214 protein-coding genes, 7 tRNA genes, 1 other RNA gene, 2 pseudogenes and 2 riboswitches (1 of these 226 only partly in view) are annotated in these 227,031 nt (G+C 60.4%); of the genes and pseudogenes, 113 read left to right on the top strand and 111 right to left on the bottom strand.

The window, feature by feature from the left end; translation table 11 throughout:
* Nucleotides 1-347 precede the first annotated feature (347 nt).
* The 4 genes from rlmB to OF385_RS02700 all read right to left on the bottom strand — a co-directional run bounded on the left by rlmB (nt 348) and on the right by OF385_RS02700 (nt 4,707).
* The gene (rlmB, locus tag OF385_RS02715) at nt 348-1,295 is read right to left on the bottom strand and encodes a 23S rRNA (guanosine(2251)-2'-O)-methyltransferase RlmB (protein ID WP_264276871.1); all 948 of its coding nucleotides are present in this window, start codon (nt 1,293-1,295) and stop codon (nt 348-350) included.
* 43 nt (nt 1,296-1,338) lie between these two features.
* Nucleotides 1,339-2,790 (bottom strand): cysteine--tRNA ligase, encoded by a 1,452-nt coding sequence (cysS, locus tag OF385_RS02710; RefSeq protein WP_264276870.1) that lies wholly within the window; start codon nt 2,788-2,790, stop codon nt 1,339-1,341.
* Nucleotides 2,791-2,877: 87 nt separating this feature from the next.
* The gene (gene ispD, locus OF385_RS02705) at nt 2,878-4,116 is read right to left on the bottom strand and encodes a 2-C-methyl-D-erythritol 4-phosphate cytidylyltransferase (protein ID WP_264276869.1); all 1,239 of its coding nucleotides are present in this window, start codon (nt 4,114-4,116) and stop codon (nt 2,878-2,880) included.
* Between the two features lie 105 nt (nt 4,117-4,221).
* Nucleotides 4,222-4,707, bottom strand: a complete 486-nt coding sequence (locus tag OF385_RS02700; RefSeq protein ID WP_022877089.1) for a CarD family transcriptional regulator — start codon at nt 4,705-4,707, stop codon at nt 4,222-4,224.
* 353 nt (nt 4,708-5,060) lie between these two features.
* Between OF385_RS02700 and OF385_RS02695 the strand changes: the two genes are divergently transcribed.
* A complete protein-coding gene (locus OF385_RS02695) occupies nt 5,061-5,600 on the top strand; it encodes a DNA modification methylase (RefSeq protein WP_264276868.1) in 540 nt (179 codons plus the stop codon).
* 74 nt (nt 5,601-5,674) lie between these two features.
* Here OF385_RS02695 and OF385_RS02690 read toward each other — a convergent pair whose 3' ends face one another.
* Nucleotides 5,675-6,355: a response regulator transcription factor gene (locus OF385_RS02690; protein ID WP_264276867.1), complete on the bottom strand. Its 681-nt coding sequence runs from the start codon at nt 6,353-6,355 to the stop codon at nt 5,675-5,677.
* Nucleotides 6,352-7,566: an ATP-binding protein gene (locus OF385_RS02685; protein ID WP_022877092.1), complete on the bottom strand. Its 1,215-nt coding sequence runs from the start codon at nt 7,564-7,566 to the stop codon at nt 6,352-6,354. Before OF385_RS02685 ends, OF385_RS02690 begins: the two co-directional genes overlap by 4 nt.
* 226 nt (nt 7,567-7,792) lie before the next feature.
* On the opposite strand from OF385_RS02685, the gene phoU reads away from it, so the two are divergent.
* Nucleotides 7,793-8,446, top strand: a complete 654-nt coding sequence (gene phoU / locus OF385_RS02680) for a phosphate signaling complex protein PhoU (protein WP_264276866.1) — start codon at nt 7,793-7,795, stop codon at nt 8,444-8,446.
* A gap of 176 nt (nt 8,447-8,622) precedes the next feature.
* On the opposite strand, the gene OF385_RS02675 is transcribed toward phoU, so the two are convergent.
* The 4 genes from OF385_RS02675 to OF385_RS02660 all read right to left on the bottom strand — a co-directional run bounded on the left by OF385_RS02675 (nt 8,623) and on the right by OF385_RS02660 (nt 11,523).
* Nucleotides 8,623-8,925, bottom strand: a complete 303-nt coding sequence (locus OF385_RS02675) for a DUF4193 domain-containing protein (protein ID WP_022877094.1) — start codon at nt 8,923-8,925, stop codon at nt 8,623-8,625.
* 198 nt (nt 8,926-9,123) lie between these two features.
* On the bottom strand, nt 9,124-9,870 hold the full coding sequence (locus OF385_RS02670; RefSeq protein ID WP_264276865.1) for a phosphoglyceromutase: 747 nt from the start codon (nt 9,868-9,870) through the stop codon (nt 9,124-9,126).
* A 130-nt stretch (nt 9,871-10,000) separates the two neighbouring features.
* Nucleotides 10,001-10,312, bottom strand: coding sequence for a DUF2516 family protein (locus tag OF385_RS02665; protein WP_319019213.1), 312 nt, complete (start codon nt 10,310-10,312; stop codon nt 10,001-10,003).
* A gap of 53 nt (nt 10,313-10,365) precedes the next feature.
* Complete coding sequence (locus OF385_RS02660; RefSeq protein ID WP_264276864.1) at nt 10,366-11,523, bottom strand: trans-sulfuration enzyme family protein; 1,158 nt, start codon at nt 11,521-11,523, stop codon at nt 10,366-10,368.
* A gap of 146 nt (nt 11,524-11,669) precedes the next feature.
* Here OF385_RS02660 and tmk point away from each other — a divergent pair, with 146 nt between their 5' ends.
* The 4 genes from tmk (at nt 11,670) to OF385_RS02640 (ending at nt 15,189) form a co-directional block, all read left to right on the top strand.
* Nucleotides 11,670-12,323 carry a dTMP kinase gene (gene tmk / locus OF385_RS02655; protein ID WP_264276863.1) on the top strand — a complete coding sequence of 218 codons (654 nt, stop codon included), beginning with the start codon at nt 11,670-11,672 and terminating at the stop codon, nt 12,321-12,323.
* A complete protein-coding gene (locus tag OF385_RS02650; protein WP_264276862.1) occupies nt 12,320-13,474 on the top strand; it encodes a DNA polymerase III subunit delta' in 1,155 nt (384 codons plus the stop codon). Before tmk ends, OF385_RS02650 begins: the two co-directional genes overlap by 4 nt.
* Before the next feature lie 22 nt (nt 13,475-13,496).
* Nucleotides 13,497-15,035 carry an alpha/beta hydrolase gene (locus OF385_RS02645; RefSeq protein WP_264276861.1) on the top strand — a complete coding sequence of 513 codons (1,539 nt, stop codon included), beginning with the start codon at nt 13,497-13,499 and terminating at the stop codon, nt 15,033-15,035.
* Nucleotides 15,036-15,117: 82 nt separating this feature from the next.
* Nucleotides 15,118-15,189: transfer RNA gene (locus OF385_RS02640), tRNA-Thr, on the top strand.
* Nucleotides 15,190-15,405: 216 nt separating this feature from the next.
* On the opposite strand, the pseudogene OF385_RS16690 reads toward OF385_RS02640, so the two are convergent.
* Both OF385_RS16690 and OF385_RS02635 read right to left on the bottom strand, forming a co-directional pair.
* A pseudogene (locus tag OF385_RS16690) lies at nt 15,406-16,410 on the bottom strand (tyrosine-type recombinase/integrase); the annotation flags it as partial.
* 100 nt (nt 16,411-16,510) lie between these two features.
* Nucleotides 16,511-17,035, bottom strand: coding sequence for a hypothetical protein (locus tag OF385_RS02635; protein WP_264276860.1), 525 nt, complete (start codon nt 17,033-17,035; stop codon nt 16,511-16,513).
* A 241-nt stretch (nt 17,036-17,276) separates the two neighbouring features.
* Here OF385_RS02635 and OF385_RS02630 point away from each other — a divergent pair, with 241 nt between their 5' ends.
* The 10 genes from OF385_RS02630 (at nt 17,277) to OF385_RS16685 (ending at nt 21,748) form a co-directional block, all read left to right on the top strand.
* Nucleotides 17,277-17,468, top strand: a complete 192-nt coding sequence (locus OF385_RS02630; RefSeq protein WP_264276859.1) for a helix-turn-helix domain-containing protein — start codon at nt 17,277-17,279, stop codon at nt 17,466-17,468.
* Between the two features lie 68 nt (nt 17,469-17,536).
* Nucleotides 17,537-17,773 carry a hypothetical protein gene (locus OF385_RS02625; protein ID WP_264276858.1) on the top strand — a complete coding sequence of 79 codons (237 nt, stop codon included), beginning with the start codon at nt 17,537-17,539 and terminating at the stop codon, nt 17,771-17,773.
* A gap of 74 nt (nt 17,774-17,847) precedes the next feature.
* Nucleotides 17,848-18,375 carry a hypothetical protein gene (locus OF385_RS02620; protein ID WP_264276857.1) on the top strand — a complete coding sequence of 176 codons (528 nt, stop codon included), beginning with the start codon at nt 17,848-17,850 and terminating at the stop codon, nt 18,373-18,375.
* Nucleotides 18,376-18,473: 98 nt separating this feature from the next.
* The gene (locus OF385_RS02615) at nt 18,474-18,701 is read left to right on the top strand and encodes a hypothetical protein (RefSeq protein ID WP_264276856.1); all 228 of its coding nucleotides are present in this window, start codon (nt 18,474-18,476) and stop codon (nt 18,699-18,701) included.
* Nucleotides 18,702-18,748: 47 nt separating this feature from the next.
* A complete protein-coding gene (locus tag OF385_RS02610) occupies nt 18,749-19,588 on the top strand; it encodes a hypothetical protein (protein WP_264276855.1) in 840 nt (279 codons plus the stop codon).
* A 141-nt stretch (nt 19,589-19,729) separates the two neighbouring features.
* A complete protein-coding gene (locus OF385_RS02605) occupies nt 19,730-19,906 on the top strand; it encodes a hypothetical protein (RefSeq protein WP_180993108.1) in 177 nt (58 codons plus the stop codon).
* On the top strand, nt 19,907-20,203 hold the full coding sequence (locus tag OF385_RS02600) for a hypothetical protein (RefSeq protein ID WP_264276854.1): 297 nt from the start codon (nt 19,907-19,909) through the stop codon (nt 20,201-20,203). It abuts the gene before it with no gap.
* A gap of 4 nt (nt 20,204-20,207) precedes the next feature.
* Nucleotides 20,208-20,393: a hypothetical protein gene (locus tag OF385_RS02595; RefSeq protein ID WP_264276853.1), complete on the top strand. Its 186-nt coding sequence runs from the start codon at nt 20,208-20,210 to the stop codon at nt 20,391-20,393.
* A 10-nt stretch (nt 20,394-20,403) separates the two neighbouring features.
* On the top strand, nt 20,404-21,369 hold the full coding sequence (locus tag OF385_RS02590; RefSeq protein ID WP_264276852.1) for a hypothetical protein: 966 nt from the start codon (nt 20,404-20,406) through the stop codon (nt 21,367-21,369).
* On the top strand, nt 21,347-21,748 hold the full coding sequence (locus tag OF385_RS16685; protein ID WP_413468069.1) for an HNH endonuclease: 402 nt from the start codon (nt 21,347-21,349) through the stop codon (nt 21,746-21,748). The genes OF385_RS02590 and OF385_RS16685 overlap by 23 nt, the downstream gene beginning before the upstream one ends.
* A gap of 20 nt (nt 21,749-21,768) precedes the next feature.
* Here OF385_RS16685 and OF385_RS02585 read toward each other — a convergent pair whose 3' ends face one another.
* From OF385_RS02585 to OF385_RS02575, 3 genes are all read right to left on the bottom strand, one after another.
* The gene (locus OF385_RS02585; protein ID WP_264276851.1) at nt 21,769-22,725 is read right to left on the bottom strand and encodes a hypothetical protein; all 957 of its coding nucleotides are present in this window, start codon (nt 22,723-22,725) and stop codon (nt 21,769-21,771) included.
* Nucleotides 22,726-22,810: 85 nt separating this feature from the next.
* Nucleotides 22,811-23,485 carry a hypothetical protein gene (locus OF385_RS02580; RefSeq protein WP_264276850.1) on the bottom strand — a complete coding sequence of 225 codons (675 nt, stop codon included), beginning with the start codon at nt 23,483-23,485 and terminating at the stop codon, nt 22,811-22,813.
* A complete protein-coding gene (locus tag OF385_RS02575; RefSeq protein WP_264276849.1) occupies nt 23,482-24,036 on the bottom strand; it encodes a hypothetical protein in 555 nt (184 codons plus the stop codon). The genes OF385_RS02580 and OF385_RS02575 overlap by 4 nt, the downstream gene beginning before the upstream one ends.
* A gap of 818 nt (nt 24,037-24,854) precedes the next feature.
* Between OF385_RS02575 and OF385_RS02570 the strand changes: the two genes are divergently transcribed.
* Nucleotides 24,855-25,628 (top strand): hypothetical protein, encoded by a 774-nt coding sequence (locus tag OF385_RS02570; RefSeq protein ID WP_264276848.1) that lies wholly within the window; start codon nt 24,855-24,857, stop codon nt 25,626-25,628.
* 435 nt (nt 25,629-26,063) lie between these two features.
* On the opposite strand, the gene OF385_RS02565 is transcribed toward OF385_RS02570, so the two are convergent.
* From OF385_RS02565 to OF385_RS02540, 6 genes are all read right to left on the bottom strand, one after another.
* The gene (locus OF385_RS02565; RefSeq protein WP_264276847.1) at nt 26,064-26,384 is read right to left on the bottom strand and encodes an EthD family reductase; all 321 of its coding nucleotides are present in this window, start codon (nt 26,382-26,384) and stop codon (nt 26,064-26,066) included.
* A 90-nt stretch (nt 26,385-26,474) separates the two neighbouring features.
* Nucleotides 26,475-27,317 carry an aldo/keto reductase gene (locus tag OF385_RS02560; protein WP_264276846.1) on the bottom strand — a complete coding sequence of 281 codons (843 nt, stop codon included), beginning with the start codon at nt 27,315-27,317 and terminating at the stop codon, nt 26,475-26,477.
* Nucleotides 27,318-27,385: 68 nt separating this feature from the next.
* On the bottom strand, nt 27,386-27,835 hold the full coding sequence (locus OF385_RS02555) for a hypothetical protein (RefSeq protein ID WP_264276845.1): 450 nt from the start codon (nt 27,833-27,835) through the stop codon (nt 27,386-27,388).
* A gap of 149 nt (nt 27,836-27,984) precedes the next feature.
* Entirely contained in the window at nt 27,985-28,176 is a 192-nt protein-coding gene (locus OF385_RS02550) for a YbdD/YjiX family protein (RefSeq protein WP_264276844.1), read from the bottom strand.
* 2 nt (nt 28,177-28,178) lie between these two features.
* Entirely contained in the window at nt 28,179-30,422 is a 2,244-nt protein-coding gene (locus tag OF385_RS02545; protein ID WP_264276843.1) for a carbon starvation CstA family protein, read from the bottom strand.
* Nucleotides 30,423-30,524: 102 nt separating this feature from the next.
* On the bottom strand, nt 30,525-31,502 hold the full coding sequence (locus OF385_RS02540; protein WP_413468139.1) for an NAD(P)H-quinone oxidoreductase: 978 nt from the start codon (nt 31,500-31,502) through the stop codon (nt 30,525-30,527).
* A 62-nt stretch (nt 31,503-31,564) separates the two neighbouring features.
* Here OF385_RS02540 and OF385_RS02535 point away from each other — a divergent pair.
* Nucleotides 31,565-31,652: transfer RNA gene (locus OF385_RS02535), tRNA-Ser, on the top strand.
* Between the two features lie 47 nt (nt 31,653-31,699).
* Here the strand turns inward: OF385_RS02535 and OF385_RS02530 are convergent.
* Nucleotides 31,700-33,715, bottom strand: coding sequence for an FAD/NAD(P)-binding protein (locus OF385_RS02530; RefSeq protein WP_264276841.1), 2,016 nt, complete (start codon nt 33,713-33,715; stop codon nt 31,700-31,702).
* A gap of 57 nt (nt 33,716-33,772) precedes the next feature.
* Between OF385_RS02530 and OF385_RS02525 the strand changes: the two genes are divergently transcribed.
* Nucleotides 33,773-35,860, top strand: coding sequence for a prolyl oligopeptidase family serine peptidase (locus OF385_RS02525; protein ID WP_264276840.1), 2,088 nt, complete (start codon nt 33,773-33,775; stop codon nt 35,858-35,860).
* A gap of 63 nt (nt 35,861-35,923) precedes the next feature.
* Nucleotides 35,924-36,015, top strand: a tRNA-Ser gene (locus OF385_RS02520).
* Nucleotides 36,016-36,230: 215 nt separating this feature from the next.
* Here OF385_RS02520 and OF385_RS02515 read toward each other — a convergent pair.
* Both OF385_RS02515 and OF385_RS02510 read right to left on the bottom strand, forming a co-directional pair.
* Nucleotides 36,231-37,145, bottom strand: coding sequence for a hypothetical protein (locus OF385_RS02515; RefSeq protein WP_264276839.1), 915 nt, complete (start codon nt 37,143-37,145; stop codon nt 36,231-36,233).
* A 30-nt stretch (nt 37,146-37,175) separates the two neighbouring features.
* On the bottom strand, nt 37,176-39,296 hold the full coding sequence (locus tag OF385_RS02510; protein WP_264276838.1) for a RecQ family ATP-dependent DNA helicase: 2,121 nt from the start codon (nt 39,294-39,296) through the stop codon (nt 37,176-37,178).
* Nucleotides 39,297-39,471: 175 nt separating this feature from the next.
* Here OF385_RS02510 and OF385_RS02505 point away from each other — a divergent pair, with 175 nt between their 5' ends.
* From OF385_RS02505 to OF385_RS02490, 4 genes are all read left to right on the top strand, one after another.
* The gene (locus OF385_RS02505; RefSeq protein WP_264276837.1) at nt 39,472-40,896 is read left to right on the top strand and encodes a phosphomannomutase/phosphoglucomutase; all 1,425 of its coding nucleotides are present in this window, start codon (nt 39,472-39,474) and stop codon (nt 40,894-40,896) included.
* Between the two features lie 13 nt (nt 40,897-40,909).
* Nucleotides 40,910-41,383: a hypothetical protein gene (locus tag OF385_RS02500; RefSeq protein ID WP_264276836.1), complete on the top strand. Its 474-nt coding sequence runs from the start codon at nt 40,910-40,912 to the stop codon at nt 41,381-41,383.
* Between the two features lie 76 nt (nt 41,384-41,459).
* Nucleotides 41,460-41,933, top strand: a complete 474-nt coding sequence (locus OF385_RS02495) for an RrF2 family transcriptional regulator (RefSeq protein WP_264276835.1) — start codon at nt 41,460-41,462, stop codon at nt 41,931-41,933.
* A gap of 124 nt (nt 41,934-42,057) precedes the next feature.
* Nucleotides 42,058-43,233, top strand: coding sequence for a globin domain-containing protein (locus OF385_RS02490; protein ID WP_264276834.1), 1,176 nt, complete (start codon nt 42,058-42,060; stop codon nt 43,231-43,233).
* Nucleotides 43,234-43,509: 276 nt separating this feature from the next.
* Here OF385_RS02490 and OF385_RS02485 read toward each other — a convergent pair whose 3' ends face one another.
* The 3 genes from OF385_RS02485 to OF385_RS02475 form a co-directional block, all read right to left on the bottom strand.
* On the bottom strand, nt 43,510-44,349 hold the full coding sequence (locus tag OF385_RS02485) for an alpha/beta fold hydrolase (protein WP_264276833.1): 840 nt from the start codon (nt 44,347-44,349) through the stop codon (nt 43,510-43,512).
* On the bottom strand, nt 44,346-44,873 hold the full coding sequence (locus OF385_RS02480) for a PadR family transcriptional regulator (RefSeq protein WP_264276832.1): 528 nt from the start codon (nt 44,871-44,873) through the stop codon (nt 44,346-44,348). Before OF385_RS02480 ends, OF385_RS02485 begins: the two co-directional genes overlap by 4 nt.
* 153 nt (nt 44,874-45,026) lie before the next feature.
* The gene (locus OF385_RS02475) at nt 45,027-46,859 is read right to left on the bottom strand and encodes a phosphoenolpyruvate carboxykinase (GTP) (protein ID WP_264276831.1); all 1,833 of its coding nucleotides are present in this window, start codon (nt 46,857-46,859) and stop codon (nt 45,027-45,029) included.
* 316 nt (nt 46,860-47,175) lie between these two features.
* Here OF385_RS02475 and OF385_RS02470 point away from each other — a divergent pair.
* The 3 genes from OF385_RS02470 (at nt 47,176) to OF385_RS02460 (ending at nt 48,083) form a co-directional block, all read left to right on the top strand.
* Nucleotides 47,176-47,249, top strand: a tRNA-Arg gene (locus OF385_RS02470).
* A gap of 57 nt (nt 47,250-47,306) precedes the next feature.
* A complete protein-coding gene (locus tag OF385_RS02465) occupies nt 47,307-47,846 on the top strand; it encodes a GNAT family N-acetyltransferase (protein ID WP_264276830.1) in 540 nt (179 codons plus the stop codon).
* A 163-nt stretch (nt 47,847-48,009) separates the two neighbouring features.
* Nucleotides 48,010-48,083, top strand: a tRNA-Arg gene (locus OF385_RS02460).
* A gap of 67 nt (nt 48,084-48,150) precedes the next feature.
* Here OF385_RS02460 and OF385_RS02455 read toward each other — a convergent pair.
* The 6 genes from OF385_RS02455 to OF385_RS02430 form a co-directional block, all read right to left on the bottom strand.
* A complete protein-coding gene (locus OF385_RS02455) occupies nt 48,151-49,170 on the bottom strand; it encodes a LacI family DNA-binding transcriptional regulator (protein ID WP_264276829.1) in 1,020 nt (339 codons plus the stop codon).
* A gap of 98 nt (nt 49,171-49,268) precedes the next feature.
* On the bottom strand, nt 49,269-50,687 hold the full coding sequence (locus tag OF385_RS02450; protein ID WP_264276828.1) for a GH1 family beta-glucosidase: 1,419 nt from the start codon (nt 50,685-50,687) through the stop codon (nt 49,269-49,271).
* Complete coding sequence (locus OF385_RS02445; RefSeq protein ID WP_264276827.1) at nt 50,687-51,574, bottom strand: carbohydrate ABC transporter permease; 888 nt, start codon at nt 51,572-51,574, stop codon at nt 50,687-50,689. The genes OF385_RS02450 and OF385_RS02445 overlap by 1 nt, the downstream gene beginning before the upstream one ends.
* On the bottom strand, nt 51,571-52,524 hold the full coding sequence (locus OF385_RS02440; protein WP_264277841.1) for a carbohydrate ABC transporter permease: 954 nt from the start codon (nt 52,522-52,524) through the stop codon (nt 51,571-51,573). The genes OF385_RS02445 and OF385_RS02440 overlap by 4 nt, the downstream gene beginning before the upstream one ends.
* A 170-nt stretch (nt 52,525-52,694) precedes the next feature.
* On the bottom strand, nt 52,695-54,026 hold the full coding sequence (locus tag OF385_RS02435; protein WP_264276826.1) for an ABC transporter substrate-binding protein: 1,332 nt from the start codon (nt 54,024-54,026) through the stop codon (nt 52,695-52,697).
* A 318-nt stretch (nt 54,027-54,344) separates the two neighbouring features.
* Nucleotides 54,345-56,261 (bottom strand): ExeM/NucH family extracellular endonuclease, encoded by a 1,917-nt coding sequence (locus tag OF385_RS02430; RefSeq protein WP_264276825.1) that lies wholly within the window; start codon nt 56,259-56,261, stop codon nt 54,345-54,347.
* Between the two features lie 221 nt (nt 56,262-56,482).
* Between OF385_RS02430 and OF385_RS02425 the strand changes: the two genes are divergently transcribed.
* The 3 genes from OF385_RS02425 to OF385_RS02415 are packed head-to-tail and all read left to right on the top strand — an operon-like array spanning nt 56,483 to nt 60,191.
* On the top strand, nt 56,483-57,262 hold the full coding sequence (locus tag OF385_RS02425) for an ABC transporter ATP-binding protein (protein ID WP_264276824.1): 780 nt from the start codon (nt 56,483-56,485) through the stop codon (nt 57,260-57,262).
* Nucleotides 57,262-59,592 carry a YhgE/Pip domain-containing protein gene (locus OF385_RS02420; RefSeq protein WP_264276823.1) on the top strand — a complete coding sequence of 777 codons (2,331 nt, stop codon included), beginning with the start codon at nt 57,262-57,264 and terminating at the stop codon, nt 59,590-59,592. Before OF385_RS02425 ends, OF385_RS02420 begins: the two co-directional genes overlap by 1 nt.
* Nucleotides 59,589-60,191, top strand: a complete 603-nt coding sequence (locus OF385_RS02415) for a TetR/AcrR family transcriptional regulator (RefSeq protein ID WP_264276822.1) — start codon at nt 59,589-59,591, stop codon at nt 60,189-60,191. The genes OF385_RS02420 and OF385_RS02415 overlap by 4 nt, the downstream gene beginning before the upstream one ends.
* On the opposite strand, the gene OF385_RS02410 is transcribed toward OF385_RS02415, so the two are convergent.
* The 4 genes from OF385_RS02410 to OF385_RS02395 form a co-directional block, all read right to left on the bottom strand.
* Nucleotides 60,145-61,800: an ABC transporter ATP-binding protein gene (locus OF385_RS02410; RefSeq protein WP_264276821.1), complete on the bottom strand. Its 1,656-nt coding sequence runs from the start codon at nt 61,798-61,800 to the stop codon at nt 60,145-60,147. The two genes, OF385_RS02415 and OF385_RS02410, sit on opposite strands and share 47 nt — an antisense overlap.
* A complete protein-coding gene (locus OF385_RS02405) occupies nt 61,755-62,885 on the bottom strand; it encodes a DUF1611 domain-containing protein (RefSeq protein ID WP_264276820.1) in 1,131 nt (376 codons plus the stop codon). The genes OF385_RS02410 and OF385_RS02405 overlap by 46 nt, the downstream gene beginning before the upstream one ends.
* A 228-nt stretch (nt 62,886-63,113) precedes the next feature.
* Complete coding sequence (locus tag OF385_RS02400; RefSeq protein ID WP_264276819.1) at nt 63,114-63,641, bottom strand: SixA phosphatase family protein; 528 nt, start codon at nt 63,639-63,641, stop codon at nt 63,114-63,116.
* 69 nt (nt 63,642-63,710) lie between these two features.
* Nucleotides 63,711-64,496, bottom strand: coding sequence for a winged helix-turn-helix domain-containing protein (locus OF385_RS02395; RefSeq protein ID WP_264276818.1), 786 nt, complete (start codon nt 64,494-64,496; stop codon nt 63,711-63,713).
* Nucleotides 64,497-65,112: 616 nt separating this feature from the next.
* Between OF385_RS02395 and OF385_RS02390 the strand changes: the two genes are divergently transcribed.
* Together OF385_RS02390 and OF385_RS02385 are read left to right on the top strand one after the other, a co-directional pair.
* Complete coding sequence (locus tag OF385_RS02390; protein WP_022875560.1) at nt 65,113-65,853, top strand: response regulator transcription factor; 741 nt, start codon at nt 65,113-65,115, stop codon at nt 65,851-65,853.
* On the top strand, nt 65,850-67,364 hold the full coding sequence (locus OF385_RS02385) for a sensor histidine kinase (protein WP_264276817.1): 1,515 nt from the start codon (nt 65,850-65,852) through the stop codon (nt 67,362-67,364). The genes OF385_RS02390 and OF385_RS02385 overlap by 4 nt, the downstream gene beginning before the upstream one ends.
* A 34-nt stretch (nt 67,365-67,398) precedes the next feature.
* Here OF385_RS02385 and upp read toward each other — a convergent pair whose 3' ends face one another.
* Nucleotides 67,399-68,046: a uracil phosphoribosyltransferase gene (gene upp, locus OF385_RS02380; protein ID WP_264276816.1), complete on the bottom strand. Its 648-nt coding sequence runs from the start codon at nt 68,044-68,046 to the stop codon at nt 67,399-67,401.
* 124 nt (nt 68,047-68,170) lie between these two features.
* Here upp and tadA point away from each other — a divergent pair, with 124 nt between their 5' ends.
* Entirely contained in the window at nt 68,171-68,647 is a 477-nt protein-coding gene (gene tadA, locus OF385_RS02375; RefSeq protein ID WP_264276815.1) for a tRNA adenosine(34) deaminase TadA, read from the top strand.
* A 94-nt stretch (nt 68,648-68,741) separates the two neighbouring features.
* Nucleotides 68,742-68,832, top strand: a tRNA-Ser gene (locus OF385_RS02370).
* A 61-nt stretch (nt 68,833-68,893) separates the two neighbouring features.
* Here OF385_RS02370 and OF385_RS02365 read toward each other — a convergent pair.
* The 9 genes from OF385_RS02365 to modA all read right to left on the bottom strand — a co-directional run bounded on the left by OF385_RS02365 (nt 68,894) and on the right by modA (nt 76,759).
* Nucleotides 68,894-70,096, bottom strand: coding sequence for a glycerophosphodiester phosphodiesterase family protein (locus OF385_RS02365; protein ID WP_264276814.1), 1,203 nt, complete (start codon nt 70,094-70,096; stop codon nt 68,894-68,896).
* Nucleotides 70,097-70,193: 97 nt separating this feature from the next.
* Nucleotides 70,194-70,736: a YaeQ family protein gene (locus OF385_RS02360; RefSeq protein ID WP_264276813.1), complete on the bottom strand. Its 543-nt coding sequence runs from the start codon at nt 70,734-70,736 to the stop codon at nt 70,194-70,196.
* A gap of 58 nt (nt 70,737-70,794) precedes the next feature.
* Nucleotides 70,795-72,249 (bottom strand): HNH endonuclease, encoded by a 1,455-nt coding sequence (locus OF385_RS02355; protein ID WP_264276812.1) that lies wholly within the window; start codon nt 72,247-72,249, stop codon nt 70,795-70,797.
* 95 nt (nt 72,250-72,344) lie between these two features.
* Nucleotides 72,345-72,617 (bottom strand): DUF6457 domain-containing protein, encoded by a 273-nt coding sequence (locus tag OF385_RS02350; RefSeq protein WP_060700563.1) that lies wholly within the window; start codon nt 72,615-72,617, stop codon nt 72,345-72,347.
* Nucleotide 72,618: 1 nt separating this feature from the next.
* Nucleotides 72,619-73,200: a molybdenum cofactor guanylyltransferase gene (locus tag OF385_RS02345; RefSeq protein WP_264276811.1), complete on the bottom strand. Its 582-nt coding sequence runs from the start codon at nt 73,198-73,200 to the stop codon at nt 72,619-72,621.
* Nucleotides 73,197-74,444, bottom strand: coding sequence for a gephyrin-like molybdotransferase Glp (gene glp / locus OF385_RS02340; RefSeq protein WP_264276810.1), 1,248 nt, complete (start codon nt 74,442-74,444; stop codon nt 73,197-73,199). The genes OF385_RS02345 and glp (OF385_RS02340) overlap by 4 nt, the downstream gene beginning before the upstream one ends.
* Complete coding sequence (locus OF385_RS02335; protein ID WP_264276809.1) at nt 74,441-75,193, bottom strand: ATP-binding cassette domain-containing protein; 753 nt, start codon at nt 75,191-75,193, stop codon at nt 74,441-74,443. The genes glp (OF385_RS02340) and OF385_RS02335 overlap by 4 nt, the downstream gene beginning before the upstream one ends.
* Entirely contained in the window at nt 75,190-75,996 is an 807-nt protein-coding gene (locus OF385_RS02330; RefSeq protein WP_264276808.1) for an ABC transporter permease, read from the bottom strand. The genes OF385_RS02335 and OF385_RS02330 overlap by 4 nt, the downstream gene beginning before the upstream one ends.
* Nucleotides 75,989-76,759, bottom strand: coding sequence for a molybdate ABC transporter substrate-binding protein (gene modA / locus OF385_RS02325; protein ID WP_264276807.1), 771 nt, complete (start codon nt 76,757-76,759; stop codon nt 75,989-75,991). The genes OF385_RS02330 and modA overlap by 8 nt, the downstream gene beginning before the upstream one ends.
* 132 nt (nt 76,760-76,891) lie before the next feature.
* Here modA and moaA point away from each other — a divergent pair, with 132 nt between their 5' ends.
* Nucleotides 76,892-77,932, top strand: coding sequence for a GTP 3',8-cyclase MoaA (gene moaA / locus OF385_RS02320; RefSeq protein WP_264276806.1), 1,041 nt, complete (start codon nt 76,892-76,894; stop codon nt 77,930-77,932).
* Here the strand turns inward: moaA and OF385_RS02315 are convergent.
* The 3 genes from OF385_RS02315 to OF385_RS02305 form a co-directional block, all read right to left on the bottom strand.
* Nucleotides 77,929-78,477, bottom strand: coding sequence for a DUF6036 family nucleotidyltransferase (locus OF385_RS02315; RefSeq protein ID WP_264276805.1), 549 nt, complete (start codon nt 78,475-78,477; stop codon nt 77,929-77,931). The genes moaA and OF385_RS02315 overlap by 4 nt on opposite strands.
* Complete coding sequence (locus OF385_RS02310; protein ID WP_264276804.1) at nt 78,474-79,061, bottom strand: helix-turn-helix domain-containing protein; 588 nt, start codon at nt 79,059-79,061, stop codon at nt 78,474-78,476. The genes OF385_RS02315 and OF385_RS02310 overlap by 4 nt, the downstream gene beginning before the upstream one ends.
* A gap of 62 nt (nt 79,062-79,123) precedes the next feature.
* Nucleotides 79,124-79,669: a DinB family protein gene (locus OF385_RS02305; RefSeq protein ID WP_264276803.1), complete on the bottom strand. Its 546-nt coding sequence runs from the start codon at nt 79,667-79,669 to the stop codon at nt 79,124-79,126.
* Between the two features lie 104 nt (nt 79,670-79,773).
* Between OF385_RS02305 and OF385_RS02300 the strand changes: the two genes are divergently transcribed.
* Both OF385_RS02300 and OF385_RS02295 read left to right on the top strand, forming a co-directional pair.
* Nucleotides 79,774-80,733, top strand: coding sequence for a helix-turn-helix transcriptional regulator (locus OF385_RS02300; RefSeq protein ID WP_264276802.1), 960 nt, complete (start codon nt 79,774-79,776; stop codon nt 80,731-80,733).
* 213 nt (nt 80,734-80,946) lie between these two features.
* Nucleotides 80,947-82,140: a M20 metallopeptidase family protein gene (locus tag OF385_RS02295; protein WP_264276801.1), complete on the top strand. Its 1,194-nt coding sequence runs from the start codon at nt 80,947-80,949 to the stop codon at nt 82,138-82,140.
* 43 nt (nt 82,141-82,183) lie between these two features.
* On the opposite strand, the gene OF385_RS02290 is transcribed toward OF385_RS02295, so the two are convergent.
* Complete coding sequence (locus tag OF385_RS02290; protein WP_264276800.1) at nt 82,184-82,591, bottom strand: molybdenum cofactor biosynthesis protein MoaE; 408 nt, start codon at nt 82,589-82,591, stop codon at nt 82,184-82,186.
* Complete coding sequence (locus tag OF385_RS02285) at nt 82,588-83,769, bottom strand: ThiF family adenylyltransferase (RefSeq protein ID WP_264276799.1); 1,182 nt, start codon at nt 83,767-83,769, stop codon at nt 82,588-82,590. Before OF385_RS02285 ends, OF385_RS02290 begins: the two co-directional genes overlap by 4 nt.
* Nucleotides 83,770-83,806: 37 nt before the next feature.
* Here OF385_RS02285 and OF385_RS02280 point away from each other — a divergent pair, with 37 nt between their 5' ends.
* The 5 genes from OF385_RS02280 to OF385_RS02260 are packed head-to-tail and all read left to right on the top strand — an operon-like array spanning nt 83,807 to nt 86,489.
* Nucleotides 83,807-84,058 carry a MoaD/ThiS family protein gene (locus tag OF385_RS02280; RefSeq protein WP_264276798.1) on the top strand — a complete coding sequence of 84 codons (252 nt, stop codon included), beginning with the start codon at nt 83,807-83,809 and terminating at the stop codon, nt 84,056-84,058.
* A gap of 3 nt (nt 84,059-84,061) precedes the next feature.
* Complete coding sequence (gene glp, locus OF385_RS02275; RefSeq protein ID WP_264276797.1) at nt 84,062-85,294, top strand: gephyrin-like molybdotransferase Glp; 1,233 nt, start codon at nt 84,062-84,064, stop codon at nt 85,292-85,294.
* Entirely contained in the window at nt 85,287-85,763 is a 477-nt protein-coding gene (gene moaC / locus OF385_RS02270; RefSeq protein WP_060700544.1) for a cyclic pyranopterin monophosphate synthase MoaC, read from the top strand. The genes glp (OF385_RS02275) and moaC overlap by 8 nt, the downstream gene beginning before the upstream one ends.
* A complete protein-coding gene (locus OF385_RS02265) occupies nt 85,753-86,244 on the top strand; it encodes a molybdenum cofactor biosynthesis protein B (protein WP_264276796.1) in 492 nt (163 codons plus the stop codon). The genes moaC and OF385_RS02265 overlap by 11 nt, the downstream gene beginning before the upstream one ends.
* A 35-nt stretch (nt 86,245-86,279) precedes the next feature.
* Nucleotides 86,280-86,489 (top strand): DUF1653 domain-containing protein, encoded by a 210-nt coding sequence (locus OF385_RS02260; RefSeq protein WP_264276795.1) that lies wholly within the window; start codon nt 86,280-86,282, stop codon nt 86,487-86,489.
* 2 nt (nt 86,490-86,491) lie between these two features.
* Here the strand turns inward: OF385_RS02260 and OF385_RS02255 are convergent, their stop codons facing one another.
* A complete protein-coding gene (locus OF385_RS02255) occupies nt 86,492-86,923 on the bottom strand; it encodes a MarR family winged helix-turn-helix transcriptional regulator (RefSeq protein ID WP_264276794.1) in 432 nt (143 codons plus the stop codon).
* A 78-nt stretch (nt 86,924-87,001) separates the two neighbouring features.
* Between OF385_RS02255 and OF385_RS02250 the strand changes: the two genes are divergently transcribed.
* Nucleotides 87,002-88,099, top strand: coding sequence for a hypothetical protein (locus OF385_RS02250; protein WP_264276793.1), 1,098 nt, complete (start codon nt 87,002-87,004; stop codon nt 88,097-88,099).
* 40 nt (nt 88,100-88,139) lie between these two features.
* Here the strand turns inward: OF385_RS02250 and OF385_RS02245 are convergent, their stop codons facing one another.
* The 4 genes from OF385_RS02245 to OF385_RS02230 form a co-directional block, all read right to left on the bottom strand.
* Nucleotides 88,140-88,922 carry an IclR family transcriptional regulator C-terminal domain-containing protein gene (locus OF385_RS02245; RefSeq protein WP_264276792.1) on the bottom strand — a complete coding sequence of 261 codons (783 nt, stop codon included), beginning with the start codon at nt 88,920-88,922 and terminating at the stop codon, nt 88,140-88,142.
* Between the two features lie 79 nt (nt 88,923-89,001).
* Nucleotides 89,002-89,658, bottom strand: a complete 657-nt coding sequence (locus tag OF385_RS02240; protein ID WP_264276791.1) for a 3-oxoacid CoA-transferase subunit B — start codon at nt 89,656-89,658, stop codon at nt 89,002-89,004.
* Nucleotides 89,658-90,329, bottom strand: a complete 672-nt coding sequence (locus OF385_RS02235) for a 3-oxoacid CoA-transferase subunit A (protein ID WP_264276790.1) — start codon at nt 90,327-90,329, stop codon at nt 89,658-89,660. Before OF385_RS02235 ends, OF385_RS02240 begins: the two co-directional genes overlap by 1 nt.
* 19 nt (nt 90,330-90,348) lie before the next feature.
* Nucleotides 90,349-91,560 (bottom strand): thiolase family protein, encoded by a 1,212-nt coding sequence (locus OF385_RS02230; protein WP_264276789.1) that lies wholly within the window; start codon nt 91,558-91,560, stop codon nt 90,349-90,351.
* A gap of 208 nt (nt 91,561-91,768) precedes the next feature.
* Between OF385_RS02230 and OF385_RS02225 the strand changes: the two genes are divergently transcribed.
* The 3 genes from OF385_RS02225 (at nt 91,769) to OF385_RS02215 (ending at nt 94,508) form a co-directional block, all read left to right on the top strand.
* On the top strand, nt 91,769-92,962 hold the full coding sequence (locus tag OF385_RS02225) for an MFS transporter (protein ID WP_264276788.1): 1,194 nt from the start codon (nt 91,769-91,771) through the stop codon (nt 92,960-92,962).
* Nucleotides 92,963-93,217: 255 nt separating this feature from the next.
* Nucleotides 93,218-93,760, top strand: a complete 543-nt coding sequence (locus tag OF385_RS02220) for a hypothetical protein (protein WP_264276787.1) — start codon at nt 93,218-93,220, stop codon at nt 93,758-93,760.
* A gap of 4 nt (nt 93,761-93,764) precedes the next feature.
* Complete coding sequence (locus OF385_RS02215; protein WP_264276786.1) at nt 93,765-94,508, top strand: IclR family transcriptional regulator; 744 nt, start codon at nt 93,765-93,767, stop codon at nt 94,506-94,508.
* A gap of 128 nt (nt 94,509-94,636) precedes the next feature.
* Here the strand turns inward: OF385_RS02215 and OF385_RS02210 are convergent, their stop codons facing one another.
* The 8 genes from OF385_RS02210 to OF385_RS02180 form a co-directional block, all read right to left on the bottom strand.
* Nucleotides 94,637-95,110, bottom strand: a complete 474-nt coding sequence (locus OF385_RS02210) for a DUF3237 domain-containing protein (protein ID WP_264276785.1) — start codon at nt 95,108-95,110, stop codon at nt 94,637-94,639.
* 47 nt (nt 95,111-95,157) lie between these two features.
* Complete coding sequence (locus OF385_RS02205) at nt 95,158-95,925, bottom strand: MFS transporter (protein WP_264276784.1); 768 nt, start codon at nt 95,923-95,925, stop codon at nt 95,158-95,160.
* A gap of 15 nt (nt 95,926-95,940) precedes the next feature.
* Nucleotides 95,941-96,141, bottom strand: coding sequence for an AMP-binding enzyme (locus OF385_RS16615; protein ID WP_319019206.1), 201 nt, complete (start codon nt 96,139-96,141; stop codon nt 95,941-95,943).
* Nucleotides 96,050-97,459 carry a long-chain fatty acid--CoA ligase gene (locus tag OF385_RS02200; RefSeq protein ID WP_319019204.1) on the bottom strand — a complete coding sequence of 470 codons (1,410 nt, stop codon included), beginning with the start codon at nt 97,457-97,459 and terminating at the stop codon, nt 96,050-96,052. The genes OF385_RS16615 and OF385_RS02200 overlap by 92 nt, the downstream gene beginning before the upstream one ends.
* Nucleotides 97,460-97,520: 61 nt before the next feature.
* Nucleotides 97,521-97,976 (bottom strand): MaoC family dehydratase, encoded by a 456-nt coding sequence (locus OF385_RS02195; RefSeq protein WP_264276783.1) that lies wholly within the window; start codon nt 97,974-97,976, stop codon nt 97,521-97,523.
* Nucleotides 97,977-98,030: 54 nt separating this feature from the next.
* Nucleotides 98,031-99,218, bottom strand: coding sequence for an acyl-CoA dehydrogenase family protein (locus OF385_RS02190; RefSeq protein ID WP_264276782.1), 1,188 nt, complete (start codon nt 99,216-99,218; stop codon nt 98,031-98,033).
* Nucleotides 99,218-100,108, bottom strand: coding sequence for an amidohydrolase family protein (locus tag OF385_RS02185; protein ID WP_319019203.1), 891 nt, complete (start codon nt 100,106-100,108; stop codon nt 99,218-99,220). Before OF385_RS02185 ends, OF385_RS02190 begins: the two co-directional genes overlap by 1 nt.
* 17 nt (nt 100,109-100,125) lie before the next feature.
* Entirely contained in the window at nt 100,126-101,049 is a 924-nt protein-coding gene (locus tag OF385_RS02180) for an SDR family NAD(P)-dependent oxidoreductase (RefSeq protein WP_264276781.1), read from the bottom strand.
* Between the two features lie 133 nt (nt 101,050-101,182).
* Here OF385_RS02180 and OF385_RS02175 point away from each other — a divergent pair, with 133 nt between their 5' ends.
* The 7 genes from OF385_RS02175 (at nt 101,183) to pcaC (ending at nt 107,090) form a co-directional block, all read left to right on the top strand.
* Nucleotides 101,183-101,656 (top strand): MarR family winged helix-turn-helix transcriptional regulator, encoded by a 474-nt coding sequence (locus OF385_RS02175; RefSeq protein WP_264276780.1) that lies wholly within the window; start codon nt 101,183-101,185, stop codon nt 101,654-101,656.
* A gap of 155 nt (nt 101,657-101,811) precedes the next feature.
* Nucleotides 101,812-103,008 carry a 4-hydroxybenzoate 3-monooxygenase gene (locus OF385_RS02170; protein WP_264276779.1) on the top strand — a complete coding sequence of 399 codons (1,197 nt, stop codon included), beginning with the start codon at nt 101,812-101,814 and terminating at the stop codon, nt 103,006-103,008.
* A 34-nt stretch (nt 103,009-103,042) separates the two neighbouring features.
* Complete coding sequence (gene pcaH, locus OF385_RS02165) at nt 103,043-103,849, top strand: protocatechuate 3,4-dioxygenase subunit beta (protein WP_264276778.1); 807 nt, start codon at nt 103,043-103,045, stop codon at nt 103,847-103,849.
* Nucleotides 103,849-104,427, top strand: coding sequence for a protocatechuate 3,4-dioxygenase subunit alpha (pcaG, locus tag OF385_RS02160; RefSeq protein ID WP_264276777.1), 579 nt, complete (start codon nt 103,849-103,851; stop codon nt 104,425-104,427). Before pcaH ends, pcaG begins: the two co-directional genes overlap by 1 nt.
* Nucleotides 104,428-104,490: 63 nt before the next feature.
* Nucleotides 104,491-105,897 carry a lyase family protein gene (locus tag OF385_RS02155; RefSeq protein WP_264276776.1) on the top strand — a complete coding sequence of 469 codons (1,407 nt, stop codon included), beginning with the start codon at nt 104,491-104,493 and terminating at the stop codon, nt 105,895-105,897.
* Nucleotides 105,879-106,676 carry an alpha/beta hydrolase gene (locus tag OF385_RS02150; protein ID WP_264276775.1) on the top strand — a complete coding sequence of 266 codons (798 nt, stop codon included), beginning with the start codon at nt 105,879-105,881 and terminating at the stop codon, nt 106,674-106,676. Before OF385_RS02155 ends, OF385_RS02150 begins: the two co-directional genes overlap by 19 nt.
* A gap of 15 nt (nt 106,677-106,691) precedes the next feature.
* Nucleotides 106,692-107,090: a 4-carboxymuconolactone decarboxylase gene (gene pcaC / locus OF385_RS02145; RefSeq protein WP_264276774.1), complete on the top strand. Its 399-nt coding sequence runs from the start codon at nt 106,692-106,694 to the stop codon at nt 107,088-107,090.
* A 214-nt stretch (nt 107,091-107,304) separates the two neighbouring features.
* Here pcaC and OF385_RS02140 read toward each other — a convergent pair whose 3' ends face one another.
* From OF385_RS02140 to OF385_RS02130, 3 genes are all read right to left on the bottom strand, one after another.
* Nucleotides 107,305-107,736 (bottom strand): GNAT family N-acetyltransferase, encoded by a 432-nt coding sequence (locus tag OF385_RS02140; protein ID WP_264276773.1) that lies wholly within the window; start codon nt 107,734-107,736, stop codon nt 107,305-107,307.
* A gap of 118 nt (nt 107,737-107,854) precedes the next feature.
* Nucleotides 107,855-108,292: an acyl-CoA thioesterase gene (locus OF385_RS02135; protein ID WP_264276772.1), complete on the bottom strand. Its 438-nt coding sequence runs from the start codon at nt 108,290-108,292 to the stop codon at nt 107,855-107,857.
* Nucleotides 108,293-108,342: 50 nt separating this feature from the next.
* Nucleotides 108,343-109,479: a hypothetical protein gene (locus OF385_RS02130; RefSeq protein ID WP_264276771.1), complete on the bottom strand. Its 1,137-nt coding sequence runs from the start codon at nt 109,477-109,479 to the stop codon at nt 108,343-108,345.
* Between the two features lie 172 nt (nt 109,480-109,651).
* Between OF385_RS02130 and OF385_RS02125 the strand changes: the two genes are divergently transcribed.
* Nucleotides 109,652-111,499: a calcineurin-like phosphoesterase C-terminal domain-containing protein gene (locus tag OF385_RS02125; RefSeq protein WP_264276770.1), complete on the top strand. Its 1,848-nt coding sequence runs from the start codon at nt 109,652-109,654 to the stop codon at nt 111,497-111,499.
* A gap of 126 nt (nt 111,500-111,625) precedes the next feature.
* Entirely contained in the window at nt 111,626-112,597 is a 972-nt protein-coding gene (locus OF385_RS02120) for a D-2-hydroxyacid dehydrogenase family protein (protein WP_264276769.1), read from the top strand.
* On the opposite strand, the gene OF385_RS02115 is transcribed toward OF385_RS02120, so the two are convergent.
* Nucleotides 112,566-113,279 (bottom strand): phosphatase PAP2 family protein, encoded by a 714-nt coding sequence (locus OF385_RS02115; RefSeq protein WP_264276768.1) that lies wholly within the window; start codon nt 113,277-113,279, stop codon nt 112,566-112,568. The two genes, OF385_RS02120 and OF385_RS02115, sit on opposite strands and share 32 nt — an antisense overlap.
* 63 nt (nt 113,280-113,342) lie before the next feature.
* Between OF385_RS02115 and rlmH the strand changes: the two genes are divergently transcribed.
* The 7 genes from rlmH (at nt 113,343) to OF385_RS02080 (ending at nt 122,915) form a co-directional block, all read left to right on the top strand.
* Entirely contained in the window at nt 113,343-113,801 is a 459-nt protein-coding gene (rlmH, locus tag OF385_RS02110) for a 23S rRNA (pseudouridine(1915)-N(3))-methyltransferase RlmH (protein WP_264276767.1), read from the top strand.
* 61 nt (nt 113,802-113,862) lie between these two features.
* On the top strand, nt 113,863-114,336 hold the full coding sequence (locus OF385_RS02105; RefSeq protein ID WP_264276766.1) for a hypothetical protein: 474 nt from the start codon (nt 113,863-113,865) through the stop codon (nt 114,334-114,336).
* Entirely contained in the window at nt 114,320-114,622 is a 303-nt protein-coding gene (locus OF385_RS02100; protein ID WP_264276765.1) for a transcriptional regulator, read from the top strand. Before OF385_RS02105 ends, OF385_RS02100 begins: the two co-directional genes overlap by 17 nt.
* Before the next feature lie 752 nt (nt 114,623-115,374).
* Nucleotides 115,375-120,039: an ATP-dependent helicase gene (locus OF385_RS02095; RefSeq protein WP_264276764.1), complete on the top strand. Its 4,665-nt coding sequence runs from the start codon at nt 115,375-115,377 to the stop codon at nt 120,037-120,039.
* 25 nt (nt 120,040-120,064) lie between these two features.
* A complete protein-coding gene (locus tag OF385_RS02090) occupies nt 120,065-120,916 on the top strand; it encodes a DNA-formamidopyrimidine glycosylase family protein (RefSeq protein ID WP_264276763.1) in 852 nt (283 codons plus the stop codon).
* A gap of 11 nt (nt 120,917-120,927) precedes the next feature.
* A complete protein-coding gene (locus tag OF385_RS02085; RefSeq protein ID WP_264277839.1) occupies nt 120,928-121,941 on the top strand; it encodes a pseudouridine synthase in 1,014 nt (337 codons plus the stop codon).
* 74 nt (nt 121,942-122,015) lie between these two features.
* The gene (locus OF385_RS02080; RefSeq protein WP_264276762.1) at nt 122,016-122,915 is read left to right on the top strand and encodes a hypothetical protein; all 900 of its coding nucleotides are present in this window, start codon (nt 122,016-122,018) and stop codon (nt 122,913-122,915) included.
* Between the two features lie 23 nt (nt 122,916-122,938).
* Here the strand turns inward: OF385_RS02080 and OF385_RS02075 are convergent, their stop codons facing one another.
* Nucleotides 122,939-123,715, bottom strand: coding sequence for an SDR family NAD(P)-dependent oxidoreductase (locus OF385_RS02075; RefSeq protein WP_264276761.1), 777 nt, complete (start codon nt 123,713-123,715; stop codon nt 122,939-122,941).
* A 140-nt stretch (nt 123,716-123,855) separates the two neighbouring features.
* Complete coding sequence (locus OF385_RS02070; protein WP_264276760.1) at nt 123,856-125,304, bottom strand: MDR family MFS transporter; 1,449 nt, start codon at nt 125,302-125,304, stop codon at nt 123,856-123,858.
* Between the two features lie 207 nt (nt 125,305-125,511).
* Here OF385_RS02070 and OF385_RS02065 point away from each other — a divergent pair, with 207 nt between their 5' ends.
* On the top strand, nt 125,512-126,051 hold the full coding sequence (locus tag OF385_RS02065; protein WP_058256218.1) for an NUDIX hydrolase family protein: 540 nt from the start codon (nt 125,512-125,514) through the stop codon (nt 126,049-126,051).
* An 8-nt stretch (nt 126,052-126,059) separates the two neighbouring features.
* Here the strand turns inward: OF385_RS02065 and OF385_RS02060 are convergent, their stop codons facing one another.
* A complete protein-coding gene (locus tag OF385_RS02060) occupies nt 126,060-127,145 on the bottom strand; it encodes an FUSC family protein (protein WP_264276759.1) in 1,086 nt (361 codons plus the stop codon).
* 133 nt (nt 127,146-127,278) lie between these two features.
* On the opposite strand from OF385_RS02060, the gene tgt reads away from it, so the two are divergent.
* Nucleotides 127,279-128,577 carry a tRNA guanosine(34) transglycosylase Tgt gene (gene tgt, locus OF385_RS02055; protein ID WP_264276758.1) on the top strand — a complete coding sequence of 433 codons (1,299 nt, stop codon included), beginning with the start codon at nt 127,279-127,281 and terminating at the stop codon, nt 128,575-128,577.
* A gap of 78 nt (nt 128,578-128,655) precedes the next feature.
* Here the strand turns inward: tgt and OF385_RS02050 are convergent, their stop codons facing one another.
* The 4 genes from OF385_RS02050 to OF385_RS02035 form a co-directional block, all read right to left on the bottom strand.
* Nucleotides 128,656-129,111, bottom strand: coding sequence for a GNAT family N-acetyltransferase (locus OF385_RS02050; protein WP_264276757.1), 456 nt, complete (start codon nt 129,109-129,111; stop codon nt 128,656-128,658).
* A gap of 9 nt (nt 129,112-129,120) precedes the next feature.
* Entirely contained in the window at nt 129,121-130,722 is a 1,602-nt protein-coding gene (locus OF385_RS02045; protein ID WP_264276756.1) for a DUF6297 family protein, read from the bottom strand.
* Nucleotides 130,712-131,407 carry an ABC transporter ATP-binding protein gene (locus OF385_RS02040; protein WP_264276755.1) on the bottom strand — a complete coding sequence of 232 codons (696 nt, stop codon included), beginning with the start codon at nt 131,405-131,407 and terminating at the stop codon, nt 130,712-130,714. Before OF385_RS02040 ends, OF385_RS02045 begins: the two co-directional genes overlap by 11 nt.
* Nucleotides 131,408-131,473: 66 nt before the next feature.
* The gene (locus OF385_RS02035) at nt 131,474-132,184 is read right to left on the bottom strand and encodes a queuosine precursor transporter (RefSeq protein ID WP_264276754.1); all 711 of its coding nucleotides are present in this window, start codon (nt 132,182-132,184) and stop codon (nt 131,474-131,476) included.
* A gap of 352 nt (nt 132,185-132,536) precedes the next feature.
* On the opposite strand from OF385_RS02035, the gene OF385_RS02030 reads away from it, so the two are divergent.
* The 5 genes from OF385_RS02030 (at nt 132,537) to OF385_RS02010 (ending at nt 139,346) form a co-directional block, all read left to right on the top strand.
* The gene (locus OF385_RS02030; RefSeq protein WP_264276753.1) at nt 132,537-133,244 is read left to right on the top strand and encodes a TetR/AcrR family transcriptional regulator; all 708 of its coding nucleotides are present in this window, start codon (nt 132,537-132,539) and stop codon (nt 133,242-133,244) included.
* Nucleotides 133,245-133,369: 125 nt separating this feature from the next.
* A complete protein-coding gene (locus OF385_RS02025) occupies nt 133,370-133,984 on the top strand; it encodes a hypothetical protein (RefSeq protein WP_264276752.1) in 615 nt (204 codons plus the stop codon).
* Between the two features lie 35 nt (nt 133,985-134,019).
* Nucleotides 134,020-134,841 carry a bifunctional hydroxymethylpyrimidine kinase/phosphomethylpyrimidine kinase gene (gene thiD / locus OF385_RS02020; protein WP_264276751.1) on the top strand — a complete coding sequence of 274 codons (822 nt, stop codon included), beginning with the start codon at nt 134,020-134,022 and terminating at the stop codon, nt 134,839-134,841.
* A gap of 370 nt (nt 134,842-135,211) precedes the next feature.
* A complete protein-coding gene (locus OF385_RS02015; protein WP_264276750.1) occupies nt 135,212-135,700 on the top strand; it encodes an FBP domain-containing protein in 489 nt (162 codons plus the stop codon).
* 361 nt (nt 135,701-136,061) lie between these two features.
* The gene (locus OF385_RS02010) at nt 136,062-139,346 is read left to right on the top strand and encodes a S8 family peptidase (protein WP_264276749.1); all 3,285 of its coding nucleotides are present in this window, start codon (nt 136,062-136,064) and stop codon (nt 139,344-139,346) included.
* A gap of 80 nt (nt 139,347-139,426) precedes the next feature.
* Here the strand turns inward: OF385_RS02010 and OF385_RS02005 are convergent, their stop codons facing one another.
* The 4 genes from OF385_RS02005 to OF385_RS01990 form a co-directional block, all read right to left on the bottom strand.
* Nucleotides 139,427-140,662 carry a glycoside hydrolase family 3 N-terminal domain-containing protein gene (locus OF385_RS02005; protein ID WP_264276748.1) on the bottom strand — a complete coding sequence of 412 codons (1,236 nt, stop codon included), beginning with the start codon at nt 140,660-140,662 and terminating at the stop codon, nt 139,427-139,429.
* A 42-nt stretch (nt 140,663-140,704) separates the two neighbouring features.
* Nucleotides 140,705-141,997, bottom strand: coding sequence for a Y-family DNA polymerase (locus tag OF385_RS02000; protein WP_264276747.1), 1,293 nt, complete (start codon nt 141,995-141,997; stop codon nt 140,705-140,707).
* Nucleotides 141,987-142,403: a LexA family protein gene (locus tag OF385_RS01995; RefSeq protein WP_264276746.1), complete on the bottom strand. Its 417-nt coding sequence runs from the start codon at nt 142,401-142,403 to the stop codon at nt 141,987-141,989. Before OF385_RS01995 ends, OF385_RS02000 begins: the two co-directional genes overlap by 11 nt.
* Nucleotides 142,404-142,480: 77 nt before the next feature.
* Nucleotides 142,481-143,617, bottom strand: a complete 1,137-nt coding sequence (locus OF385_RS01990) for a glycosyltransferase 87 family protein (RefSeq protein ID WP_264276745.1) — start codon at nt 143,615-143,617, stop codon at nt 142,481-142,483.
* A 446-nt stretch (nt 143,618-144,063) separates the two neighbouring features.
* Between OF385_RS01990 and OF385_RS01985 the strand changes: the two genes are divergently transcribed.
* Nucleotides 144,064-144,918 carry an NAD-dependent epimerase/dehydratase family protein gene (locus OF385_RS01985; RefSeq protein WP_264276744.1) on the top strand — a complete coding sequence of 285 codons (855 nt, stop codon included), beginning with the start codon at nt 144,064-144,066 and terminating at the stop codon, nt 144,916-144,918.
* A gap of 66 nt (nt 144,919-144,984) precedes the next feature.
* Here OF385_RS01985 and OF385_RS01980 read toward each other — a convergent pair whose 3' ends face one another.
* Nucleotides 144,985-146,262: an NAD(P)/FAD-dependent oxidoreductase gene (locus tag OF385_RS01980; RefSeq protein WP_264276743.1), complete on the bottom strand. Its 1,278-nt coding sequence runs from the start codon at nt 146,260-146,262 to the stop codon at nt 144,985-144,987.
* 321 nt (nt 146,263-146,583) lie between these two features.
* On the opposite strand from OF385_RS01980, the gene OF385_RS01975 reads away from it, so the two are divergent.
* On the top strand, nt 146,584-147,789 hold the full coding sequence (locus OF385_RS01975) for a hypothetical protein (protein ID WP_264276742.1): 1,206 nt from the start codon (nt 146,584-146,586) through the stop codon (nt 147,787-147,789).
* 92 nt (nt 147,790-147,881) lie between these two features.
* On the opposite strand, the gene ltrA (OF385_RS01970) is transcribed toward OF385_RS01975, so the two are convergent.
* From ltrA (OF385_RS01970) to OF385_RS01960, 3 genes are all read right to left on the bottom strand, one after another.
* A complete protein-coding gene (ltrA, locus tag OF385_RS01970; protein ID WP_264277838.1) occupies nt 147,882-149,228 on the bottom strand; it encodes a group II intron reverse transcriptase/maturase in 1,347 nt (448 codons plus the stop codon).
* 612 nt (nt 149,229-149,840) lie between these two features.
* Nucleotides 149,841-151,187: a group II intron reverse transcriptase/maturase gene (gene ltrA, locus OF385_RS01965; RefSeq protein WP_264277838.1), complete on the bottom strand. Its 1,347-nt coding sequence runs from the start codon at nt 151,185-151,187 to the stop codon at nt 149,841-149,843.
* An 863-nt stretch (nt 151,188-152,050) separates the two neighbouring features.
* Nucleotides 152,051-153,235, bottom strand: coding sequence for a sensor histidine kinase (locus tag OF385_RS01960; protein WP_264276741.1), 1,185 nt, complete (start codon nt 153,233-153,235; stop codon nt 152,051-152,053).
* 312 nt (nt 153,236-153,547) lie between these two features.
* Here OF385_RS01960 and OF385_RS01955 point away from each other — a divergent pair, with 312 nt between their 5' ends.
* Together OF385_RS01955 and OF385_RS01950 are read left to right on the top strand one after the other, a co-directional pair.
* A complete protein-coding gene (locus OF385_RS01955; RefSeq protein WP_264276740.1) occupies nt 153,548-154,222 on the top strand; it encodes a response regulator in 675 nt (224 codons plus the stop codon).
* 124 nt (nt 154,223-154,346) lie between these two features.
* On the top strand, nt 154,347-156,905 hold the full coding sequence (locus tag OF385_RS01950; protein ID WP_264276739.1) for an ATP-dependent Clp protease ATP-binding subunit: 2,559 nt from the start codon (nt 154,347-154,349) through the stop codon (nt 156,903-156,905).
* Between the two features lie 91 nt (nt 156,906-156,996).
* Here the strand turns inward: OF385_RS01950 and OF385_RS01945 are convergent, their stop codons facing one another.
* Nucleotides 156,997-157,638: a hypothetical protein gene (locus OF385_RS01945; protein WP_264276738.1), complete on the bottom strand. Its 642-nt coding sequence runs from the start codon at nt 157,636-157,638 to the stop codon at nt 156,997-156,999.
* Nucleotides 157,639-157,846: 208 nt separating this feature from the next.
* On the opposite strand from OF385_RS01945, the gene OF385_RS01940 reads away from it, so the two are divergent.
* A complete protein-coding gene (locus OF385_RS01940) occupies nt 157,847-158,263 on the top strand; it encodes a GNAT family N-acetyltransferase (protein WP_264276737.1) in 417 nt (138 codons plus the stop codon).
* Between the two features lie 42 nt (nt 158,264-158,305).
* On the top strand, nt 158,306-158,974 hold the full coding sequence (locus tag OF385_RS01935) for an alpha/beta family hydrolase (protein ID WP_264276736.1): 669 nt from the start codon (nt 158,306-158,308) through the stop codon (nt 158,972-158,974).
* A gap of 42 nt (nt 158,975-159,016) precedes the next feature.
* Here the strand turns inward: OF385_RS01935 and OF385_RS01930 are convergent, their stop codons facing one another.
* Nucleotides 159,017-160,438, bottom strand: coding sequence for a helix-turn-helix transcriptional regulator (locus OF385_RS01930; protein WP_264277837.1), 1,422 nt, complete (start codon nt 160,436-160,438; stop codon nt 159,017-159,019).
* Nucleotides 160,439-160,719: 281 nt separating this feature from the next.
* Here OF385_RS01930 and OF385_RS01925 point away from each other — a divergent pair, with 281 nt between their 5' ends.
* The 5 genes from OF385_RS01925 (at nt 160,720) to OF385_RS01905 (ending at nt 166,729) form a co-directional block, all read left to right on the top strand.
* The gene (locus tag OF385_RS01925; protein WP_264276735.1) at nt 160,720-161,340 is read left to right on the top strand and encodes an AAA family ATPase; all 621 of its coding nucleotides are present in this window, start codon (nt 160,720-160,722) and stop codon (nt 161,338-161,340) included.
* A gap of 9 nt (nt 161,341-161,349) precedes the next feature.
* Nucleotides 161,350-161,952 (top strand): HutD family protein, encoded by a 603-nt coding sequence (locus OF385_RS01920; RefSeq protein ID WP_264276734.1) that lies wholly within the window; start codon nt 161,350-161,352, stop codon nt 161,950-161,952.
* A 537-nt stretch (nt 161,953-162,489) separates the two neighbouring features.
* Nucleotides 162,490-163,803: an isocitrate lyase gene (gene aceA, locus OF385_RS01915; protein ID WP_264276733.1), complete on the top strand. Its 1,314-nt coding sequence runs from the start codon at nt 162,490-162,492 to the stop codon at nt 163,801-163,803.
* An 80-nt stretch (nt 163,804-163,883) separates the two neighbouring features.
* Nucleotides 163,884-165,521, top strand: coding sequence for a malate synthase A (gene aceB, locus OF385_RS01910; RefSeq protein WP_264276732.1), 1,638 nt, complete (start codon nt 163,884-163,886; stop codon nt 165,519-165,521).
* Between the two features lie 128 nt (nt 165,522-165,649).
* Nucleotides 165,650-166,729, top strand: a complete 1,080-nt coding sequence (locus tag OF385_RS01905; protein WP_264276731.1) for an alpha/beta hydrolase — start codon at nt 165,650-165,652, stop codon at nt 166,727-166,729.
* Here the strand turns inward: OF385_RS01905 and OF385_RS01900 are convergent.
* Nucleotides 166,726-167,295, bottom strand: a complete 570-nt coding sequence (locus tag OF385_RS01900; protein WP_264276730.1) for a histidine phosphatase family protein — start codon at nt 167,293-167,295, stop codon at nt 166,726-166,728. The two genes, OF385_RS01905 and OF385_RS01900, sit on opposite strands and share 4 nt — an antisense overlap.
* A 244-nt stretch (nt 167,296-167,539) precedes the next feature.
* On the opposite strand from OF385_RS01900, the gene OF385_RS01895 reads away from it, so the two are divergent.
* From OF385_RS01895 to OF385_RS01880, 4 genes are all read left to right on the top strand, one after another.
* A complete protein-coding gene (locus OF385_RS01895) occupies nt 167,540-168,889 on the top strand; it encodes an amino acid permease (protein ID WP_264277836.1) in 1,350 nt (449 codons plus the stop codon).
* Between the two features lie 33 nt (nt 168,890-168,922).
* Entirely contained in the window at nt 168,923-169,303 is a 381-nt protein-coding gene (locus OF385_RS01890) for a hypothetical protein (protein WP_264276729.1), read from the top strand.
* A gap of 22 nt (nt 169,304-169,325) precedes the next feature.
* Nucleotides 169,326-169,466 (top strand): hypothetical protein, encoded by a 141-nt coding sequence (locus tag OF385_RS01885; RefSeq protein WP_264276728.1) that lies wholly within the window; start codon nt 169,326-169,328, stop codon nt 169,464-169,466.
* Between the two features lie 227 nt (nt 169,467-169,693).
* A complete protein-coding gene (locus tag OF385_RS01880; RefSeq protein ID WP_264276727.1) occupies nt 169,694-170,383 on the top strand; it encodes a DsbA family protein in 690 nt (229 codons plus the stop codon).
* A gap of 18 nt (nt 170,384-170,401) precedes the next feature.
* Here OF385_RS01880 and OF385_RS01875 read toward each other — a convergent pair whose 3' ends face one another.
* Both OF385_RS01875 and OF385_RS01870 read right to left on the bottom strand, forming a co-directional pair.
* Nucleotides 170,402-171,028 carry a LytR C-terminal domain-containing protein gene (locus OF385_RS01875; RefSeq protein ID WP_264276726.1) on the bottom strand — a complete coding sequence of 209 codons (627 nt, stop codon included), beginning with the start codon at nt 171,026-171,028 and terminating at the stop codon, nt 170,402-170,404.
* Between the two features lie 72 nt (nt 171,029-171,100).
* Nucleotides 171,101-171,412, bottom strand: coding sequence for a type II toxin-antitoxin system VapB family antitoxin (locus OF385_RS01870; protein WP_264276725.1), 312 nt, complete (start codon nt 171,410-171,412; stop codon nt 171,101-171,103).
* Between the two features lie 462 nt (nt 171,413-171,874).
* Here OF385_RS01870 and OF385_RS01865 point away from each other — a divergent pair, with 462 nt between their 5' ends.
* Complete coding sequence (locus tag OF385_RS01865; RefSeq protein WP_264276724.1) at nt 171,875-172,915, top strand: isopenicillin N synthase family dioxygenase; 1,041 nt, start codon at nt 171,875-171,877, stop codon at nt 172,913-172,915.
* A 107-nt stretch (nt 172,916-173,022) separates the two neighbouring features.
* Here OF385_RS01865 and OF385_RS01860 read toward each other — a convergent pair whose 3' ends face one another.
* A complete protein-coding gene (locus OF385_RS01860) occupies nt 173,023-173,388 on the bottom strand; it encodes a VOC family protein (RefSeq protein ID WP_264276723.1) in 366 nt (121 codons plus the stop codon).
* A gap of 129 nt (nt 173,389-173,517) precedes the next feature.
* Nucleotides 173,518-173,605 (bottom strand) — tRNA-Ser (locus tag OF385_RS01855).
* Nucleotides 173,606-173,793: 188 nt separating this feature from the next.
* Here OF385_RS01855 and OF385_RS01850 point away from each other — a divergent pair.
* The 9 genes and pseudogenes from OF385_RS01850 (at nt 173,794) to OF385_RS01810 (ending at nt 185,290) form a co-directional block, all read left to right on the top strand.
* Entirely contained in the window at nt 173,794-175,326 is a 1,533-nt protein-coding gene (locus tag OF385_RS01850) for an HNH endonuclease signature motif containing protein (protein ID WP_264276722.1), read from the top strand.
* A 56-nt stretch (nt 175,327-175,382) separates the two neighbouring features.
* An RNA gene (gene ffs, locus OF385_RS01845) (signal recognition particle sRNA small type) lies at nt 175,383-175,479 on the top strand.
* A 27-nt stretch (nt 175,480-175,506) separates the two neighbouring features.
* Nucleotides 175,507-176,427: a tRNA glutamyl-Q(34) synthetase GluQRS gene (gene gluQRS, locus OF385_RS01840; RefSeq protein ID WP_264276721.1), complete on the top strand. Its 921-nt coding sequence runs from the start codon at nt 175,507-175,509 to the stop codon at nt 176,425-176,427.
* A gap of 9 nt (nt 176,428-176,436) precedes the next feature.
* On the top strand, nt 176,437-179,925 hold the full coding sequence (locus OF385_RS01835; RefSeq protein WP_264276720.1) for a DNA polymerase III subunit gamma and tau: 3,489 nt from the start codon (nt 176,437-176,439) through the stop codon (nt 179,923-179,925).
* A 90-nt stretch (nt 179,926-180,015) separates the two neighbouring features.
* Nucleotides 180,016-180,606, top strand: a pseudogene (gene recR, locus OF385_RS01830) (recombination mediator RecR); the annotation flags it as partial.
* Between the two features lie 385 nt (nt 180,607-180,991).
* Entirely contained in the window at nt 180,992-182,692 is a 1,701-nt protein-coding gene (locus OF385_RS01825) for an MFS transporter (protein WP_264276719.1), read from the top strand.
* Nucleotides 182,693-182,702: 10 nt separating this feature from the next.
* Nucleotides 182,703-183,179, top strand: coding sequence for a MarR family winged helix-turn-helix transcriptional regulator (locus tag OF385_RS01820; RefSeq protein ID WP_264276718.1), 477 nt, complete (start codon nt 182,703-182,705; stop codon nt 183,177-183,179).
* Nucleotides 183,180-183,279: 100 nt separating this feature from the next.
* Nucleotides 183,280-183,831: a hypothetical protein gene (locus tag OF385_RS01815; protein ID WP_264276717.1), complete on the top strand. Its 552-nt coding sequence runs from the start codon at nt 183,280-183,282 to the stop codon at nt 183,829-183,831.
* A gap of 172 nt (nt 183,832-184,003) precedes the next feature.
* Nucleotides 184,004-185,290, top strand: coding sequence for an aspartate kinase (locus tag OF385_RS01810; protein ID WP_264276716.1), 1,287 nt, complete (start codon nt 184,004-184,006; stop codon nt 185,288-185,290).
* Between the two features lie 83 nt (nt 185,291-185,373).
* Here the strand turns inward: OF385_RS01810 and OF385_RS01805 are convergent, their stop codons facing one another.
* On the bottom strand, nt 185,374-186,984 hold the full coding sequence (locus OF385_RS01805; RefSeq protein ID WP_264276715.1) for an alkaline phosphatase D family protein: 1,611 nt from the start codon (nt 186,982-186,984) through the stop codon (nt 185,374-185,376).
* Between the two features lie 115 nt (nt 186,985-187,099).
* Between OF385_RS01805 and OF385_RS01800 the strand changes: the two genes are divergently transcribed.
* Together OF385_RS01800 and OF385_RS01795 are read left to right on the top strand one after the other, a co-directional pair.
* On the top strand, nt 187,100-187,258 hold the full coding sequence (locus OF385_RS01800; RefSeq protein WP_264276714.1) for a hypothetical protein: 159 nt from the start codon (nt 187,100-187,102) through the stop codon (nt 187,256-187,258).
* A gap of 99 nt (nt 187,259-187,357) precedes the next feature.
* On the top strand, nt 187,358-187,867 hold the full coding sequence (locus OF385_RS01795; protein WP_264276713.1) for a phosphotransferase: 510 nt from the start codon (nt 187,358-187,360) through the stop codon (nt 187,865-187,867).
* Here the strand turns inward: OF385_RS01795 and OF385_RS01790 are convergent.
* Together OF385_RS01790 and OF385_RS01785 are read right to left on the bottom strand one after the other, a co-directional pair.
* Complete coding sequence (locus OF385_RS01790; RefSeq protein WP_264276712.1) at nt 187,864-188,535, bottom strand: response regulator; 672 nt, start codon at nt 188,533-188,535, stop codon at nt 187,864-187,866. The two genes, OF385_RS01795 and OF385_RS01790, sit on opposite strands and share 4 nt — an antisense overlap.
* A complete protein-coding gene (locus tag OF385_RS01785) occupies nt 188,532-190,226 on the bottom strand; it encodes a sensor histidine kinase (protein ID WP_264276711.1) in 1,695 nt (564 codons plus the stop codon). The genes OF385_RS01790 and OF385_RS01785 overlap by 4 nt, the downstream gene beginning before the upstream one ends.
* Nucleotides 190,227-190,412: 186 nt before the next feature.
* Here OF385_RS01785 and OF385_RS01780 point away from each other — a divergent pair, with 186 nt between their 5' ends.
* A complete protein-coding gene (locus OF385_RS01780; RefSeq protein WP_264276710.1) occupies nt 190,413-191,837 on the top strand; it encodes a CitMHS family transporter in 1,425 nt (474 codons plus the stop codon).
* Nucleotides 191,838-191,970: 133 nt separating this feature from the next.
* On the opposite strand, the gene OF385_RS01775 is transcribed toward OF385_RS01780, so the two are convergent.
* Entirely contained in the window at nt 191,971-193,326 is a 1,356-nt protein-coding gene (locus OF385_RS01775) for a TIGR01777 family oxidoreductase (protein ID WP_264276709.1), read from the bottom strand.
* 217 nt (nt 193,327-193,543) lie between these two features.
* Here OF385_RS01775 and OF385_RS01770 point away from each other — a divergent pair, with 217 nt between their 5' ends.
* Genes OF385_RS01770 through OF385_RS01760 form a run of 3 tightly spaced genes read left to right on the top strand, consistent with a single transcriptional unit; the run spans nt 193,544 to nt 196,532 of the window.
* Nucleotides 193,544-194,437 (top strand): 3-methyladenine DNA glycosylase, encoded by an 894-nt coding sequence (locus OF385_RS01770; protein WP_264276708.1) that lies wholly within the window; start codon nt 193,544-193,546, stop codon nt 194,435-194,437.
* Between the two features lie 38 nt (nt 194,438-194,475).
* On the top strand, nt 194,476-194,904 hold the full coding sequence (locus OF385_RS01765) for a hypothetical protein (RefSeq protein WP_264276707.1): 429 nt from the start codon (nt 194,476-194,478) through the stop codon (nt 194,902-194,904).
* A gap of 50 nt (nt 194,905-194,954) precedes the next feature.
* Entirely contained in the window at nt 194,955-196,532 is a 1,578-nt protein-coding gene (locus OF385_RS01760) for a cation:proton antiporter (protein ID WP_264276706.1), read from the top strand.
* Here OF385_RS01760 and OF385_RS01755 read toward each other — a convergent pair.
* Entirely contained in the window at nt 196,529-197,659 is a 1,131-nt protein-coding gene (locus OF385_RS01755) for a methyltransferase domain-containing protein (protein ID WP_264276705.1), read from the bottom strand. The two genes, OF385_RS01760 and OF385_RS01755, sit on opposite strands and share 4 nt — an antisense overlap.
* A gap of 179 nt (nt 197,660-197,838) precedes the next feature.
* On the opposite strand from OF385_RS01755, the gene OF385_RS01750 reads away from it, so the two are divergent.
* Complete coding sequence (locus OF385_RS01750; RefSeq protein WP_264276704.1) at nt 197,839-198,837, top strand: ankyrin repeat domain-containing protein; 999 nt, start codon at nt 197,839-197,841, stop codon at nt 198,835-198,837.
* A gap of 3 nt (nt 198,838-198,840) precedes the next feature.
* Here the strand turns inward: OF385_RS01750 and OF385_RS01745 are convergent, their stop codons facing one another.
* Nucleotides 198,841-199,251 carry a YchJ family protein gene (locus tag OF385_RS01745; protein ID WP_264276703.1) on the bottom strand — a complete coding sequence of 137 codons (411 nt, stop codon included), beginning with the start codon at nt 199,249-199,251 and terminating at the stop codon, nt 198,841-198,843.
* A 221-nt stretch (nt 199,252-199,472) separates the two neighbouring features.
* Here OF385_RS01745 and purS point away from each other — a divergent pair, with 221 nt between their 5' ends.
* From purS to purL, 3 genes are read left to right on the top strand one after another with little or no spacing between them, the layout of a single operon-like run.
* Nucleotides 199,473-199,724 (top strand): phosphoribosylformylglycinamidine synthase subunit PurS, encoded by a 252-nt coding sequence (gene purS, locus OF385_RS01740; protein ID WP_038991933.1) that lies wholly within the window; start codon nt 199,473-199,475, stop codon nt 199,722-199,724.
* Entirely contained in the window at nt 199,724-200,476 is a 753-nt protein-coding gene (gene purQ, locus OF385_RS01735) for a phosphoribosylformylglycinamidine synthase subunit PurQ (protein ID WP_264276702.1), read from the top strand. The genes purS and purQ overlap by 1 nt, the downstream gene beginning before the upstream one ends.
* Nucleotides 200,473-202,788, top strand: a complete 2,316-nt coding sequence (gene purL / locus OF385_RS01730) for a phosphoribosylformylglycinamidine synthase subunit PurL (RefSeq protein ID WP_264276701.1) — start codon at nt 200,473-200,475, stop codon at nt 202,786-202,788. Before purQ ends, purL begins: the two co-directional genes overlap by 4 nt.
* 68 nt (nt 202,789-202,856) lie before the next feature.
* Here purL and OF385_RS01725 read toward each other — a convergent pair whose 3' ends face one another.
* Nucleotides 202,857-203,489, bottom strand: coding sequence for a GerMN domain-containing protein (locus OF385_RS01725; RefSeq protein ID WP_264276700.1), 633 nt, complete (start codon nt 203,487-203,489; stop codon nt 202,857-202,859).
* A gap of 204 nt (nt 203,490-203,693) precedes the next feature.
* Here OF385_RS01725 and OF385_RS01720 point away from each other — a divergent pair, with 204 nt between their 5' ends.
* Together OF385_RS01720 and OF385_RS01715 are read left to right on the top strand one after the other, a co-directional pair.
* Nucleotides 203,694-204,755, top strand: a complete 1,062-nt coding sequence (locus tag OF385_RS01720) for an LLM class flavin-dependent oxidoreductase (RefSeq protein ID WP_264276699.1) — start codon at nt 203,694-203,696, stop codon at nt 204,753-204,755.
* Between the two features lie 20 nt (nt 204,756-204,775).
* Nucleotides 204,776-205,420 (top strand): NADPH-dependent F420 reductase, encoded by a 645-nt coding sequence (locus tag OF385_RS01715; protein WP_264276698.1) that lies wholly within the window; start codon nt 204,776-204,778, stop codon nt 205,418-205,420.
* 388 nt (nt 205,421-205,808) lie between these two features.
* Here OF385_RS01715 and OF385_RS01710 read toward each other — a convergent pair whose 3' ends face one another.
* Nucleotides 205,809-206,156: a zinc ribbon domain-containing protein YjdM gene (locus OF385_RS01710; protein ID WP_264276697.1), complete on the bottom strand. Its 348-nt coding sequence runs from the start codon at nt 206,154-206,156 to the stop codon at nt 205,809-205,811.
* A gap of 206 nt (nt 206,157-206,362) precedes the next feature.
* Here OF385_RS01710 and OF385_RS01705 point away from each other — a divergent pair, with 206 nt between their 5' ends.
* Complete coding sequence (locus OF385_RS01705; RefSeq protein WP_264276696.1) at nt 206,363-207,532, top strand: siderophore-interacting protein; 1,170 nt, start codon at nt 206,363-206,365, stop codon at nt 207,530-207,532.
* Nucleotides 207,533-208,423: 891 nt separating this feature from the next.
* On the top strand, nt 208,424-209,455 hold the full coding sequence (fepB, locus tag OF385_RS01700; RefSeq protein WP_264276695.1) for a Fe2+-enterobactin ABC transporter substrate-binding protein: 1,032 nt from the start codon (nt 208,424-208,426) through the stop codon (nt 209,453-209,455).
* Here the strand turns inward: fepB and OF385_RS01695 are convergent.
* The 3 genes from OF385_RS01695 to OF385_RS01685 form a co-directional block, all read right to left on the bottom strand.
* The gene (locus OF385_RS01695) at nt 209,452-210,780 is read right to left on the bottom strand and encodes an LLM class flavin-dependent oxidoreductase (protein ID WP_264276694.1); all 1,329 of its coding nucleotides are present in this window, start codon (nt 210,778-210,780) and stop codon (nt 209,452-209,454) included. The genes fepB and OF385_RS01695 overlap by 4 nt on opposite strands.
* Nucleotides 210,777-211,577, bottom strand: a complete 801-nt coding sequence (locus OF385_RS01690; protein WP_264276693.1) for a 3-oxoacyl-ACP reductase — start codon at nt 211,575-211,577, stop codon at nt 210,777-210,779. The genes OF385_RS01695 and OF385_RS01690 overlap by 4 nt, the downstream gene beginning before the upstream one ends.
* A gap of 83 nt (nt 211,578-211,660) precedes the next feature.
* Nucleotides 211,661-211,754: riboswitch (TPP riboswitch) on the bottom strand.
* A gap of 23 nt (nt 211,755-211,777) precedes the next feature.
* The gene (locus OF385_RS01685) at nt 211,778-212,398 is read right to left on the bottom strand and encodes a hypothetical protein (protein WP_264276692.1); all 621 of its coding nucleotides are present in this window, start codon (nt 212,396-212,398) and stop codon (nt 211,778-211,780) included.
* Nucleotides 212,399-212,612: 214 nt separating this feature from the next.
* Between OF385_RS01685 and OF385_RS01680 the strand changes: the two genes are divergently transcribed.
* From OF385_RS01680 to OF385_RS01670, 3 genes are all read left to right on the top strand, one after another.
* Nucleotides 212,613-213,329, top strand: a complete 717-nt coding sequence (locus OF385_RS01680; RefSeq protein WP_264276691.1) for an HNH endonuclease family protein — start codon at nt 212,613-212,615, stop codon at nt 213,327-213,329.
* Between the two features lie 132 nt (nt 213,330-213,461).
* A complete protein-coding gene (locus OF385_RS01675) occupies nt 213,462-213,671 on the top strand; it encodes a hypothetical protein (RefSeq protein WP_264276690.1) in 210 nt (69 codons plus the stop codon).
* A 174-nt stretch (nt 213,672-213,845) separates the two neighbouring features.
* Nucleotides 213,846-215,894, top strand: a complete 2,049-nt coding sequence (locus OF385_RS01670) for a bifunctional metallophosphatase/5'-nucleotidase (RefSeq protein ID WP_264276689.1) — start codon at nt 213,846-213,848, stop codon at nt 215,892-215,894.
* Between the two features lie 71 nt (nt 215,895-215,965).
* On the opposite strand, the gene OF385_RS01665 is transcribed toward OF385_RS01670, so the two are convergent.
* The 8 genes from OF385_RS01665 to OF385_RS01630 all read right to left on the bottom strand — a co-directional run bounded on the left by OF385_RS01665 (nt 215,966) and on the right by OF385_RS01630 (nt 222,429).
* Nucleotides 215,966-216,289: a putative quinol monooxygenase gene (locus tag OF385_RS01665; RefSeq protein WP_264276688.1), complete on the bottom strand. Its 324-nt coding sequence runs from the start codon at nt 216,287-216,289 to the stop codon at nt 215,966-215,968.
* 4 nt (nt 216,290-216,293) lie between these two features.
* A complete protein-coding gene (locus tag OF385_RS01660) occupies nt 216,294-216,713 on the bottom strand; it encodes an MmcQ/YjbR family DNA-binding protein (protein ID WP_264276687.1) in 420 nt (139 codons plus the stop codon).
* A gap of 11 nt (nt 216,714-216,724) precedes the next feature.
* Nucleotides 216,725-217,141, bottom strand: coding sequence for a CoA-binding protein (locus OF385_RS01655; RefSeq protein ID WP_264276686.1), 417 nt, complete (start codon nt 217,139-217,141; stop codon nt 216,725-216,727).
* 104 nt (nt 217,142-217,245) lie between these two features.
* The gene (locus tag OF385_RS01650) at nt 217,246-218,664 is read right to left on the bottom strand and encodes an NtaA/DmoA family FMN-dependent monooxygenase (protein WP_264276685.1); all 1,419 of its coding nucleotides are present in this window, start codon (nt 218,662-218,664) and stop codon (nt 217,246-217,248) included.
* A gap of 2 nt (nt 218,665-218,666) precedes the next feature.
* Entirely contained in the window at nt 218,667-219,884 is a 1,218-nt protein-coding gene (locus OF385_RS01645; protein WP_264276684.1) for an acyl-CoA dehydrogenase family protein, read from the bottom strand.
* 92 nt (nt 219,885-219,976) lie between these two features.
* Complete coding sequence (locus OF385_RS01640) at nt 219,977-220,849, bottom strand: MetQ/NlpA family ABC transporter substrate-binding protein (protein WP_264276683.1); 873 nt, start codon at nt 220,847-220,849, stop codon at nt 219,977-219,979.
* Between the two features lie 43 nt (nt 220,850-220,892).
* A complete protein-coding gene (locus OF385_RS01635; RefSeq protein ID WP_022875398.1) occupies nt 220,893-221,609 on the bottom strand; it encodes a methionine ABC transporter permease in 717 nt (238 codons plus the stop codon).
* Between the two features lie 16 nt (nt 221,610-221,625).
* Nucleotides 221,626-222,429 (bottom strand): methionine ABC transporter ATP-binding protein, encoded by an 804-nt coding sequence (locus tag OF385_RS01630; protein ID WP_264276682.1) that lies wholly within the window; start codon nt 222,427-222,429, stop codon nt 221,626-221,628.
* A gap of 88 nt (nt 222,430-222,517) precedes the next feature.
* A riboswitch (SAM riboswitch) is annotated at nt 222,518-222,607 on the bottom strand.
* Between the two features lie 285 nt (nt 222,608-222,892).
* On the opposite strand from OF385_RS01630, the gene OF385_RS01625 reads away from it, so the two are divergent.
* Nucleotides 222,893-223,756: an SDR family oxidoreductase gene (locus tag OF385_RS01625; protein WP_264276681.1), complete on the top strand. Its 864-nt coding sequence runs from the start codon at nt 222,893-222,895 to the stop codon at nt 223,754-223,756.
* A gap of 218 nt (nt 223,757-223,974) precedes the next feature.
* Entirely contained in the window at nt 223,975-225,795 is a 1,821-nt protein-coding gene (ggt, locus tag OF385_RS01620) for a gamma-glutamyltransferase (protein ID WP_264276680.1), read from the top strand.
* 85 nt (nt 225,796-225,880) lie between these two features.
* Here ggt and OF385_RS01615 read toward each other — a convergent pair whose 3' ends face one another.
* A protein-coding gene (locus OF385_RS01615; protein ID WP_264276679.1) for an LLM class flavin-dependent oxidoreductase crosses the window boundary here: on the bottom strand, nt 225,881-227,031 show its 3' portion. The gene runs 250 nt beyond the window's last position; the window shows 1,151 of its 1,401 coding nt (coding positions 251-1,401); its start codon lies beyond the right edge, outside the window — the gene reads right to left on this strand; it ends in the stop codon at nt 225,881-225,883.

Raw genomic sequence — 227,031 nt, 5'->3', positions numbered from 1 at the left:
GCTCCGGAGCAACTTTTCTAGCCTACCATGTTTCGCGATCCGGTCAAAACCGGTCGAAACCCTTCGGTGAAAAGTGATTGGCCGCCAGGTAAACAACTCGTAGATTCCGTGTTGTTTCCGTTCCGGCAACAGATAAAAACTTTACACGGGTTCCCACCAAACGCAAAATCGGCCTGTGCACTCTCCCATCAGCTCGGAAACGCCGTAACTACGCGGATTCTGGGCTTGCCAGTATGAATTCTGGCCAAAAACAACTGAAATTTGTTGTTATGAAGCGGGTCACTCTACGGAAAATGGGCCGCCACCTATCCGGAGACAGGTGGCGGCCCATTGAAAAACGCAGCGTGCTACTTGGCACCCTGGTTACGCAGGCGGGACACTTCGTAGAGCGAAATACCTACGGCCATCGATGCGTTCAGCGATTCCATGGCGGAGTCGATCGGGATCGAGACGATCGCGTCGCAGTTCTCGCGGACCAGCCGCGAGAGGCCCTTGCCCTCGGAACCAACCACGATGCACAGCGGGCCGGTGGCCAGCTCGAAGTTCGGTAGCTCCATGTCGCCGCCGGCGTCAAGGCCGATGACGAAGATGCCGGCAGCCTTGATTTCCTTCAGTGCGGTGGTGAGGTTGGTGCACTTGGCAACCGGAACGCGCACTGCTGCGCCAGCACTGGTCTTCCATGCCGAGGCAGTCATCCCAACGCTTCGACGCTCAGGGATGATGACACCGTCGGCGCCGAATGCGGAAGCTGAGCGAACGATCGCGCCGAGGTTACGCGGATCGGTGATGCCATCCAACGCCAGGAACAACGGCTGCGACTTGGTGTAGCCACGGTCGTAGTCCTTGACGACTTTGGTCGCCAGCTGCACAGCATCCTTGTATTCGTATGGCGGGATCTGCAGGGCTAGGCCCTGGTGAATCGCGTCGTCGGTCATGCGATCGAGTTCCTGCTTCGATGCTTCCATCAACGGGATGCCCTGAGCGGCAGCAAGCTTGAGGGATTCACGCACGCGGTCATCCACGTCGATGCGGATGGCTACGTGCAGTGCTTTGGCAGGGATGCCGGCACGCAATGCCTCGACAACCGAGTTGCGGCCGGTTACGAATTCAGCGTTGACCTTGATCCGGTCGGTGCGCTTGCCGGTGCCGCGTTTAGCGGCCGAGCGCTCGGACAGCTGCTTGGCACGGTAAGCCTTGTGGTACGGGCGATCTTCCGCCTTGGGGGTCGGGCCCTTGCCCTCGAGGGAACGTCGTCCCTTGCCGCCACTGCCCTTGGTTGGGCCCTTTTTGCTCATGGTATGTGTCCTTAAAGTTGAGTTTGCTGTAGCCGATCAGCGGCTAGTTGTTCAGTGTCCAGCGGGCGCCGTCAGCGGAGTCAAGCACCGTGATACCTGCAGCGGCCAAGGCGTCGCGGATCGCATCCGAACGCGACCAGTCCTTGGCGGCGCGTGCCTGGGCGCGTTCCGCCAGCTGCGCCTGGATCAGCTGGTCCAGCACCTCGTGCTCTGCAGATGCATCGGAGTTCTGCTGGCCGCTGGCATCGTCCAAGCCGAGTACCTGCGTCATTGCCAGCACCTGGCCAAGGGCTGCGGCAACGGCTGCGTCCTCGTGCTTATCCAGGGAAGCGTTGCCGTGGCGCACCGTTTCATGCAAGGCGGCCAAGGCCATTGGAACGTTCAGATCGTCATCCATCGCGGAGGCGAAAGCTTCCGGCACCTGCGTGGCAGCTATCGTTTCTGCCGCGGAACCCAAGCGGTAACGCGCGTTGGAGATGAAAGTGTCGATGCGTTCCACCGCTGCGCCAGCTTCGGTCAGCGAGTCCGGGCGGTAGTCCAGCATGGAGCGGTACTGGGCCTGGCCCAGGAAGTAGCGCACCACGCGGGCGTCGGCCAGGGCAAGCATTTCCTCGGGGGAAATGGTGTTGCCCACGGATTTGGACATCTTCTCGCCCTCATAGGTGACCATGCCGTTGTGCATCCAGAAGTTCGCGAATCCGTGCCCGGCCGCATTGGACTGGGCCATTTCGTTTTCGTGGTGCGGGAAGCGCAGGTCCAGCCCGCCGCCATGGATGTCGAATTCGCTGCCAAGGTACTTGCCAGCCATGGCCGAGCATTCCAGGTGCCAGCCCGGACGGCCCCGGCCCCACGGGCTTGGCCAGGACGCGGTGCGCGGATCGGAGTCCTTGTGCCCCTTCCACAGGGCGAAGTCCCGAGGGTCCTTTTTGCCGCGTGGATCCGAGTCGGCGGCATCCTGCATGTCGTCGATCTTCTGCCGGGTCAGCGCACCGTACTGCTCGTAGGAGCGCACGTCGAAGTACACATCGCCGGAGCCATCGGCGGCCGGGTAAGCGTGCCCGCGGTTGATCAGCTCGGTGATCAGTTCGTGCATTTCGGTGATGTGCCCGGTGGCCCGCGGCTCATAGGTCGGCCGGCGCACGCCGAGCGCCTCATAGGCGCGGGCAAACTCCTGCTCGAATCGGTAGGCCAGCGAGAACCATTCTTCGCGTGGCTTGTAGTGTTCGTCGGCTTGGAAATCCGCGGCAAAGGAGTTGTCGGACTTTTCCAGGATCTTGTCGTCGATGTCGGTGACATTGCGGACCGTGGTGACCGCTAAGCCGCGGTATTCCAGCCAGCGGGAGAGCACATCGAAGACGATGGCGCTGCGGACATGGCCCACATGCGGCATGCCCTGCACGGTGGCGCCGCAGTAGTACAGCTTGACTTCGCCTTCGGTTAACGGCTGGAAGTCACGTACTGATGCTGTTTTGGTGTCATAGAATCGCAGGCTCACGCCTTTAAGGTTATCCGATGGATGCACCCTTTGTACTTCACTTGTGATGCGCTCGCTGATCTGGGCTTTTCGCCGGCTCTCCCGCCCTCAGTTCTGCGCGGCGTACACCAGCGCTGTGGCGTAGGCGGTGATTCCGGTTCCTTCGCCCTCGTAGCCCAGCCCGTCGCTGGTGGTCGCAATGACGCTGACTGGGGCGCCGATCGCATTGCTGAGCACCTGGCTGGCCTCTTCGCGCCGTGCCGAGAAGCGCGGGCGGCGTCCCACGAACTGCACGGCGACATTGCCGATTTCGAACCCGGCGTCGCGAACCAAACGCGCGGCTTCTGCAAGCAGCCTCACACCGCTGGCCCCGGCGAATTCTGGCCGATCCACCCCGAAGTGGGTTCCCAGATCGCCGATCCCGGCCGCGCTGAAGAGCGCATCGCAGGCGGCATGGGCGACCGCGTCGCCATCCGAATGCCCCGACAGGCCAATATCCTCGGGGAAGTGCAGGCCGGCGAGCCACATCGGCCGGGCGGGGTCAGTGCTCACTGCGTGAACGTCGATACCGTTTCCGATGCGTGGCAGGATCATTGGTTCCTTCGCGGTGTTGGCGGGGCTGTGCTGGGTACTGATGAGCTGGTTGACGGTATCGAGGTCATCGGGATGGGTGACCTTCAATGCCTGCTGCGCACCGGCGACCACCTGCACCTTTTCACCATAGGCGCGCACGATCGAGGCATCATCGGTGACTTTTTCCAGTTCCGCTTCGGTGTAGTGGTCCAGCTGGGCGTGGGCTTGGCGCAGCACCGAGGCCTTGAACCCCTGCGGGGTCTGCACCGCGCGTAGGGTGGATCGTGCCGGGGTGTGCTCGATGTATTCGGTGCCATCCAGCGTTCCGGGTTCCACCACGGAGATCGTGTCGGTCACGGCCAGTGCGGGAATGGCTGCGGTGGCATGGCCTTGATCCAGCGCCTCGATCACGCGCTGGTAGAGGTCGACCGGGGCAAAAGCGCGGGCGGCGTCATGGACCAGGATGTTTGCGGCGTCCGGGCTTACGGCGCCAAGGCCGCGGCGTACCGAATCGGCACGGCTGCTTCCTCCGGGAACAGTGCGCAATGCGGTGCCGTAGGGGGCCAGGACCTCGGACATGCGGTAGTCATCTGCGGGGGTGACCACAATGATTTCAGCGATCTGCTCGACCTGCAGGATGCGGTCGATAGCGTGTTCCACCAGGGACTTGCCAGCTACCTGAACCAGTGCTTTGGGAATGCCGGCTCCGAGCCGGGTGCCCATTCCGGCGGCAACCAGGATCAGGCTCGAGGTATGCGATGGTGTTTGCTTCACAGCGCCCAGCTTATCGCGTTCATGATGGATTGATCGGGCTTTTAACGGCAACAGCCGTGAAACGCTTTTCAGCGCTTCACGGCAAGATGCAATCGGGAGTTTCGCCTAGGCCGAAGCCAAAACCTCATCCAGCAGGCCCTCGGCCTTGGTCTCATCCAGGTCCTTGGCCAGAGCCAATTCGCTGATCAGGACCTGACGGGCCTTGGCCAGCATGCGCTTTTCGCCTGCCGACAGACCACGATCATTTTCTCGGCGCCAGAGATCGCGAACGACCTCGGCCACCTTGATGACATCGCCGGAAGCTAGCTTCTCGACATTTGCCTTGTAGCGGCGCGACCAGTTGGTCGGCTCTTCAGTAAATTCAGCACGAAGGACATCGAACACATGGTCCAAGCCTTCCTGACCTACCACGTCACGCACGCCAACCAGATCAACGTTCTCTGCAGGAACTTCAATGGTCAGGTCACCCTGAGCCACCTTGAGCTTGAGATACATTTTCTCTTCACCCTTGATCTTGCGCATCTTGATCTCTTCGATCATTGCGGCGCCGTGGTGCGGGTAGACAACAGTCTCGCCAACCTCAAAAACCATGTGGATAAACCCCTTTCCCACAACATAGTCTAACATGTTTGCCATCGACGAACCCTCGATTGTGCCCGATATAACCGCGAATTCACGCGGATTGACCTCTTCCATTCGCAAGAGAAACATGGTAGGAAGAAGGTAGGGTGGGTTGGGTTTTATACCCCTTATTCCCAAACCCGGTTCTCTACTGCTTGTCGAAAAGTGTGTGTTGCACGTCGCTAAATCGCGTCTTTGCGTGAAAAACGGCTAGGCTTAGAGGTAATCATGGTCTAGTTCTTGGGTTGCCCCTGCTCTGGGTGCAGACAAGCCGACAGCCATGAACCGAAGCAACTCATTATTCTCACCGAGGAGTTAGTGTCGTGATCACCGCACGCATGACCGCTGGACGTCGCATTGCCGCGTCCCTCGCTGTGGCTGCCCTGGCATTCGGTGTCACCAGCTGTGGCGCCATCAACGAGCAGGCCACCAACACCGACTACGCTGCCAGCGATGGCGTGCATGTCGACGTCGCCGACGCACAGGTTCGCAACCTGCTGTTGGTTACCAACAGCGACGGCTCCAAGGCGCGTCTGATCGGCTCTGTTGTCAACGACAGCGATTCCTCGCTGACCCTGACCGTCGAGGCAGCCAGCACCGAGCCAGTGACCATCTCGGTTCCAGCCGAACAGAGCGTCAAGCTGGAAGATGATGCGAACCAGAAGGTCGTTTCCGGCCTGAACATCTCTGCTGGCGAGCATGCAGAGACTACCTTCACCTCGGGCGGCGAGACCGTTGACTTCAGCGTCCCTGTCGTCGATGGCACCCTTGCCGAATACCGCGATTTCGTGCCAGGCGGATCCGACGCCTCCGTTACTGATCACCTGAAGAAGACCGAGAGCCACGCGACCTCGGAGCACTAAGCAAAAAACCAGGGAGCCTGGGAGCGAATCAATTGATTCGCTCCCAGGCTCCCTGGTTTTTAAGACCTGGCCAGCTAGACCACGAACTTGTAGCCCAAGCCGCGCACCGTCACCAGATGCTCGGGCGAGGCCGGGTCCGGCTCGATCTTCGATCGAAGGCGCTTGACGTGAACGTCGAGGGTCTTGGTATCCCCCACGTAGTCGCTGCCCCAGACCCTGTCGATCAGCTGTCCGCGGGTGAGCACGCGTCCGGCATTGCGCAGGAGCATCTCCAGCAGCTCGAATTCCTTCAGCGGCATGGAGACCTCGGAGTTGTCGACCGAAACCATGTGGCGCTCGACGTCCATGCGTACCGGGCCGGCGGTGACCACATTGCTGATCAGCTCTTCGCCCTCGCCCTGGCGGCGTAGGACGGCGCGGATGCGAGCGAGCAGCTCACGGGACGAATATGGCTTGGTGACGTAGTCATCGGCTCCCAGCTCGAGGCCAACCACCTTGTCGATTTCCGAATCCTTGGCGGTGAGCATGATGACCGGGACCTGGCTGTTCAACCGGATCTGGCGGATCACCTCGGTTCCGGGCTGCCCTGGCAGCATCAGGTCCAAGAGCACCAGATCGGCACCGTGGCGTTCAAACTCGGCGACGGCAACCAGCCCGTCCTCCGCGATCCGTACTTCAAATCCTTCGCGTTCCAGCAGGAAAGACAGCGGATCAGAAAGCGATTCCTCATCCTCCACGATCAAGATTCTGGTCATCGTCGTCCTCCTTCGCGATCGGAGGTTCGCGCCTCGACCGCTCGTTCCTTCATCATCTCGTCGGCAGCACCATCAGTGCCTGCCCGTTCTTCATCCGCTAGGGGAAGTCTAAGGGTAAAAGTGGAGCCCTGGCCGGGCTGCGACCACAGCGACACCTCGCCGCCGTGGTTGGCCAGCACGTGCTTGACGATGCTCAGCCCCAATCCGGTACCGCCGGTTTGCCGTGAGCGCGCGGAGTCGACGCGGTAGAAACGCTCGAAGACGCGTTCTTGCTCCTCGGGTGAAATGCCCGGGCCCTGGTCGGTGACCGAGATCTGCGCATAGCCATCGCGTTGGCGGATCCCCACGCCCACCTTGGTGTTCTCCGGGGAGTACCGGATCGCGTTGTCGATCAGGTTGCGCACTGCGGTCATCAGCAGATCGGGATCGCCCAGAATCGGCTCATCCAGGTGCCCGCCGACGGTGATGTCGATGCCTTTTTCCTCGGCAATCAGGTGGCTGCGATCCACCGCTTCGGCGACAACGGAATCGATATTCACTTCCTTGCCCTGCACAATGGCATCGCTGGCCTGCAGCCGGGAAAGCTCGATAATGTCCTGGACCAGCGCGGCAAGCCGTCGTGATTCCTTATCCATGCGGGTGGAGAAACGGCGCACCGCGGTCGGGTCATCGGCCGCTTCGGTGATGGCCTCGGCCAGCAGGGAGATGGCGCCGACCGGAGTTTTCAACTCGTGCGAAACGTTGGCCACGAAGTCGTTGCGCATGGCTTCGGTGCGCGTGATCTCGGTGCGGTCATCGGCCAGCAGCAAAATGTATTCGTCGCCCAAAGGCGCGACGCGCACGTGGACAATCAGCTGTCCGGCGCCGAGCGTTGAGCGCTGCAATTCATACTGGCTCTCAGCGATCACGCCGTCTGCGCGCACCTGGCGGACCAGCGCCAGCAGCTCGTTGTGAACCAGCGTGTGGCCTCGGACCAGGCCGTAGGCATAGGAGGCGGGATTAGCCCGCACGACTCCGTCAACATCATCGAGGATCACGAAGGCGCGTCCGATGACGGACAGGACGGCCGCCGCGCCTTCAGGGAGCAGAGGCTCGTCCACCTGCGGCAGTCGGGCGGTCCGGCGCTGGGAAATCCTGAAAGCGATCACGCCAACGATGCCCAGGGCCAGACCGAGGACACCGGCTATCAGAGTCGAGATCACATCGTTCACCCTTTTAGCGTAGCTTCCCCGCTGGGCACCTTCGTTCCTAAATGACGCGAAAATGGCCAAATCGGCGCGCTGTTCACCAAACGTTCACGTTTCGTGGCATATTCGTTAATCACCCGCTGACAGGCTGGAGTAAGACCCTCCACCATGCCATGAATCTGTTTGGGGTGGCTTGCCGCTACGGCGGAAGGCCAGCTGGCATGGGAACCGATACTCGAAAGGAACTGCTGTGCGTAAGGTTTTTCAGGCAGATCTACAACAAATTGGCGAAGAACTTATTGAGATGGCCAACCAAGTCGCGACCGCCATGGATCGCGCATGGGATTCGTTGGCGAATGCCGACGTTGAGCTGGCCCAGGAAGTCATCGCGGCAGACGCGAAAATCGATTTCCTGCAGAACCAGCTGGATGAACGCGCTATCGATACCCTGGCGCTCCAGGGCCCCGTGGCCAGCGACCTGCGCATGATCGTCGGCTCGCTGCGCATGAGCGCTTCGCTCGAACGCATGGGCGACCTAGCACGCCACTTGGCGCAGCTAGCCCGCCTGCGTTTCCCGTCGCCGGCAATTCCAGAGAAGATCTCCACGACCTTCGCTGAAATGGCGAAAATCGACATCCAGATCGCCCAGGCCGTGGCCCGCCTGCTCGACACCCGCGATCTGAAGATCGCCGCGGAGATCATTGAATTGAACCACGAAGTCGATCGCCTCCACTCCAGCGTCTTCGCTCGCATCGCCGAAGCGGATTGGGATGCTTCGGCCCCGACCACCGTGGATGTTTCCTTGACCAGCCGCTACCTTGAGCGCTTCGGCGATCACGGTGTTTCCGTGGCCCGCAAGGTCACGTACCTGGTCACCGGCGAATGGGATCCATCGGACGCCTAAGCCGATCACGGCATCAAGATCCTCGGCAGTGCCTGCACCCGGAAGCCTTCCGGATGCAGGCACTGCTTATTTGGCCCATTGCTTAAGGAAAGCTCGACGGCAAAGGGCAGCCCACCAGTTGGCGGGCTGCCCTTGAAATTTTCGGCGCGCAATCGGCGCCGGCGTACAGCGGCTTCTTAGCCTTCGCACTCTACGCAGAAACCTACATTGCCTTCTTCGCGAACCAGCTGCGAGCGGTGGCGAATCAAGAAGCACGAGCCACAGATGAACTCGTCGTCTTTCTGTGGAATGACGGTGACCGTCAATTCCTCGTTGGACAAATCTGCACCCGGCAGATCCATGCCATCAGTGTGATCGGCTTCGTCGAGCTCGCGCACGACGGACTTGGCGTCCGGTGCGTTTGCGGACTTAACCGCATCCAGTGAAGCCTTGCGTGCCTCAGCAACGTCTGGGCGGACTTCATCGTAATCAGTTGCCACGAATTGCATTCCTAACGTGAGCCATTGAGCCTATTCGAAATAGGAGATTACAGCATACTAATGCCAAAAATACAATCGTGCGCAGTTGTTTCGCTCACAGCCATATAGCCGGCCCATTTTGTAGGTTAAATACAAAACGGCGGCACCAGAACTTCCGAGCTCAACGCCTGGGGTTCTAGTGCCGCCGAAAAGCAGGTTTTACTTGCGTCCCTGGTTTGCGACAGCCTTGATGGCGTCGGCAGCAGCGGCAGGATCCAGGTAAGTTCCGCCCTTGGTGATTGGCTGGAAGTCGTCGTCCAACTCATAAACCAGCGGGATGCCGGTCGGGATGTTCAGGTTGGCGATATCTTCGTCGCTGATGCCGTCAAGGTGCTTGACCAGTGCACGCAGCGAGTTGCCGTGAGCGGTAACCATAACGGTCTTGCCCTCCGACAGGTCCGCCTTGATGTTCTCTTCCCAGTAAGGAAGCATGCGCTCCAGCACGTCCTTGAGGCACTCGGTGCGTGGAGCGGAATCGCCCAGCGCGGCGTAGCGCTCGTCATTGATCTGGCTGAATTCCGAGGAGTCATCCAGAACTGGTGGCGGGGTGTCGTAGCTGCGGCGCCATTCCATGAACTGCTCTTCGCCGAATTCAGCCAAGGTCTGGGCCTTGTCCTTGCCCTGAAGCGCGCCGTAATGACGCTCGTTCAGGCGCCAGTCGCGGTTCACTGGGATCCACGAGCGGCCGGCGGCTTCCAATGCCAGATTGGCAGTGACGATCGCGCGGGTCAGCAGCGAGGTGTGCAGCACCTCTGGCTTGTAACCGGCCTCGGCCAGCAGCTGGCCGCCGCGGGAAGCTTCAGCACGGCCCTGTTCGGTCAGCGATACGTCGTACCAGCCGGTGAACAGATTCTTTTCGTTCCATTCGCTCTGCCCATGGCGAAGCAAGATCAAAGTGTGACTCATACGATCCATCCTATCCAATGCACCAGCACCGAAGCGCCAAAGTTAAGGGGTGTTCATTAATTGAGAAGACCCGCCCTCGTCTTACAACACGAGTGCGGGTCATCCAAAGTTCAATGCGGTTCCTAGCGGCCTAGTAGTTGTACCAGCCGCCACCTTGCCCGCTGACTGCAGGCTTGACATCTGCAAGGTAGACGCAGGCAATGCAGGCACCGATGAGCTGCAGGAAGCCAATTCCGCCACCGCTGAGGATGCCCAGCAAGGACACGACAGCACTCGCCGCGGTCAGGCCGGTCCAAAAGCCTTTGGTGCGCTTGCCTTCTTGCGCGAAGCGCTGGGCTCCGTGGCGCAGGCAGTCAACCAGCGCCCAGACGGCGAGCACCAGAATGATGACGCTCAGAGCCAGCATCAAGTAGTACTCGATCAGGTGGGCAACATTCATCATGGACATATCTTCACTCTACCTATGAGACTTCACGTTTTAGGAACTGCCACGCGCTAAAGCTGTTCCAGGGCCTGCTTCACATCGGACCACAGGTCTTCGACATCTTCGATGCCCACCGACAAGCGGATCAGGTTATCCGGGACAGTCTCGGGTTCCGATGCATGGCGGGCTCGACGCTCGGCCAAGGTTTCCACCCCGCCCAGCGACGTGGCACCGGTAATGAGGTTGAAGCCGGCGACAACCTGATCAGCATCCTCGGCGTTCTGCCCTGCTTGGAAAGCGATGACCGAGCCAAATCCATCCATCAGCCGCGCAGCGCGCTCATGGCCTGGATCTTGCCCCAGCCCCGGGTAGCGCACCGCTTGCACCTTGGGATGTACGGCCAGGCGTTCGGCCAGCACCTGGCTGTTCGCTTGCGAACGATCGATGCGCACGGCCATGGTCCGCACGCCGCGCAGGGCAAGGTAGGTGTCCATCGGGGAGCTGATCGCTCCGTGCAAGGTGCGGTAGCCGTGCAGCTTCTGCCGCAGCGATTCATCGCTGGTCACCAGCGCGCCCATGATGATGTCCGAGTGCCCCGAAAGATACTTGGTCACCGAGTGGACCACCAGGTCGGCACCCGAGGTCAACGGGCGCTGCAGCAACGGGGTGGCGAAGGTGTTATCCACGATGCTCAGCACGCCGCGGTTCTTGGCTTCTTCCAGCAGCACCGGCAGATCGGCGACCTCCAGCATCGGGTTGGTCGGTGATTCCACCCAGAGCACGTCGGCCCCTTCCAGGGCGGTGATCACCTCTTCGGTGTCGGCGATATCCACCGGGCGGATGTCCAACCGGCCAGCAGCCTGCAATTCCGAGCTCAGCGCCAAGGACCCGTTATAGGAGTGCTTGGGCATGACAAGAACTCCCCCTGCGGGAACCAGGCTCAAGGCCGCGGCAATAGCGGCCATGCCCGACGAGAAAACCAGAGCGGGCAAAGCTGCAACTTCCAGCTGGCCCAGGACCTCTTCGAACGGATCCCAAGTGGGGTTGGAGAATCGCGCGTAAACGCGTTCGTCCACGGCCGCCTGCCCCTGGGAGTGATAGGTCGAGGTGAAAGTCACCGGGTAGTTAACCGGCGCATCGGTGTCATGGGCCGGACGGCCACCTGCCACGATAAGAGTCTTCGGATCCCAATCGGGGCGTGGAGCTGCTGGCATGCTGCTGGAGTTCATGGAAAAAACTTTACGCGCAGACGCCCTCTGGCTGCGGATGGGTTTCACTACATTTCATCCGTTGAATCCACCACACCGTGCGATTAGTTGCGCACAGGGCAGGGGTTGCGCAGATGTTTTGCCGACTCCTTGGATAGGCTAGAGGGGTGAATAACGAATCGAGCGCGCCGGCCCCTGGCTTGTTCATAGTCTTTGAAGGCGGCGACGGCGCGGGCAAGTCCACGCAGGTCGCCCTGGCCCGGCAATGGCTGGAATCTCAAGGGTCCAAGGTCATCACCACCCGCGAACCCGGTGGCACCCAAATCAGTGAAGCCCTGCGCTCGCTGGTCCTGGAACATGGCCACGGCGACATCGATTCCCGCACCGAAGCCCTGATCTACTCCGCGGCCCGCGCTGCCCATGTGCAGCAGGTCATCAGCCCGGCTCTGGCCGCCGGCACCCACGTGATCTGCGATCGTTTTGTCGATTCTTCGCTGGCATATCAGGGCATGGGCCGGGCATTGGGCTTCGACGCCGTCGCGACCATCAATGACTTCGCGACCAACGGATTGAAGCCCGATGTCACCATCATCTTGGATATCTCCGCAGCCGATGGCCGTGCACGACGGGTTGCTGCCGGTGGTGGCATTGAGACCGCTGACCGGCTCGAAGCCGAGCCCGACGACTTCCACGAACGCATCCGCCAGGCATTCCTGGAGCTGGCCGCTCGCGATCCGCAGCGATACCTCGTCCTGGATGCCAATAACAGCGTTGAAGGCCTGAACCAGTCCATCACCGCGCACTTGGCTGGCCTGCTGTGAGCCGCCCGGTCTTCGCCGACCTCGCTGGCCAGCAGCGGGTCATCGATACCCTGTGTGCCGAAGTCGACCGCGGCAACCCCACCCATGCATGGCTGGTCACCGGCCCGCCAGGGTCCGGGCGCACCACCGCGGCCCGCGCCTTTGCAGCGGCCCTGCAGTGCACAAACACCCCTGCCGGCTGCGGCGAGTGCGAGAACTGCAAATCGGTCCTTTCCTCCTCCCATCCCGACGTCTCATTCGTCTCCACGGATAAGTTCGAATACCAGATTGCTGATGTACGCCACCTGATCACCCGCGCCCAGGAAAGCGCCAGCACCGGGCGATGGCGCATCATCATCATCGAGGACGCGGACCGGATGTCTGAACGCAGCACCAATGTGCTGCTTAAAGCCATTGAGGAACCGCCGGCGAAGATGATCTGGATCCTGTGCGCCCCGTCGCCAGCCGACGTTCTGGTCACCATCCGTTCGCGCTGTCGCGCAGTCAATCTGTCGGTCCCTTCGACCTCGGACGTGGCGGATCTCCTGGTGCGCCGCGATGGTCTTGATCCGCAGCAAGCGCTATTTGCCGCCCGGGTCTCGCAGTCGCATATCGGTGTGGCCCGATTGCTGGCACGTGACGAACAGGCTCGCATCCAGCGGGAAAAGGTCGTCACCTTGCCGCTGCGCACCACGACCTTGCCCCAGGCCATGGCCGCCGCCGCCGAAATCTCGAAATTGGCTACCGAGCGAGCTGAGAGCATCACCGGAACGGACCTGCAGAAGAAAACCGAACAACTACGCCACGCCAATGGCCTCGGTCCTGAGGAAACCATTCCCCCGGGCCTGCGCAGCCAGTTCAAAGCCCTCGACGAGGATGCCAAGCGTTTCGCTCGACGCGCCAGCTTTGATGCCTTGGACCGGACACTGACCGACCTGACCACCTTTTTCCGGGATGTGCTCAGCTTGCAGCTGGGAACTGGCATCGAGCTGATCAACGAGCATTTGCGCGAAAAGCTTGAGGCTTATTCCCATGGCCAAAGCAAGGAAAAATCTTTGGCGCAACTGGATGCGATCAACCAGACGCGCAGCCGCCTGGCCGCCAACGTCAATCAGCTCATGGCCTTGGAAGCCCTGATGACCCGCCTTTTGCCAAATCCCGGCCGGCGCTAACCCACGCAAGGAGACACTCAACGTGCCTGTACGCTTATCCAAACTGCGTTTGCTTGCGGTGGGAACCCTGCTCGCCCTGACCGGGCTCACCAGTTGCTCCGCAGGATCCCCGCTCCCTGACGCCGAAGGCACGGACGCGAGCCCCAGCACCAGCGCCCCCGATGCTCCCCGCGGGCTGGAAAGCTACTACGCCCAGCAGATCGATTGGGGGAACTGCGGCGATGCCCTGGAATGCGCCACCATCAAGGTGCCTCTGGACTATGGCGATCCCACCGGTGAGAGCATCGAGCTTTCGCTCAATCGCCGGACAGCCGAAAGCGCCAGCCGAAACCTGCTTGTGAATCCCGGCGGCCCCGGCGGCTCAGGCTTGGATATGGTCGAGTCTTCCGTTCAGACCATGTTCAGCGACCAGCTGCAGCAGTCCTACAACATTATCGGCTTCGACCCGCGTGGCGTGGGTGAAAGCTCCCCGGTCACCTGCCAGAGCGATGCCGAAACCGATGAGGGCCGCCAGGAAAACCTCCGCGCCTGGTTGCCCGAGGATCAAGAACAGATCATCGAGGAAACCGAGGACTACGCCGCCGACTGCGCAGCCAACACCGGCGACCTCTTGGGCCACGTTGATACAGTCTCGGCTGCCAAGGACATGGATGTCATCCGTGCAGTGCTGGGCGACAAGCAGCTGGACTACTTGGGGTTCTCCTACGGCACGTTCCTCGGTGCGACCTATGCGGATTTGTTCCCGCAGAAGGTGGGGCGGTTTGTGCTTGATGGAGCCATGGATCCCAAGAGCCAGGCCGCTGATTTGACCAAGGCGCAGGCGGTGGGTTTCGAACACGAAATTGAAGCGTGGCTTGCCCAGTGCATCGGATCCGAAGGCTGCCCTTTCAGCGGCACCGTGGAATCAGCAAAGGTGCAACTTCAGCAGTTCTTCGCCCAGGTCGAAAACGAGCCAATGGTTTCCAGCGACGGGCGAACCGTGCCGATCATCGATTTTGTCAACGGCTTCATCCTGCCGCTGTACGACAATACCAACTGGCCCTACCTGACACAGGCCATGGCTTCCGCTGTCAACGACGGCGATGTCGATACCATTCTCGGATTCGCCGATCTGGCCGCCGATCGGCAAAGCGACGGAACCTACGCTTCGAATTCCAGTGACGCGTTCACGGCCATCAATTGCTTGGACCGTCCCATGAACGCCGGCGAAGAGGAGATGGGCCAGGAAGCCACCGAGTTGATGCGCGTGGCTCCGACGTTGGGAAAGTACCTGTCCTACGGTGAAATCGTCTGTGACGTGTGGGATCACAAGCCGACGGGCAAGGCTGGCGCGCTGGATGCCAAGGAATCCAATGAGATCCTTGTCGTCGGCACGACGTCGGATCCTGCCACCCCGTATCAGTGGTCCCAGTCGCTAGCCGAGCAATTGGATAACGCCACGTTGTTGACCTACCAGGGCCATGGCCACACGGCTTACGGGCGCTCCAATGACTGCATCACCAATGCGGTCGATGGCTACCTGATTGATGGGAAGGCCCCGGCATCTGGCACGCGGTGCTGATAGGGAACAATGATGTCTTCCTCGTTTTGACGATCAGACAATTCCTCGGATAAAGTGACGTGGTGCCTGTTTGCAGGCACAGGCCTCCTTAGCTCAGGGGTAGAGCAGCTCCCTCGTAAAGAGCAGGTCGCCGGTTCAAATCCGGCAGGGGGCTCGGCCTAACGCCCTTGTCAGAGTCATTATTGATTTTGGCAGGGGCGTTTTTCGTGCCCAAAAACTCGCTTTGTGTGTGCAATGTGTGAACATCCGATTTTTCAGCGTCGATCAATTGCGACACCTTCGACGCCGCGTTACGGGAGACGTTCGGCATCAAGTGGCCATAGAAGTTACTCGTAACGGCGATATTCGAATGACGCAGGCGCTTCGAAATGATCATTACATCAATGCCCGCTTGCGCCATGAGTGCCGCGTGCTCGTGCCGTAGCCCGTGCAACGTGAGCGCAGGAGCTCCAGCGGCCTTGCGGAGCTTGGTAAACAATTTGGTGACGTAGGAGGGATTCAAGGGCGAACCGTCCGGCATAGTGAAAACGTGCCCTACGCCTTCCCAAAGTTCGCCGTACATCTCGCGTTCGGCGTCCTGGCTGATCTTCCAGCGCATCAGCGCGTCAACTGCAGCGGGGTCTAGTTCAACCGAGGCTTTAGAGGCATCAGTTTTGACGCTCTCTTGCTCGACGGCCACGCCGCGAACTTCCACCCTTGAGTGTCGGATATTCAGCTTTGCTTCTACGAAATCAACATCTTCCCAGCGCAAGCCCAACGCTTCGCCTCTGCGTAACCCGGTGCGGGCGATTAGCTGAAACACCTCACCGAGTCGATGCTTAGCGGCCTCGGCAAAGAACGCTTGCAAGTCTTTGATTTCCCATACCGTGATTGCTTTGCGTTCCACCGTGGGAAGGTCAATGTCTTGGGCTACATTCGCGCCCAGGTACCCATCTCGCACAGCATACTTGAACGCGGTTTTTAGTACGGCGACGATTCGATGAATAGTTTCCGCGCCTCGGCCGTCATTCATGAGCTGGTCAACATAGCGCTGAACGTGGTCACGGCGTAGCTCACTCAATTTCATAACGCCGACCATTGAGCCGGTAATGTCATTTTCGATATACCGGCGATAGTTGCTTACCGTTGTCGGTTTCAAGCCCTTGCCGGTACGCTCCCGGCGCGGTAGCCACTCGGCCAGGAACTGCTCAACAGTGATTTTATTAGGCGCTGTATACGTGCCGTTGTCGATAGTTGCAGCGACTTTGTTACGGGCTACTCGCGCCGCCTTCTCCGTAGGAAAACCCGACTTTCGATGTTGCTTGCGCTTGCCAGTCTTGGCGTCTTTGCCCGCCGAGATGTAGAACGCCCAGGAACCATGCTTAGGGTCAGTCATCCAGGGGCATGACTCGGCGCGTTCATCAGCAGTAGGGCGCACCGGAAGCGTCTTGTATTGCGTGCCGTCCGGCTTGCGGCAACCACAGCGCCGGTAAATATCATTCGCCATTATTTCCATCCCCCTCATTTAAATCGTCGCCAGAAAAATCGAGCTGCAAATATTCCGGCCCCATCGGTTCGCCGCGAACGATATCTAGGGCCGTCGTTAGTAGTGGGCTTGATGCAACGACCGTTTCAATCGGCAACAGCATCTTTGTGCCGTTCGAGTATTCACCAGGTGATTGCCTGTCTCGAATTTCTTTCAGGTTTTCCCGGTATCGCTCACTTATTCGATCATGAAACGCTCGGTCATTGTCGGCAAGAGTTTGCAATGGTTCAATAACGGCCTTGTATTCTTCACGGGCGCGCAGCATCACGCTAGCAAGGCGCTCGGCATGATCGATTGAACTCCAGGTAAGTTCGTTCTCTGCGTCAAAATCAACACCTAGGAATGCTGATAACGGCGCTTCGAAAACTTTCGAGAAGGCCACCAACTCATTCAGGCTAATTTTTCGCGGCGGTGTGCCCTTCTCAATTTTTTGCAGTGAACTGCGGTCAATATTGCAACCGGCGACTTCAAGCATTCGTTTGGATAGATCACCATATGACCAACTCCTAGCCTGTCGCATCTCAGCGACCACACGGGAGGCTTGAGCCTCCGCGTTCTCGTGATTTCTCGGGGTCTTCGCCATGCGTTCCATCCATCGGTCAGTCGTTCCAAAAGCTCTCTCGTGTCCTATCTTGCCACATTTGATATCTGTGCGGTACGCTGAAGGTGTTCTGTTTTGGAACAGCTAATCTTTTTTAGAACAGCAGGGGGAAATCATGATCACCGAACGCAAGACTTACTCAGTGCCCCAGGCCGCGACCATTCTCGGCATCGGCAAGGCTAAAGCCTACGAATGGGCACGCAGCGGAGAACTGCCCGGCGTACTGAAGATCGATTCGCGCTTTCTCGTTAGTCGCCGAGTCCTCGATGGCTACGTGAATGGCGAACAGCACCACGAAGCCAGCTAGGGCATTTAGGCAACACCAGCAGCGCAACCGCTCTCTATACCGGAGACGAAGACAGGAGCAACTTTGTTATGCCCACACAACGGGAATTGCAACGCGAACTCATGGCCAAGAATCCCCACTATTCAGCAGGGCAGGCCAAGGCGGTTGCAAAAAAGATGATCTGGCTTGAAGAAAACGTTGGTTACGACGCAGTTCGAATCCACGGCATCATCTCAGACCCCACGGCACGAGAAGCAGTAAAGAACCTTGAAGCGACTGAGCGCAAATCAAAGATGAAAGAGAGGCCTAACAAATGTTCCGTATAGGCAACCGTGTAGCTTTCGCTTTCGACAAGTCCACCGCTGGCACTGTCACCAGCTCCAGGAAGACCGTTGTTCGCGTGCTGTGGGATGCAACGGGCATCGAAACACCAGTTGACCCGGCAGAGCTTATCTACTGCCCTGCACCTAAGAAAAATGACCGTAGCGCTCTCGCCAAAGAATCCGCTACGGCCAACGAAACCAACACCCAGAAAGAACGTGATTTCATGTCTAAGCCTACCGAAAATGAGCGCAACGCGTTTATTGCCGCTACTTTGCGCGACAAGTTCACCCGCCACGGCATCAACGCGAACATGTCAACTGAAGCCCTCGGAGCGTTCGCAGATGAAAACTCGGCTGACCCTATCGAAGTAGCCCAGGCGCACATGTTCGCCTTCGGTTATGGCGCTAATTCTCCAGAGCTGGAAGAACCCGAATACTCCGAAGACGAATTGCACGCCCGCTTGATTGAGTGGGGCGCGTCTGAACGCACTACGGTTCACCAGCTTTCGCTCTTCGCTCTCGAAACTGACATTGATGCCAAAGCATTGTTCAATGCCTACGCCTCGCTCGGCTTCATCCCGAACGGCGGGGCAAACAATGCATAGGACGATTCAAATCGCAGTTCGCACCGTCTTTTACATGGGCGTTTTCCTCGCCCTGGTCAGTATTCCCCAATTCATCGCTTTGGCCGTAGGAGCACCGATTGTCTACTAATCCCGCTGAACCCGCCGAGTTGCCGACCATGGATGGTGTTTACGCCGTCGTGGTCGAGTGCCAGCCCAAGCTTCAGGGCGGCCACGTACCGCCACGGCATCGCCGCCGCGTCTATCTCTCGCTGGCACCGGCAGAGAAGGCCGTTCAGCGTGCCCACGTCGCCGGGTTACGGGCAACACTGACCCTTTACCGCTTAGTGCCAGCAGAGCACGCCTAAACACCAAGGAAACAAGATTACCGACGCACTAAAGAGGGGGTGAGCGCGTGGGAGCTTCAAACGTTGCGAAGGTCTTTATCAACTGGTCAAAGTCCGAATTGACGCACCGCGATTTGGTGGCCCTTATCTTCATGGCAAACGTTGCCTTAGACGCAGATGAACCGCCGGTTTACTTTGGCGGCTGGGATTCCATCGCCGACGCCCTCGGAGACGAAGGCGACGCGCTCGCCTTCAAGAAAGACCCCTACGCCACTGCCGAACAATTGCGCAAAGCGAAGGCCGTAGAAGAAAAGGTTCGGCGCGTCATGAAATCGCTTGTGAAGGCGGGGGCTATCGTCTCAGCCGGTGACGCTCGTAACTCTACGAATGCTGATTACGCCCTCTGCCTCGACCCTGGCATTTCATACCGTCCATCAGGTCGAATACGTACCGAGAAGGGGCGTTATCGAATGTCCTGGGCGCCTGTGGATAGCCCAGTTAGCCCCACTAAAAAGGTGGGGCAGGTTTCCACCGAAAAGGTGGGGCAAGAGCCACCGAATAAGTGGGGCAACTTCCACCGAAAAGGTGGAGATAGCCCCACCGAAAAGGTGGGGCCGATGAATAAGGATGAACCATATGAGGAATATAGGGATGAACCAATCAATCGGCTTTTGGACGCAAGTTTAGAAGGGCGCAAAGAAATTTTCGCCGCCGCCCAAGATGATGATGATTCTCAAAACTCCACCGAAGACGAATACGACGCCGCACGCGACCACCTGCAAACCCTCGAAGACCACGGCACTAAGTTGCTCGCCGCCGTCGAAGAATCGAATCCTGACCTCTCACTGACCCAGCGAGTCATCGAAGCCGCGAACCTCGCACGACAGCGCAAGGGGAATGCAGCTTGACCATTGACCCATACGACCGGGAGCAGGTTGTGAAGCTACTGCGCACAAGCGCCGACCATATCGCGGGAGGGCAAACCTCCGAAGCGCTTCACACCGACCTCCAGCAACTCGCCGACCACCTCGAACAAGAAAGTTAGCGTCATGGCCTACGTCTACACCGATAAAACTTTGCAATCCGAGCACTGGCCGGAACCTACCCAGGCAGCCGTCTTGTGGGAACGCGCCAAGCACTGGGAACAAAACGCGAACTATTGGAAGGCACGCGCTGAATCCGCAGAGCGCCGGATGCTCGAACACCATTGCGAAGGAGGCAACTAGATGCAGGAAAACCACCGCCCTTACATCGGCCATATCTTCAAGCGTGCCTGGACTGAGGACTCAGGACAGAAAGTTGACGGCATTGCACTTATCGGCGGGCGAGGCATCGCGGCGCACCTGACTAAGCCCGAAGCGTTCGCCCTGGCAGACCGGATTGTTGACGCCGCCGAGCATCTTCCAGACCCGGCAAAAGTGCGCCAAGCTCAACGCAGCGCCTTAGCCACCCGCCCGCGACTGACCGCCGCCGACGGAACCGAAGAGCAACCACTGCCCACCAGCCCAGCAGAAAGCGAATAGCTCAATGGATGAAGAAACTCTTGAAAGCACCAAGTACCGAATTGCCGAAAGCTACCGCCTCAGCGATGAAGACACCGAACTACTCGACGGCCTAGCGCCTGACCTAATGGTGTCAGTTGCTCAGCGTCTCTCGCGCACGTCCAACCCCTACTTCAGCGCCCGTGCTGAAACCAGCCTCCACACTATCTGAAAGACAACCAATGACTAACCCAGACTTCACCCGCCCCGCCGCCACCGAAAACACCGAGGACACCATGACCGACACCCCAGCACCAGCCGAAAAGCCGAAGCCATACCGCCCCGGAAACTTCCGACTCACCGAAAAAACCGACGCAAGCAAAAGCATCCCGAGCATCAATCGAGGACTTCCGAAGCGCCTTCGAAACATCGGGCGACTGCTCAATACATACAACTTGGACACGCCGAAAGAATTGCGCGTAGGGCTCATTGCAACACTCACCGAAGCGAAAAAGCATGTTGATTCGCTAGTTGCCGAAATTCACGGGCAAGGGCTCGACGCTGCCGCTCACGCGGTACTCAATGGCGAAAATCCCGAAGATCACCTAATGCGATTCGTGGCATGGAATCAGACCATCGGAGGCCTGCAACAACGCGTCGAAGCGCTAGCCCGCGAAAACTTCCTGCAGCTCGTCAATGACAACGCCGACAACATTACGCACCAAATCGGCGAAAAGCTGTTCTTCCCCGCCCTGGCTGAACTTACTGCGCTAATCGAAGAGCACCCCGGCAAGCAATGGAACCTAGATGCCGCTGTGAGTTCGAAGGACTTTGCTCACGCCGCCCTAATCGAAAGCAACGCGCACATTGCCAAAAAACTGCATGACGCTTGCCAGCTCCGCGCACTGCTCTACACCCCCGACGCTTTCACCGATGAAGCCGCCTACATGGCTGAACCCGGCTTCAAGGGAGCAATCGCAACCGATTCGCTGCAATGGTGGGCAACAGTCCTAGACCAGGGCCTCATTATTTGGTTCCCCACGGCCAACAGCTGGCATAAGGCAACCCACAGCGAAGAGTTCACCGAACACCGCAAGGCCGAAGCCGAAGCCCTAGCCGAACTCAACGCAGAAGCCGAAGCCGAACTTGGAGCCGACAAGCCCGCGCCATTCGAACCAGCGCGCTATGACAGCAGGAGCGCATACTAACCAACAGCCCGCCCCGCAACGGCCAGCCTTCACACACGGAGGCTGGCCGTTCGCACAACCAAAGAACAACCAATGGCGTCATCACGCACAGACACAAGCGCATAGCAACCAGCCGCACGCATGGCCCTACACCTCGCGCAAGAACGAGGGCAAACACAATGCCCCCTATTGCTCACGCCCCCTGGACTACGAGAACAAGCTCACGCCAAACGGCGCATGGGTTGACCACGTAATCCCATACTCAAAGGGCGGCACACATGAGCAATCAAACCTCATAGTCTGTTGCCGAACATGCAACATAAGCAAAGGCAACCGAGCAAAGCCGAAGAGCAAAACAATAATGGCAAGCACTCCACTTCGGACTAGCCGTCGATGGTAATGCGCGAACGTTCGCCCTTGTTAGTCAGCGTTTTCACCGTCATCTATGGCTTCAGGGGAATTCACTATGCGTTCCAGCAGAGCTTCACGCGCTGCTCTATATCGTGATTCAAGTTCAGTCATCGCGCTTTGTATGACTTCGAGCCGCCGTGTTTCCCAATCGGCGGCATCGCTTACGTAGAGTCCATTCAGCCGAGGAATCAGCTCGAAAGCCAGCCTAAGCGACGCCGTCTCCATCAACTGCCGGTCATCGGTTATGCCAGGAATGTGGACGTCGCTTTTACGGATAGCGAAGCCTCCATCTAGGTGCACTTGCACTCTAAAGGTGCATAGTGAGCCATTCTCATCTTGGACGAAAGAGATATCTATCGGGCCTAGAGTGTCTGCTTCGGCGACCGCAGTTAAAAAGTTCGGGCGATCGAAATCAACTCCCGCTCGGAGGTCAGCAGTTCTCGCTGATGCATCCTTGCCGCTGATGCCAGACACCTTGTCCAGGCGCAGATCGGGAGCGATCTGGGGTTTGTCACGCCGCTGAACCGTTAGCCATAGGAAGATATCTGTATCACATAGCTCTAAATGGGAATCCGAGCGGTCAATCTTGATGGTGTTATCGTTTGCTTTGAGAATATCTTCAAGTGATTTCAATACGCCGTCGCGTCGGTTTAACTGCTGCCGATTTCTAGTGGATAAAAGAATGCCGAGGTGATTGGAATCATCCATGGAGATAATGACGTCAATCGCAGCCAAACGGCGAACGGAATTTACATCGAGATTCGGCACATTTGAAGTCCCAGTGGGAGGGGTCATCCAGAAGTAATACCGCGCTTTTAAAACCTTTGGAAGCCCACCGGCTGCTTGTTCAATAATTGGAGTTGACGGGAGTGGGCAACCACCGGGAAGACCAATGCTTGATCCCTCGTTTTCCATGCTCGCCCAGCCGCCGACACGGTCGGTCGAGTTTGGTGGCTTCTTAGCCATAGCGTCTCGGATTTCTTCGAGAGTGGAACTGGTTCTGGATCGCATGGGCAGTACATGAACTGCTTCCTGGCTAAGAGTTGGCAATTCATGCCCTTTCCACTGAAAACAAATTGACGTTCGTAGATTTGCCGATTACCAAATTAAGTACTCTTTTCACCATAGGCTTTTCGTGCTGGAAAAAACAATCGACGTTAAGATCTGTGCCCTCAAATTTCTCGTCGACTGTCCAACGGACGTCGGCCCAATGCCATTTTCCGGGGCTGTGCGGTGGTTTGCCTAAACTTACTATTACACCTTTGGAGTCAAAGTCAGCTCTGACAGTGGGCTCTTCTCCTTCGAGAGAGCTATTATCGACTATTGGTTGAATGGCAGCACCCTTAATCTGAATTCTAAGGGTTGGTGAGTTTTTCATTAGCAGAAAAAGTGCTTTGTTGCTTAGCCACCCGCCCGGCGTAGTTGAAATGTTCAAACTGAACGGCTTGCATTCATTTTGTGTTTGGGAAACTCGGGCAACGAGTGAGTAGATTTGCGTAGACGCACCCTTTTGCTCCCAGTTGATGACTATCTTAGGGCGCCCAAATATTAACTGAAAAAATATTTCAATTAAAATTGCTAGAATAATCGCAGAAAATAGATACTTAGCGACTAAAGGTATCGCAGGAGCTGTGCTGGCAATCCATGGGTCGAGGGAGGTTACCGCCCATATTCCACACGCTAATTTAGTAGCATCGTAAAATGCAGTGCTGACTCTACCGCTCATGCCAAGCGAAGCTCTCGCCAAGCCGACCCTATGAGATTTTCAGCGTCTTTGGGTATTGACGTATCGATGTAGCCATGGCGTCGCAAATCGATGGTCAATCCGTTCTTTGGTGATCTCAGTTCAACTCCCACAATGTAGAGGCCGTCGAATTCAAATTCCATCGCGGCGTTCAATCCTCTGACACCTAGCTCATTGAAGACCTGCAACATAGAGTCCGACGTTGATTCAGCGTCATCTTGAGGAAGCGGGTTAAGCCGAGCGTCCGAAACGGAAAAGCTCGTGATTCGAAATCCGTGCTTCTTGGCATATCCGGCGAAGCGGATTAGATCCTGGCTGCCGAGCCCGAGGCGCCTGCCTTCCTTCATTAGCTCCGACGCTGTGCTATCGACGGGATAGATACGCAGGGCAGGGCTGTCGCCGTTAGGCTGACGGACGAGCACCTGACTAATCATGTTATAAGTATGCTCCATTAGGCCGACGTTTGTCGCCTGGCGGTAGCGCGAGGTGCGGGGTAGGGGTTCGGCAGGGGCCGAGGTCAGCCCCTCCGGCATAGCTAAAAATATCCCCCCGAGCATTTCGCCAAGTCGGATTGCCTTTAGGAAATTGCCCTATTTTAGGCGTTTGGGCTATTTGTGGGGCATTTCGAACGCTTCAGGCGGGCGGCGCTGTAAGTCGATTTGAGGGCTTAGTTTCGTCTCGGTGTGGCGTTGCTCGGCTGGCGCTGTGTTAAGCTCGTGCTGTTAAATCCAGGGGGCTAATAACCCCGTTTGGTGTGAACGTCACGGCGGGCTGCAACAAGGTAAGTGCCGAGCGATGGAAGAGAGCGGATGCGAACGCGATGACCTTCCAGCACCAGGCGAAGCGAAATAGCGGCTTTCTAGATGCAGAGAGAAGGATACCTCCTAGGCAATTGCCCGCGCTTCTCCCTGAGATTCCCTTAGCCTTCGACGGCTAGGGGAATTTCTGTTTAACGGGCATGTCTACGCGGCTACTTTTTCGCTCTCGTTGCCCAAATTGATTTGATTGCCAAGCCTAAGGCCGCGACCGAAACAGCCAATCGCGCTAGTGGCGGCATGGGCACGAAAAACACCACGGCGACTAGCGCAAAAGTTAGGCAAATATCTTTGTTTAGCTTCAAGGTGACCTCTCAACGATTCAGGTAGCCCCGGCAGGGGCCTAGCAAGCCGGGGCAACGATTCAGACTTTAGCCGACGCGCCGGACATTATGGCGCCGCGCTCACTCAATCCAAACTCATTCGCGATGACGCGGAATTCATCACCGTGCACGCCACCAGCGATGGGCCGTCGAGCAGGGCCCGGGGCGTTAGTCAAAGTCGAAGCTATAGGAGAAACGCCATAGAATCAGGTCATGATCATCGCAGGCGACCTTGTTTGTCGCATACCTAGTGAGAATGCCGTCAAAATAGAACGATTCTTCTGCACTGTCAACTATCCTGTAGATTCTGCAGATTCGCAGACATGGGCCGCCTGGATAGGCGTGGCAGTCGCGTTTCTTGCCGTGATATTTGCCCGTAAAGCTTGGACGGCAGCCCGAGACTCGAATGGAATTGCCGAGAGAAACTTGAAGCAAGCCGACGAAGGGCTTATCAAACAACTCGAAGAGACTCGTATAGGACTGGAAAAACAAATCTACGCGGCCCAACATCTTAGCTTTCGTGAACGAGAATTAGACCGGTTGCAAGTTTATGTTGAGGGGCTGATGCGGCTAGTCAATTCCTCGTCAAACTATGCCGAGCGTTTAGGCGGGCAAACAGAATTCGAGCATGACACGGGAGAAGTCACAATCCTTTGGGGCGCGTGGTCGGCACATCTCATAGCCGGAGACCCTGAACTTCGGAAGGCAACCAGCGTCATGCACGAACATTACGTTGAAAAGTCTTCTGAAATCCAAGCCATCGCAAAGAAAATTGCGAAGAATGATTGGGAAGGTTTTACGCAGCAACAGCTAACTGAAACCCTCAACGAAACCTACGAGTTTCAGAGAAAACTTTTTGAAGCTGTAGGTAGATACGTGGCTACTTTGCAACAAATTGCTTACGAAGGGGCTAATCACGACCTAGCACGAACATCAATTATCGGTGATTCTGCTACTGTTTCAGCGAACGCTTCTACTGGTAAATAGCCAACTCAGATTAGGCCGCCTTCGGGCGGTTTTTTCGTCTCGGTAAGAAGTGGTTAGGCGTGCGCGGAGCGCATCGGATAGCCATAGCGAGCTGCAGCGCCCTAACCTTCGCGATGTTGCACGCATGCCTCGCCTATTAAAAGGCGGTGCGGCAATGACCACGAAGCCAGTCGGCGGCAAATAGATTTCAGTCCACAGCTAGTCCGCGCACGTGTGTGCAATTGTGTGCACACACTGTCGGGTAAAAACTGAAATCCCCTGCACCAGCGGAACAAATAGCCTTATTTCTAGGCCTAACAGGACAGTCAAAAACACTCAAATATCGCTTTCGTCTGTCTCGTAAAGAGCAGGTCGCCGGTTCAAATCCGGCAGGGGGCTCATGTGAAGAACATCCCCGGAATCACGCTTGCGTGATTCCGGGGATTTTCGCATTTCTCAAGCGTCGTTGCCGCCGGTGATTTCGAAGTCGAGCGTTATCGCTCCACCGGTGGCGTAGTTGGGGACATCCGCGGCAACCGCCTGCCCCTCAGGCGAGCTCATGGCAGCGCGAAATGCATCAACATCGCTGAACTCGGCCTCGAAAACCGCGAAGTACTTCGCCGGGTTGCCTTGCGCGTCCGGGGAAATATCTGTCGAGTAGCGCCACGAACGAAGCCCAGGAAGTTGGGCTGCGAGCGGCAAGTGGGTCTGTTCGTAGTACTTGACGAAGGCATCACGATCAGCGGGTTCTGGATATAGAACGGTGAGCTTGTGCATGTCGGGTTCTCCTCGAGGGTTGCCATTGACTAGGTACGCGTCGGCCCCTCGAATTCCGGGAATCCGAGGGGCCGACGCCGATCTTATGACTTACTCGAAGTCGGCAGTGGCTGGGTCGGCAGCAATGCGTCCTTCTGCTCCGCGATCCAAGGAGGCGATCGCGTCAATGTCTTCAGCATCCAGGGTCACGTTCAACGATTCGAAGTTCTCCACGATGCGCGCATCGGTCACGGACTTCGGAATAACGATGTTGCCCAGTGCCAGATGCCACGCGATGACAACCTGCGCCACGGAGGCATCATGCTTGTTGGCGATGCCTTCAAGCACTGGATCCTTGAGCAGGTCTCCACCCTGCCCCAGTGGTGACCACGACTCGTGCAGGATGCCGTGTTCGGCCTCGTAGGCACGCAGTTCGGCCTGCGGGAAGTACGGGTGGGTTTCAACCTGGTTGATCACCGGGCGGACACCGGTTTCGGTGTAGAGCTCTTCGAGGGCATCTACGGTGAAGTTGCAGACGCCGATGGATTTGGCCTTGCCGTCCTTCTGCAACTGGATCAGCGCCTTCCAGGTATCCACGTAGGTGCCGCGCTTGGGCTGCAGCCAGTGGATGAGGTACAGGTCAACGTATTCCAGGCCCAGACGCTCCAGCGATGCGTCGGCTGCTGCGATGGTCTTGTCGTAACCCTGGTCCGCGTTCCAGACCTTGGTGGTGATGAACAGGTCTTCGCGGGCAATGCCGCTGGCAGCAACAGCGCGGCCGACGCCTGCTTCATTGCCGTAGATCTTCGCGGTGTCGATGTGGCGGTATCCAGCTTTCAGGGCCTTGCCAACCGCGATTTCCGCTTCATCGTCCTTGACCTGCCACACGCCGTAGCCCAGCTGGTCAATGGTGTTTCCGTCGAGGAACTTGCTTGTGGGTATTGTTTGGGTCATGCAACCAATTTAGTGCACCGCCCGACCCGATTTCTAGGACCACCACGCAACTGATCGGGAATTGTCAATTATTCGCTGCCGGTGAGCAGCTGGGCGGCTCGGCCCACATCTTCCTTGACCAGTTGAGCACGATGGCGCACCGATTCGATATCGATCGGCTCCCCCGCTTCGGCCTGCATCCGCATCATCGCAATGACCTGCGCGGTGGTCGCGAGGTCATTGGCCGACTTGGTGAGGCTGCGGTGCACCCCGGCCGTGGACTGCGGAATATGCTCGTCGTTGCTCGGCGTGATCCGCTGGGCCATGGTGCACAGCTGCCGCACGGTGGCCAGCAGGTCTGCCATGTCATTGGCTTCCTTGACCAGCTGGTTATAGACCTGGTCATCGGCAACGCCCTCGATCACCTGGAACACGCGATCCAGGGAACGCTGGAAGCGATCGTGGGCGCGGCGCCAGACCCCCTCGCCAAGTTCGCGAGTGGCTGCGCGCTCAGCGCGAAGTCGTGAAAAGAACGCCATGACTCTTCTCTACCGGTGATCTATAAGAAACGTTAGCTCTAGCCTACCGGTGCCACGGCACCGGTAAGAGCATGGATGCGACATAAAACGACACCGGTCCCGAAACCTCCCGCAGGTGCGGGTGGTTTCGGGACCGGTGATCGGTGCTTTCAGCAGCAGCGCCCCTCGGGGTTCTTTTCCTGCCAGTCGGTGTAGTCTTTCCAGAACTCCCGTTCGCTCATCGGAGGTTGGTCCGGATGATTGCGATGATGGTGCTCCAGATAGTGCTGGTACTTATCGGCACCCAGCACCCCGTCGACAAACCGCTTGGCCTGCGAGAGGCGTTCCATCAGCGTTGCCATGGCTAGTGGCCGCCCCGCTGGACTTGCGATGAAGCAGGAACCTGCTTCCACTCCTTCGCCAGCTGCTTTTCAGCAGGAGTGGAAATCAGGCCGGCCGGCGCGTACATCTTCGAAGGGACTGCAGGATCTTCGGTGTTGTTGCCGCCGCCGTTCTTCTTGGCCTTGAGCGTTGCCATGATCGCGGTAACGATCACCACCGCGGTCAGCAGCAAGAAGAGCACCGAGAGCCAGCCCTGGACGCCGGTATTGCGCACCACAGCTTCCATGGCTTCGACGGTTTTGGCCGAACCCAGCGAGGTTTCGCCGTTGGCCAGCGCTTCCTTGTAGGCATTGTGGTTGGCGAAGTATCCGACCTTGGTATCCGGCGAGAAGATCTTCTGCCAGCTGGCCACGAAGGTGACCACCACGGTGAAGGCCAGAGGCAGGGCGACAACCCACAAGTACCTGAAGTTGTTGCGTTTGGCGATGATGGCCATGACCACTGCCAAGGCGATTGCCGCCAGCAGCTGGTTCGCGATGCCGAACAGCGGGAAGAAGGTGTTGATTCCGCCCAGTGGATCGGTCACGCCCAGGATGAGGATGTAACCCCATCCGGCCACCATGACCAGGGTGCAGATCCACACCCCGGGACGCCATGAGGTGTCCTTGAACTTCGGGAAGAAGTTGCCAATGGTGTCCTGCAGCATGAAGCGGGCCACGCGGGTGCCGGCATCGACGGCGGTGAGGATGAACAGCGCCTCGAACATGATGGCGAAGTGGTACCAGAAGCCCATCATCGCGGTGCCTCCGAACCACTGGTGCATGATGTGGGCGATGCCCACGGCCAGGGTCGGAGCTCCACCGGTACGCGAGACCACGCTGGTCTCACCCACATTGGCGGCCAGTTCGGTGAGCGTATTCGGTTCCAGGTTCACGCCGGCAAGGCCCAGCGAGTTCACGAAGGCTACCGCGGTTTCCACGGTGCCGCCGGTGGCGGCCGCCGAGGAGTTCATCGCGAAGTACACGCCGCGGTCGATGGAGATCGCAGCCACCAGCGCCATGATGGCCACCATGGATTCCATGAGCATGCCGCCGTAGCCCAGGAAGCGGGTCTGCTTTTCCTTCTCAACCAGCTTCGGGGTGGTGCCCGAGGAGATCAGTGCGTGGAAGCCCGACAGCGCGCCACAGGCAATGGTCACAAAGAGGAACGGGAAGATATGCCCGGAGACCACCGGGCCATCGGACCGCGAGGCGAACTCGGAGAAGGCCGGAACGGTGATTTCCGGGCGCACGATGATGATGGCCACGGCCAGAAGGGCGATGACGCCGATCTTCATGAACGTGGACAGGTAGTCACGAGGGGCCAGCAGCAGCCAGACCGGAAGCACTGCGGCGATGATGCCGTAGATGATGATGGCCCACGCGATGGTGGTGCGATCCAGGTGGAAGAATTCGGCGCCCCATGGCGATTCGGCGATCCAGCGGCCGGAAATGATCGCGAACATCAGCAGGATGAAGCCGATGATGGAGATCTCCAGGACCTTGCCCGGGCGGATGAAGCGCAGGTAGATGCCCATGAAGAGCGCGATCGGGATGGTCAAGCCCACCGAATACACGCCCCATGCTGATTCGCCCAGGGCGTTGACCACGACCAGCGCCAGGATGGCGGTAATGATGATCATGATGGTCAGCGTGGCGATCAGGGCGGCGGTGCCACCGATCAGCCCGAGTTCTTCGCGGGCCATCTGGCCCAGGGAACGGCCGCCGCGGCGCATGGAGAAGAACATCACCAGGTAGTCCTGGACCGCTCCGGCCAGGACAACGCCGACGATAATCCAGATGGTTCCCGGCAGGTAGCCCATCTGGGCGGCCAGGATCGGGCCGACCAGAGGACCCGCGCCGGCGATCGCGGCGAAGTGGTGCCCGAAGAGCACGCGGCGATCGGTCGGAACGAAGTCGCGTCCGTTGTTCACCGTTTCGGCAGGGGTCGCACGGAAGTCGTCCGGCCGGACGATCTTGCGTTCGATGAACTTCGCGTAGAAACGGTAGGCAATCAGGTAGGTGGCGACGGCTGCGAAGACGAACCAAATCGCATTGATGGTTTCTCCTCGCGAAAACGCAAGGAAGGACCAAGCAATGCCACCAACCAGGGCAATGGCGATCCAGACGGCGATGCGCAGAGGCGTCCAACGCGTTTCTTCGCGTTGGGCGACCTCAGGATCAACGCCTGCCGGGGGCAGCGTATTCTGGGCACTCAAGGTGAGCATCCTCCTCAGGGGCGTGGCAAGTGATGTGCGCGATCGCACTATATAAGCTCGATCACGCTGTTAAGACTACTGTGTCACTTTACGCGCCTGAAACATTTCCCGCTAAGCCTTCACAACGATTTTTCCTGTGTGCTCACCCGAATCAAAATACTCATGTGCACTAGTCAGATCGGTGAATTCGAAGATCTTGGAGACATTGAAGGCTAGTTTTCCTTCATCGACCAACGGCATCACTCGTGCGATGGTCTGCTTGATGATCTCGCTCTTCTGCTCCAGCGGTCGGGAACGGAGCGTCGTAGCGATGACTCTGGCACGCTTCCCAAGCATCACGCCCAAGTTCACTTCTCCTTTGGTTCCGCCCTGCAGACCGATGATGACCAACCGCCCGTTCACGGCGAGCGCATTGATATTCGGCTGTAGGTACTTCGCGCCGATGACGTCGAGGATCAAATCAACGCCCTGCCCCTGGGTCAGTTCGCCAACTCGCTGCTCGAAGTCCTCTTCGCGGTAGTTGATGCCCTGATCAGCTCCCAGCTCCTGGCAGTAGGCCAGCTTTTCGTCCGACGACGCAGTGACGAATACACGAGCGCCGGCAGCCTTGGCCAGTTGAATAGCCATGGACCCGATGCCACCGGCCCCACCGTGAATCAGGACCGTTTGTCCCTGCTCCAGTTCACCTTCAATGAAGAGATTCGATACCACCGTGGCCGAGACTTCCGGCAGGGCCGCTGCCTCCTCGATCGACAGCTCGTCAGGGATTCGAATCAGCAGCTCGGTCGGCACGTTCACATACTGTGCGTATCCACCTCCGGCCAGCAGTGCCGCCACGCGCGTGCCAACGCTCCAATCGCTGGCCCCGTCACCGACCGCCACGATGCTTCCGGCAATCTCCAGTCCGGGAATATCGCTAGCTCCCTCAGGCGGTGGATAAACCCCCTTGCGCTGCTGCACATCGGCACGGTTCAATCCAAAGGCTTCGATCTTGACCAGTACTTCCCCGGCTCCAACACCAGGGATGGGCCGTTCGGTCAGCTCGATGACCTCTGGCCCTCCACCGGCGTTGTAGATGTAGGCGTTCATTGTTTCGCTCATGGATCTCAATTCCTTCCAATCAGGGTTCATGCCGTATACTTTTTCGGGTTGGATGGTTGTCCGAGCGGCCGAAGGAGCTGGTCTTGAAAACCAGTAGGCGGCAACCCCGTCTCATGGGTTCAAATCCCATACCATCCGCGTTTTGAGTTTGGCGGGCTGATCTTTTGATCAGCCCGCCAAACTGTTTATTGCCGTTCTGTCGGCAGCCCTTCGCCGACCAGGAAACCAGCCAGGCGTGCCACTTCGTTGGCTACATGCGTGGCGTCCTTGAGCGTTCGCGCCGCAGGATTATTCACGTCGCCAGCCTGGGCTGCAATCGCCGTTCCCCATTGCGCTGAAGATAGCTGCAGGCCCATCACAAAAATCCCGCGATGGGCCAGTCCCTCGCTGTTGACCAGACGGTATGGCTCGCCCACAACATCAAAACCTGAACCGGGAAGGCTCTCCCCTTCGGAATTGCGCCAAGTGTGGGCTCGGCCCACGTGCTCCATCAGCAATTGCTTGATGAGCGTTGTGTCGTTCTGCAGTACGCGGTTGCCCGGCATCATCGCTTCGCACATGGTTTTCGCGGTGTGCACTTCGGCGTCCACCCATGGCGAAGAAGCAGTGAACTGCCCCGAGACTTCATCAAAGGCGAATTCCGGTTCCGGGCCGATAAAGGTCACGATCCCGGCGCGGGATAGCGCCAGCAATTGTTCGATTCTTTCCAAGGGAGGCCCGGAGGCCAGCCCTTCAACCAGTGGTTCGAAGTGCGCTTGGATCTCTTCAATCCGGGACTGTTCGTCGATAACACCGGCGACAATCAATTCCTTGACCAGCATCCGCCCGGCATTCATCGTCATGATGGCGCAGGACAACGGGTCGTCCAGACCCCCGGTGCTGTGCCGGACATTGCTGATCAAATAATCCTGGACTGCCTGCTGGTAGTCCCCAGTAGATGCAAATCCCAATTCTTCGAAAGGCCGGGCAAGCTTGGGAACATCAAGCCACTGGATTTCCGGGAATTGCGAGATGAATTTGCGCAGCTCGCCCAGCCACACCTGGCTGCCTTCGCGGTGTTCGGCCATAAGGATCGATTCGAGCCGCTCGATGAACTCTTCCGCTGATAAGCCCTCGGGCGCACGGGTGCTCCGTGCGCACTGCCGGAAGTAGGCGAAGAGCACATCACGGTGGAGCTTGGGCCAGATATGCCGCGAGAACTCGAGCGTGGCATTCGAGTTCGTTGCTCGGAGCTCGGCAAGATGGCCAATCAGATCCTGGACATCGAAGAAGCGCAATTCGATCTCATCTGGGATGAACTGCTCAACGACCGGCTTGCCCCAGTAGGGGGTTCCGCGTCGCGATGCCACAATCAGCTCAGGTTCCCTGCCAGAGGCTACGTACTCGAACTGATGTCCCGGTTCATTGCTTACCTCCCGGAAGATTCCTCCCCGGCCCAGGGTGAGTTCAGCCATGCAGTCAAAGAAGTTCAGGCCCAGCCCTCGAATGAGCGCTGGCTGTCCGTCCGCGAATTTGCTGAAGTCAAGATCAGCGGGAATATTCGGCGGCAGATAGGTGGCACCCGAGTTAATCGCGGCTTCCTGCAGTTGCTTCTGCCAGGGATTCAGTTCCGCACTCTGGTGCCCCAAGGCCAGGACCACCGCATCTGCTGACAGGTGCTGCGCTTCGGAGCCGGGAGTACACGCTTTGTACTCCAGCTGATATCCGTTGCCCTGCGGACGCACAGCGAGGACTTCGGCCGGAACATGCTGGATCGTGAATGACTCATGCTCCGTGAGCACGGCACAGCTACGGTCAAAAACATGCTCCAGGTACTCGCCGTACAAAGCGCGTGATGGATAGGTTCCCGCGTCGATATGTTTGATGGCTTTGGCATGCTCCTCGGTGAGCTGTCGCCCATCTCCCCCCAGCGCGACAAATTGCCTGAAGCTCAAACCCGGCTCATCGGTTACTCGTTCGGGCGCAACCGTGGGGAACGAGGCGGGGGTGTTCATCCAGAAATTCTCCGACTGCTGCGGATTCCAGACGTGCCCTGATCCAGGACGGCACGGATCGAGAACCACGATGTTCAACTTGCTTCCCTTGGGCGCCAGCCTGAGCGACAAGTCAGCAAATCGTTCGACAACGCTGGTGCCACGCGGGCCAGCCCCGACAATAGCCAGGCTGTACTCAATCTTGGGGTTCTCCATCACGGTGCTCACCCCTCTAGGTTATTACCTCTAACGCAGGCCATGAGCCCTACCGCATAGACTATGCCCATGACTGAGCATGTTTCCATGGCGACGAACGCTGATCCATATTCTTGGCTAGAAGGTACCCGCGACAAGTCGGCCCTTGAATGGGTGCAGCAACAGTCCGCGCGAACCGAAGACGAACTCTACGACGATTCGTTCCACGAACAGGTCCAGCGCATCAAAACGGTGCTCGACGCGCAAGACCGCATTCCGATGGTCACCAAGCGAGGCGAGTGCTATTACAACTTCTGGCGCGACGCGGAGCACCGCCTCGGGCTGTGGCGACGAACGACGTGGCAGTCCTATCTCACCGATGACCCGCAGTGGGAGATATTGCTCGATCTGGACGCCTTGGCGAAGTCGGAAGGACAGGAATGGCATTTTGCTGGTTCCACGCTGCTTCGCCCGAAAGAATCCGAACCCTATGAACGCGCATTGATCCGGTTGAGCCCCGACGGAGGCGATCAGGTGCGCATCCGGGAGTTTGATTTGATCGGCAAGGGCTTTGTTGACGGCGGGTTCGACTTGCCCGTGGCCAAGACCCAAGCCTCGTGGATCGACCGTGATACCCTGCTGGTCGGCTCTGCCAGCAGTGAACAATTCACCACACGCTCCACTTATGCCAACACGCTGCGACGCGTAGGGCGAGGCGTTGACATCGAAGCAGCGCCGATGCTCTTTGAAGTGGACAAGGAGCATGTGGCGGCGTTCGGCTACTTCGATTCAACCCCCGGGTTTGAACGCATCGTGACCACCGACGCCATCGATTTTTATCATTCGGCCACCGGAGTCTTCCTCGACGGCGAGCATCATGTCATTGAAGTGCCTACGGACGTCCAGGTGAGCCTGCACCGCCAGTGGGTGCTTTTCGCGCCGCAGACCGACTGGAAGCACCAGGGCCAGATCATCACTGCCGGCTCACTGGCCATTGCCGAACTGGATGAATTCCTAGAGGACGGCACCATCCAGCGGGTGCTCTTCGTCCCCGACGACAGTACTGCCTTGGAATCCTTGAGCTTCACCGCGAACTACCTGCTGCTCACCGTACTGCACCACGTAGCCGCCCAGGTCCGCGTCATCAGCCTGCGTGAGGATTTCAGTGAATCCCAGATGCCGCTTGAGGATCCGATGCTGAGCGTTTCGGTGGGAGCTGTCGATGATGAAGACCCGGCTGCCGGCGATGACTATTGGATGACCGTTACCGGATTCACGACGCCCACCACGTTGTTGCGTGGACCTGTCGGATCCACAGCCACCGCGGTGAAGAAATCGCCCGAACGATTCAATGCCGAAGGATTGAGCGTCACCCAGCATTTCGCGACTTCCGCTGACGGGACCCGTGTCCCCTACTTCCAGGTCGCGGCAAAAGACCTGCTTCTGGATGGCCAGAATCCCGTGCTCATGGATGGGTATGGCGGATTCCAGCACAGCATGACTCCCGGCTACGCAGCCGCAATGGGGACCGGGTGGCTTACCCGGCACAATGAGCGGGGCCGCAGAGCGATCTATGTGATGGCCAATATTCGCGGCGGCGGAGAATACGGTCCGGCATGGCATCGGGCGGCCTTGCGCGAGAATCGCCATCGCGCCTATGAGGATTTTGCCGCGATCGCCGAAGACCTGGTGCAGCGAGGTGTGACTTCGCGCGAGCACCTGGCAGCCACCGGCCGATCCAATGGCGGTTTGCTGATGGGCAATATGATTGCCGGATACCCCCAGCTGTTCGGGGCCATCTCCTGCGGTGTCCCCCTGCTCGATATGCAGCGGTATACGCAGCTTGCCGCGGGCCATTCGTGGATTGCCGAGTACGGGGATCCCGAGAACCCTGAGGATTGGAAATTCCTTCGAACCTTCTCTCCGGTCCATCGCCTCAGCGACCAGCCCCACCCGGTGGATGACTATCCTGCGTCTTTGATTTGGACTACGACTTCCGATGACCGAGTCGGCCCATCTCAAGCCCGAATCATGGCGGCCAAGATGATGGACCTGGGCATCGAAAACGTGCGGTATCACGAGCCCGAAGGCGGCGGACATGCCGGCTCGACGGACAACGAGTCAACCGCGAAAATGCTGGCTACAAGTTACGAATTCCTCTGGCGACAGGTGCAGTAGTCGACTCGTTTTGGAACACGCGCCCATCTTCAGGTAGGCTAGATTCTGCTGGAAACAGCGGATGGACACGTGCCAGAGCGGCCGAATGGACTTCACTGCTAATGAAGGGTCGGGCTAAAACTCGACCGGGGGTTCAAATCCCCCCGTGTCCGCCATAAAACCCCTACTCAGGTAGGGGTTTTTCTTTATCCTGCGGCAACACGGCCCGCACCGGAACAGCCAGTTCCCGCAACGCGCGTGAATAGCTTGCAGATTGATTTCGCGGGCGTTACCGGCACGGGCCTTGGGCAATAGCCAACAAAAAACGGCACCCCGATCGTGATGATCAGAGCGCCGATATTGGATCCAGCAGTTGGATCGGGTTTTTGCGCTAGTCCTTGCGCTTGACGAAGGTCTGCAGCATGTTCTGCACGATATCTTCGGGCAGTGAGGTATGGCGCACGATGATCTCCGACATGCGGTCCAAATCGGTATCGGCGATGGCCTCAAAAAGCGCCTCGCGGTCAGCTTCAGGCAATTCAGCCGCATCGAAGTGCACCGGACCATCCGGTCCCTGGCCTTCAAACCGGAAATCAGCGACGTTGCCGTTCGAAGCCCCGCCTGACATAGGCGAAGTGGCGATCATCCGCTCGAGATCTTCCACCGGCAATCCTGTGTACCCATGCAAGATTTTTGCGGCTTCTTCGAAGTTCGAATCGCGCAGCATGGAGAACAACTGATCGTATTCGTTCGGCGGCAGCTGTTCGCTGGAGAATTCGCGGCTCTCGCCATCAAGTTCGAAGGCCATCTTGAAATGGGTGGCGCTTGGCTCGTTCTCGGAGCCGAACTGTTCGCTCCATTCCTGGGGAACCACCCAGTGGTCGTCCGAGGCACCCGGCTGGGCATCCTTGGGCTGACCGCCGGTAGCCACGCGGTCTTCACGCTCAACCTGGGCTTCGAGCTTGTCGCTCAATGCCTTGATTTCGGCATCATCAGCAGGAAGTTCCTTGGCAGGAGCCACCTGCGGGTACTTGTCGAGGCTGCGCACTGCGATGACACAGTTCTTCACTGAATCACTGGTAGCTGCACGGTACACCTGCACGGCTCCCATGACGTCGCCCTTGGCCAGATTGCGGTACACCGAGTTACGGGAAGAATCATCTAGTTTCGCGTTAGCTGCCTCGGCTGCTTCACGGGAGATCGCCTGCGCAACTTGCGCAGTATTCTTCTTCCGTAATGCCTGCAGACCGAAGTAGCCCAGGGCAATCACTGCGATGATGACGACGAGCCAGATGATAATTTCCATACATCCAGACTACTTCTTTTAACTGTGCAATTACCCTGCTACGCCCAAAGTGAAAGGCAGGACACCCGGCGCACCGGCAATCCTCAAGGCGCGACCGGCCATTGCCAGCGACCAGCGCGAATCTGCGAGGTCATCAACCAGCAAAATCGGTCCCGGAGCGCCGGCCACGAGTTGCTCCAGGGCGGCTGGAAGCTCAAAGGCATCGGCTACCGCCGCTACACGGAACGCGGAGTTGCCTCCGGATCCATTTTGCGGTCCCGCACCCCGATACTCCAGCTGTCCGAGGTAGCGCAAACGGCCCACCTCGGCCAAGCTGTGAGCCAAGGACGTGATCAGTTGTGGCCGCTTATTCGATGGCATGGCGACAACGCCTACCGGGCGCTCTTCCCAGTTCCACTCCGCCAGCACCTTAACGCATGCATCAAGCATCGCCTTGTCGATTGGATGATCGGCGGGATCAGCGAAGAGCTGGCGCAAGCGGTTGCCCCACCCGAGGTCGGTCAACCTGGCCAGGGCCCTGCCGTTGGCCAGTTGCTCATCCACGGGGATCTTCCCCTTGAGCGAATAGCCCAACCGATCCAGACCCGAGGGATAGAGCTTGCGAGGCTCGACCGGGATGCCAACCCGGCCCAACGCAGCCTGCGCGCTGTCCTTGGAATCCTCGGGAATATGGTCATCGAACCACACGCCGGCACAGTTATCGCAACGCCCGCAGGCCACCGAACGCGGGTCATCCAGCGCTTCGGTCAAGAACTGCATTCGGCAGCCGCGGGTGTTTTCGTAATTGACCATCAGGTTTTGCTCGTGGATCCGGCTTTGCGCCACGCGCTTGTAGCGATCCGCGTCGTAGGTCCATGGCATGTCGGTGCGCATCCATCCGCCGGCAACGCGCTCCACTGCCCCGTCCACGGCCAGGACTTTCAGCAGCAGTTCCAAAGGCGAGCGGCGCAGATTCACCGCGCTTTCCAACGCCGGTACGCTCATGGCGCCATCGGTGCCGGCTAGGACTTCAAGTACCTGGGTAGCGCGGACTTGGTCCGGCATGGAGCTGGTGGCGAAGTATTCCCAGATTTCCGAATCATCGGGTCCAGGCAGCAGGAGCACGTCAGCGTTGATGCTGCCACGGCCCGCGCGGCCCACCTGCTGGTAATAAGCCACCGGCGAGCTCGGCGCGCCTACGTGCAGCACGAACCCAAGATCAGGCTTGTCGAATCCCATGCCCAATGCGCTTGTGGCAATCAGCGCCTTGACCTCATTGTTTTTCAGGGCTTGTTCCAGCCGCTCACGTTCCTCCAAGTCCGTGCGCCCAGTGTAGGAGGCCACCTGATGCCCGGCTTCGTGCAGGAGCCTGGCGATGTCCTCGGCCGCCGACACCGTGAGCGTATAGATTATGCCGGAACCCTTGAAGTCATTGATGTGGCTGAGCAGCCAGGCCAGCTGCATGCGCGGAGAGGGCAAGCGAAGCACCCCCAGCCGCAAGGAGTCACGGGCCAGGGTGCCGCGCAGGGTGAAGACCTGTTCGGTCCCGCCGGCTAGTTGTTCCGCGACGTCTTCGACTACTCGGCTGTTAGCCGTTGCCGTGGTGGCCAGCACCGGCAGGCCGTGGGGCAAGCGGCCAATCAGGTCGCGAATACGCCGGTAGTCGGGACGGAAATCATGGCCCCAGTCCGAAATGCAGTGGGCTTCGTCAATCACCAGCAGCCCCAGCCGCTGCATCAGCATGGGCAGCTGTTGTTCCCGGAATGACGGATTGTTCAGCCGCTCGGGGGACACCAGCAATACGTCGATTTCGTTGCGTTGCAGCTTTTCAAGAATTTCGCGCCATTCAAGCACGTTGGCAGAATTGATGGCGGCGGCTCGCACCCCGGCCCGCTCGGCGGCGGCCACCTGGTCGCGCATCAATGCCAAGAGCGGGGAGACAATCAGGGTGGGACCGTACCCCTGTTCCCGCAGCAGCAGGGATGCGATGAAGTACACCGCCGACTTTCCCCAGCCGGTACGCTGAACCACCAATGCGCGACGGCGTTGGGCGACCAGGGCTTCGATCGCTTCATACTGCCCGTCATGGAACTGGGCTTCCGGGTTTTGCACCAGGGCGCGCAATTTCTGCAGCGCGAGAGTTTTCAGATCCACTTGCGTTGAGCCATCCATGGATCAAGTATTTCAGTTTCCTCCCCCGATTTAGCCCCGGCCCCACCGATTTGTGCAAGAACAAGGAATCCGAAGGCGCGCAGAACGCATATTTAGCGGAAGTGTTAGGCATTTCCCATGCACAATAGCGCCATTCTCGATGATTTGAATCAGTCAAACCGGTAGGCTGAAAGGTGTGAGTGAAGAAATTGATCTTAATCAGAGCTTTAAGGCCTACGACGTGCGTGGCGTAGTCGGCGAGAGCCTGAATGCCGAAGCGATCGAAGCTATCGGCGCAGCCTTTGTTGATGTCTTGTCCTTGGCTGGCAAGGATGTTTTGGTCGGCGGCGACATGCGCCCATCCTCAGCAGAATTCGCCCAGGCCTTTGCCCGAGGTGCCACCTACCGTGGCGCCAACGTCATCATGCTCGGATTGATTTCCACCGACGAACTCTACTTCGCCTCCGGCAAGCTGGATGCAGCTGGCGTGGTTTTCACCGCAAGCCACAATCCGGCCCAGTACAACGGCATCAAGATGTCCCAGGCCGGCGCCCGCCCGATCTCTTCGGCCACTGGCCTGTTCGAAATCCGCGATCTCGCCCAGCAATACCTCAATGAGGGCTTGCCTGTTTCCGGCGATGCCCCGCAGGGACGCATCAGCGAGCGCGATGTCCTCGCCGATTATGCCGCCTACCTGCGCGAGCTGGTTGATCTCGCGGCCATTCGCCCGCTGAAAATCGTCGTGGACGCGGGCAACGGCATGGGTGGCATGACCACCCCGGCAGTGCTTGGCGACACCGTGCTCCCGGCCCTGCCACTGGATATCGTACCGCTGTACTTCGAACTGGACGGGACCTTCCCCAACCACCCGGCCAACCCGCTGGAACCGGAAAACCTGAAGGATCTGCAAGCCGCCGTGCTGGAGCACGGTGCCGATCTGGGCCTGGCCTTCGACGGCGACGCCGACCGTTGCTTCGTGATCGACGAACGCGGCCTTCCACTGTCCCCATCGGCCATCACCGCCCTCGTCGCAGTCCGCGAAATCGCCCGCGTTCAGGCTGCCGGCGAGCCGAACCCGGTGATCATCCACAATCTGATCACCTCCAAGGCGGTCCCGGAGTTCGTCAAGAGATCCGGCGGCACCCCGGTAATGACCCGCGTGGGCCACTCCTTCATCAAGGCCGAGATGGCAGCCCAGGGCGCGGTCTTCGGCGGCGAGCACTCCGCCCACTACTACTTCCGCGACTTCTACAATGCCGACACCGGCATGCTCGCAGCCATGCACGTACTGGCCGCGCTGGGCGGGCAGGACCTTCCGCTCTCGGAACTGGGTGCCGAATACGAGCCCTACGTTGCCACCGGGGAGATCAATTCCCAGGTTGAAGACAAGCAAGGGGCCACAGCTCGGGTCGTGGCTCACTTTGACGGACAGCCAGTTGATGTGCTGACCATGGATGGCACGACCATTTCGGCGACGGACGGCAGCTGGTGGATCAACTTGCGCCCGTCCAACACCGAACCGTATCTTCGCTTTAATGGCGAGGGCCGCACCGCTGCAATTATTGAGCCCCTGCGCGATGCCGTTTTGGCCATCGTGCGCGGAGAAAACGTCACGAACTAGCAAAAGGGAAGACATGAATCTCGAATCATTGGATGAGGGCGTCAAGGATGCGCTGAACAAGGTTCTGGGCACCGCCTTGGGCGTGGCTCGCGAACAGCTTGAAGAGCAGGGCGTGTTCCTCCCCTTCGCCATCGCGCTGGAGCCGAAGGACGGCGAGGATGAGCCGGAGCTGCGTCTGATCGCTGTTCCGCCAACGGATGATCCGGAGGATCCGGACGCAGATATCGATACTGAGGCCATGGCTGCCGATCTGGTCCAGGTACTGAACCAGCAGGGTACGCACTTCGAGGCCATCGCCATCGCCTCGGATGTGCTGCTGCAGGAAAACGACCGTGACGCAATCCATGTGGTGGCCGAACACCGCATTGGCGCAGCGCTCGCGATCGTCCAGCCTTACACCATGCCTGCCGAACCAGGCGGCGAGTGGATCTTCGATGAGCCGGCAGCCGAATCCGCCGAGGCCGTCTGGGCCAACGCCCAGCACTAATCGATGGCTACTGGGAGGCCAGCAGTTCGGCAATGAACTGCTGGCCCCTTGCTAATTCCGCCGTAGAGTAGGAGCCATGAAACTCAGTGCCTTCGCCGACGTTTGCCTACGGACTCTTATGGTGCTGGGCGCTCCTGGAGTGGACCAGCTGACCAGCCGTGAAATCTCGGGCCTGGTCGACGTTCCCTATAATCATGTGACCAAAGCCGTGCTGGAACTGCGCACGCTGGGGATCTTGAATGTCTCTCGCGGGCGCAACGGCGGCGCCGCCATGACCGCCCAGGGTCTGGAGACATCCCTGGGCGCCTTGTTGAGGCAGCTTGATAAGCGGGACGACGTCGTCGACTGCACGGATATCGATGGAAGCGGGAATTGCCCGCTTTCCGGCGGATGCCGGCTGCGTTCGGCACTGCGCCAGGCCCGTGAAGCCTTTTACGCAGCGCTCGACCCGTTGACCATCCGCGAGATTTGCTCCAACTCCCCAGCGATTGCTGCACTGCCATTCCCCGGCCTACGCCGCGCGGCTCCCTCGTCAGCATCCTCGGAGTGAATCCCATCACAGGCGCGCCTGGCTGCAACTCCTGATTTGAAATCTCTTTCTACAAGGCGTAGAACTGAAGTATAAATCTTGCATTTCAAATGCAAGATAACCACCCTGCTGAAGGAGATACCCCATGCTGTCGACCACAGCCCGCCCAGTCATCGAAGCGACCCTGCCGATCATCGCGGATCGGATTTCCAGCATCACGCCGAAGTTCTACAACCGCCTTTTCGCTGCGCACCCCGAGCTGCTGGATGGCACTTTTTCCCGTTCGAATCAAAAGAATGGAACCCAGCAGCAGGCCTTGGCTGGCTCCATTGCGGTCTTCGCCACGCATCTGATCAAGCACCCGGAAACTACCCCGGAAACAATGCTGTCCCGCATCGCCCACAAACATACGTCATTGGGCGTCGCCGAGGAACAATATTCGGTTGTGTACGAGCACCTATTCGCTGCCATCGCCGAAGACCTGGGCGAGGCGCTCACCCCCCAAATCGCCGAGGCGTGGACGGAGGTCTACTGGTTGATGGCCCATGCACTGATCAAGATCGAAAAGGGCTTGTACGCGCGACAGGCAAATAGCGAGGTCTATACCCCCTGGATTCTTGCGGACCGCACGCCCACCGGCCTGGACTCGGTGACGTTCAGCTTTGTCCCTGCCGACGCAACCCCTGCAACAGTGGCCAAGCCCGGGCAGTTTGTCTCGCTGCGCCTGGCAATGCCTGACGGCATCCGCCAAGTCCGCCAGTACACCTTGAGCAATGATGTCGACCAGATCGACCGCCGCACCGTGACCGTCAAGCTCGATGCAGACGGGGAGTTCTCCCCGGTGCTGCATCATAATATGCAGATCGGTGATGTGGTCGAACTGTCCAATCCGTATGGCGACCTCGTCATCGACGATGATGGCGCCCCGCTGGTCATCGCCACCGCCGGCATCGGATGCACCCCGAGTGCGGCCGCGCTGCAAAACCTCGTTGCCCGCGCTTCCGAGCGCAAGATCCGCGTATTGCACGCGGATCAGGAATTCGAGGCCTGGCCGCTGCGCGATCAGATGATTGAATCTGTCGCCAAATTGCCCCAGGCCAGCATCGCCACGTGGTTCGAACGCGGTGCGCTACCCGAGGGCTTGAACGCCAAGCAGGGCTACATGGACCTGGCCGATGCGCTGGAAGAAGACAGCATCGTCTATCTGTGCGGTCCGTTGCCCTTCATGCACGCCGTGCGCAACCAGGCACTGGCCGCCGGGATTCCAGCCGCACGCATCCACTATGAGGTTTTCGGTCCGGACGTCTGGCTAGCTGCCTAGCGTATATACGCTGCCTGATCTGGGTGCAGGCCGATGGCCACGATCCGCCTGCACCCCGTTGCGGGTTCACGCCCGCTGGATTCCCGCCGGCCGCACCCCGCGCGGGCAGGGCCATCCAGCCATGCCCCGCCTCGCAACGTCCCGTGTTTCGCCTGAACCGCCCCCGAGCGCTATTCAGCGGCACGGCAAATTGCGCACCGCGCTGGGACTGACTCCCCGACCGGGCAGCGAGGCCCGCAGATGCGCGGGTCTTTCGTTCGGCAGGGGCCTGTGCGCCTAGAGTTCTACAAGAACCTGATGAATCCCTCCATCGGTAATCCACCGACGCAGCACCGAGTTGAACAGAATAGGATTCTCGATATTCCATTGGTGGTGCATTCCCGGTACTGCCCGGGTGATCGCCTGCGGAACCCTGTCGCGCAACGCCGCAAAGGATTTTTGCACTAGCTTGGGTTCCTTGGCGCCTACCAGTGCGAGCAACGGGCCTTGGTAGGATTCAAGATGCTCGGGCAGCCCGCCGGAGTCCAGTTCGTCCATGATGGCGCGCATATTCTGGGCCTTGAGCTTGACCCCATGTTCGGTGAACAGCTCGCGTTCGTCGTCGACCATGCCATAGGCGCCGGCCTGGAAACGCCAATACCACTCACTGCCAATCAGCTTCAGCTGCATCCGATGAACAGCGCGTGCCCCAGCGCTGGCGCCGGCCACCGGAGTGCCGGTGATCAGCATCGATTCCACCAGTTCAGGGTGCCGCGCGGCCACATGCAGCGCGATGACTCCGCCCAGCGAAATGCCGACCAGGTGCACGCCGCCCTCGGAGACTTCGTCGGCGATCAAGGCCGCCACGTCATCGGCCGCGGATTCCAACCCATCCCAGGTTTCCTCGAAGCGGGCACCGAAGGCCGGCAGGTGCAGCGTCAGGATATTGAAGTCCCCGAAAGCGAGCACCTGCGGATCCCAGCTCCAGTTCCCCACATTGCCGCCGTGCAGGAAGACCAGCGTCTGCGCCTGGCGTTGACCGGCGGCAGCCCGGCCTGGATGCACTTCCGGGTAGTCGGTGGCGTCGCGCACCGCGCCCTGGGCTGGCTTGGCCGCAGAATCCTTGGAAGAAGTCATGGCAGATACTCCAATACCGCGTCGAGCCACTCCAGCTCGGCGGCTTGTTGTCGGATGGCATGGTCAAGGGTGGCGGCCATCAGGAAGCTCCTGCGGTCGGCGGCCGCGCGCATGTCGATGCCTTCGCGTTGGGAGAGATAGTCATCGAGGATGAACTGCGTGGCTTCTCGACGTTGCACCAGCAGCTCCTCGATGTCTCCGCGTTCCAATTCGGCCGCGAAAAACACCTGGCCCATGAAGGGATCGCGTTCCGGGGACTGCGCGGCCCCGGCCGAAAGCCAACCGGTGAGCACTTCGCGTCCGGCGTCGGTGATGTGATGTTCCTGGCGGTCAGGGTAGTTGCTCTGCGCTACCGTGCGCACTGTGGCGTACCCTTTATCAACCAGCTGGGCCAAGGTGCGGTAGATCTGCGCCTTGTCCGCGTTCCAGAAGTGGTTAATAGAGGAGTCAAAATGCTTTTTGAGCTCGTAGCCGGTCATCGGCGACAAGCACAGCAGCCCGAGAATCAATCGTGCCAAAACCATAGGCTTATCTTTTCACAGTTAGTTGATTTTGCACCCACTTTTGACCGGCGTGGGAAAACTGTGCCCGGATTGTGACCATTACGCAAATGGCTCCCTGATCCTGGATTTACAGGATCAGGGAGCCATGCGGCGCTGGTTGATCGGCGCCTAGAGCTAGGCGCTCAGTCGTTCCTTGAGGCCGTCCAGCTCGGCACGCAGCGATGCTGGCAAAGCGTCGCCGAAATTGGCGTACCATTCTTCGATGCCCTCGACTTCGGTGGCCCATTCATCCTTGTCGACGGCCACCGCGACCTCGACGTCGGCCGGGGTGAATCCTTCCAGACCGGTCAGGTCCAGCGATTCGCCGGTTGGCACGTTGCCGATGATGGTCTCCCTGGCGTCCGCAGTGCCTTCGATGCGCTCGATGGCCCACTTGAGCACACGCGAGTTGTCGCCGAAGCCCGGCCATGCGAAGCCACCATCGGCGGTGCGGCGGAACCAGTTGACCAGGAAGATCTTGGGCATCTGCTCCGGGTTGAGCTTGGCCGAGATGTTGTCCCAGTGGTTCAGGTAGTCGCCAGCGTTGTAGCCGATGAACGGCAGCATTGCCATTGGGTCGCGGCGGATCACGCCGGTGGCGCCAGCAGCCGCAGCGGTGGTTTCCGAGGACAACGTGGAACCCATGAAGATGCCGTTGGTCCAGCTGCGTGCTTCGGTCACCAATGGGATGGTGGTCTTGCGGCGGCCACCGAACAGGATCGCGTCGATCTTCACGCCGTTAGGCGAGTAGTAGTCCTCGGACAGCATGTCGACCTGCGAGATTGGGGTGCAGAAGCGCGAGTTCGGATGCGCTGCCGGACGTCCTGACTCTGGAGTCCAGTCATTGCCCAACCAGTCGGTCAGGTGCGCCGGGGTCTCGTCGGTCATGCCTTCCCACCACACGCCACCTTCGTCGGTCAGTGCCACGTTGGTGAAGATGTTGTTGCCCTTGGCGATGGCGCGCATCGCGTTCGGGTTGGTGGACCAGCCGGTGCCCGGCGCTACGCCGAACAGGCCGTATTCTGGGTTGACGCCACGCAGCTCGCCGTCCTTGCCGATGCGCATCCAGTTGATGTCATCGCCCAGGGTCTCGGCCTTCCAGCCTTCGATGGTCGGGTCCAGCAGCGCCAGGTTGGTCTTGCCGCAGGCCGATGGGAAGGCCGCGGCAATGTGGTATGCCTTGTTCTGCGGGCTGGTCAGCTTCAGGATGAGCATGTGCTCTGCGAGCCAGCCCTCGTCGCGGGCCATCGCCGAAGCGATACGCAGCGAGTAGCACTTCTTGCCCAGCAGCGCGTTGCCACCGTAGCCCGAACCGTAAGACATGATGGAGCGCTCTTCCGGGAAGTGCACGATCCACTTGTTCTCATTGCATGGCCACGCCACGTCTTCCTGGCCCGGCTTGAGCGGTGCACCCACTGAGTGCAAGGCTGGCACGAAGAAGGCGTTTTCAGCTTCCATCTTGCGCAGGACCTCGGTGCCGATCTTGGCCATGATGCGCATGGACGCGACCACGTAGGCGGAGTCGGTAATTTCCACACCGTAGGCAGGAGTTTCCGCGTCCAGCGGCCCCATGACAAATGGGATCACGTACATGGTGCGTCCGCGCATCGAACCGTCAAACAGCCCATTGAGCATGGATTTCATCTTGTCCGGGTCTTCCCAGTTATTGGTGAAGCCGGCGTCTTCCTTCTTCTTCGAGCAGATGAAAGTGCGCTCTTCTACACGCGCAACGTCCTTGGGGTCCGAGAAACCGGCGTAGGAATTAGGGAAGTTGGGATCGGTCAGCTTGACGAGCGTTCCAGCTTTAACCAACTCTTCGGTCAGTCGATCGGCTTCTTCAGCTGATCCGTCTACCCAATAAACACGATCCGGCTTCGTCAGTGCGGCCACTTCTTCAACCCAGCTTGCCAACCCCTTGTGCGAAGTCGCCGCTGCGTCGATTACGGTCTGATCCGAGCTCGTGCTCATTATTTGTTCCCTCCATTGGGCTCAACTAGCAATGAATCAAGGCTATGGGGAGCGTGCGGCGGGATCTGTGTGATTGAGGCCTCAGAACTCCCGCTCCCCCACAGCGAATTGTTCAAAATTACCGAAATTCCGCGGGAGACATCGAACCAAAATACAGCAATATGTGACGAAGGTCACGTATACCGGTACCCTTTTGCTTGCTTCACATAACCTTTTGTTCATCTGGGCGCGGTAGCTTTGCCCGTCGATTTGTACATGCCTAAAACGACCTGTATAGTAATTCGAGGTTCGTGAGAACGGATCAACAAAAGAATATGCGCCCATAGCTCAGCTGGATAGAGCGTCTGTCTACGGAACAGAAGGTCAGGGGTTCGAATCCCTTTGGGCGCACAAATTGAAAATTCCCACTCACTTGAGTGGGAATTTTTTGTTCCTCAGGAGTTGTTCATGCGCCAGCTACCCGTTGACTCAGACACCGCCCTTCGGCTGCTCGCCATCAGTGACGCCCCTCAACTCGCGCATTCCTACCAGCGCAACAGGGAGCACCTGAAGCGGTGGGAACCAGAACGCGCCGAGGTGTTTTTCACCGAAGCGTGGCAGGCTCAGAATATTTCACAGGTCCTGGCAGCCAGCTCCCAAGGTCTTGCGTACCCCTACGGATTGTTCCGCGAAGACGTTTTAATTGGACGCTTTAACATCGCTTCCGTGGTTCGCGGCGCCTTTCAAAGCGCGAGCCTCGGCTACTGGGTCGATCATGAAAGCACCGGCCAAGGATTGGCTTCACGCGCGGTCGCCGCACTACTTGCCGAAGCAGCTGAACATCTCAGCCTGCACCGGATCGAAGCCAGCACCCTGGTTGATAATCACGCCTCGCAGCGAGTACTGCTCAACAACGACTTCACCCAGATCGGCATGGCACCGAAATACCTCAAGATCGCCGGCCGCTGGCAGGACCACAACCTTTACCAAGCCATCTTGCATAGCTGACCTTTGAACATCACCCGCCCCGAAATTCGACCTGGGTCATGACAGCAATACACGTTCCACTAGATATTTTGTGAATCACGGCACTTTTGCCTATTTTGGTTTTTGCTCCGACTTAAACTCGTGTAAAGTTATTCAAGTCGTCAAGGCGACAACAAATAAATATGCGCCCATAGCTCAGCTGGATAGAGCGTCTGTCTACGGAACAGAAGGTCAGGGGTTCGAATCCCTTTGGGCGCACAAATTAAAAATTCCCGCTCACTCGAGTGGGAATTTTTTTGTGTTCTCACCGAAATCGATGTCCTTGCTAATGCGAGTCGCGCAGCACCAGCTGGGTGTCCGTAATGCTCCATTCAGGCACCTGCGCACCTTGAATCCGCTTGATCAGCAGTTCAGCCATGATCTCCCCCTGGCGTTCAGGGAATTGCGCAATGGTGGTTAGCGGTGGAGTGGAGCTACGCGCAAATGAGTCGTCATCCACAGCTGTCACCGACACGTCCTCGGGCACTTTGATTCCTGCCTCGGCCAGGGCCTGCAGCGCGCCAAAACCCATCTGGGCGCTGGCGGTGAACAGCCCGTCAAAGTCCACATTGTTCCCGATCAGCTGCTGCATGATCTGATGCCCGCTCGCTGGCGTGAAATCTCCGATTTCGACTGCCACAGATTCAAGGCCAGCGTTTCGAACGGCTTGCTGGAATCCGGTCAGGCGGTCCAACCCAGCACCCATATCCTGAGGGCCGGCAATCATTGCCAGCTTGGTCCGGCCCCGGGCAATGATGACCTCGGTTGCCTGGCGCGCGGCCGCAATATTATCGATGTCGACAACGTAGATTTCATTCTGGTCGGTGCTCATGGTGCGTCCGCCGTAAACCATTGGGAGCAGGGATCCCAGATCTGCATAAGACCTGTCGGCCGCATGGTGCGACAGGACCAGGGCGCCGTCAACGTTTCCGCCCTGGAGATAACGAGTGGTTTTTGCCGGGTCGGATTCGGTGGAAAGCAGCAAGGTCAGCATGAATTCGGTGCCCGCCACGTACTGCGCTGCGCCCTGGACGACCTTGGCGAAATAGGGGTCAGCGAAGAACTTCGCGGTGTTTTCCGGGACTACCAGCGCAATCGAGTTAGTTCTTCCCTGTGCCAAGGAACGAGCAGCCCGGTTGGGAACATAATTGAGTTCGCGGATCGCCTGTTCCACCGCTTTCCTGGCCTCCGGCTTGACGCGATCCGAGCCATTGACCACTCTCGAGACCGTGGCGCGAGATACGCCCGCCCTCTGCGCCACCAATTCCAGTGTTGCCTGCGGCTTGCGTGGTTCTTGCGTGCTCATTCGTCTGCGCCTAGATCCTGGGAGTTTGTTGATCAGCCAAGCAAGCAAGATGGCCCGCAGCGACCCCTTATGGGCCTGCGGACCATCATGCTCAGGTGTTAAGCCATTGTACGATTGGCGGCGATCAGGCCCGCGTAAGCGCGACCGCTATTCTTAATGATTCGTTCTTGGGTCTGGTAATCAACGTAGATGATGCCAAAGCGCTTGTCATAGCCCCAGGCCCATTCGAAATTATCCAGCAGCGACCAGACGAAATAGCCGCGCACATCCACGCCATCTTCGAGGGATCGGGCAACTTCATCAAGATGGTTCAAGATGTATTCGCGGCGCTCCTCATCCTCGATGGTTCCCTCCTCGCTGAGCACGTCCGTGTAGGAAGCGCCATTTTCGGTGATGTACAGCGCCGGAAGATTCTCATAGTCACTCTTCAAGCGGTTCAACAGCACGCGCAATCCCTGGGGATTCACTTCCCAGCCCATTGCGGTTCGGGGCAGGTCTCGAGCCGGAAAGGTCACATACTCGCTGCCAACGAACGGCGATGACTTCGCGGAGTCGGTGGGAACCACCGCAGGTGGCTGTCCTCCAGGCAGTGGATGGCCAGAGACATTGTCATCGTGGTAGTGGTTCACACCCAGGAAGTCGATCGGCTGGTGAATGATCTGCAGATCCCCTGGCTGCATCACCTCGGCCAGGCCCAAATGGCTTACGTCTTCCAAAAGGTCCTGCGGATAGCTGCCCTTGAGGATCGGATCCAGGTACATGCGGTTCCATACCGCATCGATGCGGCGGGCGGCTTCCAGATCCGCTGGATCGGTGGGGTCGTTTGGCACAGCGTTAGTCAGGTTGAGCGTAATGCCCAGTTCCTTGGCGCCAAGCTCCCGCAGCCGCTGGGTCGCCAGGCCGTGGGCCAAGTGCTGATGGTGCATGGCGGCCAAGGCCGCTTCGGGTTCTTGGCGTCCCGGCGCATGCTCGCCGGAGGCATAGCCGATCAGCGACGAGCAGAGCGGCTCGTTAAAGGTGGTCCAATGCTGCACCCGGTCGCCGAGCTTGGCGTACACAGCCTCGGCATACTCGACAAACTTGTAGGCCGTCTCGCGATTAGTCCATCCGCCACGTTCTTCCAACGCTTGCGGCAGATCCCAGTGGTACAGGGTCAGCCAGGGCAGGATGCCATTCTCGAGCAGTTCATCGACTAGACGCGAATAGAAATCCAGGCCCTGCTCGTTGACCGTGCGCCCGCCGGGCACGATGCGGGCCCAGCTGGTGGAGAAGCGGTAGGAGTCCAGACCCAGTTCGCGCATCAGCTGAACATCTTCGCGATAGCGGTGGTAGTGGTCTACCGCGACTTCGAGGTTTTCTCCCCCGGCAATGGTCCCTACCTTGCGGGCAAAGGCGTCCCAAACGGAGTCTTCCTTGCCGTAGAGGTGGCCAGCGCCTTCGATTTGCGCCGCCGCGGTGGCCGAGCCGAACAGGAAATGCTTGGGCCAGGCGAATTCTTGAGAGAGGTGGTGAGTCATTAGCCCTTTACAGCTCCTGCCATAATTCCGGATACAAGTTGTTTGCCTGCTACGACGAAGAGTAACAGCAGCGGGATCGTGGCCATCAAGGCGCCAGCCATCACAATGGTGTAGTCGACATATCGAGCAGATTGCAGCTGGCTCAGCGCCACCTGCAGGGTAGGTGTTTGCGGGGCGACGAGCATCGGCCACAGGTAGTCGGTCCACGCGGTCATGAAGGTGAACAGCGAAAGGATCGCCATGGCCGGACGGGCGGCCGGCACGCCAACATGCCAGAAGGTCCCGATCATCGAGGCCCCGTCAACACGGGCGGCTTCAATCAGCTCATCCGGGATGTTGTCCACCAGGTACTGGCGCATGAAGAAGACGCCGAAGGCGGTGACCAGGGTCGGAATCATGATGGCTCCCAGTGACCCGGTCCAGCCCAGCTGCTTCATCATCATGAACATCGGGATGATGCCCAGCTGGGTCGGCACCGCCAGGGTGGCGATCACGAAGACCAGCAACCCCTGGCGTCCGCGGAAGCGCAACTTGGCAAACGCGTAGCCGGCCAGGGTGGCGAAGCTGACCACCGAGAAGGTGATGACCGAGGAGACGATCAGGCTGTTGCCCAGCGCCGCCCAGAAGTCGACGGAATCGAAGACCTCGGCCACGTTGACCCAGAACCGCCCGCCGGGCAGCAGCGGTGGCCACGCCGAGGAGAACACGTCGCCAGTGGAGGAACCGATGACGAAGGAGTACCACAACGGGTAGGTGCTGCCGATGAGGAAGGCCAAGAGGATGCCGTAAGTGAGGAATCCAGGACGGCGATCGGCAGAGAAGTTCTTGCCTCGCCCCAAGCGCACCGGCTTGGGTGTGGCGGGCCGCTGCAAGGTCGCGTTGTTCATTTTTTGCCCTTCCTGGTAGCGAATCGGCGGGATTTTTGCTTGTCCGATGACGAGGCGATGGTGCCGGAGATCAAGAAGTTGATCACGCCGATCACGATGATGATCAGGAACAGCATCCAGGCCACGGCCGAGGCGCGTCCGAAATCGCCGCGGTTGAAGGCCAGATCCCACAGGTACAGCACGGTGGTCTGGTACTGCCGGTCCGGTCCGCCCGGGACCGAGCTGCTGGGGTTGAAGAGCTTGGGTTCGGTGAAGATCTGCAGGCCGCCGATGGTCGCCGTGATAATCACGAAGATCATGGTCGGGCGGATGCTGGGCAGGGTGATGGAGAAGAATCGGCGAATCGCTCCGGCCCCGTCGATGGCCGCCGATTCGTGCAGCTCACGCGGCACCGCCTGCATGGCCGCGAGCAGGATCAGCGCGTTGTACCCGGTCCAGCGCCAGTTCACCATGGTCGCAATGGCCATATGCGAGGGGAACACATCGGTTTTCCATGCGATGGTATCCAGGTTCAAGGCACCGAGCAGGTTGTTGATCAGCCCGTACTTTTCGTCGAAAGCGGTGGAGAAGATCAGTGTCACGGCTACCGGGGTGACTACGTATGGCACCAGCACGCTCATGCGCCAGAAGGTCTTGGCCCGAATATTCTGGTCCAGCATCGCCGCGATGAAGGTCGCAACAACCAGCTGCGGGATGGCGGAGAGCAGGAAGATGCTGAAGGTGTTCAACAGCGAATTCCAGAATAGCGGCGAGGCCAATTCGGCCTTGTAATTATCCAGCCCCACCCAGTCGCCGGCGCCGCCGAGCAGTTCCCAGTCGTTGATCGACACCACGAAGGTATAGATCAGCGGGAACAGTCCGACCAGCGCGAAGAGGACGAAGAACGGGGAGATATAGAGGTATGGCGAGAATTTGAAATCCAGCCGTCCGCGCAGGTGCCGGCGACGCATGGCCCGCTCGGCTTTTGATTCCTCCAGCTTTTCAACCGTGGGCGTGCTGGGTTTTCCGGCCTTTTCTGTCGGCCGTGACATAGGTGTCATGGTGCTCATCAGTGTCGTCTTTTCTACTGCAGCCACCTTGTGCGGGGATTAGCCCGCACAAGGCGGTGGAGGCTATCCGTTTACTTGATTTCCAGTTCCTGCAGCGTTGACAGTGCGCTGTTCCACGCAGCTTCGCCGTCGGTGCCCTTGTCAATGGCGATGGTTGCCGGTCCGAAGACCTGCTCCTGGATCACCGAATCATCTGCGCCCTTGTACTGGGCCTTCACTCCTTCGGCGCGGTGGCCGAGGATCTCGCCGATCGGTGCGCCGTTGAAGAACTTGGTCAGATCGTTTTCGCCGGTCACAGCCTTGGACTTCTGCGCTTCAAGGTTGCTCGGGAAGGCGCCTGCCTCTTCGAAGGAGGTGGCCTGGGAGGCGGCGTTGGTCAGGTACTGGGCCAGCTTCGCTGCCTCGGCGGGGTGCTTGGAGGTGCTTGGCACGGTCAGGAATGCGCCGCCCCAGTTGGCCGGTCCGCCCGGGAAGACATCGGCGAAGTCCCAGCCATCGGAAACGTTGCCGCCGGCACCTTCAACTTGGCCCTTGACGTTGCCCAGCATCCAGCCGGGGCATGGCATGACGGCAAAGGAGCCATCGACAAAGGCCTGGCCCTTGCCCCAGTCCCACTGGGTCTGCCCGGAGGACAGGCCCTTGGATGCGGCGTCCGAGAGCTGGTCCCAGCGTTGGCGCAGTTCGGCATTGGAGTCGATATTCAAGGAGCCATCGGCTGTGTAGTAGCCCTCGTCAAGCTGGTTCACCATGGCGTTCCAGACGAAGCCGGACTGGTCGTAGAAGGCCTTGTCGGCCTTCTTCACGTAGTCTTCGCCCACCGAGAAGAAGTCATCCCATGTGGCGTCTTCGCCGCCGAAGAGCTCGGCAACCTTGTCGCGATCACTAGGCAAACCGGCGGCCTTGAAGAGCTTGCTGTTGTAGCACAGGCCCATCGGGCCGATGTCGGTGCCGTAGCCAATGATTCGTCCGTCAGCGTCGGTGGCCTGCTTGACTTTCCAGTCCACCCAGTCGCCGGAGATGTCGCTGGCGCCGTATTCGTTCAGGTCGGTGAAGCTGTCGGACACGGTCATGACCTGGCCGAGCCAGCCTTCTTCCACAGCTTGGACATCTGGCAACCCGGCGCCTGCTGCCTGCTTGGTCTTCCAGTCGGTCAGAGCGTTGCCGCCGGTATCGATGTTGGTGGCTTCAATGGTGACACCCGGGTTGTCCTTCTCGTACTGCTTGTACAGCGGATCCAGTCCCTGGGTGCCGAAGGTGGTAACGGTGAGGGTGACGGGGTTATCGGCCGAGGCCGGCTGGGCAGCGTCCTTGCTTGCTCCCGATGAGCATCCGGCAGCCAGCAGCGCGATGCTCGAGGTCAGTGCTACTACCTTGGCAAGCCGGGTTGTGCGTGAAGATTTCACGGTGACTCCATTCAAGTTCAGTTCGTGCAAGTGTGGGTACTGCTGAATTTTGAGAGCGCTCTCAAAATGGGGCAAAAAATAATAGGTCCATCCCTGAACCCTGCTTGCCATGGCAATGAAAGCAGCTCCGCTTAACCGTTTTGTGAGCGCTCTCACGAAACGTCTTCAACAATTCTCCACGATGGAACTTTCCTGTCAACCCCCTAATTCCTGCCGCACCCGTTTTGATCAACGGCCACAGCGCCTGCAGGCAAAAAATAACAGTCAGGCATGTCTTCGAGCAGCGAAGTCATGCCTGGCTGTTAGCGCCTGCGGGAGCTAGCCCTTCTTATTCAGCTCCAGTCCAACCAGCACCGGATCGTGATCCGAAGAACGGTACTGATTCGCGGTGAACAGATCGGTGATGTTGTAGTTATGCCGGCTGTACTCGTAGCCCACGGATTCGGTCGCATTGATATTCCAGATGTCCTGTCCGGTGACCTTTGCAGCTAGCTCAGGGGACGCCAGAATGTGGTCCAATGAGCCGCTGAGCCCGTCGTAGACGTAGCTCTGGGAATCGGCGTTGGCACCGAGATCGGTGAACCCGGCCTCGGTCAGAACGCGAATCGGATCTTCCGCGGCATAGGAGTTGAAGTCACCGGCCAGCAGGACCTTTTGCGTGTTACGCGAGGTCTTCAGCTCTTCGGTGAATCGAACCAATGCCCGCGCCTGCTCGACACGGTCTGCATTCCACGCGCCCTGGCCGTCGCCGGAGTCGGCATTGCCTGAACCATCATTCGGGTTGGACCCCTTGGACTTGAAGTGGTTGGCCACTACGACAAAGCGGGTGTTCTGGTTTCCGCCGACTTTCTGGAAGGCCTGGCCCAGCGGGTCGCGGGCATTATCGAAGGCGGCATCGCGCAAGATGACCGATTCGTCAATCGGCTTCACCGCCTTATTGCGGTAGATGATCGCAGTGCGGATGACATCTTCATCGGCTGGCACGGTTTCCGGGCTCGGAACGAAGCGCCACACCTTGCCGCCGGCAACAGCGTTCAGCTGATCAACCAGGTGGGAGAGGGCTGCATCGCGATCCTGTCCAAAGCGTGCGGAGTTCTCGATTTCCTCAAGGACCACCACGTCGGCAGTGAACTTGCTCAACGCGGAAACAATCTTGGACTGCTGGCGCTCGAAGCTGATCGCATCGGCGGCGCCGCGGGCATCGCAGCCCTGCTTCACGGTCAGCGGGTTGCCTTCACGGTCCCGGTAATAAGTGCAGCCCTCAAGCTGATCGCCGGTGGTGGTGAAATAGTTCAAGACATTGAAACTGCCGACACTGAGGTTGCCCCCGACTTCTTCGGGAGCCTCGTTGCTGATCTGCTCGAAGTTCAGCGCGATGTCGGAGTCCTGGGCGCCAATCACCTGGCCCTGCGGCTGCAAGCGCCACAGGTCATAGCGGTAGTCCAGGATCATTGGTCCGGTGAAGGTCGCCGTGGCGCCGACGCTCACGCGCTGCTCGGCATCGATATAAGGCAAGGCAACGGAGGTGTTCTTGGCGGTGCTGAAATTCAACGTGGCACCATCATCAACCACGAGCGCACGCCGCGCATTTTCTTCAGCGAGCGCTTTGGCCTGGGAGCTTCCGGGAGCAAAAACGTCGGTCGGCTGGCGCAGAAGCTTTTCGCCAGGCAGGATCGAGCTGGTCCCCTGGGCCAGGCTCAATTCGCCGTACTGGTTCAGCGAGTAGTTATCCGAGACGGTGAACTCCCCTTGCGGCTCAACGAGCATTGATTCGATCTGCTCGCGTCCTGCCTCGTCGCCAGGCAGGGAGATCGCCAACGGCTTCACGCTTTCGGCCGGCTCGGCTAGCTGCTGAACGCCCTGGGCCTTGATCTGGGTCAGCCCGTAGTATTCGCTGACCGCTCCGGAGACCTGGACAAAGTCGCCTACCTGCACCGAGGAGACCTCGTCAGGAGCATAAACAAAAATTGCCGGGCTGCCTGAGGTGGGAACTTCCACCCCGGTGCCTTCGCTTTGCACATAGAAACCGCGGATCCCGCCCTCGGCATAGGCGCCGGTGACCACGCCTTGCACGGTGACTTGCTGGCCGGACAATGGCGAGCTGCTGCCTGTGCCCTGCACCTGTTCGATGGGGGTGATTTCGACTGTGTCCGCCTGGGCCACCGAGAAGCTGGATACAGCCACGGCGCCGCCGAGCAGAACCGCTGTAATGCGAGTAGTTCTTCTCTTGCTCATATTTTCCCTCTAGCTGATGATCGTTGCGTGACGGTCGGGCCGCCACGATTGATGAGGCCTCGAGGTAATCAAAGTTCGATGAACTACCAATGAACTTCGCACCGCGGTTTTCTACACGCCCCACGAACAATCCAAAAGCATCAAGCGGTTTACGTCTAGAGGTGATTAAAGGAATATTCGCACTAATTGAACTGACCGGTCAGTTCAATTAGTCTGTAGTTGTGCTTATTGCAGATTCAGTCACCGTCAAAGGCCGCCACGAACAGCTAGTGCCGCCCACTTCCCTGAGTGTGCAGCGGGGCGAAGTGCACCTGGTAGTTGCCGACCCGCAGATTTCGCGTACCGCTCTGGCCCTCGCGCTGAGCGGCCGCATGCAGCCCACCTCCGGCACGGTAGCGTGGGGCCATTCCGAGGCACTGAAGACCTTGCGCCGGCATAGCGCGCTGCTCGATTCCCCCCAGGTGAACGAGCCGGAATCCCATATGAAGGTCCGCGACGTGGTTGGCGAGGACCTCGCTTTGATCCCCGGGCCTATTTGGCGCAAGCCGCGAACCAAAAAGTGGATCAGCGAACATGGCTTTGACGACGTGGCAGCGGATTGGGTCGATGCCATTGACCCAGCACGCCGCCTGGAATTGCAGTTGCTCCTGGCCGCCGAAAATCCGCACGTTCAGATGCTGGTTCTCGACTCCCCCGACCGCCACGATCTGCACGACGAGTCGTGGATGGACCTGCTCACCGAATTCGCCTCTTCCCCTCGCGAATTCGCAGTGGTCGCCATCGTGAGCGGCATTCCCTGCGATTGGGACGGTCCGGTCAGCTACCTCGGCCCGCTGCCTGAACAGCCCGAGGAAGAAACCCCCGAAGAGACCGGTTTCGACGGCTTCGTGCAAGAAGAACTGGACCTTGATCTGCCAGAGCCGACGAGCCAAGTGCCGGTCATCGACCAGCCGGCCAGCGAAGAACCTGCCGCTGAAACCAGCGAAGCGAAGGACAATTAATGACGACTTTGCAACTTGCGCTCTCCGAACTCAAGCGCATGACCCGAGGCACCCTGCCGAAGCTGGCGCTGATCGCTTTGACGTGCGTGCCATTGCTCTACGGCGCGCTCTACCTGTACGCCAACTGGGATCCGCAGGGCAACCTGGACAAGGTCACTGCCGCGGTGGTCAACCTCGATGACGGAGCGGAAAAGGACGGCAAGGACACCCAGGTCGGCGATGACGTGGTGAAGAACCTCGAAGAAGACGGGACCTTCAGCTGGGCCCATCTGGGCTCCCGCCAAGAAGCCGAAGACGCGGTAGCCAGCGGCGAGTACGCCTTCGCGCTGGTGCTTCCCGATGACTTCTCCGCGGCTCTGGTCTCCCCCGGCGACTTCAAGAAGGCCGACCGGGCCAATCTCGAGCTGCTGACAAACGACGCAAACAACTTCATGGTCTCCAACTTCGCCCGCACCTTGGCCGCGGAGGTGCGCAATTCGGTCTCCGAAGAAGTCGGGACCGAAACCGCCTCGGCCATGATCGCCGGATTTGTGGATATCCACGATTCCATGGGCGATGCCGCCGACGGCGCCAAGAAGCTCTATGACGGAACCCTGAACCTCGGCGATGGAGTGCTCACCCTCGCCGGCGGCACGACCAAATTGGTGGACGGCAGCAGCGATCTGAGCGATGGCACCGTCCAGCTCAAGGACGGCACCACGCAGCTTTCCGGCGGCCTGGATGACCTGCTGGCCGGGCAGAAGAAACTCAGCACCGGCGCCAATGCGCTGGCCGAGGGCACCGGAGCGCTGGCCACCGGCGCCGACAAGCTCAATCAGGGCCTGCAGAGAATGCAATCGCAGACCTCCTCGCTGCCTGGCTCGGTGGGCAAGCTCAACGATGGAGCGCACAGCGCCAAGAACGCCGCCGATCAGCTGGCCACCGGTTCGCGCCAGGTCGCCGACGGCAACGCGCAGCTGGCCAGCACGGCGGATGATGCGATCTCGGTGATCAAACAGCTGCAATCCGACACCGATGCGCAGCTGGAAAAGGTCAAGAGCGACTCCCAAGCCCAGCTGGACGCGCTGGTCGCCGACGGCACGCTGACCCCGGAACAGGCCAAGACCATCAAGGCCACCATCAGCCAAAGCGTCGAGGGCTCCTCGGTGCCCGACGCCCTGGATGCCAAGGTCAAGCAGGTGAACTCAGGCCTGTCGGGACTGCAGACCCAACTGCACACCCTGGCCGACGGTTCCGAAAAGGTCGCCGACGGCAATCAGCAGCTGGCCAGCGGCCTGGGCACGCTGGCCGATGGCACCAAGAAGCTGGATGCCGCAGTTCCCGCCCTGGTCGATGGCATTTCCACCGCCGCGGACGGCTCGGCCAAGCTTGCCGCCGGCGCGCACAGCGCAGATGACGGGGCCCGGAAGCTGGCCGATGGCGAGAAGTCGGCGCTGGCCGGCACCTCCCAGGCCGCCGACGGCGCCAAGACCCTCGATGACGGCGCCGGTTCCCTGGTGGATGGCAGCGATCAGCTGCACACCGGCCTGGTGCAGCTCTCCGACGGCGTGGGCGACCTCTCCGATGGAGCGCAGCGGCTCGAGGACGGCTCCGGCGACCTCTCCAACGGCCTGAAGGATGGCGTCAAGGAAGTCCCGAACCCTGATGAGAAGACCAGCGACCAGCTGGCGGACGTGATCGGCTCCCCGGTGGCCCTGGATAACGTCAAGCAGACCGCTGCCCAGTCCTACGGTGCCGGCCTGGCACCGTTCTTCATGACCCTGGCGACCTATATGGGTGTCCTGGTCCTCACCCAGGTGATGCGCCCGATCACCAAGCGCGCCCTGCTCTCCAACGGCAGCAATTGGAAGATCTCGATCGGCGGCTGGCTGCCCTTCGCGGCGATCGCCGTGGTGCAAACCACCCTGCTCTACGCGGCCGTGCACTTCGGCCTGGGCCTGAGCACGGCGCACCCGTGGATGGCCTGGCTGCTGCTGGTGCTCGCCGCGCTGTGCTTCAGCGCCCTGATCCAGGGGTTCTTCGCCCTGCTGGGCACCGCCGGCAAGTTCCTGGTGCTGGTGCTCATGGTCCTGCAGCTGATCACCGCCGGAGGCACCTTCCCTTGGCAGACCCTGCCCGAGCCATTGCAGTTCCTGCACCAGATCCTGCCGATGGGCAATGTCGTGCTCGGCCTGCGCCACCTGGTCTACGGTGCCGATCTGGGCGTCATGTCCACGGTCATCGCCTCCCTGCTGGCCTACACCGTCCTCGGTTTGCTGTTGAGCATGCTGGCGGTGCGCAAGAATAAGACATGGACCTTGAAGACCCTGCAACCGGAGCTGAAAGAATGACCCACCCCGCCAGCCAGCGCCAGCGAGTGCGCGCCACCGATTCCAAGGAACGGCTTTTCGAGGCCGCCATGACGCTATTGGGCCACCGTGCGCCGGAAGCCGTATCGGTGGACCAGATCGCCGCGGCGGCCGGCGTGTCCAAGGGCACCGTCTACTACAACTACGGTTCCAAGGACGAGCTGATCAGCCAGATCCTCGACTTTGGCGCGAACAAGCTGCTGGACGAGCTCGCTCGCGTGGCCGCGGGGCCCCACCCCTATGCGGCGCTGAAGCATATGGTGGAATTCGCCATGGACTTCGTGGCCAGCTACCCGGCCTTTGTCCAGCTGTGGATGCAGGAGCAGCTGCACGCCGATCTCGCCACGACCACGACATTGCACAGCCGGGTGACGGATCTGCTCCTGCAGGTGCTCGAACGCCTGGTCCGCCTCGATGAGGCCGACAAGCTGCCGGTGGCCACCACAATTTTCGGCGCGGCCCTGTTCACCGCCCGGATGCGGGCCACCCGGCGCGAGGATCTGGCGCGCGATCAGGTCGTCAACGCCGTCATGCTCACCGTTGACGGGCTGCTGGCAACCCGGCCGCGCGCCACGCGCTAGTCGCCTGCAGCCCCGGCAGCTGCCCAGAGCAGACCACCACGCCCCGATAGCCGTTCAACCGCCCGAGAACATAGGCGTATCCGTCGGCCGGCAATCGGGTGAGCAGTTCGTCGAGCACCAGTACCGGCGGTTCGCGCAGCAGGGCGCGGGCCACCAGCAAGGCCGCCTGCTGGCCGCGGTCCAGCGGTTCGCCGCCGCGGCGCAGCCTGGTCTGCTCCGCCTCGGGCAGCGACTGAAGATCCAGTCCGCAGCGCTGTGCCAATTGCAGCGCCTTGTCCATGGCGGAACCGGGATGGCGGTAGCGCAATGCACGGCCCAGGGTTCCGCGCTCGGGCACCATGGATTCCAGCGCCGCGCCCACCAGCTTGCGCCGTTCGGTGGGCGGCAAATCCTCGCTGCGTCCTTCGGCGATCCACACCCCCGCCTGCCCTGGGCCGCTCCGGGCGAAGCTTCCGGTGGCAATGGCCGCCAGCAAGGCCGAGCAGGCAGCGGGCGTGCCGAGCAGCTGGATGCGTTCCCCGGGCTGGGCCCGCAGCACCGGGAAGGCCTCTGGGCCATCGAGCGGCGGATGGATCCGCACAGTCGAGCCCTGCCCCATCAGCTCCTTGGCATTCCTGGTGCTGGCCGGCGCCTGCTGGGCATCTGGCCACTGTTGCTCCTGGGCCAGCAGCGGCGCGATGATCCGGCGACCGGCCTTGTAATTCTGCCGGTACTCCACCGCCTTGCCCCATTCGCCCAAGCTGCCGGCGCAGATCCCCATCAGCGTCAGCGCCGTCGCGACCGCGGCATGCGGCAATCCCGCCACCGTACACGCCCCGACCGCCAGCGCGGTCCCCAGCAATGGCACCGCCAAGGCCGAAGCGCGCAGGGCACCGGCATAGCGGGCACGGTGCACCGAAGCATCCACCACCTTCTGCGCCGTCGCCTGCACCCGCGCCACTTCGCGGTCAACCCCGCCCCCAGAGGTGATCGCGGTCCGCGCCGCCACGGTGTCCGAGATCCGGGCGGCCAGGTATCCGCGGTGCCGCCGCAGGCTCCTGGCGCTGGCGAAAGTCCCGCCCGCCAGCCCCAGCAGGAATACCGCTTCGATCACCAGGGTCAGCCCCAGGCTCGACGCCAGCAGGGGATGCAGCAGCCACAGCCCGATGCCGCTGACCAGCAGCAGCGCACTGCCCGCCACCAGTGGCACCATGCCCTGCACGATCCAGTTGCGAATGGAGGACAGATCGTTGGTGGAGCGGGCGATGGTGATCCCGGCCGATGGACCGCGCACGCTGCGCAGCGCATGGGCGATCAGCCCGCGGCGCAGCTGCGCCACATAGTGCTGCCCCAGCTTCTCGGCCAGCACCCGCTCGAGGTACTTCGCGGCAAAAAAACCGAGAACCAGCCCGATCACCGAGCATAGCGCCGCCATCGTGAACCCGGCAGCCAGCTGCCCGATCAACCAGCTGGCCGCGATCGAGAACAGTCCGGCGAGAATACCCAGGCCCAGCAGGCCCGCCAGCAGCCTCCTGCGTCCCGGCGCATACAGCGGGGGCAGCCGTTCGTCCCGGGCCAAGGGCATCACAGCTTGGCTGGCAGCAGGCTGGCGGCCACCTCTGCCTGGCACAGATCGAAGGTGCCGATCACCGGGGTGGACAGCTGGCCTTGGGCCTCCTGCGCAGCCAGCGGCGAAGCAGTCACCACGCCGCTGACGGCCGCGAGGTCCAGCCCGGCTTCCAGCAGGATCCGCTCGCCGGCCTGCGCGCCGAGCGCATCCTGGGCGCTGAAGAGCACGCGGTCGACGTGCTCGGCAAAGATCGGATCGGCCAGCAGCCGCGCGGTTTCGCCTTGGAACAGCCCGTCGGCGATCTCGATGACCACCGCGTCGGCGCCGGTGGCGCTCTGTTCGCGGATCATCGCCACCAGCAGCGAACGCACCGTCTCATAGTCCAGGCGGTAAGTGGTCGGGTAGCCGAAGTCGGTGAAGTCGCAGACGCTGAACGCGCCGGCATCGGTGAACAGGTCCGGGTCGTTGCCCGCGCCGGTGCCGGTGGCCTTCCCGGCAGCCACCTTCAGCCCGCCATTGACCAGCCCGTTGACCAGGCAGCCCAGGGTGGTGGACTTGCCCGAATTCATCGATGTTCCCAGCACCGCGATCACCGGCGGGCGCATCTCGCCGAGCTGCGCAGCCTGCGGCGATTCGTTGTTGATATCCAGCGGCGCGAAGTCCGAGAGGTTGACCACCTTGCCGTGGCGCATCAGCAGGCCCACCGGCTCAAGCTGGGTGGCCTTGTCGATGGATGCGTGCTGTTCGATCACTTCGCTGGCCACGCCTCCCCCGGCGACCAGCTGGCAAGGCCCCAGAGCATCCGGCACGTGGGCGAGGAACTGGTCTGGCGCGTAGCGGTGGCCGTAGGCGACCATGATTTCCTGGCCGGCGAACAGCAGCTGGCGGCGCGATACCGGGGACTGCAGCCGGGTGTGCTTGCCCAATTCGGTCACCGAGGCGATCACGACGTCCCCGGGTGCCGGAACCAGCTGCGCCCGGCGCACGATCTGGAAGTCCTGCGGGTTGCGCTGCAGTTCGGCGGCGACAAAACGGGTGGTGTACGCGGCCCGGATGGCCCGGGCGCGAGCTGCGTCGATATGCTCCTGCACTTCGCTGCGCGCGGCGGTGCTCTGAACTGGAAGTGATTCTGCGATGACGGCCATGGTCCCATTCCTCTTTCACACAAGACCCGGGGCACCTGGTGGTGTTCCGGCGTTGGCTGTGGCGCCAACGGTTCTCAGTGAAGCGAGGGATGGTTAACCGAAGATGAACTACCCCTGAGGTCTTCCGGGGCAATCGATGAGAGGGTTTTCATCTCCTTCTCATAACCCCAGCTCATCCGAATAACGCAGTTTGACTAGTGCATAAGAAAAAACTCGGTGAGAGTTCTCTCATGCGGGCCGTGGGGCGAGGAAATGCGTCACCCTAGCGTCGCGAGCATCCAGGTGGGAATACGGATGGCTGGTTTCCAGCACAGCTGTTCCCAGGGTCGGATAGTTCATCGCCAGCTCGTAAACGGCTTCCTCGTCGGAGTCGACCGAGGCCAGCCTCAGGGCCAGCTCCTGGAGGATCGGCTGGTGCCCGATCACCAGCAGGTTGCTTACGGTTTCGGGGACCTCATTGATGATGGAGCACAGCTGCGCGACGCCCGCGCCATAGATCCGCGAATCCACATAGGGCGTAGGCCCCTTCTCCCCCAGCTCCGATAGCACCCACGCGCAGGTGGAGCGCGCCCGCAGGGCATCCGAGCACAAGATGTAGTCCGGTATCAGGTCATTTTCCACCAGCCATGCGCCGGCCGAGGGCGCCTCGCGGTGTCCGCGGGCGGCCAGCGGCCGTTCGTGATCGGCAACGCCGAGGGGATAGTCGGCCTTGGCATGGCGCATCAAGATGAGCTTGCGCGAATGAATGGTGTTCATCTTCCCAGCTTAAGACAGCAGCGGCGGGCAAACCGAATATGGTTTGCCCGCCGCTGCAGGGTGATCAGATTAGATCGAGTATTCAGGTGCTGCCCAAACGACAACTTCCGGGTGCTCGTAGAAGCGGTAGCCCTGGCCGCGTACGGTGCGCACGGTGTTGGCCAGGCGGCCCAGCTTGGAGCGCAGTCGGCGGATGTGCACGTCGATGGTGCGCTCGTTAGGCACTTCTTCGGCATTGCGCCACAGGTTCTCGAGCAGTTCTTCGCGGCCTACGGTGCGGGTGCCGTTTTCCACGAGGAAGTTCAGCAGCTCGAATTCCTTGAAGGTCAGGTTCAGGGTGTCGCCATCCAGGTACACTTCGCGGCGCGACAGGTCGATCAGCACGCCGGATGGGCGTGGGGTGCTCGGGCGGGCTTCTGCGCGTGGGCGGCGCGAAGCAGTTGGGTCCCCCAGCGCCTGGCGGACCACGTCAATTGGCTCGCCCTGGGCGCTGGTTGGCGCCAACGCGACTGCCGCGTGGGTCTGAGCCTGTGGCGACAAGGTTGCCAGGAAGGCGCGAACCTGGGTGGCCAGCTTGCCCAGCGAAGTTCCCTGCGCCTGGGCGGCAGCTTCATCCAGGCCTACATACAATACGAAGCCGCGGGCCGAGGTGTCGGCGCTGGCCTGGCCTGCAGGCTGCACCGGGGTGCTGGCCGGCTGATGCGTAGCTTCACGAGTTTCCTGGACGCTGGAAACTGCGCGCAGTGGGCGATATCCCGCTGGTGCATAGTTGCCAGCAGCCTGGCGCTGTGCAGCAGCCGCGCGGTTCTGCGCGTTGCGAATTGAAACGTGGACGTATCCGGATCCAGCCGACATGATGTTTTCCTCTTTTAGTGCGAAGGCCAAGTGGCTTGGCGCTCGTGCTTCGGGTTTTGCTTGCGCTGATCATGGCCTTCGTCCATGCCCAGCAGTTGGGTTTCCCGTCAACGACCGGCGAAATCTCGATTACGAGTGACTCATAATTCCGTTTTCGCGTCGTTGACGCCGAGCATTCGATTGCAACGTGCATCGGCAATCCGCGGTTCTCCGCCGGGATGCTTTTTGCTGTTCTGCGCCGTACTCACACCTCTAGTTTCCTCGTAACATTGTCAACTTGCAAGTAACAAACCAGAAGCATGTCCACATAGTGAGACAAAACCGCTCAAAGGTGACACAGGACACTTTAGGCATATCTAGGGTATCTAAGCGCTTAACTACTCAATATGCTCAAGCTTTCCAGGCAAAGCATGCATACCGACCAGTCCATTCAGTGCCCTGAATATCCATTCATTGCAACACGCTGTCCACACTTCAATCATTCGTCGATCTCAGGGCTTGACCAAATTAAGCACTAACTGCCAGCAAAAAACCTGCATAAAATCGACTTGCAGTCATAGCTCACGCACAGCAAAATCATATTCTTACCCCAAGGCAATAGGAGACGCTGTTGAACATGAATGAATCTCGGTTTTCACCTTCGCAATTGCCCCGCCTCACCCATCCCGATGGCACCCCGATCAAGGTCCTCGTAGTTGACGACGAGCCTTCGCTCGCCGAACTGGTGGCCATGGGAACCCGCATGCTCGGCTGGGAAGCCACCATGGCTCACGATGGACCCGAAGCCGTCGCCACCGCACGTTCGCTCGCGCCAGACGTGCTGGTTCTGGACTGGATGCTGCCAGGCTTCGACGGCCCGGAGGTGCTGCGCAAGGTCCGCACCCACTTCCCCGAGATTCCTGTCCTCTTCCTCACCGCCAAGGACGCGGTCGAAGACCGCATCGAAGGCCTCGGCGCCGGCGCCGACGACTACGTCGCCAAGCCATTCAGCCTCGAAGAGGTGCTGATCCGATTGCACCGCCTGGTCGAACGCTCAGGTGCCGCAGCCGCGGATACCGCTGAACTGGTAGTGGGCGATCTGGTACTGAACATGGATTCGCACGATGTCTCCCGCGCCGGCCGCGATATTTCTTTGACCGCCACCGAATTCGATCTGCTCAGCTACCTGATGAGCAATGCCCGTCGCGTGGTCTCCAAATCGCAAATCCTTGACAACGTCTGGCACTACGACTTCGACGGCCAGGCAAACATCGTCGAGCTCTACATTTCCTACCTGCGCAAGAAGATCGATGTCGACGCGGAACCAATGATCCATACCGTGCGTGGCGTCGGCTACGTGCTGAAGCCGGCGGCATGAGTTTTTTCTCCCCTAGCACCAAGGTCAGCTCCCCGCATTCACTGCAGCGCAAGCTCCTGCTCATCCTGCTGACCTCGCTGACCGCCGTCTCGGTCCTGCTCGGCGTGCTCTATAACGCCGGCATGCGGCAGACCCTGATGGACCAGCTCAACAGCCAGTTGCGGCTGACCACCGAGCGCGCGCTGAATTATTCGCAGGGCGCGCCTGCGGTCAACTCGCGCCTGGATGCGCCGGGCCAGGCCGCCGGCACGCTCACCGCGCGCTTTGTGGACAAGTACGTGTTCAACGGCGGCGTGCTTGATGAACGCACCGGCGAGCTGCAACAGCTCAGCCAGGAAGACGCCATTCCGATGGTGGATCTCGAGCTCAGCGACCTGCACCCGGACAAGGACAATTTCCACCCGGTCCGAGCCCACCTGACGGTCGGCGACTACTACCTGGTCGCCGTGAAGGACTCCGGCTCCAACGGCATCCTGATCGTCGGCTTGCCGCTGCACAGCACGGATCTGGCGCTGCGCGGCATGGCCTGGCTGACCCTGTTCATCGCCTTGATCCTGATCGCCGGCGCGGGGCTGGCCGGCTCATGGCTGATTTCACGTTCGCTGGCATCGCTCAAGCGCGTGGCCTCGGTGGCCGCATCCGTGGCGGCCGAGGACCTGGATTCCGGCAAGGTGGCACTGACCCAGCGGGTGCCTTCCGAGGACGCAGTCCCGGGAACCGAGGTCGGCAATGTGGGCAACGCGCTGAACGCCATGATCAGCAATGTCTCCACGGCCTTGACCGCTCGCGAGAAATCGCAGGCCCAGATGCGCCAGTTTGTCGCCGATGCCTCCCACGAGCTGCGCACCCCGCTGTCCTCGATTCGCGGCTACACCGAGCTGCTCTCCGCCACCGAGCACTTCTCCCCGGACGGCCAGCGCTCCGTCGACCGGGTGCTGCAGCAGAGCAGCCGCATGGGCTCGCTGGTGGAGAATCTATTGCTGCTGGCGCGATTGGACGAAGAAAATTCGTTCAAGCGCAGCAATCTGGATCTGGGTATGCTCACGGCCGACATCACCGAGGATTTCAAGCTGACCGCGCGCGACCATCAGTGGGACTTCGAGTGCCTGGCCGAGCAGACCACGGTCTTCGGCGACTCCGCCTCGCTGCGCCGGGTGATCACCAATCTGCTCGCCAACGCGCGCAAGCACACCTCGGCTGGCAATACCGTCACCGTGACGGTGGACCAGGACGATGAAACCGATGAGGCGGTACTGAAAGTCCATGACACCGGCGAAGGCATCGCGCCTGAATTCCTGCCCAAGGTCTTCGAACGCTTTACCCGTGCCGACAAGGCGCGTTCGGGTTCCGATGGCACCACCGGGCTGGGCCTGCCGATCGCCAAGAGCATCGTCGAAGCGCACGGCGGCACCATTTCGGTGACCTCCGAGCCCGGCAATACGGTCTTCGAGGTCCGCCTGCCACTGGCCGGCGAAGAACCTCAACCGGACATGCCGAAGGCCGTGGTCTAAAGACCACGGCCTTCGGGCTGGTGCTTAATGCAGGTTAGACAATCGGCGGGGTGACACCGTACAGGCGGTCCCCGGCGTCGCCGAGCCCCGGGATGATGTAGGACTTCTCGTTCAGCTTCTCATCCAGCGAAGCCAGCACCACGTGCACGCGATCGTCGTCGCCGTGGATTTCTTCCAAACGGGCCACGCCCTCTGGAGCTGCGATCAGGCAGATGCAGGTCACGGACTGCGCGCCCCGATCGAAAATGAACTTGATGGCCTCGGCCAGGGTGCCGCCGGTGGCCAGCATCGGATCCAGGACGAAGACCTGGCGGCCGGTCAGGTCGTTTGGCACGCGGTCAGCGTAGGTGATGATGTCGAGGGTTTCCTCGTTGCGAGCCATGCCCAGGAAGCCGACCTCCGCGGTGGGCACCAGGCGGGTCATGCCTTCGAGCATGCCCAGGCCGGCGCGCAAGATCGGGACAACCAGTGGGGTTGGCTTGGCAATGGCGGTGCCGAGGGTGGTGGCAACCGGGGTTTCAACCTGAACGCTTTCGGTCGTCACCTCTCGGGTTGCCTCGTAGGCCAGCAGGGTGACCAGTTCGTCAGTGAGCTGACGGAAGATCGAAGACGGGGTGTTCTTATCTCGAAGAACCGAAACCTTGTGTGCCACCAGCGGGTGGTCGACTACCTGTACGCGCATAAGTAGAAATCTATCAGCACACCGGCGGGCGAATCGAGGAAATTGCCCGAAATTCCGCTGTTATACGAGTTCGGTGTGCCCAAAGAAACAGGAATCGGATGCCAGCACGTAGAGTAAAAGCACTATGCTGCACGAATACGATACCTGGATGGACCTCGCCCTGGACGAGGCGCGCGCTGCCCTGGCCACGGACGATGTGCCGATCGGCGCGGTCATCATCTCCCCCGAAGGCCAGGTTCTTGCCACCGGGCGCAATGAGCGCGAAGCGGTCAAAGATCCCACCGCCCATGCCGAAGTGGTCGCCATTCGCAATGCGGTGCGCGCATTGGAAGCCCTCGGCGAAGATGATGGCTGGCGCTTGGCCGACTGCACATTAATCGTCACGCTGGAACCCTGCGCCATGTGCGCGGGGGCGATCGTGCTCTCCCGGATTCCCAAGCTTGTTTTTGGCGCCTGGGATGAAAAAGCCGGGGCCTGCGGATCGGTGTTCGATGTCGTGCGCGAACCGCGCTTGAACCATTGGGTCGAGGTTTATCCAAGGGTCAAGGAACGAGAATGCGCGGACCTGCTGCGCGAGTTTTTCCGGTCCAAGCGCGGCTGAACTGGCTGAAATGTGTGTTTCGAGCCACTTCGCACTGAATATCGGGCTCTCGTTTTTGTAATCATCTTTGGTTCGGTATAGAGTTATCAGGTCTGGTGACGTGTCCGAGCGGCCGAAGGTGCAACACTCGAAATGTTGTGTACGGTAACCCCGTACCGTGGGTTCAAATCCCACCGTCACCGCCAAGAAAACCCCGGAAATCCTTTGGATTTCCGGGGTTTTGCTTTGCCTGGAACCGAATCCGCGCTAATTCGCGAAAAGGTCGCTGAGTTTGCCCTTGGCAGTCCAGAGCGCCAGCGAGTCGCCACCATTGTTCAACACGCCCGCCCCGTCGACATAGAACGCTTCATCGCTGTTGGTGCCTGGACCCGAGTACACGCGCAGCTTCGCTCCCGGTGCCAGCTCGTAGCCTGCTCCGATCTGCAGCTTGTTGTTGGCGGCATCGCGGATGAGATAGCCGCTCACGTCAATGGTGCGCTGGCTCGTGTTCTCCAAAATCACGTGTTCGCCGTTTTCCGGGGTGGTATCGCTGCCCGGAACATCATTGACGGCATCCGAAATCAGCACGCCGTTGTTGGCTGGGAACACCTTCTGCCCTTCGAGGTGGCGATCGATCTGTTGCGAGAAGTCCCCGGTGATGCGCTCGACGCCCAGAGCCAGTACTTCATCGGCGGCCTCTGGAGCATTGACCGTGTAGACGCCCAGGCCCAGTCCGGCATCCTTCACTCGCTGGGCGCCGGCAGCGTCCAGGCTGCGGTAGCTGGTGCCGAAAGCATCAGCGTAGGTTGCGTAGTGTTCGAGTTCCTGCGCCGATGGCACGCTTCCGGTCAGCTGCTGCAGTGGAACTTCAGGGGCCAGCTGGGCAAAGCGTTCGTTGGAGGCTGCGTCGAAACCAAGAACTTCGATCTTGCCGTCCTCTGCCAGTGCCTTCCACTGTTCGTCATTGGCCAGCGCGTCAGCCACGACCTTTTCAACGCCCGGCGACTTCGCTGGGTCCTTGATCTCGATGAATACCCCGGTTTCTCCGGTCAATGCACCGGGAACATCATCAAAGTGCGGGATCTTCGTCCCGATGAATTCCCCGGAGAAGTACGAGCCGGCGTCCAGCTGCTGCAATTCATCCCAGGTGAACGAAGTAATCGGATCGTTGGCACGTTCTGGGAACACGTCTTCAACATTTGTGGTTCGGGTCGGGGTTCCGTCATGGAAGATGAACGGGACGCCGTCTTTAGAAAGCTGGACATCGATTTCGATGAATTCGGCACCCGGCTGGCTTCCGGCTTTGATGGCTTCCAAGGTGTTCTCCGGTGCTACACCTGCAGCGCCACGGTGCCCAATGACTAAAGGGCCGGAATCCGATGACTCAATCTCCGTTGCTGCTGCCGGTGCACTAACTCCGGCAACTAGGCAGAGGGCCGCTGCCCCGAGGGTGATGTTGCGCAGTTTCATGGTGGATTTCCTTTGGTGTTGTTGATTAACACCAGCCATGCTTCCGCGCGCGCATGACCTCCACCTCAAGGTCAGTTGAAGCCGAGATTAATGTTTACTACTCAATAACGTGTTCGCAGAATTGCGTCTCCAAATTCGTTCCATTCAGCTCAAGATAGATCTGGCCCTCTGTCACCGAAACGGACATTGTGTTTCTGCGGGTTAGGCAGCGCACCGCCTCATCAATGAAAACGGAATCAAAAGATCGAAAGCGAATATCTTCAGCTTGGTGAATGGTTTTACCTCGCCAGGCCGAAAGCAGCTTGGCAGGATCCCTGTGAGTGTAGATGGCCGCGCGGTCTGCTCGTTTGCTGCCAAGGTGAAGCCTCTGTGCATCCGGCGCACCTACTTCAATCCATGCCGTGATCAGCCCAGTCAGATCCTTAACCAGGATCGCTGGCTCTTCGCCCGTGGATACGCCACCGGCCGAGAAGGTGATCCCTTCGTCGTATTCCAAGCAGTAAGTCAGAACGCGCGTGATCATGTAGGCATCGGTTTCAGAAGGATGCTGCGCCACGCGCAGAGACAGATCCTCGTAAACCCCGCGATCTACATCAGCAAGTTGAACTTCAAAAGTGTGCATAGTCGCGCCGATAGCCATAGTTCTCGAGTTTACAGCGCGTGCGGCACCGCCAAGTGACATCCTCCGTTTTACGGAATCAGGATGCTTCAGGGAAGATTCGAATGATGCGAACGTTCCGAGGGGATTGCGGGATCTTCGTCCTCTTATTGATCTGCCTGGTCAGCGACTCGTCCATTCTTGCCAGACCAGTTATTGGCGGAGACGAAGATTCGTAGGTGACGCTGCCTGGAGGATGAATTCTGATCTTGTGCGGATTCTCCTGAACAACTTCTTCGGTCCAGCCCGGGGCCTCTTTGGCCAAATTACAGAAAGCGCATTTCATGCATCCGTTGACGCAACAGGTCTTTCCGCCCTTGCTGTGCTGATGAACATGGTCTGCGTGACGGGGCTTGTTGTTGCAATATGGAGTGCGACAGTACGGGTCCCGTAATTGCAAAAGTTTGCGCAGCGACCCCTTGAAGAGCCGCTCTTTGGAATCCATGGCGACCAAATCCTGCGCACCTGGCAACGTATAGAGCCGCCGGATCATCGGGTAGGCCCTGATTCTGCGACGCAATGCAGCAAGTTCTGAAATCGGTGAGCAATCATCGATCTCGCCATAAGTTTTAATCAGGCTCCGTGCATACTGTGCTGGAACGGTGCCATAGCCGGGCATTGAAGCCGGCTCTTTTCCGTCCATCAACAGAGCCATATCCGTCATCACGAGATTTACGTGAAGTTTAATTGGCAATGGCTTATCCGCCGGATGCCCCGTCAGCCTGGAAACTATAAGATCTGCTTTGAGCTGGGCGATGGAGCGTTCGTCGCCAGCATTCTTCAACTGCTGAGCTTCATGCTCAAGCGATGCTTCCACGGCAATTCCCACTTCAATGGGAAGTCCGGCGCTCAGCCTGACGCAGTCTTTTCCCTTGAAGAAGGACACTCCACGATGTTCTGCCTTGCGGTCAATATCTTCATCGCGATTTTCACCACGCACTTCGTCAACAGCTTTTTGTGCAAGGTCGCGGGCTTCGTTGACGGATGCCGTGTCAAACATGGCGGGAGCGCTGGCAAAAAAGCTATCAAACTCCCGGCGTTCCGACCTGCTCATGTCCTCCAGCGGGGCCAGGATGGCCATAACCAACTTTTCGCTGAAGTCTCCATGCTGATAGCGCGAAAAAAGATAAGGCAAGTCAGCTATCAAGAAATGCATGCGACGCACATAGGCGACCGAGGCATTTTGTGAGCGACGACGGGCCATTGCCACCTGGTGGGCCATCCCCCGCTGCTTGGCAGTCACCGGACCGTCAACAGTCCCGCCCTGAGTAATATCCAAATGAGCTGCAAGGCGGGCTTGAACTGAAGCAAGGAAGGCAGTCTGGGACTCGATTTTCTGAAGTGCTATGACGCTCAGGGTCGGATCATCCTCAGAGAGTGCCACGTTGATAAATGACAGATCGCTTTCAGAAAGGCAAGGAGCATTAGCGAAGCCGGTTCCCACTGGAATCGCGTCTTCGAAATTACTACCGAACACTCCATTGTCTTCGAACATATATCCAGTATACGCCGGATACCCCCGGAACAACAGGGATTATTCACAACAACTAATTCAACAGCGGACGTGGGTAATTCGAAAACTTGTCCGTATTAGGCGTCGTTTTCCGGATGATCGTCGGACCACGAGTGGGCACGGGTGACCAGCTGTTGAGCGAGGCCGGGCAGATCGCCCTTTGCACTGCCCAAAGCGACGCCGAGCAGGAACGTGCTCAAGGGTGCCGCCGGGCGGGCGACTTCGTGGGCCACGTGCTTGGCGACGTCCAAGACCGTGGCGATGTCGATCTCGGTCGCGTCCAGGCCCAGCTCCCGGGTCGCGGCTTCAAGCCATTCGTTCAGCGCTTCGGGAGGCAAATGCACAGCCATGTCAGTTCCTTTCGTTGCGGCGGGCGCGTTCTAGCGCCTGCATCGTATCGATGTCGTTGGTGGTCTCATCATCCACCGGCAGGTCGGCTAAATCCAGTTGGCCCAGCGCGGCGCGCACCGGGGCATTGACCAGCCGATCGCCAAGTTCGGCGCAGGCTTGGGCAACGGCGGCCGTGCGATAGAAGCCGGCGAGCCATTGCGCATAGCCATGGGCATCGCGCAGCACCAATCCGTCGGAGGCCCGGTGATCGAGGTTCTCGAGCAGGACTTGGACGACCGCCTCGGGATGCTCCAGGTCGCAGGCCAAGATCAGGCACCAGGGGTTTTGCACTGCCCCGATCCCAGCGGCGATGCCAGCCAGCGGACCGGCGAAGGGCGGATCCTCGCGCAATACCGCATCAGCCAGGGCTCCGCTGGCCTTTTCGCCGGCCACGACCACGCGGACAGCACCTGCGTGGCGGGCGGCATGGATGACGCGGTCGACCAGTCGCTGCCCGTGCAGCAGCAGTTCCGGCTTGTTCACCCCGCCCAGCCGGGTGCCGCGGCCGCCGGCGAGGACGAGCGCGTCGAAATCGTGGCTCATGGAATCATCCTCAGGACTTCGAGTTCATCGCCGGGATTGATCTCGGCGACACCGGCCGGAACCAGCGCATAGCCCTGGGCCGCTCCAAAGCCGCCGACCGAGTGGGAAATGCTGCTGGCCTGGACCGCCGGGGCGCAACGCAGTGTCGGCCCGTGCTGGAACACTACGGGGATGACTTGCATGCGCCCGGCCGCGGCTTTCCATCCCACTGCGGCCACCGCCCGCAGGGTGGGGCGCAGCACTTCGCGGTGCCCCTGCATGGCTCGCAGGCACGGGCGTACGAACAATTCGAAGCTGACCGCTGCGCTGACCGGATTGCCGGGCAGCGCGAAGACCATCGCGCCGGATTCCAATCGTCCAGCGCATTGCGGCTGCCCGGGACGGATCCTCACCCGGGCCGCCCGGACCCCCGGTTCGGCTTCCAGCACCTGGCGCATCACGTCATAGGCGCCAGGGCCAACGCCTCCGGTGCTCAGCACGGCATCATGGGTGGCACCGAGAATATCGAGCTGTTCGCGGACCGCGCAGATGTCATCCACGCAGTGCACCACCGTGGCTGCCTGGATTCCGGATTCGGCCAGCAGGCCGGAGATGAGCAGCGAATTGGTTTCCGGGATCTGCCCGCGCGAAAGTTCTTCACCGGGGGCACGCAATTCCGCCCCGGTGACCAGCACGGCCACCCTGGGCGCGGTGCGCACCACCAGCGTGCTGGCGCCGGCGGCAGCCAGGGCCGAAAGCCTGGCCGCGCTCAGCGTCTCGCCAGCGTAGGCCATCACCTCCCCTGCGGCCTTGTCCTCGCCGCGGTGCCGGATGTCCTTGCCCTGCGGCACCTGCACGTTAACCTGCACGGTGTCCACATCCCAGCCGCCGATGGCCGCCGAGGTATCCTCGATGCGCGCCACCGCATCGGCATCCGAGGGAATCGGGGCACCGGTCATGATCTTCACGCATTGGCCCGCTTCCAGCATCGGGTCCCAGCCGCTGCCGGCCGGAACTTCGCCGATCACGTCCAAGGCAACCGGCGCTGCCGCGGTATCGCCCGAGCGCACCGCGTAGCCGTCCATGGCCGAGTTGTCCCACAGCGGCAGCGGATGCGCGGAGGCGGCGTCCTCGGCCAGCACCGCGCCGTGCAGTGCGGCAAATCCGCCAGAGACTTCGATGGCCTGCGGGGCCAGCGGCACAATCTGCGCAAGCAGCCGCGCACGATGGGTTTCGAGGTCTACGGGTTCATTGCCGGTGTTCATGGCTGTCCCTCCTGGATGCTTCGTGGATGCCGGGCGGGCAGCGTGGCCGCCACTGCGCGCACAAAGCGGTTGGCCGGGTCGGCGAAGACCTGGTCGACGGTGCCCCGCTGGATCACCTGTCCCCGCTCCAGCACCAGCAGGTCATCGGCGAGGGCCAGGGCATCGGTGGCCGAATGCGAGATGACAATGGCGCTGGTCGCGGTGCGCTCCAGCTCCTCGCGCACCAGGGAGCGCATGTCCATGGCCGCTTCGACATCCAGCGAGGCGAAGGGCTCGTCGATCAGCAGCAGCTTGGGCCGGGCGGCCAAGGCACGGGCCAGGGCGATGCGCTGGCGTTGCCCGCCGGAGAGCGCCGCCGGGCGCTGGCCAGCCAGCTCCTCCAACCCCAGCCGCGCGAGCCATTCGCGGGCGGTGGCCAGCGCCGCGGCCTTGCCCGCCCCCGAGGCGTGCGCCCCGAAGGCAATGTTCTTGGCCGCGTCCAGATGCGGGAAAAGGTGCGATTCCTGCCCCAGCAGCCCCACCCCGCGCAAGTGCGGGGCCAGATGCCGGCGTCCATCGGCCAGCAAGGCGCCGTCCAGTTCGATCCGCCCGCCGGCGATTTTCTGGGTTCCGGCAATGGCGTTGACGATGGTGGACTTGCCCGCGCCGCTGGGCCCCATGATCGCCAGCGTGCAGCCGGAACGCACCTCGAATTCCACGTTGACCTCGAAGCCGGTGCGCGGCACCCGCATCTCGGCGAGCAGCCTCATTTCACGGCCCCCGGACGCCAGGCACGGACACACAGCAGCACCAGCACCGCGGTAGCCAGCAGCAGCAAGGACAGCGCCACAGCGGTGTCACGCCCGGTGCCTGCTCCGTTGAAGGCCGTGTAGATCGCCAAGGGCATGGTCTGGGTAACGCCCGGGGAGTTGCCGGCGAAGAGCGCGGTGGCCCCGAATTCGCCGATGGCCCGCGCGAAGCACAGGATCACCCCGGCCACCAGCCCGGGGGCTGCCAGGGGCAGGGTGATGCGGGTGAGCACCATCCAGCGGCCGGCCCCCAAGGTGGCGGCGGCTTGCTCATAGCCGGTGCCGGCCGCGCGCAGCGAGCCTTCCACCGAGAGCACCAGGAAGGGCAGGGCCACGAAGCTTTGCGCGATCACCACGGCCGCGGTGGAAAAGGGCAGGGTGATCCCCCACAGCGAATCGATCAGCTGGCCGATCGGGCTGGTGCGGCCGAACAGGAAGAGCAGCGCCACCCCGCCGACCATCGGGGGCAGCACCAGCGGCACGGCGATCAGTGCCCGCAGCAGTTGCGCGAGCTTCGGGCTGCTGCGGGCAATCAGCAGGGCCAAAGGCACGCCCAGCAACACGCATGCCGCGGTGGCTGCGGCCCCGGTGCGCACCGAAAGCCAGAGGGCGGCCAGCGCCTGCTCGCTGGTGGCGTCGGCCCACAGCGTGGACCAGCTGGCGCGGCCCAGCAAGGCCAGCAGCGGGGCAATCAGCAGAGCCAGGCCAAGCGCGGCCGGGACAAGCGTGAAGGCCGGGGTGCGCAGCCCTGTGTCACTAGCCATCGCCCTGCGCGGCTCCGCTGCCAAACCCGTAGTCAGCGAGAATTGCCTGCCCGCGCTCGCCGAGAACAAAGTCCAGGAACTGCTGGGCGGCCGGGTTATCCCCCAGCGCGGCAATCGGATAGCTGTTGACAACTTCCTCCGCGCCATCCGGGACGATGGCCGCAAGGCTGGGGTCTTCGCGCACATCGGTGGCATACACCAACCCGGCGTCCGCTTCCCCGGCGGCCACCTTCTGCACGACTGCGGTCACATTCTGCTCTTCGCTGACCGGCTTGAGGCTTACCCCGGCATTCTCCAGCAGCCGCCGCGAAGCGTTGCCGCAGGGCACCTGGGAGGCGCACAGCACGGTGTCGGCCCCAGCGAGATCCTTGAGCGACGCGATGTCGGCGGGGTTGTCCTTGGGGACCGCGATCACCAGGGTATTGCTGGCGAAAATCACCGGTTCGTGGCCGAATCCGGCCTCGGTGACCGTAGCCATATTGCGTTCGTCTGCGGAGGCGAAGACGTCCACGTCGGCGCCTTCCACAATCTGGGTGGCCAAAGTGGAGGAGCCGTCATAATTGATCCCGGCGATCTGAACCTCGGGGTGCTCCGCCTGGAATTCCTCGGCGATCTGGTCAAAGGCTCCATGCAATGAGGCCGCGGCGGAGACCGTAATAGCCTGCTGATCAGCTGGTTGATCGCTGGCACAGCCTGATAGCGCCAAGGCGGCAGCGGTGCCTGCCAGCAGGAGTCGGGCAGCCAGCGGCCGAGATACGCGCATGAATTCTCCGATGGTTGAGCTTTGTGCCCATGCTACAACCGGGCGCCGGGCATTCGCGTTATTTTACGTCTTGAGTTGCTGTTTTACCTGACCATCTTCCACCGCTAGTGAACGACGGTTACGCTGGTAGTTATGACAGTTCTACCGGCCGGGGATATCACCGACGCCCGCGGGCGGCCCTTGCACGATTTGCGGATCTCGGTGACCGACCGCTGCAATTTCCGCTGCGTCTACTGCATGCCCAAGGAGATTTTCGGCCGCGACTTCGCCTTCCGCGAGCGTTCCGAACTGCTCAGCTTCGAAGAGATCGAGCGCCTCGCCCGCATCAGCGTATCCCTTGGCGTCACCAAGCTGCGCTTGACCGGTGGCGAGCCCCTGCTGCGCCGGGGCATTACCGAGCTGGTCTCGATGCTCGCACAGTTGCGCACCCCCCAAGGCGCGCCAGTGGATTTGGCGATGACCACCAATGGTTCGGCCCTGCCCAAGATGGCGCAGTCGCTGAAGGACGCCGGGCTGAACCGCGTGACCATCTCGCTGGATTCGCTCGACGATGCCAAGTTCAAGGCCATCAACGACGTGAACTTCCCGGTCGCCCGCGTGCTGGAGGCCATCGAGGTGGCCCGCGAGGCCGGCCTGGGGCCGGTGAAGATCAATACCGTTCTCAAGCGCGGGGTCAACGACGATGAGATCCTGGAACTGGCCGAGCACTTCCGCGGCACCGGGGCGATCCTGCGCTTCATCGAGTACATGGATGTGGGCACCACCAACGGCTGGAAGCTGGATGAGGTAGTACCTTCGGCCGAAGTGGTCTCGATGATCAACGAGCGCTGGGCGCTGGAGCCGGTGACCAAAACCGAGCCGGGCGAAACCGCCAACCGCTGGCGCTATACCGATGGCTCCGGGGAAATCGGCGTGATCTCCAGCGTCACCAATGCCTTCTGCGGCAATTGCTCGCGCTCGCGGGTTTCGGCCGAGGGGCAGCTCTACACCTGCCTGTTCGCCGGCTCCGGCTATGACCTGCGCCAGCTGATGCGCAATGGGATCAGCGACGAGGATTTGGCCAAGGCGTTGGCCGGCCACTGGCGCAAGCGCGATGACAATTATTCCGAGCTGCGCGCCGCGCTGACCCCGGGAAACCGCAAGCGCATCGAGATGTCATACATCGGGGGCTAGGAGTTTTTGTTGCGTGCCAATTTGATAGCCTGGGCGGCCACGATTTCCGCGTCCTGACGGGCTATAGGCGGATAGGCCACATCATCATCACCGTAAAGTTCCTCGGCGATTTCCACTGCTTCATGGGGATCCGTGATTTCCAGCTGTGCAACGAGGTAGCCGAGATCTTCCATATCGCGTTGCCTAGCCGAACTGAGCTTCATGGCCAGCAGCGTTCGTGGTGTTGCAAGATCAATACGATAGCCACCGCCCAGCGCAATTGGCTGCCATCTGGCGCCTGAGGGGATGAATGCTGCGGCGGACGAGTTCATCCAGTTCCGCGGCAGCCCGCGCTCTTCGGCGATGTCCTGCACGATCTTGTCGACGGCAAGTACTGGCGTATAAGACGCGTCAATATCAACCGTGACCCTTCGGACTCTGCCAGAAAGCGCCATGGCAGCACCTCCAACTAATCGCATAGTCGCCTGAATTCCGGCATTCTCCAGTCGTGCGCAAATCTCACTCAGAAGCTCTCGGATATCATCCCGAGTCAGTTCTGTAGTCATAGCCGCTCCAAAGAATTGTCTTTGAGGAAGATATTAAATTCTGCGAAGCGCCGTGGAGTACGCCGGATGGTCAGCGCCCGAAACTCATCGGTCAGCTCCATCACGTCATCCGCTGGGAACCATGGTTCGGAAAGCTTCGAACCCCAGCGCGGTGGCGTAGAAGGGTGCTGATCAAGCACCGCTCTTGCCCCGGCTGCGAGCAGAGCATCAAAGCGCAGCGACCCAGTGGCCGGAGGCTTTTTTAACCGCGACGGATTCATTGACTTCAGTTGCAAGAAGCAAGCCATCGCCAGCTGCAGGGCGAACTGTGAATCCCCGTTGGCGACTTCCAGGGCAATAGCCCGCGCTGCCTGGTCCAAGATCGACTGCGGCGTGGGAGCCGGCGCATTCCATACGATATCCATGGCGGCGGCGACTTTAAGCGCGGCTCCCAGCTCGACTGATTCTTTGCCCATTTCCAGGTCGCCAATGTATTTGCGGGATAGTCCGCTCAGCTCGGCCAGCGCTTGTTGGCTAAGCCCTCGCTCAATGCGAGTCCCGCGAATGGCTTGGCCCAGCGTTTGAGCGGAATCTATCGTTTCCATGCTGGCATTATGACACCGTACGGCGACAAAATGAAGCGGAAATTGTGGACCAAATTGGATTTCTATCCCATGGACTTCTGCCCATCCAGGGATTCGCGGATGATGTCCGCATGCCCTGAATGCTGGGTGGTCTCGGCGATGATGTGCATCAGGGTGCGGCGCACCGACCAGTGGGTGTCGACAAACCATGGGGCCGAGGGCAGTTCGTGCACGGTATCCAGATCCACTTCGGCCAGCAGCGCGTCGGTGCGCTCAGCAATCAGCGCATAGTTTTCCAGCAGCGCTTCCAGGCTGTCACCGTCCTGCATGCGGAATTCGTTGAGGAAAGCCTCAATGGCCTCGGGTGGCATCTGGCTGAAATCCGCTCCGTCCCAGGCCATGGCGGCCCGGCCCTTGACCATGAATTCCTGCCACTGCTTTTCCACGGCGCTCACGTGCTTGATCAACCCGCCGAGGGTCAATTCGCTGACGGTGGTGCGCTGCGCGGCCTGCTCGTCGTTCAGGCCCTGGACGGTGAAACGCAGGAAATGCCGTGCGTTGGCCAGGGCGTGGAACAGGTCGGCACGTTCGCCGCTCAGCGTGGTGTTGGTGATGGCCATGGTGCTCATGATTGCCTCCTGGCATAAGCTGCAGCCGGTATTTCCAGCTGGCAATAACCAGAGTAGAAGTGAAAAGTGCCAGTTTCTGTCCTAAATCAAGGCAGACTTGTTGCATGAGTACCAGCACCAGATTCCTGCGCCTGCTCTCGCTCTTGCAGACCCATCGCTATTGGTCCGGGGACGAACTCGCCGACCGGCTGGACGTCAGCTTGCGCACCGTTCGCCGGGACATCGAGCGGCTGCGCGATCTCGGTTATCCGGTCCAGGCTGACCGGGGCGTCGGTGGAGGCTATCAGCTGGCCTCCGGCACCGCACTGCCTCCCTTGGTCCTCGACGACGAGGAAGCCGTGGCACTGGTGGCCGCATTGCAGTCCACTGTTCACGGCGGATCCTCCGCGCTGGCCGAGGCGGCACTGCGGGCGATGGGGAAGGTTCTGCCCGTGCTTCCAGCCAGGTTGCGGAAGCGAGCGCAGGCGCTGACGGCAAGCACCGTCCCGCTCAATTCGCAGTCCCCCGCACCGGATCCCGTGGACCCTGCGGTACTGGTGGCTTTTGCCCAGGCCTGCCGCGATCACGAGCGTATCGCCTTCGACTACAAGGATTCCAAGTCGGCAGCAACCTCACGCCGCGTAGAGCCGGTCCAGCTGGTGAATGTGGGCAACCGCTATTACTTGGTGGCTTTCGACCTGGACCGCGATGATTGGCGCAGCTTCCGCGTGGACCGCGCACAGAACGCCTCGCCCAGGGCGTTGCGCTTCATCCCACGGCCGGTGCCGGGTGGCGATGCGGCGGGGTTTGTCCGCGCAGGATTACGTGGCAGCGGGAGGCCAGGCGTGAGCGCGCAAGTACATGCAACTGCCGAAAAGCTGGAGCCGCTCATTGGCCGCTGGTTCGAGATCCAGCAGATCGATGGGGACAGTTGCCTGGTGCGCACCGAAAATATGGATCTTCGCTGGGCCGCGTTCGGGCTGGCCATGAGCGAGTCAAAGGTCAGCGCGGTGCAGCCAACGGAACTGCGCGCGCTTCTGGATTCCTGGATTTCGAATATCGGCGCCCAGCACGAAAAGTTGTGAGATGCAACAAAAAACGTCCTGGCAGCTTGACGGTGCCACAACCGCGAGGCGTATAGTCACTGGCGTGCTGATCGAATTCAAATCATTCGGATTAAACCTCTCACTAGATAATACTTAAAGATTTAACCATCAGCACGTTCATATTTAGCATCGCAGAAGCCCCTCCGAAGGCCTTTGCAATCGCGCAGAATACTCCCTGTGAAAGGCTGATTCATGACCCCTGCTGACTTCGCCTCTGACGCGCAAACGATCCTCCCTGAACTGATCGAGCTGCGGCGCGCATTGCATGCGGATCCCGAGCTCGGCCTCGACCTGCCTCGCACCCAGCAGAAGGTGCTCGATGCCCTCGATGGGCTGCCGCTGGAAATCGCCACCGGCACCCGCACCAGCTCGGTGACCGCAGTGCTCCGTGGAGCACTGCCCGGCCCGACGGTCCTGCTGCGCGGCGATATGGATGCTTTGCCGATCCTTGAAGAAACCGATCTGGACTTCGCCTCTGCCAACGGCAACATGCACGCCTGCGGGCATGATCTGCATACAGCCGGACTGGTTGGCGCGGCAAAGCTCCTCGCAGCGCGGCAGAACGAACTTCATGGCTCGGTCATCTTCATGTTCCAGCCGGGCGAAGAAGGCCATGGCGGCGCCAAGATCATGCTCGAAGAGGGGCTGCTCAACGCAGCCGGCGAACCTCCGGTTGCCGCCTACGCGATCCATGTAGGCCCCGGTCCGCGAGGACTCTTCGCAACTCGGGGCGGCCCGGTAGCCGCCGGGTCAAACCAGCTAACCGTGAAGCTGAAGGGACGCGGCGGACATGGCTCGCAACCTCACCAGACCCTGGATCCGGTACCGGCAGCCGCGGAGCTCGTCCTGGCCTTGCAGAGTTTTGTAACTCGGCGGTTCAACGCCTTCGACCCGGTGGTTCTCTCGATCACGCGGCTGTCCACGGGAGACGGAGCGATCAACGTCATCCCGGAGAGCGTCGAGCTGGCTGCCACCATCCGCACCATGTCCCACGACTCCCTGGCAGTGCTCGAAGAAGGACTGCCGCGGGTTATCCACGGGGTGGCTGCAGCCCACGAGCTCACCGCAGACGTGAGTTTTGAAACGCTCTACCCGGTAACCGTGAATGATGCCGCCGAGACCGAAGCGGCGCTGGAAACACTGCGCGAAATCTACGGTGAACAGCGCGTAGCGGTCATGCCATCGCCCATGATGGGCTCCGAGGATTTCGCGTTCGTGCTCGACGAGGTTCCAGGCACCTTTATTGGCCTGTTGACGTCTCCACCCGAAATGAAGGCCGACGATATCGAATGGAATCACTCGCCACGGGTGGTTTTTGACGACTCCGTGCTCGCAGATCAGGCCGCAGCTCTGGCAGCCATCGCATTCAAGCGCACGGCCAGCTGAACCTGGACACGGAAGCGTTCGAGCTTATACCGGCTGGGAACTGCTAAAGCCCTACCCATTCGGAGCTACCTGAAGCGAAATGCTGTTTCTTCCAGATCGGAACCTCGGCCTTGATGCGTTCCACGAGGTTCTCAATGGCGTCGAATGCTTCCTTGCGGTGTGCCGCCGCCGAGGCAGCCACCAGAGCGGCATCGCCGATCTTCAGCGGACCCACGCGGTGCACTGCGGAAAGCTTCAATCCGGTGCGATCTTCTTCCTCGGCGATGATCTTCTCAAGGAATTCCTGCGCTTGCGGATGGTGCGAGTAGTCCAGGGAGTTCACCGACTGGCCCCCATCATGGTTGCGAATGATGCCGTGGAAGAGCACCACCGCGCCTGCAGTGTCTGACTGCACGGCATCGCGCACTGCGGCCTCGTCGATGGGTTCTTCGGTGATCAACGCGTAGCTCATGAGCGGGCTCCTTCGGTGTGTGCGTGTTCGGCCAGCAGCTGCGGGGCCACTTCAGCCAGTGCGGGAAGCCCGCCTTCAAGATAGTTTGTTTTGATGCCCCGGCCAGCGAGCAAGGCGGCCGCGCGTTGCGAACGCGGACCTCGGGCACAGTAGACCGTCACTTGCTCAGGAATGTGCTCCAGCTCTGCGCCGGATTCAATAGCTGCCTCCAGCTGAGGCAGGGGCAGATGCAAGGAACCAGCGATGTGCTTTTGTGCGCGTTCGTCATCATTGCGCACATCCAACAAGGCTGGCGCTTCATCGCCAGATAGTGCTTCTGCGAGCGCCCCGGCATTAATGCCGTTGACCTCTTGCAGAGAACCGGAGCAGAAGAGCACGTAGTCAATCAGCTCGGTGACTTCTGCGCCTTCGGGGTCCCGGGCGAATTCGAGGGTGCGCGTGCTGGCGGCCAGTGCATCGTAGATCAGCACCTTGCCCACCAGCGGCGTGCCGATTCCGGCGATCAGCTTCAGGGCTTCGGTGGCCAACAGCGAGCCGATGGTTCCGCATAACCCGGGCAGCACTCCCCCGGCGGCGCAGTCAGGAACGGTGCCCGGGGCCGGTGGCACCGGGAAGAGATCGCGGTAGCCGGGCCCGTGCTCATGCCAGGCCACGGAGACTTGTCCGTGGTGTTGCAGGATGGATCCCCATATCAGTGGGATACCCGAAAGCTGGGCTGCGTCATTGGATAGGTACCGGGTCGGGAAGTTGTCGCTGCCATCGATGACCAAGTCATAATTCGCAAAGATCTCCAGTGCGTTGGAAGAATCCAAGCGCAGATTGTGCTCGATGATTTCTACATCGGGGTCCAGCGCTGTGGCAGCCTGGGCCAGGGAAGCGGTCTTGGCCAGGCCGATATTCTCGGTGGTGTGAGTGACCTGGCGATGCAAGTTGGATAGTTCCACCACGTCATCATCAACGATGCCGATGGTGCCTACTCCCGCTCCGACAAGATACGGAACGCTGGCGCTGCCTAGCCCTCCGGCGCCGATCACCAGCACCCGGGCGGCAGCCAGCCTGCGCTGCGCGGTGTCATCGAATCCGGGCAGGCTCAATTGGCGTGCGGCGCGAGCAGCCTGATCGGCGCTGAGTGCTGGCCCTGGGGCTACCAGCGCGGGTAAGTCGCGTTCGCTGTTCATCGTGCTCCTTATCGCGTTGGCGCGATAGCATGAAGTCATGTCGAAGATTACGATACGCTACTTCGCTGCCGCGGCGGCAGCAGCGGGCTGCGAGCAGGAGAGCTGGGAACGCCCGCAAACGCTCGCCGGGCTGCGTAGCGAACTGATCGATTCCTACGGGCCAGAAATGGCACAGGTTTTGCGTGCTGGAAGTTTCCTGATCAACGGCGTGGTGCGCCGCGATGCCGGAGAACTGGGCTCGGACGAAGACCTTACGGTGGACGTGCTGCCGCCATTTGCTGGCGGATAATCGATGACCTGCACCCTGGAAAACCATCGCGCAGAACTTGAAGCGCTGCTCTCCCCTCTCTTCGCTTCCCTGGACAGCGAAAAGCTGTTGGCTGATAGCCCCGAGGCAAACGGCCGCATCCTCAGCGAGGATCTGTACGCCCTGTCGCCCATCCCCGCGTTCACCAATTCGCAAATGGATGGCTACGCTGCACGCAGCGCGGACTTGGCCACCGCAACGCCGCAGTCCCCTGTCACCTTGCCATTGGGTTTCACGGCGGCCGCCGGCGACCGGCAAATCACCTTGGCTGAAGGAACTGCCAGCCCGGTGATGACCGGGGCCATGATCCCGCTGGGGGCCGATACCGTGATCCCCATCGAGGAAAGCAGCTCCGGGGTTTTCCCGGACTTGGTTCGGGCAGGCCGTGGCACCCCGAGCGGAAACGCGGAGTTCACTGCTCCCAGCGCCGAGGGGCGTTTCATCCGCCCCGCCGGCGTCGACCTTGAAGCCGGCGCCCTGGTGGCCCAGGCCGGAATCCGGCTGACCCCGACCATGATTGCTGCATTGGTTTCCAGTGGACTGCGTGAAGTACCGGTACGCCGCGCATTGAAGGTGGCCGTGTGCACTACCGGTGACGAGCTCAGTGATGATCAGCCTTCCCAGGGCCAGATCCCGGATTCGAACTCCCCCATGCTCACCGCCTGGCTGCGCCAATACCAGGTACAGGTGCGCACCCTGCAATTGCCTGATGATCCCAAGCGCTTCGCGCTGGCTATTGATGCCTTGCAGGAACAGGTTGACCTGATTCTGACCGTAGGCGGAATCAGCGCCGGAGCTTATGAAGTGGTCCGCCAGGCTCTTGCGCCGCTGGGCGGCGCGTTCCACCACGTGGCAATCCAGCCCGGCGGTCCGCAAGGCTTCGCCCAGCTGCCCCAGGCAGCGGTGCTGTGCTTCCCCGGCAACCCGGTCAGTGCGCTGCTATCGGCTGAACTATTTTTGGCCCCGCTGCTGCGCAAGCTCAACGCCTTGCCCGAGCCGGTGCCGCAGCACTTCCCGCTGGCTTCCGATGCCACCTCGCCCAGGCATAAGCACCAGGTACGCCGGGCAGTGATCCGTGAGGGTCAAGTGGAAATCCTGGATCCGGGTTCGCATCTGGTCCACGATCTGGCCCGCGCCGATGCGCTGGTGCATATCCCTGTAGGCATCAGCCAGCTGATAGCTGGGCAGCAAATTGAAACTTGGAGCATGAATGTCTGAAAAACTTACCCACCTGCGTGAAGACGGCAGCGCCCACATGGTCGACGTCAGCGATAAGGCTGTCACCAAGCGCGTTGCCACCGCCGAGGCCATCTTTGCCACCCGCGAGGATGTCGTCCCGATGCTGATGACCGGCAACCTGCCCAAGGGCGAAGCACTGGGCACAGCCCGCGTCGCGGGCATCATGGCAGCCAAGCGCACCTGGGAGCTGATTCCGCTGTGCCACCCGCTGCCGATCTCCAAGGTCTCCATTGATTTCGAGGCGCAGGATTCCGCAGTGCGCGTGATCGCCCAGGTGACCACCAAGGGTGTCACCGGGGTGGAGATGGAAGCGCTGACAGCAGCGAGCGTGGCCGCGCTGACCCTCTATGACATGGTCAAGGCCGTGGACAAGCACGCCGAGGTTCGCTCCGTGAAAGTCTTGGCGAAGTCCGGCGGCAAGAGCGGCGACTGGGCTCGTGAAGACTAGCCGCCATGCGGCAGTCGTGGTCGCCTCGACCAGCGCTGCAGCGGGAACCGCCCAGGACAAGACCGGCCCGATGATCGCCCAGTGGCTGACCGAGCGCGGGTTCGAGGTGCCGGGCCCGGTGGTGGTTGCCGATGGCCAGCCGGTGCGTTTCGCCGTGGATGGCCTGCTGGCCGATGACGCGCAGGTGATCATCGTGACCGGCGGGACCGGGGTCAGCCCGGATGACCAGTCCCCCGAAATGGTTGCTCCGCTGCTGGATGTGCAGTTGCCTGGGATCATCGAGGCCATTCGCCGCCGCGGCGAGCCGAACACGCCGCTCTCGATCATCACCCGCGGGGTGGCCGGGTTCGCCGGCAGCAGTTTCGTGATCACCTTGCCTGGTTCTACCGGCGGGGTCAAAGACGGGCTGGCGGTCCTGGATCCAGTCTTGGAGCACCTACTGACCCAGCGCAGCGGCGGCACCGGCCACGGGCCACGCTGAAAAACACCATGTACTTTGATCTGGAAGGCTGAAGGATGAGCGTCGAACCTGGAATCTACGAACACTTCAAAGGGCAGCGCTACGAAGTGCTGGCCGTGGGCAAGCACAGCGAAACCGAAGAACCACTGGTCTTCTACCGCAAGCTCTACGACGACTACAGCTTCTGGGCGCGACCGCTGGCGATGTTCGAAGAAGCCGTTGACCGCGACGGCTACAGCGGACCGCGGTTTGTGAAGGTGGCTTAGCCCTACTGCGAATCAGCATCGTTGTAGCGCTCAAGAGCTTCCGCGAAGTCGCTGATCTGTTCTTCGCTCCAGCCTTCCAGCCGCTCGATCACCGCGGCCCGGTGCACGGCAGCTGAGGCGTTCAGCCGTTCTTGTCCGAGTTTGGTCAGTTCAAGCACGCGGCCCCGCCCGGCTTCGGAATCGTCGTATGCCGCATACCCAAGATCAAGCAGGGTTCCGACTTGCCGGGAGACCGTTGAACGATTCAGCGAGAAGGCCTCGGCGATATCGGTCGCTCGTGCCCCGGGCGTATCAGCGATGAATCGCAATAGCGAGTGCTCCACCATGCTCAGGGGCTCCGCTAGCTGCCGTGAGCGCGAGTTGGCTCGTCGAGTGATCAGTTGCATGTGGTGGTAGACCGACTCAATGTCTGTCTCCCGCTGTTCCCTGCCCATGGTTCCGAGTCTAGTACGTGTCGGACAACTCAAGATATTCTGTTGCATAATGCAACATTAGCGGTATTCTTAATACATATGACTGCCACCGACACCACCGCACCCAGTACCCCCACCGCCAAGCATTCGAACTCCGCACCGCCAAAACCGGCCACCGCCCAACGCGCGCCGAAGGGATGGGGAAAGCTGGCGCGAACCATGCTGATCCCGTTCTTCCTCTGCGCCATCATGGGCCTGTTCTACCTCGGAGCCTTCCATCAGCCAACGCCGCACAACGTGCAGGTAGCTGTGGTTGGAGATTCAGCTGCAACCAAGGTCTTCGCCCAGACACTGCAAGATGAATCGGATGGGGCGCTGACCGTGCGCACTGTCGATAATGGGGAATCCGCCCGGCAGCTGGTTGAAGGTCGCGAAATCGTCGCCGCCTACGAATCGACCAAGGATTCGGCAACGCTCTATGCTTCCAGCGCGGCATCGGAAACCTCGGCGAACATCGCCCAGAAGGTCTTCATGAATGTGGCCTACAAGCAGGGCCAGCCGTTCCATGTGGAGGACGTTGTCCCCGCCGGAGAACACGACAGCACCGGGCAGGGCCTGTTCTTCCTGCTCGTCGCACTGAGCATTGGCGGCTACGCCAGCGCTGTGCCGCTGGCAGGGTTCATGGGCAAGGTCAAGCTGCCCATCCGCTTCGCCATGGCCGCAATTGCTGCCGCAGTGATCGCATCGATTGCCGTGATCGTTTCCGGTCCGATTTACCAGATCATTCAAAACCACTATGCCAGCATTTGGCTGATCTCATGGGTCTACGCAGCCTCGATCATCATGCTGGGCATGGGGCTGCACCCGATGCTGCGCCACTGGACCACTCCGGTCTTGACCATGTGCTTTGTCGCCTTGAACTTCACCAGTTCCGGCGGCATTTTCCAGCCGGCCATGCAGCCCGGATTCTTCGGCGCGCTGAACACCTTCTGGAACGGCGCCGGCTGGCTGCACGCAGTTCAGACGCTGGTCTACTTCCCAGGCCAGGGCATCGGCATGGATATCCTGCGCCTGATCGTGTGGCTGGTTCCCGGTGCAGCATTGATGTGCGCAACCCATGCGTGGAGCGCGCACAAGACCCGCCTCGCCAATGAAAACGCGGCCATCCAGGAAGTGGAAGAGGCCGTCGCCGCCTAGCGGATCCGCTGGGCTTCCAGGGCCCGAGTCCGCCCTTCTGCTAGCGGCTGGAAGCCAGCGCTTCTCGCACCTGCTGCGCTGCCTGGAGCAGCCGAGGCAGTATCTTCTGGGCCGCTTCGTCAGCGCTTTGCTCGCTGGCCGGGTGCACGCTCATGGACACGTTCATGGCCGCCGCCACGGTGGAATCGGCATTGAAGACTGGCACCGCGACCGAGCGCAACCCGATTTCCAGCTCCTGGTCAACCACCGCGTAGCCCTGCATACGGATCTTTTCCAGTTCCTTGCGAAGGGCTGCTGGCGTTTTCAGGCCCAGCCCGGTGCGCGACTCGAAGCCTTCGGCCAATACGGATTCACGAAGCTCCTCGGGCCCGAAAGCCAAAAGCACCCGGCCCATGGAGGTGTTCACCGCAGGGAACCGGGTGCCCACGGAGATGCCGACGCGCATGATCGAGCGGGTATGCACGCGGGCGATGTACACGATGTCTGTGCCATCGAGCACGGAGGCCGAGGCGGACTCGTGCACCTGTGCCGAGAGTTCCTCAAGCACCGGCTCGATCATTTGCGGCAAGGTGGCGCTGGAGAGATAGGCGTAGCCGAGCTGCAGGACCTTGGAGGTCAGCTCGAAATGCTTGCCGTCAGAGCGCACGTAGCCCAGTTCCTGCAAGGTGAGCAAAAAACGCCGGGCGGTGGCGCGCGAGAGCCCGGTGCGCGCTGCAACCTCGGAGAGCGTCATCGAGATATGCTCTGCATCAAAGCAGCTGATAACGGCCAAACCGCGGGCCAGGGACTGGACCGACGTTGAAGGTGTTGCCTGCTCGCTCACCGTACTCCTTGCACCTGCTCAAAACTATGATGGGGTGCCTCCCACAAGTTGGAAGGCACCCCACTAATCTACTGCGTCTCTAGGCCCAGGTCAGTTCCACCGGGACCTTGGCCTGCAATTCGTCGAAGCTGATGCCATGCACCGAGCGGACGAAGACCTTGCCATCGCGCAGCTCGAAGTTCGCCACCTCGGTATAGATCCGCGAGACGCAGCCCAATCCAGTGACCGGGTAGCTCAGGGTTTCAACCAGCTTTGATTCGCCCGTCTTGGTGAACAGGCTCATCATCACCCACGTCTCCTTGGCCCCGATGGCCAGGTCCATGGCGCCCCCGACCGCGGGAATCGCGCCCTCGGCCCCGGTATGCCAGTTGGCCAGGTCCCCGGACTGCGAAATCTGGAAGGCGCCGAGCACGCAGACATCCAGATGGCCGCCGCGCATCATGGCGAAGGAGTCGGCATGGTGGAAGTAGGCGGCGCCGGGCAGCTCGGTCACCGGAATCTTGCCGGCGTTGATCAGGTCCTCGTCGATGTCCTCGCCGGTGGCTACCGGGCCCATGCCGAGCATGCCGTTTTCGGTATGCAGGGTGACACCTTGCTCCTTGGTGAGGAAGTTGGAGACGTTGGTCGGCTGGCCGATGCCCAGGTTCACGAAGGCACCGGCAGGAATGTCGCGGGCTACCTGCTGCGCCATTTCGTCGCGGGTCAGCTTTTCTTCGGTGGTGCGCGTTTCAGTCATCACTTTTCTCCTCCAAGAGCTACCACGGTGTCGACGTAGATCCCCGGGGTGATCACGTGCTCCGGATCGATGCTTCCGACCTCGACGACCTCGTCAACCTGCACGATCGCGGCCTTGGCCGCGGTGGCCATGATCGGGCCGAAGTTCCGTGCGGTCTTGCGATAGACCAAGTTGCCGAAGGTGTCGGCCTTCAGCGCCTTGATCAAAGCGAAGTCGGCGTGGATGGGCGTTTCCAAAACATAGCCCTTGCCATCGATCACCCGGGTTTCCTTGCCCTCGGCCAGCAGCGTGCCGTAGCCGGTAGGGGTGAAGAATCCGCCGATGCCGGCTCCCGCGGCGCGGATGCGTTCGGCCAGGTTGCCCTGCGGGACCAGCTCCAGCTCGATCTCGCCGGCCCGGTAGGCCTCATCAAAATGCCAGGAGTCGGACTGGCGCGGGAAGGAGCAGATGATCTTCTTCACCCGGCGCTCCTTGATCAATAGCGCTAGGCCGGCATCGGCCTGCCCGGCGTTGTTGTTCACGACCGTCAGGTCCTTCGCGCCGCAGTCCATGAGTGCGTCGATCAATTCCATCGGCTGGCCGGCGTTGCCGAAGCCGCCGACCAGGACGGTGGAGCCGTCGGTGATTTCGGCGACGGCGTCCGCGGCCGAGGTGGCAATGCGTGGTGCCATGATCCTGCCTTTCTACAAGCTACTTGGTTGCGTTCACGTTCTCGACGACCACGGCCAGGCCCTGGCCGACGCCGATGCAGATCGCGGCGACACCGTATCGTTCGCCGGATTCGGCCAGGCGGCGGGCGACGGTGCCCAGGATGCGCAGGCCCGAGGCGCCCAGCGGGTGGCCGATGGAGATGGCCCCGCCCCAGGCGTTGACGATCCCCTGGTCGATATCCCAGGCGCGGATGCAGGCCAGGGACTGCGCGGCGAAGGCTTCATTGAGCTCGACGGCGGCGATATCCGACCATTCCAGGCCTGCCTTGGCCAGGGCCTTGTTGGCGGCATCCACCGGGGCGAAGCCGAAGAACTGCGGGTCCAGGGCGGAGGCGCCGTTGGATACGATGCGGGCGATCGGATCCAGGCCCAGCAGCGTTCCGCCCTTTTCAGAACCAATGAAAGCGGCCGAAGCTCCATCGCTCATCGGCGAGGCGTTGCCTGCGGTGACCGTGGCGTTTTCGCCGGTGCGGAACACGGTGCGCAGCTGGGACAGGGTTTCGGCGGTGGAGTCGGCGCGGATGGTTTCATCTCGGGTGACTTCGGTGCCGCGCTTGCTGGCCGGCGGCACGGGAACCACCAGGCTCTCGTACTTTCCGGCATCCCAGGCAGCCGCGGCCTGCTGGTGCGAGCGGGCGGAGAATTCGTCCTGGTCCTCGCGGGAGATGTTGTGTTTTTCGCGCAGCTGCTCTGTGGCCTCGCCCAGCGAGACGGTCCATGCCCCCGGCATGGCCGGGTTGACCAGGCGCCAGCCCAGGGTGGTATTGGCCAGTTCCAGGTTGCTCATCGGGAAGGGGCGCTCGGTTTTTGGCAGAACCCAAGGAGCGCGGCTCATCGATTCCACGCCGCCCACCAGCACCAGATCGGCATCGCCAGTGGCTACCTGGCGGGAAGCTGCAATGGAGGCATCCAGCGAAGAGCCGCAGAGGCGGTTCATGGTGGTGCCGGGCAGCGAGGTGGGCAGGCCAGCGAGCAGGGTGGCCATGCGGGCAACATTGCGGTTCTCTTCGCCGGCGCCGTTGGCGTTGCCGAAGATCGATTCGTCGATGGTGCTGGCGTCGAGCTTTGGGGACCGTGCGACCAGTTCGCGCACCACATGAGCGGCGAGGTCATCGGGGCGATGGCCCGATAGCGCGCCACCGATCTTGCCGAAGGGGGTGCGAATTGCGTCGTAGAGGTACGCCTGCTGCATGGTCTCACTGCTCCATTGCTGAAAGATGTTCACAATGTGAACTTAAGTTCGTAGCATGAACTTTATCAGCCTTCACCACCCCGATCAAGGGGTTATCGCAAAAGTTCACTCTGTGAACTTTGGTGCGCATAATGAAAATGGTGCTAGGATCACAACGCCGTGGCACCCATCACGTGCCGGGCACCAAGAGATCTCGAAGGGGCGACTCATGTCTTCACCACACACCGATACCCGGAAACTCAAACTCGGCGGCTGGATCGCCGCCCTCTGCTTCTTCATCGTGGTCTTCGAGGGCTACGACATTGTTGCTTTGGGCGCCACCATTCCAGTGCTGACCGATCCAGATGTTGGTGGATTCAGCGTCGGCGAGATGAACTGGGTTAATACCTTTTCGCTGATCGGCGTCGGAGTTGGCGCGGCAACCATGGGACGGTTGGCCGACCGCTTTGGACGGCGCCGCCCGCTGCTGGTTGCAGTGCTCGTATTCTCGGTATTCACCCTGCTCTTCCCCTTCCTGCCCAGCGCATTCTTGATGGGCACCTTCCGCTTCATCGCCGGCTTGGGATTGGGTGGCTGCATGCCAGTAGCCTTGGCCCTGATGCAGGAAAACGCGCCGGTGGGGCGGCGCGCGCTGGCCAACAACCTGCCGATGGTCGGCTACCACCTCGGTGCGGTTTTGGCATCGCTGGCGGGCAAGGCCGCCGGGGTGCACTGGTCAGTGCTGTACTTCCTCGGTGGCGGGCTGGGCCTGGCCCTTCTGGCCCTGCTCTGGTTCAAGCTTCCCGAAAGCGAAGTTGTTTCAAGCAGTGAACGCACCTCGATTTCCGATGTGCTCAAGCCGAAGTACCTGCGCACCTCGATCGGCCTATGGATTGCCGCGTTCATGGGCCTGGTCCTGGTCTACGGGCTGAACGCCTGGCTGCCCAAGATCATGGGCGCGGCCGGCTACCCGGTCGCCGATTCGCTGACGATGCTCTTCGTGCTGAATCTGGGCGCTATCGCAGGCCTGGTCATCAGCGCCTATGCTGCAGACTCCAAGGGAATCAAGCTCGTTTCGCTCATCTGGTTCGCAGCTGCCGCGGCATTGCTTCTTGTGCTGGCCATACCTTTTGGAAGCCAAGTGTTGCTGACCGCGGTCCTCTTTGTCACCGGCATATTCGTCTTCTCTGCCCAGTGCCTGATGTACGCCTACGCGGGACACGTATACCCACGCAATCTGGTGGCCACCGGCATTGGGCTGGCCTCGGGCATCGGACGCTTTGGCGCCATCATCGGCCCCTATATCACCGGACTCATGGTCGCGGCAGGAACTGCCTACCCGGGCGCATTCTTCCTCTATGGCGGCGCGGCGTTGCTGGCGGTTCTGGTTATTGCCCAGATCCCGAAGCCGAAGAGCGCGTAGCCGCGCGCAGCAACTATTCCCTCCAAGCAACTCCGGGCCCCTTCCAATGGGGCCCTGAGTTCTCCATGCGGCCGTCTGCCGGATCATGCAATGTGAACTGGCCCTACGGCCGATTGGCCACGTGGGTGTTCATGCTGAACCGGCTGTTGCGCAATCTGGACGCTTTCAGCCAGCACACGCCATCGTTATGCGCGCCGACATTGGCCCGACTAAAAGGTACCCCGCCGCCTCAGGCGGCACAGACACCTTTCGCTGGTGCTTCGCCATTGGGCGTCGAACGCGGCATCCAGCAGCGCGCTGCTGCCCGAAGTTGGCAATGGCGGCCTCAGCATTACCATCCACTTGATCAAGCTGATCCAGTTTGCCGGAAATGTCCGGGAGGCCGAACTCGCCGTCAGCGATGCTCCCGCCCTCGGCTTCATCTTGATCGTTCCGGGAGATCCTCCCCTGGCAGTACGTGGACCATCCGGCCTTGCCGTAGTGGGACATCGTCCAGACCACCGCGTCCTGGGCGGCCGGGGCAAGGTTCTGATTGCCTTCTGGATCCGGCTACGTGTCGCTGCGCTCGGCCATGGTGCGCTCCTTGACATCCGCGTGCATTCACAGCCCCGGATGCCTTCGCACGCCTTGACTGCGCCGCACTCCAAGTACCATGGCATGACCATGCCCGCAGGCCCGTGCCCATCGGTATATCCTGGCACATCACAGGCTCGCCACGAGCTGCGGGTTTCACCCGACGCCCGTGAAGCTGCTCTGGATCACCTGCCGCCAGCCCGCTGTCCGGCTGGTCTAGAGTAGTTCCATGGCCAATTCGCCCAGCGGGGATTCGATGCTGGACCGCCTGGTGCGGATCCTTGATGCCTTTGACGCGCATAACCCGCAGCTGACCGTCAGCGCCCTGTCCCGCCGGGCCGATGTCCCGCTGGCCACGGCCTACCGGCTGGTCGAATCGCTGGTCGCCCACGACCTACTGTCCCGCGACGCGGAAGGGCAGGTGCGCTTGGGCCTGCGGCTCTGGGAGCTGGCCAATCGCAGCGCGTCCACGCTGGGCCTGCGCCAGGCGGCCCTGCCCTTCATGGAGGACATCAACCAGCTCATCGGCCAGAATACCCAGCTCTCGGTGCTGGACCGGGACGAGGTGCTGATCATCGAGCGGTTATCCCGCCCGGGTTCCGTGGTGAACCAGGCCAGCGTGGCAGGCCGGATGCCGGTGCACCGCACCTCCATGGGCATGGCCCTGCTGGCTTTTGCCCGGCCGGAGGCAATCGCCGGGTACCTGGCACGCCATCAGGCAACGATGGATGCAACCCATCCCGACTTCCGTGCCGAGATCGCCGAGATCCGCCGCAACGGCTATGCCTCCTTCGACGGATTCATCGACCCGCAGACCACCGGCGTAGCCGCCCCAATCCTCGACGAGTCGGGCTACCAGATAGCGGTGATCTCGGTCGTGGTTCCCAGGGATTCGGGAATCCTGAACTCCGCCGCGCTGGCGTTGCGCACCGCCGCCAGAGGCATTTCCCGCGCGCTAGCCCCTGCCTCCTGATTCTGCCTGTCCCCTGACCGGCTTACGGCCGGCGCCCGGCATCCTCGCGTTTGGCGGGATGGCAACAGGACACGGCGGTTCTCCGTAGTGGATTCCGGTTCCTCCCGTACGAGCCGGGCACAGCTGCCCTAGCGCACCTTGAAGACATCGATGCGCACGCCATCGGGACGCCGTTCGCCCACGCCGAGGAAGAGGGTGCGGTTCATCCATGCATGCGGGCCCGAATCGTCGGCAGAGAGCTGCGGGACGCAACGGAAGTAAACCCGGGACGGATCTACGCGTTCCCCGGCCATCATCTTCTCCAGATCTGCCGGATCAGCTACTCGCACGGCACGGTTCTCCACCAGGATGCGCGGCCCGTCATCCAGCTCCAGCACGTAGTTCGCCTCCAGCAAGGCCAGATCCGCGGATGGGTAGCGCTGGAAGTCGGCTCCGGCATCCAGGACCTTTCCGGCCAGCCCGGGGCCGGCAACGCGCCCGCCGCGGATCGGTGCCACCCTGCGGATGCCTTGGGCGGTGCTGCCGATCTGGATGGTCTCGCTGACCTCGACATCGATGCTGGCTACGAACTCCAGTGCCGGCGGGGTTGGATAGTGGGGCATTCCGTCTCCTTTCAAGAGCGCTTGCCTGCTGTGCGAGCAGGCACAGTCTATTCTGCCTTGGCTGCCTGGGCTGCGGCTTCTGCGGGAGCTGGCTGCTGGCTACCCGCGCCCGGCGAGCGCAGCAGCGCCAGGGCTGCCGCGGCAACCAGGACCACGACGCCCACACCCAGATAAAGCTGGCCCGCGGTCCACGAAGCGTCGAGCAGCGTGCCCGCCGCGAGCGGGGCGAGGATGGCGCCGAACCGGCCGATGCCGATGGCCCAGCCGACGCCCGTGCCGCGCGACAGCGGGATGTAGGAGGCCGGGGCCAGGGTGTACAGGCCGGCCACGCATCCGTTGATCAGCGTGCCTACCAGGACACCGAGCACGAAGGCCAGGGCGAGGATACCGACCGCCGCGATGAACACCACCATGAGCACCGAAGACAGCACGGTGAAGGCAATGAGCACCTTGCGCGCGGCCCACTTAGCGGACAGCACTCCGAAGAGCAGCGAGCCGAAGGTGCCGCCCAGGGTCAGCATCAACCCGCCGACCACGCCCTGGCTTTCGGTCATGCCCGCGGTGACCAACAGCTTCGGGGTCCAGCTGTTCACGAAGTAGAAGCCGAACATCACGGCGAAGAAGGCCACCCAGATCACCGTGGTCAACCGCCTGGTCGTCGGGGAGAATAATGCGAAGATAGCGTTGCGGCCCGAGACGGACACGTTGCCGCCCTGTTCGGGCAGCACGACGTCCTCCGCTCCGAGGCGCATTCTGCGGGCCAGCCGGCCCAGCTTCTGGGCGGTGCGTTCCAGCCCGGGAGCTTCCGGAAGCACCCGCGCTGGAAATCCTCAGCTGTACTGCTTGCGCAAATCCGCTTTGCGGATCTTGCCGCTGGCCGTGCGCGGCAGTTCATCGAGGAATACTGCGGTGCGCGGAATCTTGTAGCGCGCCAACTTGCTACTGAGGTGATCGACGATGCCCTCCTGGGAGATGGAGCCGCCCGGCTTGAGCACGACGATCGCACGCGGCACTTCCCCCCCATTTGTCATCCGGGATCCCGATGACAGCGACGGACTCGACTTCGGGCAGTTCCATGATGGCTTGCTCGACTTCTGCCGGGTAGATGTTCTCGCCTCCAGAGATGATCATGTCCTTCAGGCGGTCCGAAATGAACAGGAAACCTTCATCATCCACATGCCCGATATCCCCTGAACGGAACCAGTCGGGTTCGTAGAATGACCCGACCGTCGCTTCGGGCCGGTTCCAATATTCCTTGATGACATTGGGACCGCTGATCAGTATTTCGCCAACCTCGCCGGCGGGCAATTCATTGCCCAGCGAATCGGCGATGCGGATATCGGTGAAGAAGTGCGGCAAGCCGGCCGAACCCATTTTCGGACGCGAATGCACGGCTTGCAGCAATGTGGCCCCCGGAGCGGTTTCGGTCATCCCGTATCCACCGCTGAACGCCAGCCCGCGGGTTTCGTAAGCTTCAAGCACACGCAGCGGCACTGCCGAGCCTCCACAAGTGAGCATCCGCAGCGAGGACAGGTCGGTGCTCGCCCAATTCTCATGTTCTGCCAGCAGCTGGAAGGTGGTTGGCACCCCGGAAAGCTGGGTGACCTGATTGCGTTCCACAGCATCCAGGACCGCCGCTGGTTCGAAGCGTTCTTGCAACACCACGGTTCCGCCTTTGAGCAGCATCGGCAGCGCGCCCATGCCCAGTGCCGCCACATGGAACAGCGGAGCGATGAGCAGGACCACCGATTTGCTGGTGATGTCGTAGTCCACGATGACGTTGTAGGAATTCCATGTCATGTTCGCGTGGGTGAGCACCGCGCCCTTGGGAGTGCCAGTGGTGCCCGAGGTGTAGAGGATGATAGCCGGGTCTTCGAGTTCCACGACCAGATCCCGGTGCGTTGCAACGCCAGACTGCAACGCCCGTTCGTAGGCGCTGTCCTCGCAGGGAACCAGCGCGACGTCCCAGGCCTGGGCCACCGGGCTGCCCTCGATTGCGGCTTGCGCCTCGGCGGCGAAGTTCTCGACATAGACCAGCACTTCGCTGCCCGAATCGCGCAAGGCGAAGTTCAGTTCCCGCGGAGCCAGGCGCACGTTGAGCGGAACGAACAGCGCTCCGAGTTGCGTGGCGGCGAACATGGTCTCCAGATAGGCGGCGTGGTTGGCACCGAGGAACGCCACCCGGCTGCCCCGGGCAATGCCCTGGGCAGCCAAGGCGCTGCTGAGCCTGTCGATGCGTTCTGCCAGCTGAGCGTAGCTCAGGCTGACCCCCGCATGGATCACCGCAACCTGCTTCTCGGACTTCACCCGGCGCCGGTGGATCCAGTTGCCAAACCCTTTATTCAACATCTGTCACTCTTTTCGTTAGGTCGATCGATGCGGTTGCAGCGCAGGCCAGCAGCACTGCGGACTAGGCGTAGAAGCGGTAGAGTCCGCGGGAAACCACGGCCGGCTTCGTGCCGCCCTCCACTTCAACCACCTGGTCCACGGCGATCTGGTAGCCGCCCTTGACCTCTTCCACGTCGGCGATTTCGGCCTTCATCCGGACCTTGGCACCCACAGGCACAGGAGATGGAAAACGGACTTTTTCCAGGCCGTAGTTGACCTTGGTCTTCACTCCGGACACGTCGAAGAGCTCGGTCCAGAAAGCGATCTGCAGGCTCAGGGTCAGGTAGCCGTGGGCAATCGGGCCGCCGAAGGGACCGCCTTTGGCCTTTTCCGGATCGGTGTGGATCCACTGGTGGTCATCGGTCGCGTCGGCAAAGGTGTTGACCTGCTCCTGCGTGACCACGCGGTATTCGCTGTATCCCAGATCCTTGCCCTTGGCGGTGGCGAGGTCTGCGTAATCCAAAATGGTCGGTGCCATGGTGTTTCTCCTGATGTTGTAGTGGTTGATTGCCAACGAGCGGTGCTGCGGTCACTAGCGGAAGGCGCTGACGCCGGTAATGGCCCGCCCGATGATCAGCGAATTGATCTCATGGGTTCCCTCGTAGGAATAGATGGCTTCGGCATCCGCTTGATGGCGGGCCACGCTGTTCTCAAGCAAGATGCCGTTGCCTCCGCAAGCGTCCCTGGCCAGCGCCGCGGTCTCGCGCAGCATCCGGGCCGTGAACATCTTGGCCATCGCCGAGTTCTCGTCGCGGTAGACACCGGCCTCCTGCTGCTGGGTCAGCCGCACCACCATGGCCAAGCAAGCGGTGGCATTGGAAAGCATGTGCGCCAGCTTTTCCTGGATGAGCTGGAAGGAGCCCAGCGGCTTGCCGAACTGGCTGCGCCTGGCGACGTAGTCGCGGGCCGATTCATAGGCTCCGAAGCACACGCCGGTGGCAATCCAGGCGACATCCGAACGCATATTGCGCAGGCAGGCCGCCACGTCCGCGAAGGAGTTGATCCTTTGCAGCCGGGCCGAAGCCGGTACCCAGACTCCGGACAGCTCGATATCCGCGTTCTGCATGATGCGCAGGCTGGTCTTGCCCGGAATCTTGCTCATCTTCACGCCATGCGCATCTGTGGGCACGAGGAAGCACTTGACCTGGGAATCGGACTGATCGCGGGCGAAAACCGCCAGCACATCTGCCTGGCTGGCGCCACCGATCCAGCGCTTTGCCCCCTTGATCAGCCAGCCGTCTTGCCCGTCGCGCTGCTCTTGCTGTGCCGTGGTGGCCAGCCCGCCGGCGATGTCCGAGCCGTGTTCCGGCTCGGTCAGGGCGAACACTCCCCTGCAGGCGAAGGACGTGATCTGCGGATCCAGCTGCGCCACCTGTTCTGGGCTGCCTCCGAGATTCACGGTGGTGCGGAACAGGCCCGATTGCGCGTTGTAAAAGGTGGCGACCGAGGCATCCATGCGTCCCAGCTCGAAGTTGCGGAAACCGGCGTATAGGCCCGAGGGACGCTGGCTGGCTTGGAGGACTTCTGCTGGCTCCATCAGCTGGGCATCGACCAGCGGCGCGACGATCCGCTCCGGGAATTCCCCGCGTTCCCAGTAGTCGTCAAGCACCGGGCGCACATGCTCCTGCAGCAGACCACGAAGGCGCGACAGCGCACTGCGCTCGGCCTCGCTGAGCAGATCCCTGAACCCGAAGAAGTCACTGGTGGCAACGGCTTCCATCAGCTATCCACCCCCAGCACGCGCAGCGCGTTGCCCTTCAGGATTCCCGGACGGACCTCATCATTGAGCTCCAGATCAGCGAATGCGCCCAGCCATTTCTGTGGCGTGATCAGCGGGAAGTCGGTGCCGAACAGCAGCTTGCGCGAAAGCACGTTATTTCCCATTTTCACCAGTGAGCCGGGGAAATACCTGGGGCTCCAGCCAGAGAGGTCAATATAGACATTCGCCTTGTGCGTGGCGATCGAGTTCGCCTCGTCCTGCCACGGCACCGAAGGGTGCGCCATGATGATGACCAGGTGCGGGAAGTCCGCGGCAACATCGTCCAGCAGCAGCGGATTGGAGTAGCGCAGCTTGATGCCTCGGCCGCCGGGTAGCCCGGCGCCCATTCCGTTCTGCCCAGTGTGGAAAATGCAGGGCAATCCCAGTTCCTGCAATGTCTCCCAGAGCGGGTAGAAGCTCTCATCGCTCGGGTCGAAGCCCTGCAATGACGGATGGAACTTGAAGCCGCGCACCCCCAGGGTTTCTGCCTGGTACCTCGCGTCGTCGATCGCCTGCTGCCCGCGGCACGGATCCACCGAACCGAAGGGAATCAGCACGTCATTGTTCCGCGCACAGCCTTCCACCAGGTCCTCGATGGAGTTCGGCTCATGCCCCAGGGCGGTGCGCGCGTCGACGGTGAAGACGACCGCTGCCATCTTCTGCTCGCGGTAGAGCTGCGCAATGCTGTCGATGGACGGGGTCCGGTCTTCCGACTTGAAGTACGCCGCCGAGGCATCGAAGAGATCTTCCGGCATGGCCTTGTGGCCGCACTCATCGACTTCAAGATGCACGTGCATATCGATGGCATCCAAAGCCGCGAAGTCGACCCCTAGTTCATAGCGTGCAGTCACGGTATTTCCTCCGGGAGTTACTTGGCTGGTTCCGGGCGGAGTTCCTCAGGAAGCTCTGGGAACTTCTCGCCAACGGACTGCTGGTTACCTGCGAAGGGGAACCGCTCCTGAAGCGTTGCATAGTCCCAGCCGCCGTCGTTGAACTCCGAGGCGATGGCCTCCGGGTGGCTCCATAACTGCAGGCGGTCGCCGCCGGCGCCAATGGCCTGGCCAGTGATTCCGCCTGCTTCCTCGGAAGCCAGAAATGCGATCAGTCCGGCAACATCGTCTGCGGTGCCGAAGCCCAGATCCTTGCGGAAGAAGCCAGGCATGGCCTCGCCTCGCTCATCGGCCTCGACGGCCTTGGCGAAATACGGAACGGTCTTGGTCATTTCGGTGGCAGCTACCGGGATGACGGCGTTGACGGCAATGCCGGCGCGCTTCATTTCCAGGGCCCAGGTGCGCACCATGCCCACGATGCCGGCCTTGGCTGCCGAGTAGTTGGTCTGCCCGAAGTTGCCGCGCTGTCCGGTCGGTGAACCGATGGCGATAATGCGGCCGCGGATATCGTTCTCCTTGAAGTAGGCGTAGGCCTCTCGGACGCAGGTGAAGGTGCCGCGCAGGTGGACGTTGATGACAACGTCGAAGTCCTCGTCGGTCATCTTCAGCAGCGACTTGTCGCGCAGCACCCCGGCGTTGGTCACCAAGATGTCCAGGCGTCCGAAGTTCTCCACCGCACCGGCCACCAGTGCCTTGGCGGCTTCAGCAGAACCGACTGCCGCGACAACACCTGCGGCCTTGCCGCCCGCTTCGGCGATGGTGGCAACGGCAGCTTCCACTGCGGCGGGATCAATGTCGTTGATGATCACAGCTGCACCCTGTCGAGCCAATTCTCGGGCGTAGCCCAGTCCTAGACCGCGTCCACTTCCGGTGACGATGGCAACTTTTCCTGCTAACGACATGAGAACTCCAATTCGGTGTGGTGTTTCAATTGCCCCACCGCGTTGAAAAGTGGGAACCTTGACACATACATAAAATCTTTAATCCTTGAAAATGTCAATGGTTTATTTTCTCATGAAAAGAAGGGATGATTGAGTGAACACCAAATCCACCGCTAAATTAGCGAAAGAAGAGCAGTTCATGAAGAGCGATCTGGTCCAGGAACTGAACTTCCTGATTGCGCGCATGCGTTCCCTTGGCTCAAGCCGAGCCAATCAGGCACTTCAGCCATTCGGCCTCAAAGTGCGCTCGTACTCGGTCCTGTCGTTGGCATGCAGCGACTTCACGCCGACCCAGCGGGAAATGGCCGAGTTCCTCGCCTTGGATCCAAGTCAGATTGTGCCGCTGGTGGACGGACTGGAAACAGGTGGACTGGTCACCCGGATGCCCGATCCGAATGACCGTCGCTCGAAGGTCATTGTTGCCACGGAGGCCGGTCGCAAGCTTTACGCTAGGGCGCGAAAAATTACCAAGCAGAATGAAAACGAAACCCTCGAAGCGCTCACGCCCGAGGAAAGGCTACAGCTGAGAGACCTGCTCTCACGAGTTGCGTTGCCCGGCGCGGAGTAACACCACGACAAGAATTCTCAATCAATGAGAAGCTGCCTGCTGAGTGAGTGACTCGAATCGCATCCTTGAGGAAGTTCCAGTCATTCGATCAGCATCGCAGGTAGGCAACGACGCCGCTTCGCTCCCGCTGGTCCCAGCACAGACAGGTAGGACCCATGGCACAGGCGCCACGCATCCTGAAGACCAAGGTCGGCATCATCGGCGGCGGTCCCGCCGGCCTGATGCTCTCCCATCTGCTGGCCCAATCGGGCATCGAGAACATCGTTGTGGAAATGCGCGATCACGAAACCATCCGCAACACCCACCGCGCCGGCATCCTCGAGGCCCAGGCGGTCAAAATGCTCACCGAGTCCGGGGTGGAGGGACGGGTGCTCACCCACGGCGACGAGCACGCCGGCATCGACCTGCGCTTCAACGGCGAATCCCATCCGCTCGACTTCCGCGATCTGGTGGACGCCACCGTGACCCTGTACGCGCAGAATGAGGTATTCGTGGATTTGGCCGCAGCCCGGCAGCGCGACCAGGGCGACGTGCGCTATTCCTGCGAGGTCACCGAGATCTTCGACATGGAAACCTCCGCCCCGAAGTTCCGCTTCACCGATGCTGACGGCAGCCTCTTCGAGGTGCACGCAGATGTGATCGTCGGGGCCGACGGATCGCGCTCCTTTGCCCGCCGCCAGATGCCGGAAACCGTCAAGCAGGACTTCAAGGTCGCCTACCCGTTCGCCTGGTTCGGCATTCTCACTGAGGCGCCGAAGTCCGCACCGGAACTGATCTATGCGAACTCGCCCCATGGCTTCGCGCTGATCTCCCAGCGCAGCGAATCCGTGCAGCGCATGTACTTCCAGTGCGCCCCGGACGAGGACGTGAATGCCTGGAGCGATGACCGCATCTGGGCTGAGCTGCAACGACGCGTGGACGGGCCGGATGGCTTCGAGCTGAAGACCGGGCCCATCTTCGACAAGACCGTGCTGGGCTTCCGTTCCTTTGTCCGCGAGCCGTTGTCCCACGGACGGATGTTCCTGATCGGCGATGCCGGGCATACTGTTCCTCCCACCGGTGCCAAGGGCCTGAACCTGGCCTTCGCCGACGTAAAGGTGCTCTTCGAAGCGCTGGATTCCTACTTCTCCACCGGCAGCGAGAAGCTGCTGGAAGGCTACTCGGATCTGGCACTGAAACGCGTCTGGAAGGCCCAGAACTTCTCCTACTGGATGACTTCCATGCTGCATACGCCGGTGGGCGGCGATCCGTTCATGGCCCAGCGTGCACTGGGTGAATTGGATACCGTCACCTCCTCGCGCTTCGGGCAGCAATACCTCGCCGAGTCCTACACCGGCTGGCCGCACGCCTAATTCCCGCCCCACAAACTTTCAGAAAGGAGCCGACATGAGCGCCAACACCAATGCACTGGATCCCGCAGCCACCACGGCTACGCAGGAAGATATCAGCGCCGAAATCTCCAGCATCCATGAGGACTACCGCCAGCAGCTGCTCTCCGGCAAGAAGGTCGAGACCCAGCCACGCGTGGACTTCGCCCCGTACCGTTCATCGCTGCTGCGCCACCCGACCAAAAACCTGCACCACGCGGATCCCGAAACCATTGAGCTGTACTCCCCGGCTTTCGGCCAGCGTGATGTGCACGCCCTGGAATCGGATCTAACCATCCAGCACAATGGCGAGCCGATCGGCGAGCGCATTGTGGTCTCCGGCCGGGTGCTGGATGGCGACGGCCGCCCGGTGGCCGGACAGCTCGTGGAAATCTGGCAGGCCAACGCGGCCGGCCGCTACGTGCACAAGCGCGATCAGCATCCAGCCCCGATCGACCCGAACTTCACCGGGGTGGGCCGGACGATCACCGGCGCCAACGGCGAGTACTCCTTCACCACCATCAAGCCGGCTCCGTACCCGTGGAAGAACCACCACAACGCGTGGCGCCCGGCGCACATCCACTTCTCGCTGTTCGGCACCGACTTCACCCAGCGCATGATCACCCAGATGTACTTCCCCGGCGATCCGCTCTTCGCCCTGGATCCGATCTACCAGTCGATCACCGATTCTGATGCGCGCGACCGCCTGGTCGCCACCTACGACCACTCGATCACCTCCCACGAATGGGCCACCGGCTACAACTGGGACATCGTACTGACCGGATCCAACCGCACCTGGATGGAAGAGGAAGAGGGAGAGCACTAATGTCCACGGCTCCAGAACTGAAACTCGCCCCCACCCCGGGGCAGACCGTCGGCCCGTTCTACGGCTACGCATTGCCCTATGACAAGGACAATGAGCTGGTCAACCAGGGGCACCCGAACTCGGTGCGGCTGCACGGGGTGGTATATGACGGCAAGGGCGAGGTCATTCCCGATGCGCTGCTGGAAATCTGGCAGGCCGACGAGCAGGGCAATGTGGTTTCCCGCGAAGGCTCTCTGGTGCGTGATGGCTACACCTTCACCGGCTGGGGGCGCACCGCGGTGGACAATGCCGGCCACTACACCTTCACCACCGTGAACCCGGGCGCCACGGAAGCCGGCAAGGCACCGTTCATCATGCTCACGGTGTTCGCCCGCGGCCTGATGAACCGGCTGTTCACCCGGATCTATCTGCCCGAGGACACCGCCGCGCTGGCCAACGATCCCCTGCTGGCATCACTGACCGAGGCAGAGCGCAAAACACTGATTGCGACCCGCGAAGAGGACGGATCCTTGCGCCTGGACATCCATTTGCAGGGCGAGGATGAGACCGTGTTCCTCTCCTACCCGCGCGCAAGCTGAGGCTCTAGGACTAGAGTTCTAGAGCGAGGCACAAAAATATCCAGTGAGGAATCGAGGGACTTGATGGACGGCGCAGACTACGGCGTATTAGCTCCAGCCTGGGCTGGCACCGCGGCCGCTTCCCTGTCGAGCGACACCGCTTTTGTGCAGGCCATGTTGGATGTCGAGGCCGCTTGGGTGCAGGTCCAGGCCGATGCCGGGTTGTGCGGCGCCAAGGATGCGCAGGCTGTTCATGCGGTGGCCGGCGCCCAGCGCTACGATCTGGCGCTGTTGGCCTCGAAAACTCCCGATGGCGCCAACGCGCTGATCCCGCTATTGGGCATGATGCGTGAGCTGCTCGCCCACGATGGTGCCCCCGCATCCGCGAGCACGGCGCTGCACCGCGGGGCGACCAGCCAGGACATTATCGATACCGCGCTGATGCTTCTGCTCTCCAGAACGCTGGCCCAGGCGCAGGCCGATCTGCGCAGTACCGCCGACGGGCTCGCGACGCTCGCCCAGGCACACCGCCAGACGGTCTGCATCGCTCGCTCACTGACCCAGCACGCGTTGCCCACCACCTTCGGCTGGAAAGCGGCCAGCTGGCTTTCGGCGGTGTTGGACGCCGAGAAGCAACTGGAAACGGCATCACTGCAGCTGCGGCTGCAGTGGGGCGGCGCGGTAGGAACCCTGGCCTCCCTGGAACAATTCCTCGCCGGCAATCGCACTGCCGAAACCACCAGCCAGCAGCTCAGCTCCCAGCTGGCCGAGCGCTTGGGCCTGCAGGATCCGGGAACCCCGTGGCATACCAACCGCATGCCGATCCTCCAACTCGGCTCCGCCTTGGGCGCAGCCATTGCCGCGCTGGGCACCTTCGGCGCCGATGTACTCACCGCGTCGCGCCCGGAAATCGGCGAATTGTCCGAACCACGCGAAGCCGGCAAGGGCGGATCCTCGGCCATGCCGCAGAAGCAGAACCCGGTGCGTTCGGTAGTGCTGCGCAACGCCGCTTTCAGTTCCCCTGGACTACTCTCAACCCTCTTCACCGCCGCCGGCACCGCGGTGGATGAACGCCCCGATGGCGGCTGGCACGCCGAGTGGAGCGCCCTGCGCGAATTGTCCCGGCTCGCCGCAGGCGCCGCTTTCCATGGATCGTTTCTGGCCAATGGGTTGCGCGTGAATCCTCCGGCCATGCAACGCAACCTCGCCTTGGGCGGGGACGCGGTGCTCTCCGAACGCTTGGCGACCGTGCTGGCCCCGCTGGTGGCCGGCGGCAAACCTGCCATCCAGGCCCTTGTACGCCGCAGCCTGAGCGAAAACCGCTCCCTCCACGAACTGCTGCGTGCCCAGATCCCCGCAGAAAACCTCAGCGATGCCGAGCTGGCCGAACTCTTTGATCCCGCAGGCTATCTCGGTGCCGCGGATCGCTTCACCGCAACCGTAGTGGCCGAGTACTCGGCACGGAAGGAACTATGGCAGTCCCAGAACTGACCCCGTCGCTACTGCACAGCAAGAGCGAACTCCCCACCCTCATCGCGGGCCCATCCCTGGGCACCGCGGCCCTGCCTTTGTGGGGCCCTGCTGTGCCTTTTCTCCAAGAGCATTTCCAGGTCATCGCGTGGGACCTGCCAGGGCACGGAGCCAGCAAGCCCTCGACGCAAGGCTTCACGCTGGCCGAGCTCGCCACCGGCGTCACCACCATGGTCGAGGCCTTGCGCTTCGACGGGGTGATTGCCGATGGCACCAAGCTGTTCTACGCCGGAGTCTCGGTGGGCGGCGCCGCCGCATTGCAGCTGGCGGTGGATCATCCTGGCTTCTTCAACGCTTTGTCCTCGATTTGCTCGGCCGCCAAGATCGGCACGCCCGAGGGTTGGACCGAGCGGGCGGAACTCGTGGCGAAGGCCGGAACCCCGACCATGGTCGCAGGCTCCGCGCAGCGCTGGTTCGCTCCCGGGTTCATCGAGAAGGAACCGGAGATTTCGGCCAGCTTGTTACACAGCCTGCAGGATGCTGACCGCTTCGCCTATTCCCATGTCTGCGGCGCCTTGGCTAGTTTCGACGTGCGTGAGCAGCTGTCCACCGCCACCGATCCGATCTTGGCTATCAATGGCGCGCAAGATCAGGTGTGCCCGCCAGCCGACGCGCAGTTCATCGCGGAGAACGCGCCGCAGGGCCAGGTTGCCATTATTGACTCCGCAGGCCATCTGGCTCCGGCTGAAGCACCGGAAGAAACCGCGGCCCTGCTGGCCGAGTTCTTCCTGACCCACTAGAAAGGCAACTTCAGAATGACTGATTCACAGCGCCTTCCCGGCGACACCTATGATGCGGGCATGGCCGTACGTCGCGAAGTCCTTGGCAACGAGCATGTTGACCGCTCCACCAAGAATTCGAACGCTTTCACCGATGAGTTCCAGGAAATGATTACCCGCTACGCATGGGGCACCATCTGGACCCGTGACGGATTGCCACGCACCACGCGCAGCGCCATCACTCTGACCGCCATGATTGCCGGAGGCTACTGGGAAGAGCTGGAAATGCATGTCCATGCCGCACTGCGCAATGGAATGACTCCGGAGGAAATCAAGGAAGTCTTCCTGCAGTGTGCTATCTATTGCTCAGTGCCCGCCGCGAATGTGGCCTTCAAAATCGGCAAGAAAGTCCTGGACGAATACGCGGCGCAGTAGTACCCGGCAACAGTGCCAAGAACCACTTGATCTGGCTGAAAATTATTTCTGGACTCTAGTTCAGGAGCACACAACGGAACCGTGCAATGGGCGTTTTTTTGTTGTTGGCAGCTCGGCGGGTCGTTCTCAGCCCGGTGCCGCACTCGTGCGCCTGCCGACCTCTCTGGATTGAAAGGGCACAGACTGTGGCGTACCACCATGGTCTTTCTGGGTTTCAGCCCGCTCGCAATGTCATGAAAACATCGACGTTGTCCTCGTCATCAACTATGAATCCGAAGCGTTCATAGAGTCGACGTGCTGCGCTTCCCTGCAATACGTTGAGCCGGGTGTCGCCATCATGCGATTCATCAAGTACCTTGCGCAAGACCCTAGAGCCAATCCCTTGGCCCTGCACATTGGGCGACAGATAAAAATGCTCGATCCAGCGCTCGGCCCCGTCAGGCCTGGCCGTGATCGATCCGACGTCGATCCCATCGACTACAACGATTCTTGACCAAGCTGGTACGAAGCTCGTTCGCATCCGTTCGCGCACACGCACTGCATCGTATCGCCCAAGACGCTCAAGATCAGCTCGCAGGGCCACAGCCCGCAGTTCTACCAACCATTCGATGTCCTCGGGAGTGCTAGGTCGCAATGAGACAGTCATGAAGTACAAGATATCGACTATGCCACGGCCAGCAAACTTCCGGGCGAAAAGACAAACAGCACCGCTACCACTGTCAGTTCACGCGATAGCTACTCAGAAGATCGGCATCCCACTTCCCTCAAGAATTGTCGGGGGCAATCAACGATGCCTCCAACCACTTTCGTTCTTGGTCGGTGAGCAGCCGAGAGGATACGCCATCGGCGGCCAACGGAACCATGACCGTGGTGGAATCGAACACCGGCTGGCCATCCTGGTAGCCGATGCCCCGCACGGTGAAAGACTTGTTGCCAATGCGGTTGATCCCCATGCGGATCAGCATTTCTGGCTGGTAGTACAGTGGCCGTGTGTAGTCGATCTGGATGGACGCCACGACCGTTCCAGATTCGAATCGCCCGGTCTTCCCGTCTTCCCGGGTCCAGCGGATGCGCGCTTCTTCCATTAGCGTGACGATGCGGGCATTATTGACATGCCCCAAGGCGTCCTGATCCGACCAGCGCAGCTGCAGCATTATTTCCGTTGCCGCAGCCCAGTCATCGTGTTGTGCTTCATTGCTCATGAACCTATTGGATCAGAGTTCAGGTACATCGCCCCCAGCGTGACAGAGCGTTAACCCGTAGAGCCTTCATCCAAGACCCAGTGCGCTGTATTGCTGTTGGCATCCACGCATTTCCAGTCTTGCGATTGTTCGCTTTCGAGCAAGCCGTCGATGAACCAATACGTCTTGCCGGGGTCCCACCCTGCTATGAGCGTAGAGAATTCAGCATCTACTGGCAGGCATTCTCCGGCGAGCGCGAGGTAGGCGCCGATACTCAGATGCACCCCGTCATAATTGCGTGCTACGGCCAGCCAATCTGGAATGACCCACGCGCCGTCACGGCCAGTGACCTGATACCAGTCGTGGCGTTTCTGTGCAGTGACCTCGATTGGGTGATCTTGGCAGAGCCTGATCCATTGCTCCGCCGAGGAAATTTCCAGAACGTTGGAACTAGCGGGTATGTCTACTAATCTTGTAGTTGCTTTTTCCCACCCGAAGCCGTCTTCAACGCAAATCAAACCTATGGGTTGCGCCGTAGCGAATTGTCCGCACGTTTCCTCTAGGTACATGTTTGGTGCCGACCACCATTCACCGCTGAAATTCCCTAGCGGGCGCGACTGGTTCTCCCGGGCATCACGCATTTCGGTTCGGAGCACGTGATCTTTCCACGCGATCAATGACTCGAGACCAGTGCGCTTCTTATCTGCAGCAGGGGCAAGAGACCCGGTGATATCGAAATTCACCCGGTGCTGGGCTGCCATATCCAACGGGTCGACCCAATAATCTATTTGCCCCGAAGCCGCGATGTGTTTTGCGATTCTATCCAGTTGTGCTCTGAGGATCGGGGATGCCAAGACGAATTCTTGCCCGTACGGTGGTTGCCAGTACATCGCAGCGTCAACGGAACTTTCCAATGCCGATTGCAACATGCAATGTTTTACCTCGAAAAGTTCGGTATGTTCAAGCAATTCGGCGAGCTTCTCTGCCCCTTCCCGCGCGGTATGCTCAATCTCAACGATCACGGCGGATGATTCGAGCCCGCGATAGTGCAGATCATCGATACGGGTTGAGGTGTAGTACATCGCCTCGTGCAAAGGATGCGGGGAAATATCAGTTCGCGACTCTTCTTCGCCGGCCGTCATAAATTCCCACAACAGCCGCCGTCCGCGCTGCCCTTGCACCAGGGCATCAACAATCTCCACGGTCACCCCCGCTTTCTCTAGTCATGGATAGCTAAATACACCCAAGACACCCTGTAAGTATTAACGGAATCGATTATTCGACATTACCTGAGCGGGTGCTGTTATTCACCTTAGATTGACAGCGTTGGCAAAGTCCGGTCAACGGGCCGGCAGATTGTCACCACCCGGAGGAACGTACGTGAAATTCTTCGCTCGACCCGGCAAAACCAATCACATCACCCCGCTACGAGCTACTGCAGGCGCACTCGTTGTCCTGGCAGCTTCGGCGGGTCTCACCGCCGCCAATTCCGTCCCCGATCCAGAACCAGCAGCACAGCAGACTGCAGACTGGAATTCGTCCGCTTACCGAGGATCAGTCCAGGTCATCCGTGCACAAGATGAGAAAGCAGCAGCAAGTGACAAGACCCTCGAAGGCGTAGTTTTCGAGGACAGCAACAAGAACTCCAAGCAGGATGCCAATGAGCCAGGCCTGCCCAACGTCACCGTTTCCAACAGCCGCGACGTAGTCACCACCGACGGCCAGGGACGCTACGAGCTTCCTGCTTTTGAGAACATGACCGCCTTTGTCACCCAGCCTCGCGGCTTCCAGGTGCCAGTGGATGAAAACAACGTAGCCCAGTTCTCCTACATCCACCTGCCAGAAGGCTCCCCCCAGCTGAAATACGGTGGCATTGCGCCTACCGGTGAACTGCCTGAGGCGGTCAACTTCCCGCTGACTCGCAGTGCTGCCACTCAGTCGCCGGATCAGAGCTGCGCTATCGGCGCCGATGTGCAGACCTATAACCAGAAGGAAGTTGAGTACGCTCGCAAGGGTGCCTTCGCAGACCTTGCAGCACGCACCGACTACACCGGTTGTGGCGCGCTGTTCATCGGCGACCTCGTTGGCAATGACCTGTCGCTGTTTGCTCAGACCCGCGAGCTGACGTCCATGCTCAACGGCCCGGCTCGCTTCCTCCCGGGCAACCACGACATTGACTTCGATTCCCTGGACGGCGTGCACGAGTTTGACACCTACCGTGCTCACTTCGGCCCTGAGTACTACTCCTACGACACCGGCAAGACTCACGTGGTCGCGCTCAGCACCATCGAGTACCCCACCAAGGTCCCAGCCAAACGCAGCGACTACGCCTATCAGCTAGGCAAGCAGCAGCTTGAGTGGCTGCGCGCAGACATCGCCAAGGTGCCAAAGAACAAGGCCATCGTCCTGGCCGGTCACAGCCCATTGCTGGAATTCTTCTTCAACGATGAGCACACCACCAAAGAGGTCAAGGACATCTACAAGATTCTCAAGGGCCGTGAAGTGGTCTCCTTGGGCGGCCACACCCATATGTCCGAAAACCTTCGCAAGGGCGATTTGATGAAGGGCTGGCTGGACGAAGTAGGCGAAGCCGGCCTGCCATTCACCCACCTGACCGTTCCGGCTGTTGCCGGCCAGTGGTACGGCGGACGAGTCAACGAAAACGGTTACCCGACGTCCCTCCAACAGGATGGTACCCCTCCAGGTGTTTTGACCTTGGACATCAAGAACACCAAGATCACCGAACGGTTCACTCCCACCGGCGCGAATGACAGCGAGCAGATGGCTGTCGGTCTGAACACTCCTGCCTACCGTGACTGGTACGAGGAGAATGTGGACAAGGAATACGGCACCATCGACCCTTTGGAGAACCCGCTGTCGGTGAGCCGTGACGGTCTGGCCAAGGACACCTGGCTGACCACCAACTTCTGGATGGGCAGCACCGGCTCCAAGGTCGAGGTCTCCATTGATGGCCAAGATCCAGTCAAGTCGACTCGTACGCAGTCTCTCACCGGGGAAACGGCGCTGACCGGTGCCAAGTATTCAGATCCAGTGGCTATCGCCGAGCAGTTTGTCTACGGTGGGGGCCTGCCTGAGAAGACCAGCCACCTGTGGCGTCTTGAGCTGCCAGATGATCTGAAGACCGGGTCGCACACCGCTGAAGTGACGGCCACGGATGTTCATGGTCGCTCCTTCACGGAAAAGCTTGAATTCGAAGTCACGGACTAGTTTTCAGTCTGTGGGTGGTGGCTGGTCCCTCGGGCGCCAGCCACCGCTTTGTCTTCTGAAGGATAAAAGCCGATCACGGAGCATGAAAACGCGTTGGTACGACATGAGAGCATCTAGGATGAACTCATGCGCATTGCCATTTTGGATGACTACCAGAACGTTGCTACCGACCTTGCAGATTTTGAGGGCCTGGCAACCGAGCTCGATGCCGAGCTGACAGTTTTTAACGAACATCTCGGGCATGATGATGTAACTGTCTGCGCGGCACTGAAAGGCTTTGAGGCCATCGTGGCCATGCGCGAGCGCACACCGTTCCCGGCATCGAGATTCGGGCTCTTGCCGAACCTCAAGCTCCTGGTCGCCACAGGCCGGCGCAATGGAGCCATCGATTTGGAAGCGGCGGCCGCGCACGGTGTCGTAGTCTCGCACACCGGTTATGTCCCCACCGATGCTGTGGAGCATACGTGGGCGTTGATCTTGGCCGCCGCCCGTCGATTGGACGTGGAATTGTTCTCCTCAGAGAACCCGCGTTCCAAAGCTGAGCCGTGGCAAACGAGTTTCGGCATGGGCTTGGCGGGCAAGACCCTTGGCGTTTATGGCTTGGGCAACTTGGGTTCCAAGGTGGCGAAGGTCGGTCTGGCTTTTGGAATGCGGGTCATTGCTTATAGCCAGAATCTCACCAAGGCGCGGGCTACCGAGGTCGGCGTGGAATTGGTGTCCGAGGCGGAGCTTTTTGCCGCCAGCGACATCGTGACCGTTCATCTGAAACTCTCGGAACGCAGCACCGGCGTCATTGGCGCAAAGCAGCTGGCATGGATGCGGCCAGAATCCATTTTGGTTAATACGTCGCGGAGCCGGATTGTGCAGACCGACGCGCTCATCGCAGCCCTTGAAAACGAGCTGCTCTATCTGGCAGCGCTCGATGTCTTCGATACCGAACCATTGCCCGACAAAGATCGCCTGCTGGGCACTCGCGGCGTGATTGCGACCCCGCATATTGGCTACGTAACCATTGAACAGTTCTCGATGTTCTACCGTGATGCAGTTGAAGATGTCCGCGCTTGGGCTAGCGGTTCACCGATCCGCGTGCTGAGCTAGGCAATGTGCGCCGAGGAACAAAGTAGTAATGGAGGATGGCCACTACTGCGGCCCACGCGGCTCCAATCAACAAGCCCACCAGCACGTCTGAGACCCAATGATGCCCGATGTAGATCCGTGATGCGCCCATGGCCAGGACAAACAGAGTCGCCACGATCGAAATGAGATAGGCGTAGCGTCGCAGTCCGTAAATAATGGCCAGGTAGCTGGAAATGCCAATGAGCGCTGCGGAATTCAGCGTGTGCCCGCTGGGAAATGAATAAGACAGTGGCGGCGTTGGACCGCCGGGAATTCCTTCTGGCCGGTGCACCTGCAGGCTCGCCTTAAGCAGGATGGTCAGCCCGACGGATACCAGTGCAGTCAGGGCCACTGCGATAAAGGGCCAGATACTTCGCGTTTTCCAGCTCAGCAGTCCGGTAATCAGCACCATGATGATGCTCATGCCGGGTGTTGATCCCCAGAAATACAAGAAATCAGAGATTGCGAAAAGGACCGGCGACTGATGGTCCAAAACCCATTGGTAGGTAAGTGCGTCGAGGTCGGTAGCCCAACCGCCGGCATGCAGTGATACCAGTACACGTCGGGTGAAGTAGAAGATGGCAACGACGACGCCGAAGATCATCCAGAGCACCTGCGCGCCGCTAGGTCGTTGGCCTGACGGAAGGGGTCTCGGATTTCTCATGTCCTCCATCGTATCCGTGCATGATTCAAAGCATCCAACCGGGGAATGCGGAACAATAGAAGCATGACAATCAAGGTGCTGGCAGTTGGCAAGAAACACGAGTCGTGGGTAGACGAAGGTATCTCCCGTTACGAGAAGCGACTCAAGAAGCCTTTCAACCTCACCTGGCAGTTATTGAATCACTCGTCCCGCGAGAACGACGCCGCCCGCACCGAGGAGTCGGCACGGATCCTGGCGAAGATCGATGACCGCGACTTTGTGGTGCTCCTCGACGAGCGAGGCAAGAACATCGATTCCCCCGCCCTGGCAAACAAGCTGCGTTCCCCTATCGATTCTTCACGCAATGTTGTCATCATCATTGGCGGAGCCTACGGCGTCGATCCCACAGTGCACGCCCGCGCGGACTTCACTTGGTCCCTTTCCAAGCTGGTCTTCCCGCATCAGCTGGTGCGCTTGATTCTGACCGAGCAGCTGTACCGTGCGCAGGACATCTTGGCTGGTGGAAAATACCATCACGTGTAAACACGCCGATTCACTTTCAAAGTTGGAAAGACAAGACTTTCCATAACGGAAAGTGGGTGTCATGGTTTCGCCAAATGATCGTCCGGGACAAGATGACGCAGCGAGACTGCTGCAATCTGTAGCGCAAGAATCAGAACAGATGGTTAAGGCCTCTGAAACCCCGCGTGGTTTGCTCACCAGCGTCGTCGCGGTCTCCGCTGTGGTCTTCACGCTGATCCAGGCCTATCCACCACAGGCTTTTTGGCTAGCACTGCTCTATCTTCCAATAATCCTTTGGTATGTTTTGGCTCAACGGGGTCGTGCAAAACCACTCACATTCATCAACAGTCCAAGTCTTACGACAGGAGCTTACGCAGGATATTTCTTTCTATGCATCCTGCTGATCAATTGCCTCAGATTCTGGGACGCTGCCCGAATGGAAGAAGTTCTCGCGAAAATTCTTGTCACTTTCATCAGTGGCATGTTCTTGATGACCAAGATGCAAACCGCCTACAACAAGGCGCGCGTCGAGGACAGCAATGACCAAGCCAACTAGCAAGGCTCAGTTTGATGAGCTGATCCATGCTCCATTGCGATTACGGATTTGCGCAAGCTTGGCCCCTGTCGAATGGGCTGAATTCGCGCAGCTCAAGCAGAATCTAGGAGTTGCGGATTCGGTACTCAGCAAGCATCTGAAGCAGCTGGGCGATGCCGGTTACGTTGATATTGAACGGTTCACGAAGCTGGGCCGCAGCCATGTGCGGGTCTCGCTAACTTTGGCAGGGCGTCGCGCGTACGTCGGGCATGTCGCTGCGTTGCGTGAAATTACTGCAATTAGGTAGTTGCACCCCATCCACAAACAAGCGGCCACGATTGACATTGGACATACTAGCCATGGATAACGATCCGGCCCGGCACCCATTTCCAATGAAGCTTTGAGACGCCGGCTCCAGACAACCTCACGATCAAGCTGGCCGGTTTCAATAAAGAGCTGAACCCGGTGCGTCGAGGCGAGGCCAATGCAAGACCATCGGCGCGCGCGGAGCTGAATCCAGCTTTCTGCCAAAACAGACCAGACCTGCGGCTAAACAGCCACGCTTGGTTTGCTCCAGCAGCGACAACTCGTTGCAGCGCAAATTCGGCAAGCTCAAAGCCTATTCCGCCCCGCGTCGTCCGGGAGCTACCGCAACACTTCAAAACAGTGCGTACTGGCCGTCTTCGCTGCTGTCCTACCCTGTGGTGGCAAAATGCGTCCCGTCGTTTCATCACGTGAGATCCACGAATGCACGTTAGACGAGACCAGCCCACTCACGGTGAGGTCAGTGATGCTGAGGAATTCTGAAATCTCGACGATCTCGACGTTTGTCGCACGAACAAGATTGAGCATCCTTCAACGCTAGCTATCAGTGGTTCAATCCTCGAATTATGACCATGTATCTATAGGAAATGCTGTAGTCCGAGGGCATCCCCCGTGACGCTCCGGCATATGAACCTAAATGCAAGATTTAAAAATCCGCTGGCTTTGCTCGTGCTCGAAGATTCTTGAAGTAGTGCCGTTCCCGAACTGTCCTATTGAGAACGTAGTATCGATTCCATGAGTGATGTACTTTCCCGCTTCGGTGCGGCCACCCGCAAGTGGTTCACCGATGTCTTCTCTGCGCCGACGGTTGCGCAGCGTGGCGCCTGGGAATCCATCTCAGATGGCAAGCACACTCTGGTCATCGCTCCGACTGGTTCGGGCAAGACCCTGGCGGCGTTCCTTTGGGCTTTGGACCGGTTGCACCACGCAGAACTGGACACTCCAGCTTTGCCGGGTTTGGAGTCCGATGCGGATCATCCGGCAGGCAATGGCACCAAGGTCCTCTACATTTCTCCGCTGAAAGCCCTGGGCGTGGACGTTGAGCGCAACCTGCGCTCCCCTCTGGCCGGCATCCGCGCAACCGCCCATGAAATGGGCTTGTCGCAGCCTTCGGTGTCCGTGGGCGTACGCTCCGGCGATACCCCAGCTAACGACCGGCGCAAGCTGCTCAAGGATCCACCGGAAATCCTGATCACTACGCCTGAGTCGCTGTACCTGATGCTCACCAGCCAAGCCCGCAAGACCTTGGCGCAGGTGCATACGGTCATCATCGATGAGGTCCACGCCATCGCCAATACCAAGCGCGGCACCCACCTGGCGTTGTCCTTGGAACGGCTCGATGCGTTGCTCCCCACCCCGGCCCAACGCATTGGCCTGTCAGCCACGGTTGAACCGCCCGAGGAAGTCGCCCGTTTCCTGGCGGGTTCAGCACCGGTGAATATCGTGCGCCCTGAATCCACCAAGAAGTGGGAACTGGCGGTCCGCGTCCCAGTCGAGGACATGACCGATCTGCCTTCGGCAGCTGGTGCCCACGATCTGGGACCTGGCTCCTCCCCGGCAGCATCGGCCAGCATCTGGCCACACGTGGAAAACCAGCTGGTGGACCTGGTGCTGGAAAACCACTCCACCATTATCTTCGCCAACTCCCGACGGTTGGCCGAACGGCTGACCGGCCGGCTCAATGAGATCTACGCCGAACGCGAGGGGTTCAGCACCGAGGATTCGTCTACGTCGACTCCGGCGGCGATGATGGCCCAGGCCGGATCCACCCCGGCTTCAAACCCGGACGCACCCCTGCTCGCCCGAGCCCACCATGGCTCAGTCTCCAAGGATGCGCGCGCCCAGATTGAAGAGGACCTGAAGCTGGGCAAGCTGCGTGCCGTGGTCGCCACCAGCTCACTGGAACTGGGCATCGATATGGGTCTGGTGGATCTGGTCATCCAGGTTGAATCCCCCAACTCCGTCTCCTCCGGCCTGCAGCGCGTAGGCCGTGCCGGACACCAGGTTGGTTCTGTTTCCCAAGGCATCTTCTTCCCCAAGCACCGCGCTGACCTGCTCTCCACCGCACTGGTGGTCACGCGCATGCGCCAGGGATCCATCGAAAAGATGGTCATCCCGGCCAACCCGCTCGACGTTTTGGCCCAGCAGACCCTGGCCGCGGTAGCCATGGAAGAACTGGAAGTCGAGAGGTGGTTCGAGACCGTGCGCCGGTCAGCGCCCTACCAGCAGCTTCCGCGCAGCGCCTATCTAGCCACCTTGGACATGCTCTCGGGCAAGTACCCCTCCGATGAATTTGCCACGCTCAAACCACGACTGATCTGGGACCGCGATGCGGGCACGCTCTCGGCGCGCCCAGGAGCCCAGCGTCTCGCGGTAATTTCCGGCGGCACCATTCCGGACCGGGGGCTTTTTGGCGTCTTCCTTGCGGGTGCCGAAGATGACAAGGCACCCAAGCGGGTGGGCGAGCTGGATGAGGAAATGGTCTACGAATCGCGGGTGGGTGACGTCTTTGCCCTGGGTGCGACCAGCTGGCGAATCGAAGACATCACCCATGACCGGGTACTGGTCACCCCGGCCTTCGGACAGCCCGGAAAGCTTCCGTTCTGGCACGGTGATGGACTGGGACGCCCGGTGGAACTCGGCGCAGCCTTGGGTGAATTCACCACCAGCTTGCTGGCCAGCGAACGCACCGAAGCGTCAGAGGTCTTGCGCACCGGCGGGCTGGATGACTTCGCAGCCAATAACCTGCTGAACTACCTGGGCGAGCAGCGCAGGGCTACCGGCCAGGTGCCCAACCACCAGAACTTCGTGATCGAACGCTTCCATGATGAGCTCGGCGACTGGCGAGTCATCCTGCACTCCCCCTTCGGGCTGGCGGTCCACGCCCCGTGGGCACTGGCCGTGGGTGCGCGCGTGCGCGAACGCTGGGGCCTGGATGCCTCGGCGATGGCTGCCGATGATGGCATTGTGCTCCGCATTCCTGCCATGGATGACCAGGCGCCGGGAGCGGATCTATTTGCCTTTGAAGCCGATGAAATCATCGACGTGGTCACTTCGCAGGTTGCCAATTCCGCGCTCTTCGCCTCCCGCTTCCGCGAATGCGCGGCTCGCGCATTGTTGCTTCCCCGGATCAATCCGAGCAAGCGCACGCCATTGTGGCAGCAACGCCAGCGGGCTAGCCAGCTGCTGGATGTCGCTCGGAATTACCCGGACTTCCCGATCATCCTTGAAACCGTGCGCGAGTGCCTGAACGACGTTTATGATCTGCCGGCCTTGTCTGCGATTCTGTCCAAGGTCTCTTCGCGCGCTATCCGGCTGGTTGAAGTGACCACCGAGCTGCCTTCGCCCTTCGCCCAGTCCCTGCTCTTCGGCTACGTTGCACAGTTCCTTTACGAGTCAGATGCGCCGCTGGCCGAACGCCGGGCCGCCGCGCTGAGCCTGGACCCGGTGCTGCTCGGCGAATTGCTGGGCCGCAATGACGTCCGTGAAATCCTTGATCCTCAAGTCATCGCCGGGCTGCAGGAACAGTTGCAGTATCGGGCTGAGAATCGGCGCTTGTCCGGCATGGAAGGCGCAGCCGACCTATTGCGTCTTTTGGGCCCTTTAGGCATAGAGCAACTGGCCGCCCGGCTCCGAGATCCGAATGATGACAGCGCGCCACTTGATCCCGCGGTGGCACGGGAACATGCCGAGTCGCTGGTTGCCACCCGGCGTGCCTTCACCCTGCGACACAATGGCACCTTGGCCTACGCTGCAATCGAAGATGCCGGTAAGCTGCGCGATGCCCTGGGAACCCCGTTGCCCACGGGAATTCCGGCGGCGTTCTTGGATCCGGCGGCTGACCCTATCCAGGATCTGATCTCGCGCTTCGCCCGAACCCATGTTCCTTTTACGCTCACCGAAATTGCCAGCGAGCTGTCACTGGGCGTTGCGGTATTGCGACCAATGCTCGACCAGCTCGTAGCCGCTGGCCGGTTATCGGTCGGAGCTTTCCGTCCGGTGGAGATTGTCCCGGAAGGCATTAGCGGTGATGAATACTGCGATGTCCAGGTGCTGCGCACCATCCGCACCAGGTCCCTGGCTGCCCTGCGCGCGGAGGTGGAACCTGTTGATCAAAATACCTATGCCAGGTTCCTTCCGGCCTGGCAGCAGGTGGGTTCAACGCTCAGCGGCCCCGACGGTGTTTACGAGATCGTCGCCCAGCTCGCGGGGTCCGAAGTTCCCGCTTCAGCGCTGGAGTCCTTCATCCTTCCTGCCCGGCTCAAGGGATACCAGAGTTCCTGGCTCGATGAACTGTGCAGTGCCGGTGATGTTCTGGTGTGCGGTGCCGGGGCGTCCGGCGGCAAGGACGGCTGGTTGTCGTTGCATACCGCGGAGCACGCAGCGCTCTCCCTGCCGACCCCTGACGCAAGCGACCTGCAGGCGCTGGATCTGCGAGTGCTTGAGGCCTTTGAAGCAACCGGCGCCTACTTTGCTGAAGAACTGGCCGCGCGTATCCATCATCCGGACAAGCCTCCCTTGAGTGCCACCGATATCGCCGAATCTTGCTGGCGGCTGTTCTGGGCAGGCTACATTTCACCTGACACGCTGGCCCCGATTCGCGGATACTTGGCGGGCGGAAGCACTGCGCACAAGATCGCCAAGCCAGCACCGCGGGCCAGGGCCGCCCGGTTGAACCGGCTCTCGGGCCTGAACCGGCTCGCTCAGGAACACGGCGGTTCTCCGATGCGCGGTCCGCGCGGTTCGGCACGCTGGTCCTTGCTTCCCCAACCGGTGGCGGACCCGACTATTTCCGCGCACGCTAGCGCCGAAATCATGCTGGAGCGATATGGCGTGCTCACCCGCGGCTCGGTCGCCGCTGAAGCGGTACCCGGGGGATTTGGCCAGCTCTACCGTGTGCTGTCCAAGCTGGAAGAGGCCGGGCATGCCCGACGCGGCTATTTCGTGGAAAAGCTGGGTGCGGCCCAGTTCTCCACTTCGACCACCATTGACCGCTTGCGCGGATATCAGCTATCTGAGGATCCGCGTCGTCAGCCCGTCGCGGTAGTCCTCGCTTCTACCGACCCGGCCAATCCTTACGGTGCGGCGTTGGGCTGGCCAGCCACGCAAACCGGACATCGCCCCGGACGCAAGGCGGGAGCCATCGTCGGATTGCTGGATGGCCAATTGTGCTTCTATCTGGAACGCGGGGGTCGCACAGTATTGACCTTTGCCCAGCTTCCCGAGGAGTCATGGAATATCGTCGCCATGCACCTGGTGGCGGCTCTGCGTACTGCGAAGGTGGAGAAAATCGCTATCGCCACCGTGGACGGGCAACCGGTTCTGGACCATCCGGTGGGAACCGCGCTCTTGGCTGCCGGATTCTATTCAACGCCGCAAGGCATTCGATTTCGGCGCTGACTGACCGGCAGAAAGAAGAGCGCTCATGCCCGAAGGTGATTCCGTTTATCGCGCCACGGCCCGGCTCCATCACGCGCTGGCCGGCCAATCCCTGCTGTCCTCGGACTTTCGTGTTCCGGCGTTGGCAACTACTGATCTCACGGCTTATGCAGTGCATGAGGTCGTTCCCGCAGGCAAGCATCTGCTGATGCGACTGCGACCGCCGACGATTGAGTCCCCGGTGTTTTCCGCCAAGCCGTTGACCTTGCATTCACATCTGCTGATGGAGGGCCGTTGGGATCTCTATGCACCCGGGGAGCGCTGGAAGAAACCGGCGCACACCGCGCGGGTAGTGCTCAAGACCGCAGCGGTCACCGCCGTGGGCTTTGACATTGCCCAGGTGCGGCTGGTGCCTACTGAGCAGGAATCCGACCTAGTCGGCCATCTGGGACCGGATCTGCTGGGCGCGAATTGGGATCCGGTGCTGGCCGCAGATAATCTGCGCCGCGATCCACACCAAGGCATCGGCCAAGCGCTCCTGGACCAGCGGATCATGGCGGGCGTGGGCAATGTGTACCGTTGCGAGATCCTGTTCCTGAGGCGTTTGCATCCGTTGACCGAAGTCGGGCAGATTGCTGATCTGCCAGCGGTAGTGCAGATCGCCCATCGTCTCCTCAACGTCAATAAGGACCGGGCACGTCGTGTGACCACCGGCCACGAACGCACCCGGGAACCACTGTGGGTTTATGGCCGCGCCGGGAAACCTTGCCTTCGCTGCGGTACACGTATCGAGCTACTCAAGATCCCTTTCACACCCGAAGGCGCCGAGCGGGATTGCTACTGGTGCCCGCATTGCCAGCCAGCGGTCTCAAGCCCTGGCGCAAAGATGAAAGAATAGCCTTCATGGCTATGGAATCCCCGCTCCCCGTTCGCAACGGCGTGAATGCGACCCGTTTGCGTCTCCCGCAGGATGGCGGATGGGCCACCGTGGCCGATTATTTGCTGGAGCGCTTTGGCCATGTGGACCCCGAAGGCATACTGCGACGCTTCGACAACCAGGAAATTGTCGGGCTCGGCGGAGTGCCGCTGGACCGGCAGACCCCGATGGGCGAGCACGAGTTCATCTGGTACTACCGCTCGCTGCCGGTAGAAACTTCGATACCTTTTGAAGCGAAGGTCCTGCACCAGGATGAGCATCTGCTGGTGGTGGACAAGCCGCACTTCCTGCCAACCACACCCGGCGGACGATTCATCCAGGAATCAGCACTGGTGCGTCTTCGCAACCGGACCGGCATCGACGATCTTGTGCCGATGCACCGGCTGGATCGGGCTACCGCAGGAGTCATCCTTTTTGCCGTCAACCCGGAAACCCGCGGCGCCTACCAGATGCTTTTTGAGCGCCGCGAAATCAGCAAACGGTACAAGGCCGTCGTCGCCTTGGAACCGGGAGACGGCCTGGACACCGGGCGAGTGCTCCAGCCCAATGGCGAACACTCATTGGTCAAGGACGAGGCGCAATTGCGCGAGCTTCTTGATCGGATGCCCATGATTTTCGAGAACCGCATGTCCAAGGTCAAAGGCCAGCTGCGTTCGATCGTGGAGGACGGTGCACCGAATGCCAAGACCCTCATTGACGTCGAAGCGGTGGGCCGCAGCGCTGGCCACCATGCAGGATTGGAGGTGGCCTTGATGGATCTGAAACCCCATTCCGGCAAGACCCACCAGCTGCGCGTGCACCTGGCATCGCTGGGCCTGGGAATCATCAATGACGCGTTTTACCCTCGTTTATGGGATCTGGCTCCGGACGATTACCAACGCCCGTTGCAACTGCTGGCGCACACTATTGCCTTCACCGATCCGTTGACCGGAATCGACCGTAGTTTCAGCTCAGCCCAGAAGTTGGCTGAATCGCCCGTCGCCTAGCGGTGCTTCTCAACGCCAGCGAACTGTCCTAGGCTGTTTCTGATAACTCAGCAATCGTTAGGGACTGAAGCATAATGGCCGAGCAGCATCCGACCCCGCCAATCGATTCGCTGACGGAGCCCGGCCAGCTGGCTACGCCTGCCACCCCAGCCGAGCATGATTTTGTCCTTCCCTACCCGGCTCCGGATGATCGCCCGAATCCCGAGGTCGAGCCCTTCGACAGGATCCGTGGCTACCTGTTGGCTGCAGCAGCCCTCTTGCTGCTCATCACATCCCTGGTGTTCTCATCCTCGATGGATGGACGCGATCGCACTAGCCTGATCGATAGCAGCATAGTCGCGGCCATACTTTGGCCAGTTGCGGCGGTCTTCCTGCTGGCCAGCGCCGCTTTTTCGCTGAGCACAGGCCAGCTCTCGGCTCGCCGGCAACGCGTCATCAGCCCCTTCGCCATCAGCTCTTCAGCTCTGGCTGCCTGCGCCATCACCCTCGCCGCCGGGTTCCTGCAGACAGCCGCAGCAGTGGTCGCTACCCTTGCTTCGCTGTTGGCGCTGGTCGGAGTGCACCAGCTCAATCGAATGACAGCGCGCAACAGGAAAGAGCATTGGCTCACCGATGCTCCACTAAGTTTCCTGGCCGGTTTTTCCATGGCCTACACGCTGCACTTGTGGTTGGCCGTGGCGGGCTGGAACGATACCAGCCATAACCTGCAGATCGCACTGGTCGCCGTTGCCGTGTCCCTGCTGGCCGCCGGGTACGCGCATACCGAACGCGGGCGCCACGCGCTGGCCGGCGGTTTCGGCATCGCCATGATTGCCGCCGCCATCACTGGGTGGCTGAGAGGCGCGACAGGACTATGGGTGGCGGCGATCTGCATTCTGATGTCGTTGCTGGTGTTCCTCATGGCCGAAAACCGCAGGTTCCGGATCAGCCACGCGGAACACCGCGCCCAGCGCGGCAAGCCCGTAGATTTCTAGAACTTGCCGCTCTGGTATCAGCTTTAGCGCGGCGCCATGCGGATTGCCCCGTCAATGCGGATGGTTTCGCCGTTGAGCATCGGGTTGGCAACAATGTGTTCCACCAGCGCCGCATACTCGTCGGGACGTCCCAGACGCGATGGGTGCGGCACCTGCGCGCCCAATGAATCCTGGGCTGCCTGCGGCAGGGAATCCATCATGGGCGTGTGGAAAATGCCTGGAGCAATGGTCATGACCCTGATCTGATGGCTGGCCAGCTCGCGCGCCAGCGGCAGGGTCATAGCCGCCACGGCCCCCTTGGACGCGGCATAGGCCGGCTGTCCGATCTGCCCATCGAAAGCCGCGACCGAGGCGGTATTCACGATGACGCCGCGTTCGGTTGTCCCGTTGGCGTCCGTGAGCGCTTCGCTATGCACCATGGATTCAGCGGCGAGGCGCAGCACGTTGAACGTGCCATTCACATTGATATCCAGCACCTTGGAGAATCGTTCCAGCGGCAAGACGCCCTCGCGGCCCAGCACCTTGCCAGGTGTGGCCACGCCGGCGCAGTTCACGACGACGCGCAGCACGCCAAGTTCTTTGCAGCGCTCGATCGCGGTGGCTACCTGTTGCGGATCGGTGACATCGGCCGGGGCATAGCGGACATTCGAGCCGATCTGCGCGGCGATTTCATCCCCGTCTTCGCGTGGCAGATCCACGATGAGAACATGTTTGGCCGTGGCCGAAAGCTTCTGGGCAGTGGCCCGTCCCAGGCCTGAAAGCCCTCCGGTGACCAGCGCGACCGAATCCTGCAACTGCATGCTTACCCCTTCGTAGTCAGTACACTTATCAGCCAGCCTACTGCCGAGTCACCCACCGCAACAGAAGTCGACAGGGGCAAGAGTCAAAAATTGCCGGATGCTCATCAAGAACATCCGGCAATCTTTGAATCAGGGATCGGTTAGTGCTTTTCAGCCGAGGCAGGCTCAGCGTCGAGGCTCACCAGATCCTTCTTGCCGCCCAGCAGGAACCCGATGATGATAATGCCAACGCTGCAGCCGGCACCAATCAGGAAGCCAGGCTGGAATCCTTCAACGGTGGCGGTCAGCTGGTCGCTGCCTGCAGCCAGCTTTGCCGTCGTGGTCGCCGCGACCACGCCCACCAGCAGCGCGGTGCCCATGGCACCGGCCAGCTGCTGCAAGGTGGAGAGCAATGCCGAACCGTGCGAGTGCAAGTGGTGCGGCAGCGGGTTCAGCGCGGTGGTGAACGCCGGGGTGAAAATCAGCGCCAAGCCCAGGCTCATCACCAGGTGCAGTACCACCAGCAACCAGATCGGGGTACTTTCGTCCAGGATCAGCGCGTAGCCCAGCAACGAGGCCAGCAGGATGATAGCGCCGGGGACGATCAATGGGCGAGCGCCCAAGCGGTCGTACAGCTTGCCGACCATCGGAGCCAGAATACCCATGAGCAGGCCGCCGGGAAGCATGATCAAGCCGGTGGTCAGGGTTTCGATGCCCAGCACGTTGGTGAAGAACATCGGCAACAGGATGATCACGCCGAACAGGGAGATCATCGCGAACATCATCAGCAGCAGCGAGAGCGTGAAGTCCTTGAAGCTCAGCGGACGCAGGTCCAGCAGGGCCTTGTCTTCCTTCTGCAAACGCAGCTGCAGGAAGACGAAGGCGGCCAGGCACAGCAGTGCCACCACGAGGATGGCGATATTGGTTGGGGTAACGCCTACGGACAGCCGGCTCAGGCCGAAGACCAATCCGCCAAAGGCCGGGATGGCCAGGACCACCGAGGTCACCGACAGCGGAGTGGACGCGCCGTCAACCTCGTTGGACAGACGCGGGGTGCCGATGATCAAAGCGGCGATCGCGATCGGGATGATCACGATGAACATGAAGCGCCAGGACAGGTACTGCAAAATCAGTCCCGAAAGGGTCGGGCCGATGGCAGGAGCCACCGAGATCACGATCGAGACGTTGCCCATCAGCACGCCGCGGCGTTCGGCCGGAACCAGGTGCAAGATGGTGGTCATCAGCAATGGCATCATGATGGCGGTACCGCAGGCCTGGATGACGCGGGCTACCAGCAGAACTGTTAGTCCCGGGGCCGCGGCGGCCAGAATGGTGCCCAGCGTGAACAGGCCGATGGCCAGCACGAAGACATTGCGCACGCTCAACCGCTGCAGCAGGAATCCGGTCATCGGAATCACTACTGCCATGGTGAGCATGAAGATGGTCGATAGCCATTGGATGGCATCTGGGGTGACGTTAAATTCGTGCATCAGAACGGGCAAGGCCACGTTCATGATGGTCTCGTTCAAGATAACCACGAAGCTGGATACGATCAGCACCGCAATCGTGGTGAAGTTCTTTTTGCTCAGTCGTTCTGGAGCGTTCGTCACGGCAGGATTCTGCTTCCACGAGTAATCGAAAAGGGATGCGCTGTCCAAAGCCTGCAACGAGCGCGCAGACAAGAGATTGGGATAGCTCAATCAATTTTATCCGGTGAACTCCACCGGCACTAGGGTGCGCCGAGACCCAGTTGGTGAGTTCCGCAACACAGATACAGCTTCATGGCTAGAACGGGGTTTGTGTACGAAGATAGAACCATGAACGTGCGCACGCCTGATCCCTATCCCGGATGGCTCTCTGAAGAAGACCTCTACGAGGCGCGTCAGCGCCTGCCGATGCTCTACGTCGAGGCCATCCCGGTTCGCCTTGACCCGCTGGGCTATGTGAACGAAGTGGGCCTCTTGCTCACCGGTGACGACGACGGCCGCATGCTGCGGACCTTCGTCTCCGGTCGCGTCATGTACCGCGAAACCATTCGCGCCGCCTTGATCCGGCACATCGAAAAAGACCTGGGCACCATGGTGCTGCCGCAGCTGCCAGCGTCCCCGGTGCCTTTCACCGTGGCCGAATACTTCCCAGCCCCGAGCGAAACAGGACTGACCGACGACCGCCAGCACGCTGTCTCCATGTGCTACATCGTTCCGGTCCGCGGAGAGTCCACCCCGCGCCAAGATGCGCTGGAACTGACCTGGCTCTCGCCTGCCGAGGCCTTGAGCTCAGATATCCAAGGCGAATTCGCCGGTGGCCGTGAAAATATTCTCCGTCAGGCATTAGCCCACGTCGGAGTCAATATCTAACTTCAGCTTCAGCTCTTGGGATCGAGGCCCTGCTTGCGTTTGAGGACCATGCCGAACCAACTTCCCAAGAGCACGCCAAGCATACCCACGGCACAGCCAATCAGGGTTTCAACCACACGGTCGTAGATGACCGCCCCACTGAGCCCGGTCACCAAGGACACTCCCACCAAGGCCATGGGCGTAACGAAAATCTGCGCAAAGAAGTAATTGCGCATCACGAACATCTCTGTCATGAACTGGCAGACGGCGATGAAGGCCATCAGGACCCACACCTGTGGGTTGAGCCAGATCAGCAGCGCCATCAAGATCATGCCCACCAAGGTCCCGAGCACGCGGTGCACGCCGCGGCGGATGCGCAATCTGGTGGTGTGGCCGACCAGCGGCACGACCGCGGCAACCATGGCCCAATAGTTGTGGCCGGCCGATAATTGGCTGCCCACGGTATTGGCCAGGATTCCGGCCACCCCGGCGGAGAGAATGTAGAACAGGCCCTCCCAGCAGATCGCCTTGCGCACGTTATCGGACAGCGGCGGCAATGGGGTGCGTTCCCAGAGGTTGGCCCACTGGCCCAAGGCTCCAGCCGAGCCGATCACCACGGCCAGCAGGATGGTCAATGCCGCGACCAGCAGGGCTTCGCCCATGGCTGCCGGGTGCGGGATGGAGGCAATGGCAGCAAAAGCGAAGATGTGGAACAAGGATCCGCCCGGACGCAGCCGCATGAAGCCGACCAGCACCGAGCAGATGCCTGCGACCAGGGTGGTTGCGCCGACAATCTGCCACTGCATCACTTCAGGGTTGCCATGATCAACCCACCAGTACGATGCCGACAGCGCCAGGGCGATGACAACAAAGAACAAGAGACCAGAGCGGACCTGCATGCGCAGCCGGTTCCAGTAGCCGTCGACTCGGCCGTAGACCCCGGTGAAGGCGCCGAAGACGGCGAAAACCACGAGGTCCAGGCGGTCAATGGCGAAAAGGGTGATCAGCGGTGCGAAGACGCCGATACCGGTGCGCAGCCCGATCCAATGGTCATTGCGGGCCGGCCCGAGCGTCATCAGCGCTTTTGTTGATTCCTTCAGTTTCTCCAGGCCCACAATTTCCTTCCGTCGCGTTGGACACAACAAGTACCTCCCATTATTCGCTCATGGCCTTGTGAGGGGCTAGGTTTATGGGCGGATTGGCATTGTCGTTTTCCTCACCGGCGGGTTAATACGGCAGACTTGGTACGTGCCCGAAAAGAACTTTGACCCCAGTGCCCCGCATGCCCACCAGGAAGAATTCGGCTTTGAAGTCGGAACCCGGCTCACTGCACCCGATGGCTCGCCGATGTTGGGCCGTACCGGAGTCATCCGTACGCCGCACGGCGAAATCAAGACTCCCGCTTTCATCGCTGTGGGCACCAAGGCGACGGTCAAGGCGGTGACCCCGGCCCAGGTTGAAGAACTTGGAGCCCAGGCAGTGCTGGCCAACGCCTACCACTTGTACCTGCAGCCAGGTGCCGACATCCTCGATGAGGCCGGCGGCCTGGGCAAGTTCATGGGCTGGCACGGCCCGACCTTCACCGACTCCGGCGGATTCCAGGTGATGTCCCTGGGCTCTGGCTTCAAGAAAGTCATCGATATGAAGTCCGTCGACCAGTCAGGTCCGGATGACGCGGTGGCACCAGGCAAAGAACGCTTGGCCAATGTCGATGAGGATGGCGTCTGGTTCAAGTCCCATCTTGATGGCACCAAGCACCGCTTCTCCCCGGAGATCTCCATGGGAGTCCAGCATCAGATCGGCGCCGACATCATGTTCGCCTTTGATGAGCTGACCACGTTGCAGAATTCGCGCGGCTACCAGGTCGAGTCCCTGGAACGCACCCGTCGTTGGGCCGAGCGTTGCATCGCCGAGCACTTCTCGCTCACCGACACTCGCGAGGGCAAGGATTACCAGGCACTGTTCGGTGTCATCCAGGGAGCGCAATACGAGGACCTTCGACGCAAGGCCTGCCAGGATCTCGGAGCCATGGCCTTTGACGGCTTCGGTATCGGCGGCGCCTTGGAGAAGGAAAACCTGGGAACCATCGTTGGCTGGTGCGCCGAAGAGCTCCCGGAAAACAAGCCCCGCCACCTGCTGGGGATTTCCGAGCCGGATGACATCTTCACCGCCATTGAAAACGGTGCCGACACCTTTGACTGCGTCTCCCCTACCCGCGTGGCCCGCAATTCCGCGTTCTACACCCCGTGGGGCCGATTCAACTTGTCCGGGGCCCGCTACAAGCGCGACTTCACTGCGCTGGTGGACGGTTGCGAGTGCTACACCTGCCAGAACTTCACCCGCGCGTACATTCACCATTTGTACAAGGGCAAGGAACTGCTCAGCCACACGCTGATTTCCATCCACAACGAGCACTTCACCGTGGGCCTGGTTGAGTCCGCTCGCCAGGCGCTGGAAAACGGCACCTTCTTCGAGCTCAAGGATCAGGTCCTGGCCAACTACTACGCCGGGAAGCCAGATCCGCAGGGCCAGCCGGCCTCGAAGTAAGCGGCCAAGCGAACTGCAAGAGGCATCATTTTCCGCTGCGTGAACTGCTGGGCGGGAAATGATGCCTTATCTTCGTGATCAGGCCGAAGCTTCGACGGCTTTTCTGATCATGGGCAGATGCATGATCCCGTCATCGTCGAAGTCTTCGCCACACCGTTCGAACCCGAACTTCCCGTACCAGCTTTCGAGCTGGGTTTGCGCGCCGAGATGGATCTGGGCGTCCGGACGGCACAAGGCCACCGCGCGTTCCATCAGCTGCCCGGCGAGCCCGCGGCCGCGGGCTTCGACCTTGGTGGCCACGCGTCCGATATGCGGTTCTTCCCCATGAACATCGAGAATGCGTACCGTGCACAGGATTTCGCCATCCTCCCACGTGCTCAGGTGCACCGTGCCTTCGGCAAGATCCAAGCCGTCAAGGTCCGGGTAGCAAGAACGCTGCTCAACAATGAAAATGTGGGTGCGCAGTTTCAGCAAGGCATACAGCCGCTCGGTATCGAGATCCCCGGGTGCTTGAACGGCAATTTCCACGCTCATCATCTCGTCCTATCTGCGCATGCTTCTCGGAAACTCTTCGACTAGCAATCGTAGAGCAGGAAGGGCGAATAGCAAGGAGATCATCCACAGCGGCCAAGCGATACCCGTTTGCGGGCTCAGCGCCAAAGCGAACAATGGGACCAGGCTCGCCACCGCGCGAACCAATGTGGCGAGTTCGCCGAAAAGGACAAGGGCTACTGTCGTATCGCTGGTGGCTGCGCCCAGCAGGCTCTCCCAGTCGCGTTCTTTCCGCTGGGCATGTCCGAGGCTGGCAGCCGCAACGCCGAGGGACCCGACGACGACTGCGGCGCACCACCACCAGAAGCCGCCGAGGCTCGCAACGCCCAGCAGTCCTAGTCCCCCGGTCAATAGGCCCAACGCCACGGCGCTGTAGATCACGGCGAATAGTGCTGCGCTGCGCTTCAATTTCGCAGCTGGCCGTCCCAGATGTTGTGTCAGCTGCCGTTGTGTCAGCAGCGGTGCAATGACTCCCGAGACATTGATGGTCAGCAGCACGCCGAGGCCCAAATAGAAGACCACCGCGCTCAGCGGGTTCGCGACTTGTTCGACGGTGGCTGCCAAGGCCATCACCAGCAGCAGGTAGCCACCAGCATCCTCCCAATATCCTCCGCGAATCCAACGCAGCACCAAGATCCGCCACGCGACTGGCAGATTCGCGGTGACCCGGCGGCCCCAGCGTCGCCGTCGGCCTATGGCGGCAGTCGACGGAGCGGTGCCAGCCCGCCCGTCCGCCTGCATCAAGGCACCTAGGACCCGCTGCTGGGATTCGCCAGATGACCGCAGGGACCTAGAGCCAATACGCCGGGTGCGCTGTACTGCCCACCAGACGCTCACAACACCCAGTGCCAGCAGTATCGCAGCAGCGCAGATCCAGGCGGGCAATTCCAGCACGGAACCAGCCATGGTTTCCAGCGCGCTGTGCGCCCATTGGTTCTTGGCGGTCAGCAAAGCCCAGACGACCACGAGCACTGCAACAATGGCCGCAATGCCTCGCCCGATCCAGCGTTGCGCACGACGCTGCAGCCCAAAACTTTGAATCACTACTCCCGCACTGGCCAAGACGATGCCGGCAAGGGCGAAACACACTAACGCGCAACCTGCCAAGAGCGGGTCGAAGGCACCGGCTAGCCCATACAGCACGATCAGCCAAAGCACACCGATGAAGGCGCTTGCGAATATCCCGATCAGAAGCGAGTTGCGCAGGGCGCTGCCACGAAGGGCTGATGAGCTAAGCGGCAGCGGCAACCACCAGTCGGCTTTGGCTGCGTTGACCGCTACCGGCCCTAAGTTTATGAGCAGCCTCAACAAGTAGATGGCTCCCAGCGCCAGCAGCACAGGCGATAGCTCTTGGAGGCTCCATACCGCAGTTGGCATCTGCCGGTGGGCTAGACCCTGTCCGAGCAGCGCGAAGATCAGTCCGAAGATCGCGCTGAACAGGTAGGCCAGGGCCACAATCGCGGCCAGCACCCATACGTAGGCGTCCGAGAAGCTGTCAAAGCGTTCCGAAAAGTTCCGTCGGCGCTTGGCGCGGAGGATGAGCTGCTGCGGATCAAAATCAGACGTTTGGGCCGAAATACCGCTATCGCTCAAGCCACTGCGCTCCAGCTTCGGCGTCGAGGATTACGCCCTGGTCTTCGTTAAGGAGCAATGCGCTATCCAGGCTCTCGCGGAGCAGTTGCGGATCATGGGTAACAACCAGCAGCGTAGTTCCGGACTGCCGCAAAAGGGCCAGCCGATCATAAAGTTTCTGCCTGATTCGAAGATCCAAGCGCTGTTCGGGTTCATCCAGCAGCACCAGTTGCGCGGGCCTGATCAGGGTTGCGGCCAGCAGCACCTTGCGCCGCTGGCCTGAGGACAGTTCGCCGGGCAGCAGGTCTGTGACAGCATGCAATTCGAAAAAGTCCAGTTCCTCATCTACCTTCTGCTCCCACGCGGCAAGCCCATGGCCGCGAGCCACCAACTCGAGATGCTCAGCGACGGTGAGTTCCTCGAAGAAGGTTCCGTCGGTGATTTGGACGGCTACTTGTCTTCGGAAGGTTATCGAATCTTCATCCACTGGCAGCCCCAGGAATTCGACTTCGCCGCCCACCGGTGGCAGGTGGCCGAGGATGGTGCGGATGAGCGTGGACTTTCCGCTGCCGTTAACCCCGATAATTCCGGTGCCATTTCCTGCGGACAGCTGCAGATTCAGTGGGCCGAGGATGGTCCGCTGCGGATATCCTATGGTCAGTTCCCTGGCTTCCAACTGGTATCCAGAGCTCTGACCTGTCTGCATACTGACTACGTTAGCCGCCGGGTACAGCTGTGGGCATCGTCCTTGCGGATGATGCCCACCGATGTGTTAGCTGGCGATTGCGGCTTGGATGTACCCTGGTTCGCGTTTCTTGAACCACCGGATCACCAGCGAGGTCACTGGCACCAGAATGATTTCCACCGCCGTCTTGTAGACGAAGCCGACGACGACGTAATTGATGAAGTTCGGCACATCGCTGATTCCGATGACCGGTGCCGCAATGGCGCAGAAGATCAGGGTGTCCAGGAATTCCCCGACGCCGCTGGAGCCGATGAGGCGTCCAACCAGCCCTCGTTCGCCGGTTCGTTCCTTGAGCTTGACCAGCACCCAGGAGTTGGCGAATTGCCCTACGAGGAATCCGCAAGCAGAAGCGAGAACGATTTGCCAGATTGGCCCCAAGGTCCGTTCCAGCGCTTCTTGCCCGTCGTAGAATTCCGCGGATGGCAGGTGGATCATGATCCAGAAGGAGATCACCGCGAAGAAGGCCAGGGCGAAGGTGAGGATGATCGAGCGTCGCGCGGCTTTCAGTCCGTACACCTCCGAAATGACATCGCCGAGGATGTAGGCCATCGGGAAGAGGAAGAATCCGCCATCGGTGATGATCGGCCCGAAACTGACGCCTTTGGAGGCACCGATATTCGAGAGGATCACGATCGCGCCCATCAGGGTGAGCACCGTGGAGAAGTAGGGTGAACCGGCCGAAGCGAAAACCGCTTTTTTGGTCTTGGTCAGATTATTGGCGTCGTTGATTTCGCCCATGCTAGTTGTCCTTGTCAAAGTGGTTCGCCAGAACTATGCCTCGGAGGCATGCTCCCCCGCCAAGAAGAAAAGGGAGAGTTTTGCCTGCGTGCTGTTCCGCTGTATTAGCACTTACCTAGCAAGTATCCCATGGTGAGCTCTGCCAATCCCGAATTGCTTTAGCGAGCAACCAAGTTCTGAGAATCGACAATCTCGACAATGAGCATCTCACTAGAAACTCTTCGAAACAGTAATTCGAGGAATCAAATCTGACCGTGACCACCATCCCGCGCATCCGCATGAATAATTTCATTTTTTGAACGCGTTCAAAAAATGCTAGACTGAACGTCACCGCATTTCTCTTGAAGGGCCGATGAGCATCCAACCACGCACTGAAAAGGGCCGCCAGACGCAAGCCAAGCTCCTGGCGACCGCCTTGGACTGTTTTGCCGAGGACGGCTACCGGGCCTCGAGCATGCGGGTTATCGCCGCCAACGCCGGGGTATCCCTATCGCATGCGTACTACTACTTCCAATCAAAGGAAGACATCGTCGCCCAGCTGTTGTTGAACCTCCGCGCTGAGCAGTACGAGTACTGCCAAGGCGCGTTCGACGAGGGCAATACCTTGGAATCCAATATCCGCGCGGTACTCGATGCCGGGGTCCGCGTATTGGCGCCCTATCACGAGTTCGGCCCGGTCTTCTTGAAAGTCCTGCTTTCCAACGAACACGCGAATGAGGAAGTCTCGAGGATCGAGCTCTCGCTGTGGGAGCAAGCGGTTGCCGGCGCCCGCCCACTGCCCCCGCTGGGAATCCGCCGCGATCTGCCGAAATTCCTCCTGCTCGTGTCGCGGCATGTTTTCTCCGCCTGGGCCTATGACCAGTCCGCGCGCCAACGCCGCTCCCGCACTCTCATGAAGAACATGGCGCCGGTGGTGGCAAAGTTCGCTGTGCTATGTCGCCTGCCGGTGGTGCGTTCGCTTTTCGAAGACATCCTGGCCCTCATGGATCCGCAAGAGGAAGATGAAACCGGGATGAATCCTCCGGTTCGTTCCGTCCTCAGAAGGCCCAAGGCTTCCTAGTTCCCAGGCGCCGAGGCGCGCCCCCTGCAACGTGGCAACACAGTTGAGTATTGCCCGGATTTTAGGCGTAAAGTCAGTGTTGCCGATAGGTAATCCCCATCGAACCAAAAGGAGAACGCAACACCATGAGCTCAACCGCGCGGACGTTGCCAAGCTGGACCAGCGACTACGCATTACTTCGCGACCGTATTGCATCCTTCCCGAATCAGCAGGAAGTTCGTTCGGTAAACCAGGACGGGGACGACGTAGAAATCCTGCGCTACTGGCCCAGTGCTTCATGGAACGCACCTGAAGATGCCCAACGGCTGATCTTCTTGGGCCCTTCCGATGAGAGCACCCGGGCAGGCTTGCAGAACCGGGGTTGGCAGCACAGCGCCACCATGCACCTGCTCGCCGGAAAGCCCGAGGACGTTGAGCAGGTGGTCAAACTGGCCGACACCTCGGGGCTTTTTGAAGCGCCAATGGATAACTACGACGTCGTCGAGGTCACGGATTTCGACCGTCCGGTAGCCCGTGGCCGCATGCATTTCGGCTCGACGTACGGATTGCTCAGCGATCCAGACCTGTTCTCCCCCGATGACCCGGATGCAGCTCGCCGTGCCGTGCTGGCCAACTTCGCCGGCTCCGCTTTCAGCCATGGCCTTCCTTGGCTGCTGTTGGTTGCCACAGAAGAACACGCTGCGCAGCTAGAGGTCGGCTGGTCCAAGGCGACCGAACTGACTTTTTGGCAGCACAATTAATTCGTTCCCAATCCGCACTACTTCTAATTGAGACTATGACTAATACAAACACTGTTGATCCAGCCATCACTTTGACCATCGCCGGCTCCGAAGCCACCGGTGGCGCAGGCGCCCAGGCAGATTTGAAGACTTTCCAGGAACTGGGAACCTACGGCATCGTAGCGCTGACCTGCATTGTCTCTTTTGACCCGAAGGATTCCTGGAACCACCGTTTTGTCCCAGTGGACCAGCAGGTCATCGCCGATCAGCTCGAAGCTATCCAGACCTGCTACGAAGACAAGCTGGGCACCGTCAAGCTGGGCATGATGGGGTCCCCTGCAACCATCAACACCGTGGCCACCGCTCTGAAATCCCAGAAGTGGGAGAACGTCCTGCTGGATCCGGTGCTGATCTGCAAGGGCCAGGAACCAGGCCACGCTCTTGATACCGATGAAGCGCTGAAGGCAGAGCTGCTGCCATTGGCCACTTTCGTGACGCCAAACCACTTCGAAGCCGAGCAGCTATCCGGAGTGAAGATCAGCACCGAAGATGATCTGATCGAGGCCGCCAAGAAGATCCACGAAATCTCCGGCGCTGCAGTTCTCGCCAAGGGCGGCGTCCGCATCGCTGGCGAAGACGCTGTTGACGTGTTCTACGATGGCACCACCTTGGAAGTGCTGCGCGAGAAGAAGATCGGCGAAGTTGCAGTTTCCGGCGCCGGCTGCTCATTGGCCGCCGCGGTCACCGCGGAACTGGCCAAGGGCGCAACCGCTCTTGAAGCCGCACGCACCGCGAAGGCGTTTGTCACCGAGGGCATCCGCAACCGCGTATCGGGCAACACTCCGTTTGATGCGCTCTGGCAGGGCGGACGCCGCTAGACAACGCGTCCCGTTGGACGAATCTTGATGCCGGTCGTATCCCTAGCAGATGCGACCGGCATCATGGTTAAGCGTGGGCCTGCCCATTGGCATCCTCCAATGACTCTTGCTACGGTAGTTGCAGTGCATCAATCATCGACGCGTGGATCAGCCACGGGAAAGGGCGGCCGGCTATGCAAGCCACTTTGACGCTCAACCCGTTCGTCTGCGTGTCGAACGGGGCCAGCAAGTAACTTCCTCCTCAGGCCGTCGCCTTCAGGAATTCTTCCGCTACCCGTTTCTTCCACTTCGTTGCAGACCTCATCTTTCCTTTTTTGACTAGTGCTTCCGTGCGCCCTCTTGAGCGCGCGCGAATTCCTTGAGGATTATCATGCAGCCCATTACCGAAAAAACCATCCGCTCTTCCTTCATCAACGCCAGCCGGCAAGAGGCCAAGAAGCTGACCCTGCCGGAAGACTTCAGCACCCTCGACTGGGACTCCCTTGAGTACCTGGGATGGCGGGACCCCAAGATGCAGCAGCGCGGCTACCTGTTCCACACCGATGAAACAGGACGCACCCGAGGCATCCTGCTGCGCCCCACCGATGGCGGGCGCAAGCCGAACAACGCCACCATGTGCGAGATGTGCCGAGACGTCAACATTCCAGTTGCAGTGGGCATGTGGACCACGCGCCGGGCCGGACAAGCCGGCCGAGATGGTGACACCCTGGGCACATTGATCTGCCTGAACTTCGAGTGCTCACGCAATGTGCGCATCCCGCCTCCGAAGAATCCGATCTACCCGGATCCGATGGTTGTCGTCGCCGAGCGCATCGAGCTGCTCGATGAGCGCGTGCACAGCTTCTTGAACCGACTGTAGAAGAGCCGCGGAGCATTCCGCGCCCGTTAACACCAGACCCGTCCAGCGCTAGCCAACTGCCGAGTAATAAAACGTCGATTTTTTTCTAAAAAATCTGCGTGCTCAACCGCTAGCACTGGGCGGGTTTCTCGCGGTGGTGAGCGGATTTTATTGTGAAAGACCTTATTCAAGCCGAATGCCGTTTACAGAATATTATTCAACAACCCCTTGATATATGCTGTGCGTCACTTAGGATTCCTAGCTATAGGCTTTCGTACCAGCGGACTAAAGCCTCGGACGATCATCAAAGCTCGCACCGCTTTGCCATTTTCGCCCGCCCGTGACGGGAGCAGTACCGCTACCCAGCCCAGCTAGGAGAACCATGGTCACTCGGCGCACGCAACGAGTGCCGCGCCTGATTTTGGGGTCCGCCACTGCACTCGCAATGGCAGTCACCCTTTCAGGCCCGGCAAGTGCAGCAGGCATTCCCCAACCAGCAGAAGGCGAACAGGCTTTCTCGCTGCCGATCAGCAGCTCCCAGGCGCTGTCAGATCTCAAAGTTTCAGGACCACTAGCCAAGGCCTCCGGCAAGGTCTCGGTGTTCGTACAGCTTGAAGGAGACGGCGCGTTCGAGACCATCAAGAAGTCCGGCAAGAAAAAAGATGCCGCCAAGGTCAAGAAGATGGGCAAGGACGTCAAGGCCAAGGGCAAGCAGCTCGCCGCCGAGTCCAACTCGACGATCATCTACACCACGCACAATGCACTGCAGGGCGTGGCGCTGACCGGCGAAGCCGACGATCTTCGCAAACTTGCACAACGCAGCGACGTAGCAAAAATCAGCTCCATCGTTCCTAAGAAGCCATCCAACCGCAGTTCCGTGGTTGACACCGGCGCTCTGGAATCATGGAAGTCGCTGGACAAGACCGGCGAAGGCATCAAGGTCGCGGTCCTGGACACCGGCGTTGACTACACCCACGCAAGTTTCGGCGGCCCCGGAACCCTGGAAGCCTACAAGGAGGCCCAGGCTTCTGAAGAACTGCCTTCCACCGACTCCGGTCTGCGTGATGGCAACAAGTTCATCGGCGGCTGGGACCTGGTTGGCGATGACTACAACGCCAATGATGCAGACGAAAGCTACCAGCCGATCCCGCACCCGGACCCCAACCCGCTGGACTGCGAGGCAGCCGGCCACGGCTCCCACGTCGCAGGCACCACCGCTGGCTACGGCGTGAATGCCGACGGATCCACCTTCACCGACAACTACGCCGACCTGGATGCCAAGGCCCTGTCCGAAATGAAGGTCGGCCCAGGCTCGGCACCGGGCGCGCAGCTGATCGGCATCCGCGTCTTCGGTTGCGAAGGGTCCTCCTCCGTGGTGGGCCAGGCACTGGATTACGTCCTGGACCCCAACGGCGACGGCGACTTCTCCGACCGCGCCCAGGTGGTCAACATGTCCTTGGGTTCGGATCACTCACCGACCGAAGACCCTGAAAACGACATCGTGGACGCGCTGACCAAGGCCGGCATCCTCTCGGTCGTCGCTTCGGGCAACGCCGGCGATGTCACCGACGTCGGCGGCTCACCGGGCAACTCCCGCTCGTCGTTGACCGTTGCCAACTCGGTAGGCTCCCACGTCACCCTGGACAAGATCCAGGTAGACGAGCCGAGCGATGTCGCGGGCACGGCGTCGGGCCAGTACTCCGCAAACTTCAACTACACCAATGCCGACCCGGCAAAGCTCTCCGGTGAAGTTGTCATGGCCCCAGCCGGCAATGAATATGGTTGCGACGCATTCGAAGCAGGTTCTCTGGAAGGCAAGTGGGTTTGGCTGAAATGGAGCGAGAACGGCGAATTCCCTTGTGGATCCGGCGCTCGTTTCAACAACGCTGAAGCCGCCGGTGCCACCGGTGTGCTCCTGGATTCCGAAGCAAACCTGTTCGACGCCGGTATTGCGGGCAACGCCACCATCCCAGGTGCCCAGTTCACCTTGGATGAGTCGCAGCGACTGCGCCCAGCTGCAGAGGCTGGCACGCTGAAGGTGACCCTGTCCCCTGATTTTGTTGGCGGTTCGTCCAGCGAATCCGGCGCCGGAGACACCCTGAACTCCTCGTCTTCGCGAGGCGTTCATGGCACCAACGGCGTGGTCAAGCCTGACGTTGCCGCACCGGGTACGCAGATCGGCTCGGTAGGCGTCGGCACCGGTACCGGTACCGCTGTCATGTCCGGCACCTCAATGGCCACCCCACTGGTGGCAGGCATCGCGGCCCTGGTACTTGAAGGCAGCGACTACACCCCGTATGAGGCCAAGAGCGTCATCATGAACACCGCGGCCACCGACATCAAGGCAGCCAATGGCGAAGCCTACGGTCCAAACCGCGTAGGTGCAGGCCGGGTGATGGCCGATGCAGCACTGCAGACCCCAGCTTTCGCTTATGACTCCGAAGCACCGGATCTGACCAGCGTGGTCTTCGGCGTCATCGAACTCGATGCCAAGAAGCCGTACACCGCCCAGCGCAAGATCACCGTGGAAAATACCAGCGACAAGGCCCAGACCTACAAGGCCGACTACGTTGCTTCCACCCAGATCCCCGGCGCGACCTACACCTTGGACCGCAACAGCGTCACTGTTCAAGCCGGCAAGACTGCCCAGCTGACCGTGACCCTGGCTGTTGATCCACAGAAGTGGGCCAAGACCATCGATCCAACGATGGCCACCACCCAGTCCGGCCTGTCCCGTGCCTGGCTTGCCGATGCTACCGGTCGCGTTGAGCTGACCAGCAGCGACGCACCCACCCTGCGCATCCCGGTTCAGGCCGCTCCGAAGCTGACCGCCGACATGTCCGGTTCGGTCAAGAAGCTGAAGAAGGGGTCGAACACCACGACCCTGGATCTGAAGGGCAAGGACATCACCGCCGGAGAGGGCGCCACCGAAGTGACTTCGCTGCTCGGCGCCTTTGAACTCGGTGCCTCCAGCGACCGCGATGCTTCGCTGGATTCGGTCCCGGCAGCAGGTTCCATGGACCTGCAGTATGTTGGCGCTTCGAGCACCGCACCGCGCACCGGCGTGGCCGATGGCCAGCTGAACATCGGCATCTCGACCTGGGATAACTGGGCTCACCTTGCCGGTGGCACCGAGCTGGATGTCGAGATCGACACCAATAACGATGGCAAGGCTGACTTCGTCACCTTCACCGCCGCCATGGATGAGGTCGACCTGGATCTGGCCGCGACCTTCGATCTGAACACCGGCGAACAGGTTGACCTGCAGCCAGTGAACGGCGTGCTGGGTGATGTTGATACCAACAGCTATGACACCAATACGGCGATCCTGCCCGTATCGCTCTCGGCCCTGGGCCTGAGCGATGACTCGGACGAGATCTCCTACCGTGTCCTCGGCTACTCCTGGTACAACACCGACGATGCCGGTTCGATGGTTCCCGTGGATCAGACCGACTGGATCAAGTTCAACGCGGTGACCCCGCAGGTTGATTTTGGTGCAGAAGGTTCGCTGTTCACCGACCTGAAGGGCAACAAGATTCCGGTCACCGTTGCCGATAGCACCAAGGCTTCCAAGGCGCTGCTGCTGCACCTGCACAACGCCAGCGAGGACCGTGCACAGGTACTGGATATCGTTTCCGGTAGCACCGGAAAGCCGAAGAGCAACTAGCTTCCAGCTTTCCTGAGACCAGATCCGGGGCACTTCCTAGCGAGTAGGAAAGTGTCCCGGATCTTTTTGATGCCAGATTCCTAGCCCAGCTTCGCTTCCAGGATCACTGTGGCCGCCTCGCGGACCTTCGCCGCGAACTTCTTGTCATCCTTGGCTTCGGCCGCCAGCGCCTTGGCCATGGCAATTGCCTGATCGGCCTTAACGCACAATGGCACCGTGCCACCGGCCGCCACGAACTTCACAGCGCGCTGGCCGACGGGAACCGAAGCAACCTGCTGCGCTTCGCACAGGTCATCGGAAATCACCACGCCCTCGTAGCCCAGTTCATCGCGCAGCAGTCCGGTGATGATCGCCTGTGAGAACGGCGCATCATTCTTGGCATCAAGTTCTGCATAGCGGGCGTTGGAAATCATGATCCAGGAATTATCCTGGGCGATCGCCTGCTTGAATGGGTCAAGGTCGGAAGCATCCATGCCGATCACGGTGTCAGTGACACCACTGGAGGTATCTGTATTTTTTGCCACCCTGCCCAAGCCGGGGAAATGCTTGACCACCGGCTGCACCCCGGCGTCGTTCAAGGCATCGTTCACGGTGGTTATGGCAGAGGAAACATCGCCGGCGGTGTGGGCGTATTCCCGCCCGAAGTAGCCGATGGGGGCGTTGCCGGTGCCGACCTTGGCCGGCACCACATCAGCCACCGGCGCAAGGTTCACGTTGATCCCGGCGTCGGCCAATTCTTCACCGACCTGCTTGATGGTCGAGGACAGCTTGTCCTGAGGCCATTGGCCCTGCTTGGTGGCGGTCGGCAACTGAGTGAATCCGGCGCCCTGCAGGACCCGCACGAATCCGCCTTCCTGGTCGGTAGCCACCCAGACCGGCAGCTGGTCGGGGACATTGGATTTCAGGGCCTTGGTGATAGCCCCGACTTCCGCGGCGGTCTGCTTGAGCGAGAGCTGCGACCTGCCTCGCAAAAACACGTTGCCCAGGCCCCGCTTCTTCATGGCTTTCAGCTCTGCGCTGCCCGCGCCTTGTGCCGAGACGCCTGCCATCACCAAGCTTGCCGCTTGCTGCTCCACCGAGAGCTGGCCAACGAGTTTTTCCGCCTGCTGGCGAAGCGTCGGTTCCTGGGTTGGCGTAGGCGCTACCTCCTCGTTGCCTTCGGGCCCCGTCGCCTTGCTCGTGGGCGAGGATGATATTGATGGCGCGGGATTGTGCGAACTTGAGCCATTAGTCGGTGAACTGGGCGCACTGCAGCTGCTGAGCAGCAGCATCGAGAGCATTCCCAACGACATGAGCGCTCTGACATGAGTAGTCATGATTTCTTCCTCTCACTCAGATCTGCGAAGACGCCGAAAGTTCTATGCGCGGACTTCCAAGAGCTCATCCCATTCGGTGGTGTAGCGCTGGGAGATGTGTTCGCGTTTCATGGTCCACGCCGGGCTTTGGGCCATGCCCGCTGGTCCCAAGCCGATGGACTTCGCCCCGAAACGCGCGGAAATATCCTGCACTACCGAGGAGACATTCTTCTGCTCATTTTCATCGTGCTCGTCGCCGAGGTCAAAAAGATCCAGCTGCTTTTCACCCGGGGAATCACTGAGCCCGGAGAGGATCACTCCCCCGCGTACGTAATCCATGCCGGGCTGCATCAGATCAGCCATGGCCGCGATAGCCAGCTTGCTGAGCAGGATAGGGTCCCGTGTCGGCCGGGGCAGCCGCACCTGAGCGCTGGGGAAGGATGATTCGCCTTGGGCAAATCGGCTGGTGCCCGCGGTGACCGTCAAGAGCGTGGCATATCGTCCTTCACTGGCCAACCGGCTGGCGGCCTTCTGCGCATAGATGGACATGACTTCTTCCATGGCCTCGCGGGTCCGTACCGGGGTCGAGAAGGACCGGGTGAACATGACCTGCCCGCGGTCCGCGCGTTCTTCCACCGGCCCGATGCAGCGCTGCCCGTTGAGTTCGAAGACGGTACGTTGTAGCACCACGGAGAATTTCTTGCGGATGAGCAACGGGTCAGCGTCGCGCAAATCAGCGATGGTTTCGATGCCCATGCTGGCCAATTTGGCCCCCGATTTGCGTCCCACTCCCCAAACGTCGGTGACCGGAACGCGGGTCAGGATATTGCCCAGAACCTGCTGGTCCATCAACTGCTGGACGCAGACACCTCCGAGCCCGGGGTTGTGCTTGGCAATATGGTTGGCCAGCTTGGCCAGCGTCTTGGTGGTGGACACTCCCACGCAGACCGGCACACCGATGGTCTTGTCGATGGCCTTGCGGATCTGCGCGGCGGTGCTGCGCACCTGTTCCAGATTGCCTTCCAAGCCGATGAACGATTCGTCGATGGAGTAGACCTCATGCCACGTGCCGTAGCGGCCGAGCAGTTCCATGACGCGGGCGGACATGTCGCCATAGAGTTCATAGTTGCTCGAGCGCACGGCCAGGTTGTGGCTGTCCATGAGCCGCTGGATCTTGAAGAATGGTTCTCCGGTGGGGATGCCCAGGTCCTTGGCTTCCTGGGATCGCGCGACCACGCAGCCATCATTGTTGGACAGGACGACTACCGGACGATTGCGCAGCGAGTAGTCGAAGGCCCGCTCGCAGGATACGTAGAAGTTGTTCACGTCGACCAGCGACACGTGATCAGCGGACATGATGCAGGCACCTCGTGATGACCCCGAAGACCCCGACTTCATCACCCTCGGTCAGCCAGACCGGCAGGGGCGATTCGTCGCTGAGCAACCCGACCTTGGAACCGTCGATATGCCATCGCCGTACCAGCATTTGCCCGTTGAGATTCACGATGACCACGGAGCCATCGCGGACCGAGAGCGAACGGTCGACGATCACTTCATCACCGTCGTAGATTCCCGCGGACTGCATGGCACGTCCGCTCACCCGCATGATGAATGTCGATACACGGTCCCTGACCAGCAGCCGGTTCAGATCCAGGCCGCCGTCGAAGTAGTCGCGTGCTGGCGACGGGAATCCCATGGCCGAAACGGCTTGCACCGGCCCCTGGCTGGCGCCCGGAGGCATCAACTCTTGTTCGTCAGCCACGCCCACCACTCCCTGCTGCAAGCTAGTACAAATGTTCGAATACAAGAATTGTACAGCGCTTGGCAGGATGCTTCACATCAGCTGGTTCCCAGCAATTCCCGTGGTTTGGATGCCAAGGCAAACACCAGGCACAGCACCATGCCCACCACCGGGATGGCCGGCCAGATGTACCACCACGTGGCCAGTTCATAATCGGGATGGATACCGAAGAAACGAATGGCCCGCTTGGCCGAAATCATCAATTCCATGCTGAACAGCACGAGCACCCCCAGCATGATGCGCCTCGGCCAGACCTCCAGGCGCAGGGCCACCACTGCCCAGGCATAGGCTATGACCGGACCCCACACCCAGTGATGGGACCAGCTCACCGGTGAAACCAGCAGCGGGCAGGTAGCGGCAATGCCCAGCAGCACCACCGGCTCAACGGTGCCATCGAGCTTGTAGAGCAGCGCGATGAAGGCCAGGCCCACGGCGAGCGCCACGACAAACCAGATCAGCGATCCGGCGCCGAGCCGGGTGAGGAATCCCTGCAGGGAAATATTGTCGATGTACCCCACATTGCCGACGCGCGACGGATCGCGCACCACGTCGAACCAGTAGTCCAATGTATTGCGCCATTGGAAGACCAGCCCGATGACCTGGGTGCCGAGGAAGGTCAGGGTGCCGATGATGACCGCCGTCCATTTGCGCATGGCCAACGGAAGAATCAGCAGTGCAATAGGCGTGAGCTTGATGCCGGCGCAAATCCCGACCGCAATCACAAACGGGGTCAAAGACTTTGAATTCACCAGCGCCAGATAACACGCGCCGAGAATAAGGATATTAATCTGCCCGAACCAAATGGTGTCGCGGAATGGACCGGAAATCAGCATCAGGCAGGTCAGCGTCAAAGGAGTGACCCAGCGTCCTAGTTTCGGCCAGCGTCGGGCAATGCGCGTGGCCAGGTCCTTGCCGACAAAGAAAGTCAGCACAATGGATGCCACCATGGTGACAGTCACCGAGACCCAGTAGGGGAAGAACGCCATGGGAAGGAAAAGCAAGGCGGCGAATGTCGGGTAGGTGAAGGGCAACCCAGGAGCATTGATGGGGCCGACAAATGGCCCGTACAGGTCTTCTGGTTCCCGCAGCAAGGTCAGCGCCCCTTCGCGGTACACCGACAGATCCCACCCGGTAGGTTCGATGGCGATCAACGTCCAGACCAAGAGCACGACCATCGCTATTTCGAGGACGGCTGTAGTTGGCTTGACTGGCCTGATGATTGAAGAACGGATAAATCATCACCCTAGCATTGGTGGATCTGGCGGCCCGGCAACCCAAGCGCCTGGCGGCAGTAGAGGAATTCTGTCGGCGCGAACATTGAATTCTTAACAGAACAGCATTCTTCATCGGTGCCGGACTGCGCTGATTCTTCAATTGCGCCTGCTATTAACCCTAGAGCACAATCTGCAAGTTCATTTCCGGGGCGTTTTGCCTTCGCCGCTGGCCACGGCCCCGGTTCAGATCCGGTGGGGCCGAGGCAGCCACACGGTGCCCCGGTGATACCTTCCGCTGCGTCCTGCAGCAGCTGGCTCCCGGCCCGATGGCGGCATCGTGTGGGAACTTTCCTCGGGGCCCAGAAGTTCTAGTCTTGAAGTACACGGAGTAACAACAAAGGAGCGCAGTGGAAGTCTTGCTAGTCAGTTGTGGCGATGTCGCCACCGAAGCCGGTCTGCGATTCCTCGCCCAAGCAGATGAGGTTACCGGGTGGCGCCGCAACAGCAGCAAGCTTCCCCCAGCGTTCGACGGGCACGATGTAGACCTGCTGAATCCGGCCGGCTGGCCGCAAATCGACCCCGCGACGGAAGTCGTTGTGCTGACTCCGGTGCCGGTGTCCCGCGATGTGGACGGTTACGAGCGCAGCTACCTGCAGGTCGCCCAGGAACTCTGCGTCCGACTGCGCGAGCAAGCGCCAAAACTCCGCCGGCTGATCTATGTTTCCTCCACCGCAGTGATGGGTGGCGATGACGGCGAATGGGTAACCGAGCAAGCACCGGTCCACGCCTCCCGCGATACCGCTAAGGTTTTGGCTCGCACCGAGGCCGCGCTCGCCGGCAGCGGCCTGCCAGTGACTATCTTGCGGGCCTCGGGTATCTATGGCCCGGGGCGCACCAGGCTCATTGACCTGGTCGTCTCCGGAACTGCCAAGGTTCCCGCCGGTTCGCACTGGACCAATCGGATTCATCGCGATGACTTGGCAGCCGCCATCGTGCACGTGGCCAACCTTGGCGACCAGGCCGCCGAACTCTATCTGGCCACCGACAGCACGCCGGCCCAGCTCGGCGAGGTGTACCAATTCCTCGCCGCAGAGCTGGGCATGCGGCTGCCTGGGCAGGAGGCAGGTTCGTCCATGCGGCGTGCCGGCGACCGGCGGCTGGACAATTCACGGCTACTGGCCAGTGGCCTGAAACTGCACTACCCGAGTTTCATCGAGGGCTACCGCGACATCCTGTCTGGTATTTCTTCCCGGCACGCCTGATGGCTCCACGCCGCGAGTGCGGCCGTGGCAGGCACGCCACCTGGCCGCCGTTCTCGGTGATTTGGCCTAGAACCCCTTGCGCAGCGGGTTGAAGTGCCGGGCGATCACCGGAGCATCCTGGCCGCTGATTTGCGCAGCCAGGATCTTTCCGGTCAGCGGCCCCAGGGCCACGCCCCACATGCCGTGGCCGCCACCCACGGAGACACGCTCCGAGCCGGTGCGGCCGATCAGCGGCAGCCCATCGGCGGTGCATGGCCGTCCGCCGACCCATTCCTCTTTGCGGTGCTCCCAGTTGATCCCCTTGTACACCGGGGTGGCCGCCGCGACGATTGCCTCGATGCGCTTTGGCTCCAGCTTGTGGTTCACATCCCGGAACTCCATGGTGCCCGCAATCCGGAAACGGTCGCCCAGCGGGGTGCAGGCCACGCGCTGGGTCGGGAAATAGATCGGGTGCGTTGGCATGTGCTCGGGCTCGACGGTGAACGAGTAGCCTCGGCCAGCCTGGACCACGACATTAACGCCGAACTTCTTGGCTATGTCGGTCATCCAGGCACCGGTGGCCAGCACGACGTGATCCGCGGTGATAGCCCGGCCTTCGGAACCGATCACTGTTACCGAATTCTTGTTGTCGCGGATATCGGTGACGTTAAAGGCGCCGAGGATATCGCCACCTCGCTCGATGACGGATTCGGCCAGCGAAGCCATGAATTTCGGCGGGTTGATGTAGCGCTGGTTCTTGATGGCGACGCCAGCCGCGACATTATCCGAAAGCGTCGGTTCAATACCGCGCAACTCGTCCCCGGTCAGCAGCTCGTATTCGACATTGCCACCGGTTTTTTCGATCATCTCGAATTCGTGCAGGAGCGCATCGCGATCCTTGAACGAGGTGAATCCGGTCAAGAACGGGTTTGCCGGCTTGGTCAGTTCAGCAACGCCCGGGCCGGCAGCCGTGCGCTGGGCGATCTCGTCAAATGCATCGAGCCCGGTGACCCCGATCTCGGAGAAGATGCGCATGGCAGCTTCCCAGCGCTTGGGCATCGAGTGCCATGCGAACCCGAGGAGGAAACGCAGCAGCTTCGCGTCGGCCTTCAACGGAATATACAGCGGCGATGTCGGATCGAGCATCATCTTCAGGCCGTTGGCAAAAATCGCAGGCTCGGCAATGGGCAAGGTCAATGCGGGCGTCAGCCATCCGGCATTACCCCACGACGAACCCGAAGCCACGCCACCGCGATCCACAACAGTGACTTTCACGCCAGCTTCCTGCAAGTACCAGGCCGTAGACAAGCCCACGAACCCCGCACCGACAACAACAACATGATCCGGCGCAGCTACCCCTGCCATGACCCACTCTCCTAGCTTTCCTTTGGCCCCACTACGCAAGGCCGCATGTGTTCACTGTCGCGCGATCCAGCGCTAAATTCAACGGGTTCTGGGGATTCAACGGTGAGCGCCGCCACACTTCGATGTGACTTGTGTTTTCTGCGGAAATTTCGTGATCTTGCCGTATTTCCAGCAAGTCTCTCCGGGGATACGAAAGCTTTAACCGCCATGGACGGCATGAGGCATATCCGGGAATCTGTTCTGAAGCGCACTCTGCGTACACTGATTGGAAGCGAATAATCCCTCTTTTTACCGCCATCCCAAAGGAACACCACCACTCACATGGCCTCACGCAAACCAGCCAAGAAGAAACCAGTCCAGGGACACCCGGCACGCCGAACAGGTGCAAGCTCAGTACCGTTCGAAACCGAAGTGCGCCAGGCTCTGCAACCGTTCAAGTCCCAGCTCTTCCGCCATTTCCAAGAAGAAGGGCAGCCCGCCAGCGAGACTCGGGCGGCACTCGAAGGCTTGACCACGCTGCTGACGGTTCATGCCCAGTTGCGCAAGAGCGTTGACGTCCTGTCGCTGGACCCGACGATTCTCGGCGAGCAGCTAGGCCACCTCTCCTCGCTGGGCAAGGAAGTTGCTGCAACCAGCGCGGCCATCCTCAAGCACTACCTGACGTTCTTGGGAACCTCCGCCAATTTCGGCGGCAGTGTCGAGGACTTCAAACAGACATTCGAGTTCCTTTCTCGCATGGCTGGCGATTCACCGATCGTCGCGCCTTATCTTGGAGACGATGAAGCCAATGGCGCCTTCGAATCCATGCGCTTCGTTTTCGCGGCACGCGAGTTGATCCAGTGGGTCGGCGAAGGCAAGCCAACCACCCCGGCCGGCGTGCTGACCGGGGAAACCTTGCAGGACGCAGCCCAAGCGTTGGGCTTGTTCATCAAGGTCGATGTGACTGCCGAAGTCCCCGAGGATGTTTCCTGGGAGCCGGAAGATGGAACCGCAGTTCCTTCGCTGGCCGATATCCCGCGGCTCTCGGCCTACTGGGATGCTCTGATCGGCACCGCGATGTTGACCTACCAATCGCCTAACGCCACGCCGACCGAATCGCTCAGCGAGGCGCTGCTGGCGTCCAGCGGAGCCGGTGCGCGTGTGGTCAAGGAGCTGATTGCGGAGGTGCTGTACTCGCACATCCTGATCAACACTTTGGAGAAGCCAGGCCAGGCTCAGATTGCTGAGATGGTGGCCGGCGTCTTAAGCAGTGCCGCCTCGTCGACTCCACCACGCACTGAATTCGCCCTGCAGATTCCCACGAAGGAGGATCTGCCCGAAGAGCAGCACCATTTGATCCCGAGCCTCGAAGAGGTCGTTCCGCAGGTTGAAACCCTCCTGCGGACCTTTGAACGCGAGGGGCTGGTGGAAATCGACGACCAAATCACCGTCCCCGTTGTTCTTCGCTCCTCCTTGGAACGCGCGCTGGGCAAGGTTTCGGAACATGTACTGAAACGGGACAGCAATTCCGCCACCTCGGAGATCTAGGACCTTCTAGATCCATCGAGTAGGTGGGGGTGTCTAGCCCCCACCTCTCACACCACCAGGACATGCGGGCCCGCATCCGGCGGTTCGCTAGGTCACTGAAAACGCTCCCAAGCCCGGCGAAAGAACACCACACCCAACTCCTCCCAATAGGAAGTCGGCAAGGCACGGTGAAGAATCGGGGACTTCGCCACGCGCCAAAAGGCACGCGAGCTGTTCCCCCACTGATAAGCCTTATCCTTAACAATCCCCAGACGGCGAAGATTCGCCACCCGAGTACGAGGAAGCTTCCACTCCTTCCAGCGGATCTGACGTAAACGGCGCCTGAACCATTCATCAAGATCAGAGAACTTCCCCGGCGTCACAGACAACCGGAAGTAGCCCATCCAACCCCGAACAAAACGATTCAACTGCTCGATACGGTAGTCCATCGACACACTCCACCGCCGAGAAGTCAGATCTCGGATCCGTTGCTTCATGCGTTTGAACGCCTTCGGAGCAACCTTGATCCTGACTTTCGACCCTTTGACGAAGTAGAAACCAAAACCCAGCAACGTAGCTACACTCGCCGGATTGATCACTGATTTCTGCCGATTGACCCTCAACTTCAAACGCTGTTCAAGGACTTTCGTCGCCTGATCCAGCACCCGTTGAGCTGCCCGTTTCGACTTCACAAAAATTCTGATGTCATCGGCATACCGCACGAAACGGTGATCCCTCGACCAGAACTCCTGATCAAAATCATCCAACATGATATTCGAGAGCAACGGCGACAAAGGAGACCCCTGCGGGGTTCCCTCCACCGTTTCCCGGCGAACACCCTGCGCCATGATCCCAGCCGTCAAATACTTGCGAACAAGCTTCAGAACTCGCTTGTCTTTCACCTTCCGCGCAACCCTGGACATCAGCACGTCATGGTTCACCCGATCAAAGAACGCATCAAGATCAACCTCCACAACCCACCGATACCCCTGCTCGATGGCCTCACGAGCCATCGAAGCAGCGTCGTGGGCGCTTTTGCCCGGCCGGAACCCGTAGGAGACCGGCACGAACCCCTCATCGAAAATCGGGGACAAGACTTGCGCGAGAGCCTGTTGAATCAACCGATCCAACACGGACGGAACACCCAGCATCCGTTCCCCAGCGTCAGGCTTCGGAATCATCACCTGACGCACCGGCAACGGCGCATACGTTCCAGCATCAAGCGCCTTCCGAGTCTCCATCCAATGCTCATGGCACCATGCGCGCAACTCATGCGCTTCAAGGCCGTCAACACCGGCAGAACCCTTATTCCGCTCAACACGTTTCAATGCAACCAACAAGTTCCCTCGCGAGAACACCTGCTCCCACAGATCGACTTGTTGATCCCTGATGTCTTCCCCATCAGCCACCGGTTCAACGCTACGCGCAAGAAAATACTCTCCCGGATTCACCGGTACCATCCTCCCTCTGCCCCACCACGTCCGTGGGTTTTCTGCGATGATCGCGTGAGCACGAGAACTCATGCTTCAGTCCATCAATTCCCAGCGTTCAGCCCTTCCCTGCCTCCCTCATCAACCACAACGGGTCTCGGGCAAACGATCGGGTTCCTCACCCGACGCGATTCCCAGGCAGGTACTATGACCTCTGCTGACTTCTGCCCCATCAGTATCTGACCTCACGACCAGAACCGCCCCACCCGTCCAAGGACTGGTGGTGCACTGGGACAGACCTCCCCAGATAAGAACATTCACTTTCACCCTGCGCCTGCCACATTTACACACCTGCCGTTTTGATGGAGCGGGCTTCACCATCTCTTGCTGGCTTACCCCGACAAACATGCCTTATATGTGATTCGTGTTCCTCAGTGCAGAGGTTTGCCTCCGGCTTCCTTCCCACCCCACCTCGCGGTGACGCAGTTGCCTTCAGCTAAGCCTTAAACCACCTTCTCGGCCAGAGGACTTTCACCTCCAAGTAAATGCCCATGCTGGGCGTACATCGAGTAGGTGGGGGTGTCTAGCCCCCACCTCTCACACCACCAGGACATGCGGGCCCGCATCCGGCGGTTCGCTAGGTCACTGAAAACGCTCCCAAGCCCGGCGAAAGAACACCACACCCAACTCCTCCCAATAGGAAGTCGGCAAGGCACGGTGAAGAATCGGGGACTTCGCCACGCGCCAAAAGGCACGCGAGCTGTTCCCCCACTGATAAGCCTTATCCTTAACAATCCCCAGACGGCGAAGATTCGCCACCCGAGTACGAGGAAGCTTCCACTCCTTCCAGCGGATCTGACGTAAACGGCGCCTGAACCATTCATCAAGATCAGAGAACTTCCCCGGCGTCACAGACAACCGGAAGTAGCCCATCCAACCCCGAACAAAACGATTCAACTGCTCGATACGGTAGTCCATCGACACACTCCACCGCCGAGAAGTCAGATCTCGGATCCGTTGCTTCATGCGTTTGAACGCCTTCGGAGCAACCTTGATCCTGACTTTCGACCCTTTGACGAAGTAGAAACCAAAACCCAGCAACGTAGCTACACTCGCCGGATTGATCACTGATTTCTGCCGATTGACCCTCAACTTCAAACGCTGTTCAAGGACTTTCGTCGCCTGATCCAGCACCCGTTGAGCTGCCCGTTTCGACTTCACAAAAATTCTGATGTCATCGGCATACCGCACGAAACGGTGATCCCTCGACCAGAACTCCTGATCAAAATCATCCAACATGATATTCGAGAGCAACGGCGACAAAGGAGACCCCTGCGGGGTTCCCTCCACCGTTTCCCGGCGAACACCCTGCGCCATGATCCCAGCCGTCAAATACTTGCGAACAAGCTTCAGAACTCGCTTGTCTTTCACCTTCCGCGCAACCCTGGACATCAGCACGTCATGGTTCACCCGATCAAAGAACGCATCAAGATCAACCTCCACAACCCACCGATACCCCTGCTCGATGGCCTCACGAGCCATCGAAGCAGCGTCGTGGGCGCTTTTGCCCGGCCGGAACCCGTAGGAGACCGGCACGAACCCCTCATCGAAAATCGGGGACAAGACTTGCGCGAGAGCCTGTTGAATCAACCGATCCAACACGGACGGAACACCCAGCATCCGTTCCCCAGCGTCAGGCTTCGGAATCATCACCTGACGCACCGGCAACGGCGCATACGTTCCAGCATCAAGCGCCTTCCGAGTCTCCATCCAATGCTCATGGCACCATGCGCGCAACTCATGCGCTTCAAGGCCGTCAACACCGGCAGAACCCTTATTCCGCTCAACACGTTTCAATGCAACCAACAAGTTCCCTCGCGAGAACACCTGCTCCCACAGATCGACTTGTTGATCCCTGATGTCTTCCCCATCAGCCACCGGTTCAACGCTACGCGCAAGAAAATACTCTCCCGGATTCACCGGTACCATCCTCCCTCTGCCCCACCACGTCCGTGGGTTTTCTGCGATGATCGCGTGAGCACGAGAACTCATGCTTCAGTCCATCAATTCCCAGCGTTCAGCCCTTCCCTGCCTCCCTCATCAACCACAACGGGTCTCGGGCAAACGATCGGGTTCCTCACCCGACGCGATTCCCAGGCAGGTACTATGACCTCTGCTGACTTCTGCCCCATCAGTATCTGACCTCACGACCAGAACCGCCCCACCCGTCCAAGGACTGGTGGTGCACTGGGACAGACCTCCCCAGATAAGAACATTCACTTTCACCCTGCGCCTGCCACATTTACACACCTGCCGTTTTGATGGAGCGGGCTTCACCATCTCTTGCTGGCTTACCCCGACAAACATGCCTTATATGTGATTCGTGTTCCTCAGTGCAGAGGTTTGCCTCCGGCTTCCTTCCCACCCCACCTCGCGGTGACGCAGTTGCCTTCAGCTAAGCCTTAAACCACCTTCTCGGCCAGAGGACTTTCACCTCCAAGTAAATGCCCATGCTGGGCGTACAAGAAATGCGATGGCACCGGAGATTCTCCGGTGCCATCGCATTCCAAGAACATCTGCATATCGGCGCCGGAGGTTCTGCCGGCGATTAAGTTATAAAAGGTACGCTGCACTGCTGACAGACAACGACGGGCGATGGGGGCGCCTCCGCCGATGAAAGATCAGTCCGTTCACACAATGCAACGTACCTTTTAATCACCCTTAAGGTCTTCCATGGTGCCACTCGCAAAACACCACCAAGTACCTTTCTGGTGATCGGTCTTCACCGATACATGTCTAACCTATCGCGTTCACGGGAAATCCGAAATCATACTTTAGTAGGAGGGTAGGACCTAGAACGGGATACTGGCGCGCAGGGTCCAAAACCCGTTTTCGGAACTCGTCGAGAATTTTCCACCAAAAGCACGCATGCGGTCCGACATACCAATCAGTCCGCTTCCACCTTCCGGAAGCCCCGTTGCATTTTTCACCGAAACATCGATCTGATTAGTAATTTCTAATACGGCTTCGGTTCCGTGCAACGCCAACTTCAAGGTGCAAGAACCTCCAGGCGCCCCGTGTTTGATGACATTCGTTGTCCCTTCTTGCATCACTCGATAGATCGCAGTCTGCGCTGAACGAGGCATCTCAGAAATCTTCTCATCCGTGGTTGAGGTCACGGAAAAGTTTGCATCCTTAAGACGTTCAGCAAATAGTTCCGCTCCCTGAAGTGCGTATACAGTCGTTGCGGCCGGATTATCGATGCCAGGGGTTGCTTCATCAGACATCGTTCCATCGGCACGCAGAACATTGAGCATCAGGCGCAGGTCATGCAGGGTTTCAGAACTCAACTTTGAAATGACTTCCAAGGCGTCCAACGCCACTTGGCCGTCGTTGGAAAACTTCGCTGCCTTTGATTGCATTGCGACGATCGTGATGTCGTGGGCGACGATGTCATGGAGGTCCCGTGCGATATTCTTGCGCTCTCTATCGATCGCCGTTCGCGTTTGCTCCTGCGCTCGCTGCATCTGCTCGACTGCGTGAGCGTTCTTCTCCCTTAGGGAATAGATATTGCGCGTCACAAAGTAGGACAGCGCAGTCAGCGGCGCCAATGCCACCAGCAGTACAGCATCTTTTTGAGCCTGGATCCCGAACTGCACCATCCAGGCAACCGACAAGGTAAGAAACAGACCACGAACACTTCGGGTCGAGGCAGTTGCCGCCAAGGCAGCAAAAATCATGAACGAGACCGCCGTCCAGAAGAACATCTCACCCGATGTCAGGTAGAAATACGCGACGGCGATGAACAGGCCCAGTGAGGCTGCTAGCCAGCGAAAACCGACCGCTAGGATCACGCATAGCGCAACACCGATCAAGGCACCTCTAATAGAAACGTCTGAGGAACCGCGCAGACCCTTCTGAAGGATAGTTACGAACTCACTGCTGGAAACCAGCACTAGCACCACAATGCCAGCCCAAATAATGACACCCCGACCAGCAAGGTGCTTGGTCAGGGTGCCTTTTAGTCGTTCACTCATATGCCGAATAATTCACGGCAATGCCAATCAAGTCAAATAGGTCAGCTTACGGGCATGCAACGCCGTAGCGGGCGCAAAGCCACTTGCCGAAATCTTCTCCCACGCCAGCAGGTGTCGCAACGGAACCGCCACTGATCTGCTGGCTCTGCGCCGCAGATGCGGGAGCAGCCACAGCCGTTAATGGTGCTAATGCCAATGCGGCAACGGCCAGCATTTTCAAACCCTTCATAACAAACCCCACATCTCGTCAACTTATATACTTACAAGTGAGCAGTCCGTTTAGTGATCTGCAGCATCGGCCCAAAGGAAAAAATGGAACAGATCAAGGTCCTAATCGTCGATGATGAACCCCTCATTCGGCATGCGTTGGGGACAATACTAGCAACAGATCAAGGAATTGTAACCGTATTTTCTGCAGAAAATGGCAAGCAGGCAGTCGACTATTGTTCCGAGAATGAGATCGACGTTGTTCTGATGGATTTGCAGATGCCAATCATGGATGGAGTTAGCGCTACGCGCGCCATTAAATCCCGCAAAGACAGCCCCGCAGTCCTTGCAATTACGGCATTTTCCTCGGATGAGTATTTAGTTCCCGTCCTCACCGCTGGCGCCAGCGGGTACCTTGTTAAAGATTCCGAACCAGGCGAAATCATTAATGCCGTGCACGCAGTCCACCAAGGCACCGCCGCTATTTCTCCATCGGTTTCCTCCGACCTGATTTCTGCAGTGCGCGAAGCCTATATCGACAATACTCAAGCTGTTGAAGATCTCATTTATGACCTCGGCATTACCAATAGAGAAATTCAGATTCTAAAACTCCTTGCTCAGGGATTAAATAACACTGAAATCTCTAAAACCTTGGGAATCACCGAAACCACGGTGAAGACGCACATGGCCAAGATTTTCGCCAAGCTGGATGTCCGCGACCGCGTACAGGCACTTGTGGCGGCCGCGCGCATGGGAATCGTCGAAATCCCCAAGGACTAATAACTGCTTCTGCCCTGTGTGAGCTCGAACGCTCGAAAGAAATCTTGAACGCCTCGGGAATATCTTGGAGCCTCAGACGTTGAACATGAGCATAGACCGCTCAAGTTTCTACTAGGAGGCTCACTTGCCAGCATTTTTTGGTGCACCATCAGACGGCTCGTTTGAGGAATTCCTCTCCCGTTTCCTCTCTTCGCGCGCCCAGGCAGCTCGTCCCATCGACATCACCCGCCTGCTTTCTACGCGTACCCACGAGGCTGTAGCAACCGCAGCAGCGATCTCGCACGAGCACGGTCACGACGAGATCGACTCGCTGCACCTGCTCGCCGCGCTGATCCGCACAGAACCCATCGGCGAGCACCTCACCGCCATGGGCATCGACATCGATGCGCTCAGCAAAGACGCCATCGCACATATGCCCAAGAGCCAGGACCAGGGGGAAAAGCCAACACGGCTATCCTCCGCCGCGCAACGCAGCCTCTTTGACGCTTATCAGGTGGCACGCAACTACGGGTCGACCTACATAGACCCGGACCACCTGTTCCTGGCCTTTGTCTTCAACCCGGAATCCCCCGTCAGCCACCTGCTGGCACAGCATGGAATCACCGGCCAGTCCCTGCAGCAGGCCGCCATGGAACAGGCCCAGCGCGCCCAGAATGGCGGACAGGACCAGGAGCAGGACGATTCCAATGCCTCCATGCTCGAACGCTACGGAACCGACCTGACCGCGCTGGCAGCTGACGGTCAGATCGATCCGGTGATCGGCCGCGACGATGAGCTGGATCAGGTAGTTGAGATCCTGGCCCGTCGCACCAAGAACAACCCGGTGCTGATTGGCGAGGCCGGCGTGGGCAAGACCGCGATCGCCGAAGGACTGGCACGAGCCATCGTCGATGGCCAGGTCCCGGAACAAATCCGCGGTTCCCAGCTGATCTCCATCGACCTGCCTGGCATGTTGGCCGGCACCCGCTACCGCGGTGACTTCGAACAGCGCTTGACCGGCCTGCTCGAAGAAATCGCCGACTCCGAGGGCCAAGTGCTGGTGTTCATCGACGAGATGCACCTGCTGGTTGGCGCCGGTTCCGGCGAGTCCGGAAATATGGATGCCGCCAACATCCTCAAGCCCCGCTTGGCCCGCGGCGAGCTGCACCTGATCGGTGCTACGACGCTGGATGAATTCCGCAAGGTGGAGAAGGACAGCGCCTTGGCCCGGCGCTTCGGCAAGGTCATGGTGGATGAGCCATCCCAGGAAGTCAGCTTGGCCATCTTGGAGGGCCTGCGCGAATCCTACGAGGACCACCACCAAGTGCAGTACACCCCGGCAGCGCTCAAGGCCGCGGTGGCGCTATCGGCGCGGTACCTCACCGACCGCCAGCTGCCTGACAAGGCCATTGACCTGATCGACATCGCTGGTGCCCGGCGCTCCATCGCCGCCGGCGATACCGAGGACGTGCAGTCCTTGCGCGCCGATCTGGTGGAGGCCGAACGCGAGAAGTCCCGCGCCATCGGCCAGGAACGCTTCGAGGACGCCAGCGCATGGCGCGACCACATCGCCGAGCTGACCGCACGGATCAACGCTGCCGAGGAAGCCGGGGACGCAGGAATCACCCGTGTGGTGGATGAAGCCCAGATCTCTGAGGTCATCTCCCGCTCGACCGGCATTCCGACCTCCCGGATCACCGGAGACGACAAGTCCCGGCTGGCAACCCTCGAAGAGTCCTTGCACGCTTCGGTGATCGGCCAGAAGGATGCCGTGTCCGCAGTGGCTCGCGCGGTGCGACGCAATCGCACCGGCCTGTCCCCTGCGGGCCGGCCCATCGGTTCTTTCCTCTTCCTGGGCCCAACCGGTGTCGGCAAGACCGAGCTGGCCAAGGCCCTGGCGACCAACCTGTTCGGTTCGGCCGACTCGCTGGTGCGCGTCGATATGAGCGAATACGGCGAGAAGCACACCGTTGCCCGCCTGATCGGTGCCCCTCCGGGATACGTCGGCCACGACGAGCCGGGCCAGTTGACCGAGAAGGTCCGCCGCAACCCGTACTCGGTGATCCTTCTTGATGAGATCGAAAAGGCCCACCCGGACGTGTTCAACGTGCTGCTGCAGGTACTGGATGACGGACGCTTGACCGACTCGGCCGGCCGCACCGTGGACTTCTCGAACACGCTGATCCTCATGACCAGCAACCTCGGTGGAGAGTACCTGGCCAACAAGGCCGGGAACTTCGGTTTCACCTCGGCCAAGGCCACCAGCGAGGCTGGCGAGATCCGCGCCAAGGTGATGAGCAAGGTGCGCGAGTTCATGCGCCCCGAGTTCCTGAACCGCCTGGATGAGGTGCTGCTCTTCTCCAAGCTTTCGCAGTCGGAGATCGGCCAGATCGTCAAGCTGGTCATCGCCGATACGCAGAAGCATTTGGCAGACCAGGAACTGGATCTGGAAGTCAGCGCGGCTGCCGTGGATTGGCTGGCTACCGAGGGCTACGACCCGGAGTTCGGCGCCCGCCCGCTGCGCCGTCTGGTCCAGCGCAAGGTGCAGGATTCCATTGCCGATCTGCTGATCGACGATTCCCTGTCTGCCGGTGACACCGTCGTGGTGGACTACGCCGAAGACAAGCTGGTAGTGCGCAAGAAGGTTGACGCGCCAACCCCGCCAGCGCAGAACGAGCAGGTGCCAAGCTTCTTCGATAACTAGGTCGGATTTGCAGCCGGGGGCTTGATCCACGGAAGCTTTTGCTTCGGTGGATCAAGCCCCTTTTTCACGCCCGAACAGCTCCAGCCGCCCCTCAGCTTTCCGGGGCGGGGAATTTCGTCACGTCTTCACCGCAGGTGAGAACCAGTTCAGTGTTCTGCTTTTCAAGTGTGCAATGGCCCGAGACAAAATGACCGGACTCCGCTTCGCTGCTGATCCCGTAGACCTCTTGATAGACGAATGGCGATTTCGGGGTGTACACAACAAAGCTTGCAGGGTCGAAACCCGGTTTGGAAACTACAACGCTCTCGCCGGTCTCCGCGTTGACCTTGTGGTAGTCGGACATGAGTGCATTCAGCCCTGAGATCAGCCAAAATCCGAGCCAGGCCAACGAAGCCGCAGTGATGAACAGGTGCACAATAATCCGCACCAAGACGCGAGTGGTTTTTCGCCCGATCCGGGTGATCATCTTGGGCACAAGGCACAGCAGGCCTGCAGCAGCTGCAAGACCGCTGATCAGGAATCCGCAGAAAACCAGTGACTCTCCCGCGACGATGAAAAAGACCACTCGTCCAGCTGGCCATAGCTGCTCCAACAACGCCCACAGCCAGCCAGCACCCAGACCGAAAATCGCCGCGACAGCAAGAAGCAAGATTCCCCAAGCCAGCTGCTTCCGGCTCATCTTGTTGTCTTGCAGTTCAAGGATCCCTTCGCTCTCAACAACCGCCTCGTTCATCTCAGAGGGTTCTTTCAAGAGATGTTGCAGGAGTGTGCGCTGGCGACAGCGGGATCAGATTCATCCGTTCAGTCTTTCAGGATGCCGGTTGCAAAGCCTCCGACCCGGGTATGAATTAGTCCAAGCAAATTACGACGCTCCGCAAGCGTTATGGCCCAGCGATGTTAGCCTGAAGCAAAATCATGGACATGCAGGGAGCAATCGGACAATGGAAATATCCACGACACAAGTCCCCACCCATGAACAGATCATCGCCCTCTACGATTCGGTTGGCTGGAGCGCCTATAGGGACCAACCTGACGTTTTGGCCAGAGCGCACGCCAACTCGGATTTCCTAGTTTATGCCTACGACGATGATCACCAGCTCATTGGATTGGCCCGTGCGATATCTGATGACGCGACCATTTGCTACCTCCAGGACATCCTCGTCCACCCGCAAGCCCAGCGCACTGGAGCAGGACGAGAACTGTTCTCAGCTGTCCAGAAACGATTAGAGCACCTGCGCCAGTTCGTGCTCATTACCGATGACGAACCGGGCCAACGGGCATTCTATGAATCAATGGGACTGACCGAGGGATCTGATTTCGAGCATGGCCCCGTGAGGGTCTTTGCACGGTTCAATTAACCTGCTCCTAGTTCGCCTTGCTCACCGATTAGGCTTGAATCCATGACGCAAGAACTGTCGATTCCGTTTAATGATTCTGGGCTCAGCGCCCTGTGGTCACCTGCAGAGCAAGCGACCGCGATGATGATCCTGGCCCACGGTTCCGGCGCAGGCAAAGATAATGACTTCATGACCGGCTATGCTCATGCTGTCGCGGATCTCGGGATCAGCGTCCTGAGCTTCAATTTTCCTTACATGGACGCAGGCAAGAAATTCCCGGACAAGACACCCACGGCGATTGCGGTCTGGCACCAGGTTCGCGCTTGGGCCGAAGAACACCTGGCCGACGGCCTGCCCGTCGTTGTTGCCGGGAAGTCTTTTGGCGGACGAATGGCATCGCTGGCCATCGCCGATGGAATGCCTGCCCAGGCGCTGATCTTTCTGGGCTACCCGCTGCACGCGCCCAAGAAGGAAGACAAGCTCCGCGATGAGCACCTCTACCCGTTGACCATTCCCATGCTGTTTTTGGAAGGCACCAAAGATCCCTTCGCAAACCCCGAAAAGATGGAAGCTGTCGTGGCGAAGCTCAACGGGTCATCAGAACTTGTCTGGTTTGAAGGCGGCAACCATTCCTTCAAGGTGGCCCGTTCCCAACGGACTGTGGTGCAAGACGGTGCATGGCTGGCTGAGGCTACCGCGAGTTTCATCGCCAAGCATTGTTCCCAGCGCTAGTTCCAGCCACACCCCGTGAACATCTGGGATGACTTGACAGCCTCAGCCTTCCTGGCGTTGCAAGAAGCTATAAACCTCGGTTTCATCTACGCCAGGGAAGGCACCGGTAGGCATGGCAGCCAACAGATGCGTATTGGCGCGGGTTGCTGGCCAGGCGTTGCCAAACCACTGATCCGATAGGTCCGCAGGCGGACGACGGCAGCAGTTTTCATCCGGGCAGGTGGACTGGCACCGTTCCTTGGTATCGCGACCGCGGAACCATTTCACGTGCTCAAAGGGAACGCCGATGGACAGCGAGTACAGTCCTGAAGAGTGCCGTTCGGTGCGGGCCGTGCACCAGTAGGTGCCGTTGACTGTATCGGTGTACTGCTCAAATGATCGGAATTTATCCATCTGCTCAAAGACGACGCGGCTGGTCCAATAGCGGCAGATCGTCTGCCCTTCGATGGCTCCGGTGTGATCCGCCGGGAAATTCACCCGGTCATTTTCATACGCCTTATGCAAAATGCCCGACTCATGCACTTTCTGGAAGTGGCACGTCATTCCCAAATGTTCGGTGGCCAGATTGGTGAAGCGGTGCGCCGCCGTTTCATAGGACACGGCGAAGGCATCACGCAGGTCTTCGATGGCCAGCTCCCGGTTGTCCTTGGCCCGGCTCAGATATTCGACGGTCGATTTCTCCGGCATCATCAGCGCCGCAGCAAAATAGTTTGTTGCTACGCGCTGGGAGAGGAAATCCGAGTAATCGGTCGGTGGCTTATGTCCAAGCACGTGATGCCCCAAGGCCTGCAGCAGCACCGACCGAGGGTCATGCTCGGTCCGGTTGGCCTGCGTCAGGTAGATGCGCATATTTTTCAGGTCGGTCACCGAGCGCGTGGAATGCGGCAGGTTTCCGACGAAGCGCAAACTGAAGCCGAGATGCTCCGCGATATCCGCGGCACGGTGATGGGACAGCGGCCCGGAATCGTGGCCGACGGCCGAAAGGACCTTGGAGGCTTCCTGCTCGATCTCTTTGTAGTAGTTATTGCGGCCCCGCATCTCGTGGCGCAGGGCGGTATTGGCCCGGCGGGCTTCTTCAGGAGTGGCCGCCTGTTCGTTCAACCGGCGTTCGAGTTCGTGCTGCAGTCCTACCAAGGACTCGAGCACGTCCATCGGAAGGCGGGTGCCCACGCGTACGGTCGGCAGTCCCAACGACGCGTAGAGCGGGCCACGCTGGGCGCGCTCCAATTCAATTTCCAGGGCTGCTCTGCGCGAGGGCGGTTCGTTGCCCAGCAGGTCATCCACGCCTACTTCGAAGGCGCCCGCCAACGCTTTGAGCAGGGACAGCTTCGGCTCCCGCTTGCCGTTTTCAATCAAGGAAAGCTGGCTCGGCGCGGTGTCGACCAAGGCCGAAATATCGTCGAGTGTCATCTGCTTGCTTTTGCGCAGGAAACGAATCCTTCGTCCCAGGGCAATGGCATCCATCTCCGGGGTTTCCCCGGAGCTATTGCCATTTTCGGGCTTCGTCGCGCGGTTCCATGTGGTTGCAATCACATATCCAGACTATGTGAAGAACCAGGAACTTTTCCAGAAACCGACCATAAAAGTTGTTTTACCCCGACATCGAGCACCTCGGCGAGTGAAATATTTTCAGTTCTTCTATTCGTGTCGGGTTTGCGCCATTCATACCGAATGCACAGCAGGCATGCGGAATCATGCATGCCTGCTGCTCGTTGAACTAGGCAACAGCCACTCCAAGGAGCAGCATGACCGCCATCGCAGAAAAAGTCCTCTCCGCGAAGAACTCCGCCCACGATCCCCCGAGGACCTTTGTTGTCATGGGTATCGACGGGGCAGGCAAAAGCACGGCCATCGCCACCTTGGTGCAGGAATTGAATAACGAGCGGATCCCGGCACGCCGCCTCGCCAACGCCGCTGGGCGGCGCTGGCTCAATAACTTCTCTTTGAAGTCTGGAATCCGCATCCCGCGCTTCCTTCAGGAACGGGTCGAGACGACCCTGCGGATCTTTAATGTCGCTCGGAATTCCTTGGCCGCAGCGCAATCTCCTGGCCTGACGGTGATGGATCGCCACCTGTATTGCCAGCTGGTTCTTCGCCACGTCCGAGGCCATAAGCCAGGCATGCTGCTGCCGTGGCTCGCACGCAAATTCACCGAAAACACAACCGTCATTCTTCTCGATGTTGACCCCCAGCTTGCTTTCGAACGCATCAATGCAAGAGCAGAAGATGAGGAACCGTTGGAGTACCTGCAGTCAGCACGAGCTGAATATCTTCGCCTAGCGAAGCTGCATGGTTGGCTGGTACTCGATGCATCGGTGCACACAACGCAACTGGTGGATCAGTTGCGCATGATCGCTGGCAAGTAGACTCGAATCATGAGCGAAGCACAGGCTACTTTTGCACCCGAGTCCATTCTCCAGCTATCCAAGAGCACCAAGAAGCAGTGGGAACTGGGACAGGTCCGGCTCATTGCCGTAGGAACCCTGGCCGATAACGGGACCTTGCAGCGTAGCTCCGAAGCCGAAGCAACTTGGCAGGTATCCGTTCGCTCTATTGAGAAGGCAGCATCCTTCTCCTCCTTGCTCCCTGCCCAGGTAATGACCTTGGTGGCCGGCGATTTTGTCGAGCTCACCGTCGACGGCGAGCAGCACGGCCTGGAACCTCTGCGTCCGCTGAAGTTCACCACCGACGCTCCGGTCGAGGCCAGCCAGCCCACCGAAGAATTGCTCACCGTACATGTTGCCGCAGATCCGCAGAGGGTCCGCCCCACGGTGCGCATTGTTGAGCTGTCCAAGAAGCGCGAGCAGTACCTCTTTGATGGCCAGCTCAGCATCCTGCTGCAAGGTTCGGCAACCTTGCTCCTCGGTGAAGACCAGCAGCCCGTGAACCTGCGCGATACCGTCACCGGTTCGGATGCCCGGGAACCGCGCATTTCCGGTCGCGGCGTCATGGCTGTCGTTTCCCTCGACCTGGTGTAGCCAGCCCGAGGCATCAACACGCCGCCGGCCCCCGAAATCAAGAAACGAAGAATTTTCGAGTCAGTTTCTTGTTTCCTGCACCCCACTCGCACGCTCAAAGACTCTTTTCCGCTCACCCGTCGCCTGAGGGCATCTATAGGTCTTGCTGCTTAGCGCTTCACGCTTCTGACCCTTGCTGCCCTGCCTTGTCGCCGCCCAAATCTGCTTTCAATCGGTTAATTCCCATATCAAATCAGGGCAGCACACTGCCCTTCTGGCGACTTCGATCGCGCTCGCTCGCCCGCAACCGTGGGGGCACTGCTAAATTTTCACAATTCTTCTCTGCGATTTTGCTCGCCCACGTCAATTTTTAGCGCTTTGGCTCACTTTCAGCCCAAGAATCACAAATCTTTCACTTTCGAGAAGAAGTGAAGATCTTAATCCGAAAAACCTCTATTTCGGCTCTTGCGCTTGAGGAAAAGTAGTTCCCACGAAGAAGTTCACACGATCACCTAGCGATCAATATGAACCCGGAACTTGCGCGAAGGAGCCAAGGCAATGACTACCGAGAACACCAACGAAACCTCGATCGACAACCGCATCGCAGCCATCGAGACCGACTGGGACAACAACCCCCGCTGGAACGGGGTCACTCGCGATTACACTGCCGCCGACGTCGTGAAGCTGCAGGGCCGAGTTCAGGAAGAACACACCCTGGCCAAGCGCGGTTCGCAGAAGCTGTGGAAGCAGCTCACCGAAGAAACCCCGACCGGCGGCTACACCAACGCCCTGGGCGCACTGACCGGCAACCAGGCAGTACAGCAGGTCAAGGCCGGGCTGCGGGCCATCTACCTCTCCGGCTGGCAGGTTGCGGCAGATGCCAACCTCTCGGGCCAGACCTACCCGGACCAGTCGCTCTACCCAGCCAACTCGGTCCCCCAGGTAGTGCGCCGCATCAACAACGCGCTGCAGCGTGCCGACCAGATCGAATTCTCCGAAGGCATCCAGAGCGTCGAAGACTGGATGGTCCCGATCGTCGCTGACGCAGAAGCCGGCTTTGGCGGCCCGCTGAACGCGTACGAGCTGATGAAATCCATGATTGCGGCCGGCGCCTCGGGCGTCCACTGGGAAGACCAGCTGGCCAGCGAAAAGAAGTGCGGCCACCTCGGCGGCAAGGTGCTGATCCCAACTCAACAACATATCCGCACCCTGAACGCGGCCCGCCTGGCCGCCGACGTGGCTGGCACACCCTCGGTGGTCATCGCCCGCACCGACGCCGAAGCGGCAACCCTGATCACCTCGGATGTCGACGAACGCGACCAGCAGTTCATCACCGGCGAGCGCACCCCCGAAGGCTTCTACAAGGTCACCAACGGCATCGAACCGTGCATCGCCCGAGCCAAGGCCTACGCCCCGTATTCGGACCTGATCTGGATGGAGACCGGCACCCCTGACCTGGAACTGGCCCGCAAGTTCGCCGAAGCGGTCAAGAAGGACTTTCCGGACCAGATGCTGTCCTACAACTGCTCACCGTCCTTCAACTGGAAGAAGCACCTGGACGATGCCACGATCTCCAAGTTCCAGCGCGAACTCGGTGCCATGGGCTTCAGCTTCCAGTTCATCACGCTGGCCGGCTTCCACGCGTTGAACCACTCGATGTTCGACCTGGCCGCCGGCTACGCGAAGGATGGCATGAGCGCCTACGTCGAATTGCAGGAACGCGAATTCGCTTCAGAGGCCGCCGGCTACACCGCCACCAAGCACCAGCGCGAAGTCGGCACCGGCTACTTCGACGCGATCTCCACGGCGCTGAACCCGAACGCCTCCACTCTGGCCCTGGTGGGATCCACCGAAGAAGGCCAATTCCATTAGACCCTTCACGGGTCGATGGTGCTAGCCGGCAAGGACGCCGGCTAGCACCACCACCATTTTTAATCTTTAAGGACGCTGCCATGAACTCCCCGATCACCTTGAACAACATCACCATCACCGCTACCCCCGTTCGCTACCAGGAGCAGATCCTGACCAGCGACGCACTGGATTTCCTCTCCACCCTGCACAGCGCCTTCGAGACCCGCCGTGCCGAGCTGATGCAGCGCCGCCAGGTCAACCGGGCGCGCATCGCCAATGGCCGTGACCCGAAGTTCCTGGAAGAGACCCGCGCTATTCGCGAAGATGAGTCATGGCAGGTAGCCCCGATCGCTCCAGGGCTGGAGGATCGCCGAGTGGAAATCACCGGCCCGATCGAACGCAAGATGGCCATCAACGCGCTGAACTCCGGCGCCAACGTATGGCTGGCCGACATGGAGGATGCGTCCTCGCCGACCTGGCAGAATGTGATCAAGAACCAGGTCAACCTGATCCGCATCCTCGATCAGGAGCTGAATTTCACCGCACCGGATGGCCGCGACTACACGCTGAACAGCTACGAGCTGAGCGAGCTGCCCACCATCGTGGTCCGCCCCCGCGGCTGGCACCTGCCCGAGAAGAACCTGCTGGTGGCCGGCACCCCGATCTCCGGCGCACTGGTGGACTTCGGACTGCACTTCTTCCACAACGCCAAGCGCCTGCTCGCAGCCGGCCGTGGCCCGTACTACTACCTGCCGAAGCTGGAGAACCATCTGGAGGCACGGCTGTGGAATGACGTGTTCAACATGGCCCAGGACCTTTTGGGCATCGAGCGCGGCACCATTCGCGCCACGGTGCTGATCGAGACCATCACCGCCGCCTTCGAGATGGAAGAGATCCTCTACGAACTGCGCGAGCACTCCTCGGGGCTGAATGCCGGACGCTGGGACTACATCTTCTCGATCATCAAGAACTTCCGTTCGCGCGGACCGCGCTTCGTGTTCCCCGACCGCGACACCGTGACCATGGCCGCGCCGTTCATGCGGGCCTACACCGAGCAGCTGGTGCGTGCCTGCCACCGTCGCGGGGCAACGGCAATCGGCGGGATGAGCGCCTTCGTTCCCAACCGCAAGGATGCCTCGATCAATCAGATCGCTTTCGGCAAGGTGCGCGAGGACAAGGCCCGCGAGGCAGCCGACGGCTTTGACGGATCCTGGGTGGCCCACCCGGATCTGGTGTCGGTAGCCCGCGAGGTCTACGACGAAGTGCTCGGAGAGAACCCGAACCAGCTGCAGCGCACCCGCGAGGATGTCGAGGTGTCGGATACGGCGCTGCTGAATATCCAGAGCGTCACCGGCAAGATCACCGAGCGCGGCATCCGCGACAATATCGAGATCGGCATCCGCTACATCGAGTCCTGGCTGCGCGGCAATGGCGCGGTGGCACTGCGCAACCTGATGGAAGATGCCGCAACCGCGGAGATCTCGCGATCCCAGCTGTGGCAGTGGATCCACCAGTCGGCCATCACCGATGAAGGCGAGATCATCACCCGACGCTGGGTGCAGGAACTGGCCGAGGAGACCATGGACCGCATGGAGCGTTTCGAAGGAGACCGCTTCGAGGAAGCCCTGGAGATCTTCGAAGCCTGCGCCCTGCGCGATGACTTCCCGACCTTCCTGACCAAGAATGCCTACCTGCGCTACCTGGATGCGCCAGCCCGCACCTTGGAAATGGCAGGCTAGGCGCCGCACAGACCCGGCCGGTTGAAACCAGTCGTCCTCAAGATCGGCCACGAGAAGCGGCATTCATCCGCTGGTAACCAGTCCAGCGGGTGGATGCCGTTTTTGTGCGCTGTGGCTAGGCTGTTGCCATGGCATTGAAGTTCAAGAGTCCCGCCGAAGATCTCTGGCAGCCTGACCTGCTCGGAGATGGTTTCTCCTCTCGGCCCCTGCCCTTGGCCGATGGTTCGACCGCGACCCTGGTGCGGCATCGTCCGCGCAAGATGCTGCGCCTGGCACCGCCGCTGCGCGGCATCGCGGTGCTCTATGTGCATGGCTGGTCCGACTACTTCTTCCAGCAGGAACTGGCCGAATTCCTCAGCGAAGCCGGCGCCGACTTCTACGCGCTGGATCTGCGCCATTACGGCCGCAATCTGCCCGCCGATCAGGCCAGCGGCCTGTCCGCGACGATCAGCCCCGGGTTCACCACCGACCTGCAGGACTACTTCGAGGAATTTGATGCCGCGCACCGGATCATTTCCAGCGCCCACCCGGGCACCCGGTTCGTGATGCTCGCCCACTCCACGGGCGGGCTCAGCGCGTCCCTGTATGCGGCGGCCAATCCGAACAAGGTCGATGCGCTGGCGCTGAACAGCCCCTGGCTCGAATTCCAGGCCAGCGAAATCGGGCGCACCGCGCTGGCCCGCATCATCCAGGCGGCCAGCACGCGCAATCCGCATCGCTATTTGCCCACCGTGGATCCGGGGCTCTACACCCGCACCGTGTCCAACCAGTTCAACGGCGAGTGGGACTATGACCTTAGCTGGCGGCCGGTCAATGGCTTCAAGCTCACCGCCGGGTTCATCGGCGCGGTATTCGCTGCGCAGGCCAAGGTGAAAAGGGGGCTGGACCTGCAGATGCCGACCCTGGTGATGCTCTCGGCAGACGACTACCTGCTGCCCCGCTGGCATGACACCGCCACGCGGGCCGATGTGGCGCTGAACGTGCAGGTGGTGGCGCAGCGCAGCCTGGATCTGGGACGCGAATTGCACGTGGTGCGCCTGCCTGGAGCGCTGCACGATATCTTCCTGTCGGCCCCGGCGGTGCGGGCCAAGGCCTATCGTTCGCTGGGTTCCTGGCTGGCGGCGCTGAAAATCCGGCAGCGCGATTCGCAGCTGGCCTCCTGCATCCGCGCGGTGCTGCCCGGCGGCCGCCAGGTGCTCGACTTCTAGCCGCTGATCTTGGCCGGGACCTCGTCGTTGACCAGTTCCAGCTGCCAGGCTCCATCTTGGTCCTGGCCCACAATGGCCACCGAGCCGTTGCGGATGGTGTCCAGCTTGTAGCCGGCCAGGTGCGAGAGCGTGTAGCGGATGATCGTGCCATGGCAGATGATCGCGACGTTCTTGCCCGGGTAGTCGGCGGCGATCTGCTCGATGGCGTGCAGTCCGCGATCCACCACGGAGTCCAGCGGCTCGATGCCGCCGCCATTCTTATCCGGCCACTGGGCCAGCGCTTCGGCTTCGATCATGCCCTCGCCCTGGGCGTAGTCGCGCTCGATGAGCAGGTCATAGCTGGGGCCGAGTTCCAGGCCCAGCCCGTCGGCAATGATCTGCGCGGTCTCGCGGGCACGGGAGAGCGGGGAGGAAACGATGACATCCCATCCGCCGGTGCCGAGGACCTCGACCGCCTCGCGGGCCTGCACCCGGCCGGTGTCATTCAACGGGATATCGCTGGAGCCCTGCAGCCGGCCTTCGAGATTCCATTGCGTCTGTCCGTGGCGGACGAATCCTAGTTTCATAAGCCCATTCTCGCACTGTGCAGGTGGCCCGGGCCAGCTGCTGGTGGTTAAGCTCACGGTAGACCTATGCCACGTTCGGCGCATCAGGGTCCTGTGACAACGTAGGATTTTCTCGGCTGATTTCTGTTTTCCAACGGTTTCAGGCCCAAGAACGAATGCACCCGAACAGGATCCGAGCAATACTATCGTGACCGATATCAAGGCATCCCTGGCCCGCGGGCTCACAGCCCGCCACATCCGCTTCATGGCTCTGGGCTCCGCGATCGGAACGGGCCTGTTCTACGGCTCGTCCTCCGCGATCCAGGCCGCCGGACCCGCAGTCCTGTTTGCGTACATGATCGGCGGCGCGGCCGTCTTCATCGTCATGCGCGCCATGGGCGAGATGGCCGTGAAGCATCCGGTCTCCGGATCCTTCGCGCATTACGCGTCACGCTACCTGGGCAACTTCTCCGGCTTCGTCACCGGGTGGACCTTCAGTTTCGAAATGGCCATTGTTGCCATCGCCGATGTCACTGCCTTCGGCATCTACATGGGCTTCTGGTTCCCGCAGGTGCCGCAGTGGATCTGGGTGCTGGCCGTGGTGCTGCTGATCGCCGCGATCAACCTGATGAAGGTGAAGGTCTTCGGCGAAACCGAATTCTGGCTGGCCATCGTGAAGGTCACCGCGATCATCGCGATGATCGCCGGCGGCGCGGCCCTGATCGTCTTCGGCTTCAGCGCCCCTGGCACCGACACCGCCACCGGCGTGGCCACGCTGATGAGTGCCGGCACCCTGTTCCCCCATGGCTTCATGGGCCTGCTGCTGTCCTTCGCGGTGGTGATGTTCGCCTTCGGCGGCATCGAGACCATCGGCATCACCGCGGGCGAGGCCGACGATCCAACTACCTCGGTGCCGGCCGCCATCAACACCGTGCCATGGCGCATCCTGCTGTTCTACGTGGCTTCCCTGGCCGTGGTCATGATGCTCTTCGACTGGCGCCAGATCGATGGCTCGGCCTCGCCGTTCGTGCAGATCTTTGATGGCCTCGGCTTGCCGGCGGCAGCCCACGTGCTCAACGCCGTGGTGATCACCGCGGCGGTGTCGGCGATCAATGCCGACACCTTCGGCGCCGGACGCATGCTCTACGCGATGTCGGTGGCCGGCCACGCGCCGAAGTCCTTCGGCCGGGTCTCGGGCAATGGCGTGCCGTGGATGACCGTGGTCATCATGGCCATCGTGCTGCTGGTCGGCGTGGTGCTCAATGCCCTGCTGCCGGAAGCGCTGTTCACCATCATCGCCTCCATCGCGACCTTCGCGACCGTATGGGTGTGGATCATGATCCTGGCCTCCTACTTGGCCATGCGCCGGCAGGAAGCCAAGGCCGGCCGTGATAGCTCGCTGCCCCGCGAATACGCTGTTCCAGGTGGAACCATTGCCGCATGGGCTGCGCTGGTCTTCATGGCCTTTGTCGTGGTGCTGCTGGCGCTGAGCGCCGAGACCCGCGTGGCCCTGTACACCGGCATCGCCTGGCTGGCCTTGCTCGGCGTGCTCTACAAGGTGCTGGTGCGTCCAGCGGCTGCCATCAAGCAGGATAGCGGCTCTGTGCAGGGCTGATCCCTGGCTGATGATCCGGCGCCCGGCTTCCCGATGGGAAAACCGGGCGCCGTTGTCGTATCCGCAGGCAGCTACTCGATGGGTTCCCGGTGCGTGCTGCTCCTGGAGCAGCGCCGGGGTGGCCCAGAGGAGCGTTCCCGCTCCCACGATCCAGAGGCTGCCCAAACCCAGCTGCAGGCAAGCGAGGAAGCCGCCGCGCGGGCCTGCGATGATCATGGCCCACAGCACCGCGCAACGCAGCCGCAGCAACCGGTTGCTTCCATGGTTGGATACGGCGAGCACTGCGAGGATCATTCCGGCGAGCGCTTGGCCGGCCTTGACCAAGGTGCCGGTCGCATAGGTCAGTCCCCACCAGGACACTTCGCCAGAACGCGCAGAGGACACGTTGGCCACGCCCCTCTCGGCGGCCAATAGGAGCGCTGTGGCGTAAGGCTGAATGCTTCCGATCCCAGCCGCGGTCAAGAGCAGGGAGGCACTGAAATACGTGGTCTCCGGCCTGCGCAACGCAACCAATGGCGAGGGCGTCACGGCGGCCGAGGAACGCGTGGAGTTGCCGGACATGAGCGACAGGAAATAGCCACCAAAGCGGACGAACAAGACGCCATCCACGAATCCGGACCTGGCGGTGATGGTTCCGGCAACGAGGATTCCACGCCAGCGAAGATTCTTGGCCCCGTGGACCGCTTCTTCTGCACTTCTGCGTTCTCGGACTTCACCTCCTGCTCCCGATCGTTCCAGCCATTGGCGTGTTTCAGGTCCGCCGGTACGCGGAATGCATTCGAACACAAAGTTGTTAGCTCAAGTATGAGTGAAATTATTAGCGAACAGCCTGCTGATTCCAAGCGCCTGCGCGTAGACATCTTCTCCGATATCGCCTGCCCTTGGTGCTTCATCGGCAAGCGCCGTTTCGAGCAGGGAGTCGAAGCGTTTGAATACTCGCAGAACGTCGACGTGTACTGGCATGCCTACCAGCTGGATCCATCCTTGCCGGACAATTACGACGGCAGCGAAGCCGAGTACCTCTCCAAAATGAAGGGCCTGGATCAGACGCAGGTTCAGCAGATGCTGCAGCACGTCACCGCGCAGGCGGCCGAGGAAGGCCTGGAATACGACTTCGATAACCTCAAGGTGGCCAATTCCTTTACCGCCCTGCGCGTTCTGGAATACGCCAAGCAGCACGGAGCAGGCAACGAGATGAAGGAGTTATTGCTCTCCGCGCACTTTGAAAAGGGGCTGGATACCGGCAACGTCCAGACACTGCTGGAGCTGGCGGGCTCGTTGGATCTCGACGTTGCGGAACTCGGCGCACAGCTCGAGGCCGGCGCCTACACCGAGGAAGTCAATGCCGATATCGCGCAGGCCCAGCAGATCGGAATCAGTGGTGTTCCATTCTTCGTTCTCGACGGAAAATACGGGATCTCCGGCGCGCAGCCGGCCGACGTTTTCGCCAATGCGCTCACCCAGGTCTACGCGGAGAACGTGAAGACGCAGTAGCTGCGAAACCTGATGCGATTACTCCGCCGGCGCGCACACCAGCTTGCCGGCGGAAGTATCGAGCTTGCGGTCCTTTTGCAGGCCCTCATATTTCTCGCCGAGGGCAAGGTCTACTGTCGTGCCCCATTTTTCCGGCTCGAAGATGAAGACCGCGCCCGGTACCTGACGCTGGATGGTAAAGGCCTGGGCATAGCCATCTGGACCGGCAATGACAGCCCCGGTGGTTGCCGACAGCTGATCCCAGCCCGAGGTCAACGAGGAAATCTTGAAGCCGCGTTCTTCCAAGGATTTTGCGGTGTCCGAGGCTAGTCCCGCGATATTCGTGGTGTTCAGCACCCGAATTTTAAAGCTTTGCGGATCCTGATAGGAGAAATCCACTTCGGGGCACTTGGCATTCTCGATTTTCACCGGGCTTGGCTCGGCAGTGTCCGCGGCCGTGGCATCTGCTCCGGGCTTCCAGTTTCCGGTCGCGATGAGCAGCGCTCCCACGGTGACAGCCATAACAAGCACGGCCATGACGGCAAACACCACGTTTTGGCGTCTGCGGGCACGACTCTTGGCTTTTTGATCCGAGCTGAAGCTCAAGTCTTGTTCATCAACAATATGCGCCCCGTGCCATTCGGCCGGGTCTTCGCGTTCACGCATCTTCCCACCTAGCTCCGGGTAGCCTGTGGCTACGACTAGCTGAGGAAAACCAGCTCGTCATCCTCGTGGCAATTAGCTTATCGAATCGCCGTCTAAATCCAATATCCGCGCATGTATTACGGAGCGATGATGAAGCGCGGATCGTAGCGCGCGGTGCACGCCGTCTTCCAGATAAAGGACTCCTCCGAACCGGACAACGTGGGGAAACAAGTCACCGTAAAAAGTGGAATCTTCCGAAAGCAGCGCTTCCAAGTCAAGTGTGGACTTGGTAGTAACCAGCTGGTCCAGCTTCACCTGCTGCGGAGGTAGTTCGCTCCAGTCGCGTGAGGAGACCAACCCGTGTTCTGGGTATGGACGTCCGTCACCTACTGCTCGAAATATCATCCTTCAAGCATAAGCGCCCAGTAGTCAGATCGCTGGAATTACTCGGTGCGCGGCAGTGTGCGGTTGAATAAGTTTCGCTCGTCATGCCTCCAGTTTCTGGCCGCCAGCTTCACAGCATTCCGCCCGTCCGGAACATGGAACCCACGGTAATAATCGGGCGTCCAGATTACGGGCGCGTGAGGCCAGCTGTGGCACTGGCATGTCAAAAACCCTGTGCGGCGCGTAATCCTTGCACGGGCAGATCATTGGCATCGTATGCTGTACACGCGTCGGGACACCCCGGCCTCCAAGAATGTCATCCAGCGGCCGCATCTTCCAGACGGAGTCCCCGCCGATGGCAAGAAGCGGAATTATGGACCTCATATTCGCCTTGCGCAAGGATTGTTACACGGCGAGAAACGTGGAGGAACCCGGCGTAACTTAGGCTAGTAACAATCCCGTCATGAGGTGCACTCTGGGGTTATGAAAAACGTAGTCACCGAGATCCCAGTCCTCGACATTTCTACCTCGCGCAACGCTGACGGCAGCTTCAACGAAAATTTCGTTGCTGCACTTCGTGACGCGGCCCATCGCGTTGGATTCTTCCAAATCGTTGGCTACAGCTCACAAGAAGGCCAAGACCAAGAGCTGTTGGACACCATTGCCGAGTTCTTCAACAAGCCAGTAGAGCAGAAGATCAAGCTCGACAACCGCAACAGCGCCCAGTTCCGTGGCTACACCCGCATGGGCACCGAGATCACCCGCGGCCGTGCCGACGCCCGCGAACAGATCGACTACGGACCCGAGCGCGACACCCTGGCAGTCGTTCCCGCCGATAAGCCTTATTTGAACCTGCAGGGCCCTAACCAGTTCCCTGAAGATTTCCCGCAGCTTGAAGAACGCGCCATGGCGTGGGCCGAGCTGATGAACAAGACCGGCCATGAGCTGCTTTCAGCCATTGCCGTGGGCTTGGGCTTGCCCGAGGACCACTTCGATGAGCCGTTCGCCAACACCCCGTCGTGGATGGGCAAACTGGTTCATTACGTCTCCGGCGATGTTGTTCCGGAGTCCGGCAACCAAGGCGTTGGCCTGCACGCCGACTACGGCTTCGTCACCCTGCTGCTACAGGACCAGGTTGGCGGACTGCAGGTCCAGCCATACGGCCAGGAGGAGTGGATCGAAGTTCCGCCGACTCCGGGCGCGCTGGTCGTGAACCTCGGCGAAATGCTGGAGGTCGCTACCGACGGCTACCTGATGGCCACCATCCACCGCGTGATCGCACCACCTGCCGGGGTTGATCGCTACTCGGTACCGTTCTTCTACTCGCCACGTCTGGACGCAGTCATCGACAAGGTCGAGCTACCGGCAGAACTGGCAGCCGAAGCCCGCGGCGTCTCCGATGATCCAGAGAACCCGATGTTGGCCTCCTACGGTGCCAATGTTCTCAAGGGCTGGTTGCGTGCCCACCCGCAGACCGCTGCCATCCACTACCCAGAGGTAGTCAAGGCCAAGAAGAGCGCCTAGCTCACCGGCCTTCCCGCCTGCCGGGGAGGAAAACACGAAGACCTGCTGGCTTCAGTCCGAGATTAATTTCGGGTTGAAGCCGGCAGGTCTTTTTGTCGGTTGCAGCTTTAGCTGTTGCCGGAGAGGACGCAGAACTCATTGCCTTCCGGATCGGCGAGCACTACCCAGCTCGCGTCCTCATCCTGGCCAACGTCCGCGTACGAGGCGCCAAGAGACAGCAGGCGATCGACTTCTTGCTGCTGGTCTGCGTCCTTCGGCCGCACATCGAGGTGAAGCCTGTTCTTGATTGATTTCGGTTCAGGAACCTGGGCGAAGGTCATTAGGATGGCCCCGCTGTTCCCATCGGAAGCACCGATGGTGACCAATCCGGCTTCCTCTTCACGAACTTCAAAGTCCAGCACTTCGCACCAGAAGCGTGCCAGAAGCATCGGGTTCGCGCAGTCCACGGAAATCTCGCTCAATACACTTGCCATGATCTTGCCTCGTCGAAAGATTGATCGTCAGTTGGTTCGGATCATACCGGGAAATAATCTCTCGTTGTCAGAAGGCAAAAAAATAATGTCCCGAGTCATCGTTTTACCGATGTCCCGGGACATTAAAAATGGCGGAGGATAGGGGATTTGAACCCCTGAGGGCGTTAACCCAACACGCGTTCCAGGCGTGCGCCATAGGCCGCTAGGCGAATCCTCCTCAGTTTGCTCCGAGGAGCAGGATCCAGCATATCTAAATTCTCGCTCAATCACGAATCGAGTGTTCTCCCGCCGTTTCCCATGCCGTCACCGAAGCCGTTCTTCCCTGAATCTAGGCGTTTTTAGAGGTTATACCCACCTCGCCACCTCCCCGATCTACCCCGCCCAGAAGCGCGAATACTGCTATATATGAGCAAAAGAGAGGTATTTCACAGCAGCGATGATCCTCGCCGCCTGCATATCGGTCCACCCGGGCAACGCACTACGCCCGGAGATTTCGGGCTATGGGCAGCGAAACTGGATCAAGACAATCTGTTCGCGCAGGTTGCTGCCACAGCGCGCAAGCTCTACGAGCTGCCGCCGGCATCAACAGCGGACCAAGGCCTGGAAACCCTCAAAGTCATAACCCGGCTCCGGAGCATGCTGGATGCCGCAGAAGCGGCAGTGCTTGCAGATTCATACGAGCACGCGGTGAAAGCCTCCAGCGCCCAAGGGGCGCAGGACCCGCTCATTGAAGCACCGATTGATGCGCTCCAGGACCAGTCATCGCAGTACTACGGCATCAATCCTTCGGAAGAGACAGTCATTCGTTCATCGTTTGTCGCGGAAGCCGCCATGGCCTTGCGGTCCACCGAGGCCAATGTACGCGACCGCTTATTTATCGCAGAAGGCCTGCGCCACCTTTGCCCGGAGACCCTGGAAGAGCTAAGCCGGGGCGAGATCACCACCAGGACAGCGCAAGAAATCGTCAAGCAGTCCCAGGACCTTGAACCGGAAGACATCCAGCATATGCAGCAAACCCTGTTGCCCATTGCCCGTACGGCCACCGACTCGGCTGTTGCCCACCGCGCGAGAAAGATCCACGAGCGCCTTCATCCCCACCCCATCGAAGAACGCCACAAGAAGAGCGCCGAGGACCGCAAGGTGACCTATTGGAATGAACCCAATGGCATGTCGGTCATCCAGCTGTATATGCCGGCCGAGAACACCCTGAGCATCATCAACACCGTGAACTGGCATGCGGCACAGCACAACGATCCTGACGATGAACGCACCGAGCAGCAACGCCGCTTGGACATCATCTGCGATGCGCTGCTCGACGGCTGGCCGGCCGGAGGCGGTACCCCCTTGAAGGCACGGGTCGCGGTGACCATTCCTGCCCTTGAAATGCTGGCCGACCCCCGGCGAGCCTTGGCCGATCTGGAAGGCTACGGCCCCATTCCCATCGGGACGGCGCTACGCATTGCCAAAGATGCCCCGTCCTTCATGAAGGTACTCACGGATCCATGGTCCGGCGCCGTGATTGATGTCGGCCGTGAGAAGTACCGTCCGTCCAAGGCACTGCGCGATCTGCTGCGCAGTCGGGATATCTACTGTCGCTTCCCCGGATGCAATCGTCCGGCTGAAACTTCGGAGATCGACCATATCGAGGCCTGGGCCAGCGGGGGACATACTTCGCGCACCAACACGCACTTGCTGTGCAAGCGGCATCAGATGTTCAAGCATGTCTTGGGGTGGCAGGCCACTTATCTTCCTGATGGGTCAGTGAACTGGCGTTCGCCTCACGGGGTGGTATGCATCGAACTTCCCGGAAGTGTCACGAACGTGCAGAATTTCGACTTCGAGAGGGAGCAGACGCCGATGCTTCCTACAGTCCAGCTCAACGAACGGGTGCGCAAGGTTCTGGGATGGTTCGAATCAACGGACGAAGACACCGGTTGAGAGCAAGCGCACGCCCTCCGATTTTTATCCAAGCACCACCCTCGGGTAGTATTTTCGGTGACCCCTCGTGTGGTGTCATCCTGTTGAACTCCCCCAGGACCGGAAGGTAGCAAGGGTAGATGGGCTCTGGCAGGTGCATGAGGGGTCTTTACTTTTTCACGCAAGCCGAATGGAGTCCACGTGGGCGCTGGCCGTTTCGCCCCTAGCCCTTCCGGGCCACTCCACCTTGGCAATTTGCGCACGGCAATCCTCGCATGGCTTTTTGCCCGTTCCACGCACCGCGACTTCTTGTTGCGGATCGAAGATCTTGACCGAGTCCGTTCCGGAGCCGAGGCCACCCAGATCGCCGAGCTGGAGTCCCTGGGACTGGCTTTCGACGGCCCGCTCTTGCGTCAATCCGAACGTCTGCCGATTTACTTTGACGCCGTAGAACAGCTCAAAAAACAGGATCTTCTCTTCCCTTGCTTCTGCTCGCGCAAGGACATCGCCGAAGCCGCCAGCGCACCGCACGCAGCCCCCGGCGCGTACCCGGGAACCTGCCGGGATCTGAGCGCCGCTGAACGCGAGGCCAAGGCAAAGGAGCGTCCAGCCGCCCTGCGCTTGCGCGCCGAGGTCACCGAATTCTCGATTCACGACCAGTTGGCTGGCGATTACACGGGCGTCGTGGATGATTTTGTCCTCGTCCGCAATGACGGTGCCCCCGCCTACAATTTGGCGGTGGTTGTCGATGACGCGCTGAGCGGAATCGATCAAGTGGTGCGCGCAGATGATCTGCTTACCTCTGCCCCGCGCCAAGGGTATCTTGCAACGCTGTTGGGCTACGACGTGACGGAGTACGCCCATGTGCCACTGGCGTTGAATGCCAAGGGCCAGCGACTGGCCAAGCGAGATGGAGCAGTAACACTCGAAGAGATCACCGAACACGGAGTACATCCAGCCGATGTGGTGGCGATTTTGCTAGAGTCATTGGGCTTGCCCAGCACAAGTTTGCAGGCAGCCCTAGAAGCTTTCGATCCGGTGAACCTGCCGCGTGAACCGTGGATCGTTGAACCAGAGAATATCGTCCAACAGCTGATGCCCCGCGCATCACGCAACCGATAGGGAACCGGTGTGAGTACAGCGCTATATCGCAGGTATCGTCCCGATACGTTTGCCGACGTCATCGGACAAGAGCACGTCACTGCTCCCCTGATGACGGCTCTGGAGAAAAACCGTGTTAATCACGCGTACCTCTTCTCCGGTCCGCGCGGTTGCGGCAAGACGACCTCCGCACGAATCCTTGCTCGTTGCCTGAACTGCGAACAGGGTCCGACGCCGGTTCCCTGTGGCACTTGCCCGAGCTGTGTTGAGCTGGCCAATGGCGGCCCCGGCTCGCTGGATGTCATCGAAATCGACGCGGCCAGCCACGGTGGCGTGGATGATGCCCGCGACCTGCGCGAGCGGGCGACCTTCGCTCCGACCCGTGACCGCTACAAGATCTTCATCATCGATGAGGCCCATATGGTCACCGCGGCTGGCTTCAATGCCCTGCTGAAGATCGTTGAAGAGCCGCCGGCGCATATCAAGTTCATCTTCGCGACGACGGAACCCGAGAAGGTTATCGGGACCATTCGTTCCCGTACCCATCACTACCCATTCCGCCTGGTTCCGCCGGAAGCCTTGCTGGCCTACCTGCAGGTTTTGTGCGAACGCGAAAACGTTGCGGTAGCCGAGGGCGTGCTTCCGCTGGTGATCCGCGCTGGTGGCGGTTCGGTCCGAGATACCCTCTCGGTTCTCGACCAGCTGATGGCTGGTGCCCGTGAGGGAACGCTTGATTATGAGACTGCCATTGCGTTGCTGGGCTACACCCATTCGACCCTTTTGGATGAGGTGACGCTGTCCCTTCACGAGGCTGACGGTGCTGGGCTCTTTGGCGCCATTGACCGCATTATCCAGACCGGTTTGGATCCGCGGCGCTTTGTCGAAGACATCCTTGAGCGCTTCCGCGACCTGATCATCGCCAAGGCGATGCCAGAAGGCCTGGAAAAGATCCTGCGTGGCGTGCCCGTAGACCAGCTGGAGGCCCTGCGCTTGCAGGCCGGCTTGGTCGGCGCGGGCGAGCTATCACGCTGGGCTGATGTCACCAATAAGGCGCTGAGCGAGATGACCGGCGCGACCTCTCCGCGTTTGCATTTGGAGCTGCTCGCAGCCCGTTTGATGCTCCCGGGTTCCGAAAACTCGATCTCTTCCTTTGCTGCTCGTTTGGATCGACTCGAACGCCATGCGATGACCGGCGGGGAGCTTCCTGCCCTTGATGAGGAGCAAGCAGATGGCTCCTCGGCTTCGCTCGGCGCTGCGCCGAATCCCGGTGCTGCCCGCCAGGGTGCTGCCGCGGTGCGTGAAGCCTTGGCTGCGGCCAAGGCCCGCCGTGAGGGCATGCCTGCACCACAGGTGCAGGCACCGGTTGAACAGCCAGAAGCCCCGGCTCAGGTCGAAGAGCCTGCCCAACCGGTTCAGCCTCAGCCAGTTCAGCCTCAGCCAGTTCAGTCGCGGCCGGTCCAGGAAGAACCTGTTCAGGCTCAGCAGCCTGAACAGCGTCAGCAGGCACCTCAGACCGAGGCCGATGACCAGCCACAATTTGCCAATGATGATCCCAACGCCCCGTTGGATCCCGATGCGCAATCCTCGCTGAATACCGGAGAAGCTGCCGATTGGGGTGCAACGTGGGGGCCGAAGGATGATAGCTATTCGGTGACCACCGAGGTGCAGCCTGGTCCAAGTGTTCCTGCCGCGCGCCCTGAGGGTGTTGCACCATTCAGCTTGGTTCCAGACCCCTCCAGCGGCGAGGACCTGTCCTTCGGCACCGGGGTCTCCATCGATGATGTGAAGCAGAACCCGGCCATGGCCGAATTCGCTCGCAAGGCTGCAGAATCCCGCGCCCAGCAACCGGCTGCCCGTGCCCCTCAGCAGCAGTCGCCTGCCCAGACTCCTGCCCCGGCGGCAGCTCCAGCTCAGCAGCCTGATCAGGCAGAGCTCGATGCCCAGCGCCAGGCAGCACAACAGGCACAGGCTCAGCAAGAGCAAGCACAGCGCGAAGCGCAAGAACGCGCCGCACGTGAACAAGCCGAACGCGAAGCCCAGGAACGCGCCGCTCGCGAACAAGCGCAACAGCAGCAGCAGCAAACTCGACCTGCACAGCCGTCGCAGCAGCCCGGCGCCGGTTCCCCGGTCCAGAAGTTCCAGCAGGCATGGCCGATGATCCTGGAGCAGCTGCAGGGCAATTCCCGCGTGCTGCACTCGATGGTGGCAACCTACGGATCCGTGGCCGGCTTTGATGGCCGCACGCTCACCTTGGCTTTCAGCAATACCGGGCCCATCGTGAACCTGCGCAATCGTCCGGATTTGATGAACACCTTGACCGGGGTTGTTTCGCAATTCGCCGGGTCACCCATAGAAATAGTGCTCACCGAAGGCGGATCCAACCCGGCTGGCGGTGGTTCCCCAAAAGGTGAGCGCCGGCCACTTCCGGCGCAAACCCCAGCACCAACCAAGTTCACTAAGCCTGTAACTTCTGCTGGGGTAGCTGCGCGTGCCGCGCGCGCGCAAGCTGCCGCCCCGGCACCAACTGCCAGTCCTTCATCCCCGGCTTCTTCGCCTGCGGCATCGCCTCCGGCGACGCCGCAGCCGCGTGCCACCGATGGATACGTCAGCTCCTACGATGATGTGCCGCCGCCCTATGACGAGCCGTTCATGGATGAACCTCCGTTCCCGGATGACCCGTACTATTCCCCGGAACCGGCAGCGCAGCGCGAGCCGCAGCGCCAGCCCGAATCAGCTCAGCCTCACGAGACTATCGAGCGGCCAGATCAGGCGGCCCAGGCCGCTTCGTCTCCCGAGCCACGCCAGCCCAGCGCGCCACGCAGTTTTGGCGGCCCTCCGGTAGCGCCGAAGCCTCGCATGACCGCAGGGCTCAGCGCTCGCCAGGCGGAAGTCGGTACGCCGAATATTCCGCGGCCGGTTTCGAGCACCCCCTTGCACCCGCAGAGCACCACGGATTCGTTCCAGAACCTGGCCGTGCGCGACACCGCGGAACCGGCGCCGCAGGTCCACAAACCGGCAGCCTCGCAACTTCCGGCTGCTTCGGCACCGGTGGTTGCGCCAGCAGCGCAAGCTCCTGCACCCGCCGCGTCACAGCGGCAGGTCCAGGCCACGGCCCGGACTGAAGCTCCAGTCCAGCCGGCACCACCCAGGCCCGAGCCGGCCCCGGAAGCCGCCCCTGGCTGGGGTGCGCCTCAGCAGGAGCAGGCCGCCGCAAGCGAGCCGGCTGCACCAGCAGCCGGCCAGCGCATGAGCCGCTATCAGCAGCTGATGAACCAGGCCAAGAGCTCTCCGAGCGCACCGGCGCCACCCCAGGCCGCCGGCGGCTGGGGCGGCCCTTCCGCTTCGGCAAGCCCCGTACAGCACCAGGAACCTGAGGAGTTCGTCCCGAGCGATGACGACATCGAGGTCGAGGATTCAGCGCTCATCGGCGTGCCCGCAGTGGAACGCCTGCTCGGTGGCATGGTGATTGAACAGCGGGATGTGAACGGCAATGTCGTGGAGATCAAACGCAGCCTGTAGCTCACACCACGGCATGCTGTCGGGGTGAGACACTAGGGTGTAACACGGAAGATTTCCACAGGTTTCCAGCAACGCAGAAAGAAGGCGCACGTGTACGAAGGTGCTGTACAGGAATTGATCGACGAGCTCGGTCGCTTGCCTGGCATCGGCCCGAAGTCGGCTCAGCGCATCGCTTTCCACATTCTTGACGCCGACGCCGAGGATATGACGCGCCTGGCCGCGTCCATCCAGCTGGTCAAGGAGAAGGTCAAGTTCTGCGAGATCTGCTTCAACATCTCGGAGCAGGAGATCTGCGCGATCTGCCGCGATGGGCGCCGCGACGGAACCAAGATCTGCATCGTCGAGGAATCCAAAGATGTCATGGCCATCGAGCGCACCCGCGCCTTCGGCGGCAAGTACCACGTGCTCGGCGGCTCGATCAATCCGTTGGCCGGCATCGGCCCGGAGCAGCTGCACATCCGCGAACTGGTCACGCGCCTTGCCGATGAATCCATTACCGAATTGATCCTAGCAACGGACCCGAATCTCGAGGGCGAAGCTACGGCCGTTTACCTGGTGCGCGCGCTCGCTCCCCTGGGCATCCGGATTACCCGCTTGGCCTCGGGCCTGCCGGTCGGCGGCGATCTGGAATACGCCGACGAGGTGACGCTGGCTCGCGCCTTCGAGGGCCGCCGCACTGCCGGTTCCAGCGCGTCGAACGCGCGTCGCCCGGCGCCTGCTTCCGATGATTCCGCCGCGCCGCAGAAGCAAGACGCTCCGGCGGATCAGGCTTCGAACACTGCGCCAAAGCTCTTCCGGGCCGTTGACCCCGAGAAGACCCCCAAAGACGAGACCGACAGCCCGTCGCATCCAGTGGTTCCCGAGATGGATAACCACCGCAGCCGATAAGCAGTTCCTGGGTGAATCCCGCATTTTCCTTTTGGCAGGAAGGTGCGGGGTTCCTTGGTTAATGCATCGGTGTGCGATGGAACACCTTAGTTGATAGTCGTCAACCATCGCCGTATGGTTGATAACAATCAACCAATCGGGCCCTCCTAGCCTGACCCTATAATTTTTTGGAGCTTCAATGACCGCAATCGCACCGGTCGCCAAGCCCAAGATGACGCACCGTGAAATCCTCACCGCCCTTACCGGCATCCTCATGGGCATGTTCGTCTCGATCTTGGCCAACACCGTCGTATCCAGTTCCCTGCCAGTGATCGTCTCCGACCTCAACGGCAGCCAGACCTCCTACACCTGGGTAGTCACCGCCACTCTGCTGGCAACCACCATCTCGACTCCGATCTGGGGCAAGCTCGCCGACCTCGGCAACCGCAAGCTGCTGCTGCAGATCTCGCTGGCGATCTTCGTCCTGGCATCCGCTGCAGCCGGTTTCTCGCAGAGCACCAGCTTCCTGATCGCCATGCGCGTCATCCAGGGCCTGGCCGGCGGTGGCGTCGGCGCCTTGGCGCAGATCGTCATGGCCGACTTCCTCTCGCCCCGCGAGCGCGGCAAGTACATGGGCCTGTTTGGCGCTGTCATGGCCATTGGCACCGTGGGCGGACCGCTGATCGGCGGATTCGTCACCGACACCATCAACTGGCGCTGGAACTTCTTCATCGCCCTGCCTTTCGCCATCGCCGCTGTCGCGCTGATCCAGCGCACCCTGCACCTTCCAGCCATCGCCAAGCGCAAGGTCAAGATCGACTACTGGGGCATCCTCCTGCTCTCCGGCGGCGTCTCGCTGCTGCTGATCTGGATGTCGCTGGGTGGCTCCGAATTCGAATGGGCTTCCACCACCAGCCTGCTGATGGTCGTCGGCGCGGCAGTCCTGCTCGCCGCTTTCATCCTGGTGGAAATCAAGTCCTCCGAACCACTGCTGAGCATGTCGCTGTTCAAGAACCGCACCTTCACCTTCGCGGTGATCGCTTCGCTGGCAGTTGGCGTGTCGATGTTCGGCACTTCGGTCTTCCTCAGCCAGTACATGATCATGGCCCGTGGCGCTTCGGCCACCATGGCCGGGCTCATGACCTTCCCGCTGATGGGAGGGCTGCTGGTCATCTCCACCATCGGCGGCCAGATCATTTCCCGCACCGGAAAGTGGAAGCCGCTGGTGGTCCTCGGTTCCGTATTGATCGTTCTCGGCCTGTTCCTGCTGGGAACCATCCACTACAACACCAACTACGCGCTGGTTGCCTCATTCATGTTCATCCTGGGCGCCGGCATGGGCCTGGTCATGCAGAACATGGTGCTGGTCGTGCAGAACTCCGTTGACATCAAGGAACTGGGCGTCGCGTCCTCCTCGGTCAACTTCTTCCGCACCCTGGGCGGCACCGCCGGCACCGCCGGACTGGGCGCCATCCTGGCGGCCACCATTCCGAATATGATTGCCGACCGCCAGGCGGATCTGATGCAGGCCATCGGATCGCTGGGAGCGAAGGGCCAGGAAGTCGCACAGGTGCTGTCCTCGGGCAACCTGCCAACCATCTCCACCCTGCCTGAGCCAGTGCGCGTCATCTTCGAATCGATCTACGGTGACGCAGTGCCATCGCTGTTCACCTTCGCCGCTCCGCTGTCGCTGATTGTCGTGATCGCCGTCTGCTTGATCCCCAACCAGTCGCTGACCACTCAAACCGCTTCCGAGCGCATGCAGGAAGTCGACGCAGAAGCTGCTCTGGGCGCCAACGGCTTGGCTGCCGGCAATGAGAATGCCGACGCTCAAATCCAGGAGCAGGTTGCCGCCAGCAACCAGGCTCCGGGAGCATCGACGAAGTCGACCGGCAAATAGGAGCACCCCAGTGGATACCACCAGTGCGGATGCTTCACACTGCGCCAAGGATCGCGCAGACCGCTATTCATTGGCAGAACAGGAACTGTTTTCGCTGATTGCGGTCACCGCACGATTCAAGCGCGAGCTCGCCCATCGGCTCAACGGACAGTTGACGCCAGGCTACTTGCCGGTTCTCGGGCTCATCTTGCGCAACGGCCGGATCACCCAATCAGAAATTTGCGAGAAGCTGCTGGTCGACAAGGCCACGCTCTCCCGCATGATCTCCAAGCTCGAACAGCTTGATCTGGTGGTTCGCGAAGTCAACGCGGAAGACCGCAGGGCTTCGGACTTGCTGCCCACCGAATACGCCAAGGAACGGTGGCACAGCGGTTTCGAAGAGTGGCGCCACGAGCTTCGTTCACGCATGAGCAACTGGGCTGACGATGATCTGGACACGCTGGTGGAACTGCTGGGCCGGCTGAATCTGGAAATCCAGGCGATCTAGCCTCCATCAATAGATCGGTGCGACAGGCCGGGCATCACGGAAAACCGTGACGCCCGGCCTTTTCCGCCCTTCTGATGCCCGAGATGCCTAGAATTCACTTATGGGAATCAAGAACAGCAACACCTCAGCCATCGCCAATGCCACCTCAGTACCTTGGCCGACCTGGGGCGCCCAGCTCGACGAAGCCAAGGCCGGCGAAATGACGCATAAGGAAATCGCTGAACTCGCTTACTCCCTCATGCCACAAGCCGTGGAGAACCCCGGGTGGTGGGCGCAAGCGGTGGCCGTCGCCTACGAGCAGCAAATTGGCCGCCGCCTTCCCGGCCAGGCCCAAGACGGAACCTTCCAAGGATCGGTCAGCGCTACCGTTGCCGCCGATCTGGATGCGGCCTTGGCGCGCTGGGAGGAACAAGTGGACAGCATGGAAATGTTCAATGGCCAAAGGCTGGCCGAGCCAGCGCGCACCAGCGGCTCCGAGCGCTGGCGCTACTGGCGAGCCAGCTTCAGCGATGGCACCAAGGCCCAAGTGGACATTGGGCTTAAGGGCGACAAATCCTCCGTTGCCATTAACATTACTAAGGCTGAAACACCTGATCAGGTGTCTGAATGGAAGAGCTTTTGGCGACAAATATTGGCTGAATTCAAGCAATAGCCCGCGCTTTTCAACAACAGCCACTAATCTTCCTAGGCAATATGACCAATGTTTACCGCCACAAGTAGGAGAAGTTGCCCAGTAGCTGTCACAATATTTATTTGGTAGATGCCTCGTATTGTGCCTTGCGCCAATAACGAGTCACAGCTTTCAACAGGTGGAGTGAGTGCCCATGGGCCTAATTGTTCAAAAATTTGGCGGTTCGTCAGTTTCAGATGCCGAAGGCATCAAGCGTGTGGCGCGTCGAATTATTGACACCAAGTCCCAGGGACACGACGTTGTTGTAGTTGTCTCTGCGATGGGCGACACCACCGATGACCTGCTGGATCTGGCAGGCCAGCTCACCGACGATGCGCCGGCACGCGAAATGGACATGCTGCTCTCCGCGGGCGAACGCATTTCCATGTCCCTGCTGGCCATGGCCATTGACCAGTTCGGCGAACAGGCTGCTTCCTTCACCGGATCGCAGGCTGGCCTGATCACCGACTCCACTCACGGAAAAGCACGCATCATGGAGGTTTCCCCCCAGCGTGTCCGTCGCGCCATCGACCGCGGCTTCATCGCGATCGTTGCCGGCTTCCAGGGCATGAGCAAGGAATCGAACAACATCACCACCATGGGACGTGGCGGCTCGGACACCACCGCAGTGGCTTTGGCTGCCGCTTTGGGCGCCGATGTCTGCGAAATCTACACCGATGTGGACGGCGTCTATACCGCCGACCCGCGCGTTGTCGCTTCGGCGAAAAAGATCGAGAAAATCACCAGCGAAGAAATGCTGGAGATGGCCGCCAGCGGATCCAAGATCCTGCACCTGCGTTGCGTGGAATACGCTCGACGCTTTGGCGTGCCATTGCATGTGCGCTCTTCATTCAGCACTCACGAGGGCACCTGGGTGCTCCCGAACCCCGACGACAAAATCACGATTCAAGAGGGAGAACCCTTGGAACAGCCAATCATCTCAGGTGTCGCCCACGACCACTCCGAAGCCAAGGTCACCGTCATCGGCGTGCCTGACATCCCTGGCAAGGCAGCCCAGATCTTCGGCGTGATCGCCGCGGCCCAGGCAAATATCGACATGATCGTCCAGAACATTTCGACCCATGGCTCGGGCAAAACCGACATCTCCTTCACCCTGCCGATGACCGAGACCAAGAACGTGCTTGGCGCATTGAACACCGCCAAAGGCGAGATCGGCTTCGAGGACATCGAGCACAACGACGAGGTCGGCAAGCTGTCGCTGATCGGCGCGGGCATGCGCTCGAACCCGGGCGTTTCCTTCACCTTCTTCGAGGCCCTGCACAACGCTGGAGTGAACGTGGATATGATCTCCACCTCCGAGATCCGCATCTCCGTGGTCACCGATGCGGACAAGCTCAACGACGCGGTTCGCGCCATCCACACCGCGTTCGATTTGGACACCGATGTGGAAGCCACCGTCTACGGCGGCACCGGCCGCTAAGACCACGCTCCACTAGAGAGCAGGCCTGCGGCGCTGGATTATCCAGCGCCGCAGGCCTGCTCCTTTAACCTGTCGCTATCGGCTTATTTCACCGGCTCCAGGGTCTTGGAATAGACCGTTTCGCCCAGCCCGTTGCGCAGGCTGACGGTGAACATATCCTGCTCATCAAGATCCACATGTCCGAAGAACTGGCTCTTGCCATCACGCGGCGACTGATTGGCGACGGTACCGGCCAAGGCAAAATCCACCCGCGGCCCGAAGGTCCCGTCCATCTGGTTCGGGCCAAATGATCCAGCATTGACCGGGCCCGCCACGAATTCCCAGAACTCGTTGAAGTCGCTGAAAGCGGCTCGTTCTGGCGAGTAGTGGTGGGCGGCGCAGTAGTGCACATCAGCAGTCAGGAAGACGACGTTCTTGATTCCCTTGTCCTTGATGGCCTTGAGCAGCCGTGCCAGTTCCAGTTCGCGGCCCAGCGGCGCACCGTGATCTGCATTGGCAATGGATTCCTGCGCCTTGCCATCGGGCACGATGATGCCCAAAGGCAGGTCGTTGAGGATGACCTTCCAGGTGGCCTTCGAGGCGCTCAGCCCGTCGACCAGCCAGTTCAGCTGCTCTTTGCCGAGGATCGCGGTTTCCTTGCTTTCCTTGCCGTCGGTGTTTTCGGACTTGTAGGTACGCATATCCAAAGCGAAAAGATCCAAGGCTGGTCCCCGGGAAATCTTGCGGTAGATTCGAGCTGCTTCGAATCCGGTGCCGCCGCTCATGGCCCGCGGGTCAGCGATCGGCTGGTATTCTTGCCAGGCCTGGCGGCCACGGGCCGCGAGGGTATTGATGTCGCGCACGGTGTAGCGCTCATCGGTGATGGTCTCGCCCGGCCACCAGTTGTTGTGGGTTTCGTGGTCATCCCATTGGGCAATGACCGGAACCTCGGCGTACATGGCGCGGACGTTGGCGTCCATCATGTTGTAGCGGTGGCGTCCGCGGTACTCGTCCAGGGTCTCGGCGACCTTGGCGACTTCCTCGGTCACCAGGTTGCGCCAGATCTGGCCATCCGCTTCTTCGACCTCGGCAAGGATCGGGCCGTCGGCGTAGATCGTGTCGCCGCTGTGCACAAAGAAGTCGGGCATGGTGGCGTGCATCGCGGCGTAGGCGCGCATGCCGCCGATCTCCTCATTGATGCCCCAGCCCTGGCCGGCCGTATCTCCGGACCAGACAAAACTTTGCGCTCGGTCAGCCTCATGGTTACGTCGCCCGGTTCCCGAAGGCGCAGTGCTGAACCAGCCCTGCTGGCTTTCGCCAACGATTCCGTTCTCATCCTCGAAGCCGATGCTCACCGAGAAGCGTGTCCCCGCTGGCAGGTGGGCAGCGCTGATTTTGGCGGTGAAGTCACTCGCCTCGGTGGCTTGGGCACCGCGCAGGGTGCGGACGAAGGATCCTCGCCCGCGGATGATCTGGCCGGCTTCATCCACCGCGCGTAGTTGCGCGCGCACTCGGCCTTCGCCCGAACTGCGGGCCCAGAGCACCGCGCTGTTGGTGGAGACATCTCCCATGGAGAAGCCGCTGGTCAGTCCCAAGCGTGAGCGGACCAGGCGTGGGCTGCTGGAGGCCAAAGCGGCACCGGTCGGGCCAACAAGGCCGAGGGCTCCGGCGCCCAAGGCGCCGGTGAGCAGGTTTCGACGCGAAATACTAGTCATGTCTCCCACTGTGGTGCCTGAGCTTAGCCAGCTTATGGCACCGAGATGAACATGAAGAAAAACCTGGCGGACTCGGTTGCCCGGCAATCCACCTAGCTGCTGGCATGCTGGTTCAATGAGCGATGAACGAGTCATCTCCGGCCCGCCTCCCGCCGGCTTCCCGATCCCGGAAGCGGTGCGCTTAGCGGCCGTCACCGAAGCCATCGAGGGCGTGTGGCTCAACGCTCTGGGCGGAGCCACTTACCGAATTGGGCACGGACCGGACAGCCGCTAGGCCAAATGGCCGCCGGGCCCGATAATCCACCCGGAGATCGATCTACGATCCGAGGCCCAACGCCTGTGGTGGGTCGGAAGCTACATCCTCCTCCCCGAGGTGCTGTCCTTCCAGCAGTATCCTGAAGGCCAGCTGCAGCTCACCGCGGCTTTGCCGGGATTCAGCGCTGTGAGCGATCAGGGCAAGAACGACCCGGAGCGTTCAGCCCATACCGTCGGCCAGGGAGAGAGGCAGCTGCAAGATTTGCTGTCGGCAGGCTCAGGCCCGTTCAGCTGGGACCTTTTCTCCCGCATCGCTTCCCTTCCCATCGGCCAGCAATCCGCTTTGCTCGCCGATGCTCCGCCGATTGATGCTGTGGTGTGCCACGGCGATGCTTGCCTGCCCAATACGCAACTGGATGCGAACGGCGGCTTCTTCGCCCATGTCGATCTGGGTAAATTGGGTGTTGCAGACCGGTGGGCTGATCTTGCCATCGCCGCCTGGAGCACCAAGTGGAACTACGGTTCCGGCTACGAGCATCGCATATATGCCGGTTACGGAATAGATCCTGACGAGGAAAAATCATCTTCTATCGGCGCATCGGGGATGCCACCTGCCAGGGGTTTCTAGCGTGCGACGTAACGGTGCTCCGGGCGTCCCCGGGTGCCATAGCCCAGCTGGAGTTCCAATGATTCGTTGGCCACCAGCGCCGCCAGATAACGCTGGGCCGTGGCCCGGGCGACGCCCACGGCTTCTGCCACCTCGGCCACGCTCATCGGTTCCGCAGCTTCCTTGACACAGCTGAGCACTGCCTGCTCGGTAGGAGCGGCACCGACCGCCGGAGCCGCTTCCTCGCCACCTTGCAGCGCCCGGAAGAGCCGATCGACTCCCTGCTGGTTGAACTCCGTCATCCCGGTCAGCTGCCGCCGATACCGCGCCCAGCCCTTGAGCTTTGCGCTAAGCGTCTTGGCGTCAAAAGGCTTGATGATAAAAGCCAGCGCCCCGTGACGGATGGCCTTGGCGATATTCTTCGGCTCGGTGGCCGCCGAGATCATGATGGCATCCACATCCAATTCACGCAGCAGCTCAATGCCGCTGACGTGCGGCAAATACAGGTCCAGGAGCAGCAAGTCGGGCTTGAGCGTGCTCACGAGCTTGGGCACCATGCGGGGATCCTGGACAGGTTCCAAAGCCTGGAACCCCGGAATGGAATTGACCATCTCTGCATGGAGGGCGCCAACACGGAAGTCATCGTCGACGATCATGACCTGGTAGTTTCCGGTAGCGGTCTCGCTCACGGCTTTGCTCCTTCGATCTCGTTGTTCTCGAGTGCAGTTGGTTCAACCAGCACCGCTGGCAGCCGGGCGGCAAAAACTGCGCCATCGCCGCCGGTGCCCGGATCGGCAATCCAGACATCTCCGCTGCGTGCCTGCGCCAGCCGCTTGATCAGCGGCAATCCCACTCCCCGGCCGTGCTCATGGCCCAGATGGGACCCGGTGCTGACATCCCGCGCGAAAATGTCTTCGCTGGTGGTGATCCCTGGGCCGGAATCCGCCACCGCCAGGTGCAGGGTGGTCGCTTCGGAGAGCAAGTCTATTTCCACCCAGGGTTTGCCCTCGCCCCTCAGTGCGGCGGTAAAGGCGTTGTCCAGGAGATTGCCGAGCACCGCGGTGGCGTCCTGGGCATCGTGGGCCGAGGCGATCTGCCCGAAGAGCATCGACTGGCTCGATACCCGCAATTCGATGCCCTGCTCATGGGCACGGACCGCCTTGGCCGAGATGAACGCTGAAAGGTAGGCGTCCTGGATCGCTTCCAGCCCGGGCACCTGCGCAATCTTCGGCCCGGTTTCCATGACCTCGCGCAAATAGGCTTCGGCCTGCTCGATCTTGCCCAGGTCTATCAGGCCAAGGACCGCGTGCATGCGGTTGGCGAACTCGTGGCGCTGGGCACGCAGGGCATCTGCCATATCCTGGACGGCATCCAGCTTGGTGCCCAGCGCCTCGATGGTGGTGACGTCGTGGAGCAGGACCACCTGCCCCAGATCAAGCCCGTCGCGGTTCACTTCATTCACTCGCGCAATCAGCGAATTCCCGTTCGCTTCCAAGCGCACCGGGGCCGGATCGTGTTCCTTGATGGCCTTGACCAGTCGCTGGTCGAGTCCCGCGGATTCAAAATGCCGGCCAACGACGTCCTGCAGCTCGGTGCGGTGCGGCAGGCCCAGCAGTTGCCGGGCAGCCTTGTTCCGCACGGTGATCCGCCGGTCCGCGCCAATGCCCATCACCCCTTCGGTGACGCCATAGAGCACGGCTTGCTGGTCGCGCACCAGCTGCGCGATTTCGGTGGGCTCAAGTCCGAGGGTCTGGCGCTTGAGCCGGCGCACGGTCACGCGCCCGGCCACCGTGGCCAGCCCGGCAGCCAAGAGCGCGAAGAGCACGATCCAGCTGAACGATTGCAGCAGCGCCCCGGTCAGCGATTGGGTGGTCACGCCCACCGACACTTCGCCGATGATCTGCCCGGATGCGCCACGGATCGGGACCTTCGCGCGGACCGATTCGCCCAGGGTGCCATGTTCCCGGGAGACAGCCTCGATGCCATCCAGGGCTACCGGATCAGTGGACACCATCTGGCCGATTTCGGCGGGGTTCGGGTGGCTCAGCCGCAGCCCCCGGTCTTCGGTGATCACCACGAAGTACGCCTGTTCTTGTTCCAGAATGGCGTTGGCCAGCTGCTGGAGCTTTCCGTTGGAGATCTCTTCTTCATCGAGGTCTTCGATGGCCGCGTAGCGCGTGACTTCCTCGATGACTTCCGGGAGCACGGCGACGGATCGGGCGATGGTCAGCGAGGTGTCTTCGGCCCGGGAATAGACGCGGTCGTAGCTGGCATAGAGCGTTCCTGCGGTGACCAGCACGATCAAGATGCCGATGACGAGGAACTGCAAGCGCATGATGCGCGATGCGAAATGCCTCGAGCGCGGGCCGGAACGGAACATGCCACCCAGCATAGACGCACTGCCCGGACAACGCGATTTTAATGAGCAAAAAGATGGCAAAGAACTTAAGCGTTCAATAATCAGCACAAGGCGCGCAACGTGAGCCTCGCCACGTACCTTGAATGAGTGCCCTGGAGTACTTGGGTGACACAACGACGTACACTCACCGAAATGGAGGTCGGGGCAATGCTAGTTGCACTCGGATTCCTCATGGTCGCTACCTTTATGGCGCTGATCATGACCAAACGCATGACGCCACTTCTGGCATTGATTCTCGTCCCAACCATCTTCGGGCTGTTCACCGGCGCAGGCTTCGGACTGGGCGACATGATCATGGACGCCATCAAGGACATGTCCGGCACAGCAGCCCTGCTGATGTTCGCCATCATGTACTTCGGCATCATGATCGATGTCGGGCTCTTCGACCGCCTGGTTGCCGGAATCCAGAAACTGGTCGGCAACGACCCGGCGAAGGTCGTGCTGGGAACCTCGCTGCTCACCGCGGTCATCTCCCTGGATGGCGACGGCTCCACCACCTTCATCGTGGTCACCGCAGCCCTGCTGCCGATCTACCAGCGCCTGGGCATGAGCCCAGTGGTGCTGACCTGCGTGGCCGGCTTGACCAACGGCACGCTGAACATCGTTCCCTGGGGCGGTCCGACCGCTCGCGCCGCTGCGGCGCTGCACGTTGATGCCGCGGACGTCTTCGTTCCAATGCTCCCTTCGCTGGGCATCGCACTGGTCGTCATCGGCCTGTTCGCATGGCAGCTGGGTGTTTCCGAACGCCGCCGACTGCAGCGTGAGCGCCCGGAGCTGTGGGGCACCGAAATGGGCGGTGGCAACATCACCTCCCCCACCGGCGGCACCTCTCCAGCTGGCGCTTCGCCAAAGGGCGGCAACCTGGCCGTGCTGGAAGCTGTGGCTCGCAAGGGCGACGGCACCGAGGCCGCCACCATGGATGGCACCGTGCTGGATCCGAACCGCGAAACCCTGCGTCCAAAGACGTTCTACTTCAACCTGGTCCTCACCGTAGCCATCATGGTGCTGCTGGTTCTCGATGTTCTGCCGCTGTCCTACCTCTTCATGGTCGGTACCGCCATTGCCCTGGTCGTGAACTTCCCGAAGGTCTCCGACCAGGTGAAGATGATCGCAGGCCACTCCAGCGAAATCATCGCCGTGGTGTCCATGGTTCTCGGCGCGGCCGTGCTGACCGGCGTGCTCTCGGGCACCGGCATGGTTGATGCGATGAGCCAGTGGCTGGTCGCCATCATCCCTGACTCGCTTGGCCCGTTCATGGCAGTGATCACCGGCTTGATCTCCATCCCGGCCACCTTCCTGATGAGCAATGACGCCTTCTACTTCGGCATCCTCCCAGTGCTCACCGAGGCCGGCGCGCACTTCGGGGTGCCCGCCGTGGACATGGCCCGTGCTTCGATCACCGGCCAGCCGGTGCACATGCAGTCTCCGCTCGTTCCGGCCATCTTGCTGCTGGTCTCGCTCTCCCGTGTGGATCTGGGCGATCACCACAAGAAGGTGCTGTGGCGTGCTCTGGTGGTATCCCTGGTCATGCTGGCCTCGGGCGTACTGCTGGGCGCGATCCACATGGGATAGCCCCAGGACCTGGCCTTTGGCCCTCGCCAGACCTCCGCACTGGCTGCCGCATTGCGGCAGCACGGTGCGGAGTTCTGCGTTAACCAGGGCGGTGCCGGCCGCCAGCCCTCCGGCAGCACCTTCTACGCGCGGACTAGACCTTGGCGGTTCCAAAGCTGTGGGCCAGCTCGGCCTCGATGCGCTCATTGCGGAAGTTGTGGCCTGCGTCCAGCAGCTTGCGAGGTGAAATCCACTGGTCCGCCAGCGCAAGCAAGCGCGCCCCCTCGGATCCGAGCAGGACTTTCGGAGCCGCCGCCGGCACTGGAATAATTGCCGGGCGCTTGAGCGTCTCAGCCAGCACCTTGGTGAATTCAGCATTGTCCACCGCATAGGGGGCCACGGCATTAACCGGCCCCGATAGCTTCGCATCCCACAGGGCGCGATGGTAAATATCGACCAAATCATCAAGCCCGATCCACGAGAACCGCTGGCTCCCGCTGCCCAGCTTTCCGCCCAGGCCAGCGGTGAACAGCGGCCGCAACACAGCGAGCATGCCTCCTCGCGGGCTGAGCACCACCCCCGTTCTGATGCACACGGTGCGCAGGCCCGCACCCCCTGCTCCTGCGGCGCGTTCCCATTGCTGGACCACCTCGGCCAGGAAATCTGCAGGAACCGTGCCCTCGGCCGCGGATTCGTCCAGGGCATCGGGCCCAGTAGACGTCCCGTAAATTCCAATGGCCGAAGCGCTGACAAAAGTGGAAACCCCCGAGTGCGCTGCCAGCTGGGCCAAGGCCCGGGTTGGTTCCACGCGGCTTCGGAGCACCGCTTGGCGATGCTCCGGCGTGAAGCGGCCGAAAATGCTGGCTCCCGCCAGATGGATCACCGCGTCGCACCCTTCAAGCAATCCCTGCGCCGGATGATCCGGGTCCCAGAACCGCTCGTCAGCGGCCGTCGGTGCGTGGCGCACCAACTTGATCACCCGGTGACCGCCGGTGGACAGGAACGCGCACAGCGCCGTACCCACCAGTCCGCTGGAACCAGTCACCGCGATCACTTGCGGCTGCAGGCCCGCGTGCGCGGCGCGCTGATGCGCTGCGAAATCCGCGGCCAACTGACGGTGCCGATAATCGAGCATCGAACGAATCTGCGTTTTGGGCAGGTTCGATTCGACGCGGTCTCGGAGAGTTGTTTCGCCGCTGGCACCGGCCTCGAACAGATGCTCATGCCTCCATCGCACCGCCTTGAACGGCAGGCCACGCAACCCTTCGGGTTCAAGGCGGTCGACAAACTTGCGATCCTGGGCAAATTCGGACCCCTGGTGCCGGGCCCTCCAGCGCAAAGCGCCCGGGAATCCCAGCACAGCAGTTCCGTCCCGAAGCGAAGCTGCCTGCTCAATCACCGTCACCGGCAGCCACGGCGGAAGCAGCCGGTGGATGGCTCCCGGCCGGGAGAACCATTGGAAGACTGACGGGGAACTGGCCTGCAGTACACTGGAGCGTTCAATCATCATGGGCTCATGATAGATCGTGAACCTTTTTCCATTCCGGCAGCGCTTTTCCTACTGGGGAAACTCACAGCGTCATTGATGCATCGGCGTCATCACATGTCGCTTCCGATTCCGCTCCGGCCCCTGGAACGTGCATAAGCTTGCGGCGCCAGGCTCCGGATCGATGTGAGTTGGCGTACCAAAGTAGCCTGCGGAGCTGATGAATTGAATAATGAAGAGTATGCCCGATACCGCCACCGTTCTGGACGCCTCCCAGTGGATGCCGCTGGCCACAGACCATGAGGCCCGGGCGCGTGCCTTCGGGGATCCCTTCGTCGAACGGCGCATGCAGGGGCGCAGGCATCCGATTGAGGATTTCCTCTTCACCTATTACACGCAGAAACCGGGACAGCTGTATCGCTGGCACCCCGGGGCTGATATCGTGCTCACCGGAGAGGCCGCCCAGGAGCGGACCGGCTGGAAGTTCTACCGGCAAGTAGAAACCGTGCAGGGCCCGGGATACGAACTCGATGTCCAGGCCTTCGCCCAGGCCCGGGCACGCGCCATCGAGTTTGCGCGCATCATCCTTTCCAGAACGGCGCAGCGTCAGGGAAATTTCGCCTGCTTCGGACTGCACGAATGGGCCATGGCCTACAAATCCGAAGTCAACGGCATCCGCCATGAATATCTTCCCCTGCGGCTGGGGGCTGGAGGCACCGACGCCGTGGTGGAGTCGGAGAGAATCCGTTGCACCCACTTTGACGCCTTCCGCTTCTACACGCCGCAGGCCGTGGACCTCAATGAGCTGCACCCGACCCGCGAAACGCAACCGGATATGGAACAGCCTGCGTGCCTGCATGCCAACATGGACCTCTACAAATGGGCGTACAAGCTCTCACCCGCTGTTCCCAGCGACTTGGTGATGGAATGCTTCGAACTCGCTTGGGATATCCGAACGATGGACATGCGGGCCTCGCCCTATGATCTCGGCGACTGGGGACATCAGCCAATTCGCATTGAAACCCCTGCTGGCAAGGCTGAATATGTCCGCTTGCAGAAGGAATTTGCCACGCGCGCCGATGAACTTCGGCTTCGCCTGCTGGCTGTTGCCAACGACCTGCCGTGCGCTGAATAGCCCTAGCCGTCGGCCGTGAAGCGGTGCACAATGGCCACATGGGCATCTATCACAGTACGCGTCGCGGGTTAGTGTGCGGTGCTGTCGTATCGCTGGCCGCAGCGCTGTCGTCCTGTGCGTCGCCGCCTGCCGGGACCGCTCAGACATCACTGACGATCACCATCAAGGCTGATGGCAGCAAGGTTTCCGCGCAGCATACCTTGGAATGCTCCGGAGACCAGGCTCTGGAGGCGAGCACCTTGCCCTCCGCCGACCAAGCTTGCGCAGCATTGAACCAGCAACCGGCAATAGTGACACCGTCGCTGGATCCCGCCGCGGCATGCACCGAGATCTACGGTGGGCCGCAACGTGCCGAGGTGTCGGGGCTGCTCGCGGGAGAGCCAATTCAAAGCGAGTTCTCGCGTTCCAACGGTTGCCTGATCAGCCAGTGGGAGCAGGCAGAATTGCTGCTGGACTCCGGCCTCTAAAGCAGCCAATGATCAATTTAGTTGGGTAAATCAACTACTATTAGAAGACTATGGATTTTTTCCTGCTGGTCATCGGATTATTGTTCGCCACTATTCTGATCGTTGGCATCGGTGAACGCATTAAGTTGCCCTATCCCATCCTGATGCTCATTTTCGCGACGCTGGCGGGCTTCCTCCCGTTCATGCCCGAAATGCATATCGAGCCAGAATTGATCCTGCCGATCTTCCTGCCGCCGTTGCTCTTTGCCACCGCGCAGCGAAGCAGCTGGTCGGTCTTCCGATTCAGATGGAAGGCGCTGATCCGGCTTGCGGTAGTTCTCATCGTGGTGACCGCCGGCACGGTTGCCGCCACCGCGCTGGCCTTCTCGCCCATCGTTTCCATCCCCTTGGCACTGGCCCTTGGAGCCATCGTCGCGCCGCCTGACCCGGTGGCTGTTGATGCCATCGCCACCAAGGTGAACATGCCACGCCGCTTGACATCGCTGCTGGAAACCGAAGGCCTGTTCAACGACGCCATGGCCATCGTGATCTTCCAGCTGGCGGTCCAGGCGACCGTCAATAATTCCGAAGTCGGACTGGAGATCATCCCGCAGTTCCTGATCGGTGCCGCTGGCGCCGTGGTCCTGGGTTTGGCCATGGGTTGGGTTATCGGTGCCCTGAACCGCTTTGTTCCCAACCTCGCCGCCCGTTGCGCCGCCACGCTGGTGGCCCCCTACGCGGTCTACATGATCGCCGAGGAAGCCCATGTCTCCGGGGTGATTGCTGTCGTGGTCACCGCCCTGGAAATGGTGCGCCGGGATCGCCCCCAGGACTCCGCGGAGCGCCTGACCCGCCAGGCCTTCTGGGAGGTCCTGGAACTGCTGGCGACCGGGCTGGCTTTTGGCCTGATGGGGATCGAAATGAATCAGGTGATCCAGGAGGAAGGAAGCAACCTGATTGGCTACATCCCTGGCATCGCGGCGATCTGCTTCGTGGTCATCGCGGTACGTGCCCTGTGGATGCTGGGAACCTACTACCTGCCGAATCGCCGCAAGGCGAAGATTCCGGCCCGCAAGGACGCACTCGTGCTGACCTGGTGCGGCATGCGCGGATTGGCGACCTTGGCACTGGCCCTGGCGCTGCCGCATGCCACCGCCGACGGGACGGTGATCGAGGAACGCAATTTCGTGGTGGTGGCCGCCTGCTCGGTGCTGCTGTGCACCTTGGTGGTGCCGGGCCTGACCCTGCCGTCCTTGATGCGCGTGCTGAAACTGCGCAACAACGAGCAGGACACCAAGCGCGCTCGTCGCGCGCTGGCCCGCCGCGCCGAAGCGGTGGCCATGAACGCGTTGCGCAAGAATGTGGAGCTGCAGGAACTTCCGGAGAATTACCAGCAGGCAGTGCGCCGGCGCATGAATTCCCTGCATTCGATCCTGGCCAAGGATCCGGATCCGCACGATGCGATTTCCGATGAAAAATACACCCAGATCCGTGCGGTTATCGCCAAGGCCGATTCCATCCAGGCTATCGCCCTGGAAGCGGCCCGCGACGAGCTGCTCAAGGCTCGACGTGAACCGAATGTCGACCCGCATCTGGTCGATGAGATCGTTGTCCGGCTGGACCGGCGCACCGCGACCCTCGACCGCTAGGCGACGTTGCGCTCCAGTTTCACGATGACCTCGTAGTGGTCGGTCTGCGGGAACATATCCATGACACGGGCCAGCTGCGGGGTGTAGTTCCCGAGGCGTTCAAGATCGCGGGCCAGGGATGTGGCGTTGCAGCTGGAGTAGATGACGTGCTGGATATCCGAATCATTCAGCCACTTCGATAGCTCGGCGGAGATTCCGCGCCGCGGTGGATTCACGATCACCGCATCCGGAGCCCAGCCTGCGTTCAATGCGAATTCGGTGGCGTCCTGGGCAACAAAGTGCGCGTCTGCCAGGCCCAGCGAATCGGCGCTGGTCTTCGCGGCAGCCACGGCTTCGGTGCTCGTTTCGATCCCGTATACAGTGCGGTCTTCTCCGGCGCAGTGCAAGGCAAAGCCGCCCACTCCGCTGTAGAGATCCCAGACGCTCTCCGGATTCACATCGTCAATCCATTGGCGCGCCTGGCGGTAGAGCGCGGCGGCGATCTCCGTATTGGTCTGGAAGAACCCCTGAGGGCGCAGGTGCATCGGCACGCCGTTGAGCCCGAATTCCAAGGTGCTGCGGCGAGTCAGGATGATCTCTTCCTCGCCCTCCAGCACCGCCTTGTGCTCAGGCAGGAAATTCACCGAGACCACGCTGTGGCGGGGCAGCTGCTCAAGGAATTGCGGCAGCGAGTCGCGCAGCGCGACAAAATGCTTTTTGGTGCGCAGCACCCAGCGCACCATCACCGCTCCGGTATCGGACAGGGTGAGGATCACATGCTTGAGTTCGCCCTTGCGCTTCGGCACGTTGTAGGGAATGAGCTTCAGCTCTTTGATGAAGTGTTCGATCACCGGGAACAGCGAGCGCAGCGCGGGAGCGATGACGCCGCAATTGCGCAGATCCACCCCGTGCCCGTCGGCGTCAAGGATGCCGATGGTTGGCTCCCCGGTGGTCCCGGAGATCACCATCTTGGCTTTATTGCGGAAGCCCTGTTCGTTGCTGGCTTGCGCCGGAAGGAATTTCAGCGAGCCAAAGCCGGAGAGCTGGTGCTGGCAATCCTCAACTTTTGCTTGCAGCTGTCGGGCATAGGGAACCGTCATTTGCGTGCACGAACGGCAGCGGGAGGCAGAAAAGTAGAGGCATTCCATGGTGTCTACGATTTTAGCGAAGTTCTCTGGACCCGAACGCCAAGAACTTTTGGCGCTGATTGACCGCAAATTTTCAGCTTGAACAGATAAGCTCACATGTGAAATCAAAAGTTCCAAGCAATATCCCTTGTCAGCTTTTATTGCCATGGGGATCGGGTGTTGAAACCGCGAAAGGACAGATGGCACTTCGAACCGGGCTCACCACGCACCGTCGTGGCATCGCGTTAATTGCGCTTCCGTTGGCCGCCGTCATCGGCGCCTGCACTGGTTGCGCGGCTTCCTCACCCCAAGCCCTTGAAGCTCCGAGCAGCAGCCCTGCGGCAAGCCCTACGCCCAAGGCTTCCGCTACTGCCGCTCAAAAAGCGCCTGCAACCCAAGCATCAACTCTTCCAACGCCTACGGTCCAGTCTTCGGCCCCCGTTGCCTCTTCCCCGGTCCAGAGCAGCACCGCGGCGACGAGCGACAGCCCCAGCAGCCCTCCGAGTGCTACGACGTCAGCGTCCACGCTCTCCCCGCTAGCCTCCGGGGCCGCCTCCGGCGCATCGCTGAAGGCCGTGGCTCCGGCTGCCCCGGCGCTGCCGGCGGCATCCCGCAAGCTCTTTGCCGCGATCGAATCAGGCAATCTCAAGGACGTCAAGAAGTCCCTGAAGTCCGACGCTGATCTCAGCGTCCAGGATGATGCCGGACGAACCCCGCTGATGCGCGCGGTGATCCTCAAGAATGAACAGATCGCCAAGGCGTTGCTGGATGCCGGAGCTGACCCCAACGCCAAAGATGAATACCAGGAGTCCCCGTTCCTGCGGGCCAGCGCCAACGGATTGACCGGGGCCTTGAATGCCTTTATCAAGAATGGTGCCAACGTCCACGAACTGAACCGCATGGGCGGCAGCGCGCTGACGGTAGCCAGCGAGAACGGGCAGGTTGCTGCCGTGCGCATCTTGTTGCGCACCGATATCAAAATCGACCACGTCAATGACCTGGGCTGGACCGCCCTGCATGAAACGATCGTCCTGGGCCAGGGCACCAACAGCTCGGTGAACATCGCGCAGATGCTCATCACCAACGGCGCGGACCCGCGGCTCAAGGACCGCACCGGCGCCGATGCCTTCAAGATGGCCCGCGACCGCCAGCAGACGCAAATGCTCAATATGCTGGTTCAAGCCGCGAACAACCGCTAAGGCCTAGAGGGCGTCCAGGTAGTACCAGGCCCCGTTTTCCCGCACGAAGGTGCTGACCTCGTGCTGCTGCGCTTCACCCGGCCCTTCGAGGTAATGCGCCGCGAACTCCACCACCCCGCGATTCGCTTCCGCGCCACCGCTGCGCGTCGTGATGATTTCCAGCCCCATCCAGCGCATCTGCGGGTCCAGTTCCAGCTCTTTGGGCCTGGTGCTTTCATGCCAGGTAGCCAGCAGGTAGGGTGCCAAGCCCAGCACAAAGGCGCTGTAGCGCGAACGCATCAGCTGCTCTGCGGTTTCCGGCAGCGCCGAGCGGTCTGCGCGCCCGTCATGAAAGGGCTGGCAGCACTGCTGGTAGGCCAGCTTCACGGAGTCCAGTTCCCGGCAGTAACACGGTGTTTGACCAGAGTTTTTCACGCTTTCAGGATACGCGTTGCGGATCATTCAAGTGCCCGTGAGCCAAAGATCACATGACTTATAACCAGCGATATCTGGTGCTATGGCACACAGGCACGTCTGGCCTATCACATTCACGGGTAGACTGTTAGGGCAAGCTCGCGGAGCGCCAAATCCCCCTGGTGTGAGACGGCATCTCCGTGTGGCATTTAACTTAACCTCGCCAACAGGAGATATGCCGGATGCCCCGCATCGTTGTAGATGTCATGCTCAAGCCAGAAATCCTTGACCCTCAGGGCAAGGCCATCGCGGGAGCACTTCCCCGCCTAGGCTTCACCTCCTTCGAAGCTGTCCGCCAGGGCAAGCGCTTTGAACTTTCCGTGGACGGCGAGGTGACCGAAGAAATCCTCGCCCAGGCTCGCGAGGCGGCAGAAACCCTGCTTTCCAACCCGGTGATCGAAGATGTCGTCAACGTCGAGGTAGTCGAAGACTAATGAGCACCGAACTCCCCCTGATTGGCGATTACTCAACGCCAACAAATGAATTGTCAGGAGCGCGCATCGGCGTGGTGACCTTCCCGGGCACCCTCGATGACCGTGATGCCGCCCGTGCCGTGCGCGCCGCCGGCGCCGAGGCCGTGTCCCTGTGGCACGCCGACACCGACCTGCAGGATGTTGACGCCGTGGTGATCCCCGGCGGCTTCTCCTACGGCGACTACCTGCGTGCCGGAGCGATCTCCCGCTTCGCGCCGATGATGTCGAAGATCGCCGACGCCGCGAACTCCGAGGCCAAGCTGCCGGTGCTGGGAATTTGCAATGGCTTCCAGATCCTCACCGAGTCGCACCTGCTGCCCGGTTCGATGATCAAGAACGACCACCTGAAGTTCATCTGCCGCGATCAGCTGCTGCGCGTGGAGAACAACCAGACCGCATGGACCAATGGGTTCGAGGCTGGCCAGGAAATCACCATCGTGCTCAAGAACCAGGACGGCCAGTACGTGGCCGATGAAAAGACCCTGGATGAGCTCGAAGCCGAGAACCGCATTGCGTTCTCCTACGTGGGCTGGAACCCGAATGGTTCGCGCCGTTCGATCGCTGGCGTGAGCAACAAGGCTGGCAACGTGGTGGGCCTCATGCCTCACCCGGAGCATGCCATCGAGGTCGGCTTCGGCCCCGATGCCCGCGGCACCGACGGCCTGAGTTTCTTCACCAGTGTTCTGACCCACCTTGTCGGAGGAAAAAAGTGAGCCAGGAAGCCACCAAAGAATTCAACATCGACACCGTCGACAACGCCGCCGGCACCCCGGATGTAGAGCTGCCTTGGGCAGAGCTGGGCCTGAAGGACAACGAGTTCGCCGAGATCGTGAAGATCCTTGGCCGTCGTCCGACCGCTGCCGAATTGGCCATGTACTCGGTGATGTGGTCCGAGCACTGCTCGTACAAGTCCACCAAGAACCACCTGCGCCAGTTCGGCGCGAAGGTCACCGATGAGATGAAGAAGGACCTGATGGTCGGCATGGGCGAAAACGCCGGTGTCACCGACCTGGGCGACGGCTGGGCCGTGACCTTCAAGATCGAGTCGCACAACTCGCCTTCCTACGTTGAGCCATACCAGGGTGCCGCTACCGGCATCGGCGGCATCGTGCGTGACATCATCTCCATGGGCGCCCGCCCGATCGCCGTGATGGATCCGCTGCGCTTTGGCGCAATCGACCACGAGGACTCGCAGCGCGTTGTGCACGGCGTGGTCTCGGGCATCGGCGGCTACGGCAACTCGCTGGGCCTGCCGAACATCGGCGGCGAAACCGTCTTCGACCCGATCTACCAGGGCAACCCGCTGGTTAACGCTCTTGCTGTCGGCGCGCTGCGCCACGAGGACCTGCGCCTGGCTAACGCCTCGGGCGTGGGCAACAAGGTCGTGCTCTTCGGCGCGCGCACCGGTGGCGATGGCATCGGCGGCGCCTCGGTGCTCGCTTCGGAGTCCTTCGACGACACCAAGCCTTCCAAGCGCCCTGCCGTGCAGGTCGGCGACCCGTTTGCCGAGAAGGTGCTCATCGAGTGCTGCCTGGAACTGTTCAAGGCCTCGCTGGTCGAGGGCATCCAGGACCTGGGCGCCGCAGGCATCTCCTGCGCCACCTCGGAACTGGCGTCCAACGGCGAAGGCGGCATGCAGGTCGAGCTGACCAACGTGCTGCTGCGCGACTCCACCTTGACCCCGGGCGAAATCCTGATGTCGGAGTCCCAGGAACGCATGATGGCCGTAGTCACCCCGGAGAACATCGAGGCGTTCGAGGCTGTCATGGCCAAGTGGAACGTGGAGTACTCCTGGCTGGGCGAGGTCACCGACACCGACCGTTTGATCATCACCTGGGATGGCGAAGTCATCGTGGACGTTGACCCGAAGACCGTCGCCCACGACGGCCCGGTCTACGACCGCCCGTACGCCCGCCCCGAATGGCAGGATGCCCTGCAGGCTGACACCTTCAAGTCCTCGGAAGCCGGCAAGAACCTGCCAGCGACCGGCGATGAGCTGAAGGCCGCCGTGCTGGAACTGATCGCCAGCCCGAATATGTGCGACAAGTCCTGGATCACCAACCAGTACGACCGCTACGTCGGCGGCAACACCGCACTGGCTGCCCCGGATGATTCCGGCGTGGTGCGCATCGATGAGTCCACCGGTTTGGGTGTTGCCATCGCTACCGATGCCAACGGCCGCTACACCTTCCTGGATCCGTACGCCGGCGCCCAGCTGGCGCTGGCCGAGTCCTACCGCAACGTCGCCACCTCCGGTGCGATCCCTGCGGCTGTCTCGGACTGCCTGAACTACGGTTCCCCGGAGAACCCTGATGTCATGTGGCAGCTGGCCGAGGGCATCCGCGGTTTGTCCGACGCCTGCATGGAGCTGGGCGTTCCGGTCACCGGCGGAAACGTCTCGCTGTACAACCAGACCGGCGACAAGCCGATCCACCCGACCCCAGTGGTTGCCACCTTGGGCAAGTTCGATGACGTCGCTCGCCGCACCCCTTCGGGCTGGCGCGAAGAGGCCGACGGCCAGGCGATCTACCTGATCGGCACCACCAAGGACGAGCTGGACGGCTCGGAGTTCGCCAACCTGCGCGGCCACCTCGGCGGTGTACCGCCGGTTGTCGATCTCGCAGCGGAGAAGGAACTGGGCGCGATCCTGATCAACGCCAGCCGCGATGGCATGATCGATGCAGCTCACGACCTGTCCGAAGGCGGCCTGGCGGCCGCCCTGTCCGAGATGGTCCTGCGCTTCGGCGTGGGCGCTCGCGTGGCGCTGGATGAGATCAGGGACCGTGACGGCATCGATTCCTTCACCGCCTTGTTCTCCGAGACCCAGGCTCGTGCCGTGGTTGCTGTTCCGCGCAGCGAAGAGGTTCGCTTCAACGACATGACCGGCGCCCGCGGCGTGACCGTGGCCCGTTTGGGCATCGTTGATGCGCAGTCCGGCTCCTTGGAAGTCCAGGGCGAATTCACCGTCTCGGTGGATGAACTTCGCGAGGCTAACGAAGGCACCATGAAGAAGTACTTCGGCTAGGCCTTGGCCCACGCCTGAATGGCGGTTCTCCTCATTGAGGAGAACCGCCGTTTTTTGTTCCAGCAGGGCTATTTGGCGCTGAGCACTTCCTCAAGCTTTTCGCCGTTGACCAGGATCTGGGCCTGGTCGGTACCAGCGGCGGTCATTGCGGTGTATTCGAGTTGCCCGATCATGCGAGGATCGTCGCAGATGCCACCGGAGCTCAGGGTTCCGCTCAACTCAACGCTCACCGAATCGCCTTTCACCGTTGATGAAACATAGTCGAGGTCGGAACTGGCCAAGGCATTGCGTAGTCCGGAACCTCCTAGTTCCTGTTCATCATCGTCAAGGAGGGCGATCATCGAGGCTTCGATCTGGTTGGTGAATTCCGCGGGCCCGGCTTCAGTTGCGACCAGCGAATCGCCGCAGCCGATCTTCGGGCCGGATTTCCCCTCATCGCCTACGGCAACGTAGAACAGGGTCAAAGCACCTGTCATCGGGTCCGCTGAGCTTCCAGTTGCCGCAGAACTCGCTGGCATGCTTGCTGCGGCAGAACCTGTCGCCGGTTGCGTGCTTTGCGCAGGAGCCGAATATTCGCCTGCCGTTGGAGAGGCCGGGCTTTCTGACGCTTCGCCGCCAGGGCTTGAACTGCAGCCGGCGATTGACAGCAGCACCCCAAGAACAAGCGCCATCTGCACCGCAGAGGATTGCTGAGCGCGCATAATGCCCTCCTTATGATTCCCGTACACCGGGTTTTTCTACCGTAGGCCTGCTTGGCAAGCCCAATCCAGCAAAAATCCGTTGCAGTTCAACATCTTTTGCGATATCAGCGGCGACCGCCGAGGTACGCCACCCAGAATTAATTGACACGTCAATAACATCCGATATAATTGATGTATCAACTTATTTTTGAAAAGGGAGCGGCCATGGAAGCCATCGAGAATATCGAATTCGGCATCGACACTTTCGGAGATGTGCCCAGTGCTGAATCCGGCCAGCTGCTGACCCAGGCGCAGGCCATCCGTGCCACGGTGCAGGAGGCCATCGTTGCCGATCAGGCAGGCGTGGATGTTATTGCCGTCGGTGAGCACCATCGCCCGGAATACGCTATTTCCAGCCCGGAGACGGTGCTGGCCGGCATCGCCACCGCAACCGAAAATATTCGCCTTGGCTCCGGCGTGACCGTTCTGTCATCCGATGATCCGGTACGCGTATTCCAGCGCTTCGCTACGGTGGATGCACTATCCAACGGACGCGCCGAAGTCATGCTGGGGCGCGGCTCCTTCACCGAATCCTTTCCGCTGTTCGGCTACGACATGGCCGACTACGAAGTCCTCTTTGAGGAGAAAATCGACCTGTTCCACAAGCTGCTCGATGAGAAGCCGGTAACCTGGCAAGGCACCAAGCGTGCACCGCTCACGGATATGGACGTCTTCCCCAAGACCGAATCCGGGCGACTGCGCACCTGGGTCGGCGTAGGCGGTTCCCCGCAATCAGTGATCCGCGCAGCGCATTACGGTTTCCGCATGATGCTGGCCGTCATCGGCGGATCCCCGGAACGTTTTGCACCCTACGTGGACCTCTACCGCCGGGCCAATAAACAGTTCGGGCACCAGAGCACACCGGTGGGCTTGCATTCCCCCGGCTTCGTGGCTGACACCGATGAACTGGCCCGTGAATACATGTTTGACGCCTACAAGGCACAGCGCGACAGAATCGGCGCCACGCGCGGCTGGCCTCCGATGAGCCGCTCCGAATTTGAGCACGAAGCCAGCGAAGGCTCGCTCTACATCGGATCCCCCGAAACCGTGGCCCGCAAGATCGCCCACACCGTGAAGACGCTGGATATCGGCCGCTTCGATTTGATCTACTCCGGCGGTGCCGTAGAAGCCGGTGCGCGGCTTCACGCCGTGGAGCTCTACGGCAACAAGGTCATCCCGCTAGTCCGGGAAATGCTCGCCGAGCAACCGGTCCCTGCTGGACGATAAGCACCTGCGAGGAAATGAACATGGCACAACAAAAAATTGGCATCCTTGGCGCCGGGAAGATCGGCACCGCATTGGCACGTCTGGCTCTAAAGGCGGGCCACGAGGTGCTTATCGCCGGATCCAGGGACCCCAGCGCGATCGCCTTGACCATCGAGGTTCTGGCCCCGGGAGCGGTGGCTGTTGATGCGGCGACCGCTGCCAGTGAAGCTGATGTGGTCATCCTGGCCCTGCCGCTGGGCAAGTACCGGACTATCCCTGTCCAGCAGCTGTCGGGCAAGCTGGTGGTCGATGCGATGAATTATTGGTGGGAAACCGATGGCATCCGAGATGATCTGAACGGCCCGGAGGTCTCCACCAGCGAATTGATCCAGGACTTCCTCGCCGGCGCGCGCGTGGTCAAGGCTTTCAACCACATGGGGTACCACGACCTTGAGGATGAAGCCCGGCCGGAAGGCAGCGAACGCAAGGCCATTGCCATTGCCGGAAATGGCGCTGCGGATGTCGATGAGGTGGCCCAGCTGGTAACCGGCTTCGGCTTCGATCCGCTCCGCATCGGGCCCTTGGCTGAAGGCGTTCGCCTGCAGCCGGGCCGGCCGGCGTTTGGGGCCAACCAGCCCAGGGCCCAGCTGTCCGAACTGATCAGCTTGGCCACTTCTTCGGTCTAGCTGGCAATGCACCACGTCCAAGCTGGAGGGCATGGGACAGATTTGGCACGCATCCGTGCATTCCAATGCTCTCGGTGCTTCACGAGGTGGCCGAAGCGGTGAAATCCAGTCTCCTCGCACCGCTCTGGTCGACGTCGAGACTCAGGTCTTTGCTTCGGAGACCGGCACTTCTGGTACAGGCCCCGCAAGGCATTTGCGCAGAATGCTCAACGGCGGCCGCCACGTTGCCTCCCTCACCGCGCCCAGTGACGATGGCTTGAGCCAGGCATCCCACAGAAGCGCGGGTCAATGCTTGAGGGGCACTGCCAGGTCAGGAAGCGCCCTTTAAAGACCGAAGCAGCCCGCCTCCGAAAGGAGAACGGACTGCCATCAACCAGCAAACACGACCCTAGATCTTCTTGACGATGGAGGACTTCAGTTCCATCTGGCCAAAGCCATCAACCTTGGCTGCGATGTCATGATCTCCAGAGCCAGGAGCCAACCGGATATTGCGCACCTTGGTGCCGGCCTTCAACGCGCTCTGGGCGCCTTTGACCTTCATGGTCTTGGTAATGCTGACGGTATCGCCGTCCTGCAGGATGTTGCCCACTGCGTCCTTGATGACGGTTTCAGTTGGCTCGGATTCCTCGGTTTCCGCGTTCCATTCGTGAGCGCATTCTGAGCAGACCAGCAATGCGTCAAGTTCGTAGGTGTACTCGCCGGAGCACTTAGGGCACGGTGGCAAAGAATCAGACATGCGGCTAATTTTAGTTACTTCAAACTGCTATTGTCGAATGAATCGAATATCGAATAATCCTTGTCAGAGATGGCAATTCTCGGCGCTCCGGCCAGCTCCCTCGAACCGAATACACAGCTTTAAAACCACTTGTTTTGCCCACCGTCTTTGACTCATACTCAGGCATACGAGCTGATTCTCGCGACAGTGAAGCTAAGGGGCACATCATGTCTAAGCACCACAAGCACCGCGGCTACGGAGCGCAGTTTTCCATCTCACCCAAAGAGGGTCTGACCTTGGAAGTTCTATCCATGGCAGAGAAAGCCGGGGCTAAAGCCGGATACGCGGTGGCCAAAGAAGAGCTATACCGCAGCATCTCCTCCAACCAGTTCCTCAATGAGCAGGAAACCGATGAACTGCTTGCCGCAGCGCAGCGCGCCGGATCGGCAGCCGCATTGGCCGCGGCACGCAAGGTTCTGGACAAGGCACTTCGCACGTCCTTCAGCCATCACCATCGGCCCGCAGATTCCGGCACCGAAGGAACCACACCCCCGGAACCACTGGCGAACACTTACGAAGAACCCCTGACCAGATACTCGCCACCTCTGGGATTGCTGGATACGCCCCAGACCAGAGCGGACCAGCATGTTTTGACAATCACTCGTGTGGAACGGCTCAACAATCAGATGGTGCGGCTCATTGCCAGCGCGCCAGGCCTCGCTGGGTACCGTTCCAATTCCGCACTTGACGAGTATGTCAAAGTGTTCGTCGCCGACCCCGCGCTGGGCCTCGTTCCCCCCTACGACGTGCGATCCCTGCGACATCGCTTGCCGCGCGAACAAGTGCCTCGATCCAAGTCCTACACCATCCGTTGGGTCGACCCGGTGCTCAATGAATTGGCGATAGATTTCGTGGTGCACGGCGAGCCAGGAACCGTTGGCCACTGGGCCGGATTGGCTCAACCCGGCGACCCACTGGTCATCTCCCCTGCTCGCAGCAAAGCCTCTCTAACGCTGAACGCCAGCTACTATGTACTTGCCGCGGACGAGGCCGGCTTGCCTGCAATCGCCAAAGCCCTAGAAGCACTTCCGGCCAACGCCGAAGGGACCGCGCTCTTTGAAGTGGCCGATAACGATGCAATGTTTGACGTGAAACATCCAGAAGGCGTTGTTTTACGATGGCTTTCACGAGATTCAATGCCCGCGGGCAAAAGCAGCGTGCTCCCCTCGTCCTTCCAGTCTCTGGCTCTGCCAGCCGGACAAGTTGGCGTCATTGCCCATGCCGAACGATCCACTATCAAAGCCATTAGCCGGATTACCGAGTATTGGCACCTGAACAAGCACTCCTCGAACATTTCTTCGTACTGGACCCTGCGCGAAGGCAGGTTGCGCCGATAACATCCAAACCCATCAGTGACCGTGATCCATGCTCAGGTCAAAAGGCGATATTCCAGGATGACTATCCTCCACTACTCCTTGCAGGGTCCTCGATGGCTGGATCCAGGTTCTTCAGCTCTGCGGCTCGTCTATTCCCAGGTGTGCTGCTGTAATCCAAGGGATTATTGCTCCTGCTCAATTCGGCGAGCGCCATTCAATAGATCATCTGGCTTCTTTCGGCTGGCCTGTTGCTTATGGGGCTCCTTCGATTCCTTGAGATGCAGGACAACGCATCACGCCGCGTGCCGGTCTTTGTCGCCGGTTTCTTGCTGATTCTCAGTGCCGTTGCCTTAACCTTGGCCAAATCAGCAAGCTTGCCGGTTCTGGCGCTACTTCTTTCCCCAGCACCATTTTTTTCAGGGTCGCTGCGAAAGCTCTCGGCCACGGGCTGAGCGAATTGCTTGAGCAGAATTCCGCGCCAGCGCCCAAGTGGCTCCCTATATTCCTTTCGCAAAGCGCCAGCGATTCGCTCGTTGCGCTTTCAATGCAACGTAATTTGCCCAGGCGTCATACCCGCACGGTGCACAGATTGGTTATGCGGAATACCCAGGCCTGGACCAAATGCCGTCAGTGGGCGAAGGATAGGAATTAAGCCAGGATCTTGTCAGAATCAATCAGTCGCCCTTGGAAGGAGAGGCCGCCTATCGAACGACGGCGTCTTAGTGTGGAAAATGATCTTCAGCACGCAACCAGCACCCACCCCAGCAGAATATAGACTGATCAATGAAGGATTTCATAGTCTCTGAAGACCGAAGGTCCACAAGATCATCCAATACCGTGGTGGACTATGGAACTCGTTGTCGGGTTCTTGATCGACACCATGCAACAAGCCAAGGTCAGGGAGTAGCGTCAGTGCATTCAATTTTGCCCAAGGCCGCTGGCCTCATCCTAACCTGCTTTCTCGCGCTTTCTTTGGGCGCTTGTACCTCTGCGCCAAATCCTGAAGCCCGCGAAGCCAGCACCGCCACTGTTGAAGCCGACGGCTGGCCGCGAATGGTCACCGACGAAACAGGGGACCTCATCAAGATTCCGTCCAAGCCCGAACGCATTGTCTCGACCTCGGTATCAGTGACCGGCACTTTGCTATCCCTCGATGCACCGGTAGTTGGCACCGCGGTTGCCCCGCAGAGCCCAGCCACAGACAAGCACGGATTCCTGAGCCAGTGGGCGGACGTCGCTTCAAAGCACTCGGTCGACGCACTCTATGAAATCGGGAGTTTCGATCTTGAAGCCATTCGGGACCGCAAGCCTGATTTGATCCTGGTCTCCGCTTCAGGAGCGGATTCCGAATTGGAGCACTTGGACCAGCTACGGGACATCGCTCCAACACTTCTGGTTGATTACACCGAAGAGCAATGGACCTCGTTGAGTGCAGACCTGGCCAAAGCTACCGGGACCGAGGCCGCATCAACCCGAAATAACGAGATCATCAAGCAACGTTTTGCCAGCCTCAAGGAATCGTTAGCGATCCCATCTGGCACCACCGCGTCGATTCTTTCCTATCATCAGGGAAATATCTCTCCGGTGGCGCAGAGCACCGGTCCTCATGCGCAGCTATTCGAGGCACTCGGTTTCACCGTGGTGGATCCTCCGGAAGAATTTGATACTTCCACTCAGGAACGCGAGGATTTCTCCTTCACCAGTTATGACGGTCTAGCGAAGTCGCTTTCCGGAGATGCAACGTTCCTGCTATCCTCCGACCCGGAAATCTTGCAGCAGTTCTCCTCCGATGAAACCCTGGCGCATATACCTTCCATCCGCCAGGGAAACGTCTTTGCCCTTCAAGAATCATTCCTCATGGATTTCTATTCGGCACAGGAAATCCTGGATTACTTCGACAGTGATTACCCCGGGCTGAAGCCCGAAACTCAAACCCAGGATTAGCTGCACTCAAGTATCGCTGTTTGCGGGACACCCAACCCAAGATTTCCGCGCAGGGTCGCTGACTCGTAGCTGGTACGGAATCTGCCGCGTCGCTGCAGCTCCGGAATGACCAGCTCGACAAAGTCCTCTAACGCACCCGGCAGCGACGGAGGCATCAAGTTGAACCCATCCGCGGCGCCTTCATCGAGCCAGCGCTCTATCTCATCCGCAATCATTTCCGGTGTTCCCACCATCGTGCAGTGCCCGCCGCCAGCGGCCAGCAGGCCAAGCAGTTCACGGACCGTCGGCTGATGCAGCTCTATGAGGCGCAAAATGGTGGTGTACCTACCCGCCGGTCCGGTGAACTCTTCCAGGGGCGGCAGCTTCGGAACGGGCTGGTCCAATGGCCATGAGCTGGTGTCCTGCTGCAAAAATACACCCAGTTGGCGCAGTGCATCCTCGGTGGGCAGCAACTCGTTGAGCGTGCGCTGTTTAGCTTGGGCTTCTTCCAGCGTGCGCCCCACGTAGGTAACCAATCCCGGCATGATCAGGGCTCGGTTCTCCGTTCCTCGCAGGTCCTTGGTGCGGCGCGAAATATCGCGGGCGAATTCGGCTGCCATGCCGCGGTCGGCCGCTACCGAGTAGATCGCTTCGGCATGGGCGGCGGCTAGTTCACGTCCGGCGGGCGAGGATCCTGCTTGGAAGAGGACCGGTTCGCCATATTGGGAGTTGGGCATATTCAACGGACCCCGCACCGCAAAGTGCTCCCCTTCGTGATTGATTTCCTGGAGCAGGGATGCATCGGTGAAGTTCCCCTCCCTGTCAATCCGGACCGCTTGCTGGGGGTAGGAACCCCAGAGCTTGTGCAGAACATCAATGAATTCACCGGCCCTGGCATATCGTTGCGCGTGCGCGGGCAGTTCGCCGAGCGAGTGGTTCTGCGCTTCAGTGTCCCACATGCTGGTCACCACGTTGATGCCGGCACGCCCCTGCGAGAGATGCTGCAAGCTGCCTAGCATGCGAGCAGCATGGAACGGCGAGTAGAAGCTGGCGGAGATGGTGCACACCAGTCCGATGTTCGTGGTGCATTGGCTGATGGCAGATAGCAGTGTCACCGGTTCGAAGAACCAGGTGGGGCCAGCCTGCGCGGCACTGGATGACACCGCTTGCCCATCGGCGAAGAACACCGCATCGAGCAGTCCCTTTTCGGCCAGTTGCGCCAGCTGGATGTAGTACTGCGTTTCCGAAAGCTGCTCGGCGGCCGAGTCCACGGCCCGCCAGGCTGCTTGGTGATGGCCGGCGCCATAAAGGAACAAGTTCAGGTGCACTTGTTTCTTCTGGCTCATCCTTTCACCAGCCCGCCGTCAACGATGAGGTTTTGGCCGGTCACTCCGCGAGAATGCGGCGAGGCGAAGAACAGCACGGCATCAGCCAGTTCTTCAGGCGAAGTGACCCGCCGCAATGGTGTTCCAGCGGCGATCAGGTCGAATACTGCCTCGGGCGTCGCAGCGGAGGCGTCCGTGGTGCGCAAAAGTCCGCCGGAGACCATGTTGACGTTGATCCCTTCGGGGCCGAGATCATCGGCGAAGGTACGGGTCAAGGACAAGAGGGCAGCCTTGGTGGCGGTGTAGTCATGGTACGGCACCACGGGGTGCTGGAACAGATTGGTGCCGATGTTGATGATGCGTCCAAAACAGGCTTCACGCATCCCCGGAAGTACTGCTTGGATAGCTGCAACAGGGGCTAGCACCGATCCGGCAAACTGGGCGCTCAGTTCTGCCGCTGAAATCGCTTCCGCCCTTGAACGCGCGTCGCCGTTGAAAGAGAAATCCACCAAGGCGTTGTTCACCAGCGTCGAGACCGGACGCCCGAAGTGGTTTCTGATCTGGGCCGTCATCGATTGCAGTGCGTCTTGGTCGCGAACGTCGGCGCGGATGGCAACGGCGGTGTCCGGGTAGAGCGCGACGAGCTCTTCAGCAGCCTGTGCCGAAGAGCGGTAATTAATTGCGACTTTCGCGCCCGCTTCGAGGAACGCCCTGCTGATGGATGCGCCAAGTCCTCGCGCCCCGCCGGTGACCAGAATGACCTGATCTTCGAGTGGAAGGGCAACTGTGTGTGCTGACGTTCGGGTATCCGTGCTCATCGTGCTTGAACTCCTTGACGGCGTCTTGGGCGAACGGAACCTGGCCAAGGACGCGAACGGTTCAACCTACAGGGTGCACACATGCGCTGAATCTAGGACATTCCCTTCGCCAGTACTAACTGGATCAGGTTCAACGGGTTTTCTCTCAGCCGCCCTGCGGCACCCCGTGTCACTGCTCCCATTTGTAGCACATCCAAGTCCTAGCCGTAGAACATTACTTCATAGATCCCGCGAGTTTCGGGGGTAGGTTCTTGGACAATCCAAGCTTCCCCGCCCTGTGGAACGACGAACTCCATGCTTATTTCATTTGCCGGAATCGAGCACCGTAGTGACTTCTCGGCAACCACTTGTCCATCCTTTTGCGCAACAAGTCGAACGGCGCCGACCCCCTGGCACGCGAACTGTACCAGATTTTTCTGTCCAGCCGTGGTCTCGACGGTCAAATGATCGCCCAGAGCTTCCCCTTCTTCATTAGCGGAGTAAGTATTTGCTGAACCTGCTCCCGAGCTGAACCCATTCTTTTCAAGAAAATCGGATTCTAGTTCTTCACGTGATCCAGTCAGACCATCATGGTTCATGATCACGGCGCCAAAGCCGATCATCGGCGGGAAGAGATCGGTGATGTCATCAGAACCGTACTCCGCTTCCCCTGATGTTTCTTCCCCAACGCCCCCTGCCCTAGTGTCCGAAGTTGATTCTTTTGGAAGTTTCAATTGAGAAACCGGGGTGGTGCACGAGCACAGCCCAAAAATCAGAACTAGGACCAGCGGCAGTTTCCGCTTCACAGGCACTCCAATATGGCTGAGGATGAACTTTATCATTGACCTTATGTTAGGAACCTGAATTAAACAACGCACGTCAAATCATAGAAACGGTATCGTTATACAAGCTTGAAATGCTGGATGAATCGAATTCACACCGATCTCACACTCAAACACGTGTCAGGTGCAGCTAATCGGTCCACCCCTGCTCATATAGTTTTCTAGGGGCATGGCCCCTTGACCCTCTTCCACTTCCTAGGAGCCGTACCACCGCATGCGCCTGCTGCGTCGCACCCTCTCATTTGCACTCATCGCCTCATCCCTCGTCCTCACGGGATGCTCCACCCTCGATTCCATCGAGCAGCACCGCGTTCCCGACGCGCAGGCTGACACCACCTGGGACAGCGCAACGCAACGCGCAAGCTACTCCGAGTCGCTTGAGCTGCTCGCGAAGATCGATATCAAGGGCCGCGCGCCGAAGACCGGGTATGAACGCGAAAAATTCAGCAAGGGCTGGAAAGACCCAGACCACAATGGCTGCGATGCGCGCAATGACATCCTGGCTCGCGACTTGGAAGACGTGAAATACAAATCCGCTTCCAGGCCCTGCGTGGTACTCAGCGGAACCTTCCACGACCCCTACACGAATACCACCATCAACTTCGTTCGTGGCCAGGGCACCAGCACCGCGGTCCAGATTGACCACGTCGTCGCCCTTTCGGATGCATGGCAAAAGGGAGCGCAGCGCTGGGAAGAAAACGCCCGGTTCAAGTTCGCCAATGACCCGCTGAATCTCATGGCCTCGGACGGTCCGACCAACGCGGCAAAGGGCGACAAAGATGCCGCTTCGTGGCTTCCGCCCAACAAGCGTTTCCGTTGCGAATATGTCTCCCGCCAGACCCAGGTCAAAGCGAAGTACGGGGCTTGGATGACCAAGGGTGAGCACGATGCCATCGAGCGAATCCTGAAAAACTGCGTGAAGCCAGCATAATGTCGCAGCAAAAGATCCTCCTTAAGGCTTATCGTCAAATTGATAGATTTGTGGCACTATGGATATTAGTCAAGCCAATAGCCATTATGTTCACTGACTGCTGGCAAAATTCTCAGCTGCAAAGGCTTAGTGATGAAGACACGGTTGTCGGGAGCTCTCCTGTTGTTTACCAGCGTTTGCCTCTTCGGCTTTGCCCTGAACACAGCTCATCGGGATACCGCCATGGCCTGCTGGGTACTGTCCACGATTTTCTTCATTCCAGCAGCCATGCTCATGCTCGGAGCTATCGTTGGCGCCTCATCGGTCACCGCCGCCAAAACACGCCAGAACCGACAGCGCTAGCCTCCTGACGATATTTCAAAGCAACGCATCAACTGCAGGCTGGTGCGTTGCTTCGACTATTTAACCGCTAGTTTTCGTTGCCCTGAAACAGCAATTTAACCTCCAGGCATCGACAGGTTCACCTAGATGCGATAGACATAAGTCTTGTCACACTCGTCACTTTTAGGAGTACCCATGTCTGCATTCAGGCAGATGAGAAAGCTCAGTCTTGCCTCCCTGGCTACCCTCTCGCTGGTAGCCACCGGAACCGCCATGGCCCAGGCAACGTCCACCGAGGAATCAACCACCAGTGCCTCCCCTGCGGCAGCAGATGCTGTGACCCTGGACCTGGTTGGCATCAATGACTTCCACGGCCGGATTGCTGCCGATAGGGATTCCGCCGGCGCAGCAGTCCTCGCAGGGGCCGTTGATCAATTGCGTGCAGAGAACCAGAACACGCTTTTCCTCTCGGCAGGCGACAATATCGGAGCGTCGACCTTCGCTTCCGCGTCCCAGGAGGACACTCCAACGATCGATGCGCTCGGCGCCGCCGGACTGGATGTTTCCGTCGTAGGCAACCACGAGTTCGACAAGGGCTTCGAGGACCTGACCACGCGCGTCACCGACCGCTACGCGGCAGCCACCGGCCAGTCCGGCGAGGACTACGCACTGGGTGCCAACGTCTATAAGGCCGGCACCAAGACTCCTGCGCTCAAAGAATACGCAATCCGTGAAGTCGGTGGACTGTCTGTTGGCTTCATCGGCACCGTCACCGAAGATGTCCCATCGCTGGTCTCCCCCAGCGGCATCTCCGGACTGGACTTCGGCAGCGAAGTCGAAGCAGCTAACCGTGTAGCCAAGGAGCTTAGCGACGGCGACGACGCAAATGGCGAAGCCGACGTGATCGTCCTGCTGACCCACAATGGCTCGGCCAGCGCCGACTGCTCTGCCATCGCCGGAGAAACCACTTCCTACGGGGATCTGGTCCGCAATGCCAGCGGCGATATCGACGCGATCTTCTCAGGCCACACGCATTCTTCCTACGACTGCTCGATCGCTGGTCCTGACGGCGAACGCCCGATCATCCAGTCGCACCAGTATGGAACGACCCTGGGCAAGGTCAGCCTCAATGTTGATCCAACCACCGGTGAAGTCCTGAACGCTTCCAGCACCCGCTTGCCACTGGCCACCGAGTCGGCCGACGGCGAATGGACCGCCAACTACGAAGCCAGCCCAACCGTTGCAAAGATTGTCGAAGAGGCCGAAGCAGAAGCTGAAGTTGTTGGCAGCGTTGAGGTTGGCAAGATCTCTGAAGATATCTTGCGCGGTGGCGACGTTCCCGGTGCGGACCGCGGCGTCGAATCAACGTTGGGCAACACGGTAGCTGATATCCACCTGTGGGCTACGTCCAACGACGATTTTGCCGGTGAGCCAGCCCAGATTGCCTTCATGAATCCTGGCGGCCTTCGCTCAGACCTGCTATATGGAGAAGACGGCACGGTGACCTATAAGGCGGCGGCCGAGGTCCAGCCGTTTGCCAACACGCTGATCACCTTCGACCTCACCGGAGCGCAAATCCGCGAGGCACTGGAACAGCAGTGGCAGCCGGAGGGTTCCGAGCGCAGCAAGCTGCACCTGGGCATTTCGGATGGCCTGTCCTACACCTACATCGAAGACGCGGCAGCGGGTGAGCACATCCAGGAGATCACCTTCAATGACGAACCATTGGACGAGTCGGCTACCTTCCGCGTCGCCGCCAATGCGTTCTTGGCTACCGGTGGCGATAATTTCACCGCCTTCGCTGAAGGCGCCAACCACGCCGATTCAGGCCAGATCGATCTCGATGCCACTGTGAACTACTTCAAGGCCCATGACGTGGTCGAGCCAGCACCGCTGGGGCGCGCAGCAGCTATCGATCCTGAAGCACCGTCGGAATCGCCAAGTGAGACTCCAACGGAATCGCCAAGTCAAACCCCGGACGAATCGCCATCTGCTTCACCTTCCGAGTCGGCCAGCGAGGACCCAAGCTCGGATGAGAGCAGCTCGGCAGAGCCTACCCAGTCTTCAAGCTCCTCAGCGGAGCCAACCGAAGATTCCTCGGATGATTCAAACCAGCAGGATAACGAAGACCTAGCAGACACCGGTTTCAGCGCCAGCTGGATCGGCATTGCCGCAGGTGTCATAGTCCTGGCTGGTATCGTCTTGCTCCTGATTCGCCGCTTCGGAAGCAAAGCCGGCCGCTAAGAACAACAGGGCATATAACAAGGGGCATCACCACGGAATATCGTGGTGATGCCCCTTGTACGTAGTGGGAACTAGTCGATGACCAATTCGCCCATGCTGTCCCAGCCTTCGCCTTCGACCTTGCGCGAAACGATCTTGGGAGTGGAGACCAGCAGCGGGCGCATGGATTCCAAGCCTGCTGCGAAGTGTTCGGAGTTAACGTGGGCAGAAGCTGCCTCGTCATCACGGAAGGCTTCAACAAGTACGAACTCGTTGGGGTCCTCCACGCTCACGGACCAGTCGAACCAGAGGTTACCTTCTTCGGCGCGGGTGGCCTTGGTGAACTCTGCAACGTGGTCCATGAAGTTCTCGGTGATTTCTGGCTTTACCTGATATTTAACAACGATGAAGTACATGGTTCTAGTCTAGGGCTGATTGGCTGATGGTGCTTTGCAATCGGATGTATTCTTTATCCCGCCGTGGCATGCCATCGACCACAAGATCATAGGAATCTTCAATCAGTTCCAGCAGCAATTCCGGGTCCAACCCTGCGCGGATGGAATTCCAGTGCTTCTTGTTCATGTGATAGCCAGGAGTGATTTCCGGATGCTCGCTGCGCTGCTGATCAGCGAGGGCAGGCTCGCATTTAAGATTCAGCACCAGCTCTCCGCGCACATTCATTAATAGGCCAAACATCTTGGCCTTGTCCCTATCCCTGCCGAAGACCTTGAAAACCGTGCTTTCCGGTCCAAATGGATAATCGACGAAGGCGCAGGGCATGCTCAGGCACAACTGCGCCCACTGCTGTTCGAGGGGTTCTTGGCTCCCTTTATTATTCATTCTCACCTCGACTACCGAAATGGGTATTCAATTTTCGGACACGTATTCATCACGACGTCCAGCCCCGCATCCTTGGCACGCTGGGCCGCCTCATGATCGATCACGCCCAATTGCATCCAAACGGCTTTCGCCCCAACGCTGATCGCTTGATCGATGATGTCTCCAACCTTCGATGAATTCACAAAACAGTCAACCACGTCGAGGGGACCGGGGATATCGGCTAAACGCGCATAGCCTTGTTCCCCCATCACGGTCTGGGCGTCCAATGAGACCGGAATGATCTGCATGGATAACTCATCACGCAAGAACCGCGCAATGGACGGGGCCACACGCGACGGGTTGTTGGTCAGGCCAACGACGGCCCACCGCCCCGGTGTACTCAGAAGTCGTCGGATCACCTGCGGATCATTGACATGGCTGTTCTCCATGCACGACACCTTACTCGGTAAAAGCTGCAGATGCCGCCACGATCTAAACCCGGCAGGGACGGAGGAGAGCTTTGATCTCCACCGTCCCTGCCTGAATCATTTCCCTAGCTCTGCAGCTGGGTTGCCGTCTCGGTATTGGCCGCGCTCAGCTCGGAAAAAGCACCGCGGAACTGAGCCGCAGGATGGTTTTCCGGCAGGTAATCACCACGGCCGAAGACCTTCTGCCGCAGGCTTCCCTGATCATATTCACTCTGCGCCAGCCCGCGGCGCCGTAGCTCAGGCAGAACGCCTTCAATGAAGTTGTCGTAGGACCCCGGAAGCACGTGGTTCATGATGTTCAGACCATCAATCCCGGCGTCCTGCCAGCGTTCGAGCTCATCAACGATGCTTTCTGGCGTGCCAACAATCTGCTGGGCCTTCGCACGGTAGTAGGCCAGATCCTTCAAAGTCGGATTGCCGCCCGGCACCGACGCCTTGACCGCTTCCAGCACTCCCTGGGCTCCCTGAGTCTGGATATCTCCCAGTAGGGTATCCAGATCCAGTCCGCCAAGATCCACCCCGAGTCCGCCACCAATATGCGCGACAATCGCATCCAGGTCCAGGTACTCATCGTATTCGGCTTCCAACGCCTTGGCTTCCGCCTCGGTCGAACCCACCACAAAGGACAAGCCGGCGAACACCTTGATATCGTCACGCTTGCGGCCAGCAGCTGCCAGATTCTCGATCAGCTGTGCGTTCTTCTTCGCCACATACTGCGCGTGCGGGGCAAAGAGGAAAGTCGCTTCGGCATGCGTTGCCGCGAATTGCGAACCACGGGCCGAGGAACCGGCCTGGAAAAGAAACGGCGTGCGCTGGGCGCTTGGCAGGGCCAGATGCGGGCCGTCGATCGAATAGAAGTCGCCACGGTGGTTGATCTTGCTGACCTTGCTCGGGTCAGCGTACAGGCCGGATTCCTTATCGGCGAGCAGCGCGTCGTCTTCCCACGAACCTTCCCACAGCTTGTAGGCGGCTTCAACATATTCTTCGGCCCAGCCGTAACGGTCGTCGTGTGCAACCAGATCCTTGCCGCCAAAATTGCGGTGGGCGTTTTCCAGCACGCTGGTGACGATATTCCACGCAACGCGTCCCTGGGACAGATGGTCCAAGGTGGAAATCTGCCGCGCAAACTGGAACGGGTGGCTCTGGATCACCGAGCTGGTCATCGCCAAACCGATATCCTTGGTCCCGGCGGCCAGCGCGGAAAGCAGTACCAGCGGATCGTGGCTCGGAACCTGCAATCCCTTGCGCACATGGGAGGCCCAACCGCCCTCGTGATCTCCGTAGAGGCCAACCACATCGGCGAAGAACAACGCATCGAATTTGGCGTCCTCCAATTTCTTCGCCAGGTCCACCCACAAGTTCAATTCATTAAAACGGTGTTGTTGGGCTTCTGGGTGGCGCCACATGCCGCCAAGGATGTGGCTGGAGGTGTTCATCAGGAATGCTGAGAGCAGCAAGCGCGGTCGTTCTTGGAAAGTTGCCATGATTATTTACCTGCCTTAGCCTCTCCGATGGAGTTCAGCCCGGTGGGTACCGTGCCATTGATGAAGTAGTCCCCCACCGAGCGAGCTTTGAAGGCCACCGGATTGTGGGTTGCTACAGTGCGCGCATTGCGCCAGAAACGATCCAGCGATTTGGAGGAGGACACCGCGGAAGCACCGGTGACGTCAAAGAGCTCGCTCGTGGCATCCAGGATCAGCTTGGGTGTTGCCACGTGGGCCTGCTGGACCGCCAATTCCGCGCGGAGATAGGCGGCATCCGGTTCAAGCCCCAATTCCGGGTCGAGCGCTGCATCCAGTTCCCGGGCTGCAGTGACGACAATGGATTCCGCGGCAAAAACGTTGGACGCCAGGCGTCCGACCAGTTCCTGGATCTGCGGGTCATCCTTGAACAACGCCCCGGAACCGGTGTTGAAGGTACGGGTTCTGGTGGACACGATGCCGGCTGCCTCATTGCGGGCGGCCTTGCCGATGCCAACGAGCACTGAGAGCAGGCACAACTGGAAGAACGCCGGCTCCAAAGTGGAAGCCACCTTGCGCTGGATGATGTTTTGCGGGTCCACTGCGACATCGTTGAAGATGGCGGTGCCGGTTCCGGTCAGTGGCTGGCCGAAGCCGTCCCAGTCATCCAGGATCTGCACGCCCTGGGCATGGCGATCAGCGATGGCGTACTGGCGGCCTTCCACGCCTTCGGTGGTCGCCATGACCACAACCCAGTCCGCGAAAATCGATCCGGTGGTGTAGTACTTTTCACCGCGCAGCACCCAGCCTTCGGCCGTCTGGACCAGTTTGGTATTGGTGGTGCCCAGGGCATTGCCGCCGCGCTCGGTGGCAGCATTGCCAAAGATCTGTCCCCGCAGCACCTTGGGGAACCAGCGGTCCTGGAAGTCCGCTGGTTGCAGGGAAATGGTTTCGACGAAGGAGAAATGGCTGCGCAGCAGATGGGCGACATTGGAGTCCGCAGCGGCCAGCTCTATCAGCAAGCGGAACAAGTGTTCGTGGCTGATCGGCGACCCGCCGTGGCTTTCCGGAACACGCAGGGTGGTGAATCCGGCGTCCTTGAGCCACTGCACCTGCTCGAAGGGCAAGATGCGATTTTGTTCTCGCTCGCGGCTGCCTTCGGCAATTTTGGCGAAGACAGGGCTGAAGCGATCCATCAGCTGTTGGTAGCGGGACTCGGTTGCTGCCGTGGCGATAATCGTCATTGGTTCTCCCTGCAGAACATCGATGATGTGAGTTGTAGATCAAAAAGTGGCGGCCCCACGACGCTGCGATGCACCGTCGTGGGGCCAAAGGCCTACTTGTTCCAGGTGGCGAAGTCTGCTTCCAGATCCCGATCCCATGGGGTGCCCAGAGCGCCGTCCAGGTAGTTCGCGTACCAGTCGCGCACCTCGTCGGAGTGGTATGCCTCTTCCAGTGCCTTGCCCTTTTCGGTGTCCGTGAAGCCTGGCTTGGCTCCGATGATGTTGATGTACGGCAGTGCGTCTTCTTCCTCCTCGAAGAGCAGAGCGTCTTGCGGGGTGAGGCCGATTTCCGCGCCAAGGCGGGCGAAGAGGAATCCTGCATCCACGTCCGGGAGCGTCTTGGACAGCGACTGCTGATCCACTTCAACAAACTTGAAGTTCTTGGGGTTCTCCAGGATGTCGTTCTGCGACAAGTGGATGACGCTCTTGCCCTCGGTGACCGTCAGCAGCCCTGCTTTGTCCAGCAAGGCCAGCGCACGGCCGTTATTGGCGGTGTCCACCGGGAGCGCGATGGTCGCGCCATTAGGCAGGTCCTTGATGTCGTCGTACTTCTTGGAGTACACGCCGGCCGGCGAGCTGTACATGTAGAAGGCAGGCTCCACATCGACGTTCTGGTCCTTCTTGAACTGCTCAAGGTAGGCTCCGTGCTGGAAGAAGTTTGCGTCGTATTCGCCGTTGGAGACCACATGGTTTGGCTGCACGATATCGGTGACATACGTGGCTTCAAGGGTCCAGCCCTTCTCGGCCAAGAGCTTCTGGGCGATCTTGGTTGGTTCCTGGGAAGGTGCCGATTCGGTGACGATGACCTTGATGGTCTTATCGCCAGAGCCGGCTGCCTGGCCGCCCATCAGGCCGCATGAGGTCAAGGCGAGGACCGCGGCGGAACCTGCGGTGAAGGTCAAGAAGGTGCGGCGCGATAGTGCCATGATGTTGTCCTTTGATGAAATGCGAGTTGAATAGGTTCAGGGATTAGCGTTTGTCAGCGGCACGCGAGAGCCGGGTTCCGAAGAACTGGACCGCATGGACCAGCAGGATCATCAGAACGATGGCCAGCAGCATTACCCCGGTTTCATAGCGATAGTAGCCATAGCGGATGGCGAAGTCGCCGATTCCGCCGCCACCGACCAGGCCGGCCATCGCCGAGTAGGAAATGAAGCTGACGGTCATGATGGTGATGGAGGATAGCAACGCCGGTTTTGCTTCGACCAGCAGCACCTCGCGGATGATCTGCCCTCGGGTCGCACCCATGGCTTGCGCGGCTTCTACGACGCCGTTGCCCAGCTGGCTAATGTTCTGTTCCACGAAACGTGCGAAGTATGGGATGGCGTTGATGGTCAGGGGCACGATGACGGCCGCGGTACCGATGGTAGTTCCCACGACGAACCGGGTAAACGGAATGATGGCGATCAGCAGGATCAGGAACGGGAAGGAACGGATGGTATTGACCAGTCCGTCAACTACCCGGTGCAGCTTGGGACGCGGACGCAGCCCATTGGGCGACATTGAATAGAGCCAGATGCCCAGCGGGGTTCCCAAGAGGATGGCGATGGGGATGGCCACCAGCAGCATCGCGAAGGTCTGTGCCATGGCGACCCAGATTTCCGGAGCCAATTCGGCAATCCGGTCAAAGCTGAAAGCTGCCGCGGAGCCGTTGCTCGTGGCAAGCACTACTGAAGTGAAGTTCATTGGTAATCCAGGTTCTCTATACGCGGGCTACGTTGGCAGCGAGGTGGCTCGCCTGCCTAGGCTGCCGATTCAGCGTGATTTCATCGCTGATCAGGTAGCGGCCAATGGGCGTAATCGGTTCAAAGCTTGGTTCTTGCAGAGAGCTCAGCGCAAATTCTTCAACCACCGCGCCGTCTTCCATGACCGAGACTTTGTCGGCGATGGCCTTGATGACGTTCATCTCGTGAGTGACGATGACGGTGGTAATACCGAGGCTTGCGTTGATGTCGCTGAGGTACTGCAGCACCGAGGTGGTGGTTCGCGGATCCACGGCGCTGGTTGGTTCATCGCACAACAGGACCTTGGGCTCGGTCACCAGCGCACGGGCGATGGAGATGCGCTGTTTCTGTCCCCCCGAGAGCTGACCCGGGTAGGCGCTGGCCTTGTCAGCCAGGTCCACAATGGCCAGTGCTTCCAGCGCGCGTTCGCGTCGTTCTTTCTTTGGCACTCCGGCGAATTTCAGGTTCAGTTCGACGTTCTGCTGCGCGGTGCGGTTATTGAGCAGATTAAAGTGCTGGAAGATCATTCCTATGTCATGGCGCTGCTTGCGCAGCTCGCCTTCGCTGAGCCCGGTGAGCTCTACGCCGTCAACAAACACCTGGCCAGAGCTGGGGCGCTGCAGCAGGTTGATATTACGCAGGAGTGTTGACTTTCCAGCGCCGGAGAATCCGATAATGCCATGGATGCTGCCGGCCTGGATATCGAGTGAGACATCCTTGACGGCGGTGAATAGCTCTTGGCCTTTGCCGAAGGTCGTGGTTACGTTCTCAAGACGAATCATGATCGCTCCCTTGATGCTTGGTTATGCGGAGCGTACTTAGCGAAAAACCATCTGCGGTGAGCAGATATGTGGATCGCGAAGTGAAAGTACTCCATCGGTCCTGGCTGTAGCACCGCTCCCTCTCGGGTGGTTGCTGCGACGTCGTTGAGCCAGATCTCTCAGTCGCTCTGGATGGTGTGTGTTCGGTTGTACCGCCCGAACAATTCAAGTCTGTGCTCCATGGCCTCAGGCCGACAAAAGTTACGTAAACCTGCGTCATCAAGTCACGTTTACGCGCGACTCACGCGATAAACCCGCAATAATCGACGTAATAATCCGAAATATTTCTCTTGTTACTAGTTTTATGACGTCATGGCTTGAAGCTTGCACTGATGCGCCTTTGAATCTCGCGCGAAAGCTGAATGGGGAATTCAGCGGTGACCACGATGGTTGTATGTGATTGCAGATCAATCGAGAGGACATCATGAAGATCGCAATCACCGGTGCCACCGGACAACTGGGCCAGCTGGTCATCGACGCGCTGCTCGAACGCGGGGCCGACCCAGCACAGCTGGTAGCCATTGGCCGTTCTGCGCAGAAGCTTGAACCGCTGGCAGGCAAGGGTCTTCAGACGCGCGTGGCTGACTACAACGCGGAAGCTTCCTTGGTCACCGCGCTGGAGGGCGTGGACAAGCTGTTGCTGATTTCAGGCAGCGAAGTCGGGCAGCGAGCCGTCCAGCATGAGAACGTCATCACCGCGGCCCAGCGCGTCAGCGTCAAGCTCATCGCCTACACCTCCGTCGCCAATGCGCTCACCGGCAATATGAAGCTTGCGCAGGAACATATCGCCACCGAGCATATGCTGGCTGCTTCAGGCATCGGCTACGTCCTCTTGCGCAACGGCTGGTACACGGAAAACTACACCGATCAGCTGCTTGGCTACCTCAACAGCGGAGTTGTCCTCGGCGCGGCCGGCGACGGCAAGATCAGCGCCGCGACCCGTGCGGACTACGCGGAGGCTGCAGCTGCTGTGCTGCTCTCGGAATCTAACGAAGCAGGGAAGATCTACGAATTGGGCGGAGACAAGCCCTTCACCCTCAGCCAGCTGGCCGGGGCCGTCAGTGCGGCCGCAGGGCAAGATGTCGCTTACCAGGACGTCGACCCTCAGCAGCTGGTGGCGATCTACACCGAGTCCGGTGTCCCCGAGGTTTTCGCTGACATCCTGGTGGATACGGACCTGCGAGTTCGCGAAGGGGCTTTGGAAGTGTCTTCCGGGGATCTGGCCAAGCTCATAGGCCGCGCGCCGACTTCCCTTGGCAAAGCCATCAAAGACGCTCTCGCAGGCTAGAAGAGCATAAGTTTTCCGCAGCGGAGGCAATCAGCCAGGACGATGACTCGTCCGCTGATTGCCTCCCCCTGTTTAATGTCATATCCAAACTTATTTCTTCCACATGGGCGAAAATACAACGAACCGGAGAAGATGGCGCGTGTCACTTCATCGCGGAATCGAGCGTCTCCCGTAAATTCACGCATACCTTCATCCCCACCTTTTCAGGAGATCAAAGTATGCAACGATCAAGTGTGCGCGCACTGGCTGGTGCCGCAATCCTCTCCCTGGGATTGGGCGCCTTCAGCGCGATTCCGGCGAGCGCCGAGCCACGCCAGACCGAGAAGACCCCTACCGCCACGGGCACCGGCGGCGCGGTCTCTTCAGTTGATCCGGAAGCTTCCGCAGCAGGCATTGAAGTCCTGCGCAAGGGAGGCAACGCCGTGGATGCCGCGGTTGCCACAGCAGCGGCGCTCGGCGTGACCGAACCCTACAGCGCCGGTATCGGCGGCGGATACTTCATGTACTACGACGCTGCCTCCGGCAAGGTCAATACCATTGACGGACGCGAAACCGCGCCTGCGGCCACTCCGCACGATGCCTTCATCGACCCGAGCACCGGCGAACCGTACAACTTCACTCCGGAACTGGTGACCAGCGGTGCTGCCGTAGGCGTTCCAGGCACCGTCGCCACCTGGCAGCGGGCCTTGGATAATTGGGGTTCGCAAAGCCTGAAGCAGGTTCTGCGCCCGGCAACCCAGGTCGCTTCGCGTGGTTTTGTCGTTGATGAGACCTTCCGAGAACAGACCCTGGATAACAAGGAACGCTTCGAAGCATTCGCCTCCACCAGCGACCTGTTCCTCCCCGATGGCGATGCACCACAGGTCGGGGCCATCTTCAAGAATCCCGAACTGGCAGACACCTACCGTTTGCTGGCCAAGGAAGGCCCCAAGGCGTTCTACCAGGGCGACCTAGCCGCCGAAATTTCCCAGACGGTCCAGACCCCGCCCAAGGTCGAGGACACCAAGCTGCCTGTTCCCGCAGGCTTTGTCAGCACCGATGACCTTGCAAACTACGAAGTGGCTGAGCAGAAGCCAACCACGGTGAACTACCGTGGGCTCGATGTCTTCGGCATGGCTCCCTCCTCCAGCGGCGGCACCACCATGGGTGAATCGCTGAACATCCTGGGCAACTACGACCTGTCCTCGATGGAGCCGGCTGACGCTTTGCACCACTATTTCGAGGCCACTGCGCTGGCCTATGCTGACCGCGGCAAGTACGTCGGTGATCCTGCCTTTGTCGATGTGCCGACCAAGACGCTGACCAGCAAGCTCTTCGGTAATGACCGCGCCTGCGCGCTGAACCCGGAGCAGGCGGCAATCAAGCCGGTGGCACCGGGCGATATCGAGAATTTTGATGGCCAGTGCCCTGCGGCAACTACCGAGCCTGCCGTGGAGCAGGATACCGAGAACATCTCCACCACCCACCTGTCAGTCGTGGACCGCTGGGGCAACGTGGTCTCCTACACGCTGACCATCGAGCAGACCGGCGGCTCGGGCATGGTCGTCCCAGGTCGCGGCTTCCTGCTGAACAACGAGCTCACGGACTTCTCCACTGTCTATGATCCAGAGGATCCAAACCGCATCGAGCCAGGCAAGCGCCCGCGTTCTTCCATGGCGCCGACCATCGTCCTGCGTGATGGCGAGCCGGTGCTGGCTATTGGCTCCCCGGGTGGTTCCACGATCATCACCACGGTGCTGCAGACCCTGATCAACCGCTTTGACCTGGGCATGGACATCAGCCAGGCGATCGCCGCCCCACGCGCCTCGCAGCGCAATACCGCAGCGGTGACCGCGGAGCCGGAATTCATCTCCCGATACGGCTCGGCATTGGAAGCTTTTGGCCACAAGCTCACCCCGGCCGGGGGTTCCTTCACCCCGCAGGCAGAGATCGGCGCGGTGGAAGCCGTGGAGATCCACGCTGATGGAACGCTGACCGCAGCGGCCGAACCGGTGCGCCGCGGCGGAGGCTCCGCCATGGTGGTGGCTCCCGCGAGGTAAGTCCGGAGAGCAACGCCGGCTCCGTCCACCTGTGAGGGTGGACGGAGCCGGCGTTGGTTCTAGGTCGAGGCTTCTTGCCCGCTGATCAGCCCTGGGTGGCCAGGCGGCTGGAAATCTTGAACTGCGCCGCGCGGTGGGTATCCTTCACCCGGTCGCCGGCGCCAAAGAGCTTATTGCGCAGCGATCCTTGAGCATATTCGGTCTTGTAGGCCCCGCGAGCTTGAAGCTCGGGAACGACGTATTCGACGACGTCCTCGAAGGTCCCGGGGGTCACCGCATACGCCAAGTTGAAGCCGTCCACGTCGGTGTAGTCGACCCACTCAATAAGCTTCTCTGCCACCTCAGCTCCTGAGCCGACGGTGATCGGCCCGAAGCCTCCCACGCCCACCCACTCGGCCAACTGGCGGATGGTCCATGGATTGCCATCATCGCCGCTGGCCTTCTGGAAGGTTTCCACCGACGATTGGATGGCGTTGGACTTCACGTTGGAACCCAGCGGTTCATCCGGATCCAGTTCGGACAGGTCTACGCCCATCCAGCCGGAGATCAGCACCTGGGCGCCTTCAATGTCGGCGTAGGACTTGTAGTCCTCGTACTTGGCCTGGGCCTTCTCCGAGGTCTCATCGGTGATGATGGTCTGCATCGCGAAGATCTTCACATCGTAGCGGTCGCGGCCTGCGGCCTCGACGGCGTCACGGATCTTGGTGACGGTGGCCTTGAGGATTTCGCGGGTCGGGCTGGTCACGAAGACCGCCTCGGCGTTTTGCGAGGCGAACGTGATGCCCCGCGAGGAGGCACCGGCCTGGTAGATGACCGGGGTGCGCTGGGTGGAAGGCTCGGTGATGGCGATGCCCGGCACCTTGAAGTACTTGCCTTCGTGCTCGATGTCGTGCACCTTGGCCGGGTCGGTATAGATCCCGGTTCCCTTGTTGTTTTGCACCGCGTCGTCTTCCCACGAGCCTTCAAGCAGCTTGTAGACCACTTCGAGATACTCATCCGCGTGGTTGTAGCGCTCGTCGTGCTCCATCTGGTCTTCCTGGCCCATATTGCGGGCGGCCGATGGCAGGTAACCGGTCACCACGTTCCAGCCCACACGGCCGTTGGTCAGGTGATCCAGGGTGGCCAGGCGGCGGGCGAAAGCGTAAGGATGCTCGTAGGCGGTGCCCGCGGTAACGCCGAAGCCGAGATTTTCGGTCACGGCGGCCATGGCGGAGACCAGCATCATCGGGTCGTTGA

Source organism: Glutamicibacter sp. JL.03c (genome assembly GCF_025854375.1).
Classification (GTDB): Bacteria; Actinomycetota; Actinomycetes; order Actinomycetales; family Micrococcaceae; genus Glutamicibacter.
This window is presented reverse-complemented; position numbering and strand designations above follow the sequence as displayed.

Excerpts from the sequence above, each read along its gene's own strand:
- rlmB (WP_264276871.1), bottom strand. The coding sequence starts at position 1,295 with ATGAGCAAAAAGGGCCCAACCAAGGGCAGTGGCGGCAAGGGACGACGT.
- OF385_RS02700 (WP_022877089.1), bottom strand. The coding sequence starts at position 4,707 with ATGGTTTTTGAGGTTGGCGAGACTGTTGTCTACCCGCACCACGGCGCC.
- OF385_RS02690 (WP_264276867.1), bottom strand. The coding sequence starts at position 6,355 with ATGACCAGAATCTTGATCGTGGAGGATGAGGAATCGCTTTCTGATCCG.
- OF385_RS02670 (WP_264276865.1), bottom strand. The coding sequence starts at position 9,870 with ATGAGTCACACTTTGATCTTGCTTCGCCATGGGCAGAGCGAATGGAAC.
- OF385_RS02665 (WP_319019213.1), bottom strand. The coding sequence starts at position 10,312 with ATGATGAATGTTGCCCACCTGATCGAGTACTACTTGATGCTGGCTCTG.
- OF385_RS02660 (WP_264276864.1), bottom strand. The coding sequence starts at position 11,523 with ATGAACTCCAGCAGCATGCCAGCAGCTCCACGCCCCGATTGGGATCCG.
- OF385_RS02635 (WP_264276860.1), bottom strand. The coding sequence starts at position 17,035 with ATGCTTGAAGTCGCCGGTTGCAATATTGACCGCAGTTCACTGCAAAAA.
- OF385_RS02630 (WP_264276859.1), top strand. The coding sequence starts at position 17,277 with ATGATCACCGAACGCAAGACTTACTCAGTGCCCCAGGCCGCGACCATT.
- OF385_RS02625 (WP_264276858.1), top strand. The coding sequence starts at position 17,537 with ATGCCCACACAACGGGAATTGCAACGCGAACTCATGGCCAAGAATCCC.
- OF385_RS02605 (WP_180993108.1), top strand. The coding sequence starts at position 19,730 with ATGGCCTACGTCTACACCGATAAAACTTTGCAATCCGAGCACTGGCCG.
- OF385_RS02600 (WP_264276854.1), top strand. The coding sequence starts at position 19,907 with ATGCAGGAAAACCACCGCCCTTACATCGGCCATATCTTCAAGCGTGCC.
- OF385_RS02595 (WP_264276853.1), top strand. The coding sequence starts at position 20,208 with ATGGATGAAGAAACTCTTGAAAGCACCAAGTACCGAATTGCCGAAAGC.
- OF385_RS02590 (WP_264276852.1), top strand. The coding sequence starts at position 20,404 with ATGACTAACCCAGACTTCACCCGCCCCGCCGCCACCGAAAACACCGAG.
- OF385_RS16685 (WP_413468069.1), top strand. The coding sequence starts at position 21,347 with ATGACAGCAGGAGCGCATACTAACCAACAGCCCGCCCCGCAACGGCCA.
- OF385_RS02585 (WP_264276851.1), bottom strand. The coding sequence starts at position 22,725 with ATGGCTAAGAAGCCACCAAACTCGACCGACCGTGTCGGCGGCTGGGCG.
- OF385_RS02580 (WP_264276850.1), bottom strand. The coding sequence starts at position 23,485 with ATGAGCGGTAGAGTCAGCACTGCATTTTACGATGCTACTAAATTAGCG.
- OF385_RS02575 (WP_264276849.1), bottom strand. The coding sequence starts at position 24,036 with ATGCCGGAGGGGCTGACCTCGGCCCCTGCCGAACCCCTACCCCGCACC.
- OF385_RS02570 (WP_264276848.1), top strand. The coding sequence starts at position 24,855 with ATGATCATCGCAGGCGACCTTGTTTGTCGCATACCTAGTGAGAATGCC.
- OF385_RS02565 (WP_264276847.1), bottom strand. The coding sequence starts at position 26,384 with ATGCACAAGCTCACCGTTCTATATCCAGAACCCGCTGATCGTGATGCC.
- OF385_RS02560 (WP_264276846.1), bottom strand. The coding sequence starts at position 27,317 with ATGACCCAAACAATACCCACAAGCAAGTTCCTCGACGGAAACACCATT.
- OF385_RS02555 (WP_264276845.1), bottom strand. The coding sequence starts at position 27,835 with ATGGCGTTCTTTTCACGACTTCGCGCTGAGCGCGCAGCCACTCGCGAA.
- OF385_RS02550 (WP_264276844.1), bottom strand. The coding sequence starts at position 28,176 with ATGGCAACGCTGATGGAACGCCTCTCGCAGGCCAAGCGGTTTGTCGAC.
- OF385_RS02545 (WP_264276843.1), bottom strand. The coding sequence starts at position 30,422 with ATGCTCACCTTGAGTGCCCAGAATACGCTGCCCCCGGCAGGCGTTGAT.
- OF385_RS02540 (WP_413468139.1), bottom strand. The coding sequence starts at position 31,502 with ATGAACGCCTACATCTACAACGCCGGTGGAGGGCCAGAGGTCATCGAG.
- OF385_RS02525 (WP_264276840.1), top strand. The coding sequence starts at position 33,773 with ATGACTGAGCATGTTTCCATGGCGACGAACGCTGATCCATATTCTTGG.
- OF385_RS02515 (WP_264276839.1), bottom strand. The coding sequence starts at position 37,145 with ATGGAAATTATCATCTGGCTCGTCGTCATCATCGCAGTGATTGCCCTG.
- OF385_RS02510 (WP_264276838.1), bottom strand. The coding sequence starts at position 39,296 with ATGGATGGCTCAACGCAAGTGGATCTGAAAACTCTCGCGCTGCAGAAA.
- OF385_RS02500 (WP_264276836.1), top strand. The coding sequence starts at position 40,910 with ATGAATCTCGAATCATTGGATGAGGGCGTCAAGGATGCGCTGAACAAG.
- OF385_RS02495 (WP_264276835.1), top strand. The coding sequence starts at position 41,460 with ATGAAACTCAGTGCCTTCGCCGACGTTTGCCTACGGACTCTTATGGTG.
- OF385_RS02490 (WP_264276834.1), top strand. The coding sequence starts at position 42,058 with ATGCTGTCGACCACAGCCCGCCCAGTCATCGAAGCGACCCTGCCGATC.
- OF385_RS02485 (WP_264276833.1), bottom strand. The coding sequence starts at position 44,349 with ATGACTTCTTCCAAGGATTCTGCGGCCAAGCCAGCCCAGGGCGCGGTG.
- OF385_RS02480 (WP_264276832.1), bottom strand. The coding sequence starts at position 44,873 with ATGGTTTTGGCACGATTGATTCTCGGGCTGCTGTGCTTGTCGCCGATG.
- OF385_RS02475 (WP_264276831.1), bottom strand. The coding sequence starts at position 46,859 with ATGAGCACGAGCTCGGATCAGACCGTAATCGACGCAGCGGCGACTTCG.
- OF385_RS02465 (WP_264276830.1), top strand. The coding sequence starts at position 47,307 with ATGCGCCAGCTACCCGTTGACTCAGACACCGCCCTTCGGCTGCTCGCC.
- OF385_RS02455 (WP_264276829.1), bottom strand. The coding sequence starts at position 49,170 with ATGAGCACGCAAGAACCACGCAAGCCGCAGGCAACACTGGAATTGGTG.
- OF385_RS02450 (WP_264276828.1), bottom strand. The coding sequence starts at position 50,687 with ATGACTCACCACCTCTCTCAAGAATTCGCCTGGCCCAAGCATTTCCTG.
- OF385_RS02445 (WP_264276827.1), bottom strand. The coding sequence starts at position 51,574 with ATGAACAACGCGACCTTGCAGCGGCCCGCCACACCCAAGCCGGTGCGC.
- OF385_RS02440 (WP_264277841.1), bottom strand. The coding sequence starts at position 52,524 with ATGCGTCGCCGGCACCTGCGCGGACGGCTGGATTTCAAATTCTCGCCA.
- OF385_RS02430 (WP_264276825.1), bottom strand. The coding sequence starts at position 56,261 with ATGAGCAAGAGAAGAACTACTCGCATTACAGCGGTTCTGCTCGGCGGC.
- OF385_RS02420 (WP_264276823.1), top strand. The coding sequence starts at position 57,262 with ATGACGACTTTGCAACTTGCGCTCTCCGAACTCAAGCGCATGACCCGA.
- OF385_RS02415 (WP_264276822.1), top strand. The coding sequence starts at position 59,589 with ATGACCCACCCCGCCAGCCAGCGCCAGCGAGTGCGCGCCACCGATTCC.
- OF385_RS02405 (WP_264276820.1), bottom strand. The coding sequence starts at position 62,885 with ATGGCCGTCATCGCAGAATCACTTCCAGTTCAGAGCACCGCCGCGCGC.
- OF385_RS02400 (WP_264276819.1), bottom strand. The coding sequence starts at position 63,641 with ATGAACACCATTCATTCGCGCAAGCTCATCTTGATGCGCCATGCCAAG.
- OF385_RS02395 (WP_264276818.1), bottom strand. The coding sequence starts at position 64,496 with ATGTCGGCTGGATCCGGATACGTCCACGTTTCAATTCGCAACGCGCAG.
- OF385_RS02390 (WP_022875560.1), top strand. The coding sequence starts at position 65,113 with ATGAATGAATCTCGGTTTTCACCTTCGCAATTGCCCCGCCTCACCCAT.
- OF385_RS02385 (WP_264276817.1), top strand. The coding sequence starts at position 65,850 with ATGAGTTTTTTCTCCCCTAGCACCAAGGTCAGCTCCCCGCATTCACTG.
- upp (WP_264276816.1), bottom strand. The coding sequence starts at position 68,046 with ATGCGCGTACAGGTAGTCGACCACCCGCTGGTGGCACACAAGGTTTCG.
- tadA (WP_264276815.1), top strand. The coding sequence starts at position 68,171 with ATGCTGCACGAATACGATACCTGGATGGACCTCGCCCTGGACGAGGCG.
- OF385_RS02365 (WP_264276814.1), bottom strand. The coding sequence starts at position 70,096 with ATGAAACTGCGCAACATCACCCTCGGGGCAGCGGCCCTCTGCCTAGTT.
- OF385_RS02360 (WP_264276813.1), bottom strand. The coding sequence starts at position 70,736 with ATGGCTATCGGCGCGACTATGCACACTTTTGAAGTTCAACTTGCTGAT.
- OF385_RS02355 (WP_264276812.1), bottom strand. The coding sequence starts at position 72,249 with ATGTTCGAAGACAATGGAGTGTTCGGTAGTAATTTCGAAGACGCGATT.
- OF385_RS02350 (WP_060700563.1), bottom strand. The coding sequence starts at position 72,617 with ATGGCTGTGCATTTGCCTCCCGAAGCGCTGAACGAATGGCTTGAAGCC.
- OF385_RS02345 (WP_264276811.1), bottom strand. The coding sequence starts at position 73,200 with ATGAGCCACGATTTCGACGCGCTCGTCCTCGCCGGCGGCCGCGGCACC.
- glp (WP_264276810.1), bottom strand. The coding sequence starts at position 74,444 with ATGAACACCGGCAATGAACCCGTAGACCTCGAAACCCATCGTGCGCGG.
- OF385_RS02335 (WP_264276809.1), bottom strand. The coding sequence starts at position 75,193 with ATGAGGCTGCTCGCCGAGATGCGGGTGCCGCGCACCGGCTTCGAGGTC.
- OF385_RS02330 (WP_264276808.1), bottom strand. The coding sequence starts at position 75,996 with ATGGCTAGTGACACAGGGCTGCGCACCCCGGCCTTCACGCTTGTCCCG.
- modA (WP_264276807.1), bottom strand. The coding sequence starts at position 76,759 with ATGCGCGTATCTCGGCCGCTGGCTGCCCGACTCCTGCTGGCAGGCACC.
- moaA (WP_264276806.1), top strand. The coding sequence starts at position 76,892 with ATGACAGTTCTACCGGCCGGGGATATCACCGACGCCCGCGGGCGGCCC.
- OF385_RS02315 (WP_264276805.1), bottom strand. The coding sequence starts at position 78,477 with ATGACTACAGAACTGACTCGGGATGATATCCGAGAGCTTCTGAGTGAG.
- OF385_RS02310 (WP_264276804.1), bottom strand. The coding sequence starts at position 79,061 with ATGGAAACGATAGATTCCGCTCAAACGCTGGGCCAAGCCATTCGCGGG.
- OF385_RS02305 (WP_264276803.1), bottom strand. The coding sequence starts at position 79,669 with ATGAGCACCATGGCCATCACCAACACCACGCTGAGCGGCGAACGTGCC.
- OF385_RS02300 (WP_264276802.1), top strand. The coding sequence starts at position 79,774 with ATGAGTACCAGCACCAGATTCCTGCGCCTGCTCTCGCTCTTGCAGACC.
- OF385_RS02295 (WP_264276801.1), top strand. The coding sequence starts at position 80,947 with ATGACCCCTGCTGACTTCGCCTCTGACGCGCAAACGATCCTCCCTGAA.
- OF385_RS02290 (WP_264276800.1), bottom strand. The coding sequence starts at position 82,591 with ATGAGCTACGCGTTGATCACCGAAGAACCCATCGACGAGGCCGCAGTG.
- OF385_RS02285 (WP_264276799.1), bottom strand. The coding sequence starts at position 83,769 with ATGAACAGCGAACGCGACTTACCCGCGCTGGTAGCCCCAGGGCCAGCA.
- OF385_RS02280 (WP_264276798.1), top strand. The coding sequence starts at position 83,807 with ATGTCGAAGATTACGATACGCTACTTCGCTGCCGCGGCGGCAGCAGCG.
- glp (WP_264276797.1), top strand. The coding sequence starts at position 84,062 with ATGACCTGCACCCTGGAAAACCATCGCGCAGAACTTGAAGCGCTGCTC.
- moaC (WP_060700544.1), top strand. The coding sequence starts at position 85,287 with ATGTCTGAAAAACTTACCCACCTGCGTGAAGACGGCAGCGCCCACATG.
- OF385_RS02260 (WP_264276795.1), top strand. The coding sequence starts at position 86,280 with ATGAGCGTCGAACCTGGAATCTACGAACACTTCAAAGGGCAGCGCTAC.
- OF385_RS02255 (WP_264276794.1), bottom strand. The coding sequence starts at position 86,923 with ATGGGCAGGGAACAGCGGGAGACAGACATTGAGTCGGTCTACCACCAC.
- OF385_RS02250 (WP_264276793.1), top strand. The coding sequence starts at position 87,002 with ATGACTGCCACCGACACCACCGCACCCAGTACCCCCACCGCCAAGCAT.
- OF385_RS02240 (WP_264276791.1), bottom strand. The coding sequence starts at position 89,658 with ATGACTGAAACGCGCACCACCGAAGAAAAGCTGACCCGCGACGAAATG.
- OF385_RS02235 (WP_264276790.1), bottom strand. The coding sequence starts at position 90,329 with ATGGCACCACGCATTGCCACCTCGGCCGCGGACGCCGTCGCCGAAATC.
- OF385_RS02230 (WP_264276789.1), bottom strand. The coding sequence starts at position 91,560 with ATGCAGCAGGCGTACCTCTACGACGCAATTCGCACCCCCTTCGGCAAG.
- OF385_RS02225 (WP_264276788.1), top strand. The coding sequence starts at position 91,769 with ATGTCTTCACCACACACCGATACCCGGAAACTCAAACTCGGCGGCTGG.
- OF385_RS02215 (WP_264276786.1), top strand. The coding sequence starts at position 93,765 with ATGGCCAATTCGCCCAGCGGGGATTCGATGCTGGACCGCCTGGTGCGG.
- OF385_RS02210 (WP_264276785.1), bottom strand. The coding sequence starts at position 95,110 with ATGCCCCACTATCCAACCCCGCCGGCACTGGAGTTCGTAGCCAGCATC.
- OF385_RS16615 (WP_319019206.1), bottom strand. The coding sequence starts at position 96,141 with ATGACAAATGGGGGGGAAGTGCCGCGTGCGATCGTCGTGCTCAAGCCG.
- OF385_RS02200 (WP_319019204.1), bottom strand. The coding sequence starts at position 97,459 with ATGTTGAATAAAGGGTTTGGCAACTGGATCCACCGGCGCCGGGTGAAG.
- OF385_RS02195 (WP_264276783.1), bottom strand. The coding sequence starts at position 97,976 with ATGGCACCGACCATTTTGGATTACGCAGACCTCGCCACCGCCAAGGGC.
- OF385_RS02190 (WP_264276782.1), bottom strand. The coding sequence starts at position 99,218 with ATGGAAGCCGTTGCCACCAGTGACTTCTTCGGGTTCAGGGATCTGCTC.
- OF385_RS02180 (WP_264276781.1), bottom strand. The coding sequence starts at position 101,049 with ATGTCGTTAGCAGGAAAAGTTGCCATCGTCACCGGAAGTGGACGCGGT.
- OF385_RS02170 (WP_264276779.1), top strand. The coding sequence starts at position 101,812 with ATGGCACAGGCGCCACGCATCCTGAAGACCAAGGTCGGCATCATCGGC.
- pcaH (WP_264276778.1), top strand. The coding sequence starts at position 103,043 with ATGAGCGCCAACACCAATGCACTGGATCCCGCAGCCACCACGGCTACG.
- pcaG (WP_264276777.1), top strand. The coding sequence starts at position 103,849 with ATGTCCACGGCTCCAGAACTGAAACTCGCCCCCACCCCGGGGCAGACC.
- OF385_RS02155 (WP_264276776.1), top strand. The coding sequence starts at position 104,491 with ATGGACGGCGCAGACTACGGCGTATTAGCTCCAGCCTGGGCTGGCACC.
- OF385_RS02150 (WP_264276775.1), top strand. The coding sequence starts at position 105,879 with ATGGCAGTCCCAGAACTGACCCCGTCGCTACTGCACAGCAAGAGCGAA.
- pcaC (WP_264276774.1), top strand. The coding sequence starts at position 106,692 with ATGACTGATTCACAGCGCCTTCCCGGCGACACCTATGATGCGGGCATG.
- OF385_RS02140 (WP_264276773.1), bottom strand. The coding sequence starts at position 107,736 with ATGACTGTCTCATTGCGACCTAGCACTCCCGAGGACATCGAATGGTTG.
- OF385_RS02135 (WP_264276772.1), bottom strand. The coding sequence starts at position 108,292 with ATGAGCAATGAAGCACAACACGATGACTGGGCTGCGGCAACGGAAATA.
- OF385_RS02120 (WP_264276769.1), top strand. The coding sequence starts at position 111,626 with ATGCGCATTGCCATTTTGGATGACTACCAGAACGTTGCTACCGACCTT.
- OF385_RS02115 (WP_264276768.1), bottom strand. The coding sequence starts at position 113,279 with ATGAGAAATCCGAGACCCCTTCCGTCAGGCCAACGACCTAGCGGCGCG.
- rlmH (WP_264276767.1), top strand. The coding sequence starts at position 113,343 with ATGACAATCAAGGTGCTGGCAGTTGGCAAGAAACACGAGTCGTGGGTA.
- OF385_RS02105 (WP_264276766.1), top strand. The coding sequence starts at position 113,863 with ATGGTTTCGCCAAATGATCGTCCGGGACAAGATGACGCAGCGAGACTG.
- OF385_RS02100 (WP_264276765.1), top strand. The coding sequence starts at position 114,320 with ATGACCAAGCCAACTAGCAAGGCTCAGTTTGATGAGCTGATCCATGCT.
- OF385_RS02095 (WP_264276764.1), top strand. The coding sequence starts at position 115,375 with ATGAGTGATGTACTTTCCCGCTTCGGTGCGGCCACCCGCAAGTGGTTC.
- OF385_RS02090 (WP_264276763.1), top strand. The coding sequence starts at position 120,065 with ATGCCCGAAGGTGATTCCGTTTATCGCGCCACGGCCCGGCTCCATCAC.
- OF385_RS02085 (WP_264277839.1), top strand. The coding sequence starts at position 120,928 with ATGGAATCCCCGCTCCCCGTTCGCAACGGCGTGAATGCGACCCGTTTG.
- OF385_RS02080 (WP_264276762.1), top strand. The coding sequence starts at position 122,016 with ATGGCCGAGCAGCATCCGACCCCGCCAATCGATTCGCTGACGGAGCCC.
- OF385_RS02075 (WP_264276761.1), bottom strand. The coding sequence starts at position 123,715 with ATGCAGTTGCAGGATTCGGTCGCGCTGGTCACCGGAGGGCTTTCAGGC.
- OF385_RS02065 (WP_058256218.1), top strand. The coding sequence starts at position 125,512 with ATGAACGTGCGCACGCCTGATCCCTATCCCGGATGGCTCTCTGAAGAA.
- OF385_RS02050 (WP_264276757.1), bottom strand. The coding sequence starts at position 129,111 with ATGAGCGTGGAAATTGCCGTTCAAGCACCCGGGGATCTCGATACCGAG.
- OF385_RS02040 (WP_264276755.1), bottom strand. The coding sequence starts at position 131,407 with ATGCAGACAGGTCAGAGCTCTGGATACCAGTTGGAAGCCAGGGAACTG.
- OF385_RS02035 (WP_264276754.1), bottom strand. The coding sequence starts at position 132,184 with ATGGGCGAAATCAACGACGCCAATAATCTGACCAAGACCAAAAAAGCG.
- OF385_RS02030 (WP_264276753.1), top strand. The coding sequence starts at position 132,537 with ATGAGCATCCAACCACGCACTGAAAAGGGCCGCCAGACGCAAGCCAAG.
- OF385_RS02025 (WP_264276752.1), top strand. The coding sequence starts at position 133,370 with ATGAGCTCAACCGCGCGGACGTTGCCAAGCTGGACCAGCGACTACGCA.
- thiD (WP_264276751.1), top strand. The coding sequence starts at position 134,020 with ATGACTAATACAAACACTGTTGATCCAGCCATCACTTTGACCATCGCC.
- OF385_RS02015 (WP_264276750.1), top strand. The coding sequence starts at position 135,212 with ATGCAGCCCATTACCGAAAAAACCATCCGCTCTTCCTTCATCAACGCC.
- OF385_RS02010 (WP_264276749.1), top strand. The coding sequence starts at position 136,062 with ATGGTCACTCGGCGCACGCAACGAGTGCCGCGCCTGATTTTGGGGTCC.
- OF385_RS02005 (WP_264276748.1), bottom strand. The coding sequence starts at position 140,662 with ATGACTACTCATGTCAGAGCGCTCATGTCGTTGGGAATGCTCTCGATG.
- OF385_RS02000 (WP_264276747.1), bottom strand. The coding sequence starts at position 141,997 with ATGTCCGCTGATCACGTGTCGCTGGTCGACGTGAACAACTTCTACGTA.
- OF385_RS01990 (WP_264276745.1), bottom strand. The coding sequence starts at position 143,617 with ATGGTCGTGCTCTTGGTCTGGACGTTGATCGCCATCGAACCTACCGGG.
- OF385_RS01980 (WP_264276743.1), bottom strand. The coding sequence starts at position 146,262 with ATGGCAGGGGTAGCTGCGCCGGATCATGTTGTTGTTGTCGGTGCGGGG.
- OF385_RS01975 (WP_264276742.1), top strand. The coding sequence starts at position 146,584 with ATGGCCTCACGCAAACCAGCCAAGAAGAAACCAGTCCAGGGACACCCG.
- ltrA (WP_264277838.1), bottom strand. The coding sequence starts at position 149,228 with ATGGTACCGGTGAATCCGGGAGAGTATTTTCTTGCGCGTAGCGTTGAA.
- ltrA (WP_264277838.1), bottom strand. The coding sequence starts at position 151,187 with ATGGTACCGGTGAATCCGGGAGAGTATTTTCTTGCGCGTAGCGTTGAA.
- OF385_RS01960 (WP_264276741.1), bottom strand. The coding sequence starts at position 153,235 with ATGAGTGAACGACTAAAAGGCACCCTGACCAAGCACCTTGCTGGTCGG.
- OF385_RS01955 (WP_264276740.1), top strand. The coding sequence starts at position 153,548 with ATGGAACAGATCAAGGTCCTAATCGTCGATGATGAACCCCTCATTCGG.
- OF385_RS01945 (WP_264276738.1), bottom strand. The coding sequence starts at position 157,638 with ATGAACGAGGCGGTTGTTGAGAGCGAAGGGATCCTTGAACTGCAAGAC.
- OF385_RS01940 (WP_264276737.1), top strand. The coding sequence starts at position 157,847 with ATGGAAATATCCACGACACAAGTCCCCACCCATGAACAGATCATCGCC.
- OF385_RS01935 (WP_264276736.1), top strand. The coding sequence starts at position 158,306 with ATGACGCAAGAACTGTCGATTCCGTTTAATGATTCTGGGCTCAGCGCC.
- OF385_RS01930 (WP_264277837.1), bottom strand. The coding sequence starts at position 160,438 with ATGGATGCCATTGCCCTGGGACGAAGGATTCGTTTCCTGCGCAAAAGC.
- OF385_RS01925 (WP_264276735.1), top strand. The coding sequence starts at position 160,720 with ATGACCGCCATCGCAGAAAAAGTCCTCTCCGCGAAGAACTCCGCCCAC.
- OF385_RS01920 (WP_264276734.1), top strand. The coding sequence starts at position 161,350 with ATGAGCGAAGCACAGGCTACTTTTGCACCCGAGTCCATTCTCCAGCTA.
- aceA (WP_264276733.1), top strand. The coding sequence starts at position 162,490 with ATGACTACCGAGAACACCAACGAAACCTCGATCGACAACCGCATCGCA.
- aceB (WP_264276732.1), top strand. The coding sequence starts at position 163,884 with ATGAACTCCCCGATCACCTTGAACAACATCACCATCACCGCTACCCCC.
- OF385_RS01905 (WP_264276731.1), top strand. The coding sequence starts at position 165,650 with ATGGCATTGAAGTTCAAGAGTCCCGCCGAAGATCTCTGGCAGCCTGAC.
- OF385_RS01900 (WP_264276730.1), bottom strand. The coding sequence starts at position 167,295 with ATGAAACTAGGATTCGTCCGCCACGGACAGACGCAATGGAATCTCGAA.
- OF385_RS01895 (WP_264277836.1), top strand. The coding sequence starts at position 167,540 with ATGGCTCTGGGCTCCGCGATCGGAACGGGCCTGTTCTACGGCTCGTCC.
- OF385_RS01890 (WP_264276729.1), top strand. The coding sequence starts at position 168,923 with ATGGGAAAACCGGGCGCCGTTGTCGTATCCGCAGGCAGCTACTCGATG.
- OF385_RS01885 (WP_264276728.1), top strand. The coding sequence starts at position 169,326 with ATGCTTCCGATCCCAGCCGCGGTCAAGAGCAGGGAGGCACTGAAATAC.
- OF385_RS01880 (WP_264276727.1), top strand. The coding sequence starts at position 169,694 with ATGAGTGAAATTATTAGCGAACAGCCTGCTGATTCCAAGCGCCTGCGC.
- OF385_RS01875 (WP_264276726.1), bottom strand. The coding sequence starts at position 171,028 with ATGCGTGAACGCGAAGACCCGGCCGAATGGCACGGGGCGCATATTGTT.
- OF385_RS01870 (WP_264276725.1), bottom strand. The coding sequence starts at position 171,412 with ATGATATTTCGAGCAGTAGGTGACGGACGTCCATACCCAGAACACGGG.
- OF385_RS01865 (WP_264276724.1), top strand. The coding sequence starts at position 171,875 with ATGAAAAACGTAGTCACCGAGATCCCAGTCCTCGACATTTCTACCTCG.
- OF385_RS01860 (WP_264276723.1), bottom strand. The coding sequence starts at position 173,388 with ATGGCAAGTGTATTGAGCGAGATTTCCGTGGACTGCGCGAACCCGATG.
- OF385_RS01850 (WP_264276722.1), top strand. The coding sequence starts at position 173,794 with ATGAGCAAAAGAGAGGTATTTCACAGCAGCGATGATCCTCGCCGCCTG.
- OF385_RS01825 (WP_264276719.1), top strand. The coding sequence starts at position 180,992 with ATGACCGCAATCGCACCGGTCGCCAAGCCCAAGATGACGCACCGTGAA.
- OF385_RS01815 (WP_264276717.1), top strand. The coding sequence starts at position 183,280 with ATGGGAATCAAGAACAGCAACACCTCAGCCATCGCCAATGCCACCTCA.
- OF385_RS01810 (WP_264276716.1), top strand. The coding sequence starts at position 184,004 with ATGGGCCTAATTGTTCAAAAATTTGGCGGTTCGTCAGTTTCAGATGCC.
- OF385_RS01805 (WP_264276715.1), bottom strand. The coding sequence starts at position 186,984 with ATGACTAGTATTTCGCGTCGAAACCTGCTCACCGGCGCCTTGGGCGCC.
- OF385_RS01800 (WP_264276714.1), top strand. The coding sequence starts at position 187,100 with ATGAGCGATGAACGAGTCATCTCCGGCCCGCCTCCCGCCGGCTTCCCG.
- OF385_RS01785 (WP_264276711.1), bottom strand. The coding sequence starts at position 190,226 with ATGTTCCGTTCCGGCCCGCGCTCGAGGCATTTCGCATCGCGCATCATG.
- OF385_RS01780 (WP_264276710.1), top strand. The coding sequence starts at position 190,413 with ATGCTAGTTGCACTCGGATTCCTCATGGTCGCTACCTTTATGGCGCTG.
- OF385_RS01775 (WP_264276709.1), bottom strand. The coding sequence starts at position 193,326 with ATGATGATTGAACGCTCCAGTGTACTGCAGGCCAGTTCCCCGTCAGTC.
- OF385_RS01770 (WP_264276708.1), top strand. The coding sequence starts at position 193,544 with ATGCCCGATACCGCCACCGTTCTGGACGCCTCCCAGTGGATGCCGCTG.
- OF385_RS01765 (WP_264276707.1), top strand. The coding sequence starts at position 194,476 with ATGGGCATCTATCACAGTACGCGTCGCGGGTTAGTGTGCGGTGCTGTC.
- OF385_RS01760 (WP_264276706.1), top strand. The coding sequence starts at position 194,955 with ATGGATTTTTTCCTGCTGGTCATCGGATTATTGTTCGCCACTATTCTG.
- OF385_RS01755 (WP_264276705.1), bottom strand. The coding sequence starts at position 197,659 with ATGGAATGCCTCTACTTTTCTGCCTCCCGCTGCCGTTCGTGCACGCAA.
- OF385_RS01750 (WP_264276704.1), top strand. The coding sequence starts at position 197,839 with ATGGCACTTCGAACCGGGCTCACCACGCACCGTCGTGGCATCGCGTTA.
- purS (WP_038991933.1), top strand. The coding sequence starts at position 199,473 with ATGCCCCGCATCGTTGTAGATGTCATGCTCAAGCCAGAAATCCTTGAC.
- purQ (WP_264276702.1), top strand. The coding sequence starts at position 199,724 with ATGAGCACCGAACTCCCCCTGATTGGCGATTACTCAACGCCAACAAAT.
- OF385_RS01725 (WP_264276700.1), bottom strand. The coding sequence starts at position 203,489 with ATGCGCGCTCAGCAATCCTCTGCGGTGCAGATGGCGCTTGTTCTTGGG.
- OF385_RS01720 (WP_264276699.1), top strand. The coding sequence starts at position 203,694 with ATGGAAGCCATCGAGAATATCGAATTCGGCATCGACACTTTCGGAGAT.
- OF385_RS01715 (WP_264276698.1), top strand. The coding sequence starts at position 204,776 with ATGGCACAACAAAAAATTGGCATCCTTGGCGCCGGGAAGATCGGCACC.
- OF385_RS01710 (WP_264276697.1), bottom strand. The coding sequence starts at position 206,156 with ATGTCTGATTCTTTGCCACCGTGCCCTAAGTGCTCCGGCGAGTACACC.
- OF385_RS01705 (WP_264276696.1), top strand. The coding sequence starts at position 206,363 with ATGTCTAAGCACCACAAGCACCGCGGCTACGGAGCGCAGTTTTCCATC.
- OF385_RS01695 (WP_264276694.1), bottom strand. The coding sequence starts at position 210,780 with ATGAGCCAGAAGAAACAAGTGCACCTGAACTTGTTCCTTTATGGCGCC.
- OF385_RS01690 (WP_264276693.1), bottom strand. The coding sequence starts at position 211,577 with ATGAGCACGGATACCCGAACGTCAGCACACACAGTTGCCCTTCCACTC.
- OF385_RS01685 (WP_264276692.1), bottom strand. The coding sequence starts at position 212,398 with ATGATAAAGTTCATCCTCAGCCATATTGGAGTGCCTGTGAAGCGGAAA.
- OF385_RS01680 (WP_264276691.1), top strand. The coding sequence starts at position 212,613 with ATGCGCCTGCTGCGTCGCACCCTCTCATTTGCACTCATCGCCTCATCC.
- OF385_RS01675 (WP_264276690.1), top strand. The coding sequence starts at position 213,462 with ATGAAGACACGGTTGTCGGGAGCTCTCCTGTTGTTTACCAGCGTTTGC.
- OF385_RS01670 (WP_264276689.1), top strand. The coding sequence starts at position 213,846 with ATGTCTGCATTCAGGCAGATGAGAAAGCTCAGTCTTGCCTCCCTGGCT.
- OF385_RS01665 (WP_264276688.1), bottom strand. The coding sequence starts at position 216,289 with ATGTACTTCATCGTTGTTAAATATCAGGTAAAGCCAGAAATCACCGAG.
- OF385_RS01660 (WP_264276687.1), bottom strand. The coding sequence starts at position 216,713 with ATGAATAATAAAGGGAGCCAAGAACCCCTCGAACAGCAGTGGGCGCAG.
- OF385_RS01655 (WP_264276686.1), bottom strand. The coding sequence starts at position 217,141 with ATGGAGAACAGCCATGTCAATGATCCGCAGGTGATCCGACGACTTCTG.
- OF385_RS01650 (WP_264276685.1), bottom strand. The coding sequence starts at position 218,664 with ATGGCAACTTTCCAAGAACGACCGCGCTTGCTGCTCTCAGCATTCCTG.
- OF385_RS01645 (WP_264276684.1), bottom strand. The coding sequence starts at position 219,884 with ATGACGATTATCGCCACGGCAGCAACCGAGTCCCGCTACCAACAGCTG.
- OF385_RS01640 (WP_264276683.1), bottom strand. The coding sequence starts at position 220,849 with ATGGCACTATCGCGCCGCACCTTCTTGACCTTCACCGCAGGTTCCGCC.
- OF385_RS01635 (WP_022875398.1), bottom strand. The coding sequence starts at position 221,609 with ATGAACTTCACTTCAGTAGTGCTTGCCACGAGCAACGGCTCCGCGGCA.
- OF385_RS01630 (WP_264276682.1), bottom strand. The coding sequence starts at position 222,429 with ATGATTCGTCTTGAGAACGTAACCACGACCTTCGGCAAAGGCCAAGAG.
- OF385_RS01625 (WP_264276681.1), top strand. The coding sequence starts at position 222,893 with ATGAAGATCGCAATCACCGGTGCCACCGGACAACTGGGCCAGCTGGTC.
- ggt (WP_264276680.1), top strand. The coding sequence starts at position 223,975 with ATGCAACGATCAAGTGTGCGCGCACTGGCTGGTGCCGCAATCCTCTCC.